This is a genomic window from Novosphingobium sp. BL-S-24, from assembly GCF_055521575.1.
On record NZ_CM145488.1, the window covers coordinates 1,017,552 to 1,246,964 of the forward strand.

The window sequence follows — 229,413 nt, forward strand, 5'->3', positions numbered from 1 at the left end:
GCAGTACGCTTCGCACTCGCGCGAGCTGGAGGAGCGGGTCCGCGTGCTGGAGCGCATCATCACCGATGGCGGCTATGACACCGCCCTCCAGATCGAGGCATTGCGCGACACCCGGCAGGTCGAGAGTGAACGGGCCGGAACCCGTCGCCAGTGATCGGGGAAAATCGCGTGCGCATTGCGGCGATGCCCATTACGATCGGCGGTGAGCGGCCCGATCCGACTCCCGGCCGCCACTGACTGTACAAAGAATACGAAAGTGACTCTGCAATGAGCTTCTGGACTGCCGTCGTCGTCCTTTTTGCGATTGCCTGTGTGACGTGGCTCAAGGCACAGCGGTATCAAGCGCTGGGCGAGAGCGACGGGCGGCGGCGCAACCCGGCCTTCGACCACACCGCGCGCGAACATGAACTGGAACGCCAGGTCGAGGAAATGCGCGCCCGTATCAACGTGCTCGAACGCATCGCCACGGACGAGAAACGCGGGAACGACCTCGCGCGTGAAATCGAATCGCTGCGCGATTGAACTGACCGACCAACGGGTTGAAGTTCACGGTGTTTCGGATTGCCGTGCGGCCCGACCCCTTACGGCACCCGCGCATCCAGCTCCGCCAGCCACACCGCCGCGCTGGCATCGGACGGGGCCCGCCAGTCCCCGCGGGGTGAGAGTGCCCCGCCGGACGAAACCTTTGGCCCGTTGGGAATGGCCGAGCGCTTGAACTGGCTGAACGCAAAGAACCGCCGCAGGAATTTTTCCAGCCATGAACGGATCGTCGCCAGATCGTATTCGTTCTTCTTCGCTTCCGGGAAACCGGCGGGCCACGTCCCCTCTTCCGTTTGACGCCATGCATGCCAGGCGAGAAATGCGACTTTCGAAGGCTTTTGCCCGAACCGCATGATGTGGTGCAGGAAGAAGTCGTTCAATTCGTACGGACCGATCTTCGCCTCGGTGCTCTGGATCGCGCCATCCGCCCCGGCGGGCACCAGTTCGGGCGAGATTTCCGTTTCCAGGATGGAGAGCAGGATTTCTTCGGTCGAGGCGCTGAACTGGTCGGTGGTTGCACACCAGCGGATCAGGTACTGGATCAATGTCTTCGGAACGCCCGCGTTCACGGCGTAGTGGCTCATGTGGTCGCCCACGCCATACGTGCACCAGCCCAGCGCCAGCTCGGACAAGTCGCCCGTGCCGACGACGAAGCCGGCATGCTGGCTTGCCAGACGGAACAGATAGTCGGTGCGCAAGCCCGCCTGCACATTCTCGAACGTGACGTCGTACACCGGCTCGCCATCGGCAAAAGCATGGCCGATGTCCTTCAGCATGGTGGTTGCGGCGGGGCGGATGTCGATCTCCTCGGCGGCGATGCCGACCGCGTTCATCAGCTTCCAGGCGTTGGACTTCGTGCCGTCGCTCGTGCCGAAACCGGGCATCGTGTACCCCCGGATCGTGGTGCGCGGCAGACCCAGCCGATCACACGCCCGCGCCGCGACGATCAGCGCGTGGGTGGAATCGAGCCCGCCTGATATGCCGATCACCATCGACGTCGCACCCGTCGATTCCAGCCGCCGCATCAGGCCGTCGACCTGGATATTGAACGCCTCATAACAGTCGGCGTCCAGCTTGTCGGCGCGGGCGGGAACGAAGGGGAAGCGGCTGATCGGGCGTTTGAGAGCGATATCGCCGCCGCTGGGGGAATGGCGGAACGGCACCGTGCGGAACGTCTCCTGCGGCGATCCCGCGACGTCCGACGCGTCGTTGAACGTGGGCACGCGCATCCGGTCCATCACGATGCGGTCGCAATCCACGTCGGCGATGCACAGTTCGGCCTCTAGCGAAAAGCGTTCGGATTCGGCCAGCAGATCGCCCAGTTCGTAGACGATGCCCTGCCCGTCCCAGGCGAGATCGGTAGTGCTTTCCCCATGGCCCGCCGCCGAATAGACATAGGCCGCAACACTGCGCGCCGACTGCGATCGGCACAGCAGATGCCGCTCGTCCGACTTGCCGATGACGATGTTGGATGCGGAAAGGTTGCAAAGGATCGTGGCCCCCGCCATCGCCCCCAGCGAGGACGGCGGCGTCGGCGCCCAGAAATCCTCGCATATTTCCACGAAGAAGCGGAAGTTGGGCAGCACCTGGCTGGCAAACACCAGGTCGACGCCGAAAGGCACTTCCTGTCCGTTCACCGTGATCGTCGCCCCCCGGATGTCCTTGCCGCTGGCAAACCAGCGCTTTTCGTAGAACTCACGGTAATTCGGCAGGTACGATTTGGGCACGACACCCAGCAGACGCCCGTGGGCGATCGCCAGGGCGCAGTTGTACAGCCTCCCGTGCCGCATCAGCGCCGCGCCGATCAGCAACACCGGCGAAAGGTCGGCACTGGCCTTCACCACCTCGGCAATGGCGCCTTCCACGGCCTCGATCATCGCGCCCTGCAGGTGCAGATCGTCTATCGCGTAGGATGACAGGCAAAGCTCGGGGAACACCAGCAAGTCGACATGCGCATCATGCGCCCGTCGCGCTTCATCGAGCACCGCGTCGCGATTGAACGCCACGTTGGCGGTCCGCACGCGCGGGGTGGACGTGGCGACACGCACGAATCCGTGATCGTGCATGGCGAAGAACGGGTGGCTGCGGTCTGCGGTCATGGCCTAATCCCTGACAGCAACGCCTCTGTCTTGCAACGTCCGCTGCAATGTTCCCCTTGCCCTTGGCGCCTTGCGCCTTAAATGCCTGAACGCATGCGCAGTCTTGATGATATCCGCGAAGAGTATGAGTTCCTCGATGGCGATGAACGCTATCGCCTGCTTATCGAACTGGGGCGCGAGCTGGACGAGATGCCGGAACCGCTCAAGACGGAAGCGACCAAAGTGCGTGGCTGCTCGGCCAGCGTATGGGTCTATCCCACCGCGCAGGACGATGGCACGCTGCACTTTCTGGCCGACAGTAACGCGGGCATCACCAAGGGCATTGTCGCCCTGGTGATTGCCGCCGTACAGGATCGCCCCGCCGCCGATGTCGCGGCCACGGATATAGCCGCAGAACTGGCGCCGTTCGATCTCAAGAACCAGCTGTCATCCAATCGCACGCAGGGCATCCCGAACATGATCGCGCTGATCCGGGAGACCGCCGCGCGCTATGCACAGGGTTAGGCGACCGCTCTGGATCGCCGCCGGCGTCTTCCTGGTCGGGCTGGGAACGGTGGGCATTTTCCTGCCGCTGCTGCCCACCACAATCTTCTATATCCTGGCCGCCTGGTGCTTTTCGAAAAGTCATCCCGAATGGGCGCAGCGGCTTTACGATCACCCCAGATACGGCCCGCCGATGCGCGACTGGCGGGACAGGCAAGCCATCAGCCGCAAGGGCAAAATCGCCGCCATCTCCACCATGGGCCTTAGCATCGTGATGGTGTGGTTCACGGCCGGAGGATGGTGGACGCTGATCCCGGTTTCCGTTCTGGCGACCATCGGCACGTGGATCTGGACCCGCGCGGAGTAGGCGTCAGCTCAACCGGCGGACCGCGCCGCCGCTCACTTCCCAGACGGCCGCTTCGGTTGCGATAGCCTCGAACGGCGCGATTTCCGTCCCCGTCAACCACACCTGAGCCGAACCGACACGCAACCGGTCGAACAACGCTTCACGCCGCAAGGGATCGAGATGCGCGGCCACCTCGTCCAGCAGAAGCAGGCGTGGGCGTCCGCTTCCCGCGGTATCGGCCTCCAGCAACTGCGAGTGCGCAAGCGTGACGGCGATCAGCATCGCCTTCTGCTCGCCGGTCGAGCATTCGGCCGCGGGCTGCCCCTTACCCGCCATCACCACCGCCAGTTCATCACGGTGGGGCCCGGTCAAGGTGCGTTGCGCCGCCCTTTCCCGCGCACGTCCTTCTCGCAAGGCAGCGGCCAAAGCATCCGGCTCCAGCGGACCGCCCGGCACATAGCTCAATGAAGGCCGCGCAAACGGCCCTTCCGGCAACGCGGCCAGCGTCTGGGCCAGTCTCTCCACCATGTCCGCCCGTGCCGCCCCCACCAGCGCCCCGGCTTCCGCAATCTGCAGTTCGATCGCGTCGAGCCAGCGCGGGTCAGGCGCCCGATCATCAGACAGCAGGCGATTGCGTTCCCGCAGCGCCCCTTCCAGCCGCGCGGCATTGGCGGCATGGCCGGGGTCGGTCGCCAGCACCAGCCGATCAAGGAAACGCCGCCGCGCGCCTGCCCCTTCCACGAACAGACGGTCCATCGCCGGGGTCAGCCATCCGATCGACAGCCACTCCGCCAGGCCGATCGCCGATCCTTGCGCGCCGTTCACCTGTACCAGCCGCCGCCCAGGCCGCTCGACCGACACGCCCGTGCCAAGGCGCACCGGTTCGCGCGACATCTCTCCCCGCTCGATCAGGTCCGCGCTGATCGCAAAGCCGCCATCGCCGGTCTGGCTGGGCAGATCCGCTAGTTGCGCGCGTCGGAGCCCACGACCGGGGGCAAGCAGGCTGATCGCCTCCAAAACATTGGTCTTGCCCGCACCGTTTTCCCCCACCAGCAGGTTGAATTGCGCCGTCCCTTCCACGGCAGTCTGTCGATGGTTGCGGAAACGGGACAGGAGGATACGGTCGAGCATGGTCGCGGGCTGACTAGCGGTACTTCCCCGTCAAGGCGAGCGTCGAAGTCCGGTATCGTTCACACCGCCCGCGATTTGGCGAAGGGCGAGAAGTCCAGGTTCTCGTCAAAGACTTCCACGCCCTCCCGGCGTTTCAGCCAGCCGACCACCGCATAGGTGACCGGGGTGAGCACAACTTCCCAACCCACTTTCATCGCCCAGTTCGTCACCATCACGGTGACGACCTGCGTGGTCGTCCAAGTTCCTAAAAAGGCGATGGGATAAAAAAGGGCGCTGTCGATCGCCTGACCCACTACCGTCGATCCGATGGTGCGCGTCCACAGGTGCTTGCCGCCGGTCAGCAGCTTCATTTTGGATAGGACGAAGGAATTGACGAACTCGCCAGCCCAGAATGCGGTGATCGACGCCAGCACGATCCGCCAGGTTGAGCCGAACACCGCAATATACGATGCCTGCCCGCCCCAATCGGCAGCGGGTGGCAACGCCACCACGACATAGCTCATGAACGCCATGAAGATCAGCGCGAAGAACCCAGCCCACACGCAACGGCGGGCGTTGGCATAGCCATAGACCTCGGTCAGCACGTCGCCGATGACGTAGCTGACCGGGAAGAACAGGATGCCCGCGCCGAACGTGACCCCCCCCACCGACGCCAGCTTGGACGCGCCAATCAGGTTGGACAGCAGCAGGATCGCTACGAACGCCACCATGACGTAGTCGAAATAGCGAAAGTGCCGCCTCGCTCCGGCCAGGCCATCGATACGGGAAAGGTGCGCCGCATCGTCCCGGCGCGCATCAGGGCTGTCGTTCATGCAGTTGTGCGTAACCCGGCAGCGCTGCCCCGCAAAGCCCCGTTTTGCGCTTCACACCCGGTTTGCCAAGTCGCCGTTCCACGCTATGGGGAACCTGCGCGCGCCCGTAGCTCAGCTGGATAGAGCACGAGCCTTCTAAGCTTGGGGTCACAGGTTCGAACCCTGTCGGGCGCGCCAATCCCGCTGAACGCCGGACACGAAAAAGCCCGCAACCTTGCGGCGCGGGCTTTCGTGCGTAAGGCACCATGGGGCCAGGACCGACGCGAATGCGCGCCGGTTCCGGGCGCCAGGATTACATTGCCTCGGAAGCAGCCTCGGTCGGCGCGTCGGTCGCTTCGCCGGTCATGACTTCTTCGGGCATCGCGGTGACGGTTTCGGTAGCCGTGTCGCTGGGAGCGGCAGTCGGTTCGCTGTTGCAGGCGGAGAGGGCGAGAACGGCAACCGAAGCAAACCCGGCGAGAGCGATCTTCTTCATGAAGTAATCCTTTGAAAGTTAGGCTCGCAGATCGGCGATAACCGTCCCGCGATGGCGCCATTTGAGGAAGTTCGCGCGCAAGTGCAATGGATTTTGCTGCATTGCATTAATTCTTCACGGTTTCTGCACAGGCGTCCATGACCCCGGACCGCCACAGCCGCTTGCCCTTAAACGCAAAACCCCCCAAAGCTGAGCGATTAATATGGCACCCTAAGCATGGGAGACGACGGCAATGGCCGTGATGATGGATACCGGCAGCAACCCCGCCGGTTTTGAAGAGGAAGTGCCGGGTGGCTATGTAGACGCTCCCGAGTTGCGTTACTTCGTGATGGCGCTGTTCTTCATCTTTGGCGGCATCACCAGCCTCAACGATGTCATCATCCCCAAGCTGAAAGAGCTATTCACGCTCAGCTACACCCAGGCCATGCTGGTTCAGTTCTGCTTTTTCGCTGCCTACGCCGTAATCGGGATCCCCGGCGCCATGATGGTTCGCAAGATCGGCTACATGAGAGGTGCAGCAGCAGGTCTCGTGATCATGATCGGGGGTTGCCTGGCTTTTATTCCGGCCTCGCAAACTGCCACCTACTGGCTGTTCCTCGCCGCGTACTTCGTGCTGGCGGCTGGCGTGGTCATCGTTCAGGTCGTGGCCAATCCGCTGATCAGCCTGCTCGGCAAGCCCGAAACGACAAGTTCGCGCCTGACGTTTGCACAGGCGTTCAACTCCTTGGGGACAACGGTATTTCCTATAGCGGGATCGGTCCTGATCCTCGGCAGTCTCGCAACCGTGTCGGCGAAAGAGCTTTCAGGTCCCGCGCTCGATGCCTATCGCCGCGCCGAAAGCCAGGCGATCGTTCACGGCTATCTCGGCATCGCCGTGGCGCTTGCCCTTGTCGCCGGTGCGGTATGGATGTTCCGCAACCGCCTCCCTGCCGAAAAGCACGCGGACAGCGCTGGCCTCTCCAGCCTGGGCCTGCTCAAGCGGCCTCGCTTCGGCTACGGTGCGCTGTGCATCTTTCTGTACGTTGGCGCGGAAGTGGCGATCGGATCACTGATCGTCAGCTACCTGATGCAGGATCACGTAATGGCGCTGCCCGAACAGTCCGCCGGCAAGCTGATCGGCCTTTACTGGGGCGGCGCTATGGTTGGTCGGTTCATCGGCTCCGCCGTGCTCCGCGTGCTGAATCCCGGCCTCGTCCTGGGCTTCAACGCCTGCGCGGCGATTGCACTGATCGCGATCTCCGTCACTACGACCGGTCACCTGTCCGGCTACGCGCTGCTGCTGGTGGGTCTGACCAACTCGATCATGTTCCCGACGATTTTCAGCCTCGCGTGCGAGAAGCTGGGCACGCGCGCGGCGGACGGTTCGGGTATCATCAACGTGGCAATCTGCGGTGGCGCGATCATCCCGCTGGCGACAGGGGCACTCGCCGATGCAGCAGGTGGAGACCTCCATGTCGCGCTTCTGCTTCCGGCCCTCTGCTATGCAGTGATCGCCGGCTTCGGACTTTACGCGCGCAAGCCAGCAGTCGCCTGAGTAACGCGAAGGTATCGCAGTTAATCCATATTAAACCGTTTTTCGCATACGATAGGCCATGACCCGCCGCATCCTCCCCCGCCGCTCGCAGCGTCGCCCCGTTGCCATGGCGGCGCAGTGCCGCACGCAGAGCGGTCTGCGCGACGACGGGGAGATTTCCGACATCTCGGTGGAGGGATGTCGCCTGCGCCTTCGCGGCCTGTACTTTCGCGTCGGTGCGCGGCTGATCATTCGGCCAAAGGGGCTGGAAGGATTACCCGGCGTGGTCCGCTGGGTGAGCGGAGATTTCACCGGGGTGGAATTTGACCGGCCGATATACGGGCCGGTTCTGGAACATCTCGTGGCAAGCAACGCTCCTCGCCCGCCAGCCTGAAGACATCACCCCCTGCGAGCCGAAGCCATGTTCTGGCTGCAGACGGGATACCCGTGATGCTCCTCGATCACCAACCATTGACCGTCGTCACGATCCTCGATCGTCGGGATGATCCGCTCCACCGGATGGGCCGCGATATCCGACACAGCGGCATCATAGGCTTCAAATTGCGCCAACCGCTCCAGATTGCGTAGCGTCGGAAAGATGACCGAGATTTCACCCCGCTCCGCCATTCCTAGCGCTTCGACAGCGCTAGCCCAGAACAGGTGGGTATTTTCCGTTGCGTCCACCTCTATGTCGACAGCCCCTGTACCCACGTCGGTGATAAAAAAGCGCGTATCGAAAGCCCTTTTCATCAGCGGACACCAATGGGCAAACAGCTTCAGGTCCGCCGGGGTCAATTCCCAGCCATAGTGATCGATGACCGTATCCAGCCTGCCGGTTGCAAGCAGCAGCTTGCGCGCGCCGGCGACCTCGTCTGCGGCGATCGGATGGCGCGTGGCGACCATAAGGCCTGTCTCTTCGAGAGTCTCCCGAATGGCGGCGATACGCGCTGCTCCCATTTCCGGCGGGTCGTCCGGAAGGATACGTCGCGCCAGTTCATGATCTGCAGGATCCACGCAGCCCCCCGGGAACACCGCTGCGCCACCGGCAAACCGCATTTCGTCAGACCGCTGCACCATCAGCAGTTCAGGCGCGCCACTGGTACGTGAATGTCGAAAGATGATGACGGTGGCTGCGGGAATAATGATGCGGTCATCGCAATGCATTGGCTGATCGGAGGGGGGTATGCGTATCATACCTACTTTCTCCCCCGCCGATCGCCGACCAGCAAGCGAAATTAGCGCTGTCGACAGCCGGAAGTGTCGGGCCATTTTACAGCAGAGGCAGGGCGGACCTGAACCGATGACTGCAACAGCACGGTTTTGCGCCATTTATGGACTTTGGCACGGCTCATGCTTATATGATAGCGTACCCCAAAGCAGTCTCGATAGAGGCGGGGCCGATCAGTCTCCCGGCCCCGCCTCCCCGAGCAGGCATATCCCCAAAGCATAGGTAGCCCGAATTATTGGTGGCCCAGTAACATGGGCGTCGGATTTCGCCCCAACGCAAAAAGCCCGGGCGTTTGCACCCGGGCCTCAAATGGTCGAGGATGTTTAGCCTCAGCCCTGAGCCGCGATGCCAGCTTCCGCGACGAGCTGATGCAACTCTCCCGCTTCGTACATTTCCATCATGATATCGCTGCCGCCAACGAACTCACCCTTGATGTAAAGCTGCGGGATGGTGGGCCATTCGGAGAACGTCTTGATGCCCTGACGGATTTCCATGTCCTGCAGGACGTCCACCGTTTCATAGGGCACCGCCAGATGCTCCAGGATCGCGATCGCGCGGCTGGAAAAACCACACTGGGGAAACAGCGGCGTGCCCTTCATGAAAAGGACCACATCGTTACTGTTCACGATTTCGCCGATACGGGCGTTGACGTCGGACATTTCGGAAAAACCTCTAGCTGTATGCGACGTCAGTTGGGGACGGCGGTGGTGAGTTGCAAGGCATGGAGCACGCCGCCCATGCGGCCACCCAATGCTTCGTAGACCAGTTTATGCTGCGCCACGCGTGGCTTCCCGGCAAATGCAGCAGAGATGACGTGCGCCGAGTAATGATCACCGTCGCCGGCAAGATCAGTGATGGTAACGTCCGCATCCGGCAATGCCGCGCGGATCAGCGTTTCGATTTCCTGGGCGGACATCGCCATGATATTTCTCCGTCAGCCCAGAAACGCGCGGCGGGCTTCGACTTGCTTGGTTTCCAGTGCGGCGCGCACTTCGGACTCGGTCGTGTCGACGCCCGCAGCGGTCAGATCGCCCAGCAGCTTGCGGATCACGTCTTCGTCACCCGCTTCCTCGAAATCGGCCTGAACGACCGACTTGGCGTAAGCATCGGTTTCGGCCTGCGAAAGCTTCATGCGCTCCGCCGCCCATTCACCGACGAGGCGGTTGCGACGGGCCTGGACCCTGAACAGCGTATCGGCGTCGTGCGCGAACTTTGCTTCTTCGGCGCGTTCGCGATCCTGGAAACTCGTCATCGGACAACCTCGATCTGTTTGCTTCAGATCGGCGATAGGGAACGGCACGAGCCGGGGCAATCCCGATTCGCCAAACCTGTCGCATTCCAAAGCCTGAAACGAAAGATCAGGCGGCGACGAGAGTTTTCGCGAGGAAAGGCAGCGATGTGCGGGTGGCCTGTTCGTGCTTGGCGATCGCATCGCCCTGCGCCATCGTCAGACCCACTTCATCAAGACCGTTCATCAGGCAATGCTTGCGGAACGGATCGATTTCGAACGTGAAACGATCCTGGAAAGGGGTCGTCACTGTCTGGGTTTCAAGATCGATATCGACGGGTTGGTCCTGCGCCACTTCCATCAGCCGGTCGATCGCGGCCTGCGGAAGCGCTACCGTCAGGATGCCGTTCTTGAAAGCGTTGCCCGAGAAGATGTCGGAGAAACTGGGCGCAATCACACAGGTCACGCCCATGTCGAGCAGCGCCCATGCCGCATGCTCCCGGCTGGAACCGCAGCCGAAGTTATCGCCCGCGATCAGAACCGGCGCGCCTGCCCACCGTTCGTCGGTAAACACGTTGCCTGGCTCCGCCTTGACGGATTCGAAGGCACCCTGCCCCAGGCCTTCGCGCGTTACGGTCTTGAGCCACTGAGCCGCAATGATGACGTCAGTGTCGACATTCTTGCGGCCGAACGGGATCGCCTTCCCGGCGACGTGCTTGATTGCCTTCATCAGTCAGTCTCGATCGGATAGCGCGGCGCGGTGCCGGTCTTGGGCGGTTCGGCGTCACGCGTCTTGCGATCGTTGCGACGCTTCACGAACATGACGGCCGCCGCGATGGCTGCCGAACCGATGGCCGCACCTGCTGCGATAACGGCCTTCCCGGCCAGCGAATTTTCAGAATCGTCAGACATGGTGTCTATCCTATCACGTCGCGGGAGCGAGGTCGCGCACGTCGGTCAGGCGGCCGGTCACCGCGACAGCCGCCGCCATTGCCGGGCTCATCAGGTGTGTCCGCGCGCCCGGCCCCTGCCTTCCGACGAAGTTGCGGTTGCTGGTCGATGCGCACCGTTCGCCCGAAGGAACCTTGTCGGGATTCATGCCGAGGCAGGCCGAACAGCCCGGCTCGCGCCATTCGAGCCCGGCATCAATGATGATGCGGTCCAGCCCTTCGGCCTCCGCCTGTTCCTTGACCAGACCGGAACCCGGAACGACGATCGCCCACTTGACGCCCGGAGCCTTGTGGCGGCCCTTGAGCACTTCGGCCGCGGCACGAATATCCTCGATGCGGCTGTTGGTGCAGCTGCCGATGAAGACGTTCTGCACTTCGACGTCGGTCAGCTTGGTGCCGGGGGCCAGCCCCATGTAGTCCAGACTGCCTTTCACCGCATCGCGCTTCGACGCGTCAGCGAAATCCTCGGGCGCAGGGACTACGCCGCCGATCGCCGACGTGTCTTCCGGGCTGGTCCCCCAGGTGACGGTCGGCTGGATGTCTTCCGCCCGGATCGACACCGATTTGTCGAACGTCGCGCCATCATCGGTGGCAAGGCTTTTCCACCAGGCCAAGGCCTTGTCCCAGTCATCCCCGGTCGGGGTGTAGGGGCGACCTTTCAGATACTCGAACGTCGTGCCATCCGGCGCGATCAGGCCAGCGCGGGCGCCCGCCTCGATCGACATGTTGCAAACGGTCAGGCGTCCTTCGATGGACATTTCCCGGAAGACGTTGCCGCGATACTCGATCACATGACCAGTGCCACCGGCCGTGCCGATGACGCCGATGACGTGCAGGATCACGTCCTTAGGGCTGACGCCGATGCCGAGCTTGCCCTCAACACGCACTTCAAGCGTCTTGGATTGCTTGAGCAGCAGCGTCTGGGTGGCCAGCACGTGCTCCACTTCGCTGGTGCCGATGCCGAATGCCAAAGCGCCGATGCCGCCATGGCAGGCCGTGTGGCTATCACCGCACACGATCGTAGCGCCGGGGAGCGAGAACCCCTGCTCCGGGCCAACAACGTGAACGATGCCCTGCTCGCGATCAGCGTCGCCGATGTAGCGGATACCGAAAGCCGGCGCGTTTTTTTCCAGCATATCCAGCTGCTGCGCACTGTCACGGTCCGCGATAGGCACGCGATTGCCGTTCGCATCGCGCCGCGCCGTCGTGGGAAGGTTATGGTCGGGAACCGCGAGCGTAAGGTCTGGGCGCCGCACCGGCCGCCCGGCAGCGCGAAGGCTTTCGAAAGCCTGCGGGCTCGTTACTTCATGGACGAGATGCCGGTCGATATAGACGAGGCAAGTGCCGTCATCGCGTTGATCGACGACGTGGGCGTCCCAGATTTTCTGGTAGAGAGTGCGCGGTGTGCTTGTCATGATGACTGCCGATTAGGCCCCGCGTTTTGGCAATTCAAGTCCGAACAATCGCACGATTGCTGATCGGATAGAGTTTCATTGCGTTCGCCGGCCGCGGATTGATGCTTCGTTGCGGCCATGTGCTCATACAAGACGTAAAAAGGGGCGCCGAGGTCAACCCGGCGCCCCTCTCACGTATGTTATCCGCGGCGGCGATCGTTATCGCGGCGTTCGGCGCGCAAGGCCGTGTGAACACGTTCCACCCGCTGCTGCAGCGCCCGGGTTTCCTGACCGGTCAGGCCGCCACGGGCATAGCGTGCGTACATGCGCTGTACCTCGGCAGCTTCGCGACGAAGTCCGGTAGCTTCACGCTGCGAGATGGCGCGGCGAGCGGCAGCGCGATCGATTTGGGCGCGAAGGCCGTTGATGTCGGCACGAACGCGATTGTCCCGATTGGGGGTATAACGAGCAGCATCATGGCGGGGAGCAGCTTCCGCAACAGCGGGCGCGATGGCTGCAACACCGAGAACGGCCACGAGAGCGGGAGCAACGAGCTTGGTGAACTTGCGCATGAGTGATACTCCTGAGTTAAGAATGGCGAAATCGGAAGTCCGGTAGTTGGTTGCCTCGCTTCCGTTACATTCATAACTAGGCCCCTGAAAATGAACGCCAGCGATATGACCCGTCGCACAGATGTCCGGCATTGTAAGAGATTGTCGCAAGATGCCGACAGGCTGCTATAAGAAGCCGCAATGTCCGTAACCGCCATAACCATCGTCATCCTGTTGACCGTCGCCGCGATGGAGTTCGTCGCGTGGTCCAGCCACAAGTACATCATGCATGGTTTCGGCTGGGCCTGGCATCGTGACCACCACGAACCGCATGACAATTTGCTGGAGAAGAACGACCTTTTTGCCATCGTCGGTGCGGCGATCAGCATCGGTATGTTTGCGGTTGGATCGCCTTTGGTCATGGGCACTTCCGCTTGGGAGCCGGGGACGTGGATCGGAGTTGGCGTGCTGATTTACGGCGTCATCTACACGCTGGTCCACGATGGCCTGGTGCATCAGCGCTATTTCCGCTGGGTGCCCAAGCGCGGTTATGCGAAGCGCCTGGTCCAGGCCCACAAGTTGCATCACGCGACGATCGGCAAGGAAGGCGGGGTCAGTTTCGGCTTCGTGATTGCCCGCGATCCCGCGACCCTGAAGCGCGAGCTGCGAGAACAAAAGGCAAGCGGCATCGCCGTGCTTCGCGATGCCGACTGACTTGGGCGCCGGATAGGAAGAAAAGCGCGGACTAGCTGCGCGGCACCTTGGGTAAAGCGTCCTGAACATCGTCTACCGTCGCGGCGACGATGGCATCGATTCCCAATGCGGTCGGATGAACATGGTCCCCCTGCATCAGGTCGGGCTTGTCGATGACCGGCTGGAGAAAGAAGGGCACCAGCACCGCGCCATACTTTTCGGCTAGTTGCGGGTAGATCGGATTGAAGCCCTTGGCGAAGTCAGGCCCTAGGTTTGGCGCGGCCAACATTCCCAGCAGGACGACGGGAATTTTATCTTCCTTGAGACGGTCCATGATCGCCTCGAGATTCTTCCGCGTCTCCGCAGGAGGCAAAGACCGGAGCATGTCGTTGCCGCCCAGACTGATGATGACGAGTTCAGGCTTCCTGCTTTGGCTTTTCAGCGTGAAGTTCAGCCGTTGCAAGGCCGCCGCCGTCGTATCTCCAGATACCCCGGCGTTGGCGATCCTCGCGTTGACCCCACGTGCCCGCAGCGCCTGTTCAAGGCGGTCCGGATAGCTTTCGCCATCCTCCAGACCGTACCCGGCGAGCAGCGAATCCCCGAACGCCAGAATTGTGCGCTCCGGCCCCATGACGGGGATCTGCGGCGGCGCATCGAGCGTGCTTTCGCTCGCCTGCGGCGCTGGGGTCGATGCTTTGTCACACCCGCTGAGAGCCAGTATGGATAGAGCGAATATCGGGGGGATCAGCGAGGCTGGAACGGGACGCAAGGCAAACTCCTTTTGGTGCCCGACTTGTCGGACCGCCTGGTGCTATCCCATATGGGCAGCGTGACAAGCCCTGCCCACTCCCCCGCCGCCCCTGATTCCACCATTATTGCAAAGGACTTGCGGCTGACGCTGGGTTCGCAGGAGAGTGCAGTCGAGATCCTGAAGGGCATCGACCTCGTCGTGCCGAAAGGCCAGACCCTGGCGCTGCTGGGGCCGTCCGGTTCGGGAAAGTCATCGCTGATGGCCGTCCTGTGCGGTCTTGAGCGCGCCAGCCACGGTTCGCTCCAGGTTGCCGGACAAGACTTTTCCGGCATGGGCGAAGATGCCCTTGCCCGGGCACGGCGAGGTCGGATCGGCGTGGTACTGCAGGCGTTTCATCTTTTGCCGACTATGACCGCGCTGGAAAATGTGGCGACGCCGATGGAATTGGCTGGGATGCCGAATGCCCACGAAAGAGCGGCGGCCGAACTGCAGTCGGTGGGACTGGGGCACCGGTTGCATCACTATCCGGCGCAGCTTTCCGGCGGCGAACAGCAGCGGGTTGCGATCGCCAGGGCATTGGCACCGCAGCCGGCGCTGGTTTTTGCCGACGAGCCGACCGGCAACCTCGATGCGGCAACTGGCGCCTCCATCGTCGATCTGCTCTTTGCCCGCCGCGCAGAAGCAGGAGCAACCCTGTTGATCATCACTCATGACGAAAACCTTGCCCAGCGCTGCGAGCGCATCGTGACACTGGCCGACGGCCGGATCGCGAGCGACACCCTTGACTGAGAGCGCGCTTCGCTGGCGCACCGCCTGGACCATCGCCCGTCGTGACCTGTCGGCGCGGTTCAGGGGCCTGAGGCTTCTGCTCGTCTGTCTCTTTCTGGGTGTGGGCGCGATTGCCGCGATCGGAACGCTCACCGGGTCGATCGAGACCGAACTGGGCGCTCGCGGGCGGGAGATCCTGGGCGGCGACATTGAATTACGAGTATGGCAGCGCCCCCTCGCCGCACCCGAACAGGCGGCGCTCGGCAAGCTGGGCAGCGTATCGCAAGGGTTGCGCATGCAGGCGATCGCCAGCCGTGGCGACGCCAGCGCGCCCGTGGCTCTCAAATCGGTGGACGATGCCTGGCCACTTTACGGCAAGCTCGAACTGATCGACGGAAGGCGCGTCGGGGCGCCTCCTGCCAACACCGCCTGGATTGCCAAAGGCACTGCCGCACGGCTTGGTGCGGCCAAAGGCACACGCATCAACATCGGCGGTGTGCCGGTGATCGTGGGCGGCATCATCAGCGCCGACCCGGAACAGATGAGCGAAGGCTTCGCGCTGGGCGACACGGCAATCGTCCCGGTCGACCTACCGACCCGCGCCGGTCTCACCACACCCGGCGCCATGTATCGTAGCGTTGCCCGGGTGCGGTTCGCCGATCCGGCGCGCGATCCCGAACCGGTGATCGACCGGCTGAAAGAGCAATTCGGCGACGGTGCTTTCGAAACCCGTACCCGCAAGGCCGCATCTCCATCGACGGGGCGTTTCGTCACCCGGATGGGCGAATTTCTGGTGCTGGTGGGGCTGGCGGCGCTCATCATCGCCGGGATCGGCATCGGCGGCGGCGTATCGTCGTATCTGGAAGCGCGCCGCACCTCGATCGCCACCTTGAAAGTTCTAGGGGCGACGAGCGGCGACATCGCGCGCATCTACCTACTGCAAATCGGCGCAGCAGCAATCGCGGGCAGCCTTGCAGGACTTGCCGCCGGTGTATTGATCACACCGCTGCTGGCATCCGCGCTGCAAAGCCTTCTGCCGGTTGGCACGGGTCTGGCCGTATCTCCCACTGCGCTGGCGACAGCAGCGGCCTACGGCTTGCTCGTGGCATTGATTTTCGCCGCTCCTCCGCTCGTTCGGGCACGCGGATGGCCGGCTATGGCCCTAATGCGAGCACGGGTTATGCCGCTTGCCACAGACCGCAAGGCAGTGGCAGTGCCGGTGGGGATCGGGCTGGCCGCCATAGTGGCGCTCGCCTTGGTGAATGCGGCCCAGCCTCTGGTCACGCTGGGATTTCTGGCTGGATCGGCGGCGATGCTGGGTCTGCTGGCGTTGATCGGCATTGGCATCCGCAAGGGGGCGGCCCGGTTGCCGCGTCCACGCGGTCCGATGCTGCGCGCGGGCCTTGCCAACCTGCATCGACCGGGTTCGCAAACCGGCGCGCTGGTGACGGCTCTGGGCTTCGGCCTTTCCGCCTTTGTCCTGATCGCGGCGGTACAGACCAGCCTGGAAGCCAACATCCGCCGTTCCGTGCCCGAACGCGCGCCCGACTTTTTCGTGCTGGACGTACCCCGGGCAAAGGCCGTCGAGTTCCGCGATACCGTTCAGCAGTCCGTGCCCGGCGCGAAGCTGAAGCTTGTGCCCAATCTGCGCGGGCGCATCATCGCCTTCGGCCCGAAGGACCGCATGACCAAGGTGTCCAGCCTGGGCAAGGATCTGCCCGATGGCGCATGGGCGCTGCGTGGCGAGCGGGGGCTGACGTATTCGGTCGGCGTGCCGGAAGGCAGTACCGTCACAGCCGGGCAATGGTGGCCGGAGATAGACACGCCCGAACCCCTGGTATCGCTCGACGAGAAGCTGGCCGAAGCGATCGACCTGCACGTGGGTGACTACATTACCGTGAACGTGCTGGGCGTCGAGCGGACGGCGCGCGTCGCTGCCCTGCGCCGGATCGACTGGGATTCGCTGGGGTTCAATTACGTCCTGGTCTTCTCGCCAAGTTCGCTGGCAGACGCGCCCCACAATCTGGCGGCCACGATCGAAGTTCCGCCAAACACGTCGACAGCGGGCTTGCTGTCCCGGTTAGTGCGGGCGTTTCCTTCCAGTTCGGTTATTGAAACCGGCACCCTGCTACGTGACGCGCGTGGCTTGCTCGATCAAATGTCGGTGGCAATCCTGGCAGCGGCGTCGGTCACGGTGCTGGCGGGTCTGGCAGTATTGCTGGGCGCGATCGCTGCGGCCCGCGCGGCGCGCACCTACGATACGGTCATCCTGCGCGTCCTTGGCGCAAGCCGGCGCCAGTTGTTGATCCTTCAGATGGCGGAATATGGACTGATCGCCGCCGTTCTGGCAGCCATCGCCCTTGCTGCTGGCAGCGCGATGGCCTGGGCAGTGATCGTCAAACTGTTCGAATTCGACTGGATGCCGGACTGGCCGCGCATTCTGGCGGTGCTGTTCAGCGGATTGGCGCTGATCCTCGGCTTTGCACTCGCCGGTTCGCTGCCGCTGCTGCGGGCGAAACCGGCTCCTGCTTTACGAGAACTCTAGGCAAAAATTTCCGCGTTTGTCGGGTCTTTCGGATCGGAGCCGAAACGGTTGTGGCCCGGCGTGCCCGGCAGAAGCGTGATCACCAGCAACGCGATACTGGCGATGAAACCGACCAGCGGGATGAAGCCCAGAACGACCAGACCCAGATACCACCATCCGCTCATGTCCCGGTCGTGAAAGCGGCGCACGGTCACGGCGATGCTCGGGAGGATCGATGCGAGCATGTAGAGGCCGCCAAGCCCGAAAAGCACCATCACGCCGCCGCCCAGCGCGGCCGAGCCTGCAGATCCCGGCTCTAGGTTCGTCAGAGTGCTCAGTGACATGCCCATCGCCACGGCAATCAAGGCGATGATGCTGTAAACGATGACGTTCAGAAGGCTGAACGCCCAGAACTCCAGGCGGCGGGATCGCCCCTTGAAATCGGCATATCGACGAAACGGCATTAGCATGTAGTTGAGCATATCGTTCCCCTGTTCACGCCAGCGTCGGGCGCTAACGGCCTGAACTATAGGCGCAAACCACTCGTGAGCAATATCCTAGACGTCATGCGGCGGGTGGAGGCCTCATGCCCCTGCGCTCAGGATGAACGGCAAGGGGATGAGAACATAGACCAGGTGCTGATGCTCAGAACCGGTACCGGGCCGCCACACCGTACGTGCGCGGCTGGTTCGGGTAGCCGGAAATCGAACCGGGCTGCGCAGGACTGTCGAAGATCTGCAGGATGGTTCGGTCGTTCAGCAAGTTGCGTCCCCACACCGACAGCTCAAGGCCATTGGCCATGGCATACGTGGCAGAGGCGTTCACATCGTTGATATCCTGCTGGAACTCTCGCGCAGCAGCCAGCGCGGCAGCCACGCTGGTTACGGTGCCCGCCCCGTTGCGAACGACCAGACCCGGCAAGCCTTCGACAAGACTGAACTGCGCTTCGTAATGATAGTCACCGCGCAGGATCAACCGATCCCCACGTGAACCGATCGGCTGGACGAATTCGGCCCCGAAAGTGACCGAAAGCGGTGAAACGCCCGCCGGTGTCGTCCCGGACAGATCACCGAACGCCGACAACTGGAACCGGTCGTACTTGGGATTGAGGTACGTCCACGCCATCGTCAGGGTCAGTGGATCGATAGGCTTGGCCGACCCTTCGAACTCTATCCCAAACGCAGACTGCTTGCCCGCGTTGGCCAGAAAGAACCCCGATCCGGTGAAGATGTTGGACTGGAAGTTCTTGATGATCTGCTTGAACACCGCGACGTTGGCGGAAACGATGCCCCAATTTCCTTTGAAACCAAACTCGTAGACCGTCGAGTTCTCAGCATCTGCGAAGCGACTGCCGGCCGTAAGATTGGTAACCGCAAGGCCCTGGGCGCGCAGAGCTACGAGATCAGCCGGTGTCGGGCGGCTGTCACGCGACAGGTTGATGGACGCGGCCTTGTACCCCGTCGCCCATGCAGCATAGAGATTGATGGCCGGGCTGACGTCCCACGCAACGCGGGCGGTGTAGCTGAAATCGCCATCGCTGATACGCCCAGGCTCCACCGTGTTGGGCACGTTCATGAACGGCGGGAAATACTGCAGCGCGCGCAACGGGTTGAGCGGATTGGCGGTCGGGTTATTCGCATTGCCATTCGCGAAAGCGACCAGCTGGCGGTATACGGGCGCCGTCCCCGGGCTGGAAGCGAACGCCAGCACCTGAGCGGTGTTCGTCGGATCGACCCCGACCGACCGCAGCGCACCGCCCAGCAACAGCTGCTGCCGAAACGCCGAATAGCGCGGATCGTCAAAATTGATCGCGGCAAAGGTATCGTTCGATGTGGTCGCGGTCGCGAAGCGCTTCTTGTCGTGCGTGTAGTTCAGCCCACCCGTTACGATGAGGCCCGGTGCCACTTCGAAGTCCAACTGGCCGAAAATCGAGTACGCCTCGTTCTTCAGCTTGTACGCTTCGGTCAGGCCGGTTCCAGCGCGGAAAAACTGACCTACATAGCGGCCGGCAAGCGCCGGGTTTCCGGCAGCAGCCGCTTCCGATCCACCGAATGCTGCCTCAAGCGCCGGGACGCTCAGCGCGCCGCCGGAAAGGTTGCGGACGAGCAGATCAGCGTAGTTGCGGGCATCCCGACCCCAGAAAACTTCGTTGTTCTGGTCGATCTTTTCGTTGAAATAATAGCCGCCGATCAGGCCGGTAATGCGCTCGCCAATCTCGAAATTGGCGCGCAGTTCCTGGGTAAACGTCTTGATCCTCAGATCCTGGTAATTGCGGCCCAGCAGATCGGTGCTGGAGAAATCGGAGTCCTGATCGGTCAGCGCATTCGTGCGACGATAGGACGTGATGGACGTCAGCTTTGTCCCGCCCAGATCATAATCGATCTGACCCGAAGCCCCCCAGTTCTCGATGCGGTTCGAGGACTGGAAATTGTTGTAGACGATGTTGTCGTACTTCTGGTCCGGCCGGTTAACCGCGCCGCCCAATGCGAAGATCGCTGCCGTCGGGGCCGCCTGCCGCAGATTCACCACCGCACAGCAATTCTCGTCGATCTTGCTGTAATCACCGATCAGGCGAACTTCCAACCCGTCGTGATTGTCGAACAGCATTTGACCGCGCGCAAACCAGCGATCGCGCTCGTTCGTCCGCTCACCGGTCGCCAGATCGCGCACAATTCCATCGCGCTTGTTCAATCCGCCAGCAAGACTGAACGCAACGTTTTCGCTTAGCGGTCCGGTGACCACTCCCTTGACGACGACTGCATCATAGTTGCCATAGCTCGCTTCCACGTTGCCGCCGAATTCGAACTGAGGCTTGCGCGTAACGATCGAGATCACGCCCGCCGAGGCGTTCTTGCCGAACAGAGTGGATTGCGGTCCGCGCAGGACTTCGATGCGCTCGACGTCCGGGAAGTCGGCGATCATCGACGCAGAACGCGACCGATAGACGCCATCGATGAACAGTCCCACCGACGGCTCGATCCCCGCGTTGTTGGCGCCATTGCCGAAGCCGCGGATATAGAAGTTGGTATTGGCGCTGGACTGCAGCTGGTTCACGCGGAGCGACGGCACTACCGATTGCAGATCCTTGAGATCGCGGATCTGGGCGCGCTCCAAGGTGGCGCCGGAGGTGACTGTGACCGCAACGGGAACGTCCTGCAGTGTCTGCTCACGCTTGGTGGCCGTGACGATGATGGTGTCGATCGGCTGGCTGTCACCCTGAGCGTTGTCCTGCTGGGCCAAAGCCGGTGTCGAGCAGATCCCGGTCAGCGCAACACCGGCAAGCAGACCCGCCTTGCCCAGCACCGAACCATCGACCGCAATCAGAGCTTTAGCGAAACGCGAAACCGTGGCGTGCGCGATACCTTTCATCGGATCCCCCTGTCCTGTCTGGCAGCACACGACGCATACCCATTCGTCGGTTGAGCCGCTCTCTATTCAAAGGTTTACGAGCGAACCCGACGCTCGACAATTCGGGCGCGGGAGATCGTGATACAATTCAGAGATTTGTGGTATTGTCGCCACAACTGCTGATTGTGACCGTCCGTGGCGGCATAAGCCGTGCCACACCGCCCTTGCTGAATTTGCTCATGTGCGGTAAGGGCGCGCAAATTTTGCAGTGCAGCACGCACATGCGCGACGCTACCCTCCTTTCGAAAGAAGACCCATAATGTCCGCCCCGCTTCCCTTGCGCAACATCGCGATCATCGCGCACGTCGACCATGGCAAGACCACGCTGGTCGACCAGCTTTTCCGCCAGTCCGGCACGTTCCGCGACAACCAGCGGATCGAAGAGCGGGCGATGGACTCGAACGATCTGGAAAAAGAGCGAGGGATCACGATTCTCGCGAAGCCTACCTCGATCGAGTGGAATGGCTATCGCATCAATATCGTCGATACGCCCGGACACGCTGACTTCGGTGCGGAAGTGGAGCGTATTCTGTCGATGGTCGATGGCGTGGTTCTGTTGGTGGACAGCTCCGAAGGCGCGATGCCGCAGACCAAGTTCGTGACCGGCAAGGCGCTTGGCCTGGGCCTGAAGCCGATCGTGGTCGTCAACAAGATCGACCGTCCCGATGGCCGTCACGCAGAAGTGCTGGACGAGGTGTTTGACCTGTTCGTCAGTCTCGATGCCAATGACGAACAGCTTGATTTCCCGACGCTCTATGCCTCGGGCCGCAACGGTTACGCCAGCTACGATCCGGACGCCCGCGAAGGAACCCTGACGCCGCTCTTCGAAAAGATCGTAGAGCACGTCCCGGCACCAGCGCTGGACGTTGACGCGCCCTTCTCGTTCCTGGCGACGCTGCTTGACCGCGACAACTTCATGGGCCGCGTGCTTACCGGCCGCGTCCAGTCGGGTACGCTGAAAGTGAACGACCCGATCCGTGCAATCGATTCCGATGGCAAGGTCGTTGAAGTGGGCCGTGCTACCAAGGTTCTCAGCTTCCGTGGTCTGGATCGCGTGCCCGTGGAAGAAGCGCGCGCTGGCGACATCATCGCGTTGGCCGGGCTTGAGAAGGCCACCGTGTCGAACACGATCGCCGATCCGTCGGTCAGCGTCCCGATCAAGGCGCAGCCGATCGATCCGCCGACCCTGGCGATGCGCTTCGCGGTGAACGACAGCCCGCTGGCTGGTCGTGAAGGTGACAAGGTAACGAGCCGTATGATCCGCGATCGCCTAATGCGCGAAGCGGAAACCAACGTCGCGATCCGCGTCACGGAATCAGCGGACAAGGACAGTTTTGAAGTTGCCGGTCGTGGCGAACTTCAGTTGGGCGTCGTCATCGAAACGATGCGCCGCGAAGGCTTCGAGCTAGGCATCAGCCGCCCACGCGTTCTTTTCGCAACCGATGAAAAGGGTGGCCGCACCGAACCGTACGAAACCGTCGTTATCGACGTGGACGACGAATATTCGGGTACCGTCGTCGAGAAGATGCAGCGCCGCAAGGCAGAGCTGACCGACATGCGTCCCTCGGGTGCCGGCAAGACCCGCATCACGTTCTCCGCTCCGTCACGCGGTCTGATCGGTTATCACGGCGAATTCCTGTCCGACACGCGCGGCACCGGAATCATGAACCGCCTGTTCGAAAAGTACGACGCTCACAAGGGCGCCATCGAAGGCCGTCTCAACGGTGTGCTGATCTCAAACTGCACCGGTGAAGCAGTGGGATATGCTCTCAACTCGCTCGAAGATCGTGGCATTCTCTTCATCAAGCCGCAGGAAAAGATCTACGAAGGCATGCTGATCGGCGAAAACGCCAAGCCTGATGATCTTGAAGTCAACCCGATGAAGTCGAAGCAGCTGACGAACTTCCGTTCGACCGGCAAGGACGACGCCATCCGCCTGACCCCGCCGAAGATCATGACGCTGGAACAGGCGATCGCCTACATCGATGACGACGAAATGGTGGAAGTAACGCCGCAGTCGATCCGTCTACGCAAGGCCATCCTTGATCCGAACGAACGCAAAAAGGCGAGCCGCAAGAAAGAAAACGCCTGATCGCAGAATACACTTTCGATCATACGAAGGCGAAAAAGCAAAAGAGAGCGCGGAGGAATTCCTCCGCGCTCTCTTTTTTGTCTGAAAGCTTCGATTTGAAAAATGACGGGATGGCGGTAGCCCTCCCGTCATTGATCCATATCGTTATCAGTATCAGATCGTTAGATCAGAACTGGAAACCGATCGTCGCGCGCAGCGAGTGGTAGTCGAACTTGTTGTCGCTCGCCTTGATCGCGGTGGCACCTGCAGTATCGCGGATGAACGGGTTGGTCGGAAGGGCGGTACCCGGTCCAACAAGCACGCTGTACTTGTTGTCGTTGTAACGGTTGTAGAGGTACTCGAGGCCAACCGTCATGTTGTTGGTGACCATAAGCTCGGCGCCGCCGCCTGCTTGCCAACCCCAGACGCCCTTCTTGTCACGACGCTCGGTGAACGAGTTCACGCCGTTCGTGGTCGAGAAATCGTGGTTGATGCGTGCGAAGCTGGCACCGCCCGTTGCATAGAACAGCGCGCCGCCATTGGGGGTGTAACCCGCACGCAGACGTGCCGATGCCGACCAGTCGATTTCACGCTGGATGGAATAGCTGGCAGGCGTGGTGCTGTAGCCAGAAACCGCGTCCTTCGCTTCCGAACGAGCGCCTTCGATCAGGCCGCCGACGACAAAGTTGCCCATGCGACGGTCATAACCGATGCGGGCACCGTATTCTGCGCCATCACGATCCTGACGGCATCCGCCAACGCCACGCGTGGAGCTGCGAGCCACGCCGCTGCAGAAGCCGGGCGAAAATGCGTCAGCTTCGGTTCCGGCTAGACGGACCGTGTCGTTGTAGTTGCCGTCACCGTTGGTGTCGAAACGAAGGCGGTCGTTCTTGTCCGTGCCTTGGGTCGAGATGCCACCGAAACCCTGGATGTACAGGCCATCGAAATGGCTGTCGCGCTCAGGCGTCGACACCGCTGTTTCCTGAGCAAAAGACGGAACGGCGGTAAGAGCGGCAGCAATGGCGATGACCGACATCGCCCGGTATTTGTGAGACATAAAATCCTTCCTGATACAAGAAGCGCCTTAGCGCCCTGCAGGAAGTTGAACGGCGAACGATCAAGTCGGTTGCCGAAATTCGGCAGATAATAGCCGTTCAATCTCGGAAATCTTACACGTGTGGTATTTCAAACACAGGCACGAAAAGCGACAGTAGATCCGCGCGACCCTTTTGGATCGCGCGGATCAGCAAATCAAAACGCTGCGGACAGTGAAAATACAACAGTGGCATCGGCAATCGATTTGCCTGTCCCAACTTCGGAGAAATTGTCATAAAGGTATAGCGACTTCGATTTGGAAATGTCTGTATCGACATATGCCACCCCGAGAGTCACCGGCCCCAGCGCAAGATCTGCACCAAGCATCCAATCAAGATAGCTTCCGGTTGGCGCTACGCTGGTGCCATTTGGCCCCAATCCCGAATTGCCATCGGAATAACCAAGGTGAGCTTTCAGGCTGACCGGCGTATTGGGAATGCCGGTGCTGGCATCGCCCCAAACATAAAGGTTGTCGCTCTTCGCGCCAGGAGCATCCGGGATGCCGGTAGCGTAAGACGCTGCGTCCACATACCAGCGCCCGAGAGCCTGCTGCTTAGGGGCGTAAGCGACACCTGCCAGCAATTTGGCCGGGCCCATTGTTCCGGAAACTTTGACATAAGGTTCCGCGAAATCCGTTTCTGAAGCACCGCCCGGGTACATGTACCATGTCAGACCGACGTCCACAGTAAGTCCGCTGGCAACCTCCTTGGAAAAGCCACCATAAATGTCGAGTTCGGTGTTCGAACCGCCGAAAGTGCCCCACCCGGAAAGGTTGGACGCCCACGTGCCTATGTAAAGACCGCTTTCATGCGTAACGGATATGCCACCCTGGACAGCCAATTCCTTGTCGCTCTGTGAAACGCCACGAAAGCGATAGTCGGACACTAGCGCGACACTACCTGCCACCTTGAGTTCACCCGGCGCTTCTTCCTGGGCATTGGCAACAGTAGGCAACGAGAAAGTGGTGACGGCCAAACTGGCCGCAGTGGCGAGGACACGGAATTTCATTGCGGAACACCCTCATGTTACTGTTCGGTATGTTCCGTCCTGCGGCCGACAAATCGGATCTTCGCTGCATGGCGGATCCGTTCTTTGCCGACACTCCCCATTAACATGAGATTATGTCTGAATTGTTTCTACTTTATTTCTGAATATTGCTTATCGTTTTGCATATGCGAGTGAGGTTTATTGGTAACACTCTGCCGGGGGTCTTTAGGCAAGGCCCCCGGCGAAAGCGCTTCAAGTGGCCACGGGCAACGGCTTCAGGATGAAATCCGGTCCGGTCACACGGTCGTTCTGTCCGCTCTGGCGGCGCCTGCTGATCCATTCGGATAATGTCTCAGCGGTCGTATGGTCGATGGCGTTCACGTGCTGAAGATCGAGGTGCACCGGTCTGTTTGCCGGCTGTCGTTCCAATACGGCGTTGAGCCTCGTCAGCCCAACGAAGGTAGCTGCGCCATTGAGCTCGACACGCGTTGCATCGCCATCGTCATGCTCCCGCACTTTGAGGCGCAGATGCCGGTAATGCGGAAGCAGTTCCACCACCGAAAGAGCCAGCCCAACAAGGACGCCGGTCAGAAGGTCGGTCGTGATCACGAGGATGAATGTCACGGCCCAGATCGCGGCCGGCAGCGGGCCGTGTGCTTTGAAGAGGTGGGTTACGTGCTTCAGGCTGACCAGACGCCATCCGGTGACGACCAGAATACCGCCCAACGCTGTCATCGGCACTTCTCGCAGGATCCAGGGAAGGAGCGCCACAAATGCCAGGATCCACGTTCCGTGCATGATTGTGGACAGGCGCGTCTTGCCTCCGGCCTGTACGTTTGCAGACGAACGGACGATAACGCCGGTCATCGGCAACGCGCCAAACACACCGCAAAGGAAATTGCCGATCCCCTGAGCGCGAAGTTCCTTGTCGTATTTCGTCCGAACGCCATCATGCATGCGATCCACTGCCGCGGCGGACAGGAGAGTTTCAGCGCTTGCGATAAAGGCGATCGCCATTGCTGCGACGATCAATGACGGGTTGGCCAGCGGGGCAAACCACGCAGTGCTTGTCGGCAAGGAAAACGCGGCGGTGATCGAGGTGGGGACCTGGATGCGCGCTACATCGAGGCTGAGCATCCATGCCGCGCCAGTGGCGGCCAGCACGCCCAATAGAGCGCCGGGAACCAGCTTAAGCGACGTCGGACGCAGTTTTTCCCAGCCGAGCATGACGACGATCGTCAAGACACCGATAGCCAGCGCAATTTCAGTCGAAGCGACATCGGCGAAATCCAGTCCGAGCACGCGGGTAGGCATGGCTGCTAGATTTTGCAAACCACTCGAAAGCGGCTTTTCATCGAAAAGAATATGAAACTGGCCGATGACGATCAGTGCACCAATGCCGGCGAGCATTCCATGAACGACCGCCGGGCTGATTGCTCTGAATAGTCCACCAAGTTTGAGAACACCTGCGATCAGCTGCAATACGCCCGCGAGCAGAAGCACCGGGCCGAGCGCTTCAAGGCCGTTTTCGCGAACGAATTCGAACACGATAACAGCAAGGCCTGCCGCCGGGCCGCTGACCTGCAACGGTGATCCCGCCAGCATGCCGACAACAATGCCGCCGATAATTCCGGTCACCAGACCTTTTTCCGGCGGAACCCCTGATGCGATGGCGATGCCCATACAGAGGGGCATCGCGACCAGGAACACGACGATCGACGCCGTGAAGTCCTGGCCAAAATACGAGAATAGGCCGGGTCGCCCCTCGCCCCCGGGGGCGCTGGCGGCGGGAGCGACACCGCTCATTCTGCTGCTTCTGCGTATTCGGTGGCGATGCGCGTACGCGCAGCCAGAGCTACCGGAAGATCACGGTCTTCACGCAGCGGGATAAATTCACCCGTTTCACCGTTCAGGCCCAGGACCTGTCCGGCGTGGATATCCACGAACCAGCCATGCAGGGTGATTTCGCCACGGGCGATACCGGCTGCTACTGACGGGTGGGTCCGCAGATGGCTGATCTGGGCGATGATGTTTTCGAGGCTGATCGCTCGCACGCGTTCCTTGCCCTCGAGATCCTTGTGGCACGTGGTGACCACATGTTCAGCCGCCGCGCCATGCTTCAACCAGGCGGCGACGTTCGGCATGGCTTCCAGGCCGGTCGGATCGCTGAGCGCTTTCATGGCGCCGCAGTCAGAGTGACCGCAGACGATGATGTCGCGCACGCCCAAGGCGGCAACCGCGTATTCAACGGTCGACGTCACGCCGCCATTCATCGTTGAATAGGGAGGCACTATGTTGCCCGCATTTCGGCATACGAACAGGTCGCCGGGCTGTGCCTGCATGATCTGCTCGGGTACGATGCGAGAATCGGCGCAGGATATCATCAGAGCTTTCGGCGACTGGCCGATGCTCGTCAGCTTACCAAACAGTTCGCTGCTTGCGGGAAATGTCGTCTTTTCAAAGTTAAAGACGCGGCCTATCAGCTCGTTCATCTCATTACCTTTTCTGCTGTTCAACTGCGGCGAGCGCAATGACCGCCGCTTAGTGAACAGAGCTACGTATCGAGATTGTCGTCAGTCGTGCGCGATTGTGACGAAACTTTGCTGCGGCGCAGCAGGGTTCTAAACCGGGCTGAGGGGAAGCCGCACGGTGGCACGCAGGCCGCCTTCCGGTCGGTTCACTAGGGATAGGCTCCCTTTCTCCATCTCGATCGCTTTTTTGACGATGGGCAACCCAAGACCCATCCCCGCCGTATCTCGCGCTCGTGAGGTATCGAGCCGGATGAACGGCTGCAGCGCATCCGCCACCCTGTCTTCAGGTATGCCGGGACCATCATCGTCGATCACGATCTCGACGACGTTGCCCTCACGACGCACGGTAGCACGAGCGCGCCCACCGTAATGGATCGCGTTCTCCAACAGATTCGACAAAGCGCGTCGAACAGGCACGGGTCGCACCTTGATCGTCACGCTGCTGGCGCCTTCGTATGTGGCGTCGGCGCCATGATCAGCTGCGGTATCGACAAGCGTTTCGACCATAACCGCGATGTCGATCAGTTCCGGCGCTATCGATTTGCCGTCGCTTTCGATGTAAGCTTGGATCGAATCCAGCAGCATTCGCATTTCATCGATGTCGTGGTTCAGCCCTTCCCTGGTTTCGAGATCAATCCGATCATCATCAAGCCTTAGCCGCATCCGCGACAAAGGCGTTTTCAGGTCGTGCCCGATTGCCAGCATCGTTTGCGTTCGATCTACGGTGGACTGGTGAATTCTCGCCTGCATGTCATTGAGCGCCCGGATCAGCGCCCTTAATTCGTCAGGCCCATGTTCAGCCACAGGCTTGGGCGGCCCTGTCCCCAGATCCCGCGTGGCGCCGATCAAATTCCGCAGAGGCCGAAGCGTGGCGCGAACGAGCAGCCACGCCATGACGATCAGCAGCAATGTCGGCAGAACCAAGCTTGCCACGCGGCCGATCGTCAGCGTCCACGCGGCGTTCGCATGCGTGTGGAACCGCACGATACTGCGATCTTCCAAGCGAAATGAACCGCCGATGTTGCCCCGCCCCGGGAGCTCGTCGAGATGAAGCTCAAGGTCGGCCAATGCGAGTTCGGGCTCGATCTCGACGACTTGCGAGCGCAAGTTCGACAAGCCAAGATTACGCCGGTGGCGGGTCTCCTGCCCGAGCCAAATCAGTGAAAACCGCCCTGAACTGAGTGCCTGAGCCACTGCGGCGCGCTCATCCGGCTCGGCATGCTCCATGGTGCGATGCGCGAGCACGAGGTTTTCCGCGATCCGCTCCGCATCATCACGGCGCAGCTGAAACGAATTAACCCGTTCAAACAGAAAGCTGTTGGCCGCAAATTCAATCAGGATGACCAGAATGAAGACGGCGAGCAGCCGTTCGGGCAGGCCCATTCGCCTGAATAGAGCGACGAGCCTGCCAACCATCAGGTGCGCGTCACGTCTGCCTTGAACATATAGCCCACTCCGCGAACGGTGACGATCGGCGATTCACTGCCTTCCGCTTGCAGCTTACGGCGCAACCGACTGACCAGAACGTCAATGCTTCGGTCCGAACTGTCTCCGATACGTGAGCGGGAAAGTTCCATCAGGCGTTCGCGGCCGAGCACTCGCTGTGGGTAGCCCAGAAATGTCGACAGCAAGTCGAACTCGGCGCCTGTGAGATCAACGATCGCGCCTTCTGGCGAACGCAGTTCCCGGCGGGCCATGGATACCTGCCAGCCATCAAACTGAATGCTGTCTTGACCACGCGCTTCCGGTGCTGGCTCGCTGGAAGAATCAAGCCCCCCTCCACGTCGCAGAACCGCGCTGACGCGTGCAGCGAGTTCGCGCGTGCTGAAGGGCTTTGCAAGATAGTCGTCAGCGCCCAGCTCGAGGCCGAGAACGCGATCCTCTTCTCCTCCGCGGGCACTTACGAAAATGATCGGCACATCGCTTTCGCGGCGCAGGCGACGAAACAGATCGAAGCCGCTTGTCCCAGGCAGCATGATGTCCAGTACCACGAGATGAACGGTCGTTTCGCGAAGCGTCACCCACATTTCAGCGCCCGTTGCCGCCGTTAACACGTTGAATCCGCTTTGCCGTAATGCACGCGCGGTAAGTGTCCGCAATGCGCCATCATCTTCAACGAGTAGGATAGTGGAGGGTGTAGACATTGTTTCCTGGGAAAGGCTGTAGCGGGTATCGGCCGTCATCATGCTGCGTTTTCTCTGCCATCTTATAGGGAACCGGAGCGCGGAGGGAAGCCGCGCCATGTGCTAAAGTTGGCGCTACTGCGGTCACTCGACAAAGCGACGGCCGCAGCGAGCCGGTTATTCGTCACGGACGGACTTCAAAGTTCGCCCGGTAACGCGGTCTATCCACGTCCATTTGTCAATCGAGAGCCTCGACAACGGGCCTGCATCAGCCAACCCGGCAACAAAGTGATGGGCGGAATTTTCTCCTACCGTGCGCAGGCGTTACGATATGTTGCTGCGCTGCAATCGGCTTTAGAACGACATCGCTAACCTGCTGAAGACTGGTCATGCCGACGTTTGATTGGGCGCTTTCTGCTCACGGTTCGCCGCAGTCCAACCATTCCCGCGACCCGAATTCACTTGTGGTTCAGAGCGCCGACCATAACTTCTTGTCCAAGGCGCCCACCGCAACCGCCGTTAATCGGTAGGCCCGGATAGGGAGTACCACCATGAATGAAATATTTAAGAACTTAGGCCGAAAACTTGTTCTTGGCGCGGCTTTGTCAGCCTCGCTGCTGGTTGCCAGCTCTCCAGCGGAGGCAAGGCGTTACTACGATCGTGGCGGCGATGACGCCGCAATTGCCATCGGCGCGGGTGTAATTGGCCTCGCTCTTGGGGCAGCGATCGCTGATCGTAACGACGATCGGTATTATGACCGCCGCTACTACGATTCACGCCGCTACGTGACTGTTCGTGACCGTCCCGGTTACTATTATTATTATGACGGGTATCCAAACCGGTATTACCGCGATCGATACTATAGCCGCCATTACGCACCGTATTATCGCGATCGCCATAACCGGTGGGACGGTAATCGCGGCTGGCGCGGTGATCGCTGGGATCGCGGTCGTGGCTGGGGGCGGGATCGGGATCGCTGGGACCGTCGCGATCGTTGGGACCGGCGCGACCGGCGGTATCGTGATTGGCGGCGTTGATGCTTCCTCACTAAACCTAATCGATAATATGTAATCTCGTCTCGCAGGTGGCCCCGACCCGATATCGGGCGTTGCCTGCGAGACGCACTTTGCCAGTTGATTGCCTCGTGGTCGCATCCACGCTCGCCAAGGGGATTTCGGCACGCTAAGTGCTGCCGCACCATGGAAATCGCAGACCTGCGCATCGCCCTCTTCTCAGGCAACTATAACTACGTTCGCGATGGCGCCAACCAGGCCCTCAACCGGCTGGTCGGTTATCTTCTAAGCCAGGGCGCCAACGTGCGGGTCTACGCCCCCACCATTAAGACACCGGCGTTTGCGCCAACGGGCGATCTTGTCGGCGTGCATTCCATCCCCATCCCCGGCCGACCCGAATACCGTATCCCGCTGACGTTCTGGGGCGCTCCCGGCAAGGATCTCGCCAGGTTCAAGCCCAACGTCGTCCACGTTTCCTCTCCTGACCCGGTAGGGCATCAGGCCGTGACCTGGGCACGCAACCGCCAGCTACCCGTGCTGTCGTCGGTCCACACCCGTTTTGAGACTTACCTGCGCTACTACAACATGGCTTGGGGCGAGCCATTGATCGAGGCGATGCTGCGCCGGTTCTATCGTCGCTGCGACGCTCTGGTCGCTCCGTCCGAGAGCATGGCTCAGCTGCTGCGCCAACAGCGGATGAACTACGACGTGTCGATCTGGTCGCGCGGAGTGGATCATCAGGCCTTTAACCCCCAGCGGCGCGATCTGGAATGGCGTCGTGGTCTGGGCATCGCGGACGGCGACGCCGTGATCGGCTTTCTCGGGCGGCTGGTCATGGAAAAGGGCCTCGACGTTTTTTCCGATACGCTGGACGAATTGCGTCGTCGCGGGGTCGCGCACAAAGTGCTCGTCATCGGCGAAGGGCCGGCTCGAGACTGGTTCGAGGAAAGACTACCGGGAGCGGCGTTCGTAGGCTTCCAGCAGGGCGCTGATCTAGGACGGGCTGTGGCTTCGATGGACGTGCTGTTCAATCCCTCGGTCACGGAAACATTCGGCAACGTCACCTTGGAAGCCATGGCTTGCGGGCTTCCCGTGGTCGCAGCGGCAGCGACCGGCAGCCAAAGTCTGGTCGATGACCGGGTATCGGGGAGGCTGGTGCCTCCAGGTGCCGTGCATCAGTTCGCCGAGGCGCTGCGGACCTATATCGAACAGCCCGAACTACGCCGCGAGCATGGTCGTGCCGGTGCCGAGCGGGCGAGCGAGTTCAGCTGGGATCGCATCAATCATGCCGTGGCGGACACGTATGTGCGCTTGATCCGGCAGCGGGCCCGCGGGTAAGTCGCGCTGCGCCGCCGCAGGCCTGCTCAGCACCGGAACCCTATCTGCCACCTTGCGTTGCGCCATGGACTATTCCGCCACGCTGACAAGGTGCCCGATATGACCACAAATTCCGCTTCCGCCCGTTATGTTGGCCTTGGCAAGGACGGCAAGGGATCGCTGTCCACCAAGTCAGGCGTTCTGTCCGATCAGCCGTATGGCTTTGGCACGCGTTTCGAAGGCCAGCCCGGCACCAACCCCGAAGAGCTGATCGCAGCCGCCCACGCGGCCTGCTTCACGATGGCGACCAGCTTTGCCCTCGCCAAGGCGGGCCACGGTGATGGCACCTTGGATACACAATGCAAGGTCACGCTCGACAAGGATGGTGACGGGTTTGCCGTCACCAAGTCCGAACTGAGCCTCACTGCTTCCATCCCCGGCATCACGCCCGAAGATTTCGACCGGATCGCCGATGAAGCCAAAGCGGGCTGCCCGATCTCCAAGCTTCTGAATTGCACGATTACGCTCGAAAAAACATTGGCCGAGTAAGCGCACACGGAACGGTCCTGGGCTTTGGCGCATTGAAAGCCTGGGACTGACGGAGCAATGCAATGCCTTTGAACAGAAACGTACTGGTACTCTCCGTTATAGGGGCGACTGGGCTTGGCACTCTTGCAGCGGCGACCGTTCCCACCTCGATGATGTCCGGAGCAACCAGCAAACCCATGCTGCCGATGGGAGCGATGGATGATCGTACGTTCTACGTAGAACCGGCACCTCAGGACCTGACGCCTGACCATGCCTCGCTGCCCGACTGGTTGGCATCGACGGAGCCCGGGTTCCGGTCGGCATCCCTAACCTCCTCGGACCTTTATCCTGCCGGCTACTCCGATGATTATGCGGTAACGGACCAGCCGCTTTCAGAAGCCTTTGATAACGCGATGGGGCCTTCCACTTCACCGCTGGAGACCGCTGGCCCCGACTTGGCGCCGTCGATCGCGAAACAAGCCAGCGATGCCGAGCAGGTGGCCGAAGCGGTCAAACAGGCGGAATTGCGGTAGGGTCGAGTCAGGGGCGGGTCTTCGGCTGTCGCTCGGTCCATCCACAGCCATTACGAACCTGATCACCAGTGCGGAATGTCACCGCGAATGGATACCGGTTGTCAGACATGCTGTCGCTGCAGTCCGCAGGTGTAACTGCCAGAATCAGGTCTGAACCGTCCAGCTTGCCACTGAATGACACCCCGCCCCGGCCAGCAAAGCGGCTGACCTGAATCAATCGGTCGCCCTGATCATCGACTGTCGTGAGCGTCAATTTCGTGCCGGACACGTTGCCAAACCAAAATGGCTCCGTTCCTACGAGATGGATAGTTTCATCGGCCCGGATCCCATTCCATGCCGAACGATCGTTGACATCCCCAGGGAGCTGGTCCTTCGCGCCGTGACACGCGGCGAGCGACAGGAATGTGCAAGTAAGAAAAGCGGTGGGGATGAAACGACGCATCGCCGGACGGTACGGCATCACAACGGATCCGCAAATTCTTCTGCAGCGGTCGATCGAAATAACCCTAAAATCTCACCGCACCGCAGCATTGTATCTGCCAGCGGCAACACCGACATCTGTTTACTATTCAACATTATATTTATGATCAGTGCTTATGTCACGGTTGCGTTAAGTGCAACTGGAGTTCCCTCGTTTGAAATTGCGCTGCACAGCAGCATCGTATTTGTTGCGACGCAATATAACGCGATTATCGAGACGATGTTCCCCTCACTTTTGTCAAACGAGGACTTTCCTATGTTTAAGGCCCTTTTTGCTGCCGCTGTGTCGTTCGTTGCCGTCCCCACCGTAGCTCAGGCTGACGAAGCTCGCGCGTTCTCCCATGAAGGTGTCAACTACACCTACAGCACCGAACAGAGGGGCGACGTTACCGTGATCCGCGGCGCCACGTCTGCCGGAGTTCCTTTCCGCCTTTACGTCAAGGGCGATCGCGTCACGGGCAACTACAACAGCCGCAGCGTCTCCTTCACGAAGGCCCAAGCCGCCAAGGTGATTGGCGCTCAGTAACAGCCGACACGATGCTGGCGTCCTAAGACGCAGGCTGCATCATGTGAAAGGCACCATTATTCAGATGGTGCCTTTTCCTTTATGCAAGCAGCCGGTTCAGGCTTGCAATTGCCCAGTCATTATCCAAGCCCCATATGACGGCAATGGACATAAATACCGCTTCCCCCTGCAGACCGCATCTTCCCAACCGCATCGAGGCCGCAATCTTTGATATGGACGGCACGCTTCTCGACACCGAGGCAGCGCAACATCGGGCCTTTATGGAAGCCGGCAAGCGCATCGGTACGCCAGTGCCCTCACACATCCTCGATGCGATGGTTGGCATCAATCAGGATGCAAACGAAAGGATGCTTGCTGCGGTTCTCGGTCCCACGTTCCCGATCACCGCATTCTACGAAGCGGCAGACCGTCTTTTCGAAGCAGCGGTTAACGCGGGGTTGCCCTTGCGGCCTGGCACTGAAAACATTCTCGACTATTTCGTAGAGCAGCGCATCCCGATCGCACTGGCCACTTCTACCGTAGGGGGCAAGGCCCAGGACCGTCTCGCGAGCGTCGGCCTCCTGGAGTATTTCGACGTCATCGTGACCCGTAGCGACGTTGCCGCACCAAAGCCCAACCCCGAGCCCTACCTTCTCGCAGCCAGACTTTTGGGTTTTGAACCCGGTGAGTGCCTCGCGATCGAGGATAGCTATGCAGGCGTCCGATCGGCGACGAGCGCCGGGATCCCCACGATCATGATCCCCGACCTGTTACCGGCGACACCGGAACAGGAACAGGTGGTCGTTGACGTCCTTCCCTCGTTGAGCGATCTCAGGGATTACCTCGAAGCCCGGATGGGATGCGACGAAGACAGGCTGATCCCGAACCTGCTCTGACCAATCCTGCGACGACCATCGCCCGCTTCACAATTTCTCGTCAGAAGCCGTCGCCCCCAGTACTCGGGTAAGCGACGGCATTTTTTAGCGTCCCAGCAGATTCCGCGCTTGGCTGGCGATTTGAGCCAGCATTGCCGGGGTGACAGTCACCGCATTTTCGGCACGATGCACGATCGCCCTAAATGCGGTTACCGCCGCCATCTGTTCCCGACCCCACTCCTCTGTCGCGGCAAGAGGATCTGCCTTGCCCGCCTTCGTTCGCGCCAGACCACGCAGGAAGTCCAGTCGCATTTGCTGAAAGTCGCGGGCCAGACCGGCGACCAGCAGACGCTCCCAGGGATCAGAGGGGCTCATCATCGCCGCGCTGGCCTGCGCCCAGTCCAGCCCCAGACCTGCGCCAACCCGGGTGAATGCCGTCACGAGTCGACGCGGCGCAATGTCTGTTTCGGCGGCAAGAGATGCTATGCCGACAGCGCCGTCGAGATCGAATAAGTTCCCCACGTCTTCCGCAACCTCGGCAGGGGCGCCCAGTTTCGTCAGCCTCTCACGTAGCTTGCGGGAATGCACCAGGGTGCGCTCACCCAGAAGTTCGGCAGTGCCCGTCGACAGGGCTTCAACTCCCTTTTCGAGACGAGCAGCAAGGTCGGACGGTCCGGTCCGGCCCGCTCCCGCCCGCAACAGGTCGGCCATGTGTCCGCGCACCGCGTTGGACACCATGTCGAACAATGCGACCCTTGCGGTCTCAGTCATCGGCGCCGTTTCCAGCCGCGTCCAAAGCGTATCCAGCCCGAACAGGCGATCGGCCAGTACGAAAGCGGCCGCGATCTGCGCCAGCGTCGCTCCTTCTTCCTCCGCCAGTTCGAACGGCATAACGATGCCAAGGCGATTGACCATGCGGTTCGCCAGCTTCGTGGCGATGATTTCACGCGCCAGTCTGTGGCCGGTGATGAAGCGGGCGTATTTCTGCTGCATCACCTCCGGAAAGGCATTGAGGAGAAGGTCGGACAGGCCGGGATCGTCAGGCAGGTCACTGTCTTCGATCGCGGCCTGAAGCACCAGCTTGCCGCTGGATAAGAGCACGGCCAGTTCCGGCCTCGTGAGGCCGCGATCGTCCTGGGCGCGGCGCAGCAGTGCTTCGTTGTCCCCCAAGCCCTCTGTACGACGATCCAGATGGCCGCCTTCCTCCAGCGTTTCGATCAGCCGAACGTGCGATGGGATCGCCTGAGCACCACCCCGTTCCGCAATGGACAACGCCAGCGCCTGCAACCGGTTGTCTTCCAGGACCAGTGCGGCCACCTCGTCCGTCATGGCGCGCAGAAGTTCCACGCGACCTTCCTCGGTCAACTTGCCCGCGCGCTTGGCAGCAGCAAGGGCGATCTTGATGTTCACCTCGTTGTCGGAGCAATCGACGCCTGCGGAATTGTCAATGAAATCAGCGTTTATCCGCCCGCCGCGAATTGCAAATTCGATGCGTCCTGCCTGGGTGACGCCAAGGTTGGCGCCTTCCCCGATCACTTTGGCGCGCACTTCATTTCCACTCACGCGCAAGGCGTCGTTGGTCGGATCCCCGACCTGGACATTGTTTTCGGCAGATGCCTTGATGTATGTCCCGATCCCGCCAAACCACAGTAGATCGACCGGGGCACAAAGGATAGCTGTGATCAGCGAATCGGGGTCAATTTCCCGCGCTTCAATGCCAAGCACCGCACGTACTTCATCACTTAAAGGTATCGACTTGAGCTTGCGGGAAAACACACCGCCGCCTTTGGAAATCAGGATACGGTCGTAGTCTTCCCAGCTGGACACCGGCAGATCGAACAGACGCTGGCGCTCCCCCCAGCTTCTTACAGCGTCCGGGTCCGGATCGAGGAAGATGTGCCGGTGGTCGAACGCAGCCACAAGCCTGAGTGATTTGGACAGCAGCATGCCGTTGCCGAACACGTCACCGGACATGTCCCCGCACCCCGCGACGCGCACGGCATCGTTCTGCACGTCCACACCCATTTCGAGGAAATGCCGCTGCACGGAAAGCCACGCGCCTTTCGCGGTGATGCCCATGGCCTTGTGATCGTACCCATTCGATCCGCCACTCGCAAAAGCATCGTCCAACCAGAAATCGTGCGCTTCAGCGATCGCATTGGCAACATCTGAGAATTTAGCGGTGCCCTTGTCGGCAGCCACGACGAAATACGGGTCTTCCCCATCGAGTATTTGGACGCCCGCTGGGTGAATGACCTTGTCACCGTCGATGTTGTCAGTGATGGACAGCAGGGTCTGGATGAAAATTTCGTAGGATGCCTGCCCTTCGGCCGCCCACGCCGTTCTGTCCCGTGCCGGATCGGGCAACTGCTTCGGATAAAATCCGCCTTTTGCTCCGGTAGGCACGATCACCGCGTTCTTCACACGCTGCGCTTTCATCAGACCGAGGACTTCAGTACGAAAGTCATCGCGTCTATCAGACCATCGCAACCCGCCCCGCGCTACCGTCCCGGCGCGAAGGTGGATGCCTTCAACTCGCTGCGAATAGACGAATATCTCACGCCAGGGGAGCGGCTTAGGCAGGCCCGGGACCAAGGCTGAATTGAACTTGAAAGCGAGCGCAGTCTCCCCGGCAGATGTGAACGCATTGGTCCGCAGCATAGCAAAGACAATGTCACGAAAGGCTCTGAGCAAGCGATCGTCATTGATTGCATTGACCTCAGCAAGTCCGGCGCGGATCGCTTCTTCCGCTTCCTGCCGTGCCAGCGTGCGATTGCCCACGAACTCCGGATCATGCATGCATCTGAACAGCGCGACTATCCCGCGTGTCACCTGCGGGGCTGCTTGCAGAGCATCCACTACAGTCGGAATTCCGAAGTTCATGCCTGCCTGACGGAGATAGCGATACCAGGCACGGAGCCAGTTCGTCTCAACGCTTGAAAGACCCAAGCCTGGCACCAGGCGATTGAATGCATCATTCTCGCCACCGCCATTGAGTACACCCCTGAGAGCGTCTTCGATGGAGGGAGCAAGCTCGAGCAATTCATGTACCGGGCGGCCGCCAGCAGGTTCAAGATAGAAATCGTGGATCGTGCCGAGCCGACCTTTATCCAGACCTGTAGGCATTTCAGCCAAAACCCGGAAACCGAAGTTTTCAAGCGCAGGAACGGCATCCGAAAGCGGCAGCGCGCCTTCCGACTGGTAAATCTTCAATCGCAATACGTCTACGGGATCGTCGTCTCTAGAGAGGAATCGAACGTCGCGATGCACTTGCGGGCGATCGCTCTCGGAGGCTTCGCCAACAGCGATGCGACGAAGATACGCGATGTCCAGGGCCGCTTCGGCTGCGCCGTAATCGGTGCGATAGCTCAGCGGGAATGCTTCGGCATACCGCCCAGCTACGGCGGCCGCGCGACCTGCTTCGAGAGTTGCGCCCAAGGCAACTTCTACTGCCTCCGGCCAGCCGCGCAGCATCACTTGAAGATCGTGATCGAGCGCTGCCTCCGAAAGCTCGTGATTTCCTTCGCGGACGTCCAGCGTGTAGCGAAGCATGGCGAGGTTGCCAGCTTCGACCTGAAGGCTCCAATCCAGCGTGGTGGCTTGGGCTGCTGTTTCCACCATTGTCTGGATGCGCCGCTGGACTTGGGTCGACAGCATGTCACGGGGCAGCCAAACGAACGCGAACAGGTGGCGCATCAACGGCGAACGGGTGATGATCAACCGTGGGCGTGGCCGGTCCACCAACCCCGTCATCGTCATCGCCAGCCGTTCAATGTCGTCCTCGCCAAGGCCTAGCAACAGATCATGAGGAAGGCTGGTCAGCGCATGGGCAAGCGCCTTGCCTGTGTGGCCAGTCGGATCGAGATCCAGCCGGGCGGAAAAGTCGGCCAGATGTCCGCGGAGACGCGGGACGTTTTTGGGCGATGTGGCGAGCGCGGCGCTTGTCCACATGCCAGCATGGACCGACAACGCGGTAATCTTATCACCATCGATCACCGGAACGAGGAAGAGGTCCATAGGAACGCGGCGGTGCACGGTGGACGTTTGATTGCCTTTGATCGCCATGGGGGCCTGAATCCCGCCCCTCGCCAACCAGTCATCGAAAGCAGCGAAAGCCCGCTCGTAGGAAATGTCGGACAGGACATCTTCTTCGCTTACGCGACAGATACCGAACCGATCCGATCGATTTCCATCGCGAGAACGAGTGACGTGCCCGATCTGGGTCAGCATCCCGTTAGCAAACCAGCGCAAGAGCTCAGTTCCCTCTGGATCAAGATTGGCAGCATCAATGCGCGTGGCATCAGCCAGCATCGTTTCCACCATCTGCGGCCAATCGGTTACGGCTGCGCGTACATCTTCAAGCGTTTTTTCGAGTGAGCGCTGGAGATCGCGCCGTTGTCGCGCATCGATGCGAGCAGTTTCGATGTAGATGACCGACTCCCGTCCCGTAGCATCCTGCGCATCCTCTGGCAGAGCCAGCAGCTTGCCGTTTTTATCGCGGTGAACACGCATAACCGGGTGGACCAAGCGGTCGATGACGACACCTGCGGCAGCTATTGCCGCAGCGACGGAGTCGACGAGAAACGGCATGTCGTCATTGACGATGGCGATGCGCAAAAGGCGGCGCTCTCCACGAACAGAGTCGATCGCTATCGATGGTTCGCCGATTGTGCGTTCAGCGGTAACCGAAAAGACGAACTGCGCCGCGTCATCGATCCAATCTCTATCATCGCCAGGACTATCAACCGGCAGAAGAGCGCTGGACAAATGTTCCGAAAGTTCGCCCAGCAAATGTGGGGCCGCTTTGGCACTCCTGTTTAGCGAAAACCCAAACTTGCCGGTTGCGGTCTTGTCGACTGCGCTCATCACGTTCTCCGCTAGATATCTTGATTTGATCCCGCTTCTAGGTCGGGATTGAAATTGAGTTTGTATGCGCCGCTGAGTCCGTTTTGACCCGTTGGTGTGCAGTGATACAGTTCCGGTAATCACTGTTGAAGACCGATCTGGCCGCTTCCACCGAGAGCAACGATGTAACACCATTTCCGATGCGCGCAATATTAGTTCAAACGCGCTAACGCTTGAACTGGTGCTTTTCAAGCGGTCGGAAGAGGCTTTACGGTTATCGAGAGATCTTCCAGCGCCCGGGCGGCTAACAGCAGCGCTCCGGTTGGCCCAGCATCGTCACCCAGTGTCGGAGCGACGATCATCGTCTCCAGGGCCGCCGGAGTGCAATCGCGCAGATAGCCGTTAAGAAACGACGGCACGTGGTGGATTGCCTTACGCAACAAGTGTGGCTGCTTGTTGGCTACTCCCCCGCCCACTACAATTCTTTGGGGCGAGACAGTGAGGAGCAGCATCGCAAAAAGCTCAGCCAGATCGCGGGCGATCAGATCCCAAACCGGGTTCGTAGGGTCTACCCGGGATGGATGCGTGCCAAAGCGCGACGCGAGCGCTGGGCCGGCAACTAGCCCTTCGAGGCAATCGCCGTGGAAGGGGCATGCACCGGGAAATTCGTCACCCGGTGCACGGCGCAAACGTACATGACCGATCTCTGGGTGAAGTAGCCCGTGCGCCGGCTCCCCTCCGATGAGAACTCCTCCACCAATACCGGTACCGACGGTGAGATAAACCATGCTTTCGCATCCCTTCGCGGCACCGAAACGATGCTCCGCCAAGGCGGCGCCATTGACGTCGGTGTCCAGTTTTATGGGACACCCCAACGCCGCCGCGACTGGTCCGACGACCGCTGCACCGGCCCATCCCGGTTTTGGGGTATCGAGCATGAAGCCGTAGTCGGCCGCATCCCGCGACACTCTTATCGGCCCGAAGCTGGCGATGCCGACTGCATCTACCGGTTGATCGTCCCTCCACCCCTGTATTGTATCAATAGCGCGATCTAGGGTAGCGGTTGGTTCCGTCGTTGGAAATTCAACCCGATCGTCAATGCGACCAGGCTGGCCGAGCACCACGATGGTTTTGGTCCCACCCAGTTCGATCCCTGCAAGCTTATGCATTGGCCCTACCCATCGTCCAGCGTCGCACGCGCTCCATCAAGACGCAATTGCAGGAATGGCGCGAAGGTTCCTCCGAAGTGCGCACGACCCTTCGGCTTTTCTTGTCGTGAGGCATCATCGATTCCCCAGTAATCAACGAAACTTGCCACCGAAAGGTCGGGCAGGACCCACCAACTGTAGGCTTGAAATGGCTCGCTCTCCGGATTGGCGAATACCAAACCGTGCTTGTTCAAAAATCGCCATGGCCCCTCAATTCGATCCGCAATAGCGCCATATAGACCAGTCGGCGCGCTGACCGCCGGCGCAAACACTCGCGATTGGGTCGACCAGAATAAGTAGAGCTTCCCACCGTGCAGAACCATGTGCGGACGCTCCAGTTCATTGTTAAGGCCCGAAGCATCTACAAGCGGCGGCACTCGGTGAAAGACACCGTCCGGGTTACGCACAGCACATCCTATGACACCATTGAAACGATGACGTGTGCGGGCCGATGATGCGGTCAGCAACAAGTAATCGCGCCCGTCCTCGGCGCACCATGTAAACGGGTCGCGGAAAGCTTTGATTTCGCCCGGTTCACCCGCCCCATCGTGGTTGCTCATGTATAGGATATCCAGCGGAACAAACAGTTCTACCGGATCCGACCATTGCTCGAAGGGGGCATCGGTACAATGCCCATCTGACATGCGTGTGGTCGATGAAAACAGCCGCTGCTTGTATGTTGGCTCTTCCTCCCCTCGCTCCCCTGCCGCAGTGAAGAACAGTGTTACGTGAAGGCCGTCGTCGCATCGGGCCGAACCTGACCACTCGCGACTTCCCGGCGTGAACCCGTCCGGAAACGTCACCCCCAAATGATGAAAGCGATCATCGATGCGATGGAAATGGTGAATGCGTGCGTGGTTGTGGCGCTGCTCAGGATCATCGAATGCCGGCGCAGCGAGCGCAAACCATAGTTCACCCCCACGCCATTTGACTGGGGACCCCGTCCTGTCCGCCAGCGGCCATGAGTCCCACACGTCAAGTTCGGAGCTTATGCGCGGCACCTGCGCTCGTTTCAACACTGGCGCAGTCGCGTACCCCGTCTGCTCAAGCAACCTCAGCCGATCGGCTGTCCAGACAAGCGGTAAAAAAGGAGGGATTTGCGGCAGATTCGTCATGGTCGTTCACTTACAAACGATTGTACGCCGAGCAACAATTTTAAGACGTGGCCATATGCCCGCTGTGAACATATCGTTGAAAGAACGCCGCAGTTGACCGCCGATCGTGAGTGATCATCCTCACCATTCCGATGAGAACGAAATGTCGAAAGAGCCGCCGCCGATATTGTCACTGGGCCGCATTATTGAGATGAATATAGGGTTCTTTGGCCTTCAGTTCAGCTTCGGCCTTCAGCAAGCTAATATGGGGCCGATCTATGGTTATCTAGGCGCTAACGAGGCGATTATGCCATTATTGTGGCTGGCCGGCCCGGTCGCGGGCTTGATAGTACAGCCATTTATAGGCGCGATGAGCGACCGAACACTTTCTCGGTATGGACGTCGCACACCTTATTTCCTTGTTGGCGCGGTAATTTGTTCCACAGCCCTTTTCGCGATGCCTTATTCGTCCACCTTGTGGATGGCTGCGAGTTTACTTTGGCTACTGGATGCGGGCAACAACATCACGATGGAGCCTTACCGGGCGTATGTGGCAGATCGTCTGCGACGGGATCAACAGGCAGCCGGTTTCCTAACCCAAAGCGCTTTTACCGGTCTGGCGCAGACGTTGTCCTATATGGCGCCATCGCTCTTTTCCGGATTGATGGACAAGCATCTGTTATCGCAGGCTGGCATACCCGAGATCGTGAGGATGGCGTTCATCACCGGCGCTATCCTGTCCATTTCGACGATCGTATATTCCGTGGCCCGCGTTCCCGAGCTCCCCCTCTCTGACGTGGAACGACAGTCGATCATTGCGAGAACCCCTAAGGGCAACACGGACTGGAGGGAAATCAAGAGTGCAATCGTAGAAATGCCGCGGCCCATGCGGCAACTGGCAATCGCGATGCTATGCCAATGGTATGCAATGATGGTCTATTGGCAATACATTCCATTCGCGCTTTCTCGCTCTTTATATGGCACTTCTGATCCGGCTTCCGTGCAATTTAGCGATGCAGTTTTGACTGCCCAGCAGCTTGGTGCGGTGTATAATCTTGTCGCATTTTTATCCGCCTTTGCCCTCTTACCAATTGTCAGATGGCAGGGCGCTCGATCAGTACATGCGGTGTGCCTATTTGCTTCGGCGTTAGCCATGCTGCTCATTCCGTCAGCTCAGTCTTTCCCTCTTTTGGCGTTTCTAATGGTTGGCATCGGCCTTGGTTGGGCGGGAATGATGGGGAACACATACGTGATGCTGGCCGGCTCAATTCCTGAACATCGCAACGGCGTTTACTTGGGCATCTTCAATGTGTTCATTGTCATTCCGATGTTGATTGAAAATCTGACCCTGCCACTGCTTTACGGCCCCGTATTACGTGATGATCCGCGCAACGCGCTGATTCTGGCAGGTGTCATCATGCTCGCAGGTGCGATTTCGACACTTTTTGTCGATGCAGGACGACACCCCGCCGAAACCCTGCGGACAATTGATTAACGTACTTTCGACAACGCACTCCGAATGTTAAGCCCCGCCGCATGGCGACTACGACTAGCAACACAAGCGGCAAGACCATGCATTCGGATACGTCCGAACCGGTGGGTGAGGTACGAACGTTGGCCGACCTAGCGCGCCTAGCCGGCGTTTCAGCCGGGACGGTATCCCGTGCCCTAGCGGGCAAATCCCTCGTCAATGTCGAGACCAGGGAGAGAATTCAGGCGCTTGCCCGACACTATGCCTTTCGACCGAACCAGATGGCGAGCAAGCTGCGATCGAAGCGAACTGGCGTCATAGGCGTCGTGATACCACTCGGTCATGAAAAGCGTCAGAGTATATCTGATCCGTTCTTTCTTACGCTCCTCGGCCACCTTGCGGATCAACTAACCGATAGCGGCTATGATCTGATGCTTTCCCGCGCCTTGCCCGACGGCACGTCTGACTGGCTCGAACGAATGACCGGATCGGGGATGGTCGATGGCGTACTCGTGATCGGTCAGTCGGATCAGTCCGACGTGATAGACCACGTCGCAGCCCATTATCGACCGATGGTGGTCTGGGGCAATTATCGCGAGGGTCAGGTCCATTGTGTCGTGGGCACCGATAACCTGGACGGCGGACGACGCAGTGCCGAACATCTAATCGCCAAGGGCGCGCGGAACATTGCCTTTTTGGGCGATACTACGGGCATCGAGATTGCCATGCGTCACAGCGGAGCAGCGGAAGCAGCAAAAGCGGCGGGACTGCCGCTTGCTCAGATACCCATCAATCTGGCGAGCGCAGAAATGGGCCCCCAGATCAAGGCAGCCTTGGCACGACCGGACGTAAGCTACGACGGCCTCGTTTGCGCATCGGACATCATAGCGATGTCAACCCTGCGTACGTTGTTTGAAGCCGGCCGCTCGGTGCCAGATGATACGCAAATCATCGGGTTTGATGATCTCCCGCTCGCTGCGCAAACGATGCCGCCGCTTACCACGGTCCGTCAGGACATTTCCGAGGGCGCGCGGATCATGGTGGAAAAACTGAAAGCTCGCATAGATGGAGATGACACACCTAGCTTGGCGATGCCGCCACGCCTGATTGTTCGCAGTACGACGCGCAGTTGAACTCCCCCCACTGCGGATATTATCGTTCGCCGTGGGTAGCATTGGTGGTGAAGATTAGAATCTGGTAACATGAACTTTGTTTCCCATATCTGGTCTTTGGGGAGTTTATGTGATGTCATTCCGCTCATGGCCTTTGATCACCACCGCGTCTGCCTTGGCATTGATCGCGGTCGGCGTTGCCACCTGGCCCGAGAAGCCAGCAAACGCGGCCTCCTTCCCGGCACCTCCAGCCGAGCAAACCGCATCGAGCGGTGATCAGGTTGCGGTGTTGGCGGGTGGGTGCTTCTGGGGAATCGAGGGCGTGTTTGAACACGTCAAAGGCGTAAAATCGGTTACGGCGGGATACGCGGGCGGATCAAGGAAGGATGCGACCTATAAAGCGGTCTCCTCAGAAAACACCGGTCATGCGGAAGCCGTTCGGATCGTTTTTGATCCGGCGAAGATAAGTTACGGGAATTTGCTCAAGATCTTCTTTTCTGTGGCCCACGACCCAACTCAGCTAAACCGGCAGTTTCCCGACGTCGGCCCCAGCTACCGTTCGGCCGTCTTTCCGCAGAATGCTGCTCAACGCGATATTGCTGTGGCCTATATTGCTGCTCTGGACAAAGCCCGTACGTTTCCAAAAGTGGTCGCTACGAAGGTTGAAACAGGCGCTTTCTATCCAGCAGAGAGCTATCATCAGGATTACTTGCGCCGCAATCCGAACGATAGTTACATTCGCCGGTATGACTCGCCCAAACTGGATGCGTTACGCAAGACCTACCCCGCGCTCTACCGCAGTTGAAGTCTCTAGCGGGTCAGAGCGCCAGCCCGGCAGCCCGTGCACTGGCCCACGCCCATTGAAAGTTATATCCACCCAGCCAGCCGGTCACGTCCACCGCCTCTCCGATCGCATAGAGGCCAGGCGTCCTGCGCGCTTCCATCGTCTTGGACGATAGCGCGGCGGTATCGATGCCGCCTGCGGTAACTTCCGCCTTGGCATAGCCCTCCGATCCGTCAGGGATGAACGGCCAGCGCGCCAGGCGTTCCTCTGCGGCAGTCAACGCCTTGTCGGACAGGTTGCCGATCTCTCCCGTCAGCCCCAGCCTTTCGCACAGCGCGTCGGCCAGCCGATCGGGCAGGCCGTCACCCATTGCCTTGCGGAACGACAGTCGGGGGCGTTCGCGCTTGAGAACCTTGAGCCATCCATGCTCACGATCCGGTACGAATTGCGCCGTGACCGTGTCGCCGCGCTGCCAGTAGCTTGAGATCTGCAGAATCGACGGCCCGGACAGGCCGCGATGGGTGAATAATGCTGCTTCCCTGAACGCTGGTCTCTTGTTCGCCGCCGCTCCGCATCGTGCGACGATTTCGGTGGAGACGCCGGAAAGCTCGCGGAACAGCGCTTCGTCCGCAGGCAGCGTCAGTGGTACTAGCGCGGGACGCGGCTGGACGACTTTCAGACCGAACTGGCGCGCCAGGTCATAGGCGAAACCGGTTGCGCCCATTTTCGGAATGGACGGTCCGCCGGTGGCGATAACCAGCGCGGGCGCTTTGGCGCGGTGGGGGCCGTAGTTGATGAAGTACATGCTGTCGGCGTGATCGACCGAAGAGATGGCATCGCCGCAGCGCAGAGTTATGTCGCCTTTTGAACACTCGTCTAGCAGCATGGCGACGATTTGTTTCGCGGAACTATCGCAGAACAGTTGGCCCAGCGTTTTTTCGTGCCACGCGATGCCGTAGCTGTCGACCAGAGCCACGAAGTCCGCAGGCGTGTAGCGGCTTAGCGCCGATTTGGCGAAGTGCGGATTGCTGGCGATGTAGCGGTCGGGTGCGGTGTGCAGGTTGGTGAAGTTGCACCGCCCCCCGCCGGAAATGAGGATCTTGCGACCCGGCTCGGGCGCGTGATCCAGAAGCAGTACCCGCCTGCCGCGCTGTCCCGCGGTGGCCGCACAGAACAGCCCTGCCGCACCCGCGCCTAGGATGATGGCGTCGTAATTCTCGATTGCTTGAGATGTCATGCCGGGGCGAGTTCCAGAGCCAGCGCCTCCGCCACGCGGATGCCGTCAACAGCGGCGGAGAGGATGCCCCCCGCGTAGCCCGCGCCCTCTCCCGCAGGATAGAGGCCGCGTGTGTTGAGGCTCTGGTAATCGCGCCCGCGCGTGATCCGGATCGGCGAGGATGTGCGCGTTTCCACCCCGGTCATCACCACGTCCGGGTGATCATAGCCGGGCACCTGCCGACCGAACACCGGAAGCGCTTCCCGGATCGCGTCGGTAACGAAGTCCGGCAGGCACTGGTTCAGGTGCGTGAGATGCACCCCAGGCTGATAACTGGGCGTCACCGCGCCAAATTCGCTGGAAGCCCGATCGGCGAGAAAATCGCCCAGCTTCTGCCCCGGCGCCTGGTAGTTCGAACCGCCGGCGACGAAGGCCATTTCCTCGAGCTGGCGCTGCAGCGCGATGCCTGCGAGCGGATGCCCGGGATAGTCGCGCTCGGGCGTCACATCGACGACCAGCCCCGAATTCGCATTGAATTCCGCTCGCGAGTACTGGCTCATGCCGTTGGTGACGACGCGCCCTTCCTCGCTGGCGGCGGCGACCACCCGGCCGCCCGGACACATGCAGAAGGAATAGACGGTTCGCCCGTTGCTCGCCTTGTGAGAGATCGAATAGGCCGCCGCCCCCAGGATGGGGTTGCCCGCACAGGGGCCGAAGCGAGCCTTGTCGATCCAGCTTTGCGGATGTTCGATGCGCACGCCGATGGCAAAGGGCTTGGCTTCCACATAGACACCGCGTTCGTAGAGGTTTTCAAAGGTGTCGCGCGCCGAATGGCCGACGGCCATGATGACATGGCTGGCTTCCAGGGTCTCGCCGGTCGACAGCGCCAGCCCCGTGAGCTTTCGATTTCCCGCGCCATCGTCTTCGATGATGAAGTCATCGACCCGCGTCCCGAACCGGTATTCGCCGCCCAGCGCCTCGATCGTTTCGCGCATCGACATCACCATCGTCACGAGGCGGAACGTGCCGATATGCGGATGCGCTTCGGTGAGGATATCGTCGGGTGCGCCTGCCTTCACGAACTCGGTCAGCACCTTGCGGCCGAGATGCCGCGAATCCTTGATACGGCTGTAGAGCTTGCCATCGGAGAACGTGCCCGCCCCGCCCTCACCGAACTGGACATTGCTTTCCGGGTTCAGTTCGGACCGGCGCCACAGGCCCCAGGTATCGCGTGTGCGTTCACGCACTGCCTTGCCCCGCTCGACGATGATCGGACGGAAGCCCATCTGCGCGAGCACCAGCGCCGCCAGTAGCCCGCACGGACCTGCCCCGATCACGACCGGGCGCGGCCCGGCGTAGTTTTCCGGCGCGCGGGTGACGAATTTGTAAGTCGTGTCCGGCGTCAGGCGCACATGCGGATCGTCGGCGAAGCGGCCCAGCACGTCTGCCTCGTCTGCCACCATCACGTCCAGCGCATAGACCAGCTTGATCGCATTCTTGCGGCGCGCGTCGTTGCCACGGCGCACCACCGTCACCCGCTGCAGCGCGGATGCCGGTATATTCAGCCGTTCGCACACGGCGGCGTCGAGGTCGGCGGGGGCGTGATCAAGCGGCAGGGCAAGGTCGGTAAGGCGAAGCATTCGCGGCCCTTTATACGCTCCGGCCCGGCAATGCCATCATGGCCTTGAAACTGGCGCTATGGCCCGCGGGGCGATGGTCTCAACGCGCGCCGGCCAGCGCCTTTTGCCGCCGGCGCTGGACCGAGCTGCCAAGGCCGATCGCCTCGCGGTATTTCGCGACCGTTCGCCGGGCCAGTTCAAAGCCCTTCCCCTTGAGCAGATCGACCAGCGCGTCGTCCGACAGGATGGCCTTGGGGTCTTCCGCGTCGATCAGTTGGCGGATCGCTGCCTTCACGGCTTCCGCGGATGCGCCGCCGTCACCTTCCGAGGACCCCACGCCCGAGCTGAAGAAGTACTTCAATTCGTAGGTCCCGCGCGCGCAATGCAGGAATTTGTTCGACGTCACCCGGCTCACCGTCGATTCGTGCATGCCGATGGCTTCGGCGACGGTACGCAGCGTCAACGGCTTGAGGTGCGAGACGCCGCCGCGAAAGAAGCCGTCCTGTTGCTTCACCAGTTCGGACGCGACCTTCAGGATCGTCTTCTGCCGCTGATCCAGTGCCTTTATCAGCCAGTTGGCATCGGCCAGTTTGTCTGACAGCCACGCCCGCGATGCCTTGTCATCGCAATCCGTTTTCAGCTCCACATAGTAGCTGCGGTTCACGATCAGGCGCGGCAGCGTGGCCTGATTGAGCGCGATGTCCCACCCGGCGGGCTTGCCATCGCTTGCCGGTCGAGCGGTGACGAGAACGTCGGGCGTCACTGCACCGCCGGGTTCACCGCCGAAACGCAGGCCCGGCTTGGGATCATAGCCACGCAACTCGCGCAGCATGTCGGCAAAATCCTCGTCATCGACGCCGCACATGCGTTTCAGGCGGGGCAGTTCGCCGCGAGCCAGAAGGTCGAGATTGTCGATGAACCTCGCCATCACTGGATCGTAGCGATCGGCCTCGCGCGCTTGCAGCGCGATGCATTCGGACAGCGTTCGCGCGCCCACGCCGGTCGGGTCCAGCATCTGCACGACGGCTAGGCCCTGCTCGGCTTCCGCGATGTCGATGCCAAGGTCGGCAGCGATCTCGCCCAGCGGGATCGGCAGGTATCCCGCCTCGTCCAGCTGGCCGATGATGTACCGCGCGATGCCGCCGGCGAACGGATCGCGGGCGACCGCGCCGACTTGCGCTTCCAGATGCTCGACCAGTGTGCCGTCATGCGCGGCGCGCTCGTCCAGCGAAGGGCCTTCCTCGCCAGACGCCATGCGAACATCGGCGCCCCAGGCGGCATCCTCCAGCCGTACTCCGTCGCCGGTGTCACGGTCACGGTCGAGCGTGCTGGCATCGATGTCGAGCGGGCGATCGTCAGCGGCCCGGCCCTCGCCGATCAGCTGATCGACCGATGAGCCCTCCAGCGAAGTGCGACGCTCATCCGGCAGCGGATCGGAGGGCACCTCGATCGCGTCGGCGGGCGCAGCGGCTCCCACATCCAACAGCGGATTGGCGTCCAGCGCTTCGCCGATGAAGGTTTCGATTTCCAGATTGGACAGCGCCAGCAGCTTGATCGCCTGCTGCAGCTGCGGCGTCATCACCAGCGACTGGCTTTGCCTGATGTCCAGGCGTGGCCCCAATGCCATCGTCAGCCGCCCTGCGCGCGCAAGTCCTTGAGCGGACGAGGGCAGACGAACCTGTGGGTCACAGGGTGAAGCCTTCGCCCAGATAGAGGCGGCGCACGTTTTCATCGGCGACCAGCGCTTCCGGGCTGCCCGCGAACAGGACCTGGCCACCGTAGATGATGCAGGCGCGATCGACGATATCCAGCGTTTCGCGTACGTTATGGTCGGTGATCAGCACGCCGATGCCGCGCGTTTTCAGATCACGTACAAGGTCGCGAATGTCGGAGATGGACAGCGGATCGATACCGGCGAACGGTTCATCCAGCAGCATGATCGATGGCTTGGCCGCGAGCGCGCGGGCGATTTCGCACCGGCGACGTTCGCCGCCCGACAGCGCCATGGCCGGGCTGGTCCGCAGCCGGGTCAGCCCGAATTCGTCCAGCAAACGGTCGAGTTCAGCTTGTCGCACATCGCGATCGGGCTCGTTGAGTTCAAGGACCGCGCCAATGTTCTGTTCGACCGTCATGCCGCGAAAGATAGAGGTTTCCTGCGGCAGATAACCCAGGCCCAGGATCGCCCGGCGGTACATCGGCAACCGCGTCACATCGATGCCATCCATCAGGATGCGGCCGGAATCGGGGCGAACCAGTCCCATGATGGAATAAAAGCACGTCGTCTTGCCCGCGCCGTTCGGGCCCAGCAGCCCCAGCACTTCGCCCTTGGCCACGGACAGCGATATGTCCGAAAGGACAGTGCGCTTGTCATAGCTTTTGGCGATCGAGATCACTTCCAGCCCGCCGTTGGCGGCCAAAAGAGCGGAATCGGTGGCGCCGCTGTCAGCGTTGGCGGCGCGGCGATCCTGCGATAGTTCGGTGCTTGCAGTCATCGCAGCGGGCTTAACGCAACCATGCCACTGGCGGCAAGCCGGCATTTCGACCGCGACGGGCCATCTGGCAGGTTTCGTGCATGTGACCCAAGCGGAGACGACGGCGTCTGATCGCCTGAACTTGATCTGAATGTCATTCGATGGTGTACTCCCGCAAAGCAGATCGTGGAGAGGCTATCGCTTATGGACTCGGCGCAGGAACATTCAGCGCATCATGCCGCAGTCGGTTCCGCCCCGGCCGACTGGATGGCCGCGGATGCTCAACATCCTGCCGATATGCCCGCCCCTGCCCCGACGCTCGACTGGCGGCGCAAGATGAGCGATCACATCGCCTATGCGCTTCTGGTCTACACGGCCCTGCAGATCTTCGTGACCGTCGGCGCGCTGAAGACGTCCGGTGGATCGCTGCTTCCTTATTTCGCGCTGGTCGTGCTGGTCATCGCCATCATCCCGGCCTGCCGCCGGTTCGAAGCGCGGTGGAACCAGCTTACCGACCGTCAGGCAGCAGACCCCCGCCTTGCCCGGTTCTACCGGCGTGACCGGATGGCGCTGTGGGCGCTGGCGATCGGCCTGCCTTTCGCGCTTACCGCCGTATTCAAGGGGCTGGCGCTGGTATTCATGCACTGAAAATCCGCTGCATTTAGCGGCGAGCAAACCGAACTCCCGTTTGCCCTTCGCCATGATGGCGACTAGGGCAGGCGCCACGCACTATCGGCAGTCGGGAGTTCATCAGTACCATGCTCAGTCCGGAACAGGCAAAGGACCGCGCGCTGGATCTGGTGCAGCGCGCCCGCAATGCTGGCGCTGATGCCGCCGACGCCGTCTATGGCTCCAGTTCGTCAGAGGGCATCCAGATCCGGCTGGGCAAGCTGGAGGATGTAGAGCGTTCGGAAAGCGAGCACATCGCCCTGCGCGTCTTTTCCGGCACCCGTTCCGCCAGTATCGGATCGTCGGACCTGTCGCCCGCCGCGCTGGACGAACTGGCGGCCCGCGCGATCGACATGGCCCGCGCCGCACCCGAAGATGAGTATGCGGGTCTCGCCCCCGCCGAACTGCTGACGCATGAGCCGTGGCCCGAACTCGACCTGATCGACCCGGCCGAACCCAGCCCGGCCACGTTGAGAGCCATGGCCGAGGAAGCAGAGGACGCGGCCCGCTCGGTCTCCGGCGTGTCCAATTCCGATGGCGCGACCGCCAGCGCCGGGCTCGGTGTATTCGCACTGGCGACCAGCCACGGCTTTGCCGGAGCCTACGGTTCCACCAATCATTCGATCAGCGCATCGGTGGTCGGCGGCGAAGGATCGGGCAAGCAGCGCGACAACGCTTGGCGCACCGCGCATCATGGCAGCGACCTGCCCTCTCCCGCCGAAATCGGTCGGCTTGCGGGTGAGCGTACCGTCGCCAAGCTGGACTCCGGTCGCATGATCAGCGGCGCCATGCCCGTGGTCTTCGATCCGCGTGTGTCCGGTTCGCTAATCGGTCATCTGCTCGGCGCGATCAGCGGCAATGCCATCGCTCGCCGTTCCAGCTTTCTGCTGGAAAAATTGGGCGAACAGATCTTCGCCTCCGGCACGGTCATCGCCGAAAACCCGCACGTCCCGCGCGGACTGCGCGCCCGTCCCTTTGACGGCGAGGGCCTGGCCACTCGCCCGCGCAACATCGTCGAGGATGGCCGCGTCACCGGATGGCTACTCGATTCCGCATCGGCCCGGCAGCTTGGCGCAGCGCCGACCGGCCACGCGGCGCGCCACGGCGGCGGCGCTCCCGGTGTGACCACCGGCAACATCCACTTCGGTGCCGGAACGCTCTCCCCCGCCGAACTGATGGCCGACATCGCCGATGGCGTCTATGTGACCGAGCTGATTGGCCAGGGCGTCAACGGCGTGACTGGCGATTACAGCCGCGGCGCGGCAGGATTCCGCATTGTCGGCGGCCAACTCGCCGGGCCGATCGCCGAATTCACCATCGCCGGCAATCTGCTGCGCATGTTCGCGCAGATGACAGCAGCCAACGATCTGGAATGGTACCGCGCCATCAACGTCCCGACCGTCCGGATAGACGGCATGACGATCGCCGGCGACTGACAATCGCCGCGCGTTCGGCCCGATCAAGGATGGTCGGCTCAGACCGGGCATCAAGGCCATGTTGGCTAGGCTGGGCACGTTGCAAGAGGTTCTCGGCAGCGTGCTGAAACTGGACTAGTGATCGCGACCGCTCATCTTTGCCGTGAAATCTATTCCGCCGATCGAAGAAACCTTTGCGAGAGCCCGTGATAGAGCTTGTCCTTGCACACGATTTGCGCGGCAAAGTCGGCGATTAGGGCAGAACCGAGCAAAGGCATCATCAGCCCGCGGCTCGCCGTTGTTTCCGAAATGATGATGACTGCGGTCAACGGGGCTCTGACGACACCGGTAAAGTATGCCACCATGCCCAGCAAAACGATCGTACCAGCCGGAAAGGTCGGAAATTGGTATGCCGCGTTCACCGCTCGCCCGAGCGCAGCCGTGCCGATATACCCGGCACCTGTATTGGCGCTCGCACAGGGGCTGCCGGACCTGTGCCCTCCAACGGCTGCATAGCCAACGTCGACCGTGACGCGAAAACCCCATGCCCGGATAGACTTTGCGTTCGCGGGCGATGGCAGCCTAGGAGGTCCGCCAGCGAAAACAGAAAATCTCGGCCGCAGCTGCCGATCAGCCCGGCACCGCGGCGAATGACTAACGCCCTGTGAAATTGGGCTGTCGCTTTTCCGCGAACGCCGCGCAGGCTTCGCGGAAATCATCTGTGCCCAAGGCAAGACATTGGACATGGTTCTCCAATTCCAGTGCTGCTTGCAGACCCGGTGCATCGATGTTGGCGCGCATCACCTGCTTGGTATGCTTGATTGCATAGGGGCTGTTCTCGGCGATCTGTCGCGCAACGCCTAGCGCCAGGTCCATCACATCATCTCCATCGGTCAGCGACGTGGCCAAGCCGATCCGATGGGCCTCGGCAGCGTCCACCGCCCTGCCCGTCAGCATGATCTCGAACGCACGCCCTCCACCGACCAGGCGCGGCAGGTGATAGCTGATGCCGCACTCCCCTGCGCTTAGCGCGACTTTCACGGCGCCGACGAGAAATCGCGCCCGCGGCCCGGCGACCCGTATGTCGGCCGCAAGGGCAAGGCCCATGCCCGCGCCCACGGCCGCGCCATCGATCGCAGCGACAACCGGAAAGCGCGCGGTCGCGATCTCATGCATCAGGCCAGCGAACCTTTCCTGCAGGTCCATGCTTTCGATCGGGCCTTGAGGCGCGTTTTCCCCGAGTATCACCTCCTTAAGATCCAGGCCCGCACAGAAAGCCCTGCCGTGTGCCGCCAGTATTGCGACCTGGACGGTCGGGTCGGCATTCATTTCGGCAATGGCCGCGCGCAGTTCCGCCACCATCGGAAGGGTGAGTGCGTTGGCCGCCTGTGGTCGATCCAGCGTGATCACCGCAATGCCGCTTGCCTGTCTGGCCAGATCAATCATACCAAGCTCTCCTCGAATGAAGCCAACTGCGTCAGGGGTCCCGGCAGGCCGGGCACGTCCACCTTCATGCGTAACACCGCACCGGCATTCGGCGTGGCGGCGTTGCCACCCGTGGCGATATAGAGCCAGCTCGGATCATCCGCCCCGAACGCGATGCTCACAACGTGTGGATAGGGGAACGTCATTTCCGTCAGGCTGGTGCCATCGGGCGCAATCAGGAGCAGCCGCCCGGTGCTCCAGCAGGCTACCCAAAGGCGCCCCATCGTATCCACGGCAAGACCGTCTCCATCCTTCAGCGCGACAAGCAGGTCGCCCCCGCTTGATGGCAGACCGGAATCCAGCGGATAGCGCCATACCCCGCGCCCGGTCTCTACATGGTAGAGCCATTTTCCGCATGGGCTTGTAGCCATCCCGTTCGAGGCCATCACGTCCCGCCGCAGCACCGTCACGGTGCCTTGGGCCGAAACATGAAACAGCAGCCCGGGTGCCGGCGGGCCGCCAGTCTCGAATATCGCGACGAAATCAATCGTCCCGGCAAAGAAGCCCCCTCGTCCGTCTCCTTCCATGTCGTTGACGGCAATAATCGGCTGCCCTTCTATTTCCGTCAGCACATCGTGACTCCTCCCGCTTGCCGGGTCGAAAGCGACTATCCCGCCTCGACCGCTGCAAAGGACATGCCCCGACGTGTCGAACAGCAGGCCGCCGACCCATTGCCGCCCTGGGAGCACCGTCTCCGGCTCGGCCCCGCGCCGCTTTCGGTACACGCCTTTTCCGGTGAGATCGGAGAACCAGAGGTCACCGTTCGCTGCTGCACGCGGCGTTTCTATGAAATCAAAGCCTTGCGCCAAAATCTCGAATTCCGGCGTGAGGACGTCCGGTGTTGCCGTCGATTCCATGCCTCTCTCCTTGTTTATGGTGCTGTCGTTGGCCCTGCTACTGCATCTTTCCACTCTTGAAAGTGCGAGAAGTGCATGGGTCGAACCGGCGCTGGTCTTCATCTGCACTGGCGGTTAAGCAACGCTGTGACCATTACTCGTGCCTCGCAAGCCCCCTTCGGTTCGATCCTGTTCGAGCAGGACCCCCTTATCTGGATGGCGGACAGCGAAGTATTCGCCAAGCCGCAGCAGCAACGCAGCCGGGACGCGCTTTGCCGAGTGGTCACTTCTGCAGTGGCCCTGTTTTCGCAACAGGGCTTCGCCGCCACGCGCGTCAGCGACATTGCCCGCCACGCCAAGGTCCCGATCGGCACGGTGTACCAATATTTCGCCGACAAGGAGGCGCTGCTTGTCGCCATCTTCGCTGCGTACCGTGACTGTCGGATGCATGAAATCCATGAACTGTGCACGTCGGCGCAGGCGCGCGCAGCGTCGCCCCGGCAACTGATCGAATTGCACCTCGACATCGTGTTCAGCGCGTTCACAGTGGATGCTGGGCTGCTGCGCCTGATCGAACTGCGGCGCCTCGAAGACCCGGCCATGCACCGCAAGCAAAGCGATGCGAACGAACAGGTTGCGGGCCTCATAGCCGACCTGCTGGTACTTAAGATGCCGGGCAGAGACGAAGACGAACTGCGCAGGCAGGTCCTCTACGTCCACTCGATCATCCGGGGCGCGGTAGTATGGTCGATCCTGCCTGCAGGCGGCGAAATCGGCAAAGGCCTCAAGGTCACCGATTCCGCGTTTGCTACCGAAGCGCTCACGATGTCGCTGCGATATCTGGGCATCGACTGAACAACGCACGATCGCAAACCTATCCTTTTTCAGCATTGATCCGGCAACCGATCACGCGACATTCTCTAAAAACAGAACATGACGTAATATTCATATTTGTAGCTGGACTCTTGGGAGAGAACAAGGCTCATGAACGATATCCAGCAGATCATGCGGGAGCGTTATCCCGATGGGACATGGGCGGACGTCGCCCGCCGCGACGGGGACCTTCCAGAGGTTCTGGCGATGCAGGCAAACCCCGAACAGAACCTTCGCGACATCGCGTTTTCCCGCTACACCGACCCCGCCTTTTTCAATCTTGAGACCGATCGAATGTGGAAGCGCGTCTGGCAGTTCGCCTGTCGAGACGAGCATCTGGCAGAAGTGGGCGATTACTTCGTCTACGATATCGCCCGCATGTCCGTCCTGATCGTGCGGCATGAGGGCGGACTGAAAGCCTTCTACAATTCATGCCTGCATCGCGGAACCAAGCTCAAGGCTTCGGGATCGTGTGGCTGGGCCGGAAACATCACCTGCCCGTTCCACAACTGGCAATGGAACCTTGACGGATCTTTCAAGGGCATGCCGTGCGATTTCGAGTTCCCCCAGGTCGATCATTCCAAGGCAGGTCTGGTCGAAGTCCAAGTGGAAGCCTGGAATGGCATGGTCTTCGTCAATTTTGACCCTGATGCCCCTCCGTTAAGCGACTATCTCGAAGCCCTGCCCGACCATTTCAAAAATTGGGACCTTAGCGGCTGGTACGTCGCAACGCATGTGCGCAAGCACCTGCCGGGGAACTGGAAGCTGTCCATGGAAGCCTTCATGGAGGCTTATCACACACCGTACGTGCACCCGGAAATGACGCATGTAGTGGGCGACCACAACATGCAGCACGATATCTTTTCCGACCACGTGAGCCGCGATCTTTGCGCCATGGCATCGCCAAGCCCGACATCAAAGCAGGAGATGAGCCAGCAGGATCTGCTGGACGCCATGCTTGTCGGCGACGGGCGAATGGTGGGCGAGCGTCAGAACGTACCGGAAGGCAGGACTGCGCGCTGGGTAATGGCGGATCAACTGCGGCGCCAGATGCTGGAGAAATACCAGCTCGATTATTCGGCGCATTCAGTGCCGGAAATGATCGACTCGCTGAAATATCACCTGTTTCCCAATCTCCTGATTTATCCAGCGCCTGGACTTTGCCTGGTGCAGCAGTTCCGGCCCGACGGTCATGACCACGATCGCTCCACATTCGATCAGTATGTCCTGCATCCCAAGCCTTTGGACGGCAATTTCGAGGTAGCTGAAGTACAGGTGATCGGAGAGGAGGAAAGCTTCACCACGCTTGAGGACATGGACCCGTTCCTTGCCAGCGTGCTCGATCAGGACACAGACATCATGCGCTGGCAGCGAGAGGGCATGTACGCCAGCGGCAAGGGGGCACAAACCTTGTCGATCTATCAGGAAGCCAGAATTCGCCACCTGCACGATACGCTCGACAAGTATCTGGGCGGCCACAAGTGAAAGGGCACCTTCAGGGCATCCACCATGTCGCACTTTCGGTGCCCGATATCGAAATAGCTCGCCGGTTCTATTGCGAACTGCTGGGTGCCGAGGAAATTTCCGCGACGGAATGGCAAGCAGGCAACGCGTGGATCGACGCCGTCGTCGGGTTGGACGGTTCGGCGGCGAAGACCTTCCTGGCGCGCCTGAAGAACGTGCACATAGAAGTCTTCGAATACATCGCTCCCCGCGCGCCCGATGCCGACCCGAACCGCCCGGTCAATCTCCAAGGCTACACCCATGTGGGTTTTCAGGTCGACGATATTCAGGCCGTCTACGAAAAGATGCTGGTGGCGGGCCTGACGTTCCACGCGCCGCCGGACCTGTCGACCATCACGCTGGACGATGCCGGCCACAAAATCGGTTTTGCCGCCACTTATGGCCGCGACTTCTTCGGTAACGTATTCGAAATCATGGAAATATACCCGAACGAGGCGATACCCCCACTTTGACAATCGCGACGAAGATCGCTGCGGGAGAGAGACATGGATCTTGCTCTTGAAGGCAAGAAGGTAATCATCAGCGCTGCGACGCGCGGGATCGGCCGCACGGTGATCGAGCAATTCCTCGATGAGGGAGCGATCGTATCGTTCTGCGGCCGGCGGGCGCGCTGCGATCAGGATAATCCCAGCGACGAAAGTGTGTTCGCCAATCCCTTGCACGGCGACGGAGTAGAGGAAGCGGTGGAGGCTCTATCTGCCTGCGGACAGGTTTTTGGCAGCGTGGTGGACTGCGGTTACTTCGATCAGGTGACTTCCTGGGTCGAGAAGGCGGCATCGGAAATGGGCGGTATCGACATAGTTGTGTCAAATGCCAGCGCCTTGGGAGGCATTCCTCGAAACAGGAAAGGCTGGGACATTAACTACAATGTCGATCTGCTTTCCGCTGTGGCGATGTTCGATGCCGCGCTGCCCCACCTCAAAGCGTCGGGACATGCCGCTTTCATCCAGATGTCGACCATCACGGCGATCGAGAACCACGCCTTTGGTGAATCCGGCCTAAGCTATGGAGCGATGAAGGCTGCCTTGATAAACTACACGCATCAGTTGGCGATGGATTACACAAAGGACGGTATTCGCTGCAATTGTGTGTGCCCTGGCCCGGTTTACATCAAGGACGGGAGTTGGGGCTTCCTCGAAAAAGCCATGCCCGACTATTATGAAGCAAATCGCGCCAAACATCCTCTGGGCAGGTTTGGTCGCCCTGAAGAGATTGCCGACGCAGTGCTGTTCCTAGCTTCTGAGCGCGCCTCATGGATCACCGGCGTGAACCTCACCGTCGACGGGGGCTTTACGCGCAACGTCAAGTACTGATCATTCGATCGACAACGTCCGACAGCAACGACAGCCCGCGCCGGTTAAAGAGGATGAAAGTAGCGAATTCGCCGATGATGCATATCGACACTCAAGGATAACGGAACCCTAGTCATATAGTGGCGGGTAGTAGTTTACTTGTCCCCGATCGGTACGCGCAATGTTGAAACTTACGTGGTAGGAGGTGCGTAGATCGATGTCGTTCCCAGAATACCCAGATCAAGCGGGTAAGCGCGGAACTGCTTGTTAGACACGTTCTTGACCCAACCGGTCAGTGCAATCCAGGTCCGATTGTCCGTACAGGTCAGCGAGCCGTTGATGACGTTATATGCTTTTTGCAGCGATGAGGTTCCATTCGTCACCTCCAGATACTGATCGTCGTACCACACACAGTCGACTTGTGCGGCAAAGTTCCCGCCGCCGATATCGACGGTGTAACGAAGCAGGTAGTTGAAGCTGAACCGTGGTGCGTTGGGGAATTCAGCGTTGTCGATGGTCTTTTGCGGGAAGTCGCAAAGGAAGAAGCCGCCTTGATGCTTGCAGTATTGCGTATCAAGCGCGCCGGGGAAGAATTTAGGTCCGATCTGTTGCCCGGTTGAAGTAACGCTCTTGACCTTCGACACTTGCCAGTTGGCTCCCAGAACGGCGTCGAACCGCGCGGAGACGGCGACCAGAAGGTCTCCAGTTCGGCACGTATCTGATTTTGCGCCTGTCAACGACTGTAGGTGATGATCAGCGAACCGAGCTTAGCATTTGAAGGTCCCCGTTCAGCTGCCTCTTTGTGGCGTCTTGAACGGAAGCAAGGGCGAGTAGATCGGCGAGTACGCCCAAAATCACTACGAGACCCGCGCGCAACAGCTCATCACATTAATCGGCGTGACACGCCTGGAAGAGCCCCACCCAGCTAATATATATAAATGAAGATTGGAGCGGGCGAAGGGATTCGAACCCTCGACCCCAACCTTGGCAAGGTTGTGCTCTACCCCTGAGCTACGCCCGCTCTGGCGTTGGTGGGACGGCGGCAAAGCCTCTACCGTCCGGGTGGAGGGGCCACTAGCAGCGGTTGCCAGACCCTGCAAGGGGCGCATCGTCTTTTTTACGACCGCCCTAGCAAACGGTCGATCCCGCCTTATCGGGCTCTAGTGCTCGCCCGCACAACGAATGTAGCAACGGCCAGCATCACCAAAATCGCGGCGGTGTCCGCCAGGAAATCCATCCATTCTGCATCGCGATGCAGGGTGGGGATCATCTGCACGATCTCGATACCGGCGCCAAGCGCCACCAAACCAAACGCGATTTTGAGCTTGGGTACCTCGGGATAACCCAGAACGCCCAGCACGGCCAACGTGGCGAAAGCTGTCATGTGCTGGATCTTGTCGCTCGGCTCAAACGGAACCTGCGGCGGATGCGGCAGGATCGCCATGGTCACAGCGAAAACCAGAGCCAGCCAGAATGCGAGTCGGAAGATATTCTGCATGGCGCCTTTATCGTGCTGCGGCGCAGCAGATTCAAATCGAGATTTGTATCTGGGTGTATTTTGGCAAACCACTCGTCCGATACGAAGCACGTAAGATAGTCCGTGGACCGACCCTTCGCGCTAGATCACGGCAATTGGAAGACTGGAGCGGGCGAAGGGATTCGAACCCTCGACCCCAACCTTGGCAAGGTTGTGCTCTACCCCTGAGCTACGCCCGCTCTGGCGCCTGACGGACCGGCGAAACCGCTCGATCCGGGGTGGAGGCGGCCCACTAGCAGTCGTCGGCCTGCGCCGCAAGTAGGCAATCTCATATTTCGTCGTCGCAAAGGCAACTCCCACACCGATCATGCATTCGCCCTTCACAAATGGTTCCAAAGCGCCAATCTAGGGAACGCTATTGAACTATCGGCCGTGCGTCTGGCCGAGATATGGGAGCACGCGAATTGGCTAGCATGGGGCTTAACCTGGACGAACAGAAGGCCGTGGACCGGTTCCGCACGTCAGTGGCCGAACCGTCGATGACCCAGCTTGTCATCCTGGACTTTTGGGCAGAGTGGTGCGGCCCCTGCAAGGCGCTGACGCCGGTACTGGAAAAGGTCGCGGCAGAATACGCCGACAAGGGCGTTCTCCTCGCCAAGGTCAACGTCGATGAAGAGCAATTCATCGCCTCCCAATTCCAGGTCCGCTCGATACCGATGGTCTATGCGATCTTCCAAGGTCAGCCGGTGGCCGATCTTACCAACGCCCGCACCGAATCCCAGCTGAAGTCGACGCTGGACCAGTTGCTTGCCAAGCTCCCCATTCAGCCTGCAGGTGCCGAGCCTGCAGTGGATCTCGTGCCGTTGATTGCCATGGGCGAAGACGCTTTGGCCGCTGGTGATGCAGAGCGGGCGATCGGGATTTTCACCCAGGTTTTGGACATGGCGCCGGAAAACGGTGAAGTGATCGCTGGCCTTGTCCGGTCGTTCATTGCGGCCGATCGTCTGGAAGAGGCAGCGCAGGTGCTCGACACGATTGGCGAGCCGCTTTCGGCTGACCCCCATGTCGAGCGAGCGCGAAACACGCTGGCGTTGGCGCAGGAGAAGCCGGACGATAGCGAGCTGGCCAGCTTGCGCGCCGCTGCCGCTGAACGTCCGACGGATATGGACGCCCAGCTCGCCTTCGCCGGCGCGGCGTTCGCAGCCGGAGAACGCGACACAGCGGCCGAAACCCTGCTGCGAATGATCGCCGCCGATCGGGAATGGAACGAAGGCGCCGCGCGGGCAAAGCTGCTTCAGATCTTCGAAGCGGTCGGGCTTGAGGATCCATGGGTTTCGGCGACACGGCGCAAGCTGTCCACGATCCTGTTCGGCTGATCGGCGCTTGGCCCGCATCACGATCTTTCCGTTGCCAGGGGCTCTGCTGTACCCGGGCCTGCAATTGCCGTTGCATATTTTCGAGCCGCGTTATCGGGCGATGATAAGCGACGCGCTGGCTCGGGATCGGCGGATTGGGATGATCCAGCCGCAGCGGCCCGTGGAAGGCGCGAGCCTTTACAATGTTGGGTGCCTGGGCCGGATCGGCGATGTTGAGGCCATGGAAGATGGCCGGTACAACGTCGTCCTCGAAGGCATTTCCCGCTTTCGCATCATCCGGGAACTGGAGGTGACCACTCCGTTCCGTCAGGTCGAGGCCGAACTTCTTCCCGAGCGCAACGACGAAGTGCTTGCCCCCATCGAACGGGCAAGCTTCGAGCGTGAAGCCCGCCGCTTTGCCAAGACGCAGGGGTATGCGGTGGATTGGGAGCAGGTCGGCCGGTTGGACGATGTGTCGCTCATCAACGGGGTATCCCAAATCGCCCCGTTCGATTCCGCCGCCAAGCAGGCCTTGCTGGAAGCCTCGGGCCTTGCCGAGCGGTGCGAGCTGCTAGTGCAATTGATGCAGTTCTTCGGTCGCACCAAGGACGATGACGACGACGGCGTGACGCTGCAGTAGTCGTGGGAGAGCTTGCCCTGACTTAGGCGCGATGGGGTCCGATCAATATGACTGCGGCCCCACATAGGCATAGCGCGAGCCCGGCCAAGTCCCACCGATCCGGCCGAACGCCTTCGATCATCCACATCCAGAGCAGTGCGGACGTGATATAGATCCCGCCATATGCGGCGTAAGCGCGCCCCGCCTGGCTCGTATCCACAAGTGTTAGCAACCAGGCGAACAGGGTGAGCGAAAAAACACCCGGTACCAACCACCAGATGGTCCGGTCGAGCCGCAGCCACGCCCAGAACGCGAAACAGCCAGCGATCTCTGCCAACGCTGCGCACAGATAGATCGCGGCTGTGTAGCTCACCGAAGCAGGGTCGCCTCCACGCCATCAATCACGTACTGCGCGGCAAGCGCTGCCAGCAACACGCCCAGCAGACGGGAGATGACTGCTTCGACCTTGTCACCCAGAACGCGCATCAGCGGCCCGGCGGCGGCCAACGCAGCAAAGCTGAGCAGCATCACCGCTGCCATCGCGCCAAGAATGACCAGCGTCTGTTGCGATCCCTGAGCACGCGCGGTCAGCAGCATCATCGTTGCAATGGAACCAGGGCCAGCCAGCATCGGCATTGCCATCGGGAAAACCGACACATCCTCGACCTCAGGCGTGCCCATGATCTTTTCGGCACGCTCTTCCCGGCGCTGAGTGCGCTTTTCGAACACCATATCCACGGCGATCATGAACAGCATGATCCCGCCGGCGATGCGAAAAGCGTCCAGTTCAATGTGCAGCGCGCCCAGCAGGCGCTCTCCGAACAGACCGAACATGACCAGGATCGTGCCTGCGATCAGGCATGCCCGGCCTGCCATCGACACCGCCTGCCGACGGCTCGCCCCGGCGGAAAGGCCCGCGTAAATGGGCGCGCATCCCGGCGGGTCGATCACGACGAACAGCGTGACGAAAGCGCTGATGAAAAGCTCGTACATCGTTACCGCCTACCCCCCGGCCACATTCAACGACAGGACCTGTTGCATCCGACCATCCCGGCGCAGGGACACCGACAATGTCCGGCCGTTGTCGGGGGCGACATTGTATGCCCACGCAAGCGTGCCGTCATCCGATCGCCCCGAGCCCTTGGGACCTACCGCTTTGCCTTCCACCACGATGCTGCCGTCCGGCAGATCGCGTGGCGACTGCCCAGCACAGTCCGCCACCAAGGCGGAGAGCATCTCCGGGTTGGGCAACGGCGCGGCCAACGTGTCCCCTTGGTCTAGCACCCAGCGGTACGTGCCTTTTTTCTGCTGTTTCCAAATCGTGGTGAAATAACCAGCCTTGCCGTCCGCGCCCTGCCACGCGCCCTTGGTGACGCCCAGCGTACCGTCGCAGCTCATCCATACCTGATGGGTCTGCCACTGCACCGGAACCGCCGGATCGGCACGTCCACGCAGCCATTCTTTCGCAAGCACCGGCTGGGGCACGAACATCACGCCATCATCGTCCGCGAAAGCGCGAAAGGCGGTCCACTGGCCTTTTTCGCGCGCCATCCGGGCAAAGGCGATCTCATTGGCGACGAGTGCGCTTGGATTAGCCGTTCCCGTCCCCGGCGGCAGACGCCGGTTCGAGCCTCTGGCCTCCCCGCCCGTCGGCAGGATCACGGCGCCCGCCAGCGCCACCAGCGCCAAAGCGGACGCACGCTTTGTCAAAGTTCCGACTCGTCCAGTTCCATGCCCATGTTGCGATGCGCCGCCACGATCGTATTGCGCAGGAGCACGGCGATAGTCATCGGCCCGACACCGCCTGGCACAGGAGTGATGCTGCCCGCCACGTCGATCGCGGAACCGAAATCGACATCGCCGACCAGGCGCGTCTTGCCCTCCACGTCGCCCGGGACGCGGTTAATACCGACGTCGATCACCGTGGCGCCTGGCTTGAGCCAATCGCCTTTCACCATTTCCGGCCGACCGACCGCCGCCACCACGATATCCGCGCGGCGGACCACATCGGACAGATCCTTGGTACGGCTGTGCGCCACCGTCACCGTGCAGCTTTCGGCGATGAGCAACTGGGCCATCGGCTTACCGACGATGTTGGAGCGCCCGACGACAACCGCGTTCAACCCCGCCAGCGAACCCAGCCGGTCCTTCAACAGCATGGCGCAGCCAAGCGGCGTACATGGTACAAAGCCGGGCATGCCCGTTGCCAGCCGACCGACGTTGACGACGTGAAAGCCGTCCACGTCCTTGTCCGGGTTGATCGTGGCGATAACCTGCTGCTCGTTCATATGAGCAGGCAGCGGCAGTTGCACGAGGATGCCGTCGACCGCCGCATCGGCGTTCAGCTGTTCCACAACCGCCAGCAATTCCTCTTCGGATGCATCGGCAGGCAGCTTGTGCTCGAAGCTTTCCATCCCGCAAGCTACGGTCTGCTTGCCCTTGCTGCGCACATAGACCTGGCTGGCTGGATCTTCGCCGACGAGCACAACCGCAAGACCCGCCTTGCGCCCAGCTTTTTCGGCGAAGCGGCCCGCGACCCGAGCAACACGTTCCCGCAGGCTTTCGGCAAACGCTTTGCCATCGATGATGGACGCCTGCGTCATCAGCCGTATGCCCGCGCCAGATTGCCGAGAATGATCTGAATGATGGTCAGCCCGATGATCAGCACCATTGGCGAAAAGTCGATCGCCCCTGTATTCGGCATGATCTTCCGTATGGGCCTCAGCATGGGCTCCAAGATGGCATTCAGCGCCGTGTAAACGGCAGAAACGAACTGGTTGTGCATATTGACCACGTTGAAAGCGATCAGCAGGCTCAGCACGAATTGGACGATCACCACGAAAACGATGATCTGAATCAGGTAATCGACGATCTGGTAGAGGGTATAGAACAGCAACGTCGGCTCCTTCGCTGCGTGTGAAAGCGCATCAAGCCGCGCTGATAGCCGAGCAGGCCCCGCACGGGCAAGGGTATGTCGAAGGGTAGACCGTTATTGCGTGAGCGTAGAAGTCCGCTCGATCCGCCAGTTCAACTGCGGTTCGCTGGCGCCCGGCGTATCGTTCACGCGGCGCAGCACGATGGTCCCCCGCTTGGCGGGCCGCCCATCGGTAAAGTCGATGACCAGCGGCGCCTCGTAGAACTGTGATCCGGCCGCACTGGCGGCGTCGCCCTTGCCTACCGCCAGCCGCGGCCCGGCCTGGCCGCCGAATTCAGCCTCCAGCTTGTCCGGGGTCATCTGCGCATCCAGAGTCCATGCCTTGGCCGCGCTGGCCCAATCCTTGTTACGGATCGCGCTGACATAATAACGCAGCAGCCGCTCAGGGTCCTTGCGCTCCATAAGGGCGCCCATGTCGAGCGCAGGCAACTGCGTATCTGTCGATGCCCCGGAGGCAGCATCCGATGGATTGTCACCCACAGCGTCGTCCACGATCGCGCCGCTGGCGCTGGACGCTACATTGCCGCTGGCTGATGCCGATGGATTCTCAGACGTCCTGTCACACCCGGCGAGCAAAAGCGCGCTAGCTGAAAGCGCAGTGACGAATACCGGGGTGAAGACGGCTGAGATACGCATCTGTTCAAAAGCACCTTTCGGTTAGCAGGTTCCCCCCCGAAGGGACGTTTTGTGATGCGAAAGGTATCAACCCGCCCGGATCAGCGTGCCTGCACCTTCCTGCGTGAATATTTCCAGCAACATGGCATGCGATACCCGCCCGTCAAGCACGACGGCGGCCTCGCATCCCGCCTCTACCGCGTGGATGCAGGTTTCGAGCTTGGGGATCATCCCGCCGGAGATCGTCCCGTCCGCCTTCAGCCCTTCGATCGCGGAAGGGGTAAGATCGGTGAGCAGATTTCCCTGCTTGTCCAGCACGCCTGCCACATCAGTCAGCAGGAACAGACGTGATGCGCCCAGCGAAGCGGCAATTGCGCCTGCCATCGTATCGGCGTTTACGTTGTACGTCTGTCCATCAGGGCCCGGTGCGATCGGGGCGATCACCGGGATCATGCCCGCTGCCGAAATCGTGTCGATCACGGTGGTGTCGATGCTGTCCGGCTCCCCCACGAAGCCGAGATCGACTACCTGTTCGATCAGGCTGTCGGGATCCTTGCGCGTGCGCTGCACCTTCCGGGCAGTGACCATGCCGCCGTCCTTGCCAGAAACGCCCATCGCCTTGCCGCCGGCGCGCGCGATCCAGCCGACGATCTCCTTGTTGATGGCACCCGACAGGACCATTTCAGCCACCTGCGCGGTTTCCTTGTCGGTAACGCGCAGCCCGTCGACGAAGCGGCTTTCGACGCCCATGGTCTTGAGCATCGCCCCGATCTGCGGTCCGCCGCCGTGCACCACCACCACGTTGATGCCCACGGCCTTGAGCAGCACCACGTCCTCGGCGAAATCGACCGCCTTTTCCGGGTCGCCCATCGCGTGCCCACCGTATTTCACAACGAACGTGCACCCGGCGTACCGCTGCATATACGGCAGCGCATCGACGAGGGTTTCGGCCTTGGCCAGCAGAGCGGGGTGATGCGGATTCGACATGCAACGCGCTTTACGCGGGTCCGTGTGTTTTTGAACCCGTTTTGCGCGATTTTTTGTCGCCGCCGGTCAGGCGTCCAGCTTGCGGCCGAGCTTGACGAAAAACCAGATGAAAGGCGGGACCATGATCGTGGACAGCACCAGCTTGGAAATGATCTGCCCTTCCATGATCGCGTGCAACGGGACACCGGTGCCCGCGAAGGAAATACTGATGAACAGCAGTGTGTCGATCGTCTGCGAAAGCATGCTCGCGATCCACGCGCGCACCATCAGCAGGCGGCCGCCACCACGCGACAGTCGAGAAAACAGGTAGACGTTCAGCGTCTGCGAGACACCATAGGAAATCAGTCCCGCGAACTGCATCCGCGCGCCCTGCCCCAGCAGCCGGGCGTATGCCTCCTGATCGTTCCAGAACACGGCGGGCGGCACCACGTTGATGACGAAGGTCAGAAGCAGCATGGATACGATCAGCGGGATGAACCCGAACCGCACCAGCCGGTTGGCGCAGTCCGTCCCATGCAATTCCGCCACCGCGCTGGACAACACGACCAGCAAGAGGAACGCGAATATTCCCGATTCGACAGCCAGATCGCCCAGTACAGGCCAGTGCCCCAGCGAAGCGAGCTTGGTGCCTAAGACACCGGCCAACACCACCAGTCCGCCGTAAAGCAACGAGAAAACGAAAAGTGATCGGGTGATTACCGGTCCGCGAATGCCTGTGGCCTGATTCATCCCCAAGCCTCTAACCGGCAACGAACGATTGCACTAGCCGTCTCACGCTCGTGCCACTAGGTTCCGCCGCCTGTTCAACAGTTTCCCCGGAGCCGCGCGCCTCGATGCATGTCGCCTACAGCCTGATCGGCATCGTTCTTATCATGGCGGCAGCGTTCCTGCTTTCGACCAACCGCAGGGCCATCCGGCTGCGGGTGGTCGGCGCGGCGTTTGCGCTTCAGGCGGGGCTGGCCGCACTCGTCCTCTACGTTCCGTTCGGCAACCGGCTGCTGCGTGGCGCTGCGTCCGGCGTGGAAAGCCTGCTCGGCTATGCGCACGCTGGCGTGGACTTCCTGTTCGGCCCCCTCGCCTCGCCAGAGATCGGCGGGCAAAGCTTCGCCATTTCCGCGCTGCCGGTGATCATCTTCTTCGCATCGCTTATCTCGATCCTCTATTATCTCAAGATCATGCCGCTGGTGGTGCGTTGGCTTGGCGGTGCGCTCGAAAAAGTCACCGGGATCAGCAAGGTCGAAAGCCTGTGCGCCGCTTCCAACATCTTCGTGGGGCAGAGTGAAGCGCCGCTGGTGATCCGCCCCTATCTCGCCTCGCTCAATCCCTCGCAGTTGTTTTGTGTCATGACGGTGGGACTGGCGGGCGTCGCGGGTACGATCCTGGCGGCGTACGCATCGATGGGCATCCGCATCGACTATCTGGTCGCGGCGGCATTCATGTCAGCACCGGGCGGCATCTTCATGGCGAAGATGATCATGCCGGATCCCCGCCCGGTCGCTGGCGAAGATGCAATGCCCGGCGATACAAACCTTCACGAAGGCACTTCCCCTCCCGCCGGTATGGCCGCTGCGGCACTCAACCGGGAAGACGTGACTCACCAGCCGGGCGTTCATGTCGATGAGCCGGAGCCGGTCGAGCACGAAGAGGAAAAGCCGGCGAACATCATCATGGCGGCGTCGCAGGGTGCCCAAACCGGCGTCAAACTGGCGGTGGCCGTTGGCGCGATGGTGCTGGCGTTCGTGGCGCTGATCGCGTTGGCGAACGGTTTCGTGGGCTGGTTCGCCGGGATTTTCGGGTTTGCCGGGGTGACCTTCCAGTCGCTGCTCGGCTACGTTTTTGCACCGATCTTCTATCTGCTGGCGACCCCGGATTGGACCGAGGCGATGCATGCCGGCGGTCTGTTCGGCACCAAGATCGTTCTCAACGAATTCGTCTCATTCATCGAACTCGGGAAGGACGGCGCTCTTTCTCCGCGCACTGTCGCTGTGGTGACGTTCGCGCTTTGTGGTTTTGCCAACTTCTCTTCGATCGCGATCCAGATGGCCGTGACCGGAGGGCTGGCGCCGAACCAGCGCCCGATCATCGCCAAGCTGGGCATCCGGGCACTGGCTGCGGGCAGCCTGTCCAACCTGATGAGCGCGGCGCTGGCGGGGCTTTTTCTTACGGTCGGTTGATGCCCACCCTTCCCGCCGCACCAGGTCGGACCAGTGACAGCGCGGAAACGACTATACCGGCCAGGATCATCGCCATCCCGATGAAGTGATAGCTCTCCAGACGTTCGCCCAACAACACCGATGAAAGGACCGCCCCGAACAGCGGCATCATGGTGATCGCCTGCCCTGCCCGCGCAGCGCCGACCTGCGCAGTCGCCGCGTTGTAGATGAAATAGGCCAGCACCGAGGGGAAAATTCCAACGTAAGCGAACGCACCGACGACGGGCAGGCTCCATTCCACCGCCTTGCCCTGTTGCGCCTCCATCGCTGCAAGCGGTGCCATCACCAACGCGCCGAGGATGAATACCACCAGCAGAAAACTGGACGAGGACACGGCCGGTTTCTTGCGCAGCAGGACCGTGTACAGCGCCCATACCGTCACCCCGCAAAGCACCAGCGCATCCCCGATCCGCAGACGCAAGCTAGTCAGTTGCGAGGCATCGCCCTTGAACACGATGCCGATGACGCCGATGGTCGATAATGCGACCCCGGCCTTCTGGGCGATGCCTGATCTTGTGCCGAAAAACACCCGATCCAGCACCAGCACCAGCGCTGGAATGGAGGCTTGCAACAATAGAGCGTTCGCCGAACTGGTGTATCGCAAGCCCGAATAAACGAACGAGTTGAAACAGACGATTCCCAGAAATCCCAGCGCCAGGATCCAGCGCCAACCCGCCCGGACCGCATTCCGTTCTGCCCAAAGACGCCGTATTGCAAACGGAGCCAGCAAACAGCAGGCTATAAGCCAGCGTCCGAATGCCAGCGTGAATGGCGGTATGTCATCGCGGACTGCGCGGCCGACAATCGAATTGCCGGCCCAGAAAATCATCACGAGGCCAAGCATCAGAAACGCGCGGGTGTTGGATCGGGATTCCGTCACGTCAGTCAGGCCAGCGCCTCGTCCAGCATCTTCGCCAGTCGCAGCCCTGCCCGTTCGATCCGCTCATCTATGATCGGGATCGCGCGTTCGGTGGCGTCGTTGGACCAGACGATCTTCGGCGGCTCCTTTATGCCGCAAGGTAGCTTTCCGCCGAACGCGAGCGGATAGAGGAAGTCGCGGCTGATCTGCCAGCTTTCCCGCTCCCAATCCTCCAGAGTACCGGTGGCGAGCCGCGCTTTTTCCGATGCCGTATAGACCCGCACCAGCGGTGGACGGGCCGAGGTGATCGCCCGTTCCGCCAGCACGCCATCCCAGATCGAATGCAGGTTGCGGCCCGGCGCAATGCCGTAATCGGCCTTCACCGAATTGCCGCCCATGTCCTCATTTTCCCCGACATGAAGAGGCTGGTGAACATCGCCGACGAAGTGGACAAGAAACGCCAATGCCTCAAGTCGCAGCACTGGGGCCAGCTTGCGATCCGCCAGCAGTTTGGCGTCCCGCTCGATCTGGGCGGTGGCGCAATTGCCGTCGCGGCAGTTGGCCTTGGGGTCGAAGTCCCCGCAGATCGGCTGGTCGTGGTAGTGCCACGAATTGGCAAAGGCCCAGCGCCAGCGCTCACCCTTGATACAGTCGGGCCAAACCGCCGCGTCCGCCAGCGTCGTCATCCGGCATTTAGGCGTATCGATCTGCGCTTCATGCCGCAGCAGTTGGCGGATCGCTGCCCGGGTCGAAGGCCGTACGTTGGCCATGGCGATCGCACCAACGGTGCGGTGTCCCATCGCCCCCCACGCCATCGCCGGAGTCGCCGCAAGCGCCAGCATCGTCGCCAGCCAGATTGCCACTCTGCGCATCATCGGATCAGGCGACCGGCTTTTCGTACTGCTCGATTACCCATTCCTCGGCCTCGGCTGCGTTGATCCACGCCTGCATCCACTCGTGCTCCCATACCGCCTGCATATAGGCCTGGGCGAAACCGGGGACGCCGATGCCGTACGTCAGGAAACGGCTGACCACCGGGGCGTAGAACACGTCTGCCGCGCCGAAGGTGCCGAACAGGAACGGCCCGCCTTTGCCGAACCGTGCCCGCGCTTCCGCCCAAAGCGTCAGGATGCGCACGATGTCGGCGCGGGTATCGTCGTCCAGGCCCGGCAGTTCCACGCGGGAGCGGATGTTCATCGGGCAGGACTTGCGCAGCGAGAGGTAGCTGGAGTGCATTTCCGCCACCATCGATCGCGCCATCGCCCGCGCGTCATCGGCCTTGGGCCAGAACCGGTCGCGCCCAACCTTGTCGGCCAGGTAATCGACGATCGCCAGACTGTCCCACACCACCGCGTCGCCATCCCACAGGATCGGCACTTTGCCGTGGCTGGGGGCGAGGTCATCGGAATTGCGCTTCAGCGCTTCCCATTCCTCTCCGAACAGCGGGACGGTCAATTCCTCAAAGTGCAGGCCGGATTGCCTGCACGCCAGCCAGCCGCGCAGCGACCAGCTTGAATAGTTCTTGTTGCCGATGATGAGCTTCACGGGGCGGCGTTCCTCGAGTGGCTGAAATCGCGACCTAGTGTCTGTGGATCGGCGTGTCGAGGCAGAAGCGGGGTGGAAAAATTTCCCGGACCTGCCCGGCGGTGGATTGCAGAGAGGGTTTAGTTGATGAAGTGCATGCGGAACGGGGTGTTCATATGGCCGGATCCGGCATCCGGCCTAACCGGGATGCACAAACCCGCCGCGATCATAGCAGGATCGGGCGATGTAGGAAAATCGCGCCCGGCAGCACGTCCGCGTCAGAACAACCGCGTCAGCAGATAGAACAGCGCGCCCACCCCTGCGCTTGCGGGGATGGTGATGAACCACGCCACGATCACCCGACTGGCGACCGACCAGCGCACCGCACTGGCGCGCCGAGCCGCCCCGGTGCCGACGACCGAGCCGGTAATCGCGTGCGTGGTGGAAACCGGAATGCCCATCGCGCTCGCCCCGAACACCACGATCGACCCGGCGGTAGAGGCGCAAAAGCCGGAATGGTGGTTCAGCTTGGTCAGCTTCGACCCCATCGTCTTGATGATCTTCCACCCGCCCGACAGCGTGCCCAGCGATATCGCCACGTAGCACGAGAGCACGACCCAGTGCGGCACATGGAACTCGCCGGTCATATGGCCGGTGGAATAGAGCAGCACGGCGATGATACCCATCGTCTTCTGCGCATCGTTGCCGCCGTGGCTTATCGAATAGGCGGCGCTGGAAAACAGGTGCAGCGTTTTGAAAATGCCGTTCGACCGGCGCGGCGTTGCCCCCCGGAAGATCCAGCTGGTCAGCAGCATCAGCCCCATCGCCAGCGCGAATCCGAGCACCGGCGACACGAAGATCGCCGCGATCGTCTTGAGCGTGCCCGAACTTTCAACCACCGCGAACCCGCCGTGCGCGATGCCCGCGCCCAGCAGCCCGCCGATCAGCGCGTGGCTGGAACTGGAAGGAATGCCCTTGATCCAGGTGAGCACGTTCCAGAACATCGCCCCCACCAGCGCGCCGAAGACTACGGCCGGCGTCACCGCATCGACATCGATGATGCCCTTGCCCACGGTTTCGGCAACATGCAGCCCAACGAAGAAATAGGCCGCAAAATTGCCCGCAGCGGCAAACAGCACCGCGACCACCGGGGACAGCAGCCGGGTCGCCACCACCGTTGCGATGGCATTGGCGGCATCGTGCAGCCCGTTCAGGAAATCGAACGCCAGCGCCAGGGCGACAAGCCCGATCAGCAGCGGCAGGGCAAGGCTGTGGTCCATGAAAAGGGCTTACGAGTGATCGATGACCAGGCCGTCGATCTCGTTGGCGAGATCCTCGAACCGGTCGACCACGCGCTCAAGCCGCTTGAACATTTCCTGTCGGACGAAGAAGTGCATCGGATCGCCGCGCCCGTTGGGGCCGGAATCCGCCTTGAACAGACGCCGCAAGCCCGACGCGTGGATTTCGTCGGCATGGCCTTCCATGCGCACCAGGCGTTCGGTCAATTCGTGCAGGCGATGGCCGTTGTCGCCGATCTTGCGCAGCAGCGGCATGGCCTCCGCCGTCAGACGAGCAGCGTCGACGATGATCGCTGCCATGTCCACCATCTCCGGCTCAAAGGTGGTGACGTCGTACAGGTCCGACGCGTTGGCGGTCTGCTGCATCTCGTCGATGGCATCGTCCATCGTGTTGATCAGGCTGGTGATCGCGGACCGGTCGAACGGGGTCAGGAAGCTGCGGCGCACCGTCTGCAGCACTTCGCGCGTGATATCGTCGGCGTCATGCTCACGCTCGGCGATTTCGCGGATGTGCTGGGCGCGGCCGGGGCCACCCTGCGCCAGCCGGGCAAGCGCATCGGCGCCGGCGACCAGCGTTGCCGCCTGCCGCTCGAACAAGTCGAAGAAATTGCCCTGCTCTGGCAGCAGCTTCTGGAACCAGGCGAACATGGCGGTAACCCCTGTCTTGTTTGCGACCGTATCGGCCACCGCACCGATAAAGCGAGCCGGACTGGCTGCGGCGCGAAATTCCCGCGCGCCGAAGGAACGGATAAGCGCGCGCAAGTCTTCCTCGTCCACCGAACGGGCCGCCTCGGCAAGCGGAAACCACCGGCGTTCGCGCTGGTGCTGCTCGTCCCAGGTAGCGAGTTCCTCGGTCACGGCGAACGGATAGACGTCCACGTCCGCCCATACCGAAGCGCCCGAATTGCGCTGTTTGCGATAGCGATAGGACCCCAGCGGCACCGGGCACGTCGCGCCCAGCACGCCCGCCTCCTCCTGCGCCTCCTGCGAAGCGGCGGCATGCGGGGACAGGCCCTTCATCAGGCCGCCCTTGGGAATCACCCAGCGGCGCGTGCTGCGCGAGGTGATCAGCAGGATCTGAATCGGCGCATCGATGGCGTTGCCGACGGTGCGGTAGGGAAGAACGGCAATCTGGCGCATTGGCGAGATCTCCTTTCATCCCCGGCGCATACGAAGCGCGGCCCATAGTCGAGCCGCCAGCGTCACGCAATCGTCACAAACGAATATGCGGGGCGCAATTCTATTGGTGCGATGGTGCCGACTTCGCCACGGGCCGTCCAACGCGGCGCTGGCCAGTCACATTCATGTCGTGGCTGGTTTGGCGATTACACCGGTTTTGCTATGCGGCTTTCAATCTTCAGCGTGTGTTTTACTCAGACTAATTTGGTTCGCCACATAGCTCTCAATCAATCGTTGCCCAAATTCGACGGCCCAATGAACTTCTTCCGGTGTTGCCAATCGAAGGTGAGAGGCTTTGCCGCGATGACGCCCTTCCAATAAAGGCTCATCATTTGCGAGGCGACCCAACTCGCGCCAATCTTTCGCCGAAACACCGGCAGATGCGAGCCCTGCCTGCTCGCCGCCGTACTGTTTGCTGATAGCATCCCTGATTTCATACAGATGGACCAAGAAATTTGCTCTATCCGAAATCGCATTTCGAAAACTTTGTAACATCGATTTTAGAACAGCATCTTGCTTTATTAAAGTTGCGACATGGTCGCGAAAGTTACGCTGCCTGACTAATCGCTCTGCTTTCGTATCGCCAATGACTTTGCCAGCCGCATCGTAAGATATAATATCTGGACAACAAACGGTTTGCGTAGAAAAAATGGTATCCGGAAAAAGCATTACATGAATCCGCCCATCGGCACATTCCAGTTTCATCGACGCCTCATGAAGTTTAAAAACTTCATGAACGTAAATTTGCTGCGCAACGAACGCATCTATTACAACAGAATGTATTTTATCTCGAAATGCGCGTCCGTCACGATAGAAAATAGAAGGAAAACGACCCTCTACATTGCCATTTTCGATGGTGACTATACCTTCTTCGATAGCGAGAACGCATTTTTCTTCAAAAAAATGCTTAGGCTGATATGTCCACTGAAGAACGGTGCTATCTTCCAAAGTCATTCGAACTGCACATAAAGCGTGGGATTAGGTACTTATTAGGACATGCCACGAAAGCTAACAATTTAATTTCACTGATTTGCGTAACTTTCCGGCAAACATGAATAGAGCTTACCCCCCGGCACCACCGCTAAAGCTCCGCATCCCCCAGCACGGCGGCGCGCAGTTCTTCGATGCCCATGCCCTTTTCGGAGCTGGTGATGTGGACAACCGGGAAGGCGGCGGGGTGCTTGCGGGCTTCGGCGATGGTGGCCGCGTGGACGGCTTCGAGTTCGCTGGCCTTGATCTTGTCCGCCTTGGTCAGGACGATGCGGTAGCCTACCGCCGCTTCGTCCAGCATCTTCATCATCTCGGCATCGACGGCCTTCACACCGTGGCGCGAATCGACGAGCAGCAGCGTGCGCTTCAATTCCACCCGGCCGCGCAGGTAATCGCGCACTAGGCGGCGCCAGGTTTCCACCACTTTGGGCGGGGCTTTGGCAAAGCCGTAGCCGGGCATGTCGACCAGCCGGAAGCGCAGCGGATCGCCGACGTCGAAGAAGTTCAACTCCTGCGTGCGCCCCGGCGTGACGGACGTGCGGGCGATGGCCTTGCGGCCCACCAGCGCGTTGAGCAGCGAAGACTTGCCCACGTTGGACCGGCCGCAGAACGCGACCTCGGTCACCGTGGGATCGGGCAGGAACTTCAGTTCGGGCGCGCTTTTCAGGAACGTCACCGGTCCTGAAAACAGCTTGCGCGCCCGCTCGGTCAGTTCGGCAAGGGCCTGGTCTTCATCCATGGATCAGGCCTTGGCGTCGCGTTCGCGGGCGCGGGCCTTGTCCTGCGCGTCCTTGTCGGCTTGCGCCTTCAACTGCGGATGCCGGCTGTAAAGGTAACTCTGCTGCGCGATGGTGAGCAGGTTGGAGGTGATCCAGTACACCAGCAGGCCGGACGCGAACGGGGCCATCACGAACATCATGAACCAAGGCATGATCATGAACACCTGCTGCTGCGCCGGGTCCATCTGCGCGGGGTTCAGCTTGAACTGCAGGAACATGGTGATGCCCAGTAGCAGCGCCAGCAGGCCGATCGCCAGGAAGCTTGGCGGATCGAACGGCAGCAGGCCGAACAGGTTCAGGATGTGCAGCGGATCGGGCGCGGACAGATCCTTGATCCACAGCACGAACGGCTGGTGGCGCATCTCGATTGCCAGGATCAGCACCTTGTACAGCGCGAAGAACACCGGAATCTGCAGGAACATCGGCAGACAGCCGGCCATCGGATTGACCCCCTCTTTCTTGTAGAGGGCCATGATCTCCTGCTGCTGCTTCTGCTTGTCGTCCTTGTAGCGTTCCTGGATCGCCTTCATCTTCGGCTGGATCGCGCGCATCGCAGCCATCGAGGCGAAGCCGCGCTGGGCGACGGGGAACATGATGCCGCGCACGATGGCGGTCAGCAGGATGATCGCGACGCCGAAGTTGCCGACCAGCTTGAACAGCGAAGTGAGCAGCCAGAAGATCGGCTTTTCGAACCAGCGGAACCAGCCCCAGTCGATCGCCAGACCGAAATTGGTGATCCCCTGCGCTTCGTAGGCGTCGAGCACGGTATGCTCTTTCGCGCCAGCAAACAGGCGGGTGGTCACCGTCATGCGCTGGCGCGGCTGGACAATCTGCGGAGCGTAGAGGAGGTCGGCGCGGAAAATGTCGTTGCCGAGCGAGCGGAACGTGCCTTCGGCCTTGGCGCCCTGCGGCACCAGTGCGGACATCCAGTAGACGTCGGTAAAGCCGATCCAGTCGGTGTTGCCGGTGGGATCTACGGTCTTCGCCTCGGCAACGTCGGAATAATTCGTCTTGAAGCTGACCGATCCGTCGTATGCGCCGATCGGGCCGGAGTGGACGTTCCAGGTATCGAGGCTGGCGGTCTTGTCCGTCCGGTTTACCAGCGCGAAAGGCTTGACCGTAACCGGCGCGCCGCCCGCGTTCTCCACCGTCTGCGTGGCGGAGATCATGTAGTTGTCATCGATCTTGAAAGTGATCGCATAACGCTGGCCGGTCGGGTTGGCCCATGTCAGTGTTACCGGCGTTGAAGGCGTGAGCTTCGCGTTGGCGGGCGCGGTCCATGTCGTCTGCGCGGTGGGCGCGGCGACGCCGCCTTCACCGACCCAGCCCATCTGGGCGAACTGCTGCGCCGGGGTTCCGGCGGGCGAGAAGATGCGCACCGGGCCGGAGTTCTTCTCCACCGTTTCGCGATGACGGTTGATCACCAGGTCATCGACGATCGCACCGGTCAGGTTGATCGAGCCGGAAAGACCGGGCGCCGCGATGGCGACGCGGCCACCCGATGCCAGCGCGCTTTTCAGGTCCTGCGTTTCCAGCGCCACGTCGGCGGCATCGCGCAAGCCACCCTCGCGCGTCGGCTTGGTCGGGCTGGTCGCCTTTTCGGCTCCGCCCGCCGCGACGGTCTGCGTTGGGGTCTTGGCTTGCGGGTAGAAATACCCGACCCCCGCTTCCCATCCGAACAGGACGAGCGCGGTCAGCAGGACCGCGAGGATGATGTTGCGCTGGTTTTCCACGAAGGCTTGTTCCTGCTCGTATTCCGGTCGGCAACGGCACGAAATGCCGCTGCGCTACTTCAAATCTGTTCAGTCGGGCCGATCAATCCGGTACCGGATCATGGCCATGCCCGCCCCACGGTTGGCAGCGCAATAGACGCCGCAGCGCCAGCCATCCACCCTTAATCGCACCATGCTTGCGCACCGCGATGATCGCGTATTGCGAACACGATGGCGTAAAGCGGCAGGTGGGCGGCATGATCGCCGATGGACCAAGCTGCCAGGCCCGCGCGATGCCGATCAGGATGAGGCCGGGGATCGAGACGAGGAATGCCAGCGCGCGCTTCATTTGCGCGGTCCCCGCTTGCGCCCCTGGGCACCTCCACGCGGGCGGGGCGAATCGCCCTTGCCGTCCCGTGCCCGCCCAAACGCCGCGATCAGTTCCGTGCGCAGCAACGCAAAGTCGCGCTCCACTCCGCCTTCGCGGCCGATCAGGACATGGTCGGTATCGGGCAAGCCATGGTCGTGCAGCAGTTCCCGCAGCAGGGCGCGGAACCGGCGCTTCATCCGGTTGCGCACCACGGCGTTGCCGATGCGCTTGGTCACGGTAATCCCGGCGCGCTGCCCGTGCCCTTCATTGCGATGGGCGAGCAGCACGAAGCCCGGCCGCGCCACCCGCAAGCCACGGTTGGCGGCCAGGAAATCGGACCGCCGGGTCAGGATGGTGTAGGCGCCTGCCATGAGCTGGGACATGCCGGGTGCGAACGCTAAAGCGATTCGCACCAAAGCAAAACGGCGCCAGTCCATGCCCTCGCACAAAGGCGGAGGCGTGGACTGGCGCCGTCGGGCAAGGGCTTTGACAAGCCCCCGCCTTTACCGGCGAATCAGGCCGAAAGCTTGGCGCGGCCGCGGGCGCGGCGTGCACGGATGACCTTGCGGCCACCGACAGTCGCCATGCGGGCACGGAAACCGTGACGGCGGGCGCGGACAAGGCGGCTGGGCTGGAAAGTGCGCTTCATGTCAGTCCTCGAAATACCAACTGGCCCCGAAGGACCCGAACAAAAAGGGCCGCCCAACGGGACGACCACGAAACAGATGAGCGCCGTTACTGAAGGCCCGCCGCCGAGTCAAGGCAAAGGCGCCGATCCGCCATGATCTTGCATCGTTTCAAATGCTGTCCGCGTGGCGGTTCCTGACAATAGGCGAATGACACACGGGCCTTACCATGCCAACCGCCAGAGCGATTCGGAAAAATGTCTGGGGGACGACGGATGAAGATGGGGGCGGTCAGATCGGCCATGCAGGAAAAAGCCCGAAAGCATGTCGGCGCGCTGATCGGCTGGAAGTCGCTCGACATGGGAGAGCGCGTTGCCTTCACCGTGCAGACGCACGATCGCACGACATGGGAACAGGGCACCCATCCGATCAGCACCACGTTCCTGATGACGAAGAATCAGGCCACCGTGCTGGCGAACGATCTATTGAAGCTGTCAGGCACCCTGCCGCCGCCCCGCCCGCGTCGCTGGCACCGGTGGCTGGCGTTTCTCTATCGCTGAGGGCGAATGCCGCCCGGCCTGATCAGGCCCCCGCAGGCTCCAGCGGCACCCACATCGCCATCTCGCCCGCGCCGAACCATTTGGCCGAGGAAAACGGCACCGAATTGGTCATCGCGTAAAAGGCCTCGGCCTGGGCCTGGCTCATGCCCATCTGCCGATAGTAATCGATGTAGCGGCGATTTTCCGGCGCAGTGGCGGCGTAATCGTCAGGTTCCAGGCCGGTATCGTCCATCCACGAATGGACCGCGAACTCCGCGCCCTGGTCCGCCGCCCGGTGGGCGCCGGCCAGGAACAGCTCCACCCCGCCCGAACGGACCGATCCGCCAGCGGGGACATGCGTGGCGATGCCCTTTTCGCGGATCATGCGGCCCAGTCGCAAGTTGGCAAGATCATCCTCGGTGCCGGGACATTCGACCATCTCGATCGTCGCGATGCCCGGATGATCACGCAGCATGGCGCTGAACAGGGCCGGGCTGCGCGCATCGGTCACATCGACCAGCGCGGCATGGCGTTCGTCGATGACACGGAAAGGTCCATAGGCCGGACCGTTCGGGATCGCGGCGGGCGGCGCAACCATGTCCATGCCGGACATGGCGCCCGGCGTCACGTCGATGGTTTCCGGCTGGACAACGAAAAGACTGCGCTCGCCCCCCGTGACGAAGTTGTCGGCACTGACTTCGACCGGCTCATACCTGATCTCCTGCGCCGACAGGGGGGATATGGCGAACAGGAGGGACAGACCCAGACATGCAGTGAGCGAGCGCATCGTACGGTGATGCTGCCCGCGCTCTTACCGGCGCTTTCACAAGTGCGGTTAAAACGCCGTAAGCCATAATTTCCGCTCTGGCCCACAGGGGAGCAGGCGTTAGTACACCGCCCGAATTCATCATCGAATTGCTTGCAGACAAAGGGAATTGTTCGTGGTCGCACTCGTCTCGACTGTTGCGTACCTCGGGCTGGAGGCGCGCGCCGTGGAGGTGCAGTGCCAGATCGCGCCCGGGCTGCCGGCCTTCGCGCTGGTGGGCCTGCCGGACAAGGCCGTGGGCGAAAGCCGCCAGCGGGTAAGCGCCGCGCTGACGTCGATGGGGCTGGCGCTGCCGCCCAAGCGGATCACCATCAACCTGTCGCCCGCCGACCTTCCCAAGGAAGGCTCGCACTACGACCTGCCGGTGGCGCTGGCGGTGCTGGCGGCGATGGGCGTGGTCGATGCCGAGCAGATCGCCGATTTCGTGGTGGTGGGCGAACTGGCGCTCGATGGCCGCGTCATCCCGACGCCGGGGGTGCTGCTGGCCGCACTTCACGCCAGCGAAACCGACAAGGGGCTGATCTGCCCTGCCGCCCAAGGATCGGAAGCGCGCTGGGCCAGTGGCGTGCCGGTGGTGGCGACGCCCAATCTCGTCAGCCTGCTCAACCACCTGAAAGGCACGCAGGTCCTGCCTGTGCCGCAGCCTGGCAGCGTCGAGGCACCTGCGACCGGCCCGGACATGCGCCGCGTCAAAGGGCAGGAAACCGCCCGCCGCGCGCTGGAGATCGCGGCGGCGGGATCGCACAACCTGCTGATGGTCGGGCCGCCAGGCGCGGGCAAGTCGCTGCTCGCGTCGTGCCTGCCGGGTATCCTGCCAGAACTCACCCCGGCAGAGGCGCTGGAAGTGTCGATGGTCGCTTCCGTGGCCGGTACGCTGGAAGGCGGGCGGATCAGCCGGGCACGGCCCTTTCGCGCGCCGCACCACTCTGCCTCGATCGCGGCGCTCACCGGCGGCGGGCTGAAAGTGCGACCGGGTGAAGTTTCCATGGCCCATCTGGGCGTGCTGTTCCTGGACGAACTGCCGGAATTTCAGCGCCAGGCGCTCGATTCGCTGCGCCAGCCGCTGGAGACGGGCGAAGTAACCGTGGCACGCGCCAATGCCCACCTGACCTATCCGGCGCGGGTTCAACTGATCGCCGCCATGAACCCGTGCCGCTGCGGGCATCTGGGCGACCCGGCGCTGGCCTGCTCGCGCGCACCGAAATGCGCCGCAGATTATCAGAGCAAAGTCAGCGGCCCCCTGCTCGACCGGATCGACCTGCATGTCGAGGTCGATCCCGTCCGCGCGGCGGACATGGCTCTGCCCCCGCCCAAGGAAGGCAGCGCCGAAGTCGCCGCCCGCGTCGCCCGTGCCCGCGCCGTCCAGACCCGCAGGCTGGAAGGCACCCCCGCGCGCACCAACGCCGAACTCGACGGCGACTTGCTGGAAGACCACGCCACGCCGGACGAAGAAGGCCGCCGGATGCTGCTGCAAGCCGCCGATGCTATGCACCTTTCGGCGCGCGGCTACACCCGCATCCTGCGCGTGGCACGCACCATCGCCGACCTCGCCGGTTCGGAAACCGTAGGCCGTATCCATGTAGCCGAGGCGCTGAGCTACCGACGGCAACCGCCAAGGAACTGAGCTTCAGGCTCCGCCCTACTCGGCCACGTCCAGCTGCCGCAGCACTTCGGCCACCACCTTGGGCGCGCTGGAAAAGTCGAGGTGGCTGCAGCGGATGGCCACGGCTCGGTCGCGTTCATGCCGCCAGCCGGAGGCGGCGCGGGGAGCGACGATGCCGTCGCGCGGGCTCCACAGGGCGATGGTCGGCACTGGTGGCTTGACGGCGAAATCGCAGTCGATCGGCGGACGGTCCACCGAATGGCCGGTGACCATCTGATAGGCTTTCCACGCGTTGTTGGCGCGCGGATCGCCCGAAAACGGCGTGCCCATGGTGATGACTTTCGCCACCATCTGCGGTTCGCGCCGGGCGATTTCGCGGGCGAACAGGCCGCCAAGGCTCCACCCCACCAGCGCGACGGGGTGCCAGCTTTCCCGCGCGATCACCGCGACGCGGCGCATGAGGTAGGAGAAGTTCTGCTCGCTCGGCCCGAAGTTGAAGCCCAGCCCCCAAGTGTGCACCTGATGCCCGGCGGCAGAGAGTGCATCGGCCATCGGCTGCATCCGCCGGGGGTGCGACCCGAACCCGGGCAGCAGCATGACCGGCATCGGCCGCACCGCCGCCCGCACTTTCTGCCCGCGATGGCCCGCCCGGTACAGCGAACGCAGTTCCGCCCACATCAGTTCGAGCGGCGGCTTGCGCACGCCTTCGGGATGCTGTTCGCGCGCAAAGGCCGCCCGCCGCGCGATGGCTTCGCGCAGCGACCCGGGGAAGCGTTCCTGATCCTCGTTCAGCGGGTCCATCGGTTCTGGTGCAGCGCCTTTGCGGTCAGCCCGTCTTGCAATCGCCGAGACGGGTGGTGGTCAAGTGCATCTTCATCTTCATCGTGCCCATCGGCGGCGGCCCGCCAGCGGTATCCATATCGACCGTCACGTCCGATCCCTGCTCGGTCAGCGTGCCGCTCATCTTCATGACCGCCTTCTGACGGGGCTGGTTGCCCTGCTGCGGGGTCTGGCACTCCATCTGGGCATCAAGCTTGCCGCCATCAACGTCGAACCGGGAATAAGAGCACTGGTTGCCCTTGCCCACGTCATTGAACATGTCCTTGAAGCCTTTGTCGGCGTCGGCCTTGGTCAGGCAGAACGTGCCTTCCTGCGATTTCTTGACAGCCGCGCGCATCTGTTCGGCCACTTCCTTTGGCACGCCGGGCATTTCCAGGCTCTGGATCTCGGTCACCTGCTTATACTGGCCGGGCAGCGGGCGAACCAGCTTGGCCGCCTCCTGCTTCACCTCGTCCATGGACTTGGGCTTGCCGTCATCGTTCTTCGATCCGCACCCGGCCAGCGCCAAAGCCGCAAGGCCGACCACGGCCATCATCGTCCAATTGGCTTTCATCGCCCGATACCCCTTCATTCGTGAAACGACATGACGGCTCGCATTCCCCCGTCGGCAGGTCAAACGCTTTACGCGCGTTGCTGTTGCCGGGCCGCATGGCATACCCCATATGTTCCCGCATGGCAGAGCTGATCATCCGTCGTGGCCTTGAAGAACCGGATACTTCGGGCAACTTCGTTCCCCACAAGCCCAACCGTCCCGACAAGTCGATGCCCGGAAAGCCGTTCCGCATCGTCTCGGACTATTCGCCGGCCGGCGACCAGCCGACCGCGATCGCCGAACTCGTGGGTGCCGCGCAGGAAGGCGACAAGACGCAGGTGCTGCTGGGCGTTACCGGATCGGGCAAGACGTTCACGATGGCCAAGGTGATCGAGGAACTGCAGCGCCCTGCACTGGTCCTGGCGCCGAACAAGATCCTTGCCGCCCAGCTCTATGCCGAGTTTCGCGATTTCTTCCCCGACAACGCGGTGGAATATTTCGTATCCTATTACGATTACTACCAGCCCGAAGCCTACGTCCCCCGGTCCGATACGTATATCGAGAAGGAAAGCTCGGTGAACGAGGCGATCGACCGCATGCGGCACTCGGCCACCCGGGCGCTGCTGGAACGCGACGACGTGATCATCGTCGCTTCGGTGTCGTGCCTCTATGGCATCGGCTCGGTCGAGACCTACTCGGCGATGATCTTCGACCTCAAGGTAGGAGAGAGCCAGGACCAGCGTGAGATCATCCGAAAACTCGTTGCCCTGCAATACAAGCGCAACGATACCGCCTTCGCGCGCGGCAATTTCCGCGTGCGGGGCGACAATCTGGAAATCTTCCCCTCGCACTACGAGGACATGGCCTGGCGCATCAGCTTCTTCGGTGACGAGATAGAGGAGATCGCCGAATTCGACCCGCTGACCGGCAAAAAGGGCAATACGATCGAGAAAGTGCGCGTCTACGCCAACTCGCACTATGTCACCCCCGGCCCGACGATGAAGCAGGCGAGCGAGGCGATCCGGTTCGAACTGACCGAGCGGCTGAAGGAACTGGAAGCGGAAGGCCGTCTGCTGGAAGCGCAGCGGCTGGAACAGCGCACCAACTTCGACCTCGAAATGATCGCCGCCACCGGTTCGTGCAACGGGATCGAGAACTACAGCCGCTTCCTGACCGGCCGCCTGCCGGGCGAGCCGCCGCCGACGCTGTTCGAATACCTGCCGGACAACGCCCTGCTCTTCGTGGACGAAAGCCACCAGACCGTGCCCCAGATCGGCGCGATGGCGCGCGGCGACCACCGGCGCAAGATCACGCTGGCGGAATACGGTTTCCGCCTTCCCAGTTGCATCGATAACCGCCCGCTGCGTTTCAACGAGTGGGACGCGATGCGCCCGCAGACGTTCGCGGTTTCGGCCACGCCGGGGAACTGGGAGATGGAGCAGACCGGCGGCGTCTTTGCCGAACAGGTCATCCGTCCCACCGGTTTGATCGACCCGCCGGTGGAAATCCGCCCGGTCGAGGATCAGGTGCAGGACTGCATCGTCGAGTGCAAGGCAGTCGCCGCCAAGGGATACCGCACTCTCGTCACCACCCTTACCAAGCGCATGGCCGAGGATCTGACCGAGTTCATGCACGAGGCCGGGGTGCGCGTGCGCTACATGCACTCCGACGTAGAGACGCTTGAGCGCATCGAGCTGATCCGCGACTTGCGCATGGGGGTGTACGACGTGCTGGTCGGCATCAACCTGCTGCGTGAGGGGCTGGACATTCCCGAGTGCGGCCTGGTCTGTATCCTCGATGCCGACAAGGAAGGCTTCCTGCGTTCCGAAACCTCGCTGATCCAGACCATCGGGCGTGCCGCGCGCAACGTGGACGGGCGAGTCATCCTCTATGCCGATCGCATGACCGGCAGCATGGAACGCGCCATTGCCGAAACGGACCGTCGCCGCGCGCGGCAGGAACAGTTTAATATCGAAAACAACATCACGCCGCAGACGATCAAGCGCCGTATCGCTGATATCGTGGCCGACACCGCCAGCCGCGATGGGGTGGTGATCGATCTTGAGGACGACAGCCGCAACAACCTGGTCGGCCATAACCTGCGCGGCTATATCGAGGATCTGGAAAAGCGGATGCGCAACGCCGCCGCCGATCTGGAGTTCGAGGAAGCTGGTCGCCTGCGCGACGAAATCCGCCGTCTGGAAGCGACCGAGTTGGGCCTTCCCGAAGCCGAACACAAGGCCCCGAAAGTCGGCCGCAGCAATGAAGGCAAGCCGGGCACGCGCAAGATGCGCTACGGCAAAACGCAGCGGAAGTTCGGGAAGTAAGCCAGTCAAAAAAATGCCCGGAAGCCCATCAAGGGGTTCCGGGCAAAGGATAAAGGATCGTTGGTTGGTTGGATCGATCCTTCGGGTCGCTTGTCCTTACTGCATCGCAGCAAACCGATTCTCATACCCAATATGTGGTATGCGCCAGCCGATGCGATAAATTGAACAGCGGCGCGAACGCGGTCCGCGGCGAACCCATTCAGACTTTTCCGAACTTAGCTTCGTAAGCGCCGGTATCGCTGCTCGATAGCAAGCGGGCCTGTTCGACCCAGTTATCACGGCGCGGACGCCCAGCAAACGCGCCAAGACGAGCGTCAAGCTGGTCAAGGTCAGCGTCTGTCCATGCCGCGATCTGGGCATAGGTCGTGATGCCCAGCGAATGGAGCAGCGTCAGCATCTTGGGGCCCAAGCCCTTGATCTTGCGCAAGTCGTCTGCCTGTACGGCCCCATCCGTCGTTTCAACGATGGGAGGCGCAGCAGGCGCGGGAGTGGGATCTGGTTCGGCGGCGATCGTCTGCGGCGGTTCCTGCTCGGCGACGCGGCGATCGGCATCTTCGCGTGCGGCGACGGCGATGACTTCGCCGATGCCAGCCATCGTCCCGGCCATCGGCGGCGGATCCATCGCCAGCGGCGTCTCGAACATCGCGGCGGGCGGCGCGTCGATCAGCGCCTGGTTGCGCTGCGCAGGCGCGGCGCCTTCGTCCAGCACATCCGGACGCCGTTCGCGCCGTGATGACTTGGAGCCGCGAACGAACACCCAATACGCGACAAGGATGCCGACCAGCAGCGCGGCGATGAATATCAGCCAGTTCGCTTCGATCATCTGCAGCACGAATCTACCCCTTTCGGTTCCACAAGAGCCAGCCGATGCCAAAGCCGATCCCGTAGGTCAGCAGCACCGACACCGTCATTTCAAGCCATAGCGGCAAGCAAGGCTCCTTTCCTAGATCGAATTGCGCACGCCAATCGTGGCATCAAATCATTGTGGGCCGGGCGTGTCGATCGGCGTCGGCTTGACCGGAGCGGCGAAGATCACCGAAAATTCGATACGGCGATTGGCCGGGTCCAGCGGGTCCAGCCCGACGATGGGCTTGGCCGATCCCATCCCCGATGCACGCAGCCCGTCCGCCGGAATGCCACGCGCGATCAGGGCCGAACGCACGGCTTCGGCCCGCGCTAGCGAGAGGGCGACGTTGACTTTGGCATTGCCCCCGCCGTCGGTATGGCCGGTGACAGCGATCAAGCTGCCGACACAGGGCCGCAGCGCCCGCGCCACTTCATCGAGGAGACGGTCGCTGCTGGGATCGAGCCGGGTGCTCGCCTCTCCAAAGCGCACCGTGCGGGTTTCAAGGATACGCTCCACATCGTCCTGACAATGGAGCGTGGACGCACGCGGATCTCCCTCACCGGCCCAGCTGACCCCACCGATACCGGGCACGCCGGCCACCGCCGCCGCCACCCGGCTGCGCGTTACCGGATCGAGATTCCTGCCGCCCGACAGAACCGGATGGCGGGTCAACCAGCCATAGCGATCGCGGAAAGCCAGCGTCACGCCCTTCCCGCCAGCGGCATCGCGCGCGGCATTGGCCTGGCCCCGCAAACCGCCGATAAACACGTCGCCCTGCACCCGGGTGAAGCCGAAGGACATGACCACGCACAACGCGGCACCGGCAAGGATAAGGGAAGCGCGGCGTGGATTCATCGCATCAGGTTATGCAGGCTTGGCCTTCTGGAACAACTTGCGATCTTCCGGTCCGAACGCCTTTTTCCAGATGACCAGGAAATAAGAAGCAAGGATCGCCGGTATTCCGATCGCCAGCGCAGCCCATTCCGGCAGGAAAGTCAGCGTCAGATATCCGATGACGACAGCGGGTGCGGCTGCCCAGATCAGCGCCCAGCGCCAGTTGTTGATCGGCTCGCCCAGTATTCGGGACAACATCCGCGACTTGACGATGGAGGCGAGCCCCAGCGCGATCATGAGCGCGGCGGCGGCGGCGGCGGCCTGGAACAGCGAATTGTACCCCAGCCGCTGCATCGCCACGATCCCGCCCAGCGTCAGGAGCGCCTGCAGCGCGATTGTCGCCAACGAGACCCACAGGTTGCGCACGCGGGCGACGTAGACCAGCGCCGCCTCGCTGACCACGGCCGTCGCCGCGACGACTTCGGCAGCGAGCAGGAACGCCAGCGCCCCGGTGCCCCCCACGAACTCGCGCCCGACAAGGCCCATCACGCCCGCACCGGGAATGCCAAGCGCCAGCGCGATTCCCGCTTGCGACGCGGTGATCCAGAAGCCCACCTGGCAGACCTGCCGGGCGATGGCGGAATAGTCCCGCTCCTTCAGGTTGCGGGTGATCACGGGGCCGAGCACCGGCTCGAAGCTGGTCTTCAGCTTTTGCGGCAGGCTCGCCACCTGCTGCGCCGCGTAATAGACGCCGACCGCAGCGGGCGGGGCAAGAAAGCCGAGGAGGAAGATGTCGACGCGCCTGGTCCCCCACTCGATCGCGTCCGCCAGGGCGATCGGCAGCGAATGCAGCGCCAGCTTGCTCATGCCGCCGGGGCGGGGGCGCCATCCCTTGGGCACGCCGTATGTACGGAAGAACGGGATGAACGCGGTCAGCGCGGCGGCGTAGATAGAGGCGATATAGGCGATCGACAGGCCACTTTCGGGCGCCACCCAGATCATCGCACCGGCCATGATCGAGATCGTCCACGGCTCCACGATGGCGCGCGACCAGACGGTGGGCGACACCCGCAGGCGATAGGCCAGCGCGGCGAGCCAGATCTCGGTCATCGTCATCGCCGGTAGGGCGATCACCATCAGCCGGTCGATCCAGGTGTAATGCCCGCCCGGGAACAGCAACGCGGGCACGAACCAGAAGAATATGGATGCCGCGACACTGGCGATCACCGCCAGCACCATGCCATCGGCAATGACGTTGGCCGGATGGACCTGCCCTTCGGTCTGCGACAGGCGCTGGGCCAGACCCCGCTTTTCGCCCATCGTGCACAGCATCGAGGTAAGCTCGATCAGCACCAGCGCGGAGGCGAAGCGCCCCAGTGCCGCCGGGCCGTATGCCGCCGCGCGCCCGGCGATGAACAGGAACGGGATGCGTGCCGCCAGCCGCAGGAAAAAGCCGAACAGATTGGTGCGGCCACCTTTCGCCAGCGCCGCAAAGTCTTCCTGCTGGCGCTCTTCGCGAGTGGCGGCGCCGCGCGCGATCGATGGATCGGGCGCGGCATAACCGGACGTGGGCGTGTCGCTCAAACAGCGCGCTCCTGTTCGGCGCGCAGCGGGCGGGCGAGCAGGTCATCGACCATGGCGCTGGCAGGCGCATCGCCTTTGAGCAGCCGATCCACCGCTTCCACGATCGGCATCTGAATGCCGTCCCGCCGGGCAAGGTCGGCCAGCACCGGCGCCGTCGCCGCGCCCTCGGCCACGCTGTTCTTACCGGACAGCGCCTCTGCCGCGGTCAATCCCTGCCCCAGCGCAAGGCCGAGCGAGAAATTGCGGCTGGAGGTGGACGAACACGTCAGCACCAGATCGCCCAGCCCGCACAGGCCGGACAGCGTTTCCGCCCGCGCGCCGCGCGCCAGACCGAAACGGAGCATTTCCGCGTAGCCGCGCGCGATGAGCGCCGCGCGGGCATTTTGGCCAAGGTTCAATCCCTCGACCACCCCGCAGGCAATCGCCAGCACGTTCTTCACCGCGCCGCCGATCTCCGCCCCGGTCACATCGTCGGAATAATAAGGCCGCAAGGCGGGCCGTGCGATCAAGGGCGCCAATCTTTCCCATTGCCCCCGGCCACCGCCACACGCCAGCGTGACGGCGGTAGGCAGACCAGCGGCGACTTCGTGCGCGAACGTCGGGCCGGACAGCACGGCCAGCCGTTCGGGTGCGGCCGCCTGCGCGGCGACATCGGCCATCAGGTGGCCCGTCCCGGCCTCTATTCCCTTGGCGCACAGCACCAGATCGCGCTCACCCGCAGGCAGACCGCCAATGACCGATGATACGAATTGCGCTGGCACGACGACCAGCAGCGCGGGCACCGACGCCATATCGCCAAGGTCGGACGTAGCGCGGATAGTCGGCGCCAGCGCGGCGCTTGGCAGGTAGAGGCTGTTGCGGCGGTCGCGGTTGATTTCGTCCACCAGTTCGGCCTCGCGCGCCCAGAGCAGGACATCGCTGCCGTCGCTCGCCAGCGCCTGCGCCAGCGCAGTGCCCCAAGCACCCGCGCCGACGACGCCGATTGTCGCGCCGATCTGTGCCCCCTGCCCCCCGGTGGTCATGCCTTCACTCCTGCCCCGCGCACCAGTTCCGCCTCCGGATCGAGCGGCCAACGCGGCCTTGCCGCCACGTCCAGCGGGTCCGACTGGCCAAGCGCCAGGCGTTCCACCCCAGCCCACGCGATCATCGCGGCGTTATCGGTGCACAGCGCCAATGGCGGTGCGATGAAAGGCAGGTCGTAGCTTGTCGCCAGTCCTTCCAGCGCGGCGCGGATCGCCTTGTTAGCGGCCACACCGCCCGCAACGACCAGCGCGTTAACCGGGCCGACCGCCACCAGCGCGCGGCGGGTGCGGTCCAAAAGGCAATCGATCGCGGCCTGCTGGAACGACGCGGCAATGTCGGCGTCGGCATAGTCACCGGACTGCTTTGCCCTCAGTACTGCGCTTTTCAGGCCGGCAAACGAAAAGTGCGGCTCCGCTGAACCCTTGAGCGGCCGTGGCAGAGGCACTTTCTTGGGATCGCCCTCAGCGGCAAGGCGTTCCAGCGCCGGACCGCCCGGATAGCCAAGACCCAGGACTTTGGCCGACTTGTCGAATGCCTCGCCCAGCGCATCGTCGATCGTGGTGGCAAGGCGGCGAAACGCCCCGACGCCGTTCACCAGCAAGATCTGGCAATGTCCGCCCGAGACCAGCAACAAAAGATAGGGATATTGCAGACTGGCATCGGCCAACCGGGGCGACAGTGCGTGGCCTTCGAGATGGTTGACGGCGATCAGTGGCTTGTCCGTCGCCATCGCCAAAGCCTTTGCGGTGACGAGGCCGACCATGACGCCGCCGATCAGCCCCGGCCCGGCAGTGGCGGCAATGGCGTCCACCTGGTCCAGCGTCATCCCGGCATCGGCCAGCGTCGCTTCGATAAGGGGGGCGAGCCGCTCCGCATGAGCGCGCGCCGCGATTTCCGGAACGACGCCGCCGTAGGGGCGATGGGCATCGTCCTGAGAGGCTATGCGCTGGGCGAGAATCACCCTGCCGTCGGTCACCAGCGCCGCGGCAGTCTCGTCGCAGGAAGATTCGATGCCGAGAACTGTGCTCATCCGATCTTCCCCTGAACGACATTGCCGGGTAGCACAAGCCGCCGATGACCAACGATAAACAACACCGAACTTTCCGACTGGGCACCCGCCGCTCACCGCTCGCCATGGCGCAGGCACACGAGGCGCGCGACCGTCTGGCGCAGGCACATGGCCTCGATCCTGCGCAGATAGAGATCGTGGCGGTCACCGCCAGCGGCGATCGCATACAGGATCGTGCCTTGGCAGAGATCGGCGGCAAGGCACTGTGGACCAAGGAGCTGGACGCCTGGCTAGCCACCGGGGAGATCGACTTTGCCGTCCATTCGGCCAAGGACGTGGAGACGATCCGGCCCGACGCCTTCACCATCGGCGCGATCCTGCCGCGCGAGGACGTGCGCGACGTGCTGATCGGTGCCGCCTCCATCGCGTCGCTGCCGCAAGGAGCGGTGGTGGGCACCAGCGCACCGCGCCGTGCCGCGCAGCTGCTCCACGCCCGGCCGGACTGCAAGGTGGTGACCTTTCGCGGCAACGTCGCCACCCGGCTGGCCAAGCTGGCGGCGGGGGAAGTGGATGCGACATTCCTGGCATTGGCGGGCCTGATCCGGCTGGGCGAAACGGGGACCGGCCATCCGCTGGACGAACGCGAGTGGCTGCCCGCCCCCGCACAGGCAGCGATCATGATCGAATGCCGCGCCGACGATCAGCGCGCCCTCGCCCTTCTGTCTGCGGTCGACCATTCACCCAGCCGCGCGCAGGTCGAGGCGGAGCGGGCGCTGCTCGCCGGGCTGGGCGGCAACTGCCACAGCCCCATAGCGGTCCTGACCGAGTGCGAGAATGACCGGCTGACCATGCGCGCCGCCCTCTACAGCCCGGATGGGGCCGAGCATGTGACCGGGGAAGCGCGCTTTACCGCCGGGGACGATGCAGGACCCGCCGCGCTCGCCGCCGACCTCCTGCGCCGTGCAGTCCCGGCCATCGCCGTGCATTTCGCCGGCGCGGACGCCTGAACCGCACGACTATGGCCCTTCCCGTCCTGATCCTGCGCCCCGAACCGGGAGCCTCCGCCACGCTGGCGGCGGCCCGGGCGATGGGGCTGGACGCACAGGCGTTTCCGCTGTTCCACGTGCGTCCTCTCGATTGGCAACCGGTGGCGGCTGACGACGTCGACGCCGTTCTGCTCGGGAGCGCCAATGCCTTGCGCCACGGCGGGCCGGCGCTGGCCGGATTGTGCGGGCTTCCCGCCTATGCGGTGGGCGAAACGACGGCAAATGCCGCGCGTCAGGCAGGGCTGGATGTCGTCGCCACCGGCAAGGGCGGCTTGCAGAAGCTGCTTGGTGTTCTGGCCTCAACCCACCGCCGCCTGCTACGCCTTGCCGGGCGGGAGCGCGTGTGCCTGACCCTGCCACCGGGCGTCACGATGGAAACCCGCGAAGTCTACGCCAGCGAGCCGCGACCCGCCGATGACCGGTTGACGGCGCTGTTGTCGCAGCCCGTCGTCGCACTGCTGCATTCAGGTGAAGCTGCGGCCCGGCTGGTGGAGGTGTGCAAGGCGGCCGGGATCGAGGGGGAGCATATCCGTCTGGCCGCGATCGGTCCGCGCGTGGCGGAGCGGACTGGAGGCTCTTCGTCATCATGGGCGCAGGTGTGCTGCGCAGAGACTCCCGACGATGCGGCATTGCTGGCGCTGGCCGCGCGGATGTGCCAAGAACTTTGACCGGGACATTAGTTGCCAATAGCTTATCGTAAGGGCCTGATGCAGGACACTCCCCCATCCGTCGATTCCTATCCGACCCGCTCGCGATCGCGCGGGGCCACGCTGTTCGTCGCGTTCATCGCGTTCCTGCTGGGTTGCGCCCTTGTCGCATGGCTGGCGTCGCGCGGGTATCTCGCCATGCTGATGCCGCAGACGGAGGCGCCGGTTGCCCAGACCCAGCCGAAAGTGGCCCAGCCTTCTCCTGCCGCCACCGCACAGATGGCGGCGATCGGTACGGTCGAAGGGCGGCTCGCCATGCTCGAAGATCGCATCTCGCGCATCGATTTCCAGACGGACGCGGCTGCGGGCAACGCCGGGCGGGCGGAGGGTCTGCTGATCGCCTTCGCCGCGCGCCGCATGGTCGACCGGGGCGAGCCGCTGGGCCATGTCGCCGACCAGTTGCGCCTGCGCTTCATGAACGCGCAGCCCCGTGCCGTGGAAACGGTGATCGATTTCGCCCGCAATCCCGTCACGATCGACGGCCTTGCTGCCCGGCTTGAGGCGCTATCGCCCGAACTGTCGGCCAAACAGAGCGATGAAAGTATTTGGGACCGGGCCCGCCACGAAGTCACCTCGCTGTTCATGGTACGGCGCGATTCGGGAGCGCTGGCTACCCCCGCCGCGCGTATAGAGCGTGCCCGCGTCATGCTGACCGCCCGCCGGATCGATAACGCCATCGGCGAAGTGGAACGCCTGCCCGGAGCGGACGCCGCCGATACCTGGGTGGCTGATGCTCGCCGGTTCGAAGCGGCGCAAAAGGCGCTCGACCTGCTGGAAACCACCGCGATGCTGGAGCCGAACAGGCTCAAGGATGCAGGCGGCAACGTGGTCGATCAGCCCAGTCCGCTGGCGCCTACCGCGCCTGCTCCTGACGCTTCGGAAGCAGCTGCCATAGCGGAGTAAGGATGCGCCGCGTTACGCGCGGCCCGTCTCGTTGGAAAGCAGCGCCGGGTCGATACCCTCTGCCCGCCAGGTCGCCGCCCAGCGAGCTTCGGGTGCGGTCTGGAACAGGATTTCGCGATGTCCGGCTGCGGCATACCAGCCATGATGCCGCATCTCGCCTTCCAACTGGCCCGCACCCCATCCAGCATAGCCCAGCGCCATCACCCATTGCGAAGGCCCGCGCCCCTCAGCGATCGCGCGCAGCACGTCCATCGATGCCGACAGCGCGCACAGCGGATCGACCGTGATCGTATCGGCGCCGCCCCAGTCGGTGGAATGAAGGATAAAGCCACGCCCCGGCTCTACCGGGCCCCCGTTCATGACCTCCCGGTTGGGCGAGACGCCCGGGTCCAGGCCCAGTTCCTCAAGCACATCATGAAAGCGCACGCCCTGGCGCACCTGACCAATGCCGATGCCCAGCGCGCCGTTTTCGTCGTGCACGCACATCACACTCACCGCGCGTTCGAAACGCGGATCGAACATTCCGGGCATCGCCAGCAGGATACGTCCCGATAGATACTGTTCAGCAGTCACGGCCGCTAATTTAGGCAAGCTGCCGCACACGGCAAGCCGCAACAGGAGAGAGCGCTTTGCCGATGCGACGGCCGGATGACGACGGTGTCGCCGCGATCGGCTCTTTCCCTCAATGAGCGCACACCCTACACCGCCCGTATGAGCCTGCTATTCGATCTCCCCGCCGCCCCGTCTGTCCCCATCCTCGGCAGCGATGCCCGTTATCCGGTCCGGCGGATCTTCTGCGTGGGTCGCAATTATGCCGCTCATGCGATCGAACTGGGCAACGCAGTGGACCGCGAAGCGCCCATCTGGTTCACCAAGGCGCCGGCTGCATTGTGCCTGTCGGGCACGAGGATCCCTTATCCTCCGGGCACCGCCGAGTGCCATTTTGAAATGGAGTTCGTGATCGCCATTGGCGAGCCTGCGTTCCGGGTCGATCCACAAGACGCCATGGCGGCGGTGTTCGGCTATGCCTGCGGTCTCGACATGACGCGGCGCGATCTGCAGAACGCGGCCAAGGCCAAAGGCTATCCATGGGACACCGGCAAGGATTTCGAGAATGGCGCAATCATTGCGCCGATCACGTCTGCTGCGCACTTTGGGGATGTGTCCAGCCAGACCATCACTCTCGATCAGAACGGGACGCGCAAGCAGAACGGCACGCTGTCCGACATGATCTGGTCGATCCCCGATCTGATCGCCGACCTGTCGCGACTGTACCACCTCGCGCCGGGCGACCTTATCTACACCGGCACGCCCGCCGGGGTCGGCCCCGTATCGCCGGGTGATCAGTTGGAAGGCGCGGTAGACGGGCTGGAGCCGGTACGGCTGACCATCGGCGCGGCGGAATAGCGCGCCGCTGCTCGTCGCCGGGTTGTCACGGGTGGCGGTTGCCCTAAGACGGCGCGCATGATTGCCAAGCAACGCCGTATCGCCCTTCCGCTGATCGCTCTGGGCCTGATTCCGTTTGTGCCCGCCCACGCGGACGAAGATCCTCGCGGCCCGATCATCGTCACCGGTCGCGGACTTGGCGATGGCCCCGCCATTCCCGCCTATGACGTCGAAACGATCGCGCGCGACAAGCTGACCGCCAGCGCATCGGGCCGGATCGAGGATGTGCTGTCGTCCGTTGCCGGGTTCCAGCAGTTCCGCCGTGCTGACAGCCGCGCCTCCAACCCTTCGAACCAGGGCGTCACTTTGCGCGCACTGGGAGGCAATGCCTCCAGCAGGGCGCAAGTGCTGCTGGACGGAGTGCCCGTCGCCAACCCCTTCTTTGGGTATATCCCGCTGAGCGCGCTGGCTCCCGAACGCCTGCGCTCGATCCGCGTGACGCGTGGGGGCGGGATGGGCGCGTTTGGCACGGGAGCGGTTTCCGGCACGATCGAACTGGAAAGCGCCGGGCCTTCGGACATCGGCCCGTTTCAGGCACAGGCGCTGGTCGATGATCGCGGCGAGACGCAAAGCGCGCTGACCATCGCCCCGCATCTTGGCCAGGGGTTCGTCGTCGCTAGCATGCAGTGGGATCGCGGCAAGGGCTTCTGGACCACGCCCGGCGACCAGCGCGTCCCGGCTTCCGCCCGCGCCGCCTATGAAAGCCTGTCCGGCTCACTGCGCGCGGTGGCCCCGCTGACGGGTGATGTCGAGGTGCAGGCATCGGGGCTGGTCTACGACGATCAGCGTACCCTGCGCTTCAAGGGCGCCGATTCCACCTCGTCCGGTCAGCAGGGATCGCTGCGATTTGTCGGGCGGGGAGACTGGAAGTTCGATGTGCTCGGCTATGTCCAGGCGCAGGACTTTTCCAACATCGTCATCAGCTCCACCAGCTTTCGCAAGACGCTCGATCAGCGCAAGACCCCTACCCTGGCGATTGGCGGCAAAGCCGAACTGCGCCCGCCGGTGGGCGATGCCCATGTCCTGCGGATCGGCGCGGATTTTCGCCTTTCGCGCGGAAATCTGGTCGAAGAGCCATACAGCGCGCAGACCGGCCTTCGAACGGGCTTCCGCCGCGCCGGAGGCAAGCAGTCGGACCTTGGCTTCTACCTCGAAGACGACTGGACGATCGGGCAAGTCGTGGTGACCGCAGGTGGCCGTCTGGATCGCTGGACCATCCGCGACGGCTTCTTTCGTGAACTGAACGCGGCGGGCGTGGTCACCACCGATACTCGCTTCGCCGATCGCAGCGGGTGGGACGCCAATGCACGCGGCGGCGTGGTCTGGAACATCGCCCCGGTCGTATCGCTGCGGGCCGCCGCCTACACCGGGCTGCGACTGCCGACGCTGAACGAGCTCTACCGACCTTTCGTGGTTTTCCCGGTGACGACACGGGCGAATGCCGCCCTCAAGCCCGAGCGCCTTCGCGGGTTCGAGGCGGGCTTGGATTTCCATCCGACCCCCGCGCTGACCGTATCGCTCACCGCATTCGACAACCGGCTAAAAGACGCTATCGCGAACGTCACTCTCTCGCCCAACCTACGCGAGCGGCAGAACGTCGACGTCATCCGGGCGCGCGGGGTTGAAGCGAGCGCGGGCGTAAATTTGGGGCGCTTCGACTTTGCCGGATCTCTGTCCTGGACCAACGCGAAAGTGGAGGCGCAAGGCGTTCAGGCCGCGTTGGACGGGCTGCGGCCTGCGCAAGTCCCGAAGCTGGCCGCCAGCGGCACTCTCGGCTTTACCCCCGCGCCGGGGTGGCGTCTGGCGGCTACCGTGCGCCACACCGGCGCACAGTTCGAGGATGACCTGGAAACGGACGTCCTGCGCGCCGCGACGACACTGGACGTCTTCGCGCAAGTTCCGATCAACCCGCTGATTTCGCTGACGTTACGGGGTGAAAATCTGACCGATACGTCGATCGTCACTCGCAATCAGGGCGGCTCGATCGACCTTGGCACCCCGCGGACCTTGTGGGCAGGCATCAAGGTGGGCTTGCGCTGAAACGCGGGCTGGGGCACCCGGTTTTCATGGCTTGTTCGATCCCACGATGACCCGGCTTACCGTAAACGACCGCCCCGTGGAGTTCGCCATGGACCCGCGCACTCCGTTGCTGTGGGCATTGCGCGATGCGGCGAATCTGACGGGCACCAAATACGGCTGCGGGGTCGGCGATTGCGGTGCCTGCATGGTGATGGTCGATGGCGCGGCGCTGCGATCCTGCCTCATCACGCTGGCCGAATGCGAAGGGCGCGTGGTCGTCACGGTGGAGGGTCTGTCGCACGATCGAACGCACCCAGTGCAGCAGGCGATGGTAGCCGAGCAGGCGATACAGTGCGGCTTCTGTACACCCGGTATCGTCATGAGCGCGGCCGCCCTGCTGCGGCGCAACGCCAACCCTTCAGACGCCGAGATCAAGGACGCGATCCCCAACTTATGCCGGTGCGGCGTCCACCCCCGCCTCTTGCGGGCCGTGCGCCGCGCCGCCAGCGGCATCCGCGCGACGATGCCCGCGCCGCCTGCTCCAGCCGCTGCCGTGCCTAGCCCGGACCCGGCACAGCCCTCGATACCCCCGCAAGGAGACGTTCAATGAAAGCCACCATCTGGCACAACCCGGCCTGCGGCACGTCGCGCAAGACCCTCGCCATCCTGGAAGAAACGCCGGGTGTTGAGGTGGACGTCGTGGAATACCTCAAGACCCCGCCCAGCGCCGAAAAGCTCGCACAACTGTACCGTGACGCCGGTATCACGCCGCAAAAGGGCCTTCGCCTGCGCGGCACCGACGCCGTGGAGCGCGGCCTTCCCGATGCCGACGATGCGACCGTGCTTGCGGCCATGGCGGCCACGCCCGCGCTGATCGAGCGGCCGTTGGTGGAAACCCAAAAGGGTGTCCGGCTTTGCCGCCCGCAGGATACAGTGCACGAAATTCTGTAAACGAATTTTGCCCAATCCGGTTAGGACGTTGCCGTCATCACCTTGCAATGAGGACGGCAATCTGCCACCGCATTGCCCTATACAAACATGACAACCTTCCGAGAGCTTCCCGCCGCATGACCAGTACCGAGCTTGCCCGAGAGGCCCTGCCGCAGCGGATCGGGCGGAAGATCAAACAGGGGCTAGGGCCCTGGGGCGTGTTTCTTGAAGGGTTCATGCGCAACCCGGTGATGGTCGGCTCGATCGTCCCGTCCTCGCGCTTCGTGATCAACCGCATGCTGTCGCGGGTGGACTGGCCCAATTGCAAGCTGTTCGTGGAATATGGCCCGGGGGTCGGCACTTTCTGCCAGCCGGTGCTGGACAAGCTGCCGCGTGACGGCACGCTGATCGTCATCGATACGAACCCGCTGTTCATCGATTATCTGCGCCGCACGATTACCGACAGCCGCTTCATCGCTGTGCTTGGCTCGGCTGCGGATGTTGAGGAAATCGTTCGGTCGCATGGCCATCAGCGCGCCGATTTCGTGCTGTCCGGCCTGCCGTTTTCCACCCTGCCCGATGGGGTAGCCCCGGCGATCGCTGCTGCCACGCACCGTGTGCTGAGGCAGGGGGGCGCCTTTCTCGTCTACCAGTTCCGCATGAAGGCCCGCCACTATATGGCGCGCCATTTTGCGCGGATCGATCAGGAGATCGAGATGATCAACGTCCCGCCCTGCTTTCTGTGGTGGGCGTGGAAGGACGAAGACGAAGGCTGAAAAGCGGCACCTAGAACTACATTGCCGGCACCAAGAACTTTATTCGAACGTGCTGGCTACCGTTTGCGCCGAAGGACCTGCCAATTGCCGGTGAGTCTGGCTCAGAACCGCCGCCAGAACGACGCTGGCCGCCGCACCGATCGCGCCTGACACCACGCCCATCACCAGAATCGCAAACGTCCCCTGCCCCAGCACCAGCATCACCGGGCCGACGACGATAAAGGTGGAGACCAGCGCCAGCGCAAAGTAACCCAGCGTCAACAGCGTGTAGAAGCCGAACAGGCGCAGGCTGTTGTGGCGGGTCAGTTTCCACGATCGGACCATCGCGGTAATCGGGTTGCCGATCCCTTCGTTCACGATCACCGGCACCACCAGCGACAGCTTGACCGAAACGTACACCAGCGCGACGACCACCAGCACGGCGGTGATGACCCCGCCTGCCGTTCCCGCTCCGATGATCGAGAACACACCGACGATCACCATCGACACCGCCGTGATCGCCAGCATCGTCGCCAGGAACCCGAGCACCGCGACGCCGAACAGCGAGGGCACCGCGCGAAGGCCGGCCCGGATCGATTCGCCCACCGTCGGCCTATTGCGGTCGCTGATCAGCGCCGTCACCGCCAGATAGCCGATCATCTGCACGACCATTCCGCCCAGGCCAAAGCCAAGCAGCGTGCCGATATTCTCGTCGATCAGGCGGGTCATCACCTCGGGCTTGCTCATGCTTTCCATGATCCGGGTCTGCAGATCGGTCAGGAAAACCGTGGATAGCAGCGTCGGCAGCAGGAAGAATACCCCGCCCAGCGCCAGCAGCACCTCGCGATTGGCGCGCACCGCGGCCATGGCGTCGGTCCAGGCGCTGTTGCTGTCGAACTTCATTGCGCAGGCTCCAAGAATGCCGATGATCCGGCACGACGCCTTTCCCGTTCCCGGGTCAGTGCGCCTAAAGGCTCTTGATAAGCGCAGGGAATGACGCCACGCAACGCGCCATGACGATTCCTGCAATTCTTGCCGGTGATATCGAGCTGCGCATCGCGCACGAACCCGTGCCCTATCGCCAGGCGCTGGACGAAATGACGGCGCGCAACGCCGCCATCGCGGCCGGTGAAGCGCGTGAGCTGATCTGGCTGCTCGAACACCCACCGGTCTATACGGCCGGCACCAGCGCCGCCAGCGCCGAGCTGCTGGACCCCCGCTTCGAAGTGGTCGAGGCAGGGCGTGGCGGGCGATATACCTACCACGGCCCGGGCCAGCGCATCGGCTACGTCCTGCTCGACCTGAAGAAGCGTGCCCGCGACGCGCGCGGCTTCGTCAGCGCGCTGGAGGGCTGGGTGATCGACGCCTTGCGCGATTTCGGCGTCGAATCCTTCCGTTCGGAAGGCCGCATCGGCATCTGGACCACCGATATCGACGGGCGCGAGGCGAAGATCGGCGCGATCGGCGTGCGCATCCGCAAGTGGGTGACGATGCACGGTTTCGCCGTGAACATTCGGCCAGACCTCTCCCACTTCACCGGCATCGTGCCATGCGGTATCGAGGAATTCGGCGTCACCAGCCTGGCACGCCTTGGCCGGGACGTCAGTTTCGACCAGTGGGACGAAGCGCTGATCGCCCGTGCACCGTCGTTCCTGTCCGCGCTCGACCGCCCCTGCCCTCCCAAGGAAACCGCGTGATGAAGCTGCCGCCCCTGGCCCCTACGCCCCGCCTGATCATTCTGGCCGCCGCCGCATCGCTGGCCCTTGCCGCCTGCAAGAAGGATGACGATCAGCCCAAGGCCGCGGCGGGTGGTGAACTGCTGCCACGCTCGGTCACCGACGACATGCTGCCCTACGACACGGTTCGCTCGCAGGCCTCGCTCTCTCCGCCGCCGGACGCGGTGTATGACGATCTGGAAGCCCCGCGTCGTCCATCGGTTTCGGCCAGCGCTGCGGCGGAAGATGATGTCGTTTCCGACGCGGTCCCGGTGATCGATCCCGCCCCGCCCGCACCGGCGCAGTAGTCGCGTCCGCTCAGTCCGCCGCGCGCAGCGGCAGCATCAGCGACGCCGTCGTGCCGATGCCCGGGCGACTTTCGATATCGAAACGCCCGCGATGGCGCTCGACGATATGCTTGACGATCGACAGGCCCAGACCGGTGCCCCCCGCCGCGCGGCTGCGACTGGCGTCCGCGCGGTAGAATCGCTCGGTCACGCGCGGCAAGTGTTCGGGCGAAATCCCTTCGCCTTCATCGCGCACGGTGACGAGCACCCAGCCAGTGCTGGCCGCCTCCACCGACACTTCGACCGGCCCGTCCGCCCGCCCGTACTTGCGCGAGTTGTCGATAAGGTTGCGCAGGACCTGCGACAACTGACCGCGGTCCCCGGCAATGACCGCGTGCTGCGCGTTGGCCTTCACCGTTACCGGCGCCCCGCCGCGAAATTCGCCCGCGACTTCGTTGGCAAGCGCCACCATGTCGATGCTTTCGGACGGCGCGTCATGCTTCACCGCCTCGATCCGGGATAGCGACATGAGGTCCGAGATCAGCGACTGCATGCGCTGCGCCTCGTGCCGGATGGTGCCCAGGAAGCGGCCGCGCAGCGCCTCGTCCCCGCCGGCCTTGGGGTTCATCAGCGTCTCGCAATAGCCGATCACGTTGGCGAGCGGGGTGCGCAGTTCGTGGCTGGCGTTGGCGACGAAATCGGCGTGCGCCTTGGCGACGCTGACCCGTTCCGACAAGTCATAGAGGCTGACGATGCGTTCGTTGGGACCGGCCACCTTGCAGTCCACCTCCCACATCGATCCGCCGGTGGAGAGGCCCTTGATCCGGGCGGTTCCGCCATTGTCGCTGAGGATCGCGGCGACGGCGCGCGGCTCGCGAATGGCGATGCGAACGTCCTGGCCGACGATGTGCGCCCCCAGCAGTGCCTTGGCGGCGGTGTTGGCGAAACGGACCTGGCCGCGCGACACCATCAGCGCAGGCGTCTGCAGATGTTCCAGCAGATGAACGCCCTCGATCGTCATGCGCGGTATTCTCCTGTCCCCGGCCACCCATGTACCCGATTATCCAGCCGTTCCAACGCGCGTGGCAGGGTTTTACGACAGTGATATGGCAACATTCGTATTCAGCGGATCATAAACCGCGTTTGCCCGTCGTTTGCGCAGGCGAAGCGTTTTGTAAAATATCGCGGCCCTGCCTTGTGGCCTAGTATCGCCTTTCCACATTTGTTATGCGGCCCCGGCAGGCGTTGCGTTCACGAATGGACGCAAGCGCATGCGACCTGCGACAGGGTCTCCTTCCCAAGGGGGCCGAAAATGGCACATCACGGTTGCGAGGAGGAGCGCGGCCGTTCGGTGGAAAGGTATTCGTGACCCAATTCACTTCCGATCGCCTGCTCCTCTTCGGCGCAACGGGCGATTTGTCCCGCCGGATGCTGATCCCCTCGCTTTGCGCGCTCGACGCGGAAGGCCTGCTGGGTCCGCGCATCCAGATCATCGGCACGGCGCGCTCCGAAATGGACGACCAGGGGTTTCGCAACTTCGCGCGTGAATCGCTGGAGCAGTTCCTACCCGCTCAGCGGCGCGGCAGCATGGCCCAGTTCCTCAATCGCCTGAGCTACCAGCCACTCGACGCCAACGACATCGACCATTTTCAGGGGCTGGCCGAGAAAGTCGGAAAGCCGGAAGAAGGGCTGTCGATCTTCCTGTCGACCGCGCCCAGCCTGTTCGAGGCAACTATCCACGGACTGGAGAAAAGCGGTCTCGCCGGGGACCGCGTCCGCATCGGCCTCGAAAAGCCGCTGGGCATCGATCTGGCGTCCAGCAAGGTGATCAACGACGCCGTCGCGCACGCTTTTCCCGAGGAGCGGATCTACCGGATCGACCACTACCTCGGCAAGGAAACGGTGCAGAACCTGCTGGCGCTGCGCTTTGCCAACCTGATGTTCGAGCCGCTGTGGAACGCCGCGCATATCGACCATGTGCAGATCACCGTGGCCGAAACGGTCGGCCTGGAATCGCGCGTCGCCTATTACGACGACAGCGGCGCCCTGCGCGACATGGTGCAGAACCACATGCTCCAGCTGCTGGCGCTGCTGGCGATGGAGCCGCCGGTCTCCTACGACGCGACGAACGTGCGCGACGAAAAGGTGAAAGTCCTGCGCTCGCTCCGCAAGGTGAGCGTGGGTGAGACGGTGACCGGCCAGTACCGCGCCGGGGCGATCGGCGGCAAGGCCGTGCCCGGCTATGACGATGAACTCGGCAAGGATTCCGATACAGAGACGTTCGTTGCCATCAAGGCGCATATCGACAACTGGCGCTGGCAGGGCGTGCCGTTCTATCTGCGCACCGGCAAGCGCCTGCCCAAGCGGACGACCGAAATCGTCGTCCAGTTCCGCGACGTGCCGCACTCGATCTTCACCGGGCGCGGCGCCAAGACGGTGCCCAACCGGCTGGTCATCGGCATCCAGCCGGAAGAGAACATCACCTTGTCGCTGATGGCCAAGGTGCCGGGCCTGGATCGCAACGGCTATGGCCTGCGCTCCGTCCCGCTGGCGATCACCACGCCCGATGCCTTTGCCGACCGGCAGCGCCGCATCGCCTACGAGCGCCTGCTGCTGGACCTTATCGAAGGCGACCAGACGCTGTTCGTCCGCCGCGACGAAGTGGAAGCCCAGTGGGAATGGATCGATGCGATCCGCGCCAATTGGGGGGAACAGCAGCTGGAGCCCAAGACTTACACGGCTGGAAGCTGGGGTCCGTCCGCTGCCATCGCGCTTGCAGAGCGTGACGGCGTTACGTGGCACGAATAGCGCCCACGCGGGTTTACGCTTTCGAATGAACAAGGGCGTCCCACGATTGGGGACGCCCGCAAGCCAATCGCTGCCCGCGCAACGCCGCGACCATGCAGGAGTACATCCATGAGCACCCTCAACCCGGTGGTGGAGCGCGTTACCCAGCGCATCATCGAACGCTCACGCCCCAGCCGCGCCCGCTATCTGGAGATGGTGGAGCGCGAGGCGGACAATCATTCCGACCGCAGCTTTCTTTCGTGCTCGAACCTGGCCCATGGCTTCGCCGCTTCGGGTGAGGACAAGGCGACGATTTCGGCGGGCAAGTCGATCAACATTGGCATCGTCACCGCCTATAACGACATGCTGAGCGCGCATCAGCCTTACGGCCGCTACCCCGAACAGATGAAGCTGTTCGCCCGCGAAGTGGGCGCGACGGCGCAAGTCGCGGGCGGCGTTCCGGCGATGTGCGACGGCGTGACGCAGGGCTTCGACGGCATGGAGCTATCACTGTTCAGCCGTGACACCATCGCCCTTTCCACCGCCATCGCGCTGAGCCACGCGATGTTCGACGGCACCGCCCTGCTGGGCATCTGCGACAAGATCGTCCCCGGCCTGTTCATCGGCGCGATGCGGTTTGGCCATCTGCCGGTGGTATTCGTCCCTGCCGGACCGATGCCAACGGGTATCTCCAACAAGGAAAAGCAGAAAGTCCGCCAGCTCTATGCCGAGGGCAAGGTCGGTCGTGAGGAACTGCTGGCCAGCGAAAGCGCCAGCTATCACTCGCCGGGCACCTGCACGTTCTACGGCACGGCCAATTCCAACCAGATGATGATGGAACTGATGGGGCTGCATATCCCCGCAGCCGCCTTCGTCCAGCCCAACACGCCGCTGCGCCAGGCGTTGACGCGCGAGGCCGTTCACCGCGTCGCTGCAATGACGCGCAAGGGTGACGACTATCGCCCGATGGCCAAGGTCGTGGACGAAAAGGCCATCGTGAACGCCATGGCGGGCCTTCTCGCCACCGGCGGCTCCACCAATCACGCGATCCACCTGCCCGCCATGGCGCGGGCGGGCGGCATCCTGATCGATTGGGAGGATTTCGACGAACTGTCCTCCGTCGTCCCGCTGATCACGCGCGTCTATCCCAATGGATCGGGCGACGTGAACCATTTCCAGGCGGCGGGCGGCATCGGCTGGGTCGTACGCGAACTGCTGGACGCGGGGCTTGCCCATGGCGACGTGCTGACGGTGTCCGAAAAAGGCATGTCCGCCTACGCCAGCGAACCCGTCCTGCGTGACGACAAGCTGGAATGGATCGCCCCGCCCAAGACCAGCGACGACACGATGGTCCGCCCGGTATCGAACCCGTTCCTGCCCGATGGCGGCATGCGACTGGTGCAGGGCAACCTCGGGCGCGGCACCTTCAAGACCAGCGCCGTGGACGAGGAACGCTGGACCATCGAAGCGCCGTGCCGCGTGTTCGAAACGCAGGAGGCGGTCTCGCAGGCGTTCAAGGCCGGGGAGCTTGACCGTGACGTCGTCGTGGTCGTGCGCTTCCAGGGGCCGCGCGCCAATGGCATGCCCGAACTGCACAAACTGACCCCGCCGCTCGGCGTGCTTCAGGACAAGGGCTTCAAGGTCGCGCTGGTGACGGACGGGCGCATGTCCGGTGCATCGGGCAAAGTGCCCGCCGCTATCCACGTCACGCCGGAAGCGCTGGGGGGCGGCCCGCTGGCCCACTTGCGCGATGGCGACGTGGTCCGCCTGTCGGGAGAGGACGGCACTCTTTCGACCACCGCCGATCTGGCGTCGCGTGAGGCTGCCCCGACCCCGCCGCAACCCATGGGCATGGGCCGCGAATTGTTCGCGATGTTCCGCGCCAATGCAGGGGGCGCCGAACAGGGTGGTTCCTCCATGCTGGAACTGGCTGGACTGTGAGCGCGACGAGGGAGAGGGAAATGACTGAGATCGTCACCGTCGATATCGGCGGCACCCATGCGCGCTTCGCACTGGCAACCATTGCGGATGACGGCACGATCACGCTGGGCGAACCGGCAACGCTGCACACCAAGGACCACGGCAGTTTCCAGCTCGCCTGGCAGGCCTTTCGCGACATGAACGGCGGCACCCTGCCCGATGCCGTCGCCATGTCGGTGGCCGGTCCTGTCGGCAATGAGGTGATCAAGTTCACCAACAACCCGTGGATTCTGCGCCCGGCAAAGATCCAGGAAATGCTCGGCCCCACGCGGCAGACGATCATCAACGACTTTGCCGCCGTCGCTCATGCCGTCGCCCGCGCGGACGATAGCGATTTCCTGCATCTCACCGGCCCGGACGAGCCACTGCCCGCATCGGGGACGCTCAGCGTGCTCGGCCCGGGCACCGGCCTTGGCGTGGCGCACCTCTACCGTGATGGAAAAGGCAGCTACCACGTTCAGGCGACCGAGGGCGGCCACACCGATTACGCTCCGCTCGACCAGATCGAGGATGCCATTCTCGCCCGCCTGCGCAAGCGGCACACCCGCGTCTCGGTAGAGCGCGTGGTCTCCGGCCCCGCCATCGTCGATATCTACGCGACGCTGGCGGCCATGGAGCACAAGGCGATCCACGAGATGACCGACGTGGAGATCTGGACCGCTGCCGCCGATGGTTCGGACAGTCTCGCCATCGCCGCCGTGGACCGGTTCTGCCTGGCGCTCGGCGCGGCGGCTGGCGATTGTGCCTTGGCGCAGGGTGCCGGCGGCGTCGTCATCGCGGGTGGCCTTGGCTACCGCATCCGCGAAACCATCAAGACATCGGGCTTTGCCGAGCGTTTCCGCGCCAAGGGTCGGTTCTCCGGTCTGATGGCCACGCTGCCCGTCAAGCTCATCACTCACCCGCAGCCCGGCCTGTTCGGCGCGGCGGCCGCCTTTGCAAGGGAGCACCTGCAGTAATGACCAATCTTTCCGCCGCCGTCGAAAAGGTCATGCGTCTGGCCCCGGTCATCCCGGTGCTGGTGATCGAGGATATCGACCACGCCCTCCCCATCGCCGAAGCGCTCGTCGCGGGCGGCCTGCCCGCGCTGGAAGTCACCCTGCGCACCGATTGCGCCATCGATGCGATCAAGGCGATGAAGCAGGTCCCCGGCGCTGTCGTGGGCGCAGGCACCGTGCTGACCCCGGACGATCTGGCCCGCTCGATCGACGCCGGGGCGGAATTCATCGTCTCGCCCGGCCTGACGCCGACGCTGGGCAAGGCCGCGCTTGATAGCGGTATTCCGTTCCTGCCCGGCACCGCCAACGCCAGCGATGTGATGCTGGCGCTGGAAATGGGCTTCGATCGTCTGAAGTTTTTTCCGGCGATGGCCGCCGGTGGCCCGCCCGCCCTCAAGGCGATTTCCGCGCCGCTGCTGGTCGCGCGCTTCTGCCCGACTGGCGGCGTCACGCCGGAGAACGCCCCCGAATGGCTCGCGCTCGATTCCGTGCTGTGCGTGGGTGGCAGCTGGATGGTGCCCAAAGGCAAGCCGGACGTCGCAAAGATCGAAGCCGCGGCGCGCGTCGCTGCGGGGCTTGGCCGCTGATGTCAGAAAAGCCGGTCAGCGCGCCGCTCGATACGGTCGAGCAACTCGAAACACGGCTGCAGGAGCTTCACAAGCTCACCGCGATCTCGCCGCTGTTCAATCCCGTGTTCCAGCTCGGCCTTGAACTGTCGCGCGAGCTGGAAACCGGCGCGATGTCGCTCGACCAGATCGAGTCGCTGGTGGCGGAAATGGACTGCGAGGGATTGCGTGCTCGTGCCGCCCGGCTCGACCGTATTCTCGGCACCGTCCAGATCTCCGGGAACGACGCCCTGATCGACGGACTCGCGGACAAGACCTCGCACGAGGATGACTTTTCCGCTTTCGCCGTGCGCTGGCAGCGTCCGGCCGCGCACGTTGTCTTCACTGCGCATCCCACCTTCCTGCTCACCGCCGCGCAGACAGAGGCGGTTACGGCTTCGGCCTCGAACGGCGATTTCAGCCAGGCGTCGGTGTGCGTGGCCTCGCCGGAGCGTGACACGATCACGCTCGATTACGAACATGATGCCGCGATGGCGGCCTTGACGCGCGGCCAGAAAGCGCGGGACCGCATCAACGCGCGGTTGCTGGCTCATGCCGCCGCGCGCTGGCCCAAGCGGTGGAAAAGCCTCAACCCCCTGCCGGTGCGTTTCGCGCACTGGGTGGGGTACGATATGGACGGCCGCACCGACATCTCGTGGTCCACGTCCATCCGCTATCGCCTGCTGGAAAAAGCGGAGCGGCTGGGCAGCTATGCCGCCGCCCTTGAAACCGTGGCCCCCGAAATTGCGGCAAGGTTGTCCCGTGCGCAGGCCCATACTGCGGAGGCGGCCAGCGCCTTCAATCAGGACCTCAGCGATCCCGAAGCCCTGTCCGGCGCGGCCAACGGGCTGGCCGCCGACCATGCCGACAAGATCATCAGCCTTGAGCCGATCATCACCCGCCTCGAAGAAGAGGCGCGGCATGCCGACCAGGATCAGGCGCGGGCGCTGCTGGTCGTTGCGGCGGCCATGCGCGCGGACGGGCTTGGCATGGGCTGGATTCACTTCCGGGTGAACGCCTCGCAACTGCAGAACGCCATCCGTCGTCGCATCGACCCCGAAGGCAAGCTCTCGCTGGCCAGCCAGGCCGCGCTGGTGCGGATGCGCGAACTGCTCGCGGAAGTGAAACCGCTGCGTTCCAACTTCGCCGCGCTGGCGATCGAGAACAGCACCGCCGTGCGCCAGTTCCTGGCTATGGCGCAGATCCTGCAGCATATCGACGCCGATTCGCCCATCCGCATGCTCGTGGCCGAGTGCGAGGAGCCGACCACCGTGCTCGCTGCGCTCTACTTCGCGCGGATGTTCGGCATCGACGACAAGGTGGACGTCTCCCCCTTGTTCGAGACCGAGAACGCGCTGGAACATGGCGGGCGCTTCCTCGATGCCGTGCTGGCCGAGCCTGCCTATCGCGAATACGCAAAGCGGCGTGGGCGTGTCTCGATCCAGACCGGCTTTTCCGACGCCGGGCGCTTCGTCGGCCAGATACCCGCCGCCCTCGCGATCGAACGCCTGCAGGGGCGCCTTGCCGAGGCGATGGCCGCGAATGGCCTGTCCGACGTTTCAGCGCTGGTGTTCAACACCGGCGGCGAATCGATGGGTCGCGGTTGCCACCCCTCGAGCATCGATGACCGGTTCGACTGGCAGATGTCGCCTTGGGCACGCCGCCGCTTCCTGCGCGCCTCGATCCGGTTGGAACCCGAAGTGTCGTTCCAGGGCGGCGACGGCTATCTGTGGTTCGGATCGGACGAACTGGCGCTGGGCACGCTCACCCGGATGATCGAGCGTCCGCTGTGGGCCGCCGATGTCAATGCCCCGACCGATCCATTCTATCGCCGCACCGACCTCAGCCTCGATTTCTACCGAGCGATTCGCGGGGTTCAGCACGATCACCTTGAATCGACGACATACAGCCGTGCGATCACCGCGTTCGGTCTTGGCCTGTTGAACGATACGGGCAGCCGCAAGTCGCGCCGCCAGTCGGACCTTGCGTCCGACCGGACGATGAGCCTGCGCCAGATCCGCGCGATCCCGCATAACGCGATCCTCCAGCAGCTGGGTTATCCGGTGAACGTGATCGCCGGACTAGGCACCGCCGCCGATGGCAATCGCGAGGAAATCGCCGCGCTGCTACGCGAAAGCGCGCGCGGGCGGCAGATCGTGCGCCTTGCCCGCGCTGCCAACGCGCTCGCCTCTATCAAGACGGTGCAAGCCTATGGTGAGTTGTTCAATTCCGCCTACTGGGCCAGCCGTCCCTATCGCGGGGACGAGCAGAACATTGCCGATGCCTGTCTCAAGCTGGCGGAATACCTGACCAAGGACGATCGCGCGGGCGTGTACCGCCGTCTCGCCTCACGCCTGCGGGTCGATGCGCTCAAGCTGCATTCGCTGCTGGAACTGATCCCGGACGAAGCACCCCTGCGCGACCGGGAGCAGACCCGCCGATCGCTGGGCGTGCTGCAGGCGCTGCGTATTGCGCTGTTCCAGCACATGTTCCTGCGTGCCGTCATGGTGCCGCCCTTCAGCCGCGCCAACGACATCAGCCGCGAAGACGTGCTGGAGATGTTCTTCACCTTGCGGGTAGAGGACGGCCTGGCGCAGCTGCGGCGTGCCTTCCCGGTGCACTTCCCGTCGATCAACGATTTCGCGGTGGACGCGCCCAGCGACTATCCCGATTCCAGTGCGACCGGATACGCCCGTATCCATCAGGACTACATCGATCCAATCGCCCGGTCCTACGCGCTGTCGCTGCGGATCACGACGGCGCTGGCGAACGAGTTCGGCGCGCACGGATGACAATGCAAAGCGCGGTCGGCCCGTCCGGCCGCCGCGCTTCGTTGCCGATCAGTCGCCGTAAGTCATAGGGCCTTGTCGTAGATCGCGTATTCGCGGTTTACCTTGCTGTTGATGGCATCGGCGATCGCGACCATGCCCTGGTTATCCTCCAGCACCCAGCCGATCTCCGCCCGCTTCGTGCCAAACTTCGTCAGCGCGGCGCGGCGGATATACTCGATCATCATGAAGGCGAGCTGGCTGGCCAGACGCGATGATTGCAGGCTCTTGCGCACGCCCATCAGGGGCACGCGCATGTCAGCGGGATAGGGTTTCTTCAGCCAGAGCAGCAGCTTGATCAGCCCGAAGATCGACGGCTTGCCGTTGCGCTTGTTCACCCGCATCTGAATGCCGTTCAGGTCAGGCAACGTCATCATGAAGGCCACCGGCTCGCCATCGTACTCGGCGATGTGGATGAGGGAGGGGTGCACCAGCGGCTTCAGCGCCTTGCCGGTATATTCGATTTCCTTGGGGGTAAACGGCACGAATCCCCAGTTGTCGGACCACGCATCGTTCAGGATCTCACAAATGATGGCCGCATCCCGATCGAAATGCTTGAGTTCCACCTCGCGAATCCGGATCCGCGCGTTCTTCTCACCCGAGGACACGATGCGCTGGATCAGCGGCGGAAATTCATGCCGAATGTCCAGATCATAGGTGTGGAGCGATTTGACCAGCGTGTAGCCGCACGCTTCGATCCACCCCTGATACGCTGCGTTATGGTGCGCCATCATCACCATCGGCGCGTGATCGTGCCCCTTCACCTGAATGCCCGGTTCTTCCCAGACGGACAGGTTCATCGGCGCGATGACCTTGGTCATCCCCTGTTCGCGCAGCCAGTCTTCGGCCCGGGCGATCAGCGCCTTGGCGGTCGCCTCGTCCTCGGCCTCGATCGCGCCCCAGTTGCCGGTGCCGGGCCCCATCCCCTGCTCGACCGGCTGGGTCAGGGCCAGTTCATCGATGTGCGCCGATATGCGGCCGACGATCCGGCCACCGCGCCGGGCGAGGAAGAGCTGAACGCGGGCATGCTCGAAGAACGGGTTCTTGCCCGGCGTGAACTTGGAGATTTCCTCCGAGCGCAAGTTGGGCACCCAGTTCGGGTCGGACGCATTGAGCCGGTAGGCCAGATCGACAAAAGCGGCGCGATCGGTCTTGCTGGAAACGGGAGTGATCACTAGTTCGGCCATGGCCACGATGCTGCCTTTGTTTCGGCTTACAGGAAAAAACGTGAGCGCGACGTGCTGCCGCCGACGGTATCTTGTCAAGCCCGCTACTCAGCCGAGCCGTGCGGCTTTTCGCGGCGAACTCCGTTCCGGGTCGGCTTTCACCCGGAGAGGCTTTGGAATTCTGGAACGATGAACGCCCCTGATGCGATAGACCTGACCCCGGCCACCCTGCGTGATTCCGCGCGGCCTGCCGCGACGCACACAGGTACGTGGCATTCGCAAATGCCGGATGACAAGGCAATGCTGCGCGCGGCTGTCGAACTGACGCGCGACATTTCGACCGCGCGCCCGGCCGTTTACTGGGCCGACATGATCGCCAGCGCAGCGGTGGGATATGGCGCGCTCGCCGGCGCGATCCTGGTCGGCAACCCGATGCTCGCGATCGTGTTGGCGTTGCTTTCGTCGCTGGCGCTGTACCGCGCCCTGCTGTTCATCCATGAGCTGACGCACATCCACAAGGACGCCCTGCCGGGCTTCCGCATGGGCTGGAACCTGCTGGTCGGCATTCCGATGCTGATACCCTCGTTCATGTACGAGGGGGTTCACACCCAGCACCATGCCCGCACCCGGTACGGGACGGTGGAAGACCCCGAATACCTCCCGCTCGCGCTGATGAAGCCGTGGAGCCTGCCGGTGTTCGCGCTCACCGCGATCCTGCTGCCGGTTGGTCTGCTAATCCGCTGCGCTATTCTGGTGCCGCTGGGTGCGGTGTTCCCGCCGCTGCGCAAGCTGGTCTGGGAGCGCGCGTCCGCGCTGGCGATCAACCCGCAGTATCGCCGCCGCTTGCCAGAGGGGGCTTTCGCGCGGCAGGTGTTCTGGCAGGAAGTGGGCTGCTCGGTCTGGGCGATTTCGGTTCTGGCGATGAGTGCCGCGTGGGGATGGCGTCCGCTCATCATCGCGCTGTGCGTGGTTTCGCTGACCGCGTTCCTCAATCAGGTTCGCACGCTGGTCGCGCATTTGTGGGAGAATGACGGGGAAGCGATGACCGTCACCGCACAGTACCTCGATTCGGTGAACGTACCGCCGCCCGCGCGGTTTTCCGGCCTATGGGCGCCGGTGGGCTTGCGCTATCACGCGCTGCATCACCTGTTGCCGTCGATGCCATACCATTCCCTGGCCGAAGCGCACCGTCGTCTGAGCGAGCATCTTGGCGATGCCTCGACCTATCGCAAGGCCAATCATCGTGGATTGACCCCGTTGCTCAGCCGTCTGGCCAGCAGCACGTTGAAGCCGCGTTGAGGGGTTATTCCTCGGTGCGGATCAGCACGGTTTCACCGATCAGCGCGAACAGCAGGAACGGCGCCCAAGCGGCGATGAAAGGCGGATAGCCGCCGAAGTTGCCCATCGCCAGAGCGGCATTGTCGAACACAAAGTAGGCAAAGCCCAACGCCATGCCGATCACCGCGCGGATCAGCAGCGCGCCCGAGCGCGCAAGGCCGAACGCCGCGACCGCGCCGAGCAGCGGCATCAGCGCCGAGGACAGTGGCCCCGACAGCTTGTGCCACCATGCCGCGTCCAGGTCAGTCGTGCGTCGGCCGGCATCCTTTACGGCTTGGATGGACCCGGCCAGCGTGAACAAGTCCTGCGCATCGGCATCGACCTTGGAGATGTAGATCTTGGCCGGCGTGATCCCCGGCGCGATATTGGCGGAGGCCAACTGCGTCGTGGTCGTGCTGGCGACGTCGAACTTGACCGGATTTTCCATCTTCCAGCCCGGGTTCAGGTATGTCGCCTTAGACGCGCGCAGTTGCTCGACGATCATGTCGTTCGCGTCGCGGCGATAAAAGGTGACGCCGTTCAGCGTCATCGCACTGCCTTCGCCGGTCAGCGACTGCGCCAGCAGAAGATCGCGTCCGTCTGCCAGATAGAGGTTGGCTTTCGGTCCTGTCGACTTCGGGATCGGGCCATAATCCACCGCCTGCCAAGCGGCGAGCGTCCCGGTGGCCCGGGTGACGACCCGCTCATTGAAAATGAAGCTGAAGATCGAGATCACAAGCGCCGTCAGGATCAGCGGGGCAAGCACCTGGTGCGCTGAGAGCCCCGAGGCCTTCATCGAGATGACCTCGCTGTTCTGGTTCAGCGTCGCCAGCGTGATGATCGTTGCCAGCAGCACCGAATACGGCAGGAATCGGGCGACCAATTGCGGTACCCGGAGGGTCACGTAATACCACAGCTGCATCTGGCCATTGCCGGGATGAGCCAGAATGTCGCCGCTTTCCCCCAGCAGATCCAGCACCTGCAGCACCAGCACCAGCATGATCAGCACCGCGAGGATGCGGGTCAGGAACAGCCGCGCCAGGTAAATGGTCAGCGTGCGCGAGGGGAAGAATTCGAGCTGCATGTCAGTTCTGGTCCGCCGGCACAGGCAAGATCGGGCCGCGCCGGTTGCGGCGCAGGATCGATTTCAGACGCTTTGAAACCTTGGCCGCAGCGGTTTCCAGCCAGCCCAGGGGTTGTCCGCCCGGCACGTAGGCCACCCGCCAGTACATCCACAGGATCATGGCGGCGAAAACCACGAAAGGTCCCCACAGCCCGATAATCGGGTTGATCTTGCCCAGCGATGCCACGTCGTTCGCGTACTGGTTCACCTTGTGATAGGCGACCACCATCACGATCGAGACGAACAGTCCCAGCGCCGACGTCGATCGCTTGGGCGGGATGGCCAGCGCTACTGCCAACAGCGGCAGCAGGAGCATCATCACCACTTCGACCATGCGGTAGCTGAAGTTTGCTTGGCTCGACGCGCGCTCCTCGTCGGAACTCGTGTTGGCCCAGCCCAGCTTGAGCAGCTCGGGCAGCAGATATTCGCGCTCCTGCCCGCCACGCTTGCGGAATTTCTCGATGGACGGCAGGTCGATCGGCAGGTCATGACGCGTGAAGGTCAGCACGCGGGGCATCTTGCCCGGCATGTCCTGAATGATCTGGCCCTGCTCCAAACGCAGAATGATCGTGTCGGGCTGCCCCTGGAGCGCAAGAAAACGGCCTTCACGCGCAGAGATGGCAAGGACCTGGCCCTTCTTGTCGGCGACGCGGGCGAAAATGCCTTTGAGCCGCTGCCCGTTGTCCTCGCTTTCGTCGATGCGCAGCGCGATCCGGTCCTGCAGCGCGTTGAACTCACCCACCTTGATCGAGGCGCCCAGAGCGCCCGATTTCAGCTCGTAATTGAGTTCTTCGTAATAATAGCGAGAGAGCGGCTGGAGGTAGCCGACGATGGCAAAGTTGCACACCACCAGCGCCAGCGTGATGATATAAGGCACGCGCAGCATCCGGGTGTAGCTGAGCCCGACGGCCCGCATCACGTCCAGTTCGCTGCTCGTCGCCAGCTTGCGGAAGGCGAGCAGGATGCCCAGCATCAGGCCCAACGGGATCGCCAGGCTGGCATATTCGGGAAGCATGTTCGCCAGCATCTTGAACACGACGCCGACCGGCCCGCCCTCAGTCGCGACGAAATCGAACAGCCGCAGCATCTTGTCCATGACCAGGAGAGAGGCGGCGAGCAGAAAAATGCCAAACATCGGCATCAGCACAAGGCGCAGGATATAACGGTCGATGGCGCTGATGAATTTCAACTAGAACACTTTCCGACCAGCGTCGTCCTGAACCGTCCTCACCCGCCCTTAACGACTGCAGTCGGCAGGGCAAAGCGATTTGTCGCATCCCGTTGGAAACGGGCGGCCTTCATCGCCGGAACAGCAGGAATGCCGACCGATCAACCTACAACCATGATGAAAGAGCATTGTTTCAGCGCTACCGCAAGGCAGGGCGGCGGTAACCGTCAGGCCTTTTCCAGGGTACACTGCAACGGGTGCTGGTTCTGCCGGGCGAAATCCATCACTTGGTTCACTTTGGTCTCGGCGATTTCATACGGAAAGATGCCGCAGACGCCGACGCCCTTTTGGTGAACGTGCAGCATGACGCGGGTGGCCTGCTCCATGTCCATGTTGAAGAACCGCTTGAGAACGAGGACCACGAACTCCATCGGGGTGTAATCGTCGTTCAGCATCAGCACTTTGAACTGGCTGGGCTTTTTGGGCTTGGCGCGCGTTTTCGTGGCGACGCCGACCTGTTCGTCACCGCCGTTGCCCGGCCCATTGTTGGAATCGCCTTCGCCCCCGAAAGGCATGATCCGGACGGACATGGTCGGAGGCACGGAAAGGCTGGAATCGGCGATTGCGGAAGTCATGATGGCCAGAATATCGTACCGGGGCACCTTATAACAAGATGCCCCGGCCCATATTCTCGGAAATTGACGCTCCGCCGGTCGAAGAATTGCTTCAATCAACCGACGTTAGCGGCATTGTCGCTTCAGACCGAAACCGAGCGCGCTTTTTGCATGGCAATGCTCATGCGGCCGGAAATCGGCGCGAACGAGTCGCTGAACAGCTTGAGGAATGCTTCGCTGTTCTTCGAGCTGTGCGCGACGGCACTGTCGAAGTTCTTGCGAACCATGTCGCTCTGGATCTTGAAGAAATCGGTAGGCGACTTGGCCGCTGCGAGTTCCTTGATGTCACCGGTCATGGCTTCGAAAGCGGTGCGGCCTTCGGAAACCAGTTCCGAACCGATGCTCTGAACGCCTTCTGCAAAGATCTTGCCCGATTCAACATAGGCTTCGACATTGCCCTTGGTGAATTCGGTCACTTCGCCAAGAACGCTGGTGCCCTTTTCGAAGGCAGCCTTGGCCTTGATCTGGGCGTCGGTCATGGCGGTCTGCAGACCAGCGAAGTTATTGCTCATATCCATAGTCGTTTCCTCGAGCATGAAATTGGAAAATAGTCCTGCGAAGACGGGCTTGGTATTTGAAACGGTCTCTGCCGTTTTTTCTTCGGCCGCCTTTGGACTTGTGAGCGCCGCGACCTGGCTTTTCACTTCCGTGGCAACCTTGCTGGCCGGCGGGGTCGGGACGACCGGTGCCGGGACAACCTTATCAACCGATTTGGCCTGCGCAGGCGCGGCTTCATCGGCTTTGAACTTTGGCTTAGGCCCAGGCTTGCCCTTTGCGGCAGCGGGCTGAGCGAACGGTGGCTTCACCGCCGCAGCGGGCTTGGCTTCCGGAACCTTGGGAGCGGCCACTTTTTCGGTCACCGGTTTGGCTACAAGCGGAGCAACCGGCGCGGGAGCTTTCACTTCCGCCTTGCTCAGTGCCGCCACCGAAGTCGATGCCGCCGGCGTCTCTGTCGGCTTGCTGGCGACCGTGTTCGCTTTTACCGGGGCCGGCGCAATAGGGGCCGCGCCCTTTGCGGCCGCGACAACTGGCGATGCAGACGGCTTGGCGACAGAAGCACCCTTCGCGGGGATTGCGACTGCGGATTTGTTCTTCTGGTCTTCTCTATCGGCCATACGTTTCAATCCAGCCTCTTTTGAAAACGAAAAATCAGTCGGGGCGTAATCCCGCACAAGCGACGGATGCGATTCGACCACCTGAGTTGCTGCGGTGCAAAATATGATTTTGCACCCGCGAAGTCAAGCGCCTTATGCTGCAGTGCAACATAAGGCGCTTGAGATCCAGATTATACTGCTGTTATGGCACTTTAGTGGCACCTGCCGTGCCGCAGAACTATCGCCCGGCGACGTATCTTCCGGGTGCATCTTCGATCACCCGATCACCCTTGCCGCCCGGTTTGCGCTTTCCCTTTGCTGGCACTTCTTCGCTGCTGCGGCCTCGGATCCATTCCGCCCAGTGGGGCCACCAACTTCCCGGATGCTCTTTAGCGCCGGCAATAAAGTCACTCAGCGTTTCGGGCGAACCATCGTGGGTCCAGTACTGATATTTGCCGGAGGACGGGGGATTGACCACCCCGGCAATGTGCCCTGACCCTGCCAACAGGAAAGTCGCCGGTCCGGTGACATAGCGCATCAGCTTCCAGACGCTGGTCGGTGGGGCAATGTGGTCTTCCCGCCCGGCCTGCACGTAGACCGGGGTCGAAATTTTCCTGAGGTCAATCGGGGTGTCGCATGCCTTCAGGGAATCGGCCACCACCAGGCGGTTGTCGCGATACAGGTCTCGCAGGTAATCACGATGCCACCGGGCTGGCAGATTGGTGACATCGCCATTCCAGTGAAGCAGGTCGAAAGCGGGGTATTCCTCCCCTTTCAGGTAGTTCTTTTCGACGTAGTTCCAGATGAGATCGTTGCCGCGCAGGACGTTGAACGTCGCAGCGAGATAGCGTCCATCGAGGTAGCCTTCGGGCGATAGGCGACCCACAGTGTCGATCTGGTGATCGTCGATGAAGTGCTTGAGATCCCCCGCATCCTCGAAATCCACCTGCGCGGTGAAGAACGTCGCACTCGCCACCTTGTCCGCCTCGCCCTTGCGGGCCAGTACGGCGAGCGTTGCCGCCAGCGTCGTACCGGCGACGCAGTAGCCGATGGTATGCACGGACGGCACGCTCAGCCGCTCACGCACCGCGTCGACCGCTTCGATCTGCGCCGCGATGTAATCGTCCCACAAAAGATCGGCCATCGACGCATCGGCTGACTTCCAGGACACCATGAAGACGGTGATCCCCTGCTCCACGGCCCAGCGAACGAAACTTTTCTTGGCGTTGAGATCGAGGATGTAGAACCGGTTGATCCACGGCGGGAAGACCAGCAACGGCGTCTTTAGAACCGTGTCGGTGGTAGGGGTGTACTGGATCAACTGGTAAAGCGGCGTTTCGAACACGACCTTGCCGGGCGTCACGGCGATGTTTTCGCCAAGCACGAACGCATCCGGCTGGGTATGGGTCAATTGGCCTTTGCGCATGTCGGCCAGCAGGTTCTCGAAGCCCCGAACAAGACTTTCGCCCCGCGTCTCCGCCGCCTTGCTGAGTGCCACCGGGTTGGTCAGCGGGAAGTTCGCGGGGCTGAGGGCATCGACCATTGTTTTCGTCGCGAACATCAGTTGTGCTTTGCGGGCCGGTTCCATCCCCTCGACCGCTTCGGCCATGCCCACCATGTTCTCCGCCAGCATGAGATAGGCCTGGTGCAGAAACGCGAAGAATGGCTGCTTGCGCCATTCGGGATCGGCGAACCGGCGGTCCTGTCGCGGCAATTCCGGCTCAGGGGCCGATCCCTCGCCTTTGGCCGAGGGACCGAGGCCGTATGCTCCGAACACCGTGTTGGCGAGCGCCAGTCCGTCATCCCAAAGCTTACGCTGCACGTCCGGGTTGGCGAAGGGCAACTGACGAAACACCGATTCCGCCGTACCTATCCACTTTGCGGGATCAGCGAAATGCGGCGGCGTGTCCGACGTTACCTTGGCGATCTGCTCGACCTGAAAGGTGGTCCATGCGGTCTGCATTCGCCCTACCACGTCAGCCCACTGCACCACCGCTTCGCCTTCTGGCGAGCCTCCTGCCGGCGCCATCTGCCCGAACAGCGTCGCAAAGCCGTTGGTAAGCGCCTGCGTCTGGGTGCGCATCAGGTCACTCACAAGATCGCCGTTGTCGGTGGCCATGGGCAGTCGATCTCCGTGGTGGTCGCTATCGTGGTACGGCACTGAGTTTGAATGTCCGGGCGGTCGATGTCGAGTCCTCGCATTCACCAATGAAGAGTGCGAAACCCGCGATACGCCTGTTTGTCAGCAATTTTCTTTCACGATCGCCCATTTGCGAGAATCGCGGAATACCCTACAGGAGCGCGGCGGCGATACCGCCGCGAAGCAACTGGATCACAGAGGTCATGGAAGACGAGTTCTACCGCATCAAGCGACTGCCGCCCTATGTCATCGCCGAAGTGAACGCGATGAGGCATGCAGCACGCCAGGCGGGCAAGGACATCATCGACCTCGGCATGGGCAACCCCGATCTGCCGCCTCCGCAGCACGTGCTCGACAAGCTGTGTGAAGTTGCGCAAAAGCCGGGCGCGCATGGCTATTCGCAGTCCAAGGGCATACCTGGGCTGCGCCGCGCCCAGGCGAACTATTACGCCAATCGCTTCAACGTCGAACTCGACCCTGAACGCGAAGTCGTGGTGACGATGGGATCGAAGGAAGGCCTGGCCAGCCTCGCCACCGCGATCACGACGCCCGGCGACGTGGTGCTGGCGCCCAACCCCAGCTATCCCATCCATACCTTCGGCTTCATCATTGCCGGGGCGACGATCCGCTCGGTGCCCACCACCCCAGACGAAAATTATTGGCGCTCCCTCGACCGCGCGATGGCCTTCACCGTCCCGCGCCCCTCTATCCTGATCGTCAATTACCCGTCGAACCCCACGGCCGAGACGGTCGATCTGGCGTTCTACGAGCGATTGGTCGCCTGGGCGAAAGAGAACAAGGTCTGGGTCCTGTCCGACCTTGCCTATTCCGAACTGTACTACGACGGTCAGCCGACCCGGTCGATCCTGGAAGTGCCCGGCGCGAAGGACGTGGCCGTGGAATTCACCTCCATGAGCAAGACGTACTCGATGGCCGGTTGGCGCATCGGGTTCGCGGTCGGCAACCAGCGCCTGATCGCCGCCCTCACCCGGGTGAAATCCTATCTCGATTACGGCGCATTCACGCCGATTCAAGCCGCTGCCTGCGCCGCGCTGAACGGCCCGCAGGACATCGTCGAACGCAACCGCCAGCTGTATCAGAAGCGCCGCGACGTCATGGTCGAGGCGTTCGGCCGGGCCGGATGGGATATTCCGGCGCCAAAGGCCTCGATGTTCGCGTGGGCGCCACTGCCGCCAGCCCTCAAGGACATGGGAAGCCTCGAGTTTTCCAAGCAGCTGCTCACGCACGCCGAAGTAGCTGTGGCCCCGGGCGTAGGTTACGGTGAAGATGGCGAAGGGTTTGTGAGAATCGCGATGGTCGAGAACGAACAGAGACTTCGTCAGGCGGCCCGCAATGTTAAGCGTTATCTAACGTCAATGGGTATTAATACCCCGGCTACTTGACCCATAACGAACCAACCGACGGAATGTTTGACACATAAGGTGAGTTGTTAATTAACCCTGTAAGATTATACGTGTTGCTCCTTAGTGGCGTTATCCGTCAGATTATAATGATCTGAGTTATGGAAAGCCGGAAAGCGGGGGGCCGATGGCGAACCTTGGTAAACAGATGAAAACGGCCCATGCCTTTCGGTGGCTTGGGTCAACCAGAATGCCGGAGAGCATCGACCTGCGTGAGTATGGGTGGGTGCTGGATGATGCGATCGAGCCCGGCGCGGACTGCATCGGGCTTTGCCAGTCTGGACGCCTCGACAGCGCCGACTGGCAAGCCCTGATGTCGTTTCCGGTCGAAGCGCGTCGATTCCTGCTTATCGTTGGCGCCAACACGGCGGCCGAACGGACACGGTTGATCAAGGCGGGGTTCGGCGAAGCGCTGGCCGATCCAACGGACGGAGGCGAGTTCGCCGCCCGCGCCGCCCGACTGGCTGAGCAGACCAGTTGGTTGCCTCGTTACCGCCGGTTCGGCGATCTCGAACTGGATCTGTTGGCGCGCGAGGCATACGGTCGCGGCGTTCCACTGAACCTCAACCCACGCGAGTTCGCGCTGATCTGGCGTCTGGCGGATACCCCGGACGAGACGGTCAGCAAGCAGGATCTGATCCAGGACGTCTGGCGCATGGGCTTCGTGCCGGAAACCAACAGCATCGCCGTCCACATGTCGCGCCTGCGCCGTAAGCTGGACTTCGTGGACATGGCCGGGATGATCACGACGGGAACGACGGGCGGCTACTGCCTGTCCGCCGTGGAAAAGCGCGTGGTCAAGCCGGTCGGCATGCCATCGTTCAAAACCTCGTCGATCTCACCGCCAGCGTTCTGATCTAAGGTTGTTGTTCACGCGTCAGGGCGGCAAGGTCGCCCGGCGTGTTGATATTGGGGATCGTCGCCCCGGTTTCGATCAGGCGCGCACCGATCAGTTCGGCAAAATGCAGCATGGAATGGCGATCCTGGCTCTCCAGAAGCGCCTCCAGCGTGCCCGCCGCCGAAGCGGGCCAGACTCCGATCACCGGCTGCTGGGCCAAGCAGGCAGGCGCGCTTCCCAAAAGCTCCGGCAGATTATCCGGAAGCATCGCCGCATCCACGCCGCAGCTCAATACGGTTTCATATCCTTCGTCCACGGCATGCCGCAGCGCCGCCGCCAAGCCACCCAGCGGCCCCATGCCTGCGCGCGGCCAGTCGGGCAGTGTCGGTGCCGGCGCTGTTTCCCGGCCTACGACGATGACATGTTCGCACCAGCCGGACAGCCCATCAACGGCGAGCGAGATCAGCGAATGCCCGTCAAGCTGTGCCAGAGCCTTGTCGCTCCCGAACCGGCTCGACAAACCGCCGGCCAGAACCGCCCCGAGAATCATGCGACCACCTTTCTTGCGTAGAATGGGCCGATCCGAAAACTCAAATTGCGACACGGATCAGCCGCAGGAATGCCAAGGATGCGGGCAAATCGCGGGCCTGCCAAGCCACCGATCCGACATTTCCGGTATTCTCGACACCAAAATCTCCAAGCCCATGCGAAACCCGTTGCGCTGACCCGGATCGCTTGCTAGGCGGCCAGTCCTCCACACGGATGGCCCGATGGCGGAGTGGTGACGCAGAGGACTGCAAATCCTTGCACGCCGGTTCGATTCCGGCTCGGGCCTCCAAAATCCTGTTTGGCGAGAGCTGCCAACAGTTGGAAAAATCCCTGTTTCCTGCTATTTTATGGGTAATCGCTGGTTGTCAGCGACTGCCCTTATTTGCCTGTAGCCGCAGACGATGGGGGCCTAATTTGGGGGCTTTGCGAAGCCCCCACGGAAGCGAGGCCCCCAATGGTGCTGACCGATACCGCGATCCGTAACGCCAAGCCCAAGGACAAGCCCTACAAAGTCTCAGATTCGCAGGGACTGTACCTCTTGGTTAATCCGAGGGGTAGCAAACTTTGGCGGGTAAAGTACCGAATGAACGGCGTGGAGCGAAAGCTGGCGCTCGGATCATATCCCGAAATCACACTGGCTGAGGCGCGATCAGCGCGTGATGCGGCCCGCCGGCAGCTCGCCCATGCGGTTGATCCCAACGTCGCCAAGCGTCAGGCGCGCATTGAAGCCAGTATCCGCGCCAGCAACAGTTTCGCGAGCGTAGCCGAGGAATTGATTGAAAAGAAAACGCGGGAGGGGCTGGCAGAGCCGACATTGGAAAAGATGCGCTGGTTCGTGAAGCTGCTGGGCGGCGATTTCGGCAGGCGTCCCGTTACGGAGATCACGCCGCAGGAACTGCTACACGAATTGCGGAAGCATGAGCGGCGGGGCCGCCTGGAGACGGCGAATCTCCTCCGGGCATTTGCCAGCCGCGTGTTTCGTTATGCGGTAGCGACAGCGCGAGCCGATCGCGACCCGGCCCAACTGCTGATGGGGGCGCTGACAACAGCGAAGGTCAAGCATTTCCCCGCGATCACTGATCCCGCCGCTTTCGGGGCGCTGCTCCGGGCCATCGAGGATTATCAAGGCGATCCTGCCGTCATGTACGCGCTGAAACTAACGCCGCACGTTTTCCAACGTCCGGGCGAAATTCGGCAAATGGAATGGATGGAGGTTGATTTTGAAAAGGCGGTTTGGATCATCCCGGAAGGGAAGATGAAGATGCGCCAGCCCCACTCGGTGCCTTTGTCGCGGCAGTCGCTCGCGATCCTAACCGATATGCGCTGCCTATCTGGTTCCGGACAATATGTGTTCCCGTCGATCAGAACGCGCGCGAGGCCAATCAGCGATAATACAATCAACGCGGCCTTGCGGCGCATGGGCTATACAAAGGAGCAGATGACCGCGCATGGTTTCCGTACGACAGCATCTTCGCTGCTGAACGAGTCTGGCAAATGGAACCCCGACGCCATCGAGCGCGCGTTAGCGCACATGGTGGCGGGCAGCGTCCGGCGCATCTATAACCAGTCGGCCTATTGGGCGGAGCGTGTTGCCATGGCGCAATGGTGGAGCGATTATCTGGACGAGTTGCGGCAGGGTGGAAACAGATGACAGGCAGCCCTGGCGAAAGATGGAAAGTCTTTGCGGACGGGGATGATATCGATGATGTTCCGCTCTGGAAGGTGCTGGCAAAGATCAGGGCGGATGATCAGGACGAGGGTTTCAGCCTGAATGCGGCGTTCCTCAAAGGGATAAAGCCGCGCTTCTCACGGTCTTACAATCTCGCCATCGGAATAAGCAGCATTTTCGGGTTTCTGGCTCTTTTTTCCCTGATCGGCCTTGCAGCGGCGACTCGATCAGAATCTTCCGACTTTTTCTATTATTGTACCTTGCTGATGCTGGCAGGAACCATCGCCCCCTACTTGTGGCGGCGGGCCTATCAATATGGTCTGGCAGTCCCGGATGCCCCGCTGGGATTGCCCCACCCATCCGATCCATTGTTTGACGAGGTGTTGGGGCATTTGCAGAAGGTCGATGGCCCGAGAGCCTATTACATCTCCCGCTTCGGCAAAAAGCGGATTGCTCTCAACCGCCGCCAGTTCTTCGGAAGGTTGCGCTACTTTCTGTTATCCGAGCAGGGCGATGACCGGGCGATAGTCATGCGCTTTCCGACCGCCATGTCCCTTCCGGCCGACCTTTATCTGCATCGCGAGGACATGGAGAGAATGCTGGCGATGAGCGCGCCGAAGCGTTCGGGCGGCCCTGGCCGCAACGTCAAATATGCCTATGTCGAGGCGGCCTTCGATCTGCGCGCCGATCCAAGGCTCGCCACGCTGGACCTGAACGACGAGGCGGCGGCGGTGCGTTCGCTGACCGATTGGTTTGACGAGTGGTTCGACAGCGCGTCCAACGTGTCCGGCGATATTCCCAAGCGCGACCGGCTGACGCCCTACGCCAGAAAAATCTACGCTCACCTCAAACAGTCCGCGTCTTCCGACGACCGCTGAGCACCGCTTCTGATTTTGGCGAATCGGGAATGGCTTTTCGGCGCACGGCGTCTGTTTTCGGTACGGCGCGCCATCGGCGGATTTCTGCGGCTTTCCCATTACGGGGAGGACCGCTGGCAATCCTGTGCAACCGGACATGTCTCCCGCCGCCAGTCGGCCAACATGGAGACGCACATGGAACCTCTTGCCCTATCCATCAATGACACCGCCAAGGCGCTCGGCGTCGGGCGATCGTCGGTCTACGCCTTGATAAAGTCGGGTGGCCTCGACGCCATCAAGATCGGCCGGCGCACGCTGCTGACCACCGAGTCCGTCCGGCGCATCGCCCAGCCCCGACCCCTCGCTTAAACCAGAGCCGCTTGCCGGTCCCGGCCTAGTCGCCGGGCGGTCCGGTCGCGGCTGCATCCCCAACATGAACAACCCCACACAATCGTGTTTTCACGAAAGGATGATTCATGCCTTCCATCCGCAACACCATCGATTGGCTGGCTGCACGGCTGCGGGGCCAGTCCCATGTCACGCTGCGCTTCACGGTCCATCAGCGGCTTGCGCCCATCGTCGAGCCGCTGATCGAGCGGCTGCTGCCCTTCGATGACGATGGCGAGACCTACCGCTGCTCGATCAGCCACTGGACGCTCGACGAACGCCCCGTTCTGCACACCCACCGGGGCGTCATATCGACCCTGCGGGTGGATGGCCCATTGCAGAATGCAGGCGGGACCTATCTCCCGCTGGGCGGACTGATCGAAGCCCCGCATGTCACCGCGCATCTCGATCCCATCTCGGCAAGGCAGCTCGACAACCGGTTGCAGGATGCCATCGACGAAGTGATCCAGAATTGGATCATCGAACACGGCCTTTACGACCAACCCCGTCAGCGCCGGGAGATCGATCGCCCCAGGGCCGACCGCGAAGCCAAGCGGATCATCGCCGCCTGGGTGCCCGATGCCACCGCTGACGCTTCGGGCGAAGCCTGCCGGGAAGGATCGGACCATGCCTAATCCGGTCGCCCTACGGACAAGGTTGCGGGGCTGCGATGCTACGCATCGAGCCGACAATTCAGATACACACCTCACGCACGGGTGCATCCAGCTTTTCTGCGGGTTTGAGGGGATGCGGATAGCATCCCGTCAAATGCGGTGGCGCGGAAGTGGCGCTATTGCGCCATTTTCCGAGATGGCGAATAGCATCTCGGTTGGAGCGGCATCATGAGCGCCCGCGCCCAGACCGTGCGGCTCTCTCCAGCCCAGCATCGCACCCTTGCCGGCTTCGCCCGGCAACGTGGCCTCAGTGAATATGCCATGCTCGCCCGCGTCGTAGACACGGGGCTGGCCGCCCTCGTCCAGGGGACGGGCAGCGCGATCGACACCCGCGAGATCGTGACCGAACTGGCGTCGGTCAGCACCCGCATCGTCGATGTCGAGCGGATGCTGGACCGCGCGCTGTTCACCGCCTGCGCTGCCTATTGCTACGCCCGCAGCGCGGCGACCGGCGCGCGCAAGAGCGATGCGATCCTCACCGAGGAGATCACCGCCGCCTATAAGCGCCAGCGGGGCCTCGCACGGGAGAACCGGCCATGACCCGCCCCGACGATCGCCGCAACCATGCCGATGCCCTGCGCAAGCATCATCTCAGCACGCAAGGCGCGCGCCTCAAGCGGCAGGCCCTCGTCCTGCTGGCCTCGGTTGCCCTCGGCGGACTGGCACTGCCAAACATGATGCTGGGCCGGGACGCGATGCTCGCCACCGGCACTTTCTACTGGGCCAGGACCAAGCTCTGGGCCGTGTCCGGCTGGGAGACCGACACGGGGGTCGACGTGCACTTTCCCGACCATATCGAGAAAGGGCGATCGGCGGGACAGATCATCGCCCATCCCTATTTCCAGCGGCGCGTCGATCTTGTCTGGTCCTATGGAAAGTGGGGCAGTGTGCTGGGCTTCGGCACCTGGCTTGTGGGCCTGATCGCCTTGCGCGGCGCGATGGCGCGGCGACGCGAGCGCCTCCTGGCCGATCGCTGGATCGGCGGAACGCAAGTGGTGGACGAGAAGCAGCTTGCCAGGCTGACCGGCAGGCAAGCTGACGCCCGCACCCTGTCGATCGGCAAGGTGCCGATCCCCGCTCGTCTGGAAACCCGCCACATGGCGATGATCGGCACGACCGGTAGTGGCAAGACCACGGCCTTGCGGCAATTGCTCGATGGGATCGAGGCGCGCGGCGAAGCCGCCCTCGTCTACGACACCAGCGGCGAGTTCATCGCCCACTATTACGATCCGTCGCGCGGCGACGTGATCCTCAATCCATTCGATGCCCGTTGCGCCTTCTGGTCGCCCTTCGCCGAGATCGCCCATCCGGCCGATGCCGACCGCATCGCCCACCAGCTCATCACCGAGACCGGGCAACACGACAGCGACGTGTGGCTCGATACCAGCCGTATCCTTGTCGCCAACATGATCCGGGCCTTGTGGCAGGAGAACAGGCGCACCCTGCCCGACCTGCTACATGCCCTGAAGAACCGCCCCAAGGACGACCTCAAGGAATGGCTCGCCACCAGTTCATCGGCCCGCACCTTTGCCGACGATGCCGACCGGGCCACGGGCAGCGTGCTGTTCATGCTGGCGAAGGCAGCGGACCTGATCCAGTTCCTGCGTGCCGAGGACGGCAAGGCCAAGCCCTTTGCCTTCCGCAGCTTCATTGAAGCGCTGGACCGGCATCCCGGTGCGCGGCCCTGGATATTCGTGCCAAGGAAGGAGGACTATTTCGAAGCCTCGAAGCCGCTGCTGGCTTGCTGGCTGGAATGTGCGGCCAGCGCGGTGCTGGGCCTGCCCCCTTCCGAGGACCGGCGTATCTGGTTCGTGCTGGACGAACTGGCCGACCTGCCGCGCGTCGACAATCTGGTGCGGCTGCTGCCCGAGGGCCGCAAGTTCGGCGCTGCGGTCGTGCTGACCTTCCAGGCGCTGGGGCAGATGCAGCACCGTTATGGGCCGCAGATCGCCGAATCCATGCTGGGCTGCTGCAACACCAAGCTGTTCCTGCAAACCATCGACAGCGACACACGGCAATGGGCCAGCCAGACCATTGGCGATTGCGAGATGGAGATCCGCACCAAGACAGACATGCTGGGTGACGGCGACGAGGGCCACCGCATCAACTTGGGCAGAATGCGCGAGGTGCGGCCAGCCGTCATGGAGAGCCAGCTACGCCTCGCACGGCACGAGGGCTATCTGCTGCTGCCCGACGGCTTGCCGGTGGCCAGGATCAGGCTGACCGCCGATCACATCGCGCGGCGCGGCGATCCCCACCAGCCGGGGTTCATCGCCGCCGATCCGTCGACCATGCTCTGGGGGCAGGCCTCGCAAGCTGTGCCGCCATCACCGGAGCCGTCGTCGTCACCGTCCCCGAAGCCCGACAGTCAGGGACCGGTGTGATGGTAGCTTCCGTTTCTGCCCTCACCAGTTCAGCGCAGGCCAGCAGCTATTATGAGGCCGACGACTATTATGCCGAGGGCGGGCTATCGCCCTCCCAATGGCAGGGCCAGGGTGCGGAGGCGCTGGGCCTGTCCGGCGAGGTGGATCGCGATCAGTTCCGCGCCTTGCTAGACGGCAAGGTTGGCGACCAGCAGCTTGGTACGTTCCGCGACGGGCTGTTGGAGCATCGCCCCGGCTGGGACGTGACCTTGAGCGCGCCCAAGTCGGTGTCGATCATTGCCGAGGTTGCGGGCGACCGGCGGTTGATCGAAGCGCATGGGCAAGCCGTTAAAACGGCGCTGGCCCATGTCGAACGCCATATGGCGGCCACCCGCATCCGCGATGGCGGCACGGTCGCCCGCGAGGCGACCGGCAATCTGGTGATCGCGAGCTTCCAGCACGGCACCAGCCGCGCCCAGGACCCTCAGCTTCATACCCACAATGTCATCATGAACGCGACGCAGGGCGAGGATGGCGCGTGGCGCAGCCTCGAACCGCGCGCGATCTACCAGCTTCAGAAGCAGATCGGGGCGATCTACCGGCAGGAACTGGCGCAGAAGGTCCGGGAACTGGGCTATGAGATCGAGGCGGGAAAGGATTCCCTGTTCGAGATCAGGGGTGTTTCCACCGCAGTCATCGAGGCGTTCAGCACCCGCAGCGCGGAGATCGAGGCGGCATTGGCGGAGCGCGGTACGTCCCGCGACACGGCAAGCGCCATCGAGAAGCAGGTTGCCACGCTCGATACCCGCGAGGCCAAGGTTGCCGCCGATCATGGGAGCCTTGTTGTGGAGTGGCGGGAGACAGCGGCCAAAGCGGGGTTTGGCGCCGAGGCAAGACTGGCGATGGTCAGAGAGGCCGAAGCGAAGGCCGCCGATCCTGCCCATCGCGCGGCCATGGAATTGCAGGGGGAGAATGCAGCAGCCCGTGCTGTCGCCCATGCCGCCGACAAGCTGGGCGAGCGGCAATCGGTGTTCTCCGCTGCCGCCTTGCAGGAGGAGGTTGGAAGGATCGGACTGGGTCGGATCGGTTACGCCCAGATCGGGGAGGCGATCGCGGTGGCGACGAAACAGGGCGACTTGCTCGCCCGCACGCATATCGACCGGCGCGGTGCGGAGTTCGCCGGGTTCACCACGCGGCAGAATGTCGAAACCGAAGCCAGGATGCTGCGGATCGAGGCAGAGGGGCGCGGCTTGCTCGCTCCCATTGCGTCGCCGCTTGCCGCTGCCAGGGCTGTTGCCAGCGCAGCGGCGCAGGCCGAGCGCGCAGGCCATGGCTGGAATCCCGATCAGCGCGCCGCCACCGCGCAGCTTCTGACCAGCCGCAACCGGATCACTGCCGTCCAGGGCTATGCCGGCACCGCCAAGACCACGACCGTGCTGGCGATTTTCGCCCGCGAGACCGAGGCGCGGGGGATAGCGGTGACCGCCCTGGCTCCGACCGCGTCAGCGGCGATGGTGCTGGGCGAGGCGCTGGGCACGCGCGGCGATACCGTTGCCCGCCACTTGCTGTCGCCAGAGAGGTCCGATCCCACCCGGCCCGCCGCGTGGATCGTGGACGAGGCGTCGCTGTTGTCGGCGCGCGATACCGCGCGGTTGTTCGATCTGGCCGCGAAGCATGATGCCCGCATCGTGCTGGTCGGCGACGTGAAGCAGTTAGGGTCTGTCGAGGCGGGTGCGGCCTTTGCCCAGTTGCAGGGCGCTGGCATGGAAACCGCGAGACTTGTCGAGATTGTGCGGCAGACCAATTTTGCCACCAAGGAGGCCGTGCTGGCGTCAATCGAGGGGGATGCCAGGAAGGCTCTTGCCGCGCTGGACCGGGGTGGTGGACAGATCATCGAGAGTGCGGACCGTGCTGCGCGCTTCACCGTTATCGCTGAGCGATATGCCGGGCTGGATAAGGCTGGGCGTGCCCGCACGATCGTTATCGAGCCATCGCGCGAGGGGCGCGATGCGCTGACAGCCGACATTCGTGCGGCGCTTACCCGATCGGGCGCGCTGAACGGGCCTGCCGTCACGGTGGAAGCCCTCGTCAACAAGGGGCTGACCCGTGTGGAGGCGCGCGATCCGTTGAGTTACGACAAAGGCGATGTAGTGCGCTTCACCCGCGACTATGCCGACAAGGGTGTGACGCGGGGCGCAGCCTACCGCGTCGAGAGCATCGATCCGGCCAAGGCCGCCATCGCGCTCAAGACCGAGGATGGGCGTGAGGTGGACTGGCGCTTGCGGCAATGGGGTGCGGGGCATGCCCAGACCTTCTCCGCCCAGCCGATCGACTTGAAAGCCGGTGATAGCATCCGCTTCACTCGTAACGACCGCGAGGCGGGCCGGATCAATGGCGGACGCGGCGAGGTGATCGCCGTCGATCAGCAGGCCCGCACTGCCACCGTCCAAACCGGGCGAGGAACGACTGAAACGCTCCATCTTGATGCTGCTCGCGACCGGCATATTGCCCATGGCTATGTTGATACAGCCTTTGCTGCCCAGGGGCGCACAGCCGATCACGTGATCATCCATGCTGACAGTAAGGCGGCCAATCTGGTCGATCAGAAATCCTTCTATGTGGGAATATCCCGGGCGAAGGAAACCGCCACTATCTTCACCAACGATCGTGGCAAGCTGGTTGCCGGGATTGGTGAACGGGCCGGGCAGGTGCAAACTGCCATCGCTCAGGCGGCGGCATCCGGGTTGGCGGCTGGCACCGCGAAGGGAGCTGGTCTTGGGTGAGGCTTGGCTTACGCCCACAAGCCTAAAGGGGCGGCGTAAATTAGTTGTCTTATCCCGTTTTCTAGCCCACCGTTTGTTTGTTTGCTTCACCGAAAGAATGACCAGGGCGGCGGACGATCCGGAACGGGAGGTTTTGGAATCCGGAACGGGATAGCGGACGTTCGAACCGGTCGGAGTTTGCATCAATCCTTGCCGCTGGGCCTGTACCAGCGTCCTTAAACAAAAATAGATTGCAGGCGGCATGATGTACCACGGTGCTAAGACTATGCCGCTGCACTTTCAGACGCTGTGGTGAATATACCGCGTTGCGCTGGCCGCGATCATCCCGGCCGCTGCCGATCGAGAACTACCCACCTCGCCAAGAGTGAATTTTGCAACCGGAACAAAATGGATGCGACGCGATCTGTCGCCTCTGCTCTCCACAATGCGAATCGCGACGACTTGAGTCGCATCAACGATGGAGAAGCAGCATGAGCAAGGGTCGAAGCAGCGGCAGCTACCGCAGCGCGATCAGCGGGCGGTACGTCACCGCCAAACACGGCAAGGCCAGTCCGCATACGACCGTCCGCGAGAGCGCCGGTCGGAGCGGGAGTTCTGGTCCCCATTACCGCAGCGCCATCTCGGGCCGGTACGTCACGACCGCGCACGGGAAGGCCAGCCCCCACACCACGATCAAGGAGAGCTGATCATGGCGAAACGTTATGTGCGCGCCACCGGCAAGGATAGGCAGGGCGACATTACCCGGCTATGCAATTCCGGCGAATATTGGTCGCCCCGCAGCAAGGCGGATGCGATCAGCGACATCGAACTCGGCCTGCATGAATATTGGGTCAACTGGGCAAGTGCGCCCGAAACCAAGATCCGGGTGGTCAATGGGTCGACCGGCAAATATCTCCGGACCGACCGCGACACCACGTCGCGCAACAATCTGGATGATCTCCCCGATTGCTGAGAGCGTTACTGCCGACAGCCGGGATCTGGGCCGGAGCTGCACGCTCCGGCTCCGGAACCAGGTCAGGGCATCGAGGGAAAGTCCGAACGTCGATGCGCCGCGACCATCTGTACGAGTTCGGGCGGAGAAATAACCTCCACCGTGTCGCCCCACATGTAGAGGTGCCAGCACATCTCGAGCAGGCCTGCGGCTCGAAACCGCACGACGAGCGAACCATCCCGCTCTCGCTCCGTGGTCTGGGTCGGATGGAAAAGAAAGCCTTCGGCTCTGCTGACCGCTTTGGGGGCGAAGCGCCAGGCGACATCATGAATGCCGCCTTCCTGCTGGTAGGAACCGAAGCATCGCTCGGCATGCGCATTCAGGTCGAACCCTTCCTTGCGCACGAAACTCTGGGGAAGAACGGTTGCCTCCTCGATTGCATCGACACGGAAATGCTGAATGCCGCCGCCGACCTTGCCCAGATCGACGGCAACGAGATAGCGCCGTGCCCCGAGCAACAGCCCGTGCGGAGCCACCACGCGCTCGCGCGCGACCGTGTCCTTCCAGCCGCGATAGAGAATACGCAGTTGAGACGTGCCCTTGAGCGCGTTGGAGATAGCCACGTCCACCGTCTCGCTCCCCAACGGACGAGGGCCTGGGCGCGCGGCATGGCCGAGTGCCATGAGGAGCGCTTCCTCGTCCGCCGCGAGGCGGCGGCTGCGGTCATCGGGAATGAGCGCGAGGATCTTAGCGTGGAGGCAGCGCAGCGCCCCGACCTGGTCCTTCCCCGCGCCCTTGCCTAGCATGTCGAGCGCCAGGGAAAGCGCCGCCATTTCCTCAGGCGTCGGCGCTAGCAACGGGGCCACCGATTTATAAGGCAGTTTCCAGCGCGCCTTGTCCGAGTCCTGGTCCTTCACTTTCTCCAGTTCGGGAAAACATTGCCCCAGCGCACGGATTACGCGCTGCGCCGTGCGATAATCCCGCTCGAGAACTTCTTCGATCTCGGCCAGACTGACGCCGCGCATGGATGCCGCCCTTGCCGCGACCGTCAGCAAATCAATGGCATTACGATAAGAAATAACACCCTCCCCCCGGAAGCGACAACTTCTGTCGTATATCATCATCATGCTCATCTGCCATGATGAGTCGAGCGGATCTTGCCGTGCATCGGGAGAAGCAAAGATGTTGAGACACGACGGGCAGACGCTTTTTTCGGCCAGTGATCTGGTGAATTTCATGGGTTGCGCGCATGCAACCGTGCTCGACGTCGGCAACCTCGTTACGCCGGCCAGCTTCCCACCCGACGATGAAAGCGCGGTCCTGCTCCAGAAGAAGGGCATAGAGCACGAGCGCGCCTATCTGGAGAGACTACGCGCGGAGGGGCGCTCGATACAGGAGATAGCAAGCGAGGGAACGCTTGAGCAACGGGCGCAGGCGACCGTTGAGGCCATGCAGGCGGGGTATGATGTCGTGTACCAGGGCGCGTTCCTGGCGGGCCAATGGCATGGCTATTCCGATTTCCTGCTCAAGCGCGATGGCCTGCCTTCAACGCTCGGCAACTTTGCCTATGATGTCGCCGACACCAAGCTCGCCCGCTCCGCCAAGCCCAAGCATGTGCTCCAGCTCTGCGTCTATGCCGATATGCTGCAAGCGGTACAGGGTGTTGCACCGCCATCCATGCATGTCGTGCTGGGCAGCGGCGAGATCGTCACGCTGCCCACCTCATCGCTCATCCATTACTTCTCAATCGCGCGCGATCGCTTCGAGCACTTCGCAGCCGCTGTCCCGGGCAGCTCGGCCGGCGATCCCTGCGGCCATTGCACCTTTTGCCGATGGTCCGACCATTGCACCGCCAGGTGGGAGGCGGCGGATCACCTCTCGATAGTTGCCGGCATGGGGCGCAGCCAGCGATCGGCGCTGCGCCAGGCCGGTATCGACAGCATAGGCGCCCTCGCCACCCTGCCCGGCGGCACGAAGATCCCCGGCATGCAAGCAGGCACCGTCGCGAGGCTCTCGGCCCAGGCCCGCCTGCAGGCCCATCAGCGCCAGACCGGCGAGGGACGCATCGAGCTTCTCGCCGCAGCGCCTGGGCGCGGTTTTGCACGTCTGCCGCAGCCAGACGAGGGTGACATGTTCTTCGACATGGAAGGCGACCCGCTGTTCGAAGGCGGCCTCGAATATTTGTTCGGCCTGGTAGCCATGGACCAAGGCGAGGATCGCTTCCATGCCTACTGGGCGCATGACCGCAAGAGCGAGAAGATCGCGTTCGAACAGGCGATCGACTTCATGACTTCGCGCTTGGCGCGCCATCCCCTCGCGCATATCTATCACTACGCTTCCTACGAGGAGACGGCGCTTAAGCGCCTTGCCATGTATCATGGGACGCGCGAACAGGAGGTCGACGATCTACTGCGCGGCGACCGGCTGGTGGACCTCTACAAAGTTGTGGCGGAAGCCATACGCACTTCCGAACCCCGCTATTCGATCAAGAATATGGAAGCCTTCTATCTGCCCGGAGGGCGCCAGGGTTCGGTCAAAACGGCCGGCGACAGCATCGTGATCTACGAGCGCTGGCGCCGCGTCGGCGGCGATGCGCTTCTCGCGGAAATTGCCGACTATAACGAAATCGACTGCCGCTCGACCCGGCTCTGCCGTGACTGGCTCCTGTCGCTGCGGCCAGATGACGCGCCGTGGTTTACCGGGCGGACGCTGGCGCCTGCCGATCCGGCAAAGGTCGCCGCGCGAGAGGAAGCCGACGAACGCACCCGCCAGTTGGCGCAGGCCTTGATCGCCGTTGAAGACATCCCTTGGCGCCGCCTGCTGGTCGATCTGCTGGAATTCCATCGCCGCGAGGCGAAGCCCAGCTGGTGGGCGATGTTCGCGCGGCAGGAGATGGACGTGGATGCGCTGCTCGACGATGCCGAATGTCTTGCCGATCTCCAGCCCCACCCCACCCTGCGCTCATGGGCGGACAAGAAGTCGGTGGTCCACCCGTTCACTTTCCCGCCGCAGGACTTCAAGATGAAGGTCGGCGACAAGCCGCTGCGCTCCGGAACGCTGGAACCGGCAGGAGAAATCATGTCGCTCGACGAGGAGGAGGGCACGATAGAATTGAAGCTCGGGCCGAGCCGTTCGGCGATCGAACCCGGCACAGCGCTCATCCCGGAAGGCCCGGTGGGTGACAAGATATTGCGTGCTGCGGTCCATCGCTATGCCCAGAGCGTAGCGAGCAACGAGAATCGCTATGCTGCCGTGACCGCGATCCTCCGCCGTGATCGCCCAAAGCTCGTCGGGCGCGCATCGGGACAGGCGATCGTGCCGGAAGGCATGGACGCAACCGATGGCGCGATTGAGGCGCTAAGCTTGCTCGACGACAGCTATCTGCTCGTTCAAGGCCCTCCGGGCGCCGGTAAGACCTACACGTCGGCGGAAGCGATCGTCGCACTGCTCGCTGCAGGCAAGCGCATCGGCGTGGCTTCCAACTCGCACAAGGCTATCAACAATCTGCTCAAGGATGTCGAAGCAAAGACGGCGGCGAAAGGTCTGCACTATCGCGGCATGAAGAAATCATCGCGCGAGGATCAGATCCTCGGCTCGGACGGCTGGATCGACGATGTCATTGGCGGCAGCGGAAGCGGTGTGTCGCCGCATCACCAACTCGTTGCCGGTACGGCCTGGCTTTTCGCTCGCGAGGATCTCGACGGAGCACTCGATTATCTGTTCATCGATGAGGCCGGTCAGGTCAGCCTCGCCAATGTCATCGCGATGGGAACCGCAGCGCGCAATATGGTGCTGGTCGGCGATCAGATGCAATTGTCGCAGCCGATCAAGGGCACGCATCCGGGTGGCAGTGGCCGATCGGCCCTCGAGCATCTCCTTGAAGGGCATGCTACGGTGCCAGCAGACCAAGGCGTATTTCTGCCCGTCTCCCGCCGCATGCATTCCGACCTCTGCGCGTTCATCTCTGACGCTGTCTATGATGGGCGCCTTCAGGCCGAGGTGAGCACTGCCGGACAACGTATCGATGTGAATGCTACAGCGGATCCGGCGGCATTGGCCGCCACCGGCCTGCGTTTCGTCGAAGTCGCCCATAACGGTCGCACGCAGCGCTCGCCCGAGGAAGCCGAACGGCTCGCGATCACCTACCGTGCCTTAATCGGGGCTAGCTGGACCGATCGGCACGGTGAACGCCATGAGATCGGCACCAAGGACATATTGGTCGTGTCACCTTATAACATGCAGGTCGAACTGCTGCGGCGCACGCTGCCCGATGGCGCACGGGTTGGAACGGTCGACAAGTTTCAGGGCCAAGAAGCGCCTATCGTGCTGATCTCGATGGCCACTTCATCAGGCGACGATCTCCCCCGGAACATCGAATTTCTCTATAGCCGCAACCGCCTGAACGTCGCGATCAGCCGGGCTCGCTGTCTCGCCGTGATCTTCGCCAACCCCAGGCTGCTCGAAATTCCCTGCTCGACGATCTCGCAGATGGAACTGGTGGATGGCCTATGTTGGGCGAAGCAGTTTGCCGATAAGCAGCGGGATCAGGCCAGCACGTGACATTGGTCCGTTGCGTATTTGGGCAACCTGAACGGATGAGCGCCGATTTCAAGGTCTAGTCTTGACGAAAGCTACCGATTAGTTTGATCGAAGTGAAGGGGTGCACAGGGGCACGATCTTGTAGGGTTCTAGCGCAAAATATAGAGGTCAGAGCAGCTATGAGCCGGTATGCTGATAGCAGGCGTCAGTATGAGACAGACAGGATGCACTTCGGATGGAATGGAGTAAACTGCTCAAGCTCGAGCGCCTGAACGATGCAGGTTACATTCAACAGAAACACCGCCCTGCTTATGCGCAGGATATCGATCGCATTCTTTTTTCTCCCCCGTTTCGTCGACTAGCTAACAAGACGCAGGTGCACCCGCTCTACGACAATGATCACATTCATCATCGTCTGATTCATAGCCTTGAGGTTGCGAGCGTTGGACGTTCGCTCGGTGTCGAGGTCGGTGCGTGGCTTGAAGAAAGTGGCGAAATCCCGGGGGAACAAGTCGATGTGATTGCTGGTCTTGTGCAGACTGCCTGTATGGCACACGACATCGGCAATCCGCCTTTCGGTCATTCCGGCGAGACCGCGATCGCGTCTTGGTTTAGGGCGAAATTTGCGGACGATCGTGGCATCCTCTCCGATATTGACGATCGGAAGCGCGCCGAGTTTGAAGCGTTCGAAGGCAATGCGCAGGGCTTTCGAATCCTAGCTAGAACTGAGATGTATCGGGATGACGGTGGTCTGCGCTTGACACTCGGGTCGCTCGGGGCGTTCACCAAATATCCGGTGTCGGCGTTCGTAAGGGCCCATGCTGGCGACGCGTTAGTGGATGGTCTGCCCTATATCGGCGTCAAGAAATATGGTGTGTTTGAAAATGATGTCGCCGCTTTCTCCGCGATCGCGGGAGAATTGGGTCTACCGTCTCACGACGTGCGGGGTCCGAAACTGAACCTGCTTGGTTATTGGTGGGCCCGCCATCCGCTGGCCTACCTCATGGAGGCAGCGGACGACGTATGCTACAATGTGATGGATCTGGAAGACGCGTATCTTAGTGGCGATCTCGAAGCTGAGCTCGTTATCGATCTGCTTAAGGGGCTAATTAAGAGTTCGAACAAAGCGTACCCAGAACAGAGCGAGGCAGATACCGTTTCTCGCCATCGTGCGCTGGCGATCCGCGGCGCCATCGCGTCTTGCGTCGAGGCCTTCAAAGAGAATTATGTGGCCATCATGGCCGGAACATTTCCAATTTCTCTGATTGACGCGGCAAGTGTGAACGATCCCTTCAAAGCGATTAAGGGTGTCGCGAAAAACCGCATCTTCAAAGCCCGTCGCAAGACTGAGCTCGAAGTATACGGCCGTAACATCATCTACAAAATCCTTGATGGCCTCCTGCCTCTGTTCGATGACCTGGGGAGCGTTGATTGGGACGCGGATAAGGTTAGCGGCTATCATCTCCAGGTCGCCCGTGCGCTTGGGCTTCCGCTCTCCTCGCTTAAAAACCCCTATGACGCCGTCCACGGCCTGACCGACTTTGTGTCGGGTATGACGGACCGTTATGCGGTTAAGGTTGCCGATATGATTGGGGTCAGATAGCCTGTGCAATATCGTTGGAGGACAGCCCCCTCTCCAATAGCGGCGTATAGGCCTTGATTTTATCTTTTTTTGGCGAGCGGGCTTGGCTAGCCTCCCGTCTGGACGGGGGACTTCATGCACGATTCTAATGATCAGGATTTCACGGCAGTTAACCCCTCCAGCATAAGCGTGAAGGATCCGACAATCGCCGCAGACATTGCCGGTAGCTTCACCTATGCCTCCTACCAGAATGCGATACCCGTCGTCCGATCCATCCAGATAGAAAATGCCGACGGACGCCATCACGAAAATATTCGCGTCGATCTCACCTCATCGCCAGCGTTTCTACGCGCCAAATCCTGGACAATCGATCGGCTTATACCGGGCGACAACCTCCCGCTGGGCGATCGCAAGGTCGATCTTGACGCTGACTATCTAGCCGGATTGAACGAAGCCGAACGCGGCGAGATCACCCTGCGACTGTCGGCTGGTGATACGGTACTCGACGAGCAGCGCTTTCCTGTCCGCCTGCTCGCCCGCGACGAATGGGGTGGCGTCGCCGACATGGCACAACTGTTGCCTGCGTTCGTGATGCCCAATGACCCCGCCGTCGCCCGCATCCTGCGCAGCGCAGCCGACCGGCTGGCCGAACATGGGCATCCCAGCGGGCTGGACGGCTATCAGTCGGCCGATCCGCAGCGCAGCTATCTGCTCGCCGCAGCGATCTATTCAGCCGTTGCTGCGATGGCGATCCATTATGCCGAGCCGCCGGCTAGCTTCGAGGATCGCGGGCAAAAGGTCCGACGGCCCGCCACGATTGCGGAAGAGCGGCTAGGCACCTGCCTGGATACGACCCTTCTGATCGCGGCGGCCCTGGAAGGGGCCGGCTTGTATCCTGTGATCCTGATATTCCATGGCCATGCAGCCGTGGGCGTCTGGCTGACGAAGCGGACCTTGGGCAACACGATCGAGACCGACCAGATGGAGGTTCGCAAGGCGCTGGCATCGCGCGAACTGATCGTGTTCGAGACGACCGGCGTCACCCATCGTCCGGCGATGGCGCTGGACGTGGCACAGCGCGCTCTCGACCATCGCATGAGCGAGGAGGAAGCGCACGCCTTCGTCGCGGCCATCGACGTGCGGCGTGCGCGGAGCGGCGGTATCACTCCGCTCGCCTCCCATGAAGCATCGCGACATGACGCTTCTGGGGAAGACGAAGGCGCGGTGGTTGCAGCACTGTCGCTACCTACTGCCCCATCCTTCAATGAACTGCCCGACCTTCAGGTCGAAGAGAAGCCGACGACTGCCGCCGGCCGTATCGACCGCTGGCAGAAGAAACTGCTCGACCTGACGCTTCGCAATCGGCTGTTGAACTTCCCGGAATCGAAGAAGACCATCCCATTCCTGTGCACTGATGTCGCCTATCTCGAAGACAGGCTGGCGGACGGCGCTGCCATTCAGATTGTGTCATTGCCACAGCAGAATCCCTTAGGGGAACGTGACGCGGCTCTATATCGCGAGGTGCATGGCCGCGATCTACAGCGCGGTTTCGCGGCCGAAGCCCTTCAACGGGACGAGTTGCCGTCGCCGCTGGACGCGCCCCAGCTCGAAGCAAGATTGATCGACCTATATCGGCAGGTGCGCAACGATTTCGCCGAGGGCGGCGCCAACACCCTGTTCCTGGCGGTCGGCTTTCTGCGCTGGAAGAAGAAGCCGGAGGACGAACGCAGCTATCGCGCACCGTTGTTGCTGGTTCCAGTCAAGCTGGAGCGACGTAGCGCGAGCGCCCCCTTCCGCCTGCGTTTCCATGAAGATGAGCCGCGCTTCAACGCGACGCTCCTGCAGTTTCTGGAACGCGATTTCGACCTAAGCTTGCCCCAGTTCGGCGGAGATCTGCCGCTCGACGACAGTGGCGTCGATGTGCCTCGCGTGCTGGCGATGATGCGTCAGGCGGTGCGAGACGTTCCCGGCATGGAGGTTGTCGACGACACCGCGCTGTCAACGTTCAGCTTCGCCAAGTTCCTCATGTGGAAAGATCTGGTCGAGCGCACCGAGGCTTTGCGCGAAAACCGGGTCGCTCGTCACCTCATCGACACGCCGGACAAGCCATTCGGTGGGGATGACGGCCAGCCCGCGATCCGCGACGAACGTGACCTTGATCGCGTCTACGCGCCGGCAGACATCATCAGCCTGTTGCCGTCAGACTCTTCCCAGACCGCCGCCAGCCTGGCTGCTGCGGAGGGGCGCGATTTCGTAATCGTGGGACCGCCGGGCACAGGCAAGAGCCAGACCATCGCGAACATGATCGCCAATTGCCTGGCCGTTGGGAAGACCGTGCTGTTCGTGGCGGAAAAGACGGCCGCCCTCGACGTCGTCTATCGCCGACTGCGCGAACATGGGCTGGGCGACCAGTGTATCGAGCTACATTCCAGCAAGGCCGACCGGCGCCATTTCCTGGCGCAGCTTAGGGCGGCATGGGAGCATGGCGAACGGGTCGATCCTGCGGAATGGATTGCCGTCAACGAGCGGCTGAAGCTGCGCCGTGATACGCTCAACGCCTATGTGGAAGCATTGCACAGGTCTTCGCCCAATGGCTGGACGCCCTATCTCGCACTGGGCGTCGCTTTGCGCGAGGCTGGTGCCCCGGCCCCGGAGCTTGGATGGCCGCGTGGGCAGATGCACGACGCGCAGGCATTGGCGAGCCTGGAAGAACTGGCGGGAGAGTTGGGTCTGGTCTTCGCGTCCGTCGAACGACGGCCAGCGCTGAATCTGGTCGATATCGAAGAGACCGGAGCAACGGGGCAAGATGAACTGATCGCAGCTGCGCAGTCGCTGCGCAACGCCGCCGACCTGCTGGCTGGTGCCCTTGATGCCTTGCGTGGCACTATGGGACTCGGCGGCGGCAATCAGCCGGCGAGCACCGAGATTGCGACATTCGCCGGACTGGCTGAAGCGATGGAGGCTGGTCGCGACCGCGATATTTCAATCGCATTTGATCCCGGATTCGCGCGATCGGCGAGCGATCTGGCCGCGTTGACCGCCGCGATCGGCAAATATCGGGATGCCGAAAGGCAACTCGCCGCATCCTATCCGCTTGACGGTGTGCGGGCGATAGAAACCGAGGCACTCGATCGCCAATGGCGCGAAGCGAATGCCTCCCTCTGGCCGTTTTCAGCTCTCGGCAAGCGCAAGGTGACGCACCTGCTCCAGAGCTATGCCAGTGGTGGTACGGCCGGCCCTGAAAGCGACCTGCCGCAGCTTCGCATTATGAAGGAGCAATTGGCGGAGATCGACGCGACACCATTGGCCGGCCGGTCGCTTCCGTTGGCTGGCCTCGATACAGATCTGGCCGCTATTGCTGACATCCTCGATCATGCAGCACGATTGCGCGCGGCGCTGCGTCTCGATGGTCGCGATCCAGGCGCGGTGGAGGCCGCCACCCAGCGGATCGCTGAAGCCTTGCGCGAACGCGATCAAGGTGATCGCCTCTGGCAGGCAGGCGCCAAGCTGCTGGCGGCGCGGCAGGGCTTTGACGATGCGCGGAGCCGCTTTGCTAAAGCCGCGCGACGCGACATTGTGCTCGAGGCCACGCCGGACGCTCTAGCTACCCTCTCGGCATCGCTCATGGCACTTGTGGATGCGCGTCACTTGCTGCGCGATTGGTCAGCCTGGTGCCGCATCCGCAACCGGGCGATCGCTTCCGGGCTTGGCGCGCTGGTCGAGCAGATTGAGGCTGGAACTGTGGCTGCGGATGGCGCCCGCAAGGCGTTCCGGCTGGGCTATGCCCGCTGGTGGCTGCCCACGCTATTGGACAGCGACCCGGTGCTCCGGGATTTCCGACGCTTCCAGCATGAAAATGCTATCGCCGAATTTCGCGAGATCGACGATCTGGTCCGCACCCATGCCACGGGCCGTGTGATCGGCGCGCTCGCACACAACCTGCCTCCGGTGCAAAGCGTGCCGCGAAATTCCGAACTGGGCCTGCTGCGCTATCAGATGGAGTTGCAGCGTCCGAGCCAGTCGATCCGCGACATGATCGGCAAGATGCCAGAGACTTTCTCCAAGCTTGCCCCATGCATGCTGATGTCACCGCTGTCGATCGCGCAATATCTGCCGCCCAATCAAGCCTTGTTCGATGTCGTCATCTTCGACGAGGCCTCACAGATCACGACGTGGGATGCTGTCGGCGCGATCGCGCGCGGACGCCAGACGATCATCGTCGGTGATCCCAAGCAGCTGCCGCCGACCAACTTTTTCGGCAGCAACGACGATGAAGAGGATGTCGCCGACCATGAGCGAGACATGGAGAGCATCCTCGACGAGGCGAAGGCGTCGGGCATCCCGGTTCGCGACCTGCGCTGGCATTATCGCAGCCGTAGCGAGTCCCTGATCGCCTTCTCCAATAGCCATTATTATCAGAACCGGCTCGTCACCTTCCCGTCGCCACAGGTGGACGACCGCGCGGTGCGTCTGCGCAAGGTGCCGAATGGCGTCTATGATCGTGGCAAGAGCCGGACCAACCGGATCGAAGCGCAGGCTGTCGCGGACGAGGCGGTTGCCCGCATGCGCGGATGGTTGGAACTCCCCGAAAAGAGCCGACCGACACTCGGCATCATCACCTTCAATGCGCAGCAGCAGTCGCTGATCCTCGACCTGCTGGATGTCGCCCGGCGTGATGAACCTGCACTCGAATGGTTCTTTGCAGATGAGCGGGTCGAGGCGACCATCGTCAAGAACCTGGAGAATGTCCAAGGCGACGAGCGCGACGTCATCCTGTTCTCCATTACTTTCTGGAAGGATGCGGCAGGCAAGTTGACGATGGACTTCGGCGCGCTCAACCGCGATGGCGGCGAGCGGCGGCTGAACGTCGCCGTCACGCGTGCAAGGCAGGAACTGATCGTCTTTTCAGGCTTCACCGCCGACCAGATCGATCCGAGGCGCACCAAGGCGCTGGCGGTGCATCACCTCAAGACCTTCCTCGACTATGCGGAGCGCGGCGCGATCGCACTGCCAGCGCAGAGCACAGGTTCGCTGGGCGGCTTCGAGTCACCCTTCGAGGAGGCAGTGGCCGCACAGCTCGAGCAACGAGGATGGCAGGTCGTGCCGCAGGTCGGCATCTCGGGCTTTCGGATCGACCTGGGCGTTCGGCATCCGGACCTGCCCGGCGCGTATCTCGCCGGTGTCGAATGTGATGGCGCATCCTATCACAGCGCAGCGACCGCACGTGATCGCGACAAAGTGCGCGAACAGGTTCTGACAGGCCTCGGTTGGAACATGCTCCGCGTCTGGTCGACCGACTGGTGGTATGATGCCACCGGTTGCGCGGATCGGCTGCATGCGGCGCTGGAAGGGCTGCTGGAGACAAGCCGTGCGGCGGAACCAGCCAGTAGCGTCACTGCACACTGGGACATGGGGCATGAGGTCGAGGGGATTGAGGAAATCCGCGACGACGAGGCGGCGGCGCACATCGAGGAGGTAGCCCCCGCGCCCATGCCGATCGAGATCGAGCTGGTGTCGGCAGAGATTTCTGCCCCGGTCATGCCGGTCAGGATTACCGAAGCGACCCAGGTTCCCGCCCCTGTCATATCAGATGTTCTGGGCGACCGTTATCGCATCACCGATCTGACGAGGTTTGCAGCCAATCCGGATCATTTTTTCGATTTCGCCTATCGGGATTCGTTGCGCGCGATGATTGCCGCCGTGATCGAAACTGAGAGCCCACTGCGCACCGATATATTATGCCAGCGCGTCGCCCGCGCGCACGGCTGGCTGCGCACGGGCGGTAAGATTCGCGAGCGGATCGACATGCACCTGCGCGAATATGATCGGACCCAGGAATCGAGCGGCGAGTTCATCTGGAGGACTGGCGCCGTCGCGGATTTCCATCCCTATCGCCCTCCTCATGACGATGAAGCGCGCCGTGCGATCCCGGATATTCCACTCGCAGAACTGTCGGCGGTCGTCCGGGATAATCCGGACCTGCTCGAGGAGCCAGATCCTGCACGCGAGTTGGCCCGGATGCTAGGGGTCGAGCGCCTGGCAGCCGGATCTCGCACCCGGCTAGACGAGGCGATCGCGCGCGGGCGTGGCAGAGACGCGGCCGTGCCGAACACTTCCGCCATGCCTGGAGAGGAATGAGCATGGCGCGCTTCATCCACTCAAGCGACCTGCATCTAGGCAAGCGCTTCGGAAACTTTTCCGGCGACCTTCCCGGTCGCCTGCGTGAGGCCCGCCACGCGGTGCTCGGCAAGCTGGCCGAACAGGCGCGACTGAACGGCGTGGACACGATCCTGCTGGCCGGCGACACATTCGACACCGAAACGCCCGCTGCCGATGTCCGGAGACAGGCGCTGACCGAGATGGCGCATCACGCGCCTGTCCGCTGGGTAATCCTGCCGGGCAACCATGATTCCCTGCAGGCGACTGAATTATGGACGCTGCTGGCTAGGGAGGCACCGGACAATGTTGTGCTGGCGACACTCGCAGAACCGATCGAGCTGACGGGCGGCGCGATCCTCCTGCCCGCTCCCTGCACGACAAGGCGGCCGGGTCGCGATCTCAGCGAGTGGATGGATGGCGCAGCCACCGCCGATGGCGCAATCCGCATTGGCCTTGCCCATGGCGCGATTCAGAGCTTTTCCGAAGAGGCTGTCAGCGCTGAAGTCATCCCCCCGGATCGTGCGCGCCGCGCCGGGCTAGACTATCTCGCGCTGGGCGACTGGCATGGCGCGATCCAGGTCGATCCCCGCACCCACTATAGCGGCTCTCCCGAGCAGGATCGATTCAAGCATGATCGATCCGGCACAGCGTTGCTGGTAGATATTGCTGGGGTCGGCGCGATGCCTTCAGTAACTTCAGTTCCTACCGGGAGCTTTGCCTGGCGCACCCTGGACCTCCACATATTGGCGGAAGAAGATCCCGGCGCGGCACTTGAGGCGCTGCTACCCGATCTGCGGGATCGCCGACAGACGTTGGCCCGGATCGTTGCCACCGGCCGCACCGGCCTTGCCACGCGCACCGCGCTGACAGCCGGAATCGAGCGCGCCGCCCCTGATTTCGCATGGCTCGACCTCGACGAGACCGGACTGGCGACCGAATGCGACATCGGCGACCTTGACCGGATCGATCGCGCAGGTGCCCTGAGAGACGCCGCTGACGCCCTGCTCGCCGAAAACGAGGATGCAGGCCGCTCGGCCGCTGAACGGGCGATTGCCATTGCCGCGCTGGGGCGTCTTTACGGCTATGTCGAGAAGGTGTCGCAGTGAAGGTCGCAGCACTCCGTTTTCACAACGTCAAGCGGTTCGCCGGGCGCGGCGTTGCGATCGAAGGGATCGGCGACGGCGTCAACGTGTTGTGCGCCGCCAACGAGTTCGGCAAATCGACCAGCTTCGAGGCGTTGCACGGACTATTCTTCCAGCCGCATTCCAGCACGGCCGGCGGGGTCCGTGCCTTGCGCCCCTATAGCGGCGGCAATCCGCTGATCGAGGCGGATATCGTTGTCGACGATGCCCATTATCGGATCACCAAGCAGTATTATGCGGGGAAGTTCGCGAAGGTCGTGGATCTCGCGTCCGGGCGTCTGATTGCACAGGCGGACGAGGCAGAGAACTTTATCGGGAAGCTCATCCACGGCGGTGCCGGTGGGCCGGCAGGGCTGCTGTGGGTGCGTCAGGGGCTTACCGGTATAGAGCCACGCAACAAGAAAGACGAAGATAACGACCTGCAGGTTCGCACCAGCCTGCTTGAATCGGTGCAGGGTGAAGTCGAAGCTATGACCGGTGGCCGGCGTATGGCCGAGATTATGGCCGCTACCGGGGAGGCTGCGGGGGAACTTGTCACCGCAACAGGACGCCCAAAAGCTGGTGGCCGCTATGCCGCCGCGATCGATTTACGCGACCGGCTGGCGGCAGAGGAGCAGCGGCTAGCCGGTGAAGTGACCAACCTGCGCGAAGCACTCGATCAGCGGGGAACTTCTCAGCGCCGGCTAGCCGAGCTGGAAAGTCCCGATGCGCGCGATGCCCGCAAACAGGCGGTGGACGCCGCCGAAGTCGCCTTCGATGCTGCCCGCGCACAGGCCGAGCGGCTGAAGGCAGCGCAGGCCGAACTCGATCTTGCGCGAGAACAGCGCGACACCGCTTTGCGCGACCATCGGCAATTCGAGGAGGCGCTGGCCGAAGCGCGACAGTTGGCGGAGGAAAGCCGCGAAGCCAATCGCCGCCGTGACGAGGCAGTCGCACGTCGACGCTTGACTGGCGAGACGATAGCCGATGCGCAGGCTGAGATCGAAGCAGCCGAGGCGGATGAGAAGGCGGCACGCGAACTGCTCGCCATTCTTGATGCGGCGATCAAAGCGCGGGATGCGGCTGAGCGACGTGCGGAGTGGGAGGAACGGCTGCAGGGTGCCGAGGCGGTGCGCGGCACGATCGAAACCAGCGAGGCGCAACTCGCCGGGATCCGGCTGCCTGACGGCGCTGTCGATGAACTTGCAGATCTGGATATCGAGATCGCCCGCATTCGTGCGGTGCAGGACGCCGCGCGGCCAACTGTGACGGTCGCTTATGATTCGCCCGTTGGCGCACGTGTAACGATGGGCGACACGACGCTCGGCGATGGTGAGGAGCGCGGCTATAACAGCCGCGCTCAGCTCATCGCGCCGGGTATCGGCACGATCACGCTACGCTCCAACGCCGCCGACGATGATGGTCGGCTCGCAGCAGCGGAAGCGCAGAGACGGACCTTACTCGCCTCAATGGGGGTGCCAGATTTGGCGGCGGCACGCGCCCAGCAGGTCCATGCCCAATCGGTCGAGGCGCAGGCCAACGAGGCCAAGGCACAACTCAAGATCATCGCACCCGACGGGCTGGAGGCGTTGCGCGAGACGGTGGCAGCTTTGGCCGGCGTGGATACCTCGCCGGTCGAGTTGAAGGCCGATCCGGATGAAACACGCGCCGCCCGTGACGTTGCAGAACAGCGGCGACGCGAGGCGGCGCAAACCATACGGACAGCCGAACCTGCCCGAGCACAGGCCGACGAGGCATTTATCAAGGCTGAGACCGTGCTCGCCCGGTTACAGACACGTGACGAGCAGGTCGTTGCAATCCTTGGCCCCGTCGATGAACGAGAAGCCAAGGGGCAAGGTCTGGCGGCGCGTCTCGCCAAACGCGATGCCGCGCTGGCGGATGCCCAGCGAAATTTTGAGGAGCGGAGCGCCGAAGCGCTCGATCTGGACGCGGCTGATGCGACGCTGCGCCGGGTGCGGTCCGTCGAGCAGGCGGCAGCAACTGAAATCCAGCAGTTGCGCGAGACTATCGCCGGGTTGAACGCCCGCATCACTGCGCGATCTGACGAGGCGGTGGAGGAGGCGTGGCGAGAGACGGCCGATGCCTTATCCGCTGCAGAAGCTCGTGTTTCTGCATTCGAACGGGAAGTCGCCGTGCTGACGCGGTTAACGCAGGCACTGGAGGCAGCGCGTTCAGGTGCGCGTGATCTCTATCTCAAGCCAGTCATGAGCGAATTGCGCCCGCTGCTCGGCCTACTCTTCGACGATGTCACTATCACTTTCGACGATAAAACGCTGCTACCGCAGACTATCGTGCGCGCTGGGCTGCAGGAAGATGTTGATCGCCTCAGTGGCGGCATGCGCGAGCAATTGTCGGTCCTCACGCGCCTTGCCTTTGCGCGTCTGCTCGCGCGCGACGGCCGACCCGCACCGGTGATCCTCGACGACGCGCTCGTCTATTCGGACGATGACCGGATCGAGCGCATGTTCGACGCGCTTCATCGGCAGGCCCGTGAGCAGCAGATCATCGTCTTCTCCTGCCGCCAGCGCGCGTTTCAGAGCCTTGGTGGGAATGTGCTGCAGATGACAGACTGGCAGCCATGATCTCGCGCTGGAGGTATCGCAAATTACCTTTGCTTCATTGCCTTACATTTCCGGCAAGCCAGAGATTAGGTCGACTTGCCAAACGCAAAGGAACCGATGCATTGCTCTGATGGGCTTGCTAATTAAGAAGTGTGGTACTCGTCTGATAGGTCAGGTTGTGTCCGTCGGGATGACGCCGGGCGAACGGTGAAAGTCGGCTTCTGACAAGAGCTTCCGTTCGACAGTTCGCGCGCGAACGTCAGGAATTTCTTAGCTCCAGTCGTTCATACTCCGCCGTCCCGATGAATGGACTGCGGACAAGGGGTTTCGAACGGCTTGATCATTAAGCCATAGCCTTGCAACGATTGCGCTTGCCAAACAACGGCGAATGCCGAAAGAATCCCGGCAATGCGCACCGATATCGATCACCTTCCTGCGGCAAAGCAGCGCGAGCTTGAGCGCATCGTCGAGGTCATTTTCGAAGAGTTTCGCGGTGCCATAGAGAATGCCACCGGCCCCCGGAAGGGCGCGCGCGTCCTGAAGGTTGTCCTCTTTGGCAGCCATGCGCGGGGTGACTGGGTGGATGCGCCGTTGTCGGCGAACCAGTACAAGTCCGACTACGATATCCTCATCATTGTCAGCCAGAAGGAACTGACTGATCGGGCGGCTTACTGGGCGAAGGCTGAGGAGCGGCTGATCCGCGCCTACACGATCGAGAAGACGTTGCGTACGCCGGTCAATTTCATTGTCCATTCGCTGCACGAGGTGAATGACGGCCTCGCCCATGGCCGCGTCTTCTTCATGGAAGTCGCCAAAGACGGGATTGCGCTCTACGAGACGGACGGTAGCGAACTGGCGACGCCCAAGCCAAAGACACCCCAGCAGGCGCTGACGACGGCGAGAGAGTATTTCGAAGAGCATGTCGCCAGCGCGGCAGAGCAACTCGAGATCTATAAATTTTGTATGGAGCGACGCAGCTGGAAGAAGGCCGCTTTCAATCTGCATCAAGCTGTTGAAGGTCTATATCAGGGCCTGCTCCTCACCCTGACCTTCTACGCGCCCCACAACCACAACATCGCGTTCCTCCGGTCGCTGGCCGAAGGGCTGGATCGCCGCCTCTACGGAATCTGGCCAGAAACCACGCGCCGCGAACGCGCCATGTTCCAGAAGCTGAAGGAAGCCTACACCAAGGCCCGCTATTCCCGGCACTACCGGATCAGCGCCGAAGAACTGGCGTGGCTCGGTGAACGCGTCGAGGAACTGGGCCGCGTCGTCCATCAGGTCTGTTCGGAACGGATTGCCGAACTGGAAAGCGCAGTCGCTGGTAAATAGCGATCCCGCCAGACAGCTTGCCCGGATTCCTCCAGTCTGGCATATTCGGCGGCACGGGATGGAAGGACTGGCGGCCATCTCCGGGATAACCCTGCCAGGCATCATGTAGGTCCGGCCATTAACGTCGGGCAGTTGCTGGAAGCCGCGATGGCGGCGCACAGCGGACACCGCTTGCACCATCCGCGCCCGAGCGCGCGGACCGCTGGTGTGCGAGCTACAAATGACACTCCCTACTGACGTTTACGCGCGCGAAGTGGTGATGGCGCGCGTCAATCATTTGGTCCGACGCAAACAGAATGAGATCGAACGCATCGTGCGTATCATTCGCGCCTGCTTCGAGCCCGAAAAGGTCCAGGCACCCCAACCGGGGAAGATCAGGCGGATCATCCTGATCGGTCCCTATGCGCGCCGCTCATGGTACGAGGATCGGCATACGATCCAGTTCTCGGATTACGAATTCTGGATCGTCGTCAACCATCCCACCTTCAAGGACGACCGCTGCTGGCAGCGGGTGCGCGATGTCATCGACGGCGAACTGGGCAATCGGTGCGCGGTCGATCTCGATATCTATTCCAAGGCCGACATCCGCATCGCCAGGATCGAGCGCGATACCTTCATCCTCGACCGCATCGAGGCGGGCATCACGCTCTACCGCGCTTCGCGCGACGCACCCCTGAATGAACGCGAACGTCGGGGGGCAAGGCGATGACCCCCTTTCATTCCACAGTCGCGTTCGAGGCACTTTACCGGGCTGAATATGCACGGGTTCTGCGTTTCTTCCGAAAGCGCGTGGGAGGGGAGGATGCCCCCGACCTCGCGCAGGAAGTTTTCACAAAGCTTTTCGCTGCGGGCGTTGTCGAACAAATAGAGAATCCGGTGGCCTATCTCACCCGATGCGCGCGCAACCTTCTAATCAGCCGTGCGCGTCGCAAGGCGTCGGCACACATCGTCACCTGTCCCATCGACGAGGGTCGGGATGCACCGGCGCCTCCCGAGCAGACCTGGAGAATCGAGGAGGGAGACGTCCGGAGGGTCTATCGACGGACACTGCTGGCCATGCCGCGCAAGACCCGCCGCATCTTCCTGATGCACCGGCTGAAATGCATGACCTATGCGGAGATCTCCGAGCAGGTCGGCATCGGCTACGGTGGCGTCGAATATCATATGACGCGCGCCCTGGCACGGTGCCGCAGGACGGCTTCTGTGCATCGATTGTAGAATGGCTTCCTAGGCTGGAGATTGAGCGCCGCCAGCGGCGCGACCTTTCCCCAGTTCTGGAGGGAGAAAGAGGCTCTGCCTCTCTCTCCCTGCAAGGTGCCGCTTTGGGGCCGTGGCTCGCTTCGCTGCGCCCGCACCACCCCCGGCACCGGACCTTGCCCCCACTCTCTCCGCCCCTCGCCGGGTCGGCAGGGGTCATGCGCGGCATGACCCGCTGCGCGGATTGGAAGGGAGTAACAGCAATGACCCAGACCACCGGCAAGCAAGACCCTCACAGCCGTATTACCGACCGCATGTTGGCCGAACTTGAGCAAGGCACCCGCCCCTGGCTGAAACCGTGGAGCGGCGGCGACATGGCCAGGTCTGGGCAGGCTCGCCCCTCGCGCGCCACCGGCCAGCCCTACCGTGGAATCAACGTTCTTCTTTTGTGGATAGAGGCGCAGGCATCCGGTTTCGTCAGCCCTTGGTGGATGACCTACAAGCAGGCGCAAGCCTTGGGCGCGCAAGTGCGCAAGGGGGAGCATGGTGCGACCGTGGTCTATTATGGCGACAGCACCAGGACCGTGCATGACGATGACAGCGGCGAGGATCGGGAGCAGGGCTTCCGTTTCCTGAAGACCTATACCGTATTCAACGTGGCGCAGATCGACGGCTTGCCGGAACGATTCCATATTATGCCGGAACCATCGCCGGAGGCAGAGCGCATCGAAGCTGCCGAGGCATTCTTTGCCAGCATCCCGGCGACCGTGAACCACGGCGGCGACAGGGCTTACTACATCCCGTCGGCCGACCGCATCCAGCTACCGCCCTTCGCAGCTTTCCATGATGCCCACGGATATTATTCCACTAGGGGCCATGAGACCGTGCACTGGACTCGGCACAAGAGCCGCCTTGATCGCAGCTTTGGCCGGGAGAGATGGGGCGATGAAGGGTACGCACGGGAGGAATTAGTAGCGGAACTAGGCGCTGCCTTCCTGGCCGCCGATCTGGGGCTTTGTATTGAGCCGCGCCCCGATCATGCCAGCTATATCGCAAGCTGGATCAGGGTGCTGCAAAACGACACCCGCGTCATTGTCCAGGCCGCCGCCCATGCCGAACGCGCCGTTGCCTATCTGCACCAACTGGCCAACCCGGATAAGTTGAAGGAGGCAGCATAGTCCGTGACCGAGGCCGCCCTGAAAGGGGCGGCCACTTCGTTTGACCTCACGGCTGATATCGGAACAAGCTAGCATCGGTTATGATAACATCGAAGATCATGCCGTGCGTGCGTCGGCGCGCTGCCGCAGACCGTCCAGCCGCTGTTTCGCCAATTGATGGTACGTTTGGGGGCACGATCGGGGGCCTTCCGCACTTCAAATCCATGTAACCTATTGATTAGGAATGTGATAAATTCTGGAATTCGATTCCGGCTCGGCTCCATACAATCCCCAAAAACTGCCAAAAAACAGCCCTTCGGGGTGGTGTGCCAAGTGTCACATCCTCTGGTGGGAAAGTTTAGACATTCTCCACTGCCACAGATGCTTCAAGCAGTCTTGGCCCAGCATCGTGATCGGTGCTGTGTCGCGCTTCCCTTCGCAGACATATGGCAGCCATCGTTTTGAATGGGCACTGGATGCCAGAATGGATGGTTCCGCTGAAGCGCCAGTCAAATGCCTTGCGGCGAAGACTTCAGCTCGATGTTCTGGTCCGCCATGGACCGCACAGCGTCTACGCCAGCCTGAACGTGAGCTGCCGCGAAATGCAGCTTCAGGACTTCCAGCCGGGTGATAATCGCATCCATCTCAGCCGCGATGTCTATCAGATCTTGCATCGTCAACCTGAACCCTTGTTAGTCAGTCGATCGTTCAACTTATGAAATTACGCCTAATGGCCAGTTCAGTTCATTGGTTAAAATATGTATTGATACATCCAAAATGGATGAACAATTCTCGATATATTTGGCAATGAGGCGCTGGCCGATAGGTCGATGCGGTAGCATCGGCTGACTGGCTGGCGGATTGCAGCTATATTACAAACACGTAAGACCGCGCTCGCTTCCAGCGACTCCATTACTACAGGCGGGAAAGTCGTTTGCGGTGTCTCGGACCGATCAGCTGACGAGATTTCGCGTTCTTCGATAGAGCATTGCGGTCAAGGCCACGAAAAGAGCGGTGCCGCCAATCAGGGCGATAGTCGCGAAGCCGGGACCGGCCAAGACGATCGGCGTGTCGCTGCCGGATGCCGCGACGATCCCGGCAAACCCGACGCCCCACAGGCTTTCACCGACGATCAGGCCGGTCGCAGTGAGCACGCCCATCCGGCGCGCGAATTCGGGATCGGCGCGGCGATCCGCCCAACGCTCGTAGAAATGGCCGATGACCGATCCGATGACGACCGGCAGGATTGCGGCCATGGGCAGGTAGATCCCGATGCCCACACCCAGCGGCGGCAAGCGCAGACGCCCTGCAGCGCCCAGCACTTCATCAAGGATGACGAAGATAACCCCCGCCACCGCGCCCCAGCCGATCATCGACCAGTTCAGATCGCCGCCCAGCACCCCCTTCGCCAGTGCCGAGATCAGCGCCGCCTGCGGAGCAGGCAGGGCGTTCGGCCCTGCGCCGGGCGCTCCGGCAAATCCGAACGCGGTATTCAGCAGATCGAGGACCGGGGGGATCACCAGCGATCCGAAGATGACACCAATCACCAGCGCAACCTGCTGCTTCCACGGCGTTGCGCCGACAAGCTGACCGGTCTTCAGGTCCTGCAAATTGTCGTTTGAAATCGTCGCCACGCCAAATACGATACCCGTCACGATCAGCGCATAGGCGACCAACGCTTCGGTTGTGGCCGGACCCTGTTCCCGGCCAAACAGCCCCACCAGCATCAGCGCGGCGGCGACGACGGACAGGATGCCGATACCGGAAACCGGCGAGTTCGAGGCGCCGATCAGGCCCGCCATGTATCCGCACACAGCGGCGATCATCAGCCCGAACACGACCACGAACACCACCGCCCCCGCGATCAGCGCCACTTCGCTCCCCTCAAGGGGGCCGCCAACGATTACGCTCCAGAGCAGGATCGCGATGGGTACCAGCATCGCGATCGATCCGAACAGCACCCCGGCGATCGGTATGTCACGCTCTTCGATGGTGAGGGCTTCCCCGGCATGGCGCGCCCGGCTTGCGGCCATGGCAGAGCGGATGCCGCCCACCACCGGGCCAGCGATCCGCAGCAGTGTCCACACCGCCGCCACGCCGATGACGCCTGCGCCAAAGAAGCGCACGTTGGCCGAGAAAACGCCGGTCGCCCAAGCCTCGGTTCCGCCCGGCAGCGGATTTTGCGCCGTCAGGATCGGCAAGAGGCCCCACCATCCCACGGCCAGACCCAGGAACATCGCCATGCCGACAGACAGGCCGACCAGATGGCCAACTCCGAGCAGGGCAAACGAAAGCCCGCCCGAAACGCCGGTGGCCCCTGCCCCCGCCCGGAACCATACGGCTGCTTCGCCCACCACCAAGCGCGTCTGGGTCAGGATCGCAAAGCCAGCCGACGCCAGCGCGTTCCAGACCAGCACCGAAAGGCCCTTGGCGCTTTCTTCCGCCCCTTCACGCGATTGCGATCCGACGCGCAGCACCTCGGCGGCGGCGTGTCCTTCCGGATAGGGCAGCGGCGTATCCACCACCAGCGCACGGCGCAGCGGAACGGAGAACAGCACGCCCAGGATGCCTCCCGTCCCGGTAATTGCGGCGGTGGTCCAGTAAGGAAAGCCCTGCCACCAGCCGATCATCACCAGCCCCGGCAACACGAAGATGATCGCCGCCAGCGTTCCCGCCGCGCTCGCGACGGTCTGGACGATGTTGTTTTCCCAGATCGTGGAATCCCGGAAGCCGCGAAGGATCGCCATCGAGATGACGGCGGCGGGGATCGACGTGGCAAAGGTCAGCCCGACTTTCAGCCCCAGATAGACGTTGGCCGCCGTGAAAAGCAGCGTGATCACCCCGCCCAGGACGATGGCGCGCAGCGTCAGTTCGCGGGCAGACGCGGCTCTTTCGGTTAGCGGCCCGGTTTGGATTGCCATGTCTCTGCTGCCCGCCCTGTTGTGATCAGCGCCACGTTTGGCACGGCAGCGCGGGCCGCGACACAAAAAATCATCGGCAGGCAGACGCAAAACATTTTCGGGATTTCACGCTGCCGTCACATCGCGCCGGGATAACGGCTGCCCACCGGGGCGTTAACCCTCCATCGGATCGTTAAGCATCCGAGCAAAGCAGGCCGAACGATGTATATGGGACCGAGGGTTAGAATGATCGTGCTGGCTGGTGGCAAGACAGGCACGGACTTGCTCGCCCGGCAGTTCGGCCTGCCCCACCGATGCCTGATCCCTCTCGCAGGAAGGCCGTTGGTTGCGCATGTGCTGCAGACGGCGGCGAGCCACCCGGCCGTCGGCAGCCTCGCGGTGTCGGTTGAGCGCGAGGCATTCGATGGCCTGTTCGATGTTCTTTCCCAGTTGCCCGGTAGGGGCATCGTCAAGCTGGTGGAAGCACAGCCCAACCTGGTGGACAGCGTCCTTGCAGCGGCCGAAGGCTGGGACGGCCCCCTGCTGATCACCACCGCCGACCATGCGCTGCTGTCCGTTGAAGCCATTGATGCCATGATGCAGGCCCTGGAAACCGCTGAGGCCGCTATCGCGATGGCACGCGGTGACGTGGTCGAAGCGGCACATCCCGGTTGGACGCACCCGCATCACCAGTTCTCCGATGCGTCGTATGCCAGTTGCAACCTCTATGCCGCAGCGGGCACAGATGCGTTACGGGCCGCAGAAGTGTTCCGAGGTGGCGGGCGTTTTGCAGGCAATGCCTGGGCCGTCTTCAAGGCATTCGGGTTGATCGACCTTGCCCTGCTTTGCTTGCGCAGGGTCACGCTGGCCGAGGCGATGCAGCGACTGTCACGCCGTTTCGCCTTGCGTATAGCCCCGGTGGTGCTGAACGATGGTCAACAGGCGGTCGACGTCGATGACCTGCGCACGCATGGGGTGGTGGAAGGCTTACTCAACCGGCGTCCCGTGAAGGAAACACCGGCACCTGCCACCATCCTGCCATGGCGGGCTTCAGCCTAGAATTTGAAACCGACACGCGCGTAGTAGAAGCCGCCGTTCAGGCCATACGGCGAGAAGCCGCCATAAAGACCCGAACCGTCTGCCGCGATGAGGCCGTTCTTTTCGGGGCGCGTGTCAAACAGGTTGTTGGCGCCGATCGCCAAGTCCAGCGCGTCCGTCAGTTGATAGCCGATTTCAGCATCGGCGATCCAGCGTGCGCCGTACGTGCGATCCGAAGCGGCGACATTGCTGGACTCTACGTATTTGCCGAAGCGGGTGGCCCGGACCAGCGCTTTCGCCCGGCCGGATGACCAGTTGCTGGTCAGCACGACCTTCGAACGCGGGGTCGCCACCACAAGATCGCGCTGGGCCTGCCGCCCGAACAGTGTGACGTTTAGCGCGCTGAGTTCCGGGGGATTGTCGATTACGCTCAGGATCTTGGTCTTGTTGTAGCTATAGGCCCCGCTTAGCCGGAAGGTGCCCAGCGATGCGGTATCGAGAATGTATTCGGCTACGGCGTCGATGCCGCGGGTACGGGTGTCGATGGCATTGGTGAAGAACTGCGCGCTGTCGACGTTGTCCACGCCGTTCGCTTGCAGGATATCGCGGATCGCAGTTCCACCATTCGCCGCGCTCCCAAGGAACTCGGTCTTTACGATCCGGTCGTCAATGCGGATCTGATAGGCATCGATAGTAATGCGCAGCGGCCCGCTTTCGTAAGTAAGCCCCGCTGTGAAGTTGAGCGATTTTTCGGGTTTGAGCGGCCGCGCCCCAAGTGCCAGCGCCGCGACGCTGGTTACCGGCAGGAATTTCGACGTGGTGAGCACACGCTCGTCGCCGATCACCGTCACCGTGTTCTGAGTGGTCGAAAAGCCGGTCTGCGCCAGTGACGGCGCGCGGAAGCCGGTGTTGACGCCGCCGCGCAGCGCCAGTCCAGGCGCCAGTTCAAGGCGGGTGGAGGCCTTGGCGGCGAACGCATCGCCCGCGCTATCCGTGTAATGCTCGAACCGCCCGGCCAGTCCGACGAACCAACCCGGTGTCACGTCAGTCGAGACATCAAGGTACGCCGCCACGTTATTGCGGCTCAGGCTTGTTTCGTCGGCTGGCGACGTTCCGGTAAACGATACCAGCCCCGGCGACGGCGAACGCCCACCGTATAGCTGGCCAAACGGGGTGCCATCCGCCGGAATGACGTAACCGCCGTCGCGGTAGCTGTCGGGCTCACCGGCGATGTTGCGAAAGCGTTCCCAGCGATGCTCCACGCCGAACGCCACGTTGAGCGGCTTGGCGAAACCAACTTCGAACTCGCGGCTGACGTCCAGATTGTTGACCCACAGGTCCTGCTTCTGTCGCCCCATGAAAAAGCTGGTCTTGCTGGTCGGCCCCAGTGACGGATTGAGCGTATTTTCCGCGCCGAGTTTCACGTTGTCCTGACCGTAGCTGGTGGAGAGATCGATATCCCAATCCGCCAGTCTGGCGCGAAGGCCCACCGCGGCCTGATAGTCCCATTCCCAGAGGCGGCGATAGGCTTGGAAACCGGCAGGGTACAATTCCGGCAGGACGGAAGACCCTTGTGCATTCACCTGCCCGCCATAGCCATAAGGCGCTGCGAACGAAGCGCCACGAGCATCCTTGATGTTACGATAGCTAAGTGTGGAGAACGAATAGAGCGTGGTGTCATCACCAAGCGGCAGTTCCGCATTGTATCCGGTGTTGACGATCTTGTCGCGATTGGACCTGCCATAGCCACCAGCGATGACGTGATCGACGTCTGCCTCACGCGGATCAGGCTGCCCGTTCACCAGCGGGTAGACGTTGGGAATGGGTTCCGCCGCCGACTTGGCGCGATCGTGGTACTTCGCTTCGGCGGAGAAACGCACGAACCCGCCATCGCCGATCGGCGTTCCGTAGGACCCCGAAAGCTGGATCAACTCACCGCCACCCGCGTACTGCTGTCCGCCCGTGATCGACAGATCGCCGCCCTGCTTTGTGTCGTCCAGAATGATGTTGATGACGCCGGATATCGCATCCGACCCATATTGCGCCGCCGCCCCGTCTCGCAGTACTTCGATACGGCCCACGCCGCTCGTCGGGATGAGGTCGATATCGACGGGCGTGGAGCCGCCCGAAATGCGCGAGAGGTTGTTGATCAGCGATGTCGTGTGACGCCGCTTGCCGTTGACCAGCACCAGGACGTAATCGCCCGACAGACCCCGGATCGAAATGGGCCGAACGCTGGCGGAAGTGCCGCCTCCGCCCAGCGCCGGCATCGTCAGCGAGGGAATGATATTGCCGAGGATTTCCTTCAGGCCGGTGCGCCCGGTGGACTTCAGCTCGGCCGGACTGATGACGTCCACCGGCACCGGACTGTCTGCTACCGATCGCTGGGTTTGTCCGCGCGCGCCTGTCACGATGATAGCGCCGCCATCGGCATCGGCGGCGCTATCGGCCCGGGCTTCATCGGCATAGGCCACGTTCAGCGGCAGGAACGATATACCGGCCAGGAATGCAAACGACTTGAGAATGGTCACGGAAAAGCGGCCCCTTGATACTGATAGCGTGGGACCCTGATGGCATGTCTACTTAATTAGTAGAAATTGGATTAGCTTATCCGTTCTCAAGTTTTCCTTGATCGACTCGGGCACTCTATTGAGCGCCGATCAATGTTACGTTTTGGCGGGAAGGTTCGCGAAAGCGTCCTTTACTGGTCGGTCGCCCTTCACTTCGCCAAAAGCGCGGAAGGTGTCGAGCACCACCCGTTGCCGAGCAATAAGCCCATCATCGATCGGCACGGGCAGCCGCTTGCCCCTCTCGGCAAATTCACGAGCGATCGGCAGCGGCAAGCCGGTTTCCTGCGCCAATACTTTGGCGAAAGCATCCACATGCTGACTTGCCCATTCCAGCGCCTTCGCTTCCCGCCCCAGAAAATCGACGAGCAAAGCCTTCTTGTTCGCAATCGCGCTTTCGTGAGCGATGTCGAAGCCATACCCTTGCGTCAGTTCCCTCCCGTCGATAGCGATGCGATCGCCCTCGGCCAACGCGGCGGCGACATAGGGTTGCCAGGTGGACCAGCCGTCTACAGCCCCGGTCTGCAATGCCGCGCGGGCATCGCTGGGTGAGAGGAACACGGTCTTGACGTCTTTCTCGCCTAGCCCCGCCGATTGCATCGCCCGTAGCAGCAGATAATGCCCCACGCTCCCACGCGTGGTGGCAACGCGCTTGCCACGCAGGCCCTTGGCATAGCGGATGGATGAGGCGCCGGGCACGATGAGCGCGATGGCGCCCGGCTCACGTTGCTGGGTCGTTTGCGCGCCCACTGCCTTGATCGGGCTTCCGGCCTGATAGGCGAACTGGAACGGCGCATCCCCGACCAGCCCCAGATCGACTGCGCCGCTACCGATAGCTTCCAGCAGATTCTGCGCCGCCGGAAATTCCGACCAGGTGACGTTGAAGGGTGCCCCGTCCAGCGCGCCGGATGCCAGCATCAGCGACTTCGTGCCGCCCTTCTGGCTCCCGACTCGCAGCACGTTGCCGTCAGCGCCCGCACCCCGGCCGCAAGCGGCCAGGGTGAAGGTAGTACCAAGTCCTGCAAGCAGGCTGCGTCTATTGATCATCAATCAGAGGTCCGTCCACAAAGGTTCGTCGGCAATCAGAATACGGTGAAGCTCGCGTGGGAAATCGCCATAATTGCGCACTGCATAGTGCACCGCCGCGCGATTATCCCAGAACGCGACGGTGCCCGGACGCCAGGAAAAGCGCGCCTGCACGTCCGGCCGCTTGTACTGACGCAGGATCTCATCCAGCAGTTCGCGGCTCTCGGCCAGTTCGATGCCCAGGATCTGCGGCTGCTGTTGGAAGTTGACCCACAGGATCTTCTGCCCGGTCTCCCGGTGAGTGCGGACCACCTTGTGCGACACGATGGGGTATTCGTGCCCCGCCAATTCCAGAGAATCCGTGAAGTTGTGCGTAACGTACTTGCCTTCCAGCCGTTGCTTCAGATCATCGGACAGCGTTTCATAGGCCAGGTTGCCATCGACCCAGATCGTATCGCCGCCGACTTCCGGCAAATTCACGTCGCGCAACACCGCGCCCCACGTCGGCACCAAGCGCCAGCTGGTATCGGTGTGATAGGCATCGCCCGCCTTAAGCTTGCGGCCCAGCTTCTTTTCAAATTCGCGATCGTACTTCGCGGCGATGGAGTGGACCGCTTCCGAGCCCTTGTCGTGGCGCGTCGTGGGATGCGTGTAGAGCGGTCCGAAGTTGGCGGCGAATGCAGCCTGGCTGGCATCGTCCAGCGACTGGTCGCGGAAGAAGACGACCTTGTATTGCAACACGGCGGCACGGATCGCTTCGCGCAATTCGTCGGTCAGGGGTTTGGACAAGTCCACCCCCTCAATCTCGGCGCCGTGCGATGGTTGAACGGGCCGGATCACAAGACCGGAAGTAGACAGATCGAAGGTGGTAGCGGAAGTTGCCATTGTTTCCTCCTGGATTTTTCGCGGATGGCGAATGGTCCCCAGTCTATTCACGAACCCGAAGCGAACCATCGCGAGTTACTGATAGGAATGTGAGTTATCTCAATGTGTTGATGAGAGACGATCAGCTTGCAAGAGCGACGTTGCGCTCGTCGCGCTGGGCCACCTTTTCGCGCACCAGCGGTATCAGGTCGCGGCCGTAGTCGATGGCGTCCGCCAACGGCTCGAAGCCACGGATCAGGAAATGGTCGATGCCCAGATCGTAGTATTCAAGCATCGCATCGGCCACCTGCTCGGGGGTGCCGACAAGGCCGGTAGAATTACCCGCCGCACCGGTAAGCGCCGCGACCTCCGTCCACAGGCGGCTGTCACGCCTTCCCGTCCTGGCGGTTTCGAGCAGGCGCAGCGAACCGGCGTTGGGCGGGCGATGGCCGGATGTGGGCAGACCCGCCGCTTCGCGATTGGCGCGAACTTGTTCTACGATGGCATCCGCCTTCTTCCACGCCGCTTCCTCGGTGTCGGCGATGACCGGCCGCAGGGAGAGCGAGAATCCCGGGTCACGACCGTGGCGGGCGGCGGCGTGGCGCACCGTGCGCACGGCTTCTCCCACCTGCTCCAGCGTTTCACCCCACAAAGCATAGACGTCCGCGTGACGCCCGGCCACTTCGATGGCTTCGGGGGAAGAACCGCCAAAGAAGACCGGCAGATTGTCCGGCTTGATGGCGGCGAATGCTCCGCGCGCTTCGTAGAAGCGGCCCGAGTGATCGAAGGGCTTTGCCTCGGTCCATTCGCGGCGAAGCACTTCGATATATTCGTCGCTGCGCAGGTAGCGTTCGGACTTGAGCGTGTTCACGTCGCCGTCGCGCGCCATCTCCTCATCCGCGCCGCCGGTGATGATGTGGACTGCCACGCGGCCGCCGGAAAGCTGGTCCAGCGTGGCCAGCTGCCGCGCCGCAAGCGTCGGCTGGGTGAACCCCGGCCGATGCGCCACCAGAAAGCCCAGACGGCTGGTGATGGCAGCGGCATGGGCCGCGACGATCTGGCTTTCCGGCGATGCTGAACCGAACGGGATCAACACGCGGTCAAAGCCGCCCTTTTCCTGCTCGATCGCCGCCGCGTCCACATAAGCGCGGTCCAGCACGCGAGAGCGCGCGGCGTTGTGAATTTCGGAGGTATCGTTGAAGCCGATGTAGCCGATGAACTTGACGGTCATGGAAATAACTCCCGGTAAAATTGGATCAGATGACGAAAAAGCCGTGGGTGCCATCGCGCGCCAGTTGGGCGACGAGACCGTATTCCCAGTCGAGGTAGGCCTGCATGGCGGCCTGCGGATTGTCGGTGCCTTCGTAGGGTCGCTTGTATCGCCCTTCCGGACCGCGCGGCGGCGGGCCTCCGTCCGTGCCGGTTTCCGGATCACCGTGGAACGCGATTTCCAGAACGAGCACTTCCCAGCCGAGCTGCGCGAGCCAGGATGCGGTCATGTCGGCCCTCGGGCCAAGGTCGTCGGCCAGGACGATGCGGGCCCCGCGCACCGGCGCGAAGTGGTCGGTTTCCTGAACCAGTTGCCCGCCGGGCGCATTGCGGAAGCCCGGCAGGTGCCCCGCTGCGTAAGCATCCGGCTGGCGCACATCGAAGTGGTAGAGCGTGCGATGGGTTTCCGCTTCGATCGCGGCCAGCCCGGCGGCATCAATCCGCCGCACCCCGGCGCGGTAGGCGACTTCACGGGCACGCACGCGGGCATCATCCACCTCAATCGGAAGATCGACGGATTCCTGCCTGCCATGCTCAAGCTGCTGGCCTGCAAGGGTCCAGCCGATCGTGCCGTTGCGCAGAGCGAACACCCGGTTCGGCAGTCCTGCGTTGATCAGCGATTGTGCCCCGATGATCGAACGCGTGCGACCGGCGCAGTTGACAATGATCGTGGTGTCCGGGTCCGGCGCCGCGCGGGGTGCGCGAAGCACGAGCTCGGCCCCCGGCACGCTGCGTCCGGTGGGGATGCTCATCGTCGCGTATTCCTCGAACCGACGGGCATCGAGGATGGCGATATCCGCCTTCTCGTCGATCAATGCCTGCACATCGTGGGCAGGCAACGAAGGCGTCCCGCGCCGATGTTCAACCAGTTCGCCGAACGCCTTGGAATAGGAATTGACGTCCTCGAACAGTTCGTACCCGGCATCGCGCCACCCCTTGAGGCCGCCTTCCAGTTCATGGACATCGGAAAAACCCAGATCGCGCAACCGCGCAACCGCCTGCGCGGCCCATCCCTCACCATCATCGTAGACGGCAAGGCGCACGTTCTTGCGCGGCAGGCGCCAAGGGGCTTCCACGTCGATGCGGGACAGCGGGATCTGCGCGGCGAACAACGGGTGTCCAGACGCAAACGCCGCTTCGTCCCGCACATCGATGATAGCGATCTCATGGCGGGCCAGCAGCGCTGCGCGCACCTGTGACGGGGTGATGCTCATGCTCGTGTCGATCCGTTCCAGATGTTGGGAATGGCGGCATTGGCGTAACCGGAAACGAACGGGCGCTCCTCGCCATTGGCGCGATATGTCGCGCGTTCGACCGCACCGATATTGCCGCCGTAGACATGGATGGAGATCGACACGCTATCGGCATGCGCGTTCTCGACCCGGTGAATGTCACCCTCGCGCGGGTCGATCGCTTCCACCTCGGTTTCCAGCAGATCGCGGGTCGGGCCTTGCTGCACCAGCGCGCCATCGTAATCGCGATGGCGGAAGCTCTGCACCTTTTCCGCGCCGCGCAGCACGCCGACCAAGCCCCAGACGCGGTGATCGTGGATAGGGGTGGCCTGCCCTGGCCCCCACACGAAGGAGACCACGCTGAAGCGTTCCGCACTATCGCAATGGAGGAGGTATTGTTGATACCGCTCGGGATGTGGCTGCGCCAGTTCATCCGGCAACCACGTATCCCGCCCAACCAAACGCGCCAGCAGCGTCGCGCCGCGATCGAGGATCTGGTCTAGGTCGTCCGTGGCGTCGAGCAAGCCCGCGAAATCGCCAACGAAGCGGCGTAATGGGGCGGTGTCGATCACCGGGACCCTGTCGAAGAGGGCCGGGGCGTTCACGGACGCGCTCCCGCATGCAGCGCCACGATATCCGCCGCGCGTTCGTCTGCGACGACTCCGCCCAGCGCGTCGAGCAATCGCTTGCGCAGGTTGGCCGCCAATCCCGCGCGGTCCGCGCCACGCGCCGCCGTGATGCGCTCCTGCGCGACGATGCGACCGCCATCGAGCAGGATTACGCGATCCGCCAGTGCGATTGCCTCGTCCACGTCATGCGTCACCATCATCACGGCAGGGCGATGACGACGCCACAGGGAAAGGACGAGTTCGTGCATGCGCAGCCGGGTCAGCGCATCAAGCGCCGCAAAAGGTTCGTCGAGCAGCAGCAACTGAGGCTCTCGCACCAGCGCACGGGCCAGCGCCACACGCTGCGCCTCGCCCCCCGAAAGCGTGAGCGGCCAGGCATCAAGGCGATGGCCAAGGCCCACTTCCTGCAACGCATCCTGCGCTGCGGAGCGCGCATCGCGGCTTTTCAGACCCAGCGCCACGTTGCGCCAGACTTTCTTCCAGGGCAGCAGCCGGGCATCCTGAAAGACGACTGCGCGCGTATTGGGCACGGTCACGTCCTGCCCCGACACTTCATCCAGACCTGCAAGCGTGCGCAGCAGCGTAGTCTTGCCTGACCCTGAGCGGCCCAGCAGGACGAGGAACTCGCCTTTGGCAATCTCCAGATCAAGGCCGGAGATGATGGTGTTCTCTCCAAACCGACGGGTGAAGTCACGCAAGCGCACCACGGTTTCGGCGGGGGTCGATGCTGAGGGGATGGCGGCGAACTGGGTCAGTCTGGCGTCCACGGTTCGGTCCTTTTGATGGGGTTGATCGGTGATGGAGGTGGGAAGGCGGTCGATCTTCATCGGTCAGGCCGAGACGATCTCAGGCCGCCAGGCGAGCGCGCGGCGTTCGATGGCGCGCACCAGTCCATCGGCGGCGAGGCCGAGCGCGGCGTAAACCATCAGGCACACAAGGATGATGTCCGTCCGCATGAAATCACGCGCATTGTTGATCAGGTATCCCAGCCCGGCGGAGGCGTTGATCTGCTCCGCGACGACCAGCACCAGGACCGAAACCGACAGCGAATACCGCAAGCCAACCAGCAGAGCAGGCAGTGCCCCCGGCAGGATCACGTGCCACACCTGTTCAGTCCGGCTCAGCCCAAGACTGCGCGCACCTTCCAGCAGGCGCAGGTCAACGCCGCGGATGCCGCTGTAGAGGTTGAGATACACAGGGAAGATCGACGCAAAGGCGATCAGTGCAATCTTCGGCGTCTCACCGATCCCGAACCAAACGATGAACAGAGGCGTCAGCGCCAACGTGGGGATTGTGCGCTTGATCTGCATGATCGGATCGACTGCCACTTCGCCTTGGCGCGATAACCCGGCGACAAGGGCGAGAACGACGCCGGTCGATATGCCGATCGCCAGCCCCACAGCGATGCGCAGGAACGATACCAGCAGATTGTCCGCCAGTTCTCCCGAGGCGATCATGCCATAGAGCGTTACCAGCACGGTCGACGGTGCGGCCAGTGTCCGTTCGGGGATCAGTCCGGTGCGCGAACCGGCTTCCAGCACTGCTAGAAGCAGCAGAGGTGAAAGCCAGCGGGCGCCCCCCAGAGTTTTGTTCAAGTGCTTAAAAACGGACATGCAGACCTCGTTATCGATCGAGGCCAAGCTGGCACCTGTTACTCTACCTTTTCAATTGATAAGAGCTTCACGGGCTATGAGCGCTGCTTATACTTGCCGCGAAAAGCGGATTGCCTGCCGCGAGATAGGCCGAATACGCGGCAGGAGGGGGGATTCCACGGGATCGGGCGGTCGGGACAGAATTGCTTCTCTGCGTTAAATGTCTACTATTTTGATTGAGTATGAACAATGTTGCATGTCGCGTGTGCGCTCTCCCTGCCAGAAAGTCTAAAATGCCCGTCAATCTACCGACGAACCTCCTCCGCAGCTTCGTGGCGATCGTAGATACCGGCTCCATGCTTCACGCCTCGGAACAGGTGTTTGTTACCCAATCGGCGCTGAGCCTGCAGATTAAGCGGTTGGAAGAACTGCTGCAACAATCGCTCTTTCATCGGGAAGGCCGACGCCTTACCCTGACCGCGCATGGTGACCTTATGCTGGACTATGCCCGCAAGGTGCTGGCACTGCATGACGAGGCGGTGGCGGCAGTGACGAACGGCAATTTCGCCGGGCCGGCGCGCATTGGGATGGTTCAGGACTTTGCGGAACTGTTGCTGACCGGCCTGCTCGCACAGTTTGCAGATCTTCATCCCGAGGCCGAGCTGTATGCAAGGGTCGCCGGTACGGCCGAACTTCTCGATCTGCTGGAACGACGCCAGTTGGACGTCGTGGTCGGATTCGCTGCCGCCAGCGACGGTCATGCCGTCACCACAGCGCCGATGGCATGGTTCGGCAAAGAGGAACTGGCCGCACTTGATACGGTACCGATCGTCGTCCTCGAACCACCCTGCCGTTTTCGCGAAGCGGCCATCCGTGTGCTGGAAGATGCCGGCCGCCCTTATCGCATCGTGGTGGAGACCCCTAACCTCACGACCTTGCGTGCGGCTGTTAATGCAGGCCTTGGGCTGACTTGCCGCACCGGGATGTTCCTTCGTGATGCGCCGCTGGAGCATGAACTGATGCCCGCGCTGCCGCAGGTCGCCTGCATCCTGCACACCGCGCCGGGACTGGACGGCCCAACCAGTCAACTCGCCGCCCTGACGCGTGAGGTGGTGGCGGACCTCGCGGTCTGACCATCTTTTCATCGACATATTCGATAATCTCAATCCCGCTGCGCTGCTTCTCGTTGGTCCAACACGTCTCGGCTCCATAGCCTTGGGCATCATTGGCATCGACGAGGTTTCCTGATGACAACTTCCCTGAAAGACCGGTTCGCGCAACTGCAGGCCGAACGCGAACGCACCTGGAGCGCGGAGCAACTGCAGCGCAACGCCGACCAGCGCCGCATTCTGGTAGAACGCCATGATCGCTCCGCCTTGCCGATTGTCGGTGACGAGGTTCGTCCCTTCACACTGATCGATCAGGACGGGCAGCAACTTACCCGTGACCAGATCCTGGCCGATGGCCCCGCCGTGCTTGTCTTCTTCCGGTTCGGCGGCTGCCCCGCCTGCAATATCGCCCTGCCTTACTACAACGAAACGCTCTTGCCCCAGCTTCGCGAACAGCGCGTGAAACTGATCGCGGTTAGCGCGCAAGTGCCGGTGGACCCCGATCTCATCCCCCGGCACGGACTGGACTTCACCGTGGCAAGCGACCCGGACTATACCCTTGCGCGCACTCTGGGGATTACGTTCCTGCCCGAGGATCGCCCCGCCGTGCCTGAAGGACAAAGTTGGATCGGCGCAACCTTGGGCACTGATAGTTACGAGATCGACAAGCCTGCCGTCCTCGTGCTCGACAAGGACTCACGCGTTCTGTTTTTCGATGTCAGCCCCGATTGGCTGCAGCGAACGGAAAGCGAGACTATCCTTGCCGCCCTGCCGGTCGCCGAAACACGACTGACTGCCTCGGCAGTCGGCTGATACCGCCAGCCGCTACAACCCCTCGCCGCCGACCCAGTGTTCGTCGGCGAGGAAGCGAGCCAATCCCCATACCTGCCTGCGGATATCGGGGACAGCGACGATTTCCCACGCCTCTCCTTTGGTGATCGGTCCCACCGCCAGCAAGCGATCCTGTACCGATCCCTCCGCATCGCGCACTCGCCCGATGTGATCCACGTCCAGACCCAGCGAGTGAGCATCGTTGCGAATGTGCCCCCGCTCCAGCAGATCTCCCATCAACGGCGATTCCACGCGGGTTAGGTCGCAATCGGGACCGGCGCAGTTGTAGATGCGATCTACTTCAAGCACCTCGATCGCATCGCTTCCGCGCGGACGATAGGATACCCGCGCACGGCCACCCACTGGCTCAGCGTCTTCGAGCTTGCCTGCGACATACCGCAGCCGCCCTTCCAGCTCCATCTCGCCAAGCTTGCGCGCGACCTGCGGGGCCAGGCGGTGACGATGGATATCCCAGTACGGGCGCAAGTGCCGCAGGAAACTGGCCTGCGCGCTGGTCGAATGACGTCGCCAGATGTTCTGGGTGTGCGGTCGCAAGGCATCGACCGCTGCGCGCCAACCCACTTCTTCTGACCGTTCCCGCACTTCGCGCATAAGCTGCGAACCGCGTTTGTCGGGATCGGAAATGGGGGTGACGACCGGCCCGCTCTCCGCATGGCTCAGCGGCTTTAGACCGCGGCGGGAAAGAACCGTAACCGTTCCCGAAAAGCCTGAGCTTTCCAGCGAGAGCACGACATCCGCCGCAGTAAGTCCGCTGCCGACGACCAGCACATGATCGAGCGCATCAAGCCGCCTTACCGCCGCCGGGCTCCACGGGTCGGGAAAATAGATGTCGGCAGGCAGATCGTGCAGGACCGGATGAGGGACCGGTGGGAAATTGCCCAGGGCCAGCACCACGGAGCGGCATTCGACGATGTCGCCACTTGCGAGATAGATGCAGGCCCGATCGCCCGAAAAGTCGACGCGCAATGCCTCGTCGTCCACGATCTGCGCATCAGGGCCTGCCTTTGCCAGCGCCTCTACCAGGAGTTCCCGCAAATAGACGCCATAAGTCAGACGCGGCACAAAGCGGTTGGCCTCGTCCGCGTCCGAGAAATCCATCCAGCGCAGGAAATGCCCCGCATCGTCGGGAAACGCACTCATGTTGGATGCACGTACATTGAGCAGGTGCTCCGGTCGGCGCGTGCCGAACGCCACGCCCTTTGCAAGCTGGGCACCGTTGCGCTCGATCAGGGCAACCTTCACGCCGTACCGCAGCAGGTTCACGGCCAGAAGCGTCCCGCTGAACCCTCCACCGATGATCGCTATCGGGAGGTCCTGCGCGGCGCGGCTAGTCATTGTCATGGATAGTGTCGGTTCCGTTGCATTGAGTTCGTTGGCTAGCAGTTAACGCGCAAGCCAACGTATTGTTTATGCTCAAGTCAGGCGGCTTTTCGCCACAACGGAAAACGAACCAGCCGCCCCTGCGCCGGAACCAGCGCCTCGATCGCATCGGCAGGCTGAAGCGCGGAAAGGATTGCCGGATCAGCCGCATCCATGCCGCCGGTCAGCGCGCCGAAAGCGGGCAGGATCAGGCGATTACCGCTGTTCACCACGCAAGGACGAGCAATGCGCCGGCCCCGCGCCTGCACGATCAGGCGCGGATGATAGTGGCCTGACACTTCAGGTTCTGAGGTGCCCGACAGAGCTTGGTGGCGCAAGGTCAGCCCGGCAAGGACCAGTTCTTCCAGCCGTGTCCCGCCAGCTTCCGCGCCTAGATGCGGATCGTGGTTGCCCGTCACCCACACCCAGTCCAGCGCGCGGGTCAACGCGGCCAGCATTCCGGCGGCGTGCGGTTCCAGTCGGCCCGGCCCGGCGCTGTCATGGAAGTTGTCGCCCAGTGCAAAAACGCGCCGAGCGCCGGTGACGCGCACGGCCAGGGCCAACCGCTCCAGCGTTTCGCGACTGTCGTAGGGAGGCAGCATCTGACCGGTGCGGGCGAAGAAGCTGGCTTTTTCCAGATGGAGATCGGCCACCAGCAACGCCTGCTCGCGCGGCCAGTACAGCGCACTTGCGCCGCCGGGGCCGCTGGCCGCCCCGTTGCGAGCGCCGCCGCCGACGAGAAGCATGTCTTCACCGCAGAACGAAAAGGGAACCATGGCTTCCCCTTGCCGTGGCCCGTCCGATTTGGCAAGCGCCCCGCGACGAGGCGCATTCACGCGTCGCGACGAGGATGCCTATGACCGACTGGACCCCCTTCACCGCCCGCGCCAGCGACTGGTTCCGATCCCTGCGCGACGCCATTTGCGCCGAGTTCGAAGCCATCGAACGAGAAGCAGGATCTGATTCCCGGTTTGAATATATCCCTTGGCAGCGCACCGCCGTCGAAGGCGAGGAAGCGGAAACCGGCGGCGGCACGCGCGGCCTGATGAAGGGCCGCGTGTTCGAGAAAGTGGGCGTCAACATCTCCACCGTGGCGGGCGGACTGTCCAAGGACTTCGCGGCGACAATCAACGGCGCTTCGGCTGAACAGAACCAGTTTTCGGCGACCGGCATCAGCCTTGTCGCTCACATGGCCAACCCGCATGTCCCGGCCGTACACATGAACACCCGGTTTCTGACTACGACCAAGGCGTGGTTCGGCGGCGGCGCGGATCTCAACCCTCCCTTGCCGTATGACGAGGACACCGAGGAATTCCACGCCGAGTTCAAAGGCGCCTGCGATGCCCACGGCGAGGGCTATTATGATCGATACAAGGCATGGGCCGACGAGTATTTTTACATCCCCCATCGCCAGGTGCATCGCGGCGTCGGCGGCATTTTCTACGATCATCTCGAATGCCCTGACGAGGCCGCATGGGAAGCGAATTTCGCCTTCACGCGCGCCGTGGGAGAAGCATTCCTGGCCGTCTTCCCCCGTCTTGTCCGTCGCCGCATGGGCATGGACTTCACGCCCACGGACAAGGCCGCTCAGCTCGAATGGCGCGGGCGCTATGCCGAATTCAATCTCGTTTACGATCGCGGCACTCTGTTCGGCCTCAAGACCGGGGGCAACATCGATGCGATTCTGATGAGCCTGCCGCCAGAAGCCACCTGGAGCTGACGGGCGGGCGCGGCGACGGCTGTTGCCCCTGCCCGGTGTCGACGTTACGCTTTGGCGATGACATCGCATAAACCGCTCGCCCGTCGATCGCTCGTCCTTGCCGCGCTGTCGACGGTGGTGGAGTGGTACGATTTCACGCTGTACCTCTATCTCGCCACCGTGCTGTCGCGGGTGTTTTTCCTGGGGCATGGCGGTGTACTGGCGACGCTGGCAGGCTTTGCGGTCGCCTATCTGATGCGTCCGGTCGGCGCGATGGCGTTCGGCCATTTCGGGGATCGACGCGGACGCCGGGCGACGTTGCTCGCCTCCATGGCGCTGATGAGCGTGGCCATGCTGTTGACCGCGATGCTCCCCACGGCAGCGCAGATTGGTCCCCTCGCGGGAATCCTCCTCCTGCTTCTGCGCTGTGTGATGGGTTTCGCGGTGGGCGGGGAATACACTGGCGTGGTCGCCTATCTGCTGGAAGGTTCACCGCCACACCGCCGAGGTCTGATAACGTCCCTGGCGGCCGGCACCAGCGAGATCGGCGGACTGCTGGCAGCCGGCATTTCGGCCATCACCGTAAGCCTGCTCCCCACGCCCGACCTTGATTCATGGGGCTGGCGGATACCGTTTTTCTTCGGTGCCGCGCTGGCCGCGTCGATCCTCTTCGCCCGCGCGGGGATGGCTGAATCGCCCGAATTCGAAGCTAGCCGCGATGCCGGAACGCTGGCGCGCCGTCCGCTGATCGACGCGCTTTCGAACCACCGCAAAGGTATCGCGCGCGGCTTTGCCATCTCCGCGCTGGGATCCATCACGTATTACGTCGGCATCACGTACGTGCCGGTATACCTGACCTCGTCCGGCAGCCTCGATGAAGCGAAGGCGCTGCAATTGGCTACCATCGCCGCGCTGGCGGTCATCGTGGTGACGCCGTTCATCGGCCTGCTGTCAGACAGGATCGGTCGTCGCCCGGTGCTGGTCGGCTTGGCCGTATTGTGTGCGGTGTTGCCATATGCGCTGTTCAGCCTTCTCGCCGGAGCATCGGCCAACGCAGCGCTGGTCGGAGCGGTTGTGCTGGCCCTGCTCGCGGGCGGCGTCAGCGCCGTGGGTGCAGTGACCACCGCCGAGCAGGTCCCGGCCGAAGGTCGCCTCAGCGGTCTCGCGTTGGGGGCCACGACGGCAACCGCCTTGTTTGGTGGCCTCACCCCATGGCTTGCGCAAATGCTCACTGAAAAGACCGGATCGACAACGGCGCCCGGCGTCATGATCGCGGTCGTGGCGCTGGGCGTGCTGCCGGTGCTTCTGGCTCTGCCCGAAACGCGCCCCGCGCGGTTCACCTGATCAGCAGGTCCGCAGTCCGGTCGAGCCGCGTGGAACCTGAGCCTTGATGCCGAGAACTCGTTCCAGCGCCGCCGCGAAGCCAGCATTGCGGCGGCGTGTGGTCTTGCGCAGATGCCCCACGTCGAGGCCGCCCATCAACTGCACGCCGAACTCACCATCGCCCACCCATCGCACCACGGCCTTGAGATCACCCTGCCCCGGCAATGCCACTTGCAATGTCTCGCCACAATCCGGCAGCAATGTGCGCGATGCAATGCACATGCCCCCCGGGGAGACGTTGCGCACGATAACGTCCTGTCCCGCCTGCCCATCGCTCCCGATCACGGCACGGATCAGCGTGCGAACCCGTGGCTGGCGCTGCGCATGTTGCCCCGGTTCAAGGGCGTTCGATTTGGCACGCGATCGCCGCGCGAGTTTGCGTAACCAATCGGGGCGGACGTCCCCGTAACCATCCAACTCTGCCATCGCGTAGTGCCCCTCGACATCATGTATGGAGGGCAGGCGCCCTCGATCTGTTGTCATTGTGGGGGGCAACGCTTGGTGGATGGTTAACAATTCCCTTCCGTAGATTAACTATGAAATCGATTGAATTCGCGGGTGAGAGTGCGGCTGGTTGCCAAAAAATGGGCACTACTGCTGATTTCATACGATTGCAAAATTCGCATCCTGACGCCTTACCCCTTGCCGCGCTGCGATAAATCCTGACATGTGATTTTAAGATGTTACGGCAATACGAACTCGTCGAACGCGTAAAGGACTACGCGCCAGAGGCTGACGAAGCCCTGCTTAACCGTGCCTATGTTTACACCGTGCAGAAACACGGCAGCCAGAAGCGCGCCAGTGGTGACCCGTATTTCAGCCATCCGGTGGAAGTCGCCGGCCTGATGACCGAGTTGAAGCTCGATCAGCAGACCATCATGACCGCCCTCCTCCACGATACCGTAGAAGATACGCTGGCAACGATCGAGGAGATCGAAAAACTCTTCGGTGCCGACGTCGCGCGGCTGGTCGATGGCGTCACCAAGCTCTCCAAGATCGAAGCCATGACGGAGAGCGAACGCGCGGCGGAAAACCTGCGCAAGTTCCTGCTGGCCATGAGCGAGGACTTGCGGGTTCTCCTCGTCAAGCTCGCCGACCGGCTGCACAACATGCGCACGCTCCACTTCATCAAGAAGGAGGACAAGCGCCGCCGCATCGCTCGCGAAACGATGGATATCTACGCACCGCTCGCCGAGCGCGTGGGCATGTACGAATACATGCGCGAAATGCAGTTGCTGGCGTTCGAGCAGCTGGAGCCGGAAGCATACGCCACCATCGCTGGGCGTCTGGCGCAGATCCGCAGTCAGGAAGGCGGCCAGGTCGATGCCATCGCGCTGTCGATCAAGCAGGTGCTGGCCGAAGCCGGTCTGAACGTCGAAGTCTCCGGCCGCGAAAAGCATCCCTACTCGATCTGGCGCAAGATGGCCGAGCGGCACGTCACGTTCGAACAGATCACCGACATCATGGCTTTTCGCGTGCTCACCGAGTCCGTGGACGACACCTATAAAGCGCTGGGTGTACTGCATCAGGCGTGGCAGATGATTCCGGGCCGCTTCAAGGACTATATCTCCACGCCAAAGTCCAACGGCTACCAGTCGCTGCACACCGCGCTGATCTTCGAACGCTCGATGCGCATGGAAGTGCAAATCCGCACGCAGGACATGCACCGCCTCAACGAATTCGGACTGGCCGCGCACTGGGCGTACAAGCAGGGCGGCGTTCGTCCCGATGGCCAGGTCGGCTGGTTGCGCGACCTGATCGAAATCGTCGATGCCAGCCACGACGCCGAAGAGCTGCTGGAAAACACCAAGATGGCGATCTACCAGGATCGCATCTTTGCCTTTACCCCCAAAGGCGCTCTGTTCCAATTGCCCAAGGGATCGACGACGGTCGATTTCGCCTACGCCGTGCATACCAATCTCGGCAACGCCGCCGTCGGCGCCAAGATCAACGGTCGGCACGTTCCCCTGCGTTCGCAGCTGGTGAACGGCGACGTGGTGGAAATCATCAAGAGCCCGACATCCGAACCGCAGCTGTCATGGCTCGGGTTCGTCGTCACCGGCAAGGCCCGCGCCGCCATCCGCCGCGCGGTGCGTGCCAAGGAGCGCGCCGAAGTGGCCGAGATCGGCTCGAAGCTATACGACGAGATCGCCGGGAGACTTCCCCAGCGCATCGGTCGCAAGGCGCTGGACGGCGCCATTGAACGCCTTGGCCTACGCGATGAGGAGGACCTTATGTTCTCCATCGGATCGGCCCGCTTCACCGATCGACAGGTCATGGAGGCATTAGTCCCCGGTAGTACCGACGAATTGCCCGACGAACCGGACTGGACCGGAACCGAACGCGCTATATCCATTCGCGGCCTGACGGCGGGCATGGGCTTCGAACTTGCGCAGTGCTGCCATCCCGTCCCCGGCGACCGCATTGTCGGCCTGCGCCGCCCCGACCATAAGGTGGAAGTCCACACGATCGACTGCATGACGCTGGCCGATGGCGTCGATGCCGACTGGCTGGACCTCTCCTGGGGCGAACGCACCACCGGCGCCGTGGGACGATTGCGTCTGGTGCTGTACAATCGCCCGGGCACACTTGCCGAAGTGACGCAGATCTTCGCCAGCAACCGCGCCAACGTCACCAACCTGCAGATGGTCCAACGGGACGAGCCTTTCGGGACCTACGAAGTCGATCTCGAAGTGTCCGACCTCGCCCACCTCACCCGCATCTCCAGTTCCCTGCGCGCCAGCGAGGCGGTCGCTGAAGCCGAGCGTATCTAACCCGATCGTCAGTATTCCAGCGAGACGGTGACCCGGTCCCCTTCGCCGATTCCTTCGGCGCGGCGAACGGCGGCCTTCACCGGCAGCAGCCACCCGCCATCGGACTTGCTGGGAAATACCGACGTTTCGAACGCAGTATCGCCTATCATGGCGCGAACTTTCAATGACCCGAACCCACGGGAATTGCCTTCCAGCCGCCGCATGATCGCAGTGCCCGACAGCGCCTCTGCCGCCTCTCCGTCTATCGTCAGGAAGTGCCACGTCCCATTGCTGGCCTGACCGCTCCAACGCCACAGCACACCTTCAAAACCAACCCGCTCGGAAAATGTCATCGCGTTTTGACTTGCCGGATGGGCACGGGCGTATTGCAGATGTCCACGCCTCCAGCGGGCTGGATATAGAAGTCGTCTTTCCGGTTGGCGCGCTTGTCGAGATAGGCGGTGAAACTGGCGCTGCGGGTGGAAAGATATTCGTAAGCCGGCAGGTCGGCCACGTCGTTGCCTATCCGCACGGACGTGATCAAGCTACGCTCCTGCGCCGTCTCATAGAAACCTAGCGCCCCGGTGCCGCGCGGCAACGAAGACAAGTGCTCCATCCCGGCGATGACCCTTCCGACCACCGCGATGTTGCGGTCCAGCTGACGCGGCGCCTGACCGATCACGGTATAAAGTTCCGCGCCAGTCCCGGTATCGGGAGACAGGTTCCGGCCAACCCCGACCATCCCGTAGCAATGCACTGGCCATATGGATCGCCCGTCCGATGCGACCGGCCACCCCGCCTTGAAACCGGTAGTGTCTGCATAAGGATCACGACGATCGGATAGCCGCGCGTCGAGCGGACCGACCGTGGTAGCGGGGACCACGTAATCCGCCTCATCAACCTTCGCCAGCGATTTGGGCAGCGGCTTTGCCTTGCCCGGCACCTCGCCGTCAGGATCGCCCCATTGGACGACGTAATTGTCCTGCACCCGGACCACCGCAATCCCGTCATACCACCGCGCGGCAATGAGCTTGCGGATATTGCCGACCCACCCTGTCGAGAATGGAGAAGGGATCAGCTGGATCACCACTCTGCGTTTCTTTGCTCCGGGCCTTGGCTCAATATCCATGACCATCAGATGGTCAGCGGCGATTCTGGTCCAGGCTGTCGCTGGAGCGGCATCCACCACGTCACTGGGCGTGGCGAGCGTATCGCCCGCCGCAAACGATGGGGATGAAAGCCACGCAAGCACGATGCTGGCAAATAAAGTGCGCATTAAATCCTCATGCCACCACCACGCCGCTTGCGAAACCCTTCACCCCGCGCTAGGGGCCAGCGCCTTACCAGTGCATGCGGAGCGGTGGCCGAGTGGTCGAAGGCGCTCGCCTGGAAAGTGAGTATACGCCAAAAGCGTATCGAGGGTTCGAATCCCTCCCGCTCCGCCATTTACCCATCCATCAGTGTTTATAGACAACCGCCGAAAGGCGCGGATTTCTGCGGTAAATTAGGTTTTCTTAGGCCGCCGATGTTCGTTGAAATTCGCCTCCAACCGCGATAAAACGTGGTGGAAAGTGTGGTGGATTTCAGGGGTGTGGTGGAATGCGTCCCGGTGAGGTGGAGCATGGGCAAACTTACGGCCAATGAGGTGAAGGCTTTTCTGAATAAGCCCGGCACCTATCAGGATGGCGACGGGCTCTTCCTGAAAGTTGACAAGCGTGGCGGTGCATCTTGGCTGGTTCGCATCCAGCATCAAGGAAAACGGCGCGATTACACCATCGGCACCGCCAAACTGGTGACTTTGGCCAATGCCCGTATTGAGGCCGCGAAGCTGCGTGAGGCCGTACGAATCAAGGGCCTCGATCCAGTGGCCGACAAGCGCAAGGCCAAGGCTGCGACTTTTACCTTAAAAGAGGCCGCGAATGCCTATCTCGAGGCACACAAGCATCAATGGGCCAGCCAGAAGCATGCGGCTCAGTGGTTGAGTACGCTCGAAACCTATGCCTTTCCTGCCCTTGGTTCCAAGCCGGTAGGCGTCATTAGCGCTGGCGAGATCATTTCGGCCATCTCCGAAGTGTGGTCGAACACACCGGAAACCGGGCGGCGAGTGAAGCAGCGGATTTGCACTGTCCTTGATTATGCCCATGCTCGTGGTTGGCGAACCACCGAAGCCCCGCACAAAGCTCTGGCGGCAGGCAAGGGGCTGCCCAAACAATCAGGTGGCAAACATCATCCGGCCATGCCTTATCCCGATGTACCTGCTTTCCTCACCCGTCTTCGTGTCACGGGCGGCGTATGGGGCCGCCTTGCCTTGGAGTTTGCCATTCTAACTGCCGCTCGCTCGCAGGAAGTTCGGCTGGCGACATGGACTGAGTTCGATCTTGAGAATGCTTTGTGGACGGTGCCTGCCGATCACATGAAGATGCGGCGTGAGCATGTGGTGCCGCTGTCGCCCGAAGCCGTAAGCGTCCTGCGAAGCGCTGCGGCTGTTCGGCGAGAAGGAACTGACGTTGTGTTCCCCGGCATGAACGGCGGCATCATGTCAGATATGACCTTGCTGAAAGTGCTTCGGCGGATGGAGGAACCAGTGACGGTTCATGGCTTTCGATCCTCATTCCGCACATGGGTTGCCGAGCAGACCGACTTTCCAGGCGAAGTGGCGGAAGCAGCACTCGCTCACCAGAACCCCAATGAGGTAGAGCGTGCCTATCAGCGCGGTGGTATGCTCGACAAACGCCGGAATCTGATGGAGGCATGGGGTGTCTTCTGTGCCACGGATCGTGAACTAACCAAAGTTGTGCCGATCGCGAAGCGGGCTTGAACACAATTCAAGCCCTCTGGCGGACCAATTTTAGGGCCGAAAAATTTCGTCAAATGGCGGTGCGTCGAGAGGCGTCGTCATGGACGGCATAACATGGTGCTTACGGCATGGGCTGGGCATAGACGCGATGCATATCACATAGATTTCGCCCGTTATACAGTTCCGCAACCCCTCGGCGGTTGTAATTCTACTGAGCAGAGTTAAGACGATTTAGGGCCAGCTGAGGGCTTTCTAGTGAGGTTCAAGCAAAATGGCCGAACCATGGGTAACCGCCGAAGCCGTGGCGAAACATTTGGGCGTGGTGAAAGACACCATCTATCGCTGGCGCGAATGTAGGAACCTGCCTGCACACAAGGTCGGCCGCCTTTGGAAATTCCAGATATCCGAAGTGGATGAATGGGTCAGGCTGGGTGGCGCGGATGACACCACCTCGAATGCAAATAACCAGGCCGGATCGGACCAATGACGACTGCCGAAAGCACCATCGAACGGGAACTGATCTCTAAGCTCGAAGAGCTGAAATACGAGTATCGTTCAGACATCCGTGGTCGGGCGGCGCTGGAGTTAAACTTTCGGCAGAAGTTCGAGGCACTGAACCGAGTGCGCCTGACCGACAATGAGTTTCAGCGGCTGCTGGAAAGCATCACCACACCTGATGTGTTCGCAGCAGCAAATGTGCTGCGGGGATATAGCAGCTTTGAGCGCGACGATGGTACGCCGCTCAACTACACTTTGGTCAACATCAGGGACTGGTGCAAAAACACGTTCGAGGTGGTCAACCAGCTTCGCATCAACACGGACAACAGCCATCACCGCTATGACGTGATTTTGCTCATTAACGGCGTCCCAGTTGTTCAGGTCGAGCTGAAGACTATGGCGGTCAGTCCGCGCCGCGCCATGCAGCAGATCGTAGATTACAAGACCGATCCGGGCAGTGGGTACGGCAAGACGCTACTTTGCTTCCTACAGATTTTCGTCGTCAGCAACCGCACCGACACATGGTATTTCGCCAACAACAACGCGCGCCAGTTCAGCTTCAATGCCGATGAGCGCTTCCTGCCGATCTATCAGTTTGCCAGCGAAGACAACAAGAAGGTTACCCATCTCGACAGCTTTGCTGATAAGTTCCTGGCGAAGTGCACTCTTGGCCAGATGGTCAGCCGCTACATGGTGCTGGTCGCCAGCGAACAGAAGCTGATGATGATGCGGCCCTACCAAATCTACGCCGTGAAGGCGATTGTGGAGTGCATTCACCAGAATTGCGGCAATGGGTATGTCTGGCACACCACCGGCAGTGGAAAGACGCTGACATCCTTCAAGGCCTCGACCTTGCTCAAGGACAACGACGACATTGCCAAGTGCCTGTTTGTGGTGGATCGGAAGGACCTCGACCGGCAGACCCGTGAGGAGTTCAATCGTTTCCAGGAAGGCTGTGTCGAGGAAAACACCAACACCGAAGCCCTTGTCCGCCGCCTGCTATCGGACGACCGGGCCGACAAAGTCATTGTCACGACCATTCAAAAGCTCGGCTTGGCGCTCGACGATACCAATCGCCGCCAGTTAAATAAGGCCCAGACCTACAAGGAACGGCTTGAGCCGCTGCGTGCCGAGCGCATTGCGATCATCTTCGATGAATGCCACCGCTCGCAGTTCGGGGACAATCACAAGGCCATCAAGGAGTTCTTCCCCAAGGCCCAGCTTTTCGGATTTACCGGCACGCCGATTTTCGAGCAGAACGCCAACTACCAGCAAATTGAGGGCGAGCAGGGCAGCTATCGGACCACGGACGACCTGTTCCAGCGCAGCCTACACCAATACACGATCACCCACGCCATTGAGGACCGCAACGTGCTGCGGTTCCACATCGACTACTATAAGCCCGAGGGTGAAAAGCTGCCCAAGCCCGGCGAGGCGCTGAAAAAAGAGAGGGTCATCGAAACGATCCTGGCCAAGCACAACGCTGCCACCGCCAGCCGTAAGTTCAATGCTGTGCTGGCCACCAGCTCGATCAACGATGCCATCGATTACTATGAAAAGTTCGCCAAAATTCAGGCCCAGCGCCAAGCTGCCGATCCTGAGTTTCAGCCACTGAAAATTGCCTGCGTCTTTTCACCGCCCGCCGAAGGCAACAAGGACGTGCAGCAGATTCAAGAGGATCTGCCGCAGGAGAAGGCGGACAGCGCGCAGGACCCGGAAGCCAAGAAGTCTGCGCTGAAGGCGATCATCAGTGATTACAATGATCGCTACGGCACCAACCACAAGATTGGCGAGTTCGATCTTTACTATCAGGACGTGCAAAAGCGCATCAAGGATCAGCAGTTCCTCAATGCCGATTTGCCGCACAAGGGCGCGGAGAAGATCGACATCGTTATCGTGGTGGACATGCTGCTGACCGGGTTCGATTCCAAGTTCCTAAACACGCTCTATGTGGACAAGAACTTGAAGCACCACGGCCTTATTCAGGCATTTTCGCGCACCAACCGCGTGCTCAATGACACCAAGCCTTATGGCAACATCCTCGATTTCCGGCAGCAGCAGGCAGCGGTTGAAGAGGCCATTGCCCTCTTTTCCGGCGAGAAGATCGATAACCCCAAGCAAATCTGGCTGGTCGATCCTGCGCCGAAGGTGATCGAGAACCTGCAGACCGCCATGCAAACGCTGGGCGCGTTCATGGAATCGCAGGGGCTGTCCAACGCACCAGAGGACGTGCCGAACCTGAAGGGCGATGCTGCACGCGGGCAGTTCATTACCTTGTTCAAGGAGGTGCAGCGCCTGAAAACCCAGCTCGATCAATATACCGACTTGAGCGAGGAGCAGGTGGAAGCGATTGGCCAGACTGTTCCGACCGATGCTTTGCAGGGTTTCCGCAGCATGTATCTGGAGACCGCCAAGCGGCTGAAGGAAAAGCAGGACAAGCCCGGCGGCGCTGACGATCCCGTGGTGGAACAGCTCGATTTTGAATTCGTGCTCTTCGCCTCTGCCGTGATCGATTATGATTACATCATGGGCTTGATCGCCCGTTACACGCAGAACCTGCCCGGCAAGATGAAGATGAGCCGTGAGCAGTTGATTGGCCTGATCCAGTCCGACGCCAAATTCATCGACGAGCGCGAGGATATTGCCGAGTATATTCGCAGGCTGTCCGCCGAACAGCCGCTGGACGAAAAGGAAATTCGCGCCGGTTACGAACAGTTCAAGGCCGCGAAGAAGGTGCAGGCTCTGACCACCATTGCCGACAAGCACCGGGTGGATGCGGCTGCGCTTCAAGCCTTCGTCGATATCGTGCTGCGCCGCCGGATTTTCGATGGTGATGGCCTCAGTGACCTGATGGCTCCGCTGGAGCTCGGCTGGAAGGCGCGCACGGAAGCCGAACTGGCGCTGATGGAAGACCTTGCCCCGTTGCTCCACAGGCTGGCCCAGGGCCGCGAGATTTCGGGGCTAAGCGCATATGAGCAATAAGGACACAGGGGTTGTGACGGACGAGCAGGATCATCAAGGTGGACTTGTGCCCAGAGCGCGTTTTCCCGAGTTTCGCAATGCGGGTGACTGGAAGCACAAGCCATTCAAGAAGCTGTTCACGATTGGAAATGGCAGAGATTACAAGCATTTGTCTCCCGGAGACATACCCGTTTATGGTTCAGGCGGTTATATGCTTTCAGTCAATGACTACATCTATGATGGCGAGAGCGTATGTATCGGTCGAAAGGGAACAATAGATAAACCAATGTTCCTGACTGGGAAGTTCTGGACGGTTGATACGCTATTTTATACGCACAAATTCACGGACTGTTTGCCAAAGTTCATCTTCTCGATTTTCCAAAATATCAATTGGCGCAATCACAATGAGGCTGGCGGTGTCCCTAGCCTTTCCAAAACAAACATCGAAAAAATCGAGGTCGCAGTCCCGAAAACTGCCGAACAGCAGAAAATCGCCGATTGCCTGTCGTCCATCGATGCGGTGATTGCCGCCGAGGCGGAGAAGCTGGAGGCGCTGAAGGACCAAAAAAAGGGCCTGATGCAGCAGCTTTTCCCCGCCCCGGGCGAAACCTCCCCCCGCCTCCGCTTCCCGGCATTTCAGAGTGCAGGGGATTGGAAGGAAAGGCTTCTCGGTGAGATTTGCGAAGTTGCCCAAGGTTATGGCTTCCCTGAAGCGCTGCAAGGAAAACCTCGTGGCGATTTCCCCTTCTGCAAAGTCAGTGACATATCAAGAGCCGTTAGCGACAAAGGCGGCGTTCTGGATTCTGCCGTAAATTATGTTGACCTGTCTGATTTGAAAATTTTGAGAGCAAAAACGATCCCCGCGGGTGCAACGGTATTCGCTAAAATTGGGGAGGCCCTACGCCTAAATCGCCGAGCAATATCTGGTGTAGAGTGCCTCATCGACAACAATGCAGTGGCTTTGAAGGCGAAGAGTGGGGTTGCGTCGGACTACTTCGTATTTTTGCTTTCTCACATGATTGACATGAATGAGCACTGTGGCGGCGCGGTGCCCTCGGTCAATAAAAGTACGCTTGAGGGAATTGAGGTCATCATACCGCAGCCAAAAGAACAGCAGAAAATCGCGGAATATTTTTCGTCCTGCAACGCGGTAATCGCACTGCAAGCCGACAAAATCGATGCGCTCAAAGCCCATAGAAGCGGGTTGATGCAGCAACTTTTCCCCGCGCCCGCAAAGGCCAGCGCATGAGCGGGGTGCGCACATATAAAAATCTGCGCACACTCGTGACGCGGTTTCGAAGCGATCTGAACGACATTCCGATCCTGCTGCTTTTTGCATACAACCGCACCGGCAAAACTCGGCTGTCGATGGCATTCAAGGATGCTGGCAAGCGCAAGACCAAGACGGTTCAAAACCCTGAAGGCGTTGCCGACACCCTGTATTTCAACGCCTTTACTGAAGACCTATTTGTCTGGGAGAACGATCTGGACGGCGACACCGTGCGGCATCTCAACCTAAACAGGAATTCGAAATTTTTTACTGCGCTTACAGAACTTGCGCTTGATGAAACGATCGACGGCTATCTGAAGCGCTATACAGATATCGACTTCGACATCGATTATCCCGCTTGGAAGGTTTCGTTTCGTAAGGGCAATGAGGATAACATCAAAGTATCGCGGGGTGAGCAAAACATCTTCATCTGGTGCTTGTTCATGGCAATCTGCGAGCGACTGCTCGATGGTCATGTATCCTATCAAAGCCATAAGTTCATTTACATTGATGACCCGATTTCCTCGCTCGATGACAACAACGCGATTTCGATGGCATGCGATCTGGCCAAACTCCTGCGCCGCGCGGCCCGCCGAACAGACGAAAACGGAGCGCCTTTACCCGTCAAGATCATTTTCTCGTCTCACCATGCGCTATTTTACAATGTGATGTGCAATGAGATTGGCAGGTCGAAGGAAGGCGAGCCGAGTGTAAGGCATAAGCGCTATTTCCTCCATCGGCTGCATGGGGAAGACAGCTTCACACTGCGGACGACCGAGGATACGCCATTTTTTCATCATGTCGCGACCTTGGTGGAATTAAAGCAGGCGGCCCATCCTGTGACGGGCAAGCTCTACACTTTCCACTTCAATGCATTGCGGAGTGTAATGGAGAAAACTGCTGCATTTTTTGGTCACGCGTCGATAGCATTCTGTCTGGCTACGCTTAACAATGACGAGGATCGGGCACTGTTTAACCGCGCCCTGAACCTGCTGAGCCACGGCGCCTATGCCATCCACGAACCCACCGAAATGGGTGAAGATAATAAAGCGCTTTTTCGTCGAATTCTCAACGATTTCATAGCTAAATTCGATTTTGCCTTGCCAGCAATCGCGCCAAATGTAGCAGCAGCGCCCATCCCACCAATTGCGGCCATAGAGGCTAACACACCATGACCGACCAAGACCAAAAGCAACTGGGCAAGACGCTGTGGGCCATCGCCGATACCCTGCGCGGGGCAATGAACGCCGACGATTTCCGCGATTATATGCTGGCCTTCCTGTTTCTGCGCTATCTGTCGGACAACTACGAACTTGCCTCTGCCAAGGAACTGGGTTCGGACTATCCTAGACTGAAACTTGAAGACAAGCGCACACCGCTTTCGATCTGGTATGCGGAAAATCCCGATGATACGGCAGCTTTTGAGAAGCAGATGCGCCGCAAGGTGCACTATGTCATTCGCCCGGAATATCTCTGGACCAGCATCGCCGAGCTGGCGCGCAAGCAGGACGTAGAGCTGCTCGATACCCTTCAGAAGGGGCTGGAATATATCGAGACGGAATCCTTTGCCAGCACGTTCCGGGGCCTGTTTTCGGAGATTAATCTGGCGTCGGACAAGCTGGGCAAAGCCTATACCGAGCGCAATACCACCTTGTGCAAGATCATCACCGAGATCGCCAAGGGTCTGAAGGAATTTTCAACCGACAGCGATACGCTGGGGGACGCCTATGAATATCTGATTGGCCAGTTCGCCGCAGGCTCCGGCAAGAAAGCGGGGGAATTCTATACTCCGCAGTTCGTGTCTGACATCCTCTCGCAGATCGTCACGCTGGACGGGCAGGAGCCAGCCACCGGCCAACGCGCCCACATGGACAGCCTGATGGATTTCGCCTGCGGCTCCGGCTCGCTGTTGCTCAACGTGCGCCACCGCATGGGCACGCACGGGATCGGCAAGATTTTCGGGCAGGAGAAGAACATCACCACCTACAACCTGGCGCGCATGAACATGCTGCTGCACGGGGTGAAGGATACCGAGTTCGAGATTTTCCATGGCGACACGCTGATCAACGACTGGGACATCCTGCGCGAAACCAACCCGGCCAAAATGCCGCGCTTCGACGCCGTGGTGGCCAACCCGCCGTTCAGCTATCGCTGGGACCCCACCGAAGCACTGGGCGAGGACGTGCGTTTCAAGAACCACGGCCTTGCGCCGAAGTCCGCCGCTGACTTCGCATTTCTGCTACACGGTTTCCACTACCTCAAGGACGACGGCGTCATGGCTATCATCCTGCCTCACGGCGTGCTGTTCCGGGGCGGCAAGGAAGCTGAAATCCGTAGGAAACTGCTTAAGGACGGCCACATCGACACCGTTATCGGCCTGCCTGCCAACCTGTTCTATTCTACTGGCATCCCGGTGTGCATCCTTGTCTTGAAGAAGTGCAAGAAGCCCGATGACGTACTGTTCATCAATGCGGCGGAGCATTTCGAAAAGGGCAAGCGGCAGAACAACCTGACCGGAGATGATATCCAGAAAATTGTCTCGACCTATCAGCTCCGCACCGAGGAAACGGGCTATTCCCGTTGCGTGCCGATGGAAGAGATCGAAGGCAACGACTTCAATCTCAACATCTCCCGCTACATTAGCACGGCGACCGCCGACGACGAAATCGACCTGGATGCAGTGCATAAGAGGCTAATAGCGGCGGAGGATAAAATTGCCTTAGCGACAAACGCTCACAATGCGTTTCTGAAGGAATTGGGTAAGCCGCTCTTGCCGTTAAGGAATGAAGTTTGACGGTTTCAGTTCTTGACGCGGCTTCGCTCAGAAAGACGCTGCTCCGGCTAATTCCGAAGCATGAGCAAATCTACATGGCTGTTGCATGGGCGAATGCGGGGCCGGTGGCAAACAAGTTCATCGAGAACAAACATAAATTCAAATCAGTCACCGTGGGCCTGGATTTTTGTGCCACCGATCCAGATTTTGTCGATGCCCTGCGCAAGGTGCCTAATGCCTACGTTTTCAAAAAAAGCGGGGCGTGCTTTCACCCGAAAGTCTATTTGTTCCGGACAGGCGAAAATGTCGATGCCATCGTCGGCAGCGCTAACTTCACCAAGGGCGGCCTGGGCATGAATTTCGAGGCTTGCCTGCATCTGAGCTGCGATGCCGGTGAAGCGGCAGTCGCTGAGTTGCTCGCCACAATGGAATCCTACGCTCCACATCGTCAGCCGGTCACCAAGCAACTGGCCGACGCTTATCGGCGGCAGGCCGAGATCGCAGCCAATCGCCCCCGCGCCCCCTCTCCAATCCTACCAAGCGACAAGGCCGACTTCCAACGAATCGACTCTGACCTTCTGAAAATGGACTGGGCAGCCTTTATCCATGAGGCGCAGAAGGACCCCAACCATCATTTCGAAACGCGCATGAGGTTTCTGCGTTATCTGCAAACGCTCTTTGCCAGAGCTCAGTCGTTCGAAGATCTGACCGTGCCGGAATGGAAAGCAGTCGCAGGTATCGTCCATCCAGATGCCGTCGCGGACTCTGGGCTGGAGAAGTATCAAATCGGCTGGTTTGGCTCGATGCAGGGCTCTGGCTCTTTCACCAATCTCATCGCAAACAAGGATGGTCGGATTGCCAAGGCAATTGACTGCATCCCGCGCCGAGGCACTGTCAGAGAAAGCGATTTCGACCGGTTTTGCGCGTTGTTTGAGGCTGCCTTCGCGGACTCGGCTAGGACCGGGCGCTATCCCACGGCGACAAGATTGCTGGCGATGAAGCGTCCCGATGTTTTCGTTTGCGTGAACGATGGCAACAAAGCCAGCTTGGCCGAGGCGCTTCATTTTGCTCCGTCCACCTTGAGCCTGGAGAACTACTGGGAGAGGGTCATTGAGCCGATCAGGCTGGCTGCATGGTATAATGCTCCACGCCCCGAAGGCCCGGATGCAGAAGCTTGGGACTGTAGGGCGGCGCTGGTGGACGCCATCCATTACGAGGCCGCTTAAGCAATTACGGAACGGGTGATTGTACGGTTTGCCCACAGGGACTCTTAATGCGGAGATTTCCGCCCGTTGGTGCGACCTGCGAGAACACCTCGGTCTGAGCGGTCAGCAGGTTTGATTTCTACGCTGCACCACCCCCGCCATTACCGCTCAAAATGACCATCGCGAGTGTCACAGAGCGTCGTCAAGGAGGGCACTGCCTTATAATCGGGTGGCCCGCGCCCTTGGGGCCAAGTGCCTGCACGCAACTTCTGTTTACCTTACATAACGGGCACATGGACAAACGTGCTGATCGCTCATAACAGATAACCGTTGTCTCGACTTTGATCGGAAGGGACGGCCCGCAATCGGCGGTGAACACAGGCAACTCGGCTACGGTCGGGCGGCCTGCGAAATACAATACCCTCGGGGAATACGCAGGAGGCGTGTTCCTGTGTTCGCGTCGATCAACCGACCCGGCTGGCGGGTCGGTGCGGTCAAGCACGGGGGGCAGACAAGTATGAGAACATTCAACGTGTTCTCGGATGGTGGCGGTGGTTACAAGGCCGTCAAGCAAGGCTGGTGTTGGCCAGCATTTTTCTTCGGATCGGTATGGGCCTTATTCAGCGGGGTCTGGTTGGCCGCCTTTCTGTTGCTACCCATCGAGTTCCTTTTCAGCATTGCCGGAAATAATGCCGACCGAGCGCTCGATTCCTATGACGCCTACGACGAAACGGCCCAGCTTGTGTTGCTGGCAGTGCTTTGCATTCCGCTGGCAATCAGGGTGGTTCTTGGACTTGTCGGCAACTCATGGCGGGTCCGGAAACTGAGCAGAAACGGCTTTTCTCATATCGGGCGCGTGAAAGCTGACGGCAAGGCACACGCCATATCGTTATGCAAGGCAGAAGCGTCCGACGCGGCCCGTCCGAACGTGGAGCCAGTGGCCCCTAATGCAACTTCTGTATTGCAGCACGATTCGATCACGCGATACGCCGAGCCGCGACGACCACCCATTGACGCAGAACCAGAAAGACCGACCACAACGCTGGTGGGTTCTCCGCCGCACTGGTTGGGCTGGTCGATTGCCGCTCTCTGCATTCTTGCAGTGGCCGACTTGCCCTATGGATACTACCAACTGCTTCGCCTGCTGGTGACGGGCTACACGGGCTATCTCGCCGCCCTGTATTTCTTCCGCAGGCCGAACCAGTGGGCATGGATGTTTGCCTTCACGGCCCTTTTGTACAACCCCGTTTTCGTTATCACCATGAGCAAGGAGTTTCACGCATTGGTGAACGTGTTGGTGGCCGCTGCCATCGCATGGGAGCTCAAAAAGCTGAGGAGCAGCATCTCCGCCCACTCTACCAAAATAGCAGCGCCTTGACTGGCCTACAGGCGTGATCCAGCCGTCCACCCAACCCAAGCGCCGCAGGCGCGGCGGGGCAGGAATGGAAGAGGGTGGGCACGCCGTGCCAGAGATTTGGAACCAAGGAGCGAAAACCCTTCAATTAATCTCAATCATCGCCGCCGATGAAAAGGGGGGTATATGTTCGTTGTCTCGGCTGGCCGTCCACTCTCCGCTCCCGGCTTCGCCCTATCGGCCCCTCCGCTTCGCTACGGGCCGATAAGCAGCCTTCGCTCCCGAGCGGCCACCCAGCCGAAGGGTGGGGAATGAAGGTGAAGCCATGCGAGCCTTATGGAAATTTTCCGTCGCTACCTCTGACGGCAGGGGTGTGACCAGAAGGCACCCCCAATATGCAGATACCCCCCCGGTGTCTGGGAAGACATGAATACGGGGTGCCCCCATCAATACGTGGCCTCCGGCCTCCTTGGATCAATCCTATCCATCAGGAGGCAACGCATGACTACCGCTCGAATCACCGCAGGTGCAGTCTTGGGCACTGTTTCGCAGGCAGCGAACACTGTTACCGACATCGTGAAGACCGCTGGCAGTGGCGTCACCATCGTCAACCGCTTCGTGGAATCTGCTGCAACGGATCAAAAGGACCGTCAGTTGATCCATCGGAAAACCTTCCGGGATCGCCTGCTACAGGAATCCCGCATTGAAGTTGCCCGCCGCAACCTTGAGGTTCTGGCCTTCATCAGCGAGAGCGATGATTACAAGGTCTTGTATCAGGAAGCTGAAGCGTATCTACCCGACGCCATCTTTGGGGACTGAATGTGCTGCCTCGCTCTTCGGAGCGAGGAGCATACAAAATACGTGATAGATAAAGGAAGGGTGACAGGAAGAACCTTCCTGTCGCCCGACAGATAGTGTCACAGACGTAACATCCGTAACACCCTCCGAATTATCAGCCGTTGCTTTAGGCTCCGTCGTCATCGTCTGTTACTGATGTGACGCTTGTTACGTCAGATGCGGGAGGGGATAGGTGGCGCTTCCACGCGTCTTCAAAGTCCGCCCGCCTATACCCTCTCAGCATTGGGCCATTCGATCCGTGAGGCCGGATCGGCCCTGGCTGGATGTCATGTTCATCCAGCATTTCGGCGAGAGAGCGCGGGTCCAACGCTCTACGACTGAGGCTGCGCCATGGAGCTTCCTCGTCGGACAGCAGCATGTCCACCAATTCGCGCGACGAAAGGAGGTCTCTGTCCCCGAAAGTGCGCTGAATGTCAGCAAGAAGTCGTACCTCAAGGGACGGCTTCTTGTTGGCTTTCGCTGCCCCCACCATTGTTGCTGCCGCATTGCGAGCCCGGTCAGGCCAAGCTTCGCCCGCGAGGTCGGCCACGACTATAAGAGGCCCCCACACATCTTCATCCCGATCAGCAATCGTGTCGGGCATGTCGGGCCAGTGATCTGCCGCCACATCTCGGACCTGATCGGCCCAAGCCGCCAGTTCACCGCGAAGAGCCTCGCCGAGTATCGCGTGAGCGCGTCGCCTGTACTTTTCGACTTTTTCATCAGGTAACGGCTTACGCATTGTCACCACCACCGAACGGGTGAAGATCGTGTCTGGCAAGATCTTACCGATTCCGGCCATCGCCACCGCAGCGAAGGCACTTTTCCTCACAGGGTGCCATTGGTTGTCAACCAACTCGTTTCGCAGGATATGACCGTTCCTTCCGTGACCGGCGTTAATTAGGCAGCGTAACTCTTCGTCACCCTTCGCCTTGGGTCCGTACTTCGTGTCGATTTCATCGATGAAGTACGTTGGCACGCCCTCCGGGTCATCCAGAGCGCGGATGAGGCTAGCTGTCGTTGCACTCGATGTTTCCAGCGCCCGTGGGCACATCAGCGCCGCAAGATGCATCGCTTTCGACTTTCCGCTACCGGGGACTGCTGACAGAAAGGCTAAACGTGGGGTGGTGTCCCATGCGGACATTAGGTGCGTGTGACCGATCCAGAGGGCTACCGCGATACCGGCTTCCTCTGAAGGTAAGATCACGAACCGTTTGATAAGGGCCAGTACACGATCCAACACATCGGCCCCTTCGATGGGTTGGCTTTCAATGGTAGGACTCTCGACTGGCGGTGCGGCGTCGCTTGAGTTAACATCTGTTGCCGGGCTCTCTGCTTTGGCAACATCTGGGCCGAGTGCGGTGGCAGCCGCACCGGCCCTTTCATTGGGGAGCATATCGGTCACGCGATACCTCCAGTGGCGCGTTCGATCAGCGCCTTGATGCTATCGATCTTGACCAGCCGCCGAGTGCCAATCTGCATCGAGGCCAGATCACCCTTCGACAGCATGTCGTAAATCTTCGTTCGCCCAATGCCGAGCATTTGCGCGGCTTCATTTACTGAGCAGAGTATCGAGTCCATAGGAATACGTTCCCCGAATTAAGTCCGGTCTACTGCGGACGCCGGAGGTATTGAGCGAATCACATCTCTAAGCAAGAGAGTAAAGGATGCCTTACTGACTGATACTTAAAGCGATTTTCGGAAAACCTATAAGTTGATCACTTTTTGCTTCGGCCTTGTTGGCCATGTAGCTTGAGGCTTTTGAAGCGAGTTTCGATTTCAGCCGACTATATCTCACCTAAAGACTAAAAATATTTACAAAGGCTGTGGAAAGAAGGCGTCCATATTCTCCCGTCGGAACCGATCCTGGCATCCCATTACGCGACTCGGAGTACGTGCCCCGCATTCGGGGCAGCGCATCACGGAACTGCCATCGAGTGCAGAGCCTTCATGTGTGTGACTACCTCTGGTTCAGTCTATGCAGCATGGGTATAGTCAATCGTCCGCAAGCCTGCCCACCCGCTACAGCGCTATATGAGAAGCGCGCGAGCGGGCAGCCTCGCTCCGTCGCGTATCCCCGCAGCCGGTGATATGAGTGGACACTCAGACAAAGTGTGGGTGAAAATGTGGGTGAGAATTTTTGCTCTGTCAAAATATCATAAATTATCAAATATATGTGATTAGAGTACGGCTCCCTCCCGCCCGCCATTTACCCATCCATTAGTGTTTATAGACAACCGCCGAAAGGCGCGGATTTCTGCGGCTTTTCGGGTCGCATGCATTCATCCGTGTCCGTTGATATTTGCCCACAGCCTCGCTAGAATGTGGGGAGCGGTGTGGGGAAGCTTCCCCACATTGCGTGGGGAAATGACATGGGCAAGCTGACCGCCAACGAAGTCAAAGCCGCACTGGGCAAGCCCGGAACTTATAGTAACGGGGACGGCCTTTTCCTAAAAGTAAATCCCACTGGCGGTGCAAGCTGGCTCCTACGTGTCCAGCATGAGTGAAAGCGGCGCGACATTGGCCTTGGCAGCGATAAGCTGGTTACGCCGGCATCTGCCAGAGCTAAGGCCGCCGAAGCCCGCAAGGCAACTCGCGAAGACGGGCGTGACCTTGTGGCAGAGAAGCGTAAGGCTAAGGCCGCGAGTGTTACCTTTCAGCAACAAGTATATAAATTTATCTCCCGAACATTGGCGAGCGGTGTTGGATTTGAAATCAGCCCCCGCCCCGGCATGTACGCTTTTTGGCGTGGTACGGAGTTATGGGGTAACTGCCGAGCTGGTTGATGACGCGGATGCCTTAGACGATGATTCGGCTGCTCTCCTAAGCATCGGGCTGCGTCGCAACAGAAGCATGGCGCTACTCCTCGGAATTAATGAAGGATGCAAGTCGTGGCGAAAGACATCGAAGGCGTAAAAGGCTACGCTGGTGCAGCAGGTGGATGGGGTGCACTGCGCGCTGTAGCGCTCGCAGTGCGCAGCCAGATGGCCGACGCCAGATCCTTACTAGCGGTGAATCAACCTGATGGCTTCGATTGTCCCGGCTGTGCATGGCCCGATCCGCAACACGGTTCGTCATTCGAATTCTGCGAAAATGGCGCAAAGGCGGTAACATGGGAAGCCACAGCCAAGCGCGTCGATCCCGATTTCTTTGCTCGGCACAGCGGATCAGAATTGTGGGGGTGGAGCGACCACGATCTTGAGGCTGCAGGGCGCCTCACCCATCCTCTCCGCTACAACTCTGAAACCGATCATTACGAGGTTATCACCTACGAAGAGGCATTCCGCTTAACTGGTGAAGCGTTGAACCGGCTCGACACTCCCGATCAAGCCGAGTTTTACTGCTCAGGTCGCGCATCAAACGAAGCTGCCTTCTTGTGGCAACTCTACGCCCGTGCTTTCGGCACCAACAATTTCCCCGACTGCTCAAATATGTGCCATGAGGCGACCAGTGTAGGCCTGCCTCAGTCGATTGGTGTGGGCAAAGGCACGGTTGAGCTTAAAGATTTTGAGCTGGCTGACGCAATTTTTTGCATAGGTCACAATCCGGGCACCAACCATCCTCGCATGCTTTCGACGCTGCGTGATGCGGCACGACGCGGGGCGGCGATCATCGTCGCAAATCCCATGAAGGAGCGCGGACTAGAACGTTTCCAGTCACCGCAGCATGCAATTGATATGATACCTGGCGGGGGCGTCCGGCTTGCCTCGGCGTATCACCAGGTTCGCGTAGGTGGTGACATGGCGATGCTGAAGGGCATGATGAAAGCGTTGTTCGCGATGGACGACGCCAGCCTTGCCGAAGGGGGGCTTGGTGTTCTCGACCGCCCTTTTATCGCCAAGCACACCAGGGGGTTCGATGCGTTGGCCGCTGACATTGCCGACACAACCTGGGACGACATTGAACGCGGATCCGGTCTGCCTCGCGCCGAAATCGAGAGCATGGCAGACGTTTATGCTAAAGCAGAGCGCGTGATCATTTGCTACGGCATGGGCATCACCCAGCATCGCAACGGCACCCAAAATGTGCAGCAGATTGCCAATCTGTTGCTTTTACGGGGTAATTTCGGAAAGCCTGGAGCAGGGATATGCCCGCTGCGCGGTCACAGCAACGTTCAGGGTGATCGCACCGTTGGTATCACCGAAACACCTTCTGAGGATTTTTTAAAACGCCTTGATGCTACATTCGGCATCACCAGTCCGCGAAAGCATGGCCATGCGGCTGTCGATGCCCTTCAGGCGATGCAGGATGGTCGTAGCCGCGCTGTGATCTCGCTCGGCGGAAACCTAGCTGTTGCCATGCCTGACCCACAAGCCTGCTTCGCAGCCTTTCGTAAGATGGATATTGCCGTGACGGTAGTCACGAAGCTGAACCGCACCTGCCTTCTGCAGGCTCGGGAGACCCTCGTGCTTCCGTGCCTTGGTCGTACAGAGCTGGACATACAGGAGACAGGGCCACAGTTTGTTACGGTCGAAGACTCGATGTCGATGGTCCACGCGTCGCGTGGTAAGCTGAAGCCGGTCTCGAGCGCCCTGCTGTCAGAACCGGCCATCGTTGCGGGCTTCGCCAAAGCGACCCTTCACGGTACGACGATCGACTGGGACGGCTTCGTCGCGAACTACGATCGCATTCGTGACAAGATCGCCGAAGTGTTTCCTGATTTCGGCGATTTCAATTCGCGCTTACGCGTTCCTCGTGGGTTCAGGCTCACCGTCGGACCATCCAGCCGGAATTGGCCAACGCCGGACGGAAAGGCGCACTTTCTGGTTCATGGGTTCGCCGACAGCGCGGGCCACGATCCCGACAGAATGCTTGTCTTAACCACGATTAGAAGCCACGATCAGTACAACACCACCATCTACGGCTATAATGACCGCTATCGTGGTATCACGGGGAGACGCAATGTTGTTTTCGTCAATGCTGAGGACCTCGCCGAGGCAGGCTTGGCACATGGCGATATGGTTGACGTTCTCGCAGGTCCGGGCCGGGTATTAAGGCGGCAGATTGCCGTCGCCCATTCTATCGCTCGCGGGTCGATCGCCGCCTATTATCCCGAAGCCAATCACCTGATCGCACTCGACGAACGCGACATGATCAGCGGTACGCCTGCGTATAAATCTGTACCGGTAAGTTTGCGACCCGCCCAATTTGATGAATTCAGCGACGATCTATAACTATTTGCCTTTCCGTCAGTCAGCACAGCCATTCGCCTAGATACCGCAATGTCATGTGATGGATATATTGCTACCGATTCAAAGTCTCGGCGGCCCAGTTGTCAGCGGCATTCGCCCCCGGTCGCGGAGACCTGCAAACGATCGAATGCTCTGCCTTGGAGAAACGGATCGGCGTGTTGAATTTAACGCTTACTCTCGCGCGCAGCTTCCCATTCGGCGAACTCCGCTTGGGTAAGAGGCAGCGTGGCAGATCGTTGCTGTTTAGACGAGATAAAGCCTGCTTCTAGCGTCGCCATTACGGCCAATGCCTCGATCGGCAGCACTGGCGGCTTGGATCCTCCTTTCACTGCCGACGCCATTCTTCGGTAGAATTCGCGCTGATCACCGGGGATGGCTGGAAAAAGAGTTTGCTGCCCGTCCGCTTTGAAACATTCGACACGATCCAGATCATCGCCCCACCCGGAAGCACCCGGCAACATGCCGCTTAATAGCTGCGATTCCTGCTGGTCGGCCTTAGTTTTCACGGCACTTCCGGCGCTTCCATGCACCACGAAACGATCCGATCCCCCCGCAACTGACATACTGGCGTTAAGGATCACCCGGATCTCGCCATACTGAAGAATTGCATGAGCCCAGTCATCCACGCACGCGCCGTCTCGCTGCATTGCCAAGCTCAAATTGATGCTGTCCGGCAGGCCAAAAATTTGCAGGGCCTGATCGATCAGGTGAGGTCCGAGGTCAAACCAGATGCCAGCGCCAAAGGTGGCGTGCTCCCGCCAACGATCACGAACCTGCGGGCGAAAACGGTCAATCTTCGACTCAAAGTGCCTTACATCGCCCAGAATGCCGTTCTCGATAGCGGCTTTCACTGAAAGATAGTCGCTGTCCCAGCGCCTGTTGTGGAATACACATAAATGACGATCGGCCGCTTGGGCTGCCGAAATCACTTCGCGCGCCTCTGCCATGGTTAAGGCGAAAGGCTTGTCGATCACGACGTGCTTTCCCGCCGCCAAAGCCGCTAGAGCCAATGGAGCGTGGGTATCATTGGGCGTTGCGACCACAACGAGGTCGATATCCGGCGAGGCCATAAGCTCGGCAGGGTCGTGGTAGACCAGCATATTTGGATGGTCTGCCGCCACTTTGCCGGCATCGCTGGACGCGATGGCGCGCAGTTCGATGCCCTCCGAACCGATGATCAACGGAGCATGGAACGTACGCCCGGCGTAACCGTAGCCGACCAACCCTGCGCGTACCGGGCGAACATCAGCGTTCATGATGATCTCAAGGCCTCCAACACGTTATAGATTGCCCTAACTTGGGACCAACCGGATATATCCAGCTATCGTCCGGTAAAACGGTTTGAATAGTAGTTTTGGCTTGGACGCCGACTTGCAATCAAGTTCCTGTTTAGAAGCTCGGTTTCCGCCGCCATGACGGTTGCTACGTTGAACGATCCGACATTTCTGGTGCTTCCGTAAACGTGGGAGCTCAGCAGTTTAAAGACGCGGACGATCTCCGCATGATTATAGCCGCTTTGGGGAACGGCAGCCTCATAGGCTGTCGCGGCGCTCTCCGGATCGGCAGCGATCTGCTTCAATGATTGCAAGGTAACCTGCACGAAGCGTCGCAGTACGTCGGGGCGTTTTGAAATCACCGTTTCAGATGCCATGATCGCCTGTGCCATCGCAGGATAGAATTCGTCCAGCTTGCGGTAACTGAGTTGCACGCCCGACCGCTCCGCCTTCACTCCCCAATCGACGGTTCCGACAAACCCGTCGATCTCTCTGGTCCCCAGTGCAGCGATCAGGTCGGTAGGGGGCCGCGAACGGGTGATGATATTCTTTCCTGTCGACGACATCCTCGCCGTTAGAATCTGCATAGCGTAATACGAAGTGTCGTTCAGTGATGGGACGTCTATCAGCTTCTGCGGGGCTATAGAGGCGGCATTTGCACCATCTTGACGCGTTATCAGCGTGAGGAAAGAGTGATGGCCTAGCAGCGCAATCCCTTTCACCGGAATGTTCGAGGCGCGCAGTAAAATTGGGGTGTCGCCGCTCGCACCACCAAGGTCGCCTTCCCCTTGTGCCAAGGCCTTCCCGACATTGAATCCGCCGGAAACAACTACAAACTTCACATCCAGCTTTGCCCGACGGTATTTGCCCTGCTGTTCCGCAAGTACAAATGGCGCGAATACGATCGCCTCCTTCGGGGCTGGAAGTAGATAGGTTACCTGATCATTCTGCCGAGCAACTGCGGACTGGACGAAACAAACGCTCACAACACCTGCCGCGATCAGCATGCAGCGGACGGAACGCGTCACAAGGCTGCGTATCATCATGCGAAACGCGAGACCCCGCCGGCAACTTCCAATGCTGCCCCGGTTATGAAGCCTGCTGCGGGGGAGGCCAGGAACACGATAGCGGCCGCCGTTTCCTCCGGCTCACCGAACCGTTCAAGCGGAATGTGCTTCTCACGGGCCAGGTCGGCCAGCCACTGTTTGTAGGTGACGCCCGGTGCCGCACGTTCCTTAAAGCGTCGCTCCCATTGTCCGCTGTTTACAGTTCCGATGAGGATCGAGTTCACGCGCACCTTCGGCGCAAGTTCCACACTCAGTGACTTGACCAGATTCTGCACCCCCGCCCGCGCGGCGGAGGTGCAGACCATGTGCGGTTCGGGCTGGCGGGCAAGCAGTGAGTTGACCACCACGATCGCCGGGGCGTCGCCCAATTCCAGAAGCGGAAGAAACGCACGCGTCGGGCGAATGATGCTATAGAATTTAAGGTTGAGTTCGGCGTCCCAGTCAGCATCCAGCGTATTGGCAAACGTACTCAGCCGCGCTTGACCCGCATTGTTGATCAGGACGTCGACTTTGCCGAAACGGCTGACGGCGCTTTGCGCAAGACCTTGCACCGCTTCTGGATCAAGCACGTCGCACACTTGCGCATGAAGACGATCTTCATGGCCAAGTTGTGCGGCCGCAGCGTGGAGCCTGTCGTGATCGCGTCCGCAGATCACGACATTCGCACCCTCGGCCAGAAGTTGGCGTGCAGTAGCCAGGCCAATGCCCGATGATCCACCAGTAACGACCGCTACGCGGCTTGAAAGCCCAAGATCCATGATCAATCTCGCATTTCTGTGGTGAGTTGGTGATCGGCCACATCCAGTATCGGTTGTATCGCCTTATTGAAGCGATCTGCGCCTTCGGTAGCGAACGCATGACCCAGGCCAGGAATCTCCATTCCCTTAGCGCTAACGAAGGCATTCGCGATATTGCGGCACCCTTCGGGTGGCGTCACCACGTCTTCGCCGCCCCAAATCACCAATCCGGGAACAGCAACGCCATCAAGCAAGTTGGGAAGATCAGAGGCTGCAAGCAGACGTACCGCCTGCTCATAACCGTCCGGATCGACTGACGCCATGGCGTCAAGAACCAAAGCCCGCACCTCCCTCGAAGCACGCTCCGTAAGCAAGCGCATGGCGCGCTCTTCTGCCATCCGCCGCGGCCCGAGTTCACGGATATCGGCAATCCGTTTGGAGATAGTCGGCGGCAATGTCGCACCCGGTGTTACACCATAGCCGGTCGCTGGGCTGGCAAGGACTAACGCGGCTACGCGAGTGGGTACCAGTCGGACGGCAGCCGTCGCCATTATTGCTCCGAGCGACTGCCCCACCAAAACGCATTGGTCTACTTCCAGTTCGTCCAGGAACCGCCACAGGGCCGCGCCGTAGTCATAGGCGTCCGGTGCCAGTTCGGGCAATGGAGCGCTACGTCCATAGCCAGGGGCATCCCATGCGATCACTCGTCGTTGAGACGCAAAAGTCTCCAACTGGCCCACCCAGCTACCGGCGTTGGAGCCGATGCCATGCAACAATACGAGAGGAAGGCCTGCTGCTCCACTATGATCACCGCCCGCCTCGCGCCAACTGAAGCCGGCATTCTCCTGCAGGGGTGCGATCACGTCGAGGCGAGCGCGCAGATCCATCAGGTGTCCGCGTTGATCGGCTTGGGGCGTTTAACCTTCGAAAGCGGATGCTCCGGCGGATAGGTCGGCGTTTCGGGAACATTGGTGCCAAGGCAGACAATCATCAACGCTTCTTCGATCCCTTCGTTGACGAGACCGCGATAGATACCTGCCGGAACCGAAACAAGATCACGCTCGCGCACGTACGTCTCGTAATACTCGCCTTCCGCCTCGAACATCAGTTTGACCTTGTTGCCCTTCAGGATGAAGAACACTTCCTCCACGTCGTCGTGCAGATGTAGCGGGCCTTCGCAGCCAGCAGGAAGAACCATGGTCGAAAACGTGAAGTGTTCGGCAGGTACAGTGTTGGTATCGGTGGACACACCCGTAGCGCCGGTACCGACATAGCGCATTTGGGCGCGCTTGTACTTGGGATCGAAGTCCGCCTGGAATTTTAGCGCGTTCCAATCGAGCTTGCGGGTTTCGTAGCGGGCAAGGCGACCATCGATCCACTCGGCGAGCGTCTTGCCTTCCGGCACCAGCTTGTTGCGCACGGGCGCGGCGGTTTCTTCCATCTTCGTTCTCCTGAAGGCACGGTGTCAGGCGTGATACGCCTGTGAGAGTAGGGGTTAGGCGCTGCGCGCCTGCCGACGGGTGTTGCCATCGATACCGCCCGCGATCGCCCATTCGGCAAACAATTCGGGCTTGCGTTCAAACTCGCTGGGCACCCAATCCGCAGTGCAATAGTCGTCATCGGCATAGAACTCCCACGAACCGCCCATGGGGCTGCGGAAGTACCAGAAATAGGCGGATGAGATCGGATGCCGACCCGGCCCGATGTCCGTCACCCAGCCTTTTGCGCTCATCGAAAGCCCACTGCCGAAGACCTCGTGAATATTGCCGACGGTGAAGGCGACGTGATTGACGCCAGGCTTTCCGGGCCGGCGCAGCACGAAGGCGTCGTGATGCGGTCCGGGTGTCCGGCAGCGCAGGAATGCGGCGTGGCCTGGGTAGCTGTCACTCACCACGAAGCCGAGGCGATTGGTGAAGAAATCCAGCGTGGCATCCAGATCATCAATGAACAGCACGACATGACCGATGCCGATGGGCGCGGGCCTAGTGTAGATCGTCGAGCGAGCATCGACACGGTTGGCCTGACCGGGGCCGTTGACGAGTTGCAGGTCGGCAGCCACGTCGCCTCTACGACGCACGCGAAAGTGATGGGTGAATCCCGCTGGGTCCTTGATGCTGAGCAGGTCGTTTGCATCCCGCCAAGCGTCGTTTCCAAGGCGCTGGGCGAGGGCAGCCAATTCAGCCTCATCGGATACACCCCAGGTGACTGCCCGCAAACTGGCGCCTTCCTCCACCCCCGGTGCAAGCGCCGGATCATCGCAGAGGCGCACTTCGATTTCGGACCGATCCCGGGTGATGCGGCGCAGACATGCATCGTCGCTACCCGCGTCGGCAAGTCCCCAATCGTCCATGAAGCGAGCGGCCTCGACCAAGTCAGCGGTCGAAAACTGAACAGCTTCGATCCCGGTCAGGCCACTGTGATGCTGGGCCATTCATGTTCTCCATTCGAAATGATCGCGGACACGGGCGATCCGCCTATGAGCGCCGAAATGGTATTGGCCGCTTCCAACACTGCCGCACGCACACGTTCCGCCTCGACGGCGGTCGCCCCCGCTCGCGTTGCGTTGATCGCAGCGGAAAGCTGGGCGCTTCTATCGCGTACCGGGGCGGCGACGGCCGCGAGGCCTGTCTCATAATAACCATCGCTGGTCAGGCAGGCAGCGTTGCGGTCCAAGTTCAACTGCCGAACAAGCGCCTGAAACGACGATGGCAACTCGTTACCCCGGTCGTTGAAAACGTATCCGTCATAAAGCGTTGCCAGGTCTGCCTCATTCAGGCCCGTCAGGAGCACCCTGCCCATCAACGTCGCATGAGCTGGCAGCGAAGTGCCCACCGACACATTCTCCGTGATCGCACCTTTTCCAAGGCAGCGCACAAGATAAATGATCGATGTTCCCTGCCGCACCGCCAGGTGTGTGGTCCAGCCTGTGGTCGCGCTCAGGGCCTCGAGAACGGGCTGCCCCAACAGGACGATATCCTGCGACGCCAGGTATTCGTGCCCCAAAAGCAGTACGCCGGCCGCCAGCGCATAACGGCCGTCGCGATCCCGCTGCAACAGATTCAACGCGACCATTTCGGTCAGGAGCCGGTGCAGGCTGGAACGTGGAATACCCAGCGTCGCGCCGATCTCCGTCGCTGCCATCCGGGATCGCTCCCGATCGAACTGGCGAAGAACGGCAAGGCCGCGTTCGAGCGATGACTCGGGCATCGGTCAGGCCTGCTCATGCTCACATGCGGCCGCGCGACGGTCGTCGGCGATCTCCGCCGCAGCCAACTGATCCAGCATGCGGCGCAGGCGAACGATGCCGCCATCATGAGCGTAAAGTGCTTCATGCTCGCGGGCGCTGTCGTCCATTGCTTCGAGAATCAGACGATCCTGTTCAAGGACGTCCCAGTGCAGCGATTCCAGGCGCGCTCGGTACAAGAATTTCCACGCATTCCGCTGCCAGCCGGAGACCTTGCGGCACCGCCAGAAAAACACCCTGCAGCTCGTCTCGTCCACCGGCACCACCATGCCGACGATGCCGAACGATCCGCCGGGACCTGCCGCCTTGCCGTAAGGAATGGAAAGACGCAGCCATAGAGCGCCGGTAAGCCCCACTTCGGTCCAGTCGAAGTTTACCCCGGCCTGGTTGGTCTTCTCGAACACGAAGCCGGTATCGGTTTCGCGCGCTCGCATGGTCGCCGTCTTGTCGCCTTGCGCCATCGAGTGGCTCTGCGCATGAAGGTAAGCGCCGTGCATCGGGTCCATGACGTTGTCGACCGCGTAGCGCCAGTTGCAGTTCCAATGCGCAGTGCACAGAATGTCGGCCCATTCGCCGCCCGAAATCTCTTCGGGAAGCTCCAGCGGCGTGGGCTCGCCCTCCCCGAACCAGAGAAAAATCGCACCGGCCCGCTCGACAGCGGGGAATGCACGATTAAGCTGGCGGCCCTTCATCACGCACTTGGCAAGCGCAGGGATATCCTCGATCCGGCCTTCGCCGTTGACCTCGACGCCGTGATACCAACATGCCACCCGGTCACCAAGATTCCAGCCCATCGACAGACGCGCACCACGGTGGGGGCAACGATCGTCGATCGCCTTGATTCCACCTTCGGCGTCACGCCACAGAACGATTCTTTGCGAGAGGCGAGTGAGACCGAGAGGCGCCTTTTGCAGCATCCAGCTCGGCGCGACGGGATACCACATCTCGCGCAGACCTTCGTTCAGTCGCGCGGCGGCGGTCAGATCGGATGAAGCATTCATACCGCAATGTCTCCTGCAACATGCTGGAACAACGCCCCGCCAAGCCGATCCAATTCGGCCTCAAGGCTGCCCTCGGTCCAAGCGGAACCCGCACGATCCACGATGCCGCCTTCGTTCAAAGCTAACACAAGCTCCGGCAACTCGAACGCGCCGCCATCGAAAGCCGTGGTGAGCGCCAATGCCAGAGCCTCTTCGAACGGTTCGAGCGCCCGGCCGCGAGTCTGAAAAACGAAGTTCTCGATCTTGCCGGGCTCTTCGATGAAACGTCCACCGGCTTTGGCATCCGCACTTCCGGCAAGAAACTCATTATACAGCATCGCAATCTCAATGTTTGATATATGAACTACTGTCTACTATGTGGGAAATGTGGCTCAAGGCTCTGTGTGTGTCAAGCCGTGCCTTTTGAAAGCTTTGGCTGCCTATAATTCCGACTTCCCAAGCCTCATTGTTTGACATAGGAATTACAAGTCTCACTTATGATACATAAGGGTCGTGAATAATGGCGCCTGAAAGCGTTCCTTCGCCGGAATCAAATCTTGGCTATCCCGGATGGCGCGTGCTGGTTGCTGCCGTAATCGGCCTTGCGTTCAGTCCGGGACCGATGATTTTTGGCACCTTCGGATTATTCGCCCCGCACCTTGCCGCCGATACCAACTGGAGTCGCGGCGCGATCATGCTGGCGTTGACTTTCTTTAACATCGCCGGAGTCCTTGCCTCGCCCCTGACTGGATCGGCGCTCGACAAGCATGGTGTACGCCGACTTCTTTTTCCTGCCACGATCGCCTTGGCGCTCGGGTTTCCCGTTCTTGCATGGTTGGCGGGCAGCCTGCCCATATTCTATGGCGTTGCCTTTGTGTGGGGCGCGACGACTGTAGCCACTCAAAGCATCAGCTATTCGAAACTCATCACCGGATGGTTCGTCCACCACCGCGGCCTCGCTATTGGTATCGCGGCAGCGGGATTGGGCGTGGGCTACGTGATCATGCCGCTGGTTGCCGGCGCGATGCTATCGGCTTTTGACTGGCGAGTGGCGATGTCGTCATTGGCGGTGCTGGTGATGGTCGTGCCATTTCTCTGCAATCTGGTGCTGTCACGACCGGCTCCCGAAATGCCTGTCGCCGCCACATCTTTCCTGTCTGGCCTGACCCTGACCGAAGCGCGGCGGACACGGGAATTTGCTCTGATGGCAACGGCCATCCTTCTGGCGTCGGTGGCGCTGACCGGGATCGTGCCGCATATTTCACTCCTTGCTCTGGATCATGGCCTGTCGACCGGGCAGGCCGCTGCAGTGGCTTCAGCCTATGGCCTTTCCACTATCGTGGGCCGCGTGCTAGTCGGGTGGCTTGCCGATCATTTCCCCGTGCCGCGCGTCGCCATTGCATTCTTTGCCTGCTCTGCGGCTGGGTTTATCCTGGCCGTCACGGTAGGCGCCACGGCAGGCTTGCCCATGCTGATCCTGGTCGCGCTGACGATCGGGCTGGGCTTCGGGGCTGAGAGTGACATCATCGCCCTGTTCATCAGCCGTTATTTCGGCCAGCGATCTTTCGCAGCCATCTATGGCTATCTGTTGGCAGCATTTCTGGTCGGTTCGTCGATAGGCCCCGCGCTGTTTGGCTTCGTCCGCGATGCCAGTGGCGGGTATGGAGTGGTGATGACGATCGCAACGGGATTGATGGGTGCGGCATGCCTTGCTCTGGCAATGCTGCCCGTCGCTGTTCGTCGCCCGGATGCCGTCGATCCTGCTACGACCTTGGTGCACTCATGATTGTGGCCAGCTTTGAAGAACTTGCTGCAGCGGTGCGGGATCGCCGGGTCCTGCTTTTCGCCGGTGCGGGTCTGTCGATGAGCGTCGGGTTGCCTTCGTGGCATGAACTGATCGATCATATGAAACGCGAGTTGGGACTGGAAGGGATGCCGCACCAGTCGGGGTGGAGTTACCAGACTCTATCGGAATACTACCGGCTGAAGAACGGAAGCATCGGGCCTTTGCGCAGCTGGATGGACCGCACCTGGTCCGTATGCAGCGATCGCGTGAAAGAGTCGGAACTCCACAAGATCATCGTCGATCTGGATTTTCCGCTGGTCTACACCACCAACTACGACAACAACCTGGAGATCGCGTACCAGGCGCACGGGCGCGAGTTCGTGAAAGTCGCAAACACCAGCGACATCGTCAACGCCGAGCGTGGACTGCCGCAGATCGTCAAGTTCCATGGTGATTTTGACGACGATGAATCACTGGTCCTTGCTGAGACGGATTATTTCCGACGCCTCGCCTTCGACTCACCGTTAGACATCAAGTTCAAGGCCGATGCGATGGGCCGAACCCTGCTATTCCTTGGCTATAGCATGTCGGACCTCAACATTCGCATGCTACTCTATCGGTTATGGCAGATGTGGCAGGAATCGGGACGCGAGCGCGATCGACCGCCCTCTTTCGTCTTCTCTCCCAAGCAGGATCCGGTTCAGCAGATGGTCCTGAGCCAGTGGGGCATCCGCGTGTTGCATGAAAGAGCCGAACATCCATCCGAAGCAACGCTCAAGTTCTTGCGCCGCCTGCGTGATGCGGTAGCCAATGGCGTTGGCGCCGAATTAAAATAGCCTGCGACTAGCGGGTTAGCCCGCCGCACCTGCGCGATGGCCCAGCCCACGTGATATCTCCATCCCGGCCCGCTCCACTTGCGTGGAGATTCTGCCTTCGAACGTCTCCCGGTCGAAAGAGTTGATCGGACAACTGATGGAAATCGCCGCAGACACCTCGCCGGAAGCATCGTAGATCGGCACGGCAACGCTGGCTACGTTACGATCATAAAAACCCCAGCTCACCACCGTCCCGCGTTTACGATCCTGTTCGACAAGGCTGACCAGATCGCCCATGCTTCCGGGTGTAGCATCGGTATATCTGGTGAATTCGAAGGTGTCGTATAGCGCGACGACGTCTGACAGGCTCATATTAGCCAAAAGTACGCGTCCCGGCGCAGTGGCATGGGCCGGCAAACGCGACCCGACCGTCACGGCGCTGATCAGGCTGGTGTTGCCTTGAAAACGAGCGATATATACGGCATCGCGGCTTTCCCGCACCACGAGGTGTGTCGACGTGCCGGTATCGTCGCGCAAGCGTGCGAGGATCGGATTGGCAACTTCGATCAGGTCCTTGCCCGCCAGAAAGCTATAGCCCAGTTCCAGCACCCGGCTGCCCAATTGGTACCGTTTGCCGTCCGCGACGCGGCGCAAGTAGCCCGCGTACTCCAATGTGTAGACGAGGCGGAATGCTGTCGAACGCGTCGCGCCGATCTGGCGTGCGACTTCAGCGACCGTCTGCTCCTGCCGCTCACGCGTAAAACTTTGAAGAACCTGCAAACCCCGGACGAGGCCGGGCACGATATAGCGTTCGTCAACATCCGGCGAGATTTCGGGCTGGGTCATCGTGTCTCGATTACTGAACAGGTACCCAAGTCTTTGACCCGCAAAACTTGAGCGATCAACCCCAGCCTATCGGTTCCTGCGACATTCCCCAGTAAATCGCTTTCTGATTCATGTAGGATTGCACCCAGCGCCGTCCTTTTTCACGCCCCAAACCGCTGTCCTTCACGCCGCCGAACGGGGTTGAGGAACTGAACTGCTTGTAGGTGTTGATCCAGACCGTACCCGCATCGATCCGACGAGCAACGCGCCATGCGGCCTTGTAGTCGCGCGTCCATATTCCGCAGGCGAGGCCGTATTCGTTGTCATTGGCCTGCCGGATCAGATCTTCCTCGTCTGTCCAAGACATCACGGCAAGCACCGGGCCAAACACTTCCTCGCGGCAGATCGTGTCGGTGTTCGCCACGTTGTCGAGGATCGTCGGCGGATACCATGCCCCGTTTGCAAATTCACCACGCGGAATTTCACCGCCGCATAGAACCCGTGCCCCTGCCGCGACCGCAGAGTTCACCATGGCGGCCACATGATCGCGATGACGATGATGAATCATGGGCGCCATCTGCGTGCCAGGGGCATCACCCCGGCCCATGCGTAAAGCCTTGGCGCGCTCCACCAGACGGCCGACAAAACCCTCACGAACGCTCTCGTGAACGAACAGACGGGAGCCCGCGATGCACGATTGGCCGGTGGAACTGAACACGCCATAAAGCACGCCTGCGATAGCTTCGTCGAGATCGGCATCGGGAAAGACGATGGTGGGCGATTTGCCGCCCAGCTCCAGCGAAACCGGCATCAGCTTGGTCGCGGCAATTTCCGCGATGCGAACGCCGGTTACCGTGCCTCCGGTGAATGAAACCTTCTTGACCAGTGGATGACGGACCAGGGCATCGCCGATTACCTTTCCGGGCCCGGGAAGAACGGAAAGCAGCCCTTCGGGAAGACCAGCGGCGTAGGCAAGTCGCGCAAGGAATAGCGAAACCAGCGGTGTCCATTCGGCGGGCTTAAGGATCACGGCATTCCCCGCCGCCAACGCGGGTGCGACCTTCTGGGCGTCGCTGGCGATCGGGGAATTCCAGGGCGTGATGGCGGCCACCACACCCAGCGGTTCATGGACCGACATCGTCAGCCACGGCCCACGCGACGGGGTCAGTTCCTCGTCCATCGTCTCGAGGGTGGCCGCGACATAGCGAAACGTGCCTGCCGCCGAAAGCGCCAGAGCGCGCGTCTCGGTCAACGTTTTGCCCGTGTCGCGCGTCTGAAGCGCACTGATGGCATCGACGTGGGCCTCTATGGCATTGCCAATCCGGTAGAGCACGCGGGCACGTTCATGAGGCTTGAGATCACGCCAGGATGGAGCGGCCACCGCGTCGTGACCCATGGCTACCGCTTCCTCGACATCGTCGAGCCCCGCAATGCCGTAGTCGGCAACGAGTGTGTTATCCGTCGGATCGATGCTGCGCGCGGTACCGCCAGTGCCCATCCTGAACAGACCACCCAAACATATCTGGGTGAAATCGACCTGATCGGAGGTGAGCAATGAAGGCATAGGCAAATCGGTCATGGAAATCCTCAGATCACGATCGGGGCGGCCATGCCGTGGAGCAGCCGCACGATGCTGTGCGCGGTGAGCGCGGAAGTCTTGGGATTGGCGGCAGACGGCGACCCGGCAATGCGCACCTCGAAGGACCCATCGGCGCCTTCAAAGCTCAGTTCGTGGACATTGGTTGCGATCGTCGGGTCTGCGACCAGTTCGACCTCGGTGCGATCAAACCCGATGCCCGCCAGCGCAACGGTGGCCGCGACGTTGGAATTCTTGGGATACGCGAGGGCTGCGGCCCGCGCGTCGCCACGAAAGAAGACGACCGGTTCAGTCAACGCTACGAGGTCCACCAACGTTTCGGCGGGTGTACCGCGCCACGCCAGCGCTGGCTTGCGTCCGACATAGCGCACACGGTCCAGCCCCCCGAAGCGTGCGGCGGAAAGGCCTTCGATCCCTGCCATCGCGCCTGACGCGAGGACCAGTTGAGCCCCCCCGGCCTCAGCCGCTGCTGACAGTTCCTGCGCCAGCACCGGATCAGCCAGCGCGCCGGTCGACACAATCATGATCGGCAGGCCAGCGCGCAGCACCTCCGCGCCGTATGCGCGCACGGCCTCGTGTCCCGCACACTCGACAATGATGTCGGGCGCGCGTTCCAGCAGTTCTGCTACGGTCTCGACCCGAAGTGTTTCGTCCAGCCCCTCACGCGGACACCGCGCAAGGATCCCGACCACCCGTGATCCCGCACCCAACGCAGCACGAACGGCGCGGGAGATTCCACCGTCTCCGATCAGGCCAACGCGCGGGGGTGCGATGCTCGCCATGGTCAATCCTTGCGCGGCGGGCCGGCGAACGCCTGCGGGTAGGCGCCGATGGAGAGCATGTCGATCTCGACAATGGCCGCCCCCGGCTTGGTACGGGCACGGTCGAGCGCTGCGCCGACTTCGGCAATGTCGCTCACCTTTTCATGACGAAGGCCGATCGAGGCGGCAACCATCGCGAAGTCCGGCACGCGGATGTTGGAGTAGTGGCGGCGGCCGCCGTACTCGACATCCTGGATATTGCGGATCACGCCATATCCCTTGTCGTTCATCAGCACGAGAGTGACGTCCGGGTCTTCCTCGGCCAAGGTAGCCAATTCGCCCAGGCAAAGCGTCAGGCCGCCGTCGCCACTTAGCGCATATGCCCCGCCGGGAGTTCCGAAAGCGGCTCCGATGGCCATCGGTAGACCCTGTCCGATGCCGCCACCGACGGCGTGGACACCTGCACGGGTATTGCCGATCCGAAGGAAGCGGTTGCCCCACATGGAATTCGAAATCGTCACATCGCGAACCCATGCCGCGTCATCCGGGATGCGCGCCTGAATCTCGTCGACGAGGCGATCGTACGCCCCCAGGCTGGTGCGCATGCCGGTATGCATGGTCACCCGCGCCGCTCCAACTGTCTGCGCCCATGTCGCGTCGTAAGTGCGGTCGCCCAACGCTTCGAGCAGCCCGTTGAATGTCGCTTTCACGTCGCCGTGGATGAACAGGTCGTTGGCATAGCTGCGGCCGTCAGAGGTGGGATCGGCATCGATCACCGCAACCTTGGCTGGCAGCCGCAACTTGTAGATCCAGGTTTCGTTACCGCGCAAGCGTGAACCAGCGACGATCATGAGATCGGCGTCATCGTACAGGGCCTGCACTTCCTTCGTGCAGTTGAAAGCTCCCAGAGACATGGCGTGGGTTTCATCGACCACGCCGCGCCCGTTGGTCGAGGTGACGATAGCAATGCCCTTGTCCGCCAGCGCGGTCGCTTCTGCCTCGGCACCACGCGCGCCGCCACCCAGCAGGATCACCGGCTTTTTCGCGGCCGCAAGCATCGTGGCAAGAGTAGCGATCTTCTCCACGTCGGTTTGCGGGCGCTTGGGCGAAAGCTCAGGCAGAACGGCGGGCATGGCCATCGGGGCCGCTTGGACGTCCACCGGGATTTCGATGGAAACGGGGCCAGTCGGTGCAGACAACGCCGCCTCTGCGGCGGCAACCATGATCTCCACCACCTGACCCGGTGACGTGATACGGAAAGCGGCCTTTGACACGGCGCCCAGCATCTGCATCTGTGCAGGTGCTTCGTGGATGTAGGCGCGATTGAGGTCGAGATGTTCCAACTCTACCTGCCCGGTGATGTGCATGACCGGCGAACCGGCCGTCAATGCCTCCACCATGGCACCCGCGGCATTACCGGCGGCCGTACCGGTGCTGGTAAAAGCGACGCCAAGATTGCCAGTGACGCGGGCGTGGGCATCCGCCATGTTAAGTGCGCCAGCTTCGCCGCGAGCGGGGATGTAGCGGATTGCTCCTTGCTCGCCAATCGGGTCGAGGATCGGCATGTTGTGGATGCTGATCACACCGAAGACGTGACTTACGCCCCAATGGGCCAGCAACCGCGCGATCAGTGCACCTACGGTAGTCTGCGTCTCGATAGTCGCGCCAGATTCAGTCATTGGGGTGTCGATCACTTCCATGATGTCAGTTTTTCCGGGCAGGATAGGAAAGGCCGAAGCCGAAAGGATATGCGGCGCGGGCGAAGTCGAAAGGAACGTCCTCAGCCTGCCGCTCGACGGAAGCTGCATCGGCGGGGAGAGCGAAAGGCAGTTTGCCGCTTGGATTGAATGCGCCGGTCAGCACGTCCGCAAGCGCATCATCGCCGGAGCCGAATGTAGCGATGATGCCGGGCACAGTATCGATGAATTCGGCCAGCACCGCCGGGCGCTCCATGCTCATGACGACCACCACCGGTTTGCCGGTGGCGACGGCCTTGCGGATCATCGCCAGCTCACTCGCATTATCGGCTCCGGCGAAGACCGGGGTGCCTTCGTGGGTTTTCACGAAGAAGGCCTGTCCGGTTTTGTTGTCGGCATAGGGCGCATTCACCTTGACGACGATAACATTCGCCTTCGCGGCATCCGTCGTGCGACCCGCAAGGGCCTGCGGAATGGCCGTGAACCCTTCGAGCGCCACCGTGCTGCCTGGCGCCAGCGGCAAGACGTTCGATACGTTCTTCAGCAGCACGATGGACTTTCGCTGCGCCAATTCGCCAGCCGCCACGTATTCCGGCGCCTTGACGATGCGTTGCGCTGCGTTGGGATCCACATAGGGGTTCTCGAACAGCCCCATGGCGAACATCGGCTCAAGCACACGTTGGACCGATACGTCGATACGTTTCTCGGTGAGTTTGCCCTGCTTGACGAGGTCTACGATATACGACGTCTCGTGTTCGCCCCCAAGCTGGTCAATACCGGCCCAGACCATCCGCCGCTCGCGCTCGATCTTGGGTTGGTCTTCAAGGCCCCACGGCTGGGCATGCATCCAATCAGTGATCGCCACGCCCTTGAAGTGCATCTTTGTGCGCAGCAGGTCCGTCATTACCTTTCGAGAAAAGTTCGTGGCGACGTCGTCGATCCACGTGGGAACGCCATAGCTGCCCATCGCAAACGCTACGTTGGCGCGGAACGATGGAGCGAATGAGTCGTAGTGCAGTTTCCACTGACGCCCCGGATACACGAACCGCTTGCCATAGGGGTTGTGCGGATCGAAGCCATTTTCAACCGGGCCGTCTCCCGGAAAATGCTTCACCGTCGCCATGATCCCATTCGGACCAAGACGCTTACCCTGCGCGCCCAGAATAAACTGCGCCGCATACTCGCCGTTTAGCTTTGCGTCCTCGCCGAACGTGCCGGGGATACGGTTCCACCGTGGTTCGCTGGCTACATCCGCCATTGGGTTGAGGATCATGCGAAAGCCCATTGCGCGCAGTTCCGCCGAGGAGATCTCACCGAACTGGCGTACAAGTGCCGGATCGCGCGCAGCGCCCAGGCCGATCTGATCGGGCCAGCTTGACGTAATCTTCACCCGGTCCGGCGGCGGCAGCGCGCCACCCGGCAGGCGATTGGTGGTATGGATGGGATCGGCACTGAACACGATGGGAATGCCAAGGCGGCTGCCTTCAGCCATCTCCTGAAGTGCATTCGCCCAGCGCGCAGCATCGGCCGGAGCGCCTCCGGGCGACGTCATGATGTATCGCACATGCCGGTTCAGGATCAGATCGCGCGGGCTTGGTTTGTCAGCGCGATCGAAACCGGGCACCCCTGCCACGTTGACCGGCGGCTTCAGAGCGCCTGGCGGCGGCGGAGCCAGCTGATCCAGGACGGTTCCGCCCGGTCCGAAATAGCCGGAGTTCACAGCGTGCATCATCATGCCGGCTTTTTCCGGCACCGTCATGCGCGCGGTCAGATCCCTTGCGCGCTTGACCGCAGGCAGGCGCCAATCTTCGTAAGGATCGAGCCTGCCATTGCGATCAAGGTCGCGAAACCGCAATCCGTCAACCGTCAGGATCGGAGCCGACCGCACGCCGATCTCCGGCTGCGTCGCCCCCGCCTCGCGGGCTGCCGCGGGATGGCTGGCGAGCGCCGCGGCGACAAGGGCCAGGATGGACGTCATGCGCTGCATGTTGGAACTCCGGTAAAGAAAGAAGGGGACGCGGCAGTTGGGAGGAGGATGGGTAAGGCGCCGCGCCCCCTCGCTGGCTTACCAGCGGAAGGTCGCGCGGACACCATAAGTACGCGGCGGGGCGTACTGGCTACGGATGGCTCCATACAGACCGCTTTGCGCCGCCTCGGTCAGCACGACGCTGTTTTCGAGGTTACGCACATAGGCCTGCACCGACAGGTTGGTGTTGTCCGGCACATACTCAAGGCTGAGATCGGTGCGGGTATACGCCCCCTGACGTTCGGTCGAACGGTTGAAATAGCTCATCCATTGCTCTGAACGGTACTGGGTTTGCGCACGCGCCGTAAATTCACCACCCAACGCGGCGAAGGTCTGTTGAATACCTGCATTGATCGACCACTTGGGCGACTGAACTAGGAAGTTACCATCGTAGTTTACGGTGCATACGCCCGTAGTCGTCTTATTCGTACAGAAGTCACGGTACTTCGCATCAAGATAGGTAACCGCCAGGTCGATGCGATTGCCCGGTACAAGGGCTGCGACGGTTTCCACCTCGATGCCCTTGATGCGTGACTTGCCGGCGTTGACGACAATGGTGTCTGCACCGATGACCTGCGAAACCTGCTGATCCTTGTAATCGTACCAGAAGGCGCTGAGGTTCAACTGCAGCTTGTCGTCCAAAAACCGGTTCTTGGAGCCGATTTCATAGGCGATCAGCGTCTCGGGATCATAACTGCCCAAGCCGAAGTTATTGAATCCGCCTGATTTGTAACCGCTGTCCACCTTGGCGTACAGCAGGTTTTCGGGGCTTATCGTGTAATCGATGCCGCCATGCCATGTCACCTTATTCCACGATGCACGAGTGTTATCGGTGGCGTAAGTACGCTCAGCGACGCCATCGGTGACATCCTGCGTCAGGCTTCCCACGTAACTATAGCCCACGCGGCTCTTCGTGTCCTTGGTGTAGCGGACACCACCCGAAATGCGCAGGTTGTCGAGAAGGTCATAGGAAATTTGGCCGAACGCGGCCTTCGACCGAGTCGTCACGTCATAGTGGTATTCACGCAGATTGACTGGCGCCCCGCTGATGTCGTTATCAAAGTAATTGGCAAGGTCCAGGTCTTCATTGAAGTAGTAAAGGCCGAATTGCCAGATGAACCCAGCCTTGTTGTTCGACGCAACGCGAAGCTCTTGGCTGATGTCCTCGGATTTTTCGTCACGAGTGAATATATAAAACTTGTCGGCCTGACCGTCGTTGTCCCACTTGTGGAACAGGTCCTGCTTCATATAGCCCGAGATGTAGCTGACGGTTGCGAAGTCGAGGTCATAATCGACCCGGCCAAGCAGGCGGATGTTGGTGGTGTCAAACCGACCCTTCGTGTTCAGGTTCCAATGTGTCGCATCGTATGCGTCATCTTTGGGGACTGTGGTGATCGCGCCGTTCACGGTGGTCAGCTTGACGCCGTCATACACTGCGCCCGAACCGCCAAGATGCATGTAGTCGCCGCTCAGCAGCACTTTGAGGCGATCGGTCGGCGTAAACAGGAAGGAGAGGCGACCACCCTTCACGTTGGTGCTGTCACCGCGGCCAACGGGGCCATTGTTGCGGAAGCCTTCATTGTAGCGCGAAACCACCGACGCGCGCATCGCAATACCGTCCGTGATCGGCAGGTTGACGGCGGCGTCGGCGTTGATCGTCTCGTAATTGCCCGCTTCGAGCGAAACGTAACCTTCGAGCTGATCCGTAGGCTTCTTGGTGATGATGTTGACAGCACCGCCGGTGGCATTGCGGCCGTACAGGGTGCCCTGCGGCCCACGCAGCACTTCGATGCGCTCAAGGTCGTAGAAGCTTGCGTTGATACCAGTCGGGCGCTGCAAGTACTGATCGTCGATGCTGACCGCGATGGCGCTGTCGCCGATCTCGGTGAAGTCGCGGCTTGCCACCCCGCGGATCGACAGGAATGCAGCGCCGCTGCTCGCACCGATGTTAAGGCTCGGCGAGACAGTCGTCAGGCCCGAAACATCGACGATGCCATTCTTTTTCAACTGGTCGGGCGTGAAGACCTGCAATGCGGTTGCCGTCTTTTGCGAATCTTCCGAACGCTTGGTCGCGGTGACGACGATATCACCCAGGCCCTCGCTCTCGGTTGCTGATGCCTGCTGAGTGTCCTGAGCGAATGCCGCATGAGGAAGCGCGGCGAACGCGACTGCCAGCATCGAACTCATGAACGAACTACGGTATTGCATAAACGCTCCCTCACGCCCTGTATTGATTGTTCGTATATCAAACGTGGTTTGTATATCGATCAAAACGCGTTCGGAGCTTTTTGTCAATATTTTTATGAAACCCGGCCTCGATGATCGCCGGACCGGAACGCACAAAAGCGCACCGAACAGCACAAAGGCCGTTCGGTAAGACATTCAGAAAAAAGGAAGGTTCAGGCGGAGATAAATCCACCGTTTACCGGCAGTATCTGTCCCGAGATGAACCCGCTTGCATCGCTCAGGAAAAAGACGGCCGCGCCGACGGTATCCTGCGGAACCTGGGGTCGCCGAATCGCGGCACCATCCACGTAAAGCTGCTTGCGCTGTTCGGGCACATAGTCAGTGGCTGGAACCCGCACGAGGCCAGGCGCAAGAGCATTCACGGTGATGCCGTCCTCGCCAAGTTCGCGCGACAAAGAGCGGGTCATGCTGATGACGGCACCTTTGCTCGCTACATAGTGCAAAAGACGTGGAGCCCCCCAAAGTGCGGTATCGGAAGCGATGTTGAGAACGCGGCCACCCTTTACCGACCGGCGCAGTGAGGGCGCGAATGCTTTGGTCATCAGCCAGGTTCCGCGCACGTTAATGCGCATGACCTGATCCCATTGATCAAGGTCGATCTCCTCGAACGTCTTGCCTCCGATGCCCGTCGCCAGAGCAGCATTATTGAGCAACCCGTCGATGCCGCCCATTCGACGGGCAACCTCCATTTCTAGCGAAGCGACGGATCCGGGATCGGCGATATCGACTGCGAAGCTATCCGCGTCATGACCCTGCGTGCGTAGATGCTCTGCGGTCTGGGCTGCGCCGTCGCTATCAATGTCCGCAACCGCGACCCTAGCGCCAGCCTCGGCACAGGCGTGAGCAAAAGCGGCTCCCAAGCCTCGCGCCGCGCCACTGATCAAAACAACACGCCCGTCCAACGACGTCATTCGTCCCACCGTCTCTTATTTGAAGCAGGTGTTTCACTATCAAACCATAGTCGGCCTAGCAAGTAGATGGAAAATGCACCCTCCAACTAAGTTGCGTCAGTTTTTTCCGAGCTTGCGGAAAGTGGTCCCGCGTTCCTCTGCAACATTCGCCCTCCGATAGCTCGATGTCGTTGATCAGATACGCTGGCCAGCCAGCAGTGCGTCACCTGTCAGCGTCGAATGGGTCTTCAACTGGGTGATTTCGCGCTCCCCCCCAAGAAATTGATCCTGTTTCTCGACGACCTTGCCATAATCGGCCACCGCGTCTGACAAGTCGGTCTTGAACCGCCGAGACCATCCTCAACCAACACACCTATTTTCGGATCGACCGGCTTCCAGTTTACCTCGACCTGATAATACAGATGGGCGCCGGTGCTGTTCCCGGTATTGCCGGACCGGGCGATCGTGTCGCCTTGGTTGATGATATGCTCCTTCCCGACGATGGCATTGTCGGACAGGCAGCCGAACTTCGACACGGTGTTGTTACCGTGGTCAATGTAGACGTATTTACCGGGCTTCGAGTCATACGCGGGTTTCATCACCACACCAGTTCGGCGAACGAGCACCGCACAGTCTCCGCTGCCGCGCGCACGCAAAAGATAGCGCGCGGCTGCCGAAGGACCTACAGTGGCTAAAGCGAGTGATAAGGGAGGGCTAGGATGATCCGCGGGCACAACATTGAAGCGTTGAGGCGAAGCGCTCGAAGCACCCTCCCGCGCCCCGTATTTGATTACCTGGACGGCGGCGCCGAGGATGAATTGGCGCTACGTCGATCGATTTCCGCCTTTGACCGGTACGAGTTGTTGCCCCGAATGCTGGTAGACGTCTCACACGTCAATACGGAGACCGAAATCTTCGGACGCCGCATACCGTTTCCGCTGATGCTTTCGCCGACGGGGTTGACGCGCCTCTTTCATAAAGATGCGGAACTTGCAGTTGCGCGAGCAGCCTCTAACGCTGGGGTACCCTACTGCCTCTCCACACTTGGCACCACGACTATAGAAGAATTCGGTCGCGTTCTTTCCGCCCCGAAGTTGTTCCAAATCTATATTTTCAAAGATCGAGGGTTAACCGAGGAATTTATTGAGCGTGCGCGCACGGAAGGTTACGACGGACTCGTTTTGACGGTCGATACACTGGTGACGGGCAAGCGAGAGCGAGATATTGTAAATGGCCTTTCACTTCCCCCCCGACTGACCCCGCGAGGATTTTGGGGATTTGCCAGGCGCCCAGGCTGGTCCATCCCCGCACTTTTGGGGCGCAAGTTCGATTTCGTGAACGTGGCTCATCGTGTTGCAGCACTGTCCGGCGATTCGATTTCGCTTCAGGATTACGTCAGCGGTCAGTTCGACCGCTCGGTCACCTGGAAGGACGTGGAGTGGTTGGCAGCCCGATGGGGCGGTCCATTAGCGGTGAAGGGTATTCTGCGGCTTGACGACGCAAAGATGGCAGCTGATGCGGGCGCTGACACCGTCATGGTGTCAAACCACGGGGGGCGACAGCTAGAGTCAGCCGCCGCGCCGATTGATCAAATCGCTATTATGGCCGATGGTCTTGGCGGAAGTATGAAGATCATATGCGATGGCGGTATTCGCCGAGGTTCGCATATTTTCAAAGCGCTGGCTTTGGGCGCTGACGCGGTTTCGATAGGCCGCCCATACTTATACGGCCTCGCTGCAGGCGGTCACCAAGGAGTAGAGCGCGCCATCTCCCTGCTTCGAGACGAATTTGAGCGCTGCATGATCTTGGGCGGCGTAAACAGTTTGAAGGACCTGAACCGGGATATGATCAGGTATTCGTAGGTAGGATAATACAAGCAAATTCTGCTAAATATAAATCGATTTACAATGGGTCAGCTCCGTAGCGACAGCGACTGAGCAGACCCAGAAACCTAACTATCCGATCCTCTCAACCATCTTCTGCGCATAGCATCCACCGCGATCTCTTAATGTACATGCATTGCTTATGTGCAAGTATCCGCACCACCTTATTTGACAGCATATTTCACGGACACCTTCGTTTAGTTGTCCCGCTTCCAGCCGAATGCTGACATCATGATGTCGAACAAGCGCGTGTTCGGCATGAAGCCGCGCACTTTGTCGGCGCCCGGCCCTGAGGCGGCGATGAGGACTTCCTCGCCGGTATGCCCGTCGTGGACGCTGATGACGTCGTTGGTGGCATACGTGACCCCAGGCTTGGCCGCCTCTGCGGCGTATTGCTCGGCAAGCGGCGTTCCACGCTTTCCGCCGTCCATCCGCAGGCCGAAGCTGTGATCTGCCGTGAATAGGATGAGCGTATCCCTCCCGGCGATCTCATGCACCCGGCGGATCATATCGTCCATTTCGATAACATGGCGCAGACCCTTCTTCGGATCGTCCGTGTGCATGTCCCATTCGACCATCAGAAAGTAGCCTTTGGGGTTGCGGGAAAGCTGGGCGATCGCGGCTTCGACCGCCGGGATCGGGGCGAAATCGCTGTCACGGAGCACCGCAGCGCGGCTGGACTTGCGGATCAGTTCGGGATCGTCGCCGAAGCGGTATCCCGCTTGGGCGAAGGCTTGCTCCGCAGTGGTCTGTCGGGCGCTGAACGATGCCTCTGCATCGGCACGGCCCTTGCCGATCAGGATATCCACACCATCGCCGAAGCGCGGCTTCAGCATTTGCTCGAAAATAGACTCCTTGTCCTTGCGCGATGCCACGTGTGCGAAGGTCGCCGCCGGAGTGGCATCCCATACCCGCATATTGGTCATCACGCCGGTCGATAGCCCGCGCTCTTCGGCATATTCCAACAGCGTTTTAAGCGGAGTTACTGCGCCGCCCGGACCGGTGGGCATGGCGGAAACCATGGCGTTGTTCGTCTTGTGCCCGGTCATGATCGCGGTCATCCCCGCTGCGGAATCCGTAACCCAGCGGTTCGCCGACGATGTATCCGATAACGCCACGTAAGGCATCGTGTGGAGGAAGAGGGAAAGAGGCTTGTCGTTGGCCAGGATGCCACCGGCGTTAAGGGTAGGCAATCCGCCCGCATCGCCCAGGAAGACGATGACATTACGCGCTTCCTGTGCCTGGGCGAGACCGGCGGAACCGGTCAGCAGGGCGGCGACCATGGCGGCGAGCGCTTTTTTGAGAGTGCTCATATCGTGGGCTCCTTGTCAGGCAATAACGAGCGCGGTGCTCGCAGTATTCATTGTGGCGGGATCAGAACTTGGCGCGGACGCCGACGTTCACGGTCCGGCCGAACGTGTGGATTTCGCTGACGTCGCTTTCCACGCCTGCGAACGATACCTGCCGCTCGTTCAGGACGTTCACCGCCTGGACGAACATCTCGACGTTTGGTCTCAGCTGATAGCTTGCGCCAAGATCGAGGATGCCGAAGCCCTTCTGGTAATAGACGACGACGTCTTCCAGGCTCGGCAGCGATGTTACGCTGGAGCCGGCGTCCGTCATGTAATTGGTGCGATACGTGTAGCTCAGGTTGATCTCGAACGGGCCAGACTCGAAGAACGGCGTAATCGAAAAGCTGGTCCGCGATACCCCCTGGATACCGGCGGTCTGCAGACCAACGCCGGTGGTGTCCAGTTCCAGCTTGGACTTCGCGAACGTCGCGGTGGCGGTGATGCCGAGGCCGAACGACAGCTTGTTCGTATATCCCAGTTCGATGCCTGAGATCCGCGCATTGCCCACGTTAGTCGGCGTGGCGACCAGTATGTCCACCGGCAGCGTCGAGCCGTCGTTCACGGCGAAAGCCAATGTCCGCGTTTCGAAATCCGACGCGATGTAGTTGCTGATGTCCTTGTGGAACGCCGCGACCGTCAACGCGCCGAAGTTGTCGAAGTACCATTCGAAAGAAGCGTCGAAGTTCCACGATGTGTAGGGTCGCAGGTTCGGGTTGCCGCCCGAGGCTTGCAGGATCAGCGTCGGATCGTCCAGCGCAGCTGCGCCTTCATTGTAGATACTGGTAACGGTGACACTGTTCGTGTTGATCGAGTTACGCAGTTCCGAAAGTGATGGGCGGGTCATCGTTCGCGCCACGCCAAAGCGTAACTGCACGTTGTCGGCGAACTTCACCATGGCATTCGCGCTCGGCAGGAATTCGGCGTAGGGGGCGCGAGTGAGAGACGGCTGGACCTCCGTCGTTACTCCGCCCGCCCCATCCGGGACCGGCGCGATGGTAGTGCCGCGAACATCGGTTCGGGTGTTCACATAGCGCAATCCAAAGTTACCCGAGATCGGCAGGTTGCCGATGTCGGTGTCGAAATCGACCCGGCCATAGAGCGCCTGGATCTTTTCGCCGATGCGATACGAGTTCTGCAGGTCGGCCGATGTCGGCGCCAGATCCGATGCGTTCGGGCTGACGCCATCGTATTCGCTGCCCAGAGTATAGGCTTCGTTGAACAAGGCCCAATCCACGGTGCTCCAGCCCTGCCGGTTTCGGATCGACTGATCGAAAGCATTGCCCGCAACCGGGGTCTGCAGAAATGCATCGGTACGCGTATATCCATCACGCAAGGTCGCGATATTGCGGTCCCGGCGTTGATAGTCGCGGTAGCGGTCGGAGATCTGCCCGCCGAAACGCAGCTTCGATAACCGAAAGCCACCGACATCGACCTTCATTTCGCGCGAGATGTTGAGGATGAGGCTCTTGTCTTCGTCGATCGAGTTGATCGGACGGATCGCAAAGCTTTCAAACGGCATGACTGAAGGATCGTTGAGATTTAGGTCGGTATAAAGCGACGTAATCCGCCCATCTTTCAAAACGTCGCCGCCAAGATCGAACGTAAGATTGCCACCCTGCCCGTTCGCCGTGCGGTACTGCACGCGTTGGATGGGCGTATCGAGATCGCTGCGGGCGCGCGCATAGCTAATCCGGGGTTCAATATGCCAGTCGCCAAGATCAAGCTTGATGGTCGTGTTGATCTGCAGGTTCTGATGCGACTGATCCATGTATTCGCTGTAATTGCGGATCCGTGCTCCCCGGATGGTTCCCGCCACGAGCCTGCCGTCTTCGACTACTGCGGTTGAAAGATCGAGCCGTGAAAGCTGAGTGGGGATGTAATAGGTAAGGCGTTGCTCGGTCGTTTCGTTGTTGAACTGGGAAAAAAGCGCATCAACGTCGATCTCGAACGTCGAAGATGGGCGCCACTGCAAGCCGACAACTGCACTAATACGCTCACGGTCTTCGGTTTCCAAATACGGTTGTATGTCGGAAGGAACGCGGCTCACGTTCAGACCTTCAACCTCACCATCCTGCCACCCCATGCGCAGACGATCGAACTGCACTTTGCGACGGGAGTAGGACACCCCGGCGAGTATCCCGATGGTCTCGTCGGCGTTGCGCCAGCCCGCCGAAACCGTCCCGTTGGGATTGATCGTGTCGGTGCGTTCCTCATACCCCGCGAACGCGTTGGCGGCGAAAAACGACTGCCGGTCCAGCGGCTTGATCAGGCGGATATCGACGGTCGAACCAATGCCGCTTTCGACCAGATCCGCCGTGGGAGACTTGGTGACGACAACGCTGTCGATCAGCGTGGCGGGTAGAACTTGCAGGCGGAACTGGCGGCCGGACTGGCCCGAATTGCGGACGTTCTCGTTGTAGGCAAGCGGCATTCCATCGAATGTCACTGCCTGGAAGTTCGGCCCCAGCCCGCGCACGCTGATGAACTGGCCTTCGCCTGCCTCGCGCACGATGGTCACGCCGGGCACGCGCTGCAGCGCTTCGGCGACATTGAATGCCGGAAGCTTGCCGATGTCGGCGGCGACCACCGCGTCCGATATGGAATCCGCGTTGCGCTTCACGCCCAGCGATCGTTCCACACCGTCCGAGAAAGGCGCCGTCACCACGATCTCATTGGCCGGTGCCGGCTCGCCGGTCTCGATTGCTGGCGTTTGTGCGGCCGCCGCCGGAAGAGGGCGCACGATAAGCGCCCCGGAACGATCGCGCACGACGGTCAGGGACGTGCCCTGGATCAACCGTCGAACCGCCGTGTCGGCATCGAACCCGCCGGAAACGCCAGGTGCATTGAACCGCGCCACTGCATCACGGGTGAAGAGGATGTCCTGTCCGCTTTGGCGGGCAAGCTGCTCCAGGGCGCGGTCCATCGGCTGCGCTGCGATGGCAATCCGCATCGGGCGGCCTTGAGCCGACGCCGGTGCCGCGACGCACACGGCGGAAAGAGCCAACGCAAGCGCCGCCGACCGGCAAAGCTGCCGTTTGAAAGAAATCATGTCCGAAACCCCGTCCAGACGCCCCTCGCGAGCGCCCCTTACAGCGTCGTCGTTCCTGACGGGTTTTTCCTCACCCCCTGACGTGAATTTATTTCAGCGCCTCGCGGTGATGCGGATCGCGTCCGGCTTTACATCGATGTCTACCGGCAGCAGAACCGAGAGTGACCGCGCGAATGCTTCCGGATCGCCCACCCTGTAAATGCCGCTCAGGCGCAAGTCGGCCGCTCCGGGGTCGGAAACGATCAGTTCACGATGGCTGTAGCGGTTCATCTCAAGCACGGCCTCGCCCACCGTCTCATCGCGAAAAGCCAGGCGCCCACTTTGCCAGGCAAGCAGATCGTCTATCTCGGGTTGGTCCAGTTCGTCCTGTTGCCCCGACTTCATCACGATCCGGTGCCCCGGAGACAGGTCGACCAGCCTATCGCCCGACTGCACCTGCGCCCGCCCCCTGACGGTCGTGATCAGAACAACATCGTCTTCACGGCGCAGATCCAACTGGCCCGATCGCGCAATCGCGCTCCTGCCGCCCGCATCGATAACGAACGGGCGGGCATCCCGGGCGATCTCCACATCGATGCGCCCCGATGCAAGCGACAGCAGGCGGCGGGAAGAATTGGCCGTGAACCGAACGCGCGTATCGGTATCGAGCAGGATGCGCGTATTGTCTTCCAGCAAGAAACGGCGCTGTTCACCCACGCCCGTCTGATAGACACCCGCATGCGCCTGCTGCCAACTGATCCCCAACCCGCACGTCAGGATCAATCCGGCCCCGCCCGCCATAACCGCGCGCCGGGTGGTACGCGCTGGGGGGCGACCAAACGCAGGCCGCGGATCATCACGCAAACCGCCGACTGCATCCCACAGCGTAGAGGTGTTTTCGAAAGCCGCCGAGTTTGACGGATCAGCCCTGAGCCAGGAATGGAAAGCCGCCTCATCCCTGGAAGTGCGATCGTCCGCGTGCAATCGTGCCACCCAGTCCGCCGCCTGCCGGTTCCTGTTTTCCGGCTTGCTGCGGAAGATCACGTCACCAATTCTCCATCCAGTCGGCCAGATGCGCCATAGCCTTGGCGATATGCTTTTCGACGGCGCTTTGACTGATGCCGAGATCATCGGCGATTTCACGATATTTACGGCCGTCCAAACGATACATCAAGAAAATCTCACGCGTGCGGGGACTTAGCCGCTCCACTCCGGTGCGCAGACGATCCAGGCGTTCACGGGCGATCAGGATCTCATCCTGCAAGGGATAGCTGTCCGCCACCACATCGGCATCGGGCACCCAGACGATCGCGTCCCCCGCCCGCCGTTCCCGACGATAGGCATCGATGCCCCGGTTCGTTGCCGTGCGCGCCAGCAATGCATCGGGGTTTTGGGCAAGCGTCGGGCTGGTGGCGACGTTGAGCCAGGCGTCGTGAAGGAGATCCTCCGCATCGTCACGCCGCGTCATGCGCGCTACCTGATCCCGCAGACGGGCCCAGCTGAATGCCGAAGGTGGCGCATATTTCGATGTGTTGGCGAACCTCATCGACCGCGCACTTAGGAAGCGCAGAATGCGGTTTGATGACAAATAAGGCATAGGCCGCCCAGCATCCATGAGCCTGATCACGAGTTGAAGGACGATGGCGCATGACACATTTCTTCCCGCCGCAGTCCTTCGCCGTGCCCTGGTGGGGAAGGTTCGCGCGGTGTTCAATGATCAGGCCAAGGGCGAGAAGCCTATCGTCCGCTCGCCCGATGCCCTTTTCCCACCCGGCTCTGTTATCTGGCGCGTGCATGGTGACGTCACGTCGATGATGGTCGGCGGTGTTGCCGCCCTTCTCATGCAGATGCTGCATCCGGGGGCGCTCGCAGGCATCTGGGACCATTCAACTTTCCGCAATGACATGCTGGGCAGGCTCCGCCGAACCGCGCGCTTCATCGCGGTGACGACGTATGCGGAGCAGGCCGATGCGCTTGCGGCGGTGGAGCGAGTGAAGGAAGTGCACTCGCATGTAGCTGGCACCCTGCCCGATGGAACGCCCTATTCCGCCAACGATCCCCACCTGCTGGCGTGGGTCCATGTTACCGAAGCTGTGTGCTTTCTGGATGCGTGGATCCGTTACGGCGAACCGAACATGAGCAGAGTTGACCAGGACACGTACTTCGCCGAGTTCGCGGTGATCGCCCGGATGCTCGGCGCCGATCCCGTGCCAACCACGCGCGCCAGTGCCGAAGCGTTGGTACGGGAAATGCGTCCCCAACTCGCGTCAAACGTGCGGACCCGCGAAGTGGCGAGGCTTGTGCTGCGCCAGAAGGCTCCCTCCCCTGCAGCCGCTCCTGCGCAGGCCATGCTGATGGAGGCCGCCGTCGATCTGCTGCCCCGATCGGCAAGGACAATGCATGGTTTCGCCGGTCCGCGCCTGAGCGCGCCGCTCGCCTGGCTGTCGACCGCCGTCATGGCGGGCGCGATCCGATGGGCATTCGCGGGAGAAGTCCGAAACGCCTCATCCCGCTCCTGATCCATGGCCGCGCGTATGCGGATTATTGCATGACCGCCTTTACGCAACTAACGGGTCCTGACATTGAACCGATGCGTAGGCATATGACGGAGAGTAGCCATGGGAAACAGGACAGTCATCGTCACCGGCGGCTTTGGTGCGCTCGGCCGGGTGGTCGCCAAGTGCTTCCAGGATGTGGGGGACAATGTGGTTCGCATCGATTTCGCTCCCTCGTCGAGCGCAAATCCGGCCGGCACCCTCGATATCGGCGGCGTGGACCTGGCGGATGGCAATGCCGTCGACACCGCAGTCCGACAGATCATCGATGCCACCGGACGCATCGATGTGCTGGTCAACATAGCGGGCGGCTTCGTGTGGGAGACGCTGGCCGATGGCGCCCCTGACACCTGGGAACGCATGTTCACTCTCAACGTGCGCACCACCGCCACGATGTCCAAGGCGGCCCTGCCTTACCTCAGGCAGAGTGAAGCAGGCCGGATCGTCAACATCGGGGCTGGAGCCGCAATACAGGCCGATGCCGGCATGGGCGCCTATGCCGCTGCCAAATCCGGCGTCCATCGGTTGACGGAAGCGCTGTCAGCCGAACTCGCGCAGACCGGCATCACCGTCAACGCACTGCTCCCCAGTATCATAGATACGCCTGCCAACCGAGCAGACATGCCAGACGCGAACACGGCAACCTGGGTGACGCCGCAAGCGGTGGCCGATGTCATCCTGTATCTTGCTTCGCCGGCCGCCCGATCGATCAGCGGTGCTCTCATCCCCGTCTCTCGGGGGACCGGCGATTGAGGATACGAGCGTAAGCGTTCCTTATTCGGGACTCACCGATCAGCGCGTCCCGAATCGGAGCGAGACTCTTTCGAGTCGCGAACTGCGGAGCGTGAGTTGGTGGCCAAGTAAAAGCGCTTTTTACACATCGCTTTACGGTAATCGGACCGTCTGAGCGGCGTGAACAATCCTTCCTTAACCATTGTATGTGCAGAAAACCCGAGTTGTTACAGGGGTTATCATGCGCATCGACGCCAGAAATCTGCTCGACCGGCTGGGTAAGCAGGACTTCGTCTACAAGGAATTCGAGGACCGATTCTCGGAACTGGAACTGTGGCCCATTCTGGAGGCCCTGCTGCGCGATCCGCGTATGCAGGCGATCGATCAGGCCCAGAATGCCGCAACGTCCACGCCTCACCCGGAACCGGCGCGGACTGAATCGCGCCTCGATGCTGGCGCGGTCGAACCGCTGAATTCAATGTTCAGCCGCTACGGCGGTGACCATGCCGCTGCCCCGGCCGACCATACCGCCCCGAACGCTGCCCCTGCGCACGATGTGCGTGCCGTTCTGCGGCAGTTGTCCGAAAACGGCTCGCAAGGAGAGAACTGATGTCCGTCATCGTTTGCCACGGCATCAAGGCCGGATCGGGCGTGACTTTCCTTGCCTCGCACGTCGCGATGGCCCTGTCGGAAGCAGGCGCGGAAGTGACACTGCTTACCGTCACCCCGCGCGACACCCTGCCCCTGCACTTCGGCCTTCAGCTGGCCAACAAGCTGCCTTCGCTGTTCGCCCCGGCGGAAGACGCCGTGCTGGTCAACGGCATCAATCTGCGCACGCACCTTCGCGCGGTTGAAGATAGCGATTTCGTCCACACCCTGCTGGATCTCGGCTTTCTTGAGGTCGGACCCCAGCGGGTGCTGGTGATCGACGTGCCGGCCAGCGAATTCGCTTTCGCGCGCCGCATCGTGCCGCATGCGAATGCCAACCTGTGCGTCCTGAACGCCGCGCCGGACACGCTGGCGCTGTTGCCGCAAGTGCTGGGTGATGCCAGTTCGGACGACATTACGCGCACGATGTTTGCCGTGAACGGTCTGGACGAGACCCGCCGCCTCGCCCGCCACAGCGCAGCGTTCCTGCGCGAACTGTTGGGTCCGCGACTGGTCGGCCGTATCCGCCACGACGAATCGGTAGCCGAAGCGATCGCCATGCTCCAGCCGCTGGCTCGCTATGCGCCTGCCAGCGCCGCGCTGGCCGATGCCCGCGCGATCGGCGCTTCCATGCTGCCCGCGCTCGACATGCCGGGCCGCCCCTGGGTCGCGCGCGGCGCGCTCGGGAACCGTGCAGCGTGATGGGCCGTCTCGGCTCAAGCCCGCTCATGCGATATGTGAGCATCGCGGGCGTAATCGTCCTTGCCGCGCTCGTCATCGGCGTGCCGCTTGACGAAAAGTCGCAATGGGTCTGCAGCGGCGTCACGATCGCCGGGGCCTTGTTCCTTCGCCGCTGGAAAGGCCGCAAGGGCGCGCTCGCGCTGGGCCTCCTCGCGATCCTGGTGTCTACCCGCTACATCTTCTGGCGCACCACGCAGACGCTGTCCTTCGGCACGATCCCCGAATTCATCTTCGGCGGCGGGCTGTATCTGGCTGAACTGTACGCCTGGGTCATCCTGATGCTGGGCTTCCTGCAGACAAGCTGGCCGCTCGACCGCCCGGTCATCGAACCTACGGGCGAGCCGGAGACATGGCCGACGGTCGACGTCTATATCCCGACTTACAACGAAAGCCTGGAGATCGTGCGCAACACGGTCTTCGCGGCGATGGACCTTGATTACCCGGTGGACCGCTACCGCGTGTTCATTCTGGATGACGGCAAGCGCCCCGAATTCCGCACGTTCGCCAAGCAGGCGGGCTGCGGGTACATCACCCGCGACAACAACCTGCACGCCAAGGCCGGCAACCTCAACGCCGCGATGAAGAAGACCGACGGCGAACTGATCGCAATCTTCGATTGCGACCACGTTCCTACTCGCGCCTTCCTGCAATTGAGCGTCGGCTGGTTCCAGCAGGACCTGCGCCTGGCGCTGATCCAGACCCCGCACCACATGTATTCGCCCGATCCGGTCCAGCGCAACCTGGCCCAGACGATGGGCGAGATGGCTGGCGAAGGCGACCTGTTCTACGGCGCGGTGCAAGGCGGTAACGACTTGTGGAACGCCACCTTCTTCTGCGGTTCGTGCGCGATCATCCGCCGCGAGGCGCTGGAAGAAACCAACGGCTTTGCGGGTGAAACCGTGACCGAGGACGCGCATACCGCGCTCAAGCTGCAGCGCACCGGCTGGAACACTGCCTATATCAGCGCCCGTCTGTCCGCCGGTCTGGCGACCGAACGCCTCGTCCTCCACGTTGGCCAGCGTATCCGCTGGGCACGCGGGATGACTCAGATCCTGCGTATCGACAATCCGCTGTTCGGGCGTGGGCTGAGCTGGCAGCAGCGGCTTTGCTACCTCAATGCGATGCTGCACTTCCAGTATCCGCTGCCGCGCATCGTGTTCCTCACCAGCCCGCTGGCGTACCTGATCTTCGGCCAGAACATCATCCAGGCTTCCGCCTCGCTGATCTTCGCCTATGCGCTGCCGCACCTTTACTGTTCGGCCGTCGCCAACGAGCGTTCGCAAGGGTCCGACCGCCCGCCGTTCTGGGGTGAGGTCTACGAGACGATCCTGTGCTTCCACCTCGTGAAGCCCACGGTCCTCACCTGGTTCCAGCCTCGCAAGGGCAAGTTCAACGTGACCGACAAGGGTTCGCTGCTGGACAAGACCTACTTCGACTGGGACGTGGTCAAGCCGCACCTGATCTGCATCGCTCTGATCGTAGCCGGTATTTCCATGGCGATCGTGAAGTGGGCATTCTTCCCCTACATGTTCAACATCCAGACCGATACGCTGGTGCTGAACGTCGCGTGGGCCACTTTCAGCCTCATCATCCTGCTGGCAGCCGTCTCGGTCGCCCGCGAAACGCGGCAGTCGCGCACCGACATTCGTATTCCGGTCAGCCTGCCGATCACTGCCTATCTGGCATCGGGACACGTCGTGCCCGCCCGCACGGTCGATATTTCGATGGGCGGCGCGGCGCTCGCCTTGCCGGAAGACCTGCCGATCAAGGACCAGCAGGTCCGCCACATCACGCTGGCCATGGGTGACGAGACCCTGTCCATCCCGGTCGAAACGATGCGCACCGATTCAGGCAATGCCTACGTGCGCTTCGAAGAACTCGACATTCTTGCAGGACGGCACCTCGTGCGCGCCGTCATGGGCCGCGCCGACGCGTGGCAGCCATCGTCCGCCCGACCGCAGGTTTCCAGCCTGCGCTCGCTCGCCGACATCATTCGAGTGGATATCGTCACCTTGAAGCGCATCCTTGGCCTCAATTTCTCCGAACGTCGCGCGCAGCGAAGAGCCGCCGCCGCAAAGGCCGCCCAGAAGGCAGCCGCCGCCGTTTCGGACACGTCATCCCCTGCCGCCAAGTCATGGGCGCCGATCAACAAGGCCGCCGCGATCACGCTGGCTCTGGCGCTCGGCGCGGCAGGCATCATGTTCGGCACGACCCAGGTCCACGCCCAGCCGGCGCGCCAGAACGCCAACGCCGCACCCACGCCCGCACCCGCCGCTTCTTCCGACATGGCGGAGCGTCTGACGCTGAAGGACCTGCGCATCACGCGTCCGATCCGCCTTCAGGGTACGCGCGGCGAAATCGGCGTGCCGTTCGGGATGCGCCAGGACCGCGTCGTTACCGGGGCTGTGCTCCACCTGCAGATGGCCTGGTCGCCCGCGATGCTTGACGATCTCAGCCAGCTGGTGGTCATCGTCAACGGCGAAGTGGTGCAGACCGTGCCGCTCGCCCGCGTGAACTCCGGGGGCCAGGTCCTCGACATTCCGGTGAACCCGGCGCTGTTCCTGCCGGGCGACAACCAGCTCAACTTGCGTCTGATCGGCCACTACACCCGCGACTGCGAGGATCCGTTCCACTCGTCGCTGTGGGCCAACATCAGCAACGTGCGGTCGTGGCTGAGCTTCAACTACCAGCCGCTGCCTTATGGGCCGGACCTGTCACGACTGCCCCTGCCCTTCTTCGACAAGGGCCAGAACGTGGCGCTGCGCATGCCGTTCGTCTTTGCCGGCCAGCCACGCAGCGGTGAACTGCAGGCCGCCGCCGCCACCGCAAGCTGGCTCGGTTCCATGGCCAGCTATCGCGGCTTCGCGTTCAAGCCGGTGATCGGCTCGATCCCCCGCGGGAACGCGATCGTCTTCCTGAAAAGTGGCCAGTCCATTCCCGGCCTGAACATCGGCGCCGCGCCCACCGGGCCGTCTGCCGCCGTCTTCCGCAACCCCAACGACCCATCGGGCACCGTGTTGGTCATCATGGGGCGCAACGACGAGGACTTGCGCATCGCGGCTGCCGCCGTGGCGCTGGGCCGGGGCGTGTTCGGCGGACAGCGCATGCAGTTCGACGGCGTGCGCATTCCCGCCTGGCCACGCTACGGCGCGCTGCGCTGGCTGCCCACAAACGCGCCGGTCAAGCTCGGCTCGATCACCCAGCCTTACGCGCTGCAGGGCATGGGCATCCCGCCCGGCCCGCTGACCGCCAGCTTCCGCGTCGCTCCCGACCTGTTCTTCTGGCCCCGCGAAGGCGGGAAGCTGAACCTGTCGTACCGCTACCCGGTGGCGCAATGGCTGGACAAGCGCGGCTCGCGGCTCGACGTTTCGATCAACGGCCAGTACCTCAAGACCCTGCCGCTCGGCCGGGCCTGGTGGAGCGACCTGATCGGCGCGCGTGGCGCCAAGAGCCAGGATTCCGACGCATCGGTCATCCTGCCGCGCTACAACCTGTTCGGTCAGAACGAGCTGACGCTCGACTACAACCTGCTCCTTGCCAACAAGCAGAAGTGCATGGGCATGCTGCCGGAGAACGTACGCGTCTCCATCGACCCCAACAGCACGATCGACCTGACCCACGCCTATCACGCGCTGCTGATGCCCGATCTTGCGACCTTTGCCGGCGCGGGCTTCCCCTTTACCGCCAGCCCCGACCTGTCGCAGACGACCGTCGTGGTCGCCCAGACCCCGTCGCTGACCTCGATCGAGGCATTCCTGACGCTGATGGGCCGCTTCGGGGACTCCACGGGCGTTCCGGTGTCCGCCGTCACCGTCACGTCGACGATCAACCCGGACCAGCTTGAATCGCAGGACATCATCGTCATTGGCGGTACCGGTCTGGCCGGAGCGGACATGTTCGCCAACGCGCCGGTTCGCTGGGAAAACGGCCGCCTGCGCGTGGCCGAACGTTCCCCGCTGCAATACGTCTACTCGATCTTCGGCGGCACGCAGGAGGACGATCCGATGGCCGCCGCCCCGATCGTCTATGACGCACGCGGGTTCTCCGGGATCGTCAGCTTCCGCTCCCCCTATGCGTCCGACCGCACCGTGGTTGCGCTGCTGGCGGACGAGGATGGCGCCCTGCCCGATCTGATCCAGGGCCTGGCCGATGCCAAGATCAACGCCGCCGTTCAGGGTGACCTTGCCGTCACGCGCGGCGACGGGATGACCAGCTTCGCGCTGACCGAACGCTACTGGGTCGGCTCGCTGCCGATCTGGATGAAGGTCGCCTACTGGACCAGCCAGCGCCCGCTGCTGCTCGGCCTCTTCACTCTCGTGCTGGCCGTGATCCTTGTCGGCCCCTCCTACCTCTACTTCCGCCGACAGGCTCGTCGCCGCCTCGGTCGCAAGGACGACAACGCATGAACGGTTCCCCGATGCTGACGCGCCTTTCCGGCCGTCTTACGCTTGCCCTGCTGCTGTCCACGGCCAGCATCGCCTTTGCCCCGGTGATCCTGCCCGGCACGGCTCATGCCCAGAATGCAGGCGTCGCGGCGCTGATCAAGCAGGCCCAGTACTGGCGTTCGAAGGGGCGTGAGGATCTGGCCCAGCAGGCGCTGCGCCGCGCCCGTGCGCTGGATCCGAACAACCCGGCCTTGCGCGGCGCGGCGGCGGCTCCCAAGCCTGCCCCCGCTCCTGCCGCCAAGCCCGCACCGAAAGCGGCTGAAGCAAAGCCCGCGCCCGCGCCCGCACCCGCCCGCGCACCCAAGGCTACCGCGCAGGCAGACACTCCCCGCGCCGAAAAGCCAGCCCCCACCACCCGGGCCGATCGCGCCGGACGGGCGCGTGTTTCCGGCTTCGACGCGCTGAACGATGGCAACCTGTCCTCTGCCGCAGGCGAGTTCCAGCGCGCCCTGTCGGTCAATCGCCGCGACCCGGATGCCCTTGGCGGGCTGGGTCTGGTGCGCCTGCGTCAGGGCCAGTTTGCCGAAGCGGCCAGCCTGCTCGAACAGGCATCGCGCTCCGGCCGGGCCACCCAGTGGGCCGAAGGTCTTGCTTCCGCCCGCTTCTTCGCCGGGATCGAGGAAACCCGCGCGCTCATCGGCCAGAACCGTTTGGACGATGCGCAGGCCAAAGCCGAAAGTCTCGTGCGATCCGGTTACAAGGAGTCCGGCCCCGCGCTTGAACTTCTGGCCGATGTCTACGAACGGCAAGGCCGCTATGCCGATGCCGCCGACCTGTACCGTCAAGCCCGCAGCGGCAGCAATGCCGCCAATGACAAGCGCCTGCAATTGCGCGCCGCGCGCGGCCGCGCCCTGGCCGCCGCCGCGCAGGGTGACGATCTGGGCGCAACGCGCGAATTCCAGAGCGGGCTGGTGCTGGACCCCACCGATCCGTGGATCCGGTATGAATTTGCCCAGTTCCAGATCAAGCGCGGGCGCGTGCCCGAAGCGGAATCGCTGATCCGTTCGCTGGTCGCCATCGGGCAGCCTGATTCGATCTACGCCGCCGCCCTGCTGAACAACGATCTCGGGCGTTCGGTGGAAGCCGATCGCCTCCTGTCGATGATCCCGGAAACGCAGCGCACCGCGCCGATGCGCAATCTCGCGATCGGCCTGAAAGCAGACGCCGCCGTGGCCCGGGCCAAGGCGCTTGCCGCGAGCGGTCAGCAGGGTCAGGCGATTTCGGCGTTGCGCCAGCTTGGCTCGATGGCAGCGGTTCCGGCCGGCAAGCAGGCCGCCGTTGCCAACGCGCTTTATGAGCTTGGCGATACGCAAGGGGCGGCGCAAGTCGCCGAGCAGGCGCTCGACGGCAGGATCGAATCGGTCGACGATTACGAAGGACTGATCGGTGTCCTCGCCCGTTCGGGTCGGGACGATCTGGCGCAGCAGGCGCTCGCTCGTGCGCAGCAGATGGCGGGCAACTCGGCAGAAGGGCAGGCTGCGTTCGGTCGCATCGGTGCCGGGCTGATGATCAGCCAGGCCGACGCTGCACGCCAGCAGGGCCGCTATGCCGAAAGCTTCGACATCCTCCAGCAGGCTTACACCGCAGCTCCGGACAACCCGGAAATCCTCTCCGCCCTCGCCCGCCTCTACCAGACCGGCGGCATGCCCGCGAAAGCCGCGCAAAGCTATCAGCTGGTGCTGGCCCGCAAGCCTACGGACAAGGACGCCCTGCTCGGTCTGGCCGACAGCGCGCAAGCCGCTGGCGACAGCGTCCTGTCAAAGCAGGCGCAGCGGCAGGTGCTGCAATCCTATGGGCAGGACTATCGCGTCCGCATGCAGCTGGCGAATGTCGAACGGGCACGCGGCGATGAACGCGCTGCGCTCACGCTGCTCAAGCAGGCCCGTGAGCTGTATGCCCGCGAAAACGGCGGCATGGCGATGGGAGCTAATCCCTTTGCCGGCATGAACGGCGGCGGTGCGGCTGGCGGCGGCAATCCGTTCCGCAATCAGGCGCCGATGATGGCCGCCCCGGTCAATCCGTTCGCACTGGGTGGCGGCACGCGCCTGCCGGGCGCCTATCCGCAACAGGGCGGCGGCTTCCAGGGCGCTCGCTCGGCCACCGTCGGCTACCCGGCAAACGCGGGATACGCAGGCGGACGGGGCGGCAGCACTCTTCCCCCGGTTGGCATGCAGCAGGGCTTCGGTGGCTATGCCCCGCAGCAGAGCGCCTATGCCGCGCCGGTTCCGGCCAGCCCCTTCGACGGCAACACAGGTGGCGGCAACGCAGGTGGCGGCTATGCAGACGGTGGCTATGCGGCAGACCAGGGTGGCTACGCCCCGCAAGTTCCCGTCGCTTACGCTGGCGATCCCGTGATGATGCAGATCCAGTCGCAAATCGACAGCATCGCGGAAGACACCCGCCCCCGCGCCGACATTGAAACCGCTTACCGCTCACGCTCGGGCGAAACCGGCCTGTCGCAGCTGGACGAGATCAAGGGTTCGGCCAAGCTCTCCACCGGCGCGCTGGGCGGCCGTGTCTATGGCAGGGCGGAAGCCGTGGTGATCGACGCCGGACGTCCCACCGGATCGGGCCTGGCCCGGTTTGGTCGCAACGGTTCCGAAGAAGCGCGCGCGATCGTCGCGGAAAGACCGTCTGTGTTGGCGAAAGCGGACAGCCAGCAGGCGTCGGGCGCGGCCTTCTCGGTCGGCTACGAAAGCGACGCCGTACAGGCCGATGTCGGCACCACGC

Annotated in this window: 201 protein-coding genes, 5 tRNA genes and 1 pseudogene (2 of these 207 running past the window's edge); 96 read left to right on the forward strand and 111 right to left on the reverse strand. The window is 61.7% G+C overall.

The annotated features are described in order from the left end of the window. Both ACZ1JM_RS10125 and ACZ1JM_RS10130 read left to right on the forward strand, forming a co-directional pair. Positions 1 to 154: the 3' portion of a hypothetical protein gene (locus ACZ1JM_RS10125; protein ID WP_465134683.1), read on the forward strand. It extends 125 nt beyond the left edge of the window; the window shows 154 of its 279 coding nt (coding positions 126–279); the start codon falls outside the window, past its left edge; it ends in the stop codon at positions 152 to 154. A gap of 113 nt (positions 155 to 267) precedes the next feature. After that, a complete protein-coding gene (locus ACZ1JM_RS10130; RefSeq protein WP_465134684.1) occupies positions 268 to 522 on the forward strand; it encodes a hypothetical protein in 255 nt (84 codons plus the stop codon). Between the two features lie 59 nt (positions 523 to 581). Here ACZ1JM_RS10130 and ACZ1JM_RS10135 read toward each other — a convergent pair whose 3' ends face one another. Continuing rightward, entirely contained in the window at positions 582 to 2,639 is a 2,058-nt protein-coding gene (locus ACZ1JM_RS10135; RefSeq protein WP_465134685.1) for an NAD(+) synthase, read from the reverse strand. 93 nt (positions 2,640 to 2,732) lie between these two features. Between ACZ1JM_RS10135 and ACZ1JM_RS10140 the strand changes: the two genes are divergently transcribed. Both ACZ1JM_RS10140 and ACZ1JM_RS10145 read left to right on the forward strand, forming a co-directional pair. After that, positions 2,733 to 3,143: a SufE family protein gene (locus ACZ1JM_RS10140; protein ID WP_465134686.1), complete on the forward strand. Its 411-nt coding sequence runs from the start codon at positions 2,733 to 2,735 to the stop codon at positions 3,141 to 3,143. Then, complete coding sequence (locus ACZ1JM_RS10145) at positions 3,130 to 3,489, forward strand: YbaN family protein (RefSeq protein ID WP_465134687.1); 360 nt, start codon at positions 3,130 to 3,132, stop codon at positions 3,487 to 3,489. The genes ACZ1JM_RS10140 and ACZ1JM_RS10145 overlap by 14 nt, the downstream gene beginning before the upstream one ends. Before the next feature lie 3 nt (positions 3,490 to 3,492). Here the strand turns inward: ACZ1JM_RS10145 and recF are convergent, their stop codons facing one another. Then, positions 3,493 to 4,599, reverse strand: coding sequence for a DNA replication/repair protein RecF (gene recF / locus ACZ1JM_RS10150; protein WP_465134688.1), 1,107 nt, complete (start codon positions 4,597 to 4,599; stop codon positions 3,493 to 3,495). A 59-nt stretch (positions 4,600 to 4,658) separates the two neighbouring features. Continuing rightward, entirely contained in the window at positions 4,659 to 5,411 is a 753-nt protein-coding gene (locus tag ACZ1JM_RS10155; RefSeq protein WP_465134689.1) for a queuosine precursor transporter, read from the reverse strand. 100 nt (positions 5,412 to 5,511) lie between these two features. Between ACZ1JM_RS10155 and ACZ1JM_RS10160 the strand changes: the two genes are divergently transcribed. Continuing rightward, positions 5,512 to 5,588: transfer RNA gene (locus tag ACZ1JM_RS10160), tRNA-Arg, on the forward strand. A gap of 115 nt (positions 5,589 to 5,703) precedes the next feature. Here ACZ1JM_RS10160 and ACZ1JM_RS10165 read toward each other — a convergent pair. After that, a complete protein-coding gene (locus tag ACZ1JM_RS10165) occupies positions 5,704 to 5,886 on the reverse strand; it encodes a hypothetical protein (RefSeq protein WP_465134690.1) in 183 nt (60 codons plus the stop codon). 241 nt (positions 5,887 to 6,127) lie between these two features. On the opposite strand from ACZ1JM_RS10165, the gene ACZ1JM_RS10170 reads away from it, so the two are divergent. After that, positions 6,128 to 7,420, forward strand: a complete 1,293-nt coding sequence (locus ACZ1JM_RS10170) for a sugar MFS transporter (protein WP_465135035.1) — start codon at positions 6,128 to 6,130, stop codon at positions 7,418 to 7,420. 58 nt (positions 7,421 to 7,478) lie between these two features. Then, on the forward strand, positions 7,479 to 7,793 hold the full coding sequence (locus ACZ1JM_RS10175) for a PilZ domain-containing protein (protein WP_465134691.1): 315 nt from the start codon (positions 7,479 to 7,481) through the stop codon (positions 7,791 to 7,793). Positions 7,794 to 7,798: 5 nt separating this feature from the next. Here ACZ1JM_RS10175 and ACZ1JM_RS10180 read toward each other — a convergent pair whose 3' ends face one another. From ACZ1JM_RS10180 to ACZ1JM_RS10215, 8 genes are all read right to left on the reverse strand, one after another. Next, complete coding sequence (locus tag ACZ1JM_RS10180) at positions 7,799 to 8,593, reverse strand: NUDIX hydrolase (protein ID WP_465134692.1); 795 nt, start codon at positions 8,591 to 8,593, stop codon at positions 7,799 to 7,801. Positions 8,594 to 8,956: 363 nt separating this feature from the next. Beyond that, positions 8,957 to 9,286 carry a Grx4 family monothiol glutaredoxin gene (gene grxD, locus ACZ1JM_RS10185; protein ID WP_465134693.1) on the reverse strand — a complete coding sequence of 110 codons (330 nt, stop codon included), beginning with the start codon at positions 9,284 to 9,286 and terminating at the stop codon, positions 8,957 to 8,959. A 29-nt stretch (positions 9,287 to 9,315) separates the two neighbouring features. Beyond that, the gene (locus tag ACZ1JM_RS10190) at positions 9,316 to 9,549 is read right to left on the reverse strand and encodes a BolA family protein (protein ID WP_465134694.1); all 234 of its coding nucleotides are present in this window, start codon (positions 9,547 to 9,549) and stop codon (positions 9,316 to 9,318) included. Between the two features lie 12 nt (positions 9,550 to 9,561). Next, entirely contained in the window at positions 9,562 to 9,879 is a 318-nt protein-coding gene (locus tag ACZ1JM_RS10195) for a DUF1476 domain-containing protein (RefSeq protein WP_465134695.1), read from the reverse strand. A 106-nt stretch (positions 9,880 to 9,985) separates the two neighbouring features. Then, the gene (gene leuD, locus ACZ1JM_RS10200) at positions 9,986 to 10,585 is read right to left on the reverse strand and encodes a 3-isopropylmalate dehydratase small subunit (protein WP_465134696.1); all 600 of its coding nucleotides are present in this window, start codon (positions 10,583 to 10,585) and stop codon (positions 9,986 to 9,988) included. Further along, entirely contained in the window at positions 10,585 to 10,767 is a 183-nt protein-coding gene (locus ACZ1JM_RS10205) for a hypothetical protein (protein WP_465134697.1), read from the reverse strand. The genes leuD and ACZ1JM_RS10205 overlap by 1 nt, the downstream gene beginning before the upstream one ends. A 13-nt stretch (positions 10,768 to 10,780) precedes the next feature. Next, a complete protein-coding gene (leuC, locus tag ACZ1JM_RS10210; protein ID WP_465134698.1) occupies positions 10,781 to 12,220 on the reverse strand; it encodes a 3-isopropylmalate dehydratase large subunit in 1,440 nt (479 codons plus the stop codon). A gap of 179 nt (positions 12,221 to 12,399) precedes the next feature. Next, positions 12,400 to 12,771 (reverse strand): hypothetical protein, encoded by a 372-nt coding sequence (locus ACZ1JM_RS10215; RefSeq protein ID WP_465134699.1) that lies wholly within the window; start codon positions 12,769 to 12,771, stop codon positions 12,400 to 12,402. A 180-nt stretch (positions 12,772 to 12,951) separates the two neighbouring features. Between ACZ1JM_RS10215 and ACZ1JM_RS10220 the strand changes: the two genes are divergently transcribed. Further along, positions 12,952 to 13,464: a sterol desaturase family protein gene (locus ACZ1JM_RS10220; RefSeq protein WP_465134700.1), complete on the forward strand. Its 513-nt coding sequence runs from the start codon at positions 12,952 to 12,954 to the stop codon at positions 13,462 to 13,464. Positions 13,465 to 13,495: 31 nt separating this feature from the next. Here the strand turns inward: ACZ1JM_RS10220 and ACZ1JM_RS10225 are convergent, their stop codons facing one another. Beyond that, on the reverse strand, positions 13,496 to 14,212 hold the full coding sequence (locus ACZ1JM_RS10225; protein ID WP_465134701.1) for an arylesterase: 717 nt from the start codon (positions 14,210 to 14,212) through the stop codon (positions 13,496 to 13,498). A gap of 51 nt (positions 14,213 to 14,263) precedes the next feature. Between ACZ1JM_RS10225 and ACZ1JM_RS10230 the strand changes: the two genes are divergently transcribed. Continuing rightward, positions 14,264 to 14,983: an ABC transporter ATP-binding protein gene (locus ACZ1JM_RS10230; protein WP_465135036.1), complete on the forward strand. Its 720-nt coding sequence runs from the start codon at positions 14,264 to 14,266 to the stop codon at positions 14,981 to 14,983. Beyond that, positions 14,976 to 17,507 (forward strand): ABC transporter permease, encoded by a 2,532-nt coding sequence (locus ACZ1JM_RS10235; RefSeq protein WP_465134702.1) that lies wholly within the window; start codon positions 14,976 to 14,978, stop codon positions 17,505 to 17,507. The genes ACZ1JM_RS10230 and ACZ1JM_RS10235 overlap by 8 nt, the downstream gene beginning before the upstream one ends. Here ACZ1JM_RS10235 and ACZ1JM_RS10240 read toward each other — a convergent pair. Beyond that, positions 17,504 to 17,968, reverse strand: coding sequence for a DUF805 domain-containing protein (locus ACZ1JM_RS10240; RefSeq protein ID WP_465134703.1), 465 nt, complete (start codon positions 17,966 to 17,968; stop codon positions 17,504 to 17,506). The genes ACZ1JM_RS10235 and ACZ1JM_RS10240 overlap by 4 nt on opposite strands. 163 nt (positions 17,969 to 18,131) lie before the next feature. Continuing rightward, positions 18,132 to 20,855 carry a TonB-dependent receptor gene (locus ACZ1JM_RS10245; protein WP_465134704.1) on the reverse strand — a complete coding sequence of 908 codons (2,724 nt, stop codon included), beginning with the start codon at positions 20,853 to 20,855 and terminating at the stop codon, positions 18,132 to 18,134. Between the two features lie 298 nt (positions 20,856 to 21,153). On the opposite strand from ACZ1JM_RS10245, the gene typA reads away from it, so the two are divergent. Next, positions 21,154 to 22,986, forward strand: a complete 1,833-nt coding sequence (gene typA / locus ACZ1JM_RS10250) for a translational GTPase TypA (RefSeq protein ID WP_465134705.1) — start codon at positions 21,154 to 21,156, stop codon at positions 22,984 to 22,986. A 166-nt stretch (positions 22,987 to 23,152) separates the two neighbouring features. Here typA and ACZ1JM_RS10255 read toward each other — a convergent pair whose 3' ends face one another. The 6 genes from ACZ1JM_RS10255 to ACZ1JM_RS10280 all read right to left on the reverse strand — a co-directional run bounded on the left by ACZ1JM_RS10255 (position 23,153) and on the right by ACZ1JM_RS10280 (position 29,722). After that, complete coding sequence (locus ACZ1JM_RS10255; protein WP_465134706.1) at positions 23,153 to 24,022, reverse strand: outer membrane protein; 870 nt, start codon at positions 24,020 to 24,022, stop codon at positions 23,153 to 23,155. 194 nt (positions 24,023 to 24,216) lie between these two features. Next, the gene (locus ACZ1JM_RS10260; protein WP_465134707.1) at positions 24,217 to 25,068 is read right to left on the reverse strand and encodes a TorF family putative porin; all 852 of its coding nucleotides are present in this window, start codon (positions 25,066 to 25,068) and stop codon (positions 24,217 to 24,219) included. Between the two features lie 231 nt (positions 25,069 to 25,299). Next, positions 25,300 to 26,853 (reverse strand): SulP family inorganic anion transporter, encoded by a 1,554-nt coding sequence (locus tag ACZ1JM_RS10265; protein WP_465134708.1) that lies wholly within the window; start codon positions 26,851 to 26,853, stop codon positions 25,300 to 25,302. Further along, the gene (locus ACZ1JM_RS10270) at positions 26,850 to 27,539 is read right to left on the reverse strand and encodes a carbonic anhydrase (protein WP_465134709.1); all 690 of its coding nucleotides are present in this window, start codon (positions 27,537 to 27,539) and stop codon (positions 26,850 to 26,852) included. Before ACZ1JM_RS10270 ends, ACZ1JM_RS10265 begins: the two co-directional genes overlap by 4 nt. Positions 27,540 to 27,668: 129 nt before the next feature. Beyond that, complete coding sequence (locus ACZ1JM_RS10275; RefSeq protein ID WP_465134710.1) at positions 27,669 to 28,994, reverse strand: ATP-binding protein; 1,326 nt, start codon at positions 28,992 to 28,994, stop codon at positions 27,669 to 27,671. Further along, positions 28,994 to 29,722, reverse strand: a complete 729-nt coding sequence (locus ACZ1JM_RS10280; RefSeq protein ID WP_465135037.1) for a response regulator transcription factor — start codon at positions 29,720 to 29,722, stop codon at positions 28,994 to 28,996. Before ACZ1JM_RS10280 ends, ACZ1JM_RS10275 begins: the two co-directional genes overlap by 1 nt. A gap of 530 nt (positions 29,723 to 30,252) precedes the next feature. On the opposite strand from ACZ1JM_RS10280, the gene ACZ1JM_RS10285 reads away from it, so the two are divergent. The 4 genes from ACZ1JM_RS10285 to ACZ1JM_RS10300 all read left to right on the forward strand — a co-directional run bounded on the left by ACZ1JM_RS10285 (position 30,253) and on the right by ACZ1JM_RS10300 (position 33,092). Then, positions 30,253 to 30,738, forward strand: coding sequence for a hypothetical protein (locus ACZ1JM_RS10285; protein WP_465134711.1), 486 nt, complete (start codon positions 30,253 to 30,255; stop codon positions 30,736 to 30,738). 162 nt (positions 30,739 to 30,900) lie between these two features. Then, positions 30,901 to 32,052, forward strand: a complete 1,152-nt coding sequence (locus ACZ1JM_RS10290) for a glycosyltransferase family 4 protein (protein ID WP_465134712.1) — start codon at positions 30,901 to 30,903, stop codon at positions 32,050 to 32,052. 99 nt (positions 32,053 to 32,151) lie between these two features. Continuing rightward, the gene (locus ACZ1JM_RS10295) at positions 32,152 to 32,580 is read left to right on the forward strand and encodes an OsmC family protein (protein ID WP_465134713.1); all 429 of its coding nucleotides are present in this window, start codon (positions 32,152 to 32,154) and stop codon (positions 32,578 to 32,580) included. A 62-nt stretch (positions 32,581 to 32,642) separates the two neighbouring features. Next, positions 32,643 to 33,092: a hypothetical protein gene (locus ACZ1JM_RS10300; RefSeq protein WP_465134714.1), complete on the forward strand. Its 450-nt coding sequence runs from the start codon at positions 32,643 to 32,645 to the stop codon at positions 33,090 to 33,092. Positions 33,093 to 33,099: 7 nt separating this feature from the next. On the opposite strand, the gene ACZ1JM_RS10305 is transcribed toward ACZ1JM_RS10300, so the two are convergent. Continuing rightward, positions 33,100 to 33,345 (reverse strand): hypothetical protein, encoded by a 246-nt coding sequence (locus ACZ1JM_RS10305; RefSeq protein WP_465134715.1) that lies wholly within the window; start codon positions 33,343 to 33,345, stop codon positions 33,100 to 33,102. A gap of 48 nt (positions 33,346 to 33,393) precedes the next feature. On the opposite strand from ACZ1JM_RS10305, the gene ACZ1JM_RS10310 reads away from it, so the two are divergent. Both ACZ1JM_RS10310 and ACZ1JM_RS10315 read left to right on the forward strand, forming a co-directional pair. Beyond that, complete coding sequence (locus ACZ1JM_RS10310; protein WP_465134716.1) at positions 33,394 to 34,098, forward strand: hypothetical protein; 705 nt, start codon at positions 33,394 to 33,396, stop codon at positions 34,096 to 34,098. A gap of 212 nt (positions 34,099 to 34,310) precedes the next feature. Further along, the gene (locus ACZ1JM_RS10315) at positions 34,311 to 34,973 is read left to right on the forward strand and encodes an HAD family hydrolase (RefSeq protein ID WP_465134717.1); all 663 of its coding nucleotides are present in this window, start codon (positions 34,311 to 34,313) and stop codon (positions 34,971 to 34,973) included. Positions 34,974 to 35,057: 84 nt separating this feature from the next. Here ACZ1JM_RS10315 and ACZ1JM_RS10320 read toward each other — a convergent pair whose 3' ends face one another. The 3 genes from ACZ1JM_RS10320 to ACZ1JM_RS10330 all read right to left on the reverse strand — a co-directional run bounded on the left by ACZ1JM_RS10320 (position 35,058) and on the right by ACZ1JM_RS10330 (position 42,120). Continuing rightward, the gene (locus ACZ1JM_RS10320) at positions 35,058 to 39,818 is read right to left on the reverse strand and encodes an NAD-glutamate dehydrogenase domain-containing protein (RefSeq protein ID WP_465134718.1); all 4,761 of its coding nucleotides are present in this window, start codon (positions 39,816 to 39,818) and stop codon (positions 35,058 to 35,060) included. 227 nt (positions 39,819 to 40,045) lie between these two features. After that, positions 40,046 to 40,966, reverse strand: coding sequence for an ROK family protein (locus ACZ1JM_RS10325; RefSeq protein WP_465134719.1), 921 nt, complete (start codon positions 40,964 to 40,966; stop codon positions 40,046 to 40,048). Positions 40,967 to 40,971: 5 nt separating this feature from the next. Further along, positions 40,972 to 42,120, reverse strand: coding sequence for a glycoside hydrolase family 68 protein (locus ACZ1JM_RS10330; RefSeq protein ID WP_465134720.1), 1,149 nt, complete (start codon positions 42,118 to 42,120; stop codon positions 40,972 to 40,974). A gap of 142 nt (positions 42,121 to 42,262) precedes the next feature. On the opposite strand from ACZ1JM_RS10330, the gene ACZ1JM_RS10335 reads away from it, so the two are divergent. From ACZ1JM_RS10335 to msrA, 3 genes are all read left to right on the forward strand, one after another. After that, entirely contained in the window at positions 42,263 to 43,594 is a 1,332-nt protein-coding gene (locus ACZ1JM_RS10335) for an MFS transporter (protein WP_465135038.1), read from the forward strand. Positions 43,595 to 43,635: 41 nt separating this feature from the next. Continuing rightward, positions 43,636 to 44,703, forward strand: a complete 1,068-nt coding sequence (locus tag ACZ1JM_RS10340; protein ID WP_465134721.1) for a LacI family DNA-binding transcriptional regulator — start codon at positions 43,636 to 43,638, stop codon at positions 44,701 to 44,703. Positions 44,704 to 44,815: 112 nt separating this feature from the next. Then, a complete protein-coding gene (gene msrA / locus ACZ1JM_RS10345) occupies positions 44,816 to 45,487 on the forward strand; it encodes a peptide-methionine (S)-S-oxide reductase MsrA (protein WP_465134722.1) in 672 nt (223 codons plus the stop codon). Between the two features lie 13 nt (positions 45,488 to 45,500). Here the strand turns inward: msrA and ACZ1JM_RS10350 are convergent, their stop codons facing one another. The 4 genes from ACZ1JM_RS10350 to lptB form a co-directional block, all read right to left on the reverse strand. Beyond that, positions 45,501 to 46,703 (reverse strand): BaiN/RdsA family NAD(P)/FAD-dependent oxidoreductase, encoded by a 1,203-nt coding sequence (locus ACZ1JM_RS10350; RefSeq protein ID WP_465134723.1) that lies wholly within the window; start codon positions 46,701 to 46,703, stop codon positions 45,501 to 45,503. Further along, complete coding sequence (locus ACZ1JM_RS10355) at positions 46,700 to 48,322, reverse strand: NAD(P)/FAD-dependent oxidoreductase (protein ID WP_465134724.1); 1,623 nt, start codon at positions 48,320 to 48,322, stop codon at positions 46,700 to 46,702. The genes ACZ1JM_RS10350 and ACZ1JM_RS10355 overlap by 4 nt, the downstream gene beginning before the upstream one ends. 79 nt (positions 48,323 to 48,401) lie before the next feature. Then, the gene (gene rpoN / locus ACZ1JM_RS10360; protein ID WP_465134725.1) at positions 48,402 to 49,928 is read right to left on the reverse strand and encodes an RNA polymerase factor sigma-54; all 1,527 of its coding nucleotides are present in this window, start codon (positions 49,926 to 49,928) and stop codon (positions 48,402 to 48,404) included. 58 nt (positions 49,929 to 49,986) lie between these two features. Continuing rightward, positions 49,987 to 50,793, reverse strand: a complete 807-nt coding sequence (gene lptB / locus ACZ1JM_RS10365; protein WP_465134726.1) for an LPS export ABC transporter ATP-binding protein — start codon at positions 50,791 to 50,793, stop codon at positions 49,987 to 49,989. Positions 50,794 to 50,976: 183 nt separating this feature from the next. Between lptB and ACZ1JM_RS10370 the strand changes: the two genes are divergently transcribed. Beyond that, the gene (locus ACZ1JM_RS10370; protein WP_465134727.1) at positions 50,977 to 51,420 is read left to right on the forward strand and encodes a hypothetical protein; all 444 of its coding nucleotides are present in this window, start codon (positions 50,977 to 50,979) and stop codon (positions 51,418 to 51,420) included. Between the two features lie 110 nt (positions 51,421 to 51,530). Further along, complete coding sequence (locus ACZ1JM_RS10375; RefSeq protein WP_465134728.1) at positions 51,531 to 52,877, forward strand: TldD/PmbA family protein; 1,347 nt, start codon at positions 51,531 to 51,533, stop codon at positions 52,875 to 52,877. A 149-nt stretch (positions 52,878 to 53,026) separates the two neighbouring features. Here ACZ1JM_RS10375 and ACZ1JM_RS10380 read toward each other — a convergent pair. From ACZ1JM_RS10380 to ACZ1JM_RS10390, 3 genes and pseudogenes are all read right to left on the reverse strand, one after another. After that, positions 53,027 to 53,365, reverse strand: a pseudogene (locus ACZ1JM_RS10380) (chloride channel protein); the annotation flags it as partial. A 145-nt stretch (positions 53,366 to 53,510) separates the two neighbouring features. Further along, complete coding sequence (locus tag ACZ1JM_RS10385) at positions 53,511 to 54,302, reverse strand: enoyl-CoA hydratase/isomerase family protein (protein ID WP_465134729.1); 792 nt, start codon at positions 54,300 to 54,302, stop codon at positions 53,511 to 53,513. After that, a complete protein-coding gene (locus ACZ1JM_RS10390; protein WP_465134730.1) occupies positions 54,299 to 55,198 on the reverse strand; it encodes an SMP-30/gluconolactonase/LRE family protein in 900 nt (299 codons plus the stop codon). The genes ACZ1JM_RS10385 and ACZ1JM_RS10390 overlap by 4 nt, the downstream gene beginning before the upstream one ends. A 126-nt stretch (positions 55,199 to 55,324) precedes the next feature. Between ACZ1JM_RS10390 and ACZ1JM_RS10395 the strand changes: the two genes are divergently transcribed. The 4 genes from ACZ1JM_RS10395 (at position 55,325) to ACZ1JM_RS10410 (ending at position 58,887) form a co-directional block, all read left to right on the forward strand. Then, positions 55,325 to 56,032 carry a TetR/AcrR family transcriptional regulator gene (locus ACZ1JM_RS10395; RefSeq protein ID WP_465134731.1) on the forward strand — a complete coding sequence of 236 codons (708 nt, stop codon included), beginning with the start codon at positions 55,325 to 55,327 and terminating at the stop codon, positions 56,030 to 56,032. Between the two features lie 129 nt (positions 56,033 to 56,161). Beyond that, positions 56,162 to 57,535, forward strand: a complete 1,374-nt coding sequence (locus ACZ1JM_RS10400; protein ID WP_465134732.1) for an aromatic ring-hydroxylating oxygenase subunit alpha — start codon at positions 56,162 to 56,164, stop codon at positions 57,533 to 57,535. Next, a complete protein-coding gene (locus ACZ1JM_RS10405) occupies positions 57,532 to 58,026 on the forward strand; it encodes a VOC family protein (protein ID WP_465134733.1) in 495 nt (164 codons plus the stop codon). The genes ACZ1JM_RS10400 and ACZ1JM_RS10405 overlap by 4 nt, the downstream gene beginning before the upstream one ends. A 33-nt stretch (positions 58,027 to 58,059) precedes the next feature. Beyond that, on the forward strand, positions 58,060 to 58,887 hold the full coding sequence (locus tag ACZ1JM_RS10410; RefSeq protein ID WP_465134734.1) for an SDR family NAD(P)-dependent oxidoreductase: 828 nt from the start codon (positions 58,060 to 58,062) through the stop codon (positions 58,885 to 58,887). 170 nt (positions 58,888 to 59,057) lie between these two features. Here the strand turns inward: ACZ1JM_RS10410 and ACZ1JM_RS10415 are convergent, their stop codons facing one another. The 4 genes from ACZ1JM_RS10415 to ACZ1JM_RS10430 all read right to left on the reverse strand — a co-directional run bounded on the left by ACZ1JM_RS10415 (position 59,058) and on the right by ACZ1JM_RS10430 (position 60,582). Further along, complete coding sequence (locus tag ACZ1JM_RS10415; protein ID WP_465134735.1) at positions 59,058 to 59,510, reverse strand: hypothetical protein; 453 nt, start codon at positions 59,508 to 59,510, stop codon at positions 59,058 to 59,060. A 302-nt stretch (positions 59,511 to 59,812) separates the two neighbouring features. Continuing rightward, positions 59,813 to 59,887, reverse strand: a tRNA-Gly gene (locus ACZ1JM_RS10420). 129 nt (positions 59,888 to 60,016) lie between these two features. Beyond that, complete coding sequence (locus tag ACZ1JM_RS10425) at positions 60,017 to 60,310, reverse strand: VanZ family protein (protein WP_465134736.1); 294 nt, start codon at positions 60,308 to 60,310, stop codon at positions 60,017 to 60,019. Between the two features lie 197 nt (positions 60,311 to 60,507). Further along, positions 60,508 to 60,582: transfer RNA gene (locus ACZ1JM_RS10430), tRNA-Gly, on the reverse strand. Positions 60,583 to 60,816: 234 nt separating this feature from the next. Between ACZ1JM_RS10430 and ACZ1JM_RS10435 the strand changes: the two genes are divergently transcribed. Then, the gene (locus ACZ1JM_RS10435) at positions 60,817 to 61,719 is read left to right on the forward strand and encodes a tetratricopeptide repeat protein (protein ID WP_465134737.1); all 903 of its coding nucleotides are present in this window, start codon (positions 60,817 to 60,819) and stop codon (positions 61,717 to 61,719) included. Between the two features lie 7 nt (positions 61,720 to 61,726). Beyond that, positions 61,727 to 62,338, forward strand: coding sequence for an LON peptidase substrate-binding domain-containing protein (locus ACZ1JM_RS10440; RefSeq protein WP_465134738.1), 612 nt, complete (start codon positions 61,727 to 61,729; stop codon positions 62,336 to 62,338). A gap of 22 nt (positions 62,339 to 62,360) precedes the next feature. On the opposite strand, the gene ACZ1JM_RS10445 is transcribed toward ACZ1JM_RS10440, so the two are convergent. The 8 genes from ACZ1JM_RS10445 to ACZ1JM_RS10480 all read right to left on the reverse strand — a co-directional run bounded on the left by ACZ1JM_RS10445 (position 62,361) and on the right by ACZ1JM_RS10480 (position 67,583). Continuing rightward, entirely contained in the window at positions 62,361 to 62,690 is a 330-nt protein-coding gene (locus ACZ1JM_RS10445) for a YnfA family protein (protein ID WP_465134739.1), read from the reverse strand. Continuing rightward, positions 62,687 to 63,310, reverse strand: coding sequence for a MarC family protein (locus ACZ1JM_RS10450; protein ID WP_465134740.1), 624 nt, complete (start codon positions 63,308 to 63,310; stop codon positions 62,687 to 62,689). The genes ACZ1JM_RS10445 and ACZ1JM_RS10450 overlap by 4 nt, the downstream gene beginning before the upstream one ends. A 9-nt stretch (positions 63,311 to 63,319) precedes the next feature. After that, positions 63,320 to 64,027: a Cif family virulence factor gene (locus ACZ1JM_RS10455; RefSeq protein WP_465134741.1), complete on the reverse strand. Its 708-nt coding sequence runs from the start codon at positions 64,025 to 64,027 to the stop codon at positions 63,320 to 63,322. Continuing rightward, a complete protein-coding gene (gene folD, locus ACZ1JM_RS10460) occupies positions 64,024 to 64,920 on the reverse strand; it encodes a bifunctional methylenetetrahydrofolate dehydrogenase/methenyltetrahydrofolate cyclohydrolase FolD (protein WP_465134742.1) in 897 nt (298 codons plus the stop codon). Before folD ends, ACZ1JM_RS10455 begins: the two co-directional genes overlap by 4 nt. Beyond that, the gene (locus ACZ1JM_RS10465) at positions 64,920 to 65,213 is read right to left on the reverse strand and encodes a YggT family protein (protein ID WP_465134743.1); all 294 of its coding nucleotides are present in this window, start codon (positions 65,211 to 65,213) and stop codon (positions 64,920 to 64,922) included. Before ACZ1JM_RS10465 ends, folD begins: the two co-directional genes overlap by 1 nt. A 93-nt stretch (positions 65,214 to 65,306) precedes the next feature. Beyond that, entirely contained in the window at positions 65,307 to 65,888 is a 582-nt protein-coding gene (locus tag ACZ1JM_RS10470; protein ID WP_465134744.1) for a hypothetical protein, read from the reverse strand. Between the two features lie 66 nt (positions 65,889 to 65,954). Then, positions 65,955 to 66,854, reverse strand: a complete 900-nt coding sequence (gene argB / locus ACZ1JM_RS10475; RefSeq protein ID WP_465134745.1) for an acetylglutamate kinase — start codon at positions 66,852 to 66,854, stop codon at positions 65,955 to 65,957. 66 nt (positions 66,855 to 66,920) lie between these two features. Then, complete coding sequence (locus ACZ1JM_RS10480; protein ID WP_465134746.1) at positions 66,921 to 67,583, reverse strand: queuosine precursor transporter; 663 nt, start codon at positions 67,581 to 67,583, stop codon at positions 66,921 to 66,923. A 104-nt stretch (positions 67,584 to 67,687) separates the two neighbouring features. Here ACZ1JM_RS10480 and ACZ1JM_RS10485 point away from each other — a divergent pair, with 104 nt between their 5' ends. Further along, entirely contained in the window at positions 67,688 to 69,028 is a 1,341-nt protein-coding gene (locus ACZ1JM_RS10485; RefSeq protein WP_465134747.1) for a NupC/NupG family nucleoside CNT transporter, read from the forward strand. Here the strand turns inward: ACZ1JM_RS10485 and ACZ1JM_RS10490 are convergent. The 11 genes from ACZ1JM_RS10490 to rpmH form a co-directional block, all read right to left on the reverse strand. Then, complete coding sequence (locus ACZ1JM_RS10490) at positions 69,015 to 69,947, reverse strand: DMT family transporter (protein ID WP_465134748.1); 933 nt, start codon at positions 69,945 to 69,947, stop codon at positions 69,015 to 69,017. The genes ACZ1JM_RS10485 and ACZ1JM_RS10490 overlap by 14 nt on opposite strands. Positions 69,948 to 69,952: 5 nt before the next feature. Beyond that, complete coding sequence (locus ACZ1JM_RS10495; protein ID WP_465135039.1) at positions 69,953 to 70,798, reverse strand: S1/P1 nuclease; 846 nt, start codon at positions 70,796 to 70,798, stop codon at positions 69,953 to 69,955. Between the two features lie 7 nt (positions 70,799 to 70,805). After that, on the reverse strand, positions 70,806 to 71,471 hold the full coding sequence (locus tag ACZ1JM_RS10500; protein ID WP_465134749.1) for a glutathione S-transferase family protein: 666 nt from the start codon (positions 71,469 to 71,471) through the stop codon (positions 70,806 to 70,808). A gap of 257 nt (positions 71,472 to 71,728) precedes the next feature. After that, positions 71,729 to 72,730 (reverse strand): anion permease, encoded by a 1,002-nt coding sequence (locus tag ACZ1JM_RS10505; protein ID WP_465134750.1) that lies wholly within the window; start codon positions 72,728 to 72,730, stop codon positions 71,729 to 71,731. A gap of 9 nt (positions 72,731 to 72,739) precedes the next feature. After that, entirely contained in the window at positions 72,740 to 73,888 is a 1,149-nt protein-coding gene (locus ACZ1JM_RS10510; RefSeq protein ID WP_465134751.1) for a DUF47 family protein, read from the reverse strand. Between the two features lie 210 nt (positions 73,889 to 74,098). Continuing rightward, a complete protein-coding gene (locus tag ACZ1JM_RS10515) occupies positions 74,099 to 74,881 on the reverse strand; it encodes a hypothetical protein (RefSeq protein WP_465134752.1) in 783 nt (260 codons plus the stop codon). Positions 74,882 to 75,008: 127 nt separating this feature from the next. After that, positions 75,009 to 75,656 (reverse strand): ribosome biogenesis GTP-binding protein YihA/YsxC, encoded by a 648-nt coding sequence (gene yihA / locus ACZ1JM_RS10520; protein WP_465134753.1) that lies wholly within the window; start codon positions 75,654 to 75,656, stop codon positions 75,009 to 75,011. A 3-nt stretch (positions 75,657 to 75,659) separates the two neighbouring features. Next, complete coding sequence (gene yidC / locus ACZ1JM_RS10525; protein WP_465134754.1) at positions 75,660 to 77,429, reverse strand: membrane protein insertase YidC; 1,770 nt, start codon at positions 77,427 to 77,429, stop codon at positions 75,660 to 75,662. Positions 77,430 to 77,511: 82 nt separating this feature from the next. Next, positions 77,512 to 77,757 (reverse strand): membrane protein insertion efficiency factor YidD, encoded by a 246-nt coding sequence (yidD, locus tag ACZ1JM_RS10530; protein WP_465134755.1) that lies wholly within the window; start codon positions 77,755 to 77,757, stop codon positions 77,512 to 77,514. Further along, on the reverse strand, positions 77,754 to 78,149 hold the full coding sequence (gene rnpA, locus ACZ1JM_RS10535) for a ribonuclease P protein component (protein ID WP_465135040.1): 396 nt from the start codon (positions 78,147 to 78,149) through the stop codon (positions 77,754 to 77,756). The genes yidD and rnpA overlap by 4 nt, the downstream gene beginning before the upstream one ends. Before the next feature lie 143 nt (positions 78,150 to 78,292). Beyond that, positions 78,293 to 78,427: a 50S ribosomal protein L34 gene (gene rpmH, locus ACZ1JM_RS10540; protein WP_465134756.1), complete on the reverse strand. Its 135-nt coding sequence runs from the start codon at positions 78,425 to 78,427 to the stop codon at positions 78,293 to 78,295. Between the two features lie 252 nt (positions 78,428 to 78,679). On the opposite strand from rpmH, the gene ACZ1JM_RS10545 reads away from it, so the two are divergent. Next, entirely contained in the window at positions 78,680 to 78,964 is a 285-nt protein-coding gene (locus ACZ1JM_RS10545) for a hypothetical protein (protein WP_465134757.1), read from the forward strand. A gap of 22 nt (positions 78,965 to 78,986) precedes the next feature. Here ACZ1JM_RS10545 and ACZ1JM_RS10550 read toward each other — a convergent pair whose 3' ends face one another. Then, positions 78,987 to 79,730: an alpha/beta hydrolase gene (locus ACZ1JM_RS10550; RefSeq protein ID WP_465134758.1), complete on the reverse strand. Its 744-nt coding sequence runs from the start codon at positions 79,728 to 79,730 to the stop codon at positions 78,987 to 78,989. A 154-nt stretch (positions 79,731 to 79,884) separates the two neighbouring features. On the opposite strand from ACZ1JM_RS10550, the gene ACZ1JM_RS10555 reads away from it, so the two are divergent. Beyond that, on the forward strand, positions 79,885 to 81,393 hold the full coding sequence (locus ACZ1JM_RS10555) for a YifB family Mg chelatase-like AAA ATPase (protein WP_465134759.1): 1,509 nt from the start codon (positions 79,885 to 79,887) through the stop codon (positions 81,391 to 81,393). A gap of 15 nt (positions 81,394 to 81,408) precedes the next feature. On the opposite strand, the gene ACZ1JM_RS10560 is transcribed toward ACZ1JM_RS10555, so the two are convergent. After that, positions 81,409 to 82,173 (reverse strand): esterase/lipase family protein, encoded by a 765-nt coding sequence (locus ACZ1JM_RS10560; RefSeq protein ID WP_465134760.1) that lies wholly within the window; start codon positions 82,171 to 82,173, stop codon positions 81,409 to 81,411. A gap of 25 nt (positions 82,174 to 82,198) precedes the next feature. Continuing rightward, complete coding sequence (locus tag ACZ1JM_RS10565) at positions 82,199 to 82,765, reverse strand: DUF3617 domain-containing protein (protein WP_465134761.1); 567 nt, start codon at positions 82,763 to 82,765, stop codon at positions 82,199 to 82,201. Positions 82,766 to 82,884: 119 nt separating this feature from the next. Between ACZ1JM_RS10565 and uvrB the strand changes: the two genes are divergently transcribed. Then, positions 82,885 to 85,071, forward strand: coding sequence for an excinuclease ABC subunit UvrB (gene uvrB, locus ACZ1JM_RS10570; RefSeq protein ID WP_465134762.1), 2,187 nt, complete (start codon positions 82,885 to 82,887; stop codon positions 85,069 to 85,071). Between the two features lie 199 nt (positions 85,072 to 85,270). On the opposite strand, the gene ACZ1JM_RS10575 is transcribed toward uvrB, so the two are convergent. The 5 genes from ACZ1JM_RS10575 to tsaD all read right to left on the reverse strand — a co-directional run bounded on the left by ACZ1JM_RS10575 (position 85,271) and on the right by tsaD (position 90,389). Beyond that, the gene (locus ACZ1JM_RS10575) at positions 85,271 to 85,894 is read right to left on the reverse strand and encodes a hypothetical protein (RefSeq protein WP_465135041.1); all 624 of its coding nucleotides are present in this window, start codon (positions 85,892 to 85,894) and stop codon (positions 85,271 to 85,273) included. 156 nt (positions 85,895 to 86,050) lie between these two features. Beyond that, positions 86,051 to 86,773 carry an OmpA family protein gene (locus tag ACZ1JM_RS10580; RefSeq protein WP_465134763.1) on the reverse strand — a complete coding sequence of 241 codons (723 nt, stop codon included), beginning with the start codon at positions 86,771 to 86,773 and terminating at the stop codon, positions 86,051 to 86,053. A gap of 9 nt (positions 86,774 to 86,782) precedes the next feature. Continuing rightward, positions 86,783 to 88,336: a lipopolysaccharide biosynthesis protein gene (locus tag ACZ1JM_RS10585; RefSeq protein WP_465134764.1), complete on the reverse strand. Its 1,554-nt coding sequence runs from the start codon at positions 88,334 to 88,336 to the stop codon at positions 86,783 to 86,785. Next, entirely contained in the window at positions 88,333 to 89,358 is a 1,026-nt protein-coding gene (locus ACZ1JM_RS10590) for an NAD(P)H-dependent glycerol-3-phosphate dehydrogenase (protein WP_465134765.1), read from the reverse strand. The genes ACZ1JM_RS10585 and ACZ1JM_RS10590 overlap by 4 nt, the downstream gene beginning before the upstream one ends. After that, positions 89,355 to 90,389, reverse strand: coding sequence for a tRNA (adenosine(37)-N6)-threonylcarbamoyltransferase complex transferase subunit TsaD (tsaD, locus tag ACZ1JM_RS10595; protein WP_465134766.1), 1,035 nt, complete (start codon positions 90,387 to 90,389; stop codon positions 89,355 to 89,357). Before tsaD ends, ACZ1JM_RS10590 begins: the two co-directional genes overlap by 4 nt. Positions 90,390 to 90,433: 44 nt before the next feature. Here tsaD and hemC point away from each other — a divergent pair, with 44 nt between their 5' ends. The 3 genes from hemC to ACZ1JM_RS10610 are packed head-to-tail and all read left to right on the forward strand — an operon-like array spanning position 90,434 to position 93,024. Further along, on the forward strand, positions 90,434 to 91,375 hold the full coding sequence (gene hemC, locus ACZ1JM_RS10600; protein WP_465134767.1) for a hydroxymethylbilane synthase: 942 nt from the start codon (positions 90,434 to 90,436) through the stop codon (positions 91,373 to 91,375). Between the two features lie 11 nt (positions 91,376 to 91,386). Beyond that, positions 91,387 to 92,082 carry a uroporphyrinogen-III synthase gene (locus ACZ1JM_RS10605; RefSeq protein WP_465134768.1) on the forward strand — a complete coding sequence of 232 codons (696 nt, stop codon included), beginning with the start codon at positions 91,387 to 91,389 and terminating at the stop codon, positions 92,080 to 92,082. A gap of 39 nt (positions 92,083 to 92,121) precedes the next feature. After that, on the forward strand, positions 92,122 to 93,024 hold the full coding sequence (locus ACZ1JM_RS10610) for a hypothetical protein (protein WP_465134769.1): 903 nt from the start codon (positions 92,122 to 92,124) through the stop codon (positions 93,022 to 93,024). 12 nt (positions 93,025 to 93,036) lie between these two features. Here ACZ1JM_RS10610 and ACZ1JM_RS10615 read toward each other — a convergent pair whose 3' ends face one another. Continuing rightward, positions 93,037 to 93,597 carry a YqgE/AlgH family protein gene (locus ACZ1JM_RS10615; RefSeq protein WP_465134770.1) on the reverse strand — a complete coding sequence of 187 codons (561 nt, stop codon included), beginning with the start codon at positions 93,595 to 93,597 and terminating at the stop codon, positions 93,037 to 93,039. 75 nt (positions 93,598 to 93,672) lie between these two features. Here ACZ1JM_RS10615 and ACZ1JM_RS10620 point away from each other — a divergent pair, with 75 nt between their 5' ends. From ACZ1JM_RS10620 to ACZ1JM_RS10640, 5 genes are all read left to right on the forward strand, one after another. After that, positions 93,673 to 94,431 carry a fumarylacetoacetate hydrolase family protein gene (locus ACZ1JM_RS10620; protein WP_465134771.1) on the forward strand — a complete coding sequence of 253 codons (759 nt, stop codon included), beginning with the start codon at positions 93,673 to 93,675 and terminating at the stop codon, positions 94,429 to 94,431. A 57-nt stretch (positions 94,432 to 94,488) separates the two neighbouring features. After that, positions 94,489 to 96,510 carry a TonB-dependent receptor gene (locus tag ACZ1JM_RS10625; protein ID WP_465134772.1) on the forward strand — a complete coding sequence of 674 codons (2,022 nt, stop codon included), beginning with the start codon at positions 94,489 to 94,491 and terminating at the stop codon, positions 96,508 to 96,510. Positions 96,511 to 96,556: 46 nt separating this feature from the next. Beyond that, on the forward strand, positions 96,557 to 97,099 hold the full coding sequence (locus tag ACZ1JM_RS10630) for a (2Fe-2S)-binding protein (RefSeq protein WP_465134773.1): 543 nt from the start codon (positions 96,557 to 96,559) through the stop codon (positions 97,097 to 97,099). Continuing rightward, on the forward strand, positions 97,096 to 97,440 hold the full coding sequence (locus ACZ1JM_RS10635; RefSeq protein WP_465134774.1) for an arsenate reductase family protein: 345 nt from the start codon (positions 97,096 to 97,098) through the stop codon (positions 97,438 to 97,440). The genes ACZ1JM_RS10630 and ACZ1JM_RS10635 overlap by 4 nt, the downstream gene beginning before the upstream one ends. A gap of 116 nt (positions 97,441 to 97,556) precedes the next feature. After that, positions 97,557 to 98,195, forward strand: a complete 639-nt coding sequence (locus tag ACZ1JM_RS10640; RefSeq protein ID WP_465134775.1) for a class I SAM-dependent methyltransferase — start codon at positions 97,557 to 97,559, stop codon at positions 98,193 to 98,195. A gap of 39 nt (positions 98,196 to 98,234) precedes the next feature. Here the strand turns inward: ACZ1JM_RS10640 and ACZ1JM_RS10645 are convergent, their stop codons facing one another. Then, positions 98,235 to 99,077, reverse strand: a complete 843-nt coding sequence (locus ACZ1JM_RS10645; protein WP_465134776.1) for a lipoyltransferase — start codon at positions 99,075 to 99,077, stop codon at positions 98,235 to 98,237. Between the two features lie 110 nt (positions 99,078 to 99,187). Here ACZ1JM_RS10645 and lipB point away from each other — a divergent pair, with 110 nt between their 5' ends. Together lipB and ACZ1JM_RS10655 are read left to right on the forward strand one after the other, a co-directional pair. Continuing rightward, positions 99,188 to 99,871, forward strand: coding sequence for a lipoyl(octanoyl) transferase LipB (lipB, locus tag ACZ1JM_RS10650; RefSeq protein ID WP_465134777.1), 684 nt, complete (start codon positions 99,188 to 99,190; stop codon positions 99,869 to 99,871). Continuing rightward, positions 99,871 to 100,197, forward strand: a complete 327-nt coding sequence (locus tag ACZ1JM_RS10655; protein ID WP_465134778.1) for a hypothetical protein — start codon at positions 99,871 to 99,873, stop codon at positions 100,195 to 100,197. Before lipB ends, ACZ1JM_RS10655 begins: the two co-directional genes overlap by 1 nt. A 10-nt stretch (positions 100,198 to 100,207) precedes the next feature. Here the strand turns inward: ACZ1JM_RS10655 and ACZ1JM_RS10660 are convergent, their stop codons facing one another. Beyond that, positions 100,208 to 101,197 carry a sensor histidine kinase gene (locus ACZ1JM_RS10660; RefSeq protein ID WP_465134779.1) on the reverse strand — a complete coding sequence of 330 codons (990 nt, stop codon included), beginning with the start codon at positions 101,195 to 101,197 and terminating at the stop codon, positions 100,208 to 100,210. A gap of 344 nt (positions 101,198 to 101,541) precedes the next feature. Here ACZ1JM_RS10660 and zwf point away from each other — a divergent pair, with 344 nt between their 5' ends. From zwf to ACZ1JM_RS10685, 5 genes are all read left to right on the forward strand, one after another. Continuing rightward, positions 101,542 to 102,984 carry a glucose-6-phosphate dehydrogenase gene (zwf, locus tag ACZ1JM_RS10665; protein ID WP_465134780.1) on the forward strand — a complete coding sequence of 481 codons (1,443 nt, stop codon included), beginning with the start codon at positions 101,542 to 101,544 and terminating at the stop codon, positions 102,982 to 102,984. Between the two features lie 108 nt (positions 102,985 to 103,092). Then, a complete protein-coding gene (gene edd, locus ACZ1JM_RS10670; RefSeq protein ID WP_465134781.1) occupies positions 103,093 to 104,904 on the forward strand; it encodes a phosphogluconate dehydratase in 1,812 nt (603 codons plus the stop codon). Between the two features lie 20 nt (positions 104,905 to 104,924). Beyond that, entirely contained in the window at positions 104,925 to 105,899 is a 975-nt protein-coding gene (glk, locus tag ACZ1JM_RS10675; protein ID WP_465134782.1) for a glucokinase, read from the forward strand. After that, complete coding sequence (gene eda / locus ACZ1JM_RS10680; protein ID WP_465134783.1) at positions 105,899 to 106,525, forward strand: bifunctional 4-hydroxy-2-oxoglutarate aldolase/2-dehydro-3-deoxy-phosphogluconate aldolase; 627 nt, start codon at positions 105,899 to 105,901, stop codon at positions 106,523 to 106,525. Before glk ends, eda begins: the two co-directional genes overlap by 1 nt. Next, the gene (locus ACZ1JM_RS10685) at positions 106,525 to 109,335 is read left to right on the forward strand and encodes a phosphoenolpyruvate carboxylase (RefSeq protein WP_465134784.1); all 2,811 of its coding nucleotides are present in this window, start codon (positions 106,525 to 106,527) and stop codon (positions 109,333 to 109,335) included. Before eda ends, ACZ1JM_RS10685 begins: the two co-directional genes overlap by 1 nt. Positions 109,336 to 109,397: 62 nt before the next feature. Here ACZ1JM_RS10685 and ACZ1JM_RS10690 read toward each other — a convergent pair whose 3' ends face one another. Next, positions 109,398 to 110,558, reverse strand: coding sequence for an N-acetyltransferase (locus tag ACZ1JM_RS10690; protein ID WP_465134785.1), 1,161 nt, complete (start codon positions 110,556 to 110,558; stop codon positions 109,398 to 109,400). 168 nt (positions 110,559 to 110,726) lie between these two features. Here ACZ1JM_RS10690 and ACZ1JM_RS10695 point away from each other — a divergent pair, with 168 nt between their 5' ends. Continuing rightward, positions 110,727 to 111,836, forward strand: a complete 1,110-nt coding sequence (locus ACZ1JM_RS10695; RefSeq protein ID WP_465134786.1) for a fatty acid desaturase family protein — start codon at positions 110,727 to 110,729, stop codon at positions 111,834 to 111,836. A gap of 4 nt (positions 111,837 to 111,840) precedes the next feature. On the opposite strand, the gene lptG is transcribed toward ACZ1JM_RS10695, so the two are convergent. The 5 genes from lptG to ACZ1JM_RS10720 all read right to left on the reverse strand — a co-directional run bounded on the left by lptG (position 111,841) and on the right by ACZ1JM_RS10720 (position 118,032). Then, the gene (gene lptG / locus ACZ1JM_RS10700; protein ID WP_465134787.1) at positions 111,841 to 112,938 is read right to left on the reverse strand and encodes an LPS export ABC transporter permease LptG; all 1,098 of its coding nucleotides are present in this window, start codon (positions 112,936 to 112,938) and stop codon (positions 111,841 to 111,843) included. Position 112,939: 1 nt separating this feature from the next. Continuing rightward, a complete protein-coding gene (gene lptF / locus ACZ1JM_RS10705; protein ID WP_465134788.1) occupies positions 112,940 to 114,166 on the reverse strand; it encodes an LPS export ABC transporter permease LptF in 1,227 nt (408 codons plus the stop codon). A 206-nt stretch (positions 114,167 to 114,372) separates the two neighbouring features. Then, complete coding sequence (gene clpS, locus ACZ1JM_RS10710; RefSeq protein ID WP_465135042.1) at positions 114,373 to 114,720, reverse strand: ATP-dependent Clp protease adapter ClpS; 348 nt, start codon at positions 114,718 to 114,720, stop codon at positions 114,373 to 114,375. A 182-nt stretch (positions 114,721 to 114,902) separates the two neighbouring features. Continuing rightward, complete coding sequence (locus ACZ1JM_RS10715; RefSeq protein WP_465134789.1) at positions 114,903 to 115,934, reverse strand: phasin family protein; 1,032 nt, start codon at positions 115,932 to 115,934, stop codon at positions 114,903 to 114,905. A 217-nt stretch (positions 115,935 to 116,151) separates the two neighbouring features. Beyond that, complete coding sequence (locus tag ACZ1JM_RS10720; RefSeq protein ID WP_465134790.1) at positions 116,152 to 118,032, reverse strand: PHA/PHB synthase family protein; 1,881 nt, start codon at positions 118,030 to 118,032, stop codon at positions 116,152 to 116,154. A gap of 224 nt (positions 118,033 to 118,256) precedes the next feature. Here ACZ1JM_RS10720 and ACZ1JM_RS10725 point away from each other — a divergent pair, with 224 nt between their 5' ends. Together ACZ1JM_RS10725 and ACZ1JM_RS10730 are read left to right on the forward strand one after the other, a co-directional pair. After that, positions 118,257 to 119,456, forward strand: a complete 1,200-nt coding sequence (locus tag ACZ1JM_RS10725) for an LL-diaminopimelate aminotransferase (RefSeq protein ID WP_465134791.1) — start codon at positions 118,257 to 118,259, stop codon at positions 119,454 to 119,456. A 208-nt stretch (positions 119,457 to 119,664) separates the two neighbouring features. Continuing rightward, positions 119,665 to 120,330: a winged helix-turn-helix domain-containing protein gene (locus ACZ1JM_RS10730; protein ID WP_465134792.1), complete on the forward strand. Its 666-nt coding sequence runs from the start codon at positions 119,665 to 119,667 to the stop codon at positions 120,328 to 120,330. 1 nt (position 120,331) lies between these two features. On the opposite strand, the gene mobA is transcribed toward ACZ1JM_RS10730, so the two are convergent. After that, positions 120,332 to 120,862 carry a molybdenum cofactor guanylyltransferase gene (mobA, locus tag ACZ1JM_RS10735; protein WP_465134793.1) on the reverse strand — a complete coding sequence of 177 codons (531 nt, stop codon included), beginning with the start codon at positions 120,860 to 120,862 and terminating at the stop codon, positions 120,332 to 120,334. 214 nt (positions 120,863 to 121,076) lie between these two features. On the opposite strand from mobA, the gene ACZ1JM_RS10740 reads away from it, so the two are divergent. The 10 genes from ACZ1JM_RS10740 to ACZ1JM_RS10785 all read left to right on the forward strand — a co-directional run bounded on the left by ACZ1JM_RS10740 (position 121,077) and on the right by ACZ1JM_RS10785 (position 130,546). Beyond that, positions 121,077 to 121,150, forward strand: a tRNA-Cys gene (locus ACZ1JM_RS10740). A 165-nt stretch (positions 121,151 to 121,315) separates the two neighbouring features. Continuing rightward, complete coding sequence (locus tag ACZ1JM_RS10745; RefSeq protein WP_448536816.1) at positions 121,316 to 122,512, forward strand: tyrosine-type recombinase/integrase; 1,197 nt, start codon at positions 121,316 to 121,318, stop codon at positions 122,510 to 122,512. Beyond that, positions 122,509 to 123,408, forward strand: coding sequence for a hypothetical protein (locus ACZ1JM_RS10750; RefSeq protein ID WP_465134794.1), 900 nt, complete (start codon positions 122,509 to 122,511; stop codon positions 123,406 to 123,408). The genes ACZ1JM_RS10745 and ACZ1JM_RS10750 overlap by 4 nt, the downstream gene beginning before the upstream one ends. A 15-nt stretch (positions 123,409 to 123,423) precedes the next feature. Continuing rightward, positions 123,424 to 123,756, forward strand: a complete 333-nt coding sequence (locus tag ACZ1JM_RS10755; RefSeq protein WP_465134795.1) for a helix-turn-helix domain-containing protein — start codon at positions 123,424 to 123,426, stop codon at positions 123,754 to 123,756. A gap of 107 nt (positions 123,757 to 123,863) precedes the next feature. Next, positions 123,864 to 124,409: a hypothetical protein gene (locus tag ACZ1JM_RS10760; RefSeq protein ID WP_465134796.1), complete on the forward strand. Its 546-nt coding sequence runs from the start codon at positions 123,864 to 123,866 to the stop codon at positions 124,407 to 124,409. Positions 124,410 to 124,616: 207 nt separating this feature from the next. Continuing rightward, entirely contained in the window at positions 124,617 to 124,988 is a 372-nt protein-coding gene (locus ACZ1JM_RS10765; RefSeq protein ID WP_465134797.1) for a hypothetical protein, read from the forward strand. Next, positions 124,985 to 126,832: a type IV secretion system DNA-binding domain-containing protein gene (locus tag ACZ1JM_RS10770; protein WP_465134798.1), complete on the forward strand. Its 1,848-nt coding sequence runs from the start codon at positions 124,985 to 124,987 to the stop codon at positions 126,830 to 126,832. The genes ACZ1JM_RS10765 and ACZ1JM_RS10770 overlap by 4 nt, the downstream gene beginning before the upstream one ends. Continuing rightward, positions 126,832 to 129,594, forward strand: a complete 2,763-nt coding sequence (gene mobF / locus ACZ1JM_RS10775; RefSeq protein WP_465134799.1) for a MobF family relaxase — start codon at positions 126,832 to 126,834, stop codon at positions 129,592 to 129,594. The genes ACZ1JM_RS10770 and mobF overlap by 1 nt, the downstream gene beginning before the upstream one ends. Positions 129,595 to 130,064: 470 nt before the next feature. Then, complete coding sequence (locus ACZ1JM_RS10780) at positions 130,065 to 130,280, forward strand: hypothetical protein (RefSeq protein ID WP_279728805.1); 216 nt, start codon at positions 130,065 to 130,067, stop codon at positions 130,278 to 130,280. Positions 130,281 to 130,282: 2 nt separating this feature from the next. Continuing rightward, the gene (locus ACZ1JM_RS10785; protein WP_279728804.1) at positions 130,283 to 130,546 is read left to right on the forward strand and encodes a DUF3892 domain-containing protein; all 264 of its coding nucleotides are present in this window, start codon (positions 130,283 to 130,285) and stop codon (positions 130,544 to 130,546) included. Positions 130,547 to 130,608: 62 nt separating this feature from the next. Here the strand turns inward: ACZ1JM_RS10785 and ACZ1JM_RS10790 are convergent, their stop codons facing one another. Next, a complete protein-coding gene (locus ACZ1JM_RS10790) occupies positions 130,609 to 131,580 on the reverse strand; it encodes a helix-turn-helix transcriptional regulator (protein WP_465134800.1) in 972 nt (323 codons plus the stop codon). A gap of 127 nt (positions 131,581 to 131,707) precedes the next feature. Between ACZ1JM_RS10790 and ACZ1JM_RS10795 the strand changes: the two genes are divergently transcribed. The 10 genes from ACZ1JM_RS10795 to ACZ1JM_RS10840 all read left to right on the forward strand — a co-directional run bounded on the left by ACZ1JM_RS10795 (position 131,708) and on the right by ACZ1JM_RS10840 (position 150,913). Beyond that, the gene (locus ACZ1JM_RS10795) at positions 131,708 to 135,085 is read left to right on the forward strand and encodes a TM0106 family RecB-like putative nuclease (RefSeq protein ID WP_465134801.1); all 3,378 of its coding nucleotides are present in this window, start codon (positions 131,708 to 131,710) and stop codon (positions 135,083 to 135,085) included. A 214-nt stretch (positions 135,086 to 135,299) separates the two neighbouring features. After that, complete coding sequence (gene dgt, locus ACZ1JM_RS10800; RefSeq protein ID WP_465134802.1) at positions 135,300 to 136,667, forward strand: dGTP triphosphohydrolase; 1,368 nt, start codon at positions 135,300 to 135,302, stop codon at positions 136,665 to 136,667. Between the two features lie 114 nt (positions 136,668 to 136,781). Further along, complete coding sequence (locus tag ACZ1JM_RS10805) at positions 136,782 to 142,784, forward strand: DUF3320 domain-containing protein (RefSeq protein ID WP_465134803.1); 6,003 nt, start codon at positions 136,782 to 136,784, stop codon at positions 142,782 to 142,784. A 2-nt stretch (positions 142,785 to 142,786) separates the two neighbouring features. Continuing rightward, positions 142,787 to 143,911 carry a metallophosphoesterase family protein gene (locus ACZ1JM_RS10810; protein WP_465134804.1) on the forward strand — a complete coding sequence of 375 codons (1,125 nt, stop codon included), beginning with the start codon at positions 142,787 to 142,789 and terminating at the stop codon, positions 143,909 to 143,911. Next, positions 143,908 to 146,529 carry an AAA family ATPase gene (locus ACZ1JM_RS10815; RefSeq protein ID WP_465134805.1) on the forward strand — a complete coding sequence of 874 codons (2,622 nt, stop codon included), beginning with the start codon at positions 143,908 to 143,910 and terminating at the stop codon, positions 146,527 to 146,529. Before ACZ1JM_RS10810 ends, ACZ1JM_RS10815 begins: the two co-directional genes overlap by 4 nt. 387 nt (positions 146,530 to 146,916) lie before the next feature. Next, a complete protein-coding gene (locus ACZ1JM_RS10820) occupies positions 146,917 to 147,840 on the forward strand; it encodes a HEPN domain-containing protein (RefSeq protein WP_465134806.1) in 924 nt (307 codons plus the stop codon). A 220-nt stretch (positions 147,841 to 148,060) separates the two neighbouring features. Further along, a complete protein-coding gene (locus ACZ1JM_RS10825; RefSeq protein WP_465134807.1) occupies positions 148,061 to 148,549 on the forward strand; it encodes a hypothetical protein in 489 nt (162 codons plus the stop codon). Continuing rightward, complete coding sequence (locus ACZ1JM_RS10830) at positions 148,546 to 149,058, forward strand: sigma-70 family RNA polymerase sigma factor (protein ID WP_465134808.1); 513 nt, start codon at positions 148,546 to 148,548, stop codon at positions 149,056 to 149,058. Before ACZ1JM_RS10825 ends, ACZ1JM_RS10830 begins: the two co-directional genes overlap by 4 nt. Positions 149,059 to 149,300: 242 nt before the next feature. Continuing rightward, positions 149,301 to 150,215: an ArdC family protein gene (locus ACZ1JM_RS10835; RefSeq protein WP_465134809.1), complete on the forward strand. Its 915-nt coding sequence runs from the start codon at positions 149,301 to 149,303 to the stop codon at positions 150,213 to 150,215. Positions 150,216 to 150,640: 425 nt separating this feature from the next. Continuing rightward, complete coding sequence (locus ACZ1JM_RS10840; RefSeq protein ID WP_465134810.1) at positions 150,641 to 150,913, forward strand: hypothetical protein; 273 nt, start codon at positions 150,641 to 150,643, stop codon at positions 150,911 to 150,913. Between the two features lie 234 nt (positions 150,914 to 151,147). On the opposite strand, the gene ACZ1JM_RS10845 is transcribed toward ACZ1JM_RS10840, so the two are convergent. Continuing rightward, positions 151,148 to 153,115, reverse strand: a complete 1,968-nt coding sequence (locus tag ACZ1JM_RS10845) for an OPT family oligopeptide transporter (RefSeq protein ID WP_465134811.1) — start codon at positions 153,113 to 153,115, stop codon at positions 151,148 to 151,150. A gap of 225 nt (positions 153,116 to 153,340) precedes the next feature. Between ACZ1JM_RS10845 and ACZ1JM_RS10850 the strand changes: the two genes are divergently transcribed. Next, a complete protein-coding gene (locus ACZ1JM_RS10850; RefSeq protein ID WP_465134812.1) occupies positions 153,341 to 154,153 on the forward strand; it encodes a nucleotidyltransferase family protein in 813 nt (270 codons plus the stop codon). Here ACZ1JM_RS10850 and ACZ1JM_RS10855 read toward each other — a convergent pair. The 8 genes from ACZ1JM_RS10855 to ACZ1JM_RS10890 all read right to left on the reverse strand — a co-directional run bounded on the left by ACZ1JM_RS10855 (position 154,150) and on the right by ACZ1JM_RS10890 (position 163,332). Beyond that, positions 154,150 to 156,663 (reverse strand): TonB-dependent receptor plug domain-containing protein, encoded by a 2,514-nt coding sequence (locus ACZ1JM_RS10855; RefSeq protein ID WP_465134813.1) that lies wholly within the window; start codon positions 156,661 to 156,663, stop codon positions 154,150 to 154,152. The two genes, ACZ1JM_RS10850 and ACZ1JM_RS10855, sit on opposite strands and share 4 nt — an antisense overlap. A gap of 135 nt (positions 156,664 to 156,798) precedes the next feature. Next, on the reverse strand, positions 156,799 to 157,746 hold the full coding sequence (locus ACZ1JM_RS10860) for an ABC transporter substrate-binding protein (RefSeq protein WP_465134814.1): 948 nt from the start codon (positions 157,744 to 157,746) through the stop codon (positions 156,799 to 156,801). A 3-nt stretch (positions 157,747 to 157,749) separates the two neighbouring features. Beyond that, on the reverse strand, positions 157,750 to 158,610 hold the full coding sequence (locus ACZ1JM_RS10865; RefSeq protein WP_465134815.1) for a TauD/TfdA dioxygenase family protein: 861 nt from the start codon (positions 158,608 to 158,610) through the stop codon (positions 157,750 to 157,752). 121 nt (positions 158,611 to 158,731) lie between these two features. Further along, positions 158,732 to 159,820: an LLM class flavin-dependent oxidoreductase gene (locus tag ACZ1JM_RS10870; RefSeq protein WP_465134816.1), complete on the reverse strand. Its 1,089-nt coding sequence runs from the start codon at positions 159,818 to 159,820 to the stop codon at positions 158,732 to 158,734. Positions 159,821 to 159,845: 25 nt separating this feature from the next. Continuing rightward, a complete protein-coding gene (locus tag ACZ1JM_RS10875; RefSeq protein ID WP_465134817.1) occupies positions 159,846 to 161,072 on the reverse strand; it encodes a rhodanese-like domain-containing protein in 1,227 nt (408 codons plus the stop codon). Further along, positions 161,069 to 161,695 carry a cysteine dioxygenase family protein gene (locus ACZ1JM_RS10880; RefSeq protein ID WP_465134818.1) on the reverse strand — a complete coding sequence of 209 codons (627 nt, stop codon included), beginning with the start codon at positions 161,693 to 161,695 and terminating at the stop codon, positions 161,069 to 161,071. Before ACZ1JM_RS10880 ends, ACZ1JM_RS10875 begins: the two co-directional genes overlap by 4 nt. Beyond that, complete coding sequence (locus ACZ1JM_RS10885) at positions 161,692 to 162,486, reverse strand: ABC transporter ATP-binding protein (protein WP_465135043.1); 795 nt, start codon at positions 162,484 to 162,486, stop codon at positions 161,692 to 161,694. Before ACZ1JM_RS10885 ends, ACZ1JM_RS10880 begins: the two co-directional genes overlap by 4 nt. Positions 162,487 to 162,549: 63 nt before the next feature. Then, entirely contained in the window at positions 162,550 to 163,332 is a 783-nt protein-coding gene (locus tag ACZ1JM_RS10890; protein WP_465134819.1) for an ABC transporter permease, read from the reverse strand. 272 nt (positions 163,333 to 163,604) lie between these two features. Here ACZ1JM_RS10890 and ACZ1JM_RS10895 point away from each other — a divergent pair, with 272 nt between their 5' ends. Both ACZ1JM_RS10895 and ACZ1JM_RS10900 read left to right on the forward strand, forming a co-directional pair. Beyond that, a complete protein-coding gene (locus ACZ1JM_RS10895; RefSeq protein ID WP_465134820.1) occupies positions 163,605 to 164,444 on the forward strand; it encodes a LysR substrate-binding domain-containing protein in 840 nt (279 codons plus the stop codon). Positions 164,445 to 164,558: 114 nt separating this feature from the next. Then, complete coding sequence (locus tag ACZ1JM_RS10900; RefSeq protein ID WP_465134821.1) at positions 164,559 to 165,233, forward strand: peroxiredoxin-like family protein; 675 nt, start codon at positions 164,559 to 164,561, stop codon at positions 165,231 to 165,233. A gap of 12 nt (positions 165,234 to 165,245) precedes the next feature. On the opposite strand, the gene ACZ1JM_RS10905 is transcribed toward ACZ1JM_RS10900, so the two are convergent. Together ACZ1JM_RS10905 and pdeM are read right to left on the reverse strand one after the other, a co-directional pair. Further along, positions 165,246 to 166,613 (reverse strand): FAD/NAD(P)-binding protein, encoded by a 1,368-nt coding sequence (locus tag ACZ1JM_RS10905; RefSeq protein ID WP_465134822.1) that lies wholly within the window; start codon positions 166,611 to 166,613, stop codon positions 165,246 to 165,248. A 77-nt stretch (positions 166,614 to 166,690) separates the two neighbouring features. Next, positions 166,691 to 167,407 (reverse strand): ligase-associated DNA damage response endonuclease PdeM, encoded by a 717-nt coding sequence (gene pdeM / locus ACZ1JM_RS10910; RefSeq protein WP_465134823.1) that lies wholly within the window; start codon positions 167,405 to 167,407, stop codon positions 166,691 to 166,693. 80 nt (positions 167,408 to 167,487) lie between these two features. Here pdeM and hemF point away from each other — a divergent pair, with 80 nt between their 5' ends. Further along, positions 167,488 to 168,351 carry an oxygen-dependent coproporphyrinogen oxidase gene (gene hemF / locus ACZ1JM_RS10915; RefSeq protein ID WP_465134824.1) on the forward strand — a complete coding sequence of 288 codons (864 nt, stop codon included), beginning with the start codon at positions 167,488 to 167,490 and terminating at the stop codon, positions 168,349 to 168,351. A gap of 57 nt (positions 168,352 to 168,408) precedes the next feature. After that, on the forward strand, positions 168,409 to 169,674 hold the full coding sequence (locus ACZ1JM_RS10920) for an MFS transporter (RefSeq protein WP_465134825.1): 1,266 nt from the start codon (positions 168,409 to 168,411) through the stop codon (positions 169,672 to 169,674). Here ACZ1JM_RS10920 and ACZ1JM_RS10925 read toward each other — a convergent pair whose 3' ends face one another. Next, the gene (locus ACZ1JM_RS10925) at positions 169,675 to 170,196 is read right to left on the reverse strand and encodes a PilZ domain-containing protein (RefSeq protein ID WP_465134826.1); all 522 of its coding nucleotides are present in this window, start codon (positions 170,194 to 170,196) and stop codon (positions 169,675 to 169,677) included. Positions 170,197 to 170,393: 197 nt separating this feature from the next. Here ACZ1JM_RS10925 and ACZ1JM_RS10930 point away from each other — a divergent pair, with 197 nt between their 5' ends. Then, positions 170,394 to 172,487 (forward strand): RelA/SpoT family protein, encoded by a 2,094-nt coding sequence (locus ACZ1JM_RS10930; RefSeq protein ID WP_465134827.1) that lies wholly within the window; start codon positions 170,394 to 170,396, stop codon positions 172,485 to 172,487. A gap of 8 nt (positions 172,488 to 172,495) precedes the next feature. Here the strand turns inward: ACZ1JM_RS10930 and ACZ1JM_RS10935 are convergent, their stop codons facing one another. Next, the gene (locus ACZ1JM_RS10935; protein ID WP_465134828.1) at positions 172,496 to 172,819 is read right to left on the reverse strand and encodes a DUF1905 domain-containing protein; all 324 of its coding nucleotides are present in this window, start codon (positions 172,817 to 172,819) and stop codon (positions 172,496 to 172,498) included. Beyond that, a complete protein-coding gene (locus ACZ1JM_RS10940; protein WP_465134829.1) occupies positions 172,816 to 173,742 on the reverse strand; it encodes a peptidylprolyl isomerase in 927 nt (308 codons plus the stop codon). The genes ACZ1JM_RS10935 and ACZ1JM_RS10940 overlap by 4 nt, the downstream gene beginning before the upstream one ends. A 78-nt stretch (positions 173,743 to 173,820) precedes the next feature. On the opposite strand from ACZ1JM_RS10940, the gene ACZ1JM_RS10945 reads away from it, so the two are divergent. The 10 genes from ACZ1JM_RS10945 to ACZ1JM_RS10990 all read left to right on the forward strand — a co-directional run bounded on the left by ACZ1JM_RS10945 (position 173,821) and on the right by ACZ1JM_RS10990 (position 186,143). Continuing rightward, positions 173,821 to 173,911: transfer RNA gene (locus ACZ1JM_RS10945), tRNA-Ser, on the forward strand. A gap of 176 nt (positions 173,912 to 174,087) precedes the next feature. Next, positions 174,088 to 175,284 carry a tyrosine-type recombinase/integrase gene (locus ACZ1JM_RS10950; RefSeq protein WP_465134830.1) on the forward strand — a complete coding sequence of 399 codons (1,197 nt, stop codon included), beginning with the start codon at positions 174,088 to 174,090 and terminating at the stop codon, positions 175,282 to 175,284. Positions 175,285 to 175,534: 250 nt separating this feature from the next. Further along, positions 175,535 to 175,750, forward strand: a complete 216-nt coding sequence (locus ACZ1JM_RS10955) for a helix-turn-helix domain-containing protein (protein WP_205525240.1) — start codon at positions 175,535 to 175,537, stop codon at positions 175,748 to 175,750. Continuing rightward, positions 175,747 to 178,743 carry a type I restriction endonuclease subunit R gene (locus ACZ1JM_RS10960; RefSeq protein ID WP_465134831.1) on the forward strand — a complete coding sequence of 999 codons (2,997 nt, stop codon included), beginning with the start codon at positions 175,747 to 175,749 and terminating at the stop codon, positions 178,741 to 178,743. The genes ACZ1JM_RS10955 and ACZ1JM_RS10960 overlap by 4 nt, the downstream gene beginning before the upstream one ends. Beyond that, positions 178,733 to 179,971: a restriction endonuclease subunit S gene (locus tag ACZ1JM_RS10965; protein WP_465134832.1), complete on the forward strand. Its 1,239-nt coding sequence runs from the start codon at positions 178,733 to 178,735 to the stop codon at positions 179,969 to 179,971. The genes ACZ1JM_RS10960 and ACZ1JM_RS10965 overlap by 11 nt, the downstream gene beginning before the upstream one ends. Then, complete coding sequence (locus ACZ1JM_RS10970) at positions 179,968 to 181,167, forward strand: hypothetical protein (RefSeq protein ID WP_465134833.1); 1,200 nt, start codon at positions 179,968 to 179,970, stop codon at positions 181,165 to 181,167. The genes ACZ1JM_RS10965 and ACZ1JM_RS10970 overlap by 4 nt, the downstream gene beginning before the upstream one ends. Continuing rightward, a complete protein-coding gene (locus ACZ1JM_RS10975; protein ID WP_465134834.1) occupies positions 181,164 to 182,786 on the forward strand; it encodes a type I restriction-modification system subunit M in 1,623 nt (540 codons plus the stop codon). The genes ACZ1JM_RS10970 and ACZ1JM_RS10975 overlap by 4 nt, the downstream gene beginning before the upstream one ends. After that, positions 182,783 to 183,991: a phospholipase D family protein gene (locus ACZ1JM_RS10980; protein ID WP_465134835.1), complete on the forward strand. Its 1,209-nt coding sequence runs from the start codon at positions 182,783 to 182,785 to the stop codon at positions 183,989 to 183,991. The genes ACZ1JM_RS10975 and ACZ1JM_RS10980 overlap by 4 nt, the downstream gene beginning before the upstream one ends. Before the next feature lie 430 nt (positions 183,992 to 184,421). Next, positions 184,422 to 185,348 (forward strand): DUF6804 family protein, encoded by a 927-nt coding sequence (locus ACZ1JM_RS10985; RefSeq protein WP_465134836.1) that lies wholly within the window; start codon positions 184,422 to 184,424, stop codon positions 185,346 to 185,348. Positions 185,349 to 185,825: 477 nt separating this feature from the next. Further along, positions 185,826 to 186,143, forward strand: a complete 318-nt coding sequence (locus tag ACZ1JM_RS10990) for a hypothetical protein (protein ID WP_465134837.1) — start codon at positions 185,826 to 185,828, stop codon at positions 186,141 to 186,143. A gap of 145 nt (positions 186,144 to 186,288) precedes the next feature. Here ACZ1JM_RS10990 and ACZ1JM_RS10995 read toward each other — a convergent pair whose 3' ends face one another. Both ACZ1JM_RS10995 and ACZ1JM_RS11000 read right to left on the reverse strand, forming a co-directional pair. Next, positions 186,289 to 187,557 carry a DUF3631 domain-containing protein gene (locus ACZ1JM_RS10995; RefSeq protein ID WP_465135044.1) on the reverse strand — a complete coding sequence of 423 codons (1,269 nt, stop codon included), beginning with the start codon at positions 187,555 to 187,557 and terminating at the stop codon, positions 186,289 to 186,291. 5 nt (positions 187,558 to 187,562) lie between these two features. Next, a complete protein-coding gene (locus tag ACZ1JM_RS11000; RefSeq protein WP_465134838.1) occupies positions 187,563 to 187,742 on the reverse strand; it encodes a helix-turn-helix domain-containing protein in 180 nt (59 codons plus the stop codon). A 1,301-nt stretch (positions 187,743 to 189,043) separates the two neighbouring features. Here ACZ1JM_RS11000 and ACZ1JM_RS11005 point away from each other — a divergent pair. Then, entirely contained in the window at positions 189,044 to 191,335 is a 2,292-nt protein-coding gene (locus tag ACZ1JM_RS11005; protein WP_465134839.1) for an FdhF/YdeP family oxidoreductase, read from the forward strand. 182 nt (positions 191,336 to 191,517) lie between these two features. Here the strand turns inward: ACZ1JM_RS11005 and ACZ1JM_RS11010 are convergent, their stop codons facing one another. The 9 genes from ACZ1JM_RS11010 to ACZ1JM_RS11050 all read right to left on the reverse strand — a co-directional run bounded on the left by ACZ1JM_RS11010 (position 191,518) and on the right by ACZ1JM_RS11050 (position 198,993). Then, positions 191,518 to 192,534: an oxidoreductase gene (locus ACZ1JM_RS11010; protein ID WP_465134840.1), complete on the reverse strand. Its 1,017-nt coding sequence runs from the start codon at positions 192,532 to 192,534 to the stop codon at positions 191,518 to 191,520. Positions 192,535 to 192,674: 140 nt separating this feature from the next. After that, positions 192,675 to 193,673: an ABC transporter substrate-binding protein gene (locus ACZ1JM_RS11015; RefSeq protein WP_465134841.1), complete on the reverse strand. Its 999-nt coding sequence runs from the start codon at positions 193,671 to 193,673 to the stop codon at positions 192,675 to 192,677. Next, a complete protein-coding gene (locus tag ACZ1JM_RS11020) occupies positions 193,670 to 194,452 on the reverse strand; it encodes an SDR family oxidoreductase (RefSeq protein ID WP_465134842.1) in 783 nt (260 codons plus the stop codon). Before ACZ1JM_RS11020 ends, ACZ1JM_RS11015 begins: the two co-directional genes overlap by 4 nt. Before the next feature lie 2 nt (positions 194,453 to 194,454). Next, positions 194,455 to 195,318: an alpha/beta fold hydrolase gene (locus tag ACZ1JM_RS11025; RefSeq protein ID WP_465134843.1), complete on the reverse strand. Its 864-nt coding sequence runs from the start codon at positions 195,316 to 195,318 to the stop codon at positions 194,455 to 194,457. Continuing rightward, the gene (locus ACZ1JM_RS11030; protein WP_465134844.1) at positions 195,318 to 195,872 is read right to left on the reverse strand and encodes a cupin domain-containing protein; all 555 of its coding nucleotides are present in this window, start codon (positions 195,870 to 195,872) and stop codon (positions 195,318 to 195,320) included. The genes ACZ1JM_RS11025 and ACZ1JM_RS11030 overlap by 1 nt, the downstream gene beginning before the upstream one ends. 54 nt (positions 195,873 to 195,926) lie before the next feature. Then, the gene (locus ACZ1JM_RS11035; protein ID WP_465134845.1) at positions 195,927 to 196,862 is read right to left on the reverse strand and encodes a VOC family protein; all 936 of its coding nucleotides are present in this window, start codon (positions 196,860 to 196,862) and stop codon (positions 195,927 to 195,929) included. Continuing rightward, positions 196,838 to 197,638, reverse strand: a complete 801-nt coding sequence (locus ACZ1JM_RS11040; protein ID WP_465134846.1) for an IclR family transcriptional regulator — start codon at positions 197,636 to 197,638, stop codon at positions 196,838 to 196,840. Before ACZ1JM_RS11040 ends, ACZ1JM_RS11035 begins: the two co-directional genes overlap by 25 nt. Positions 197,639 to 197,641: 3 nt before the next feature. Further along, positions 197,642 to 198,676: a Rieske 2Fe-2S domain-containing protein gene (locus ACZ1JM_RS11045; protein WP_465134847.1), complete on the reverse strand. Its 1,035-nt coding sequence runs from the start codon at positions 198,674 to 198,676 to the stop codon at positions 197,642 to 197,644. Next, complete coding sequence (locus tag ACZ1JM_RS11050; protein WP_465134848.1) at positions 198,673 to 198,993, reverse strand: recombinase-like helix-turn-helix domain-containing protein; 321 nt, start codon at positions 198,991 to 198,993, stop codon at positions 198,673 to 198,675. Before ACZ1JM_RS11050 ends, ACZ1JM_RS11045 begins: the two co-directional genes overlap by 4 nt. A gap of 182 nt (positions 198,994 to 199,175) precedes the next feature. Between ACZ1JM_RS11050 and ACZ1JM_RS11055 the strand changes: the two genes are divergently transcribed. Next, positions 199,176 to 200,441, forward strand: a complete 1,266-nt coding sequence (locus tag ACZ1JM_RS11055; protein WP_465134849.1) for an MFS transporter — start codon at positions 199,176 to 199,178, stop codon at positions 200,439 to 200,441. A gap of 2 nt (positions 200,442 to 200,443) precedes the next feature. Next, positions 200,444 to 201,277 (forward strand): SIR2 family NAD-dependent protein deacylase, encoded by an 834-nt coding sequence (locus tag ACZ1JM_RS11060; RefSeq protein ID WP_465134850.1) that lies wholly within the window; start codon positions 200,444 to 200,446, stop codon positions 201,275 to 201,277. Between the two features lie 15 nt (positions 201,278 to 201,292). On the opposite strand, the gene ACZ1JM_RS11065 is transcribed toward ACZ1JM_RS11060, so the two are convergent. The 8 genes from ACZ1JM_RS11065 to ACZ1JM_RS11100 form a co-directional block, all read right to left on the reverse strand. Continuing rightward, positions 201,293 to 202,102, reverse strand: a complete 810-nt coding sequence (locus ACZ1JM_RS11065) for an IclR family transcriptional regulator (RefSeq protein ID WP_465134851.1) — start codon at positions 202,100 to 202,102, stop codon at positions 201,293 to 201,295. 55 nt (positions 202,103 to 202,157) lie between these two features. Beyond that, positions 202,158 to 203,660 carry an aldehyde dehydrogenase gene (locus ACZ1JM_RS11070; protein ID WP_465134852.1) on the reverse strand — a complete coding sequence of 501 codons (1,503 nt, stop codon included), beginning with the start codon at positions 203,658 to 203,660 and terminating at the stop codon, positions 202,158 to 202,160. Between the two features lie 8 nt (positions 203,661 to 203,668). After that, positions 203,669 to 204,460 (reverse strand): aspartate dehydrogenase, encoded by a 792-nt coding sequence (locus ACZ1JM_RS11075; protein ID WP_465134853.1) that lies wholly within the window; start codon positions 204,458 to 204,460, stop codon positions 203,669 to 203,671. A 2-nt stretch (positions 204,461 to 204,462) separates the two neighbouring features. Next, the gene (locus ACZ1JM_RS11080; protein ID WP_465134854.1) at positions 204,463 to 206,118 is read right to left on the reverse strand and encodes a thiamine pyrophosphate-binding protein; all 1,656 of its coding nucleotides are present in this window, start codon (positions 206,116 to 206,118) and stop codon (positions 204,463 to 204,465) included. A gap of 25 nt (positions 206,119 to 206,143) precedes the next feature. After that, the gene (locus ACZ1JM_RS11085; protein WP_465134855.1) at positions 206,144 to 208,114 is read right to left on the reverse strand and encodes a glycoside hydrolase family 3 protein; all 1,971 of its coding nucleotides are present in this window, start codon (positions 208,112 to 208,114) and stop codon (positions 206,144 to 206,146) included. A gap of 87 nt (positions 208,115 to 208,201) precedes the next feature. After that, positions 208,202 to 210,370 (reverse strand): TonB-dependent receptor, encoded by a 2,169-nt coding sequence (locus ACZ1JM_RS11090; protein ID WP_465134856.1) that lies wholly within the window; start codon positions 210,368 to 210,370, stop codon positions 208,202 to 208,204. Positions 210,371 to 210,561: 191 nt separating this feature from the next. Further along, positions 210,562 to 211,320 (reverse strand): SDR family oxidoreductase, encoded by a 759-nt coding sequence (locus tag ACZ1JM_RS11095; RefSeq protein WP_465134857.1) that lies wholly within the window; start codon positions 211,318 to 211,320, stop codon positions 210,562 to 210,564. A 227-nt stretch (positions 211,321 to 211,547) separates the two neighbouring features. After that, entirely contained in the window at positions 211,548 to 211,925 is a 378-nt protein-coding gene (locus ACZ1JM_RS11100) for a M23 family metallopeptidase (protein ID WP_465134858.1), read from the reverse strand. A gap of 93 nt (positions 211,926 to 212,018) precedes the next feature. On the opposite strand from ACZ1JM_RS11100, the gene ACZ1JM_RS11105 reads away from it, so the two are divergent. Further along, positions 212,019 to 213,161: an alpha-hydroxy acid oxidase gene (locus ACZ1JM_RS11105; RefSeq protein ID WP_465134859.1), complete on the forward strand. Its 1,143-nt coding sequence runs from the start codon at positions 212,019 to 212,021 to the stop codon at positions 213,159 to 213,161. Positions 213,162 to 213,379: 218 nt separating this feature from the next. Here the strand turns inward: ACZ1JM_RS11105 and ACZ1JM_RS11110 are convergent, their stop codons facing one another. The 4 genes from ACZ1JM_RS11110 to ACZ1JM_RS11125 form a co-directional block, all read right to left on the reverse strand. Beyond that, a complete protein-coding gene (locus ACZ1JM_RS11110; protein WP_465134860.1) occupies positions 213,380 to 214,495 on the reverse strand; it encodes an alkaline phosphatase in 1,116 nt (371 codons plus the stop codon). 61 nt (positions 214,496 to 214,556) lie between these two features. Further along, positions 214,557 to 217,583: a TonB-dependent receptor gene (locus ACZ1JM_RS11115; RefSeq protein WP_465134861.1), complete on the reverse strand. Its 3,027-nt coding sequence runs from the start codon at positions 217,581 to 217,583 to the stop codon at positions 214,557 to 214,559. Between the two features lie 93 nt (positions 217,584 to 217,676). Beyond that, positions 217,677 to 218,606: a FecR family protein gene (locus ACZ1JM_RS11120; RefSeq protein WP_465134862.1), complete on the reverse strand. Its 930-nt coding sequence runs from the start codon at positions 218,604 to 218,606 to the stop codon at positions 217,677 to 217,679. 1 nt (position 218,607) lies between these two features. Beyond that, on the reverse strand, positions 218,608 to 219,030 hold the full coding sequence (locus ACZ1JM_RS11125; protein ID WP_465134863.1) for an RNA polymerase sigma factor: 423 nt from the start codon (positions 219,028 to 219,030) through the stop codon (positions 218,608 to 218,610). A gap of 172 nt (positions 219,031 to 219,202) precedes the next feature. Between ACZ1JM_RS11125 and ACZ1JM_RS11130 the strand changes: the two genes are divergently transcribed. The 6 genes from ACZ1JM_RS11130 to ACZ1JM_RS11155 all read left to right on the forward strand — a co-directional run. Further along, positions 219,203 to 220,081 carry an oxygenase MpaB family protein gene (locus ACZ1JM_RS11130; protein ID WP_465134864.1) on the forward strand — a complete coding sequence of 293 codons (879 nt, stop codon included), beginning with the start codon at positions 219,203 to 219,205 and terminating at the stop codon, positions 220,079 to 220,081. A 99-nt stretch (positions 220,082 to 220,180) separates the two neighbouring features. Beyond that, a complete protein-coding gene (locus tag ACZ1JM_RS11135; protein ID WP_465134865.1) occupies positions 220,181 to 220,870 on the forward strand; it encodes an SDR family NAD(P)-dependent oxidoreductase in 690 nt (229 codons plus the stop codon). A 220-nt stretch (positions 220,871 to 221,090) separates the two neighbouring features. Next, positions 221,091 to 221,459, forward strand: coding sequence for a hypothetical protein (locus tag ACZ1JM_RS11140; protein ID WP_465134866.1), 369 nt, complete (start codon positions 221,091 to 221,093; stop codon positions 221,457 to 221,459). Beyond that, entirely contained in the window at positions 221,459 to 222,199 is a 741-nt protein-coding gene (locus tag ACZ1JM_RS11145) for a cellulose synthase operon protein YhjQ/BcsQ (RefSeq protein ID WP_465134867.1), read from the forward strand. The genes ACZ1JM_RS11140 and ACZ1JM_RS11145 overlap by 1 nt, the downstream gene beginning before the upstream one ends. Before the next feature lie 26 nt (positions 222,200 to 222,225). After that, positions 222,226 to 226,644 carry a UDP-forming cellulose synthase catalytic subunit gene (gene bcsA, locus ACZ1JM_RS11150; RefSeq protein WP_465134868.1) on the forward strand — a complete coding sequence of 1,473 codons (4,419 nt, stop codon included), beginning with the start codon at positions 222,226 to 222,228 and terminating at the stop codon, positions 226,642 to 226,644. Next, positions 226,641 to 229,413, forward strand: the 5' portion of a protein-coding gene (locus ACZ1JM_RS11155) for a cellulose biosynthesis protein BcsC (protein WP_465134869.1). The gene runs 779 nt beyond the window's last position; 2,773 of the gene's 3,552 nt are visible here — the first part of the coding sequence; it begins with the start codon at positions 226,641 to 226,643; its stop codon lies off the right edge, out of view. Before bcsA ends, ACZ1JM_RS11155 begins: the two co-directional genes overlap by 4 nt.

Excerpts from the sequence above, each read along its gene's own strand:
- ACZ1JM_RS10925 (WP_465134826.1), bottom strand. The coding sequence starts at position 170,196 with ATGACAACAGATCGAGGGCGCCTGCCCTCCATACATGATGTCGAGGGG.
- hemC (WP_465134767.1), top strand. The coding sequence starts at position 90,434 with ATGACCAACGATAAACAACACCGAACTTTCCGACTGGGCACCCGCCGC.
- ACZ1JM_RS10715 (WP_465134789.1), bottom strand. The coding sequence starts at position 115,934 with ATGGCCGATAGAGAAGACCAGAAGAACAAATCCGCAGTCGCAATCCCC.
- ACZ1JM_RS10690 (WP_465134785.1), bottom strand. The coding sequence starts at position 110,558 with ATGGCCGAACTAGTGATCACTCCCGTTTCCAGCAAGACCGATCGCGCC.
- ACZ1JM_RS10145 (WP_465134687.1), top strand. The coding sequence starts at position 3,130 with ATGCACAGGGTTAGGCGACCGCTCTGGATCGCCGCCGGCGTCTTCCTG.
- ACZ1JM_RS10620 (WP_465134771.1), top strand. The coding sequence starts at position 93,673 with ATGACGACGGTGTCGCCGCGATCGGCTCTTTCCCTCAATGAGCGCACA.
- ACZ1JM_RS10350 (WP_465134723.1), bottom strand. The coding sequence starts at position 46,703 with ATGACATCTCAAGCAATCGAGAATTACGACGCCATCATCCTAGGCGCG.
- ACZ1JM_RS10935 (WP_465134828.1), bottom strand. The coding sequence starts at position 172,819 with ATGACATTTTCCGAGCGGGTTGGTTTTGAAGGTGTGCTGTGGCGTTGG.
- ACZ1JM_RS10270 (WP_465134709.1), bottom strand. The coding sequence starts at position 27,539 with ATGAACGAGCTGATAGGCCGCGTCTTTAACTTTGAAAAGACGACATTT.
- ACZ1JM_RS10265 (WP_465134708.1), bottom strand. The coding sequence starts at position 26,853 with ATGAGCGGTGTCGCTCCCGCCGCCAGCGCCCCCGGGGGCGAGGGGCGA.
- lptG (WP_465134787.1), bottom strand. The coding sequence starts at position 112,938 with ATGCAGCTCGAATTCTTCCCCTCGCGCACGCTGACCATTTACCTGGCG.
- glk (WP_465134782.1), top strand. The coding sequence starts at position 104,925 with ATGACTGAGATCGTCACCGTCGATATCGGCGGCACCCATGCGCGCTTC.
- ACZ1JM_RS11130 (WP_465134864.1), top strand. The coding sequence starts at position 219,203 with ATGGCGCATGACACATTTCTTCCCGCCGCAGTCCTTCGCCGTGCCCTG.
- ACZ1JM_RS10155 (WP_465134689.1), bottom strand. The coding sequence starts at position 5,411 with ATGAACGACAGCCCTGATGCGCGCCGGGACGATGCGGCGCACCTTTCC.
- ACZ1JM_RS10175 (WP_465134691.1), top strand. The coding sequence starts at position 7,479 with ATGACCCGCCGCATCCTCCCCCGCCGCTCGCAGCGTCGCCCCGTTGCC.
- ACZ1JM_RS10240 (WP_465134703.1), bottom strand. The coding sequence starts at position 17,968 with ATGCTCAACTACATGCTAATGCCGTTTCGTCGATATGCCGATTTCAAG.
- ACZ1JM_RS10375 (WP_465134728.1), top strand. The coding sequence starts at position 51,531 with ATGCTCAGTCCGGAACAGGCAAAGGACCGCGCGCTGGATCTGGTGCAG.
- ACZ1JM_RS10400 (WP_465134732.1), top strand. The coding sequence starts at position 56,162 with ATGAACGATATCCAGCAGATCATGCGGGAGCGTTATCCCGATGGGACA.
- ACZ1JM_RS10785 (WP_279728804.1), top strand. The coding sequence starts at position 130,283 with ATGGCGAAACGTTATGTGCGCGCCACCGGCAAGGATAGGCAGGGCGAC.
- ACZ1JM_RS10810 (WP_465134804.1), top strand. The coding sequence starts at position 142,787 with ATGGCGCGCTTCATCCACTCAAGCGACCTGCATCTAGGCAAGCGCTTC.
- rpmH (WP_465134756.1), bottom strand. The coding sequence starts at position 78,427 with ATGAAGCGCACTTTCCAGCCCAGCCGCCTTGTCCGCGCCCGCCGTCAC.
- ACZ1JM_RS11040 (WP_465134846.1), bottom strand. The coding sequence starts at position 197,638 with ATGCCCGAGTCATCGCTCGAACGCGGCCTTGCCGTTCTTCGCCAGTTC.
- ACZ1JM_RS10950 (WP_465134830.1), top strand. The coding sequence starts at position 174,088 with ATGGGCAAACTTACGGCCAATGAGGTGAAGGCTTTTCTGAATAAGCCC.
- ACZ1JM_RS10340 (WP_465134721.1), top strand. The coding sequence starts at position 43,636 with ATGGCGACTACGACTAGCAACACAAGCGGCAAGACCATGCATTCGGAT.
- ACZ1JM_RS11080 (WP_465134854.1), bottom strand. The coding sequence starts at position 206,118 with ATGACTGAATCTGGCGCGACTATCGAGACGCAGACTACCGTAGGTGCA.
- ACZ1JM_RS10930 (WP_465134827.1), top strand. The coding sequence starts at position 170,394 with ATGTTACGGCAATACGAACTCGTCGAACGCGTAAAGGACTACGCGCCA.
- ACZ1JM_RS11055 (WP_465134849.1), top strand. The coding sequence starts at position 199,176 with ATGGCGCCTGAAAGCGTTCCTTCGCCGGAATCAAATCTTGGCTATCCC.
- ACZ1JM_RS10940 (WP_465134829.1), bottom strand. The coding sequence starts at position 173,742 with ATGCGCACTTTATTTGCCAGCATCGTGCTTGCGTGGCTTTCATCCCCA.
- ACZ1JM_RS11085 (WP_465134855.1), bottom strand. The coding sequence starts at position 208,114 with ATGACGTCCATCCTGGCCCTTGTCGCCGCGGCGCTCGCCAGCCATCCC.
- ACZ1JM_RS11095 (WP_465134857.1), bottom strand. The coding sequence starts at position 211,320 with ATGACGTCGTTGGACGGGCGTGTTGTTTTGATCAGTGGCGCGGCGCGA.
- ACZ1JM_RS11005 (WP_465134839.1), top strand. The coding sequence starts at position 189,044 with ATGCAAGTCGTGGCGAAAGACATCGAAGGCGTAAAAGGCTACGCTGGT.
- ACZ1JM_RS10295 (WP_465134713.1), top strand. The coding sequence starts at position 32,152 with ATGACCACAAATTCCGCTTCCGCCCGTTATGTTGGCCTTGGCAAGGAC.
- ACZ1JM_RS10970 (WP_465134833.1), top strand. The coding sequence starts at position 179,968 with ATGAGCGGGGTGCGCACATATAAAAATCTGCGCACACTCGTGACGCGG.
- ACZ1JM_RS11035 (WP_465134845.1), bottom strand. The coding sequence starts at position 196,862 with ATGGCCCAGCATCACAGTGGCCTGACCGGGATCGAAGCTGTTCAGTTT.
- ACZ1JM_RS10170 (WP_465135035.1), top strand. The coding sequence starts at position 6,128 with ATGATGGATACCGGCAGCAACCCCGCCGGTTTTGAAGAGGAAGTGCCG.
- ACZ1JM_RS11015 (WP_465134841.1), bottom strand. The coding sequence starts at position 193,673 with ATGATGATACGCAGCCTTGTGACGCGTTCCGTCCGCTGCATGCTGATC.
- ACZ1JM_RS11110 (WP_465134860.1), bottom strand. The coding sequence starts at position 214,495 with ATGAGCACTCTCAAAAAAGCGCTCGCCGCCATGGTCGCCGCCCTGCTG.
- ACZ1JM_RS10725 (WP_465134791.1), top strand. The coding sequence starts at position 118,257 with ATGGAAGACGAGTTCTACCGCATCAAGCGACTGCCGCCCTATGTCATC.
- ACZ1JM_RS10590 (WP_465134765.1), bottom strand. The coding sequence starts at position 89,358 with ATGACCACCGGGGGGCAGGGGGCACAGATCGGCGCGACAATCGGCGTC.
- ACZ1JM_RS10355 (WP_465134724.1), bottom strand. The coding sequence starts at position 48,322 with ATGCTTCGCCTTACCGACCTTGCCCTGCCGCTTGATCACGCCCCCGCC.
- ACZ1JM_RS10135 (WP_465134685.1), bottom strand. The coding sequence starts at position 2,639 with ATGACCGCAGACCGCAGCCACCCGTTCTTCGCCATGCACGATCACGGA.
- ACZ1JM_RS10425 (WP_465134736.1), bottom strand. The coding sequence starts at position 60,310 with ATGGCGATCCTGCCGCATCCGCCGCAGGTTCCGTTTGAGCCGAGCGAC.
- ACZ1JM_RS10905 (WP_465134822.1), bottom strand. The coding sequence starts at position 166,613 with ATGACAATGACTAGCCGCGCCGCGCAGGACCTCCCGATAGCGATCATC.
- ACZ1JM_RS10830 (WP_465134808.1), top strand. The coding sequence starts at position 148,546 with ATGACCCCCTTTCATTCCACAGTCGCGTTCGAGGCACTTTACCGGGCT.
- ACZ1JM_RS11105 (WP_465134859.1), top strand. The coding sequence starts at position 212,019 with ATGATCCGCGGGCACAACATTGAAGCGTTGAGGCGAAGCGCTCGAAGC.
- ACZ1JM_RS10835 (WP_465134809.1), top strand. The coding sequence starts at position 149,301 with ATGACCCAGACCACCGGCAAGCAAGACCCTCACAGCCGTATTACCGAC.
- mobF (WP_465134799.1), top strand. The coding sequence starts at position 126,832 with ATGGTAGCTTCCGTTTCTGCCCTCACCAGTTCAGCGCAGGCCAGCAGC.
- ACZ1JM_RS10840 (WP_465134810.1), top strand. The coding sequence starts at position 150,641 with ATGGCAGCCATCGTTTTGAATGGGCACTGGATGCCAGAATGGATGGTT.
- ACZ1JM_RS10515 (WP_465134752.1), bottom strand. The coding sequence starts at position 74,881 with ATGACTTTGGAAGATAGCACCGTTCTTCAGTGGACATATCAGCCTAAG.
- ACZ1JM_RS10275 (WP_465134710.1), bottom strand. The coding sequence starts at position 28,994 with ATGGTTGGCAGGCTCGTCGCTCTATTCAGGCGAATGGGCCTGCCCGAA.
- ACZ1JM_RS10660 (WP_465134779.1), bottom strand. The coding sequence starts at position 101,197 with ATGACGATCGAGGGCGTTCATCTGCTGGAACATCTGCAGACGCCTGCG.
- ACZ1JM_RS10550 (WP_465134758.1), bottom strand. The coding sequence starts at position 79,730 with ATGCGCTCGCTCACTGCATGTCTGGGTCTGTCCCTCCTGTTCGCCATA.
- clpS (WP_465135042.1), bottom strand. The coding sequence starts at position 114,720 with ATGCCTTTCGGGGGCGAAGGCGATTCCAACAATGGGCCGGGCAACGGC.
- ACZ1JM_RS10875 (WP_465134817.1), bottom strand. The coding sequence starts at position 161,072 with ATGAGCATCACCCCGTCACAGGTGCGCGCAGCGCTGCTGGCCCGCCAT.
- ACZ1JM_RS10325 (WP_465134719.1), bottom strand. The coding sequence starts at position 40,966 with ATGCATAAGCTTGCAGGGATCGAACTGGGTGGGACCAAAACCATCGTG.
- ACZ1JM_RS10390 (WP_465134730.1), bottom strand. The coding sequence starts at position 55,198 with ATGGAATCGACGGCAACACCGGACGTCCTCACGCCGGAATTCGAGATT.
- ACZ1JM_RS11135 (WP_465134865.1), top strand. The coding sequence starts at position 220,181 with ATGGGAAACAGGACAGTCATCGTCACCGGCGGCTTTGGTGCGCTCGGC.
- recF (WP_465134688.1), bottom strand. The coding sequence starts at position 4,599 with ATGCTCGACCGTATCCTCCTGTCCCGTTTCCGCAACCATCGACAGACT.
- grxD (WP_465134693.1), bottom strand. The coding sequence starts at position 9,286 with ATGTCCGACGTCAACGCCCGTATCGGCGAAATCGTGAACAGTAACGAT.
- ACZ1JM_RS10795 (WP_465134801.1), top strand. The coding sequence starts at position 131,708 with ATGTTGAGACACGACGGGCAGACGCTTTTTTCGGCCAGTGATCTGGTG.
- edd (WP_465134781.1), top strand. The coding sequence starts at position 103,093 with ATGAGCACCCTCAACCCGGTGGTGGAGCGCGTTACCCAGCGCATCATC.
- rnpA (WP_465135040.1), bottom strand. The coding sequence starts at position 78,149 with ATGGCAGGCGCCTACACCATCCTGACCCGGCGGTCCGATTTCCTGGCC.
- ACZ1JM_RS10730 (WP_465134792.1), top strand. The coding sequence starts at position 119,665 with ATGCCGGAGAGCATCGACCTGCGTGAGTATGGGTGGGTGCTGGATGAT.
- leuC (WP_465134698.1), bottom strand. The coding sequence starts at position 12,220 with ATGACAAGCACACCGCGCACTCTCTACCAGAAAATCTGGGACGCCCAC.
- ACZ1JM_RS10645 (WP_465134776.1), bottom strand. The coding sequence starts at position 99,077 with ATGAAGTTCGACAGCAACAGCGCCTGGACCGACGCCATGGCCGCGGTG.
- ACZ1JM_RS10610 (WP_465134769.1), top strand. The coding sequence starts at position 92,122 with ATGCAGGACACTCCCCCATCCGTCGATTCCTATCCGACCCGCTCGCGA.
- ACZ1JM_RS10640 (WP_465134775.1), top strand. The coding sequence starts at position 97,557 with ATGACCAGTACCGAGCTTGCCCGAGAGGCCCTGCCGCAGCGGATCGGG.
- ACZ1JM_RS10780 (WP_279728805.1), top strand. The coding sequence starts at position 130,065 with ATGAGCAAGGGTCGAAGCAGCGGCAGCTACCGCAGCGCGATCAGCGGG.
- ACZ1JM_RS10990 (WP_465134837.1), top strand. The coding sequence starts at position 185,826 with ATGACTACCGCTCGAATCACCGCAGGTGCAGTCTTGGGCACTGTTTCG.
- ACZ1JM_RS10310 (WP_465134716.1), top strand. The coding sequence starts at position 33,394 with ATGGATAGTTTCATCGGCCCGGATCCCATTCCATGCCGAACGATCGTT.
- ACZ1JM_RS10560 (WP_465134760.1), bottom strand. The coding sequence starts at position 82,173 with ATGGACCCGCTGAACGAGGATCAGGAACGCTTCCCCGGGTCGCTGCGC.
- ACZ1JM_RS10850 (WP_465134812.1), top strand. The coding sequence starts at position 153,341 with ATGATCGTGCTGGCTGGTGGCAAGACAGGCACGGACTTGCTCGCCCGG.
- ACZ1JM_RS11050 (WP_465134848.1), bottom strand. The coding sequence starts at position 198,993 with ATGCTGTATAATGAGTTTCTTGCCGGAAGTGCGGATGCCAAAGCCGGT.
- ACZ1JM_RS10770 (WP_465134798.1), top strand. The coding sequence starts at position 124,985 with ATGACCCGCCCCGACGATCGCCGCAACCATGCCGATGCCCTGCGCAAG.
- pdeM (WP_465134823.1), bottom strand. The coding sequence starts at position 167,407 with ATGGTTCCCTTTTCGTTCTGCGGTGAAGACATGCTTCTCGTCGGCGGC.
- ACZ1JM_RS10820 (WP_465134806.1), top strand. The coding sequence starts at position 146,917 with ATGCGCACCGATATCGATCACCTTCCTGCGGCAAAGCAGCGCGAGCTT.
- ACZ1JM_RS10190 (WP_465134694.1), bottom strand. The coding sequence starts at position 9,549 with ATGGCGATGTCCGCCCAGGAAATCGAAACGCTGATCCGCGCGGCATTG.
- ACZ1JM_RS10845 (WP_465134811.1), bottom strand. The coding sequence starts at position 153,115 with ATGGCAATCCAAACCGGGCCGCTAACCGAAAGAGCCGCGTCTGCCCGC.
- ACZ1JM_RS11090 (WP_465134856.1), bottom strand. The coding sequence starts at position 210,370 with ATGCAATACCGTAGTTCGTTCATGAGTTCGATGCTGGCAGTCGCGTTC.
- hemF (WP_465134824.1), top strand. The coding sequence starts at position 167,488 with ATGACCGACTGGACCCCCTTCACCGCCCGCGCCAGCGACTGGTTCCGA.
- ACZ1JM_RS10960 (WP_465134831.1), top strand. The coding sequence starts at position 175,747 with ATGACGACTGCCGAAAGCACCATCGAACGGGAACTGATCTCTAAGCTC.
- ACZ1JM_RS11145 (WP_465134867.1), top strand. The coding sequence starts at position 221,459 with ATGTCCGTCATCGTTTGCCACGGCATCAAGGCCGGATCGGGCGTGACT.
- tsaD (WP_465134766.1), bottom strand. The coding sequence starts at position 90,389 with ATGAGCACAGTTCTCGGCATCGAATCTTCCTGCGACGAGACTGCCGCG.
- ACZ1JM_RS10450 (WP_465134740.1), bottom strand. The coding sequence starts at position 63,310 with ATGTACGAGCTTTTCATCAGCGCTTTCGTCACGCTGTTCGTCGTGATC.
- ACZ1JM_RS10260 (WP_465134707.1), bottom strand. The coding sequence starts at position 25,068 with ATGAAATTCCGTGTCCTCGCCACTGCGGCCAGTTTGGCCGTCACCACT.
- ACZ1JM_RS10205 (WP_465134697.1), bottom strand. The coding sequence starts at position 10,767 with ATGTCTGACGATTCTGAAAATTCGCTGGCCGGGAAGGCCGTTATCGCA.
- ACZ1JM_RS11125 (WP_465134863.1), bottom strand. The coding sequence starts at position 219,030 with ATGACGCGGCGTGACGATGCGGAGGATCTCCTTCACGACGCCTGGCTC.
- ACZ1JM_RS10410 (WP_465134734.1), top strand. The coding sequence starts at position 58,060 with ATGGATCTTGCTCTTGAAGGCAAGAAGGTAATCATCAGCGCTGCGACG.
- ACZ1JM_RS11045 (WP_465134847.1), bottom strand. The coding sequence starts at position 198,676 with ATGAATGCTTCATCCGATCTGACCGCCGCCGCGCGACTGAACGAAGGT.
- ACZ1JM_RS10895 (WP_465134820.1), top strand. The coding sequence starts at position 163,605 with ATGCCCGTCAATCTACCGACGAACCTCCTCCGCAGCTTCGTGGCGATC.
- rpoN (WP_465134725.1), bottom strand. The coding sequence starts at position 49,928 with ATGGCATTGGGGCCACGCCTGGACATCAGGCAAAGCCAGTCGCTGGTG.
- yihA (WP_465134753.1), bottom strand. The coding sequence starts at position 75,656 with ATGGATGAAGACCAGGCCCTTGCCGAACTGACCGAGCGGGCGCGCAAG.
- ACZ1JM_RS10485 (WP_465134747.1), top strand. The coding sequence starts at position 67,688 with ATGCATGTCGCCTACAGCCTGATCGGCATCGTTCTTATCATGGCGGCA.
- ACZ1JM_RS10495 (WP_465135039.1), bottom strand. The coding sequence starts at position 70,798 with ATGCGCAGAGTGGCAATCTGGCTGGCGACGATGCTGGCGCTTGCGGCG.
- ACZ1JM_RS10330 (WP_465134720.1), bottom strand. The coding sequence starts at position 42,120 with ATGACGAATCTGCCGCAAATCCCTCCTTTTTTACCGCTTGTCTGGACA.
- ACZ1JM_RS10510 (WP_465134751.1), bottom strand. The coding sequence starts at position 73,888 with ATGCGCCAGATTGCCGTTCTTCCCTACCGCACCGTCGGCAACGCCATC.
- typA (WP_465134705.1), top strand. The coding sequence starts at position 21,154 with ATGTCCGCCCCGCTTCCCTTGCGCAACATCGCGATCATCGCGCACGTC.
- leuD (WP_465134696.1), bottom strand. The coding sequence starts at position 10,585 with ATGAAGGCAATCAAGCACGTCGCCGGGAAGGCGATCCCGTTCGGCCGC.
- eda (WP_465134783.1), top strand. The coding sequence starts at position 105,899 with ATGACCAATCTTTCCGCCGCCGTCGAAAAGGTCATGCGTCTGGCCCCG.
- ACZ1JM_RS10480 (WP_465134746.1), bottom strand. The coding sequence starts at position 67,583 with ATGAATCAGGCCACAGGCATTCGCGGACCGGTAATCACCCGATCACTT.
- ACZ1JM_RS10385 (WP_465134729.1), bottom strand. The coding sequence starts at position 54,302 with ATGATTGATCTGGCCAGACAGGCAAGCGGCATTGCGGTGATCACGCTG.
- ACZ1JM_RS10165 (WP_465134690.1), bottom strand. The coding sequence starts at position 5,886 with ATGAAGAAGATCGCTCTCGCCGGGTTTGCTTCGGTTGCCGTTCTCGCC.
- ACZ1JM_RS10180 (WP_465134692.1), bottom strand. The coding sequence starts at position 8,593 with ATGATACGCATACCCCCCTCCGATCAGCCAATGCATTGCGATGACCGC.
- ACZ1JM_RS10315 (WP_465134717.1), top strand. The coding sequence starts at position 34,311 with ATGGACGGCACGCTTCTCGACACCGAGGCAGCGCAACATCGGGCCTTT.
- ACZ1JM_RS11030 (WP_465134844.1), bottom strand. The coding sequence starts at position 195,872 with ATGGAAGAAACCGCCGCGCCCGTGCGCAACAAGCTGGTGCCGGAAGGC.
- ACZ1JM_RS10370 (WP_465134727.1), top strand. The coding sequence starts at position 50,977 with ATGGACTCGGCGCAGGAACATTCAGCGCATCATGCCGCAGTCGGTTCC.
- lptB (WP_465134726.1), bottom strand. The coding sequence starts at position 50,793 with ATGACTGCAAGCACCGAACTATCGCAGGATCGCCGCGCCGCCAACGCT.
- ACZ1JM_RS10720 (WP_465134790.1), bottom strand. The coding sequence starts at position 118,032 with ATGGCCACCGACAACGGCGATCTTGTGAGTGACCTGATGCGCACCCAG.
- ACZ1JM_RS10760 (WP_465134796.1), top strand. The coding sequence starts at position 123,864 with ATGCCTTCCATCCGCAACACCATCGATTGGCTGGCTGCACGGCTGCGG.
- ACZ1JM_RS10920 (WP_465134825.1), top strand. The coding sequence starts at position 168,409 with ATGACATCGCATAAACCGCTCGCCCGTCGATCGCTCGTCCTTGCCGCG.
- yidD (WP_465134755.1), bottom strand. The coding sequence starts at position 77,757 with ATGAAGCGCGCGCTGGCATTCCTCGTCTCGATCCCCGGCCTCATCCTG.
- ACZ1JM_RS10825 (WP_465134807.1), top strand. The coding sequence starts at position 148,061 with ATGACACTCCCTACTGACGTTTACGCGCGCGAAGTGGTGATGGCGCGC.
- ACZ1JM_RS10255 (WP_465134706.1), bottom strand. The coding sequence starts at position 24,022 with ATGTCTCACAAATACCGGGCGATGTCGGTCATCGCCATTGCTGCCGCT.
- ACZ1JM_RS10565 (WP_465134761.1), bottom strand. The coding sequence starts at position 82,765 with ATGAAAGCCAATTGGACGATGATGGCCGTGGTCGGCCTTGCGGCTTTG.
- ACZ1JM_RS10545 (WP_465134757.1), top strand. The coding sequence starts at position 78,680 with ATGAAGATGGGGGCGGTCAGATCGGCCATGCAGGAAAAAGCCCGAAAG.
- ACZ1JM_RS10195 (WP_465134695.1), bottom strand. The coding sequence starts at position 9,879 with ATGACGAGTTTCCAGGATCGCGAACGCGCCGAAGAAGCAAAGTTCGCG.
- ACZ1JM_RS11020 (WP_465134842.1), bottom strand. The coding sequence starts at position 194,452 with ATGGATCTTGGGCTTTCAAGCCGCGTAGCGGTCGTTACTGGTGGATCA.
- bcsA (WP_465134868.1), top strand. The coding sequence starts at position 222,226 with ATGCGATATGTGAGCATCGCGGGCGTAATCGTCCTTGCCGCGCTCGTC.
- ACZ1JM_RS10320 (WP_465134718.1), bottom strand. The coding sequence starts at position 39,818 with ATGAGCGCAGTCGACAAGACCGCAACCGGCAAGTTTGGGTTTTCGCTA.
- ACZ1JM_RS11115 (WP_465134861.1), bottom strand. The coding sequence starts at position 217,583 with ATGATTTCTTTCAAACGGCAGCTTTGCCGGTCGGCGGCGCTTGCGTTG.
- ACZ1JM_RS10140 (WP_465134686.1), top strand. The coding sequence starts at position 2,733 with ATGCGCAGTCTTGATGATATCCGCGAAGAGTATGAGTTCCTCGATGGC.
- mobA (WP_465134793.1), bottom strand. The coding sequence starts at position 120,862 with ATGATTCTCGGGGCGGTTCTGGCCGGCGGTTTGTCGAGCCGGTTCGGG.
- argB (WP_465134745.1), bottom strand. The coding sequence starts at position 66,854 with ATGTCGAATCCGCATCACCCCGCTCTGCTGGCCAAGGCCGAAACCCTC.
- ACZ1JM_RS10470 (WP_465134744.1), bottom strand. The coding sequence starts at position 65,888 with ATGCGTATCTCAGCCGTCTTCACCCCGGTATTCGTCACTGCGCTTTCA.
- ACZ1JM_RS10900 (WP_465134821.1), top strand. The coding sequence starts at position 164,559 with ATGACAACTTCCCTGAAAGACCGGTTCGCGCAACTGCAGGCCGAACGC.
- ACZ1JM_RS11000 (WP_465134838.1), bottom strand. The coding sequence starts at position 187,742 with ATGGACTCGATACTCTGCTCAGTAAATGAAGCCGCGCAAATGCTCGGC.
- ACZ1JM_RS10575 (WP_465135041.1), bottom strand. The coding sequence starts at position 85,894 with ATGATCGAAGCGAACTGGCTGATATTCATCGCCGCGCTGCTGGTCGGC.
- ACZ1JM_RS10130 (WP_465134684.1), top strand. The coding sequence starts at position 268 with ATGAGCTTCTGGACTGCCGTCGTCGTCCTTTTTGCGATTGCCTGTGTG.
- lipB (WP_465134777.1), top strand. The coding sequence starts at position 99,188 with ATGACGATTCCTGCAATTCTTGCCGGTGATATCGAGCTGCGCATCGCG.
- ACZ1JM_RS11025 (WP_465134843.1), bottom strand. The coding sequence starts at position 195,318 with ATGGATCTGCGCGCTCGCCTCGACGTGATCGCACCCCTGCAGGAGAAT.
- ACZ1JM_RS10625 (WP_465134772.1), top strand. The coding sequence starts at position 94,489 with ATGATTGCCAAGCAACGCCGTATCGCCCTTCCGCTGATCGCTCTGGGC.
- ACZ1JM_RS10605 (WP_465134768.1), top strand. The coding sequence starts at position 91,387 with ATGGCCCTTCCCGTCCTGATCCTGCGCCCCGAACCGGGAGCCTCCGCC.
- ACZ1JM_RS11075 (WP_465134853.1), bottom strand. The coding sequence starts at position 204,460 with ATGGCGAGCATCGCACCCCCGCGCGTTGGCCTGATCGGAGACGGTGGA.
- ACZ1JM_RS10745 (WP_448536816.1), top strand. The coding sequence starts at position 121,316 with ATGGTGCTGACCGATACCGCGATCCGTAACGCCAAGCCCAAGGACAAG.
- ACZ1JM_RS10230 (WP_465135036.1), top strand. The coding sequence starts at position 14,264 with ATGGGCAGCGTGACAAGCCCTGCCCACTCCCCCGCCGCCCCTGATTCC.
- ACZ1JM_RS10290 (WP_465134712.1), top strand. The coding sequence starts at position 30,901 with ATGGAAATCGCAGACCTGCGCATCGCCCTCTTCTCAGGCAACTATAAC.
- ACZ1JM_RS10580 (WP_465134763.1), bottom strand. The coding sequence starts at position 86,773 with ATGAATCCACGCCGCGCTTCCCTTATCCTTGCCGGTGCCGCGTTGTGC.
- ACZ1JM_RS10955 (WP_205525240.1), top strand. The coding sequence starts at position 175,535 with ATGGCCGAACCATGGGTAACCGCCGAAGCCGTGGCGAAACATTTGGGC.
- ACZ1JM_RS10890 (WP_465134819.1), bottom strand. The coding sequence starts at position 163,332 with ATGTCCGTTTTTAAGCACTTGAACAAAACTCTGGGGGGCGCCCGCTGG.
- ACZ1JM_RS10435 (WP_465134737.1), top strand. The coding sequence starts at position 60,817 with ATGGGGCTTAACCTGGACGAACAGAAGGCCGTGGACCGGTTCCGCACG.
- ACZ1JM_RS10805 (WP_465134803.1), top strand. The coding sequence starts at position 136,782 with ATGCACGATTCTAATGATCAGGATTTCACGGCAGTTAACCCCTCCAGC.
- ACZ1JM_RS10215 (WP_465134699.1), bottom strand. The coding sequence starts at position 12,771 with ATGCGCAAGTTCACCAAGCTCGTTGCTCCCGCTCTCGTGGCCGTTCTC.
- ACZ1JM_RS10335 (WP_465135038.1), top strand. The coding sequence starts at position 42,263 with ATGTCGAAAGAGCCGCCGCCGATATTGTCACTGGGCCGCATTATTGAG.
- ACZ1JM_RS10300 (WP_465134714.1), top strand. The coding sequence starts at position 32,643 with ATGCCTTTGAACAGAAACGTACTGGTACTCTCCGTTATAGGGGCGACT.
- ACZ1JM_RS10860 (WP_465134814.1), bottom strand. The coding sequence starts at position 157,746 with ATGATCAATAGACGCAGCCTGCTTGCAGGACTTGGTACTACCTTCACC.
- ACZ1JM_RS11140 (WP_465134866.1), top strand. The coding sequence starts at position 221,091 with ATGCGCATCGACGCCAGAAATCTGCTCGACCGGCTGGGTAAGCAGGAC.
- ACZ1JM_RS10975 (WP_465134834.1), top strand. The coding sequence starts at position 181,164 with ATGACCGACCAAGACCAAAAGCAACTGGGCAAGACGCTGTGGGCCATC.
- ACZ1JM_RS11065 (WP_465134851.1), bottom strand. The coding sequence starts at position 202,102 with ATGACCCAGCCCGAAATCTCGCCGGATGTTGACGAACGCTATATCGTG.
- folD (WP_465134742.1), bottom strand. The coding sequence starts at position 64,920 with ATGACGCAGGCGTCCATCATCGATGGCAAAGCGTTTGCCGAAAGCCTG.
- ACZ1JM_RS10630 (WP_465134773.1), top strand. The coding sequence starts at position 96,557 with ATGACCCGGCTTACCGTAAACGACCGCCCCGTGGAGTTCGCCATGGAC.
- ACZ1JM_RS11070 (WP_465134852.1), bottom strand. The coding sequence starts at position 203,660 with ATGACCGATTTGCCTATGCCTTCATTGCTCACCTCCGATCAGGTCGAT.
- ACZ1JM_RS10695 (WP_465134786.1), top strand. The coding sequence starts at position 110,727 with ATGAACGCCCCTGATGCGATAGACCTGACCCCGGCCACCCTGCGTGAT.
- ACZ1JM_RS10505 (WP_465134750.1), bottom strand. The coding sequence starts at position 72,730 with ATGGACCACAGCCTTGCCCTGCCGCTGCTGATCGGGCTTGTCGCCCTG.
- dgt (WP_465134802.1), top strand. The coding sequence starts at position 135,300 with ATGGAATGGAGTAAACTGCTCAAGCTCGAGCGCCTGAACGATGCAGGT.
- ACZ1JM_RS10865 (WP_465134815.1), bottom strand. The coding sequence starts at position 158,610 with ATGGCAACTTCCGCTACCACCTTCGATCTGTCTACTTCCGGTCTTGTG.
- ACZ1JM_RS10685 (WP_465134784.1), top strand. The coding sequence starts at position 106,525 with ATGTCAGAAAAGCCGGTCAGCGCGCCGCTCGATACGGTCGAGCAACTC.
- ACZ1JM_RS10220 (WP_465134700.1), top strand. The coding sequence starts at position 12,952 with ATGTCCGTAACCGCCATAACCATCGTCATCCTGTTGACCGTCGCCGCG.
- ACZ1JM_RS10750 (WP_465134794.1), top strand. The coding sequence starts at position 122,509 with ATGACAGGCAGCCCTGGCGAAAGATGGAAAGTCTTTGCGGACGGGGAT.
- ACZ1JM_RS10765 (WP_465134797.1), top strand. The coding sequence starts at position 124,617 with ATGAGCGCCCGCGCCCAGACCGTGCGGCTCTCTCCAGCCCAGCATCGC.
- ACZ1JM_RS10280 (WP_465135037.1), bottom strand. The coding sequence starts at position 29,722 with ATGTCTACACCCTCCACTATCCTACTCGTTGAAGATGATGGCGCATTG.
- ACZ1JM_RS10635 (WP_465134774.1), top strand. The coding sequence starts at position 97,096 with ATGAAAGCCACCATCTGGCACAACCCGGCCTGCGGCACGTCGCGCAAG.
- ACZ1JM_RS10995 (WP_465135044.1), bottom strand. The coding sequence starts at position 187,557 with ATGCTCCCCAATGAAAGGGCCGGTGCGGCTGCCACCGCACTCGGCCCA.
- ACZ1JM_RS10285 (WP_465134711.1), top strand. The coding sequence starts at position 30,253 with ATGAATGAAATATTTAAGAACTTAGGCCGAAAACTTGTTCTTGGCGCG.
- ACZ1JM_RS10870 (WP_465134816.1), bottom strand. The coding sequence starts at position 159,820 with ATGACCGTCAAGTTCATCGGCTACATCGGCTTCAACGATACCTCCGAA.
- uvrB (WP_465134762.1), top strand. The coding sequence starts at position 82,885 with ATGGCAGAGCTGATCATCCGTCGTGGCCTTGAAGAACCGGATACTTCG.
- ACZ1JM_RS10245 (WP_465134704.1), bottom strand. The coding sequence starts at position 20,855 with ATGAAAGGTATCGCGCACGCCACGGTTTCGCGTTTCGCTAAAGCTCTG.
- ACZ1JM_RS10965 (WP_465134832.1), top strand. The coding sequence starts at position 178,733 with ATGAGCAATAAGGACACAGGGGTTGTGACGGACGAGCAGGATCATCAA.
- ACZ1JM_RS10655 (WP_465134778.1), top strand. The coding sequence starts at position 99,871 with ATGAAGCTGCCGCCCCTGGCCCCTACGCCCCGCCTGATCATTCTGGCC.
- msrA (WP_465134722.1), top strand. The coding sequence starts at position 44,816 with ATGTCATTCCGCTCATGGCCTTTGATCACCACCGCGTCTGCCTTGGCA.